This is a genomic window from Pseudomonas sp. TAE6080 (assembly GCF_018732265.1).
In the GTDB taxonomy this organism is placed as follows: domain Bacteria; phylum Pseudomonadota; class Gammaproteobacteria; order Pseudomonadales; family Pseudomonadaceae; genus Aquipseudomonas; species Aquipseudomonas brenneri.
In genome coordinates this window covers 115063-345748 of record NZ_JAHIDY010000001.1, presented here as the reverse complement: position 1 = coordinate 345748, position 230686 = coordinate 115063, and the positions used below count along the sequence as shown (strand labels likewise).

214 protein-coding genes, 1 other RNA gene, 3 pseudogenes and 1 riboswitch (2 of these 219 running past the window's edge) are annotated in these 230686 nt (G+C 60.0%); of the genes and pseudogenes, 101 read left to right on the top strand and 117 right to left on the bottom strand.

What is annotated here, in order from left to right:
* Both KL786_RS01625 and KL786_RS01620 read right to left on the bottom strand, forming a co-directional pair.
* On the bottom strand, positions 1-621 hold the 5' end (the start) of the coding sequence (locus tag KL786_RS01625) for an MFS transporter (protein WP_032859954.1). Its footprint begins 720 nt before the window's first position; only the first 621 of its 1341 coding nucleotides appear in the window; its start codon is at positions 619-621; its stop codon lies beyond the left edge, outside the window.
* 159 nt (positions 622-780) lie between these two features.
* Entirely contained in the window at positions 781-1659 is an 879-nt protein-coding gene (locus tag KL786_RS01620; protein ID WP_048720291.1) for a polysaccharide deacetylase family protein, read from the bottom strand.
* Between the two features lie 374 nt (positions 1660-2033).
* Here KL786_RS01620 and KL786_RS01615 point away from each other — a divergent pair, with 374 nt between their 5' ends.
* A complete protein-coding gene (locus tag KL786_RS01615) occupies positions 2034-3023 on the top strand; it encodes a GntR family transcriptional regulator (RefSeq protein WP_032859956.1) in 990 nt (329 codons plus the stop codon).
* A 16-nt stretch (positions 3024-3039) separates the two neighbouring features.
* Here KL786_RS01615 and KL786_RS29315 read toward each other — a convergent pair.
* Positions 3040-3150, bottom strand: a pseudogene (locus KL786_RS29315) (outer membrane lipoprotein carrier protein LolA); the annotation flags it as partial.
* A 91-nt stretch (positions 3151-3241) separates the two neighbouring features.
* On the opposite strand from KL786_RS29315, the gene lon reads away from it, so the two are divergent.
* The 5 genes from lon (at position 3242) to cmoB (ending at position 8645) form a co-directional block, all read left to right on the top strand.
* Positions 3242-5662, top strand: coding sequence for an endopeptidase La (gene lon, locus KL786_RS01610; protein WP_215516508.1), 2421 nt, complete (start codon positions 3242-3244; stop codon positions 5660-5662).
* Positions 5663-5862: 200 nt separating this feature from the next.
* Positions 5863-6255, top strand: coding sequence for a protease inhibitor I42 family protein (locus KL786_RS01605; protein WP_215516507.1), 393 nt, complete (start codon positions 5863-5865; stop codon positions 6253-6255).
* 1 nt (position 6256) lies between these two features.
* Positions 6257-6913, top strand: coding sequence for a lysoplasmalogenase (locus KL786_RS01600; protein WP_032859959.1), 657 nt, complete (start codon positions 6257-6259; stop codon positions 6911-6913).
* 35 nt (positions 6914-6948) lie between these two features.
* Positions 6949-7692 (top strand): carboxy-S-adenosyl-L-methionine synthase CmoA, encoded by a 744-nt coding sequence (gene cmoA / locus KL786_RS01595; RefSeq protein WP_029297461.1) that lies wholly within the window; start codon positions 6949-6951, stop codon positions 7690-7692.
* On the top strand, positions 7689-8645 hold the full coding sequence (gene cmoB, locus KL786_RS01590) for a tRNA 5-methoxyuridine(34)/uridine 5-oxyacetic acid(34) synthase CmoB (protein ID WP_215516506.1): 957 nt from the start codon (positions 7689-7691) through the stop codon (positions 8643-8645). The genes cmoA and cmoB overlap by 4 nt, the downstream gene beginning before the upstream one ends.
* Before the next feature lie 130 nt (positions 8646-8775).
* Here the strand turns inward: cmoB and tadA are convergent, their stop codons facing one another.
* The 10 genes from tadA to lptF all read right to left on the bottom strand — a co-directional run bounded on the left by tadA (position 8776) and on the right by lptF (position 19264).
* Positions 8776-9273 (bottom strand): tRNA adenosine(34) deaminase TadA, encoded by a 498-nt coding sequence (tadA, locus tag KL786_RS01585; protein WP_215516505.1) that lies wholly within the window; start codon positions 9271-9273, stop codon positions 8776-8778.
* Positions 9273-10652, bottom strand: coding sequence for a multicopper oxidase family protein (locus tag KL786_RS01580; RefSeq protein WP_215516504.1), 1380 nt, complete (start codon positions 10650-10652; stop codon positions 9273-9275). Before KL786_RS01580 ends, tadA begins: the two co-directional genes overlap by 1 nt.
* Before the next feature lie 213 nt (positions 10653-10865).
* Positions 10866-11609, bottom strand: coding sequence for a pyridoxine 5'-phosphate synthase (pdxJ, locus tag KL786_RS01575; protein WP_032859963.1), 744 nt, complete (start codon positions 11607-11609; stop codon positions 10866-10868).
* A gap of 51 nt (positions 11610-11660) precedes the next feature.
* A complete protein-coding gene (recO, locus tag KL786_RS01570) occupies positions 11661-12350 on the bottom strand; it encodes a DNA repair protein RecO (RefSeq protein ID WP_032859964.1) in 690 nt (229 codons plus the stop codon).
* Positions 12351-12522: 172 nt separating this feature from the next.
* Positions 12523-13425 (bottom strand): GTPase Era, encoded by a 903-nt coding sequence (gene era, locus KL786_RS01565; RefSeq protein WP_029297473.1) that lies wholly within the window; start codon positions 13423-13425, stop codon positions 12523-12525.
* On the bottom strand, positions 13418-14107 hold the full coding sequence (gene rnc, locus KL786_RS01560; RefSeq protein WP_029297476.1) for a ribonuclease III: 690 nt from the start codon (positions 14105-14107) through the stop codon (positions 13418-13420). The genes era and rnc overlap by 8 nt, the downstream gene beginning before the upstream one ends.
* Positions 14108-14261: 154 nt before the next feature.
* On the bottom strand, positions 14262-15116 hold the full coding sequence (gene lepB, locus KL786_RS01555; protein ID WP_215516503.1) for a signal peptidase I: 855 nt from the start codon (positions 15114-15116) through the stop codon (positions 14262-14264).
* A gap of 5 nt (positions 15117-15121) precedes the next feature.
* Complete coding sequence (gene lepA, locus KL786_RS01550) at positions 15122-16921, bottom strand: translation elongation factor 4 (protein ID WP_032859966.1); 1800 nt, start codon at positions 16919-16921, stop codon at positions 15122-15124.
* 152 nt (positions 16922-17073) lie between these two features.
* Positions 17074-18153, bottom strand: a complete 1080-nt coding sequence (gene lptG / locus KL786_RS01545; protein ID WP_032859967.1) for an LPS export ABC transporter permease LptG — start codon at positions 18151-18153, stop codon at positions 17074-17076.
* Positions 18146-19264, bottom strand: a complete 1119-nt coding sequence (gene lptF, locus KL786_RS01540) for an LPS export ABC transporter permease LptF (RefSeq protein ID WP_215516502.1) — start codon at positions 19262-19264, stop codon at positions 18146-18148. Before lptF ends, lptG begins: the two co-directional genes overlap by 8 nt.
* 282 nt (positions 19265-19546) lie before the next feature.
* On the opposite strand from lptF, the gene KL786_RS01535 reads away from it, so the two are divergent.
* The 5 genes from KL786_RS01535 (at position 19547) to rlmF (ending at position 26305) form a co-directional block, all read left to right on the top strand.
* Positions 19547-21037, top strand: a complete 1491-nt coding sequence (locus KL786_RS01535) for a leucyl aminopeptidase (RefSeq protein ID WP_032859969.1) — start codon at positions 19547-19549, stop codon at positions 21035-21037.
* Positions 21038-21194: 157 nt separating this feature from the next.
* Positions 21195-21623, top strand: a complete 429-nt coding sequence (locus tag KL786_RS01530; RefSeq protein WP_032859970.1) for a DNA polymerase III subunit chi — start codon at positions 21195-21197, stop codon at positions 21621-21623.
* A gap of 7 nt (positions 21624-21630) precedes the next feature.
* Positions 21631-22014: a DNA polymerase III subunit chi gene (locus KL786_RS01525; protein ID WP_215516501.1), complete on the top strand. Its 384-nt coding sequence runs from the start codon at positions 21631-21633 to the stop codon at positions 22012-22014.
* A 212-nt stretch (positions 22015-22226) separates the two neighbouring features.
* Entirely contained in the window at positions 22227-25073 is a 2847-nt protein-coding gene (locus KL786_RS01520; protein WP_215516500.1) for a valine--tRNA ligase, read from the top strand.
* Between the two features lie 215 nt (positions 25074-25288).
* The gene (gene rlmF / locus KL786_RS01515; protein WP_215516499.1) at positions 25289-26305 is read left to right on the top strand and encodes a 23S rRNA (adenine(1618)-N(6))-methyltransferase RlmF; all 1017 of its coding nucleotides are present in this window, start codon (positions 25289-25291) and stop codon (positions 26303-26305) included.
* 105 nt (positions 26306-26410) lie between these two features.
* Here the strand turns inward: rlmF and KL786_RS01510 are convergent, their stop codons facing one another.
* Positions 26411-26692 (bottom strand): HU family DNA-binding protein, encoded by a 282-nt coding sequence (locus tag KL786_RS01510; RefSeq protein ID WP_032859974.1) that lies wholly within the window; start codon positions 26690-26692, stop codon positions 26411-26413.
* A gap of 396 nt (positions 26693-27088) precedes the next feature.
* On the opposite strand from KL786_RS01510, the gene yejK reads away from it, so the two are divergent.
* Positions 27089-28093: a nucleoid-associated protein YejK gene (gene yejK, locus KL786_RS01505; RefSeq protein WP_065944170.1), complete on the top strand. Its 1005-nt coding sequence runs from the start codon at positions 27089-27091 to the stop codon at positions 28091-28093.
* Positions 28093-28446: a glutaredoxin family protein gene (locus KL786_RS01500; protein ID WP_215516498.1), complete on the top strand. Its 354-nt coding sequence runs from the start codon at positions 28093-28095 to the stop codon at positions 28444-28446. Before yejK ends, KL786_RS01500 begins: the two co-directional genes overlap by 1 nt.
* Before the next feature lie 129 nt (positions 28447-28575).
* On the opposite strand, the gene KL786_RS01495 is transcribed toward KL786_RS01500, so the two are convergent.
* From KL786_RS01495 to KL786_RS01480, 4 genes are all read right to left on the bottom strand, one after another.
* The gene (locus tag KL786_RS01495) at positions 28576-28860 is read right to left on the bottom strand and encodes a GIY-YIG nuclease family protein (RefSeq protein WP_215516497.1); all 285 of its coding nucleotides are present in this window, start codon (positions 28858-28860) and stop codon (positions 28576-28578) included.
* A 36-nt stretch (positions 28861-28896) separates the two neighbouring features.
* The gene (locus KL786_RS01490) at positions 28897-29367 is read right to left on the bottom strand and encodes a nuclear transport factor 2 family protein (RefSeq protein ID WP_215516496.1); all 471 of its coding nucleotides are present in this window, start codon (positions 29365-29367) and stop codon (positions 28897-28899) included.
* Between the two features lie 94 nt (positions 29368-29461).
* Positions 29462-30097, bottom strand: coding sequence for a response regulator (locus tag KL786_RS01485; protein WP_215516495.1), 636 nt, complete (start codon positions 30095-30097; stop codon positions 29462-29464).
* A gap of 202 nt (positions 30098-30299) precedes the next feature.
* Positions 30300-31109 (bottom strand): response regulator, encoded by an 810-nt coding sequence (locus tag KL786_RS01480; protein WP_215516494.1) that lies wholly within the window; start codon positions 31107-31109, stop codon positions 30300-30302.
* Positions 31110-31525: 416 nt separating this feature from the next.
* Here KL786_RS01480 and KL786_RS01475 point away from each other — a divergent pair, with 416 nt between their 5' ends.
* From KL786_RS01475 to KL786_RS01440, 8 genes are all read left to right on the top strand, one after another.
* On the top strand, positions 31526-32149 hold the full coding sequence (locus KL786_RS01475; RefSeq protein WP_215516493.1) for a DUF1120 domain-containing protein: 624 nt from the start codon (positions 31526-31528) through the stop codon (positions 32147-32149).
* Between the two features lie 48 nt (positions 32150-32197).
* The gene (locus KL786_RS01470) at positions 32198-32812 is read left to right on the top strand and encodes a DUF1120 domain-containing protein (protein ID WP_215516492.1); all 615 of its coding nucleotides are present in this window, start codon (positions 32198-32200) and stop codon (positions 32810-32812) included.
* 38 nt (positions 32813-32850) lie between these two features.
* Positions 32851-33471, top strand: a complete 621-nt coding sequence (locus KL786_RS01465; RefSeq protein WP_215516491.1) for a DUF1120 domain-containing protein — start codon at positions 32851-32853, stop codon at positions 33469-33471.
* An 89-nt stretch (positions 33472-33560) separates the two neighbouring features.
* Positions 33561-34184 carry a DUF1120 domain-containing protein gene (locus KL786_RS01460; RefSeq protein WP_215516490.1) on the top strand — a complete coding sequence of 208 codons (624 nt, stop codon included), beginning with the start codon at positions 33561-33563 and terminating at the stop codon, positions 34182-34184.
* 33 nt (positions 34185-34217) lie between these two features.
* Positions 34218-34919 (top strand): fimbria/pilus chaperone family protein, encoded by a 702-nt coding sequence (locus KL786_RS01455; RefSeq protein ID WP_215516489.1) that lies wholly within the window; start codon positions 34218-34220, stop codon positions 34917-34919.
* 95 nt (positions 34920-35014) lie between these two features.
* The gene (locus KL786_RS01450) at positions 35015-37447 is read left to right on the top strand and encodes a fimbria/pilus outer membrane usher protein (protein WP_215516488.1); all 2433 of its coding nucleotides are present in this window, start codon (positions 35015-35017) and stop codon (positions 37445-37447) included.
* A gap of 11 nt (positions 37448-37458) precedes the next feature.
* Positions 37459-38601, top strand: a complete 1143-nt coding sequence (locus tag KL786_RS01445) for a DUF1120 domain-containing protein (protein ID WP_215516487.1) — start codon at positions 37459-37461, stop codon at positions 38599-38601.
* A 17-nt stretch (positions 38602-38618) separates the two neighbouring features.
* Positions 38619-39269, top strand: coding sequence for a DUF1120 domain-containing protein (locus tag KL786_RS01440; protein WP_215516486.1), 651 nt, complete (start codon positions 38619-38621; stop codon positions 39267-39269).
* Here KL786_RS01440 and KL786_RS01435 read toward each other — a convergent pair.
* Positions 39266-40546 carry a CynX/NimT family MFS transporter gene (locus KL786_RS01435; protein WP_215516485.1) on the bottom strand — a complete coding sequence of 427 codons (1281 nt, stop codon included), beginning with the start codon at positions 40544-40546 and terminating at the stop codon, positions 39266-39268. The two genes, KL786_RS01440 and KL786_RS01435, sit on opposite strands and share 4 nt — an antisense overlap.
* On the bottom strand, positions 40536-41195 hold the full coding sequence (locus KL786_RS01430) for a FadR/GntR family transcriptional regulator (RefSeq protein ID WP_215516484.1): 660 nt from the start codon (positions 41193-41195) through the stop codon (positions 40536-40538). The genes KL786_RS01435 and KL786_RS01430 overlap by 11 nt, the downstream gene beginning before the upstream one ends.
* 158 nt (positions 41196-41353) lie before the next feature.
* On the opposite strand from KL786_RS01430, the gene KL786_RS01425 reads away from it, so the two are divergent.
* Positions 41354-41665: a type II toxin-antitoxin system MqsR family toxin gene (locus KL786_RS01425; protein WP_215516483.1), complete on the top strand. Its 312-nt coding sequence runs from the start codon at positions 41354-41356 to the stop codon at positions 41663-41665.
* The gene (locus KL786_RS01420) at positions 41662-42156 is read left to right on the top strand and encodes a type II toxin-antitoxin system MqsA family antitoxin (protein WP_215516482.1); all 495 of its coding nucleotides are present in this window, start codon (positions 41662-41664) and stop codon (positions 42154-42156) included. Before KL786_RS01425 ends, KL786_RS01420 begins: the two co-directional genes overlap by 4 nt.
* 52 nt (positions 42157-42208) lie before the next feature.
* On the opposite strand, the gene KL786_RS01415 is transcribed toward KL786_RS01420, so the two are convergent.
* The 4 genes from KL786_RS01415 to KL786_RS01400 form a co-directional block, all read right to left on the bottom strand.
* Complete coding sequence (locus tag KL786_RS01415) at positions 42209-42973, bottom strand: amino acid ABC transporter ATP-binding protein (RefSeq protein ID WP_045062117.1); 765 nt, start codon at positions 42971-42973, stop codon at positions 42209-42211.
* An 11-nt stretch (positions 42974-42984) separates the two neighbouring features.
* Positions 42985-44082: an amino acid ABC transporter permease gene (locus KL786_RS01410; protein WP_215516481.1), complete on the bottom strand. Its 1098-nt coding sequence runs from the start codon at positions 44080-44082 to the stop codon at positions 42985-42987.
* A gap of 10 nt (positions 44083-44092) precedes the next feature.
* Positions 44093-45274, bottom strand: coding sequence for an amino acid ABC transporter permease (locus tag KL786_RS01405; protein WP_215516480.1), 1182 nt, complete (start codon positions 45272-45274; stop codon positions 44093-44095).
* 72 nt (positions 45275-45346) lie between these two features.
* The gene (locus KL786_RS01400; protein ID WP_215516479.1) at positions 45347-46378 is read right to left on the bottom strand and encodes an amino acid ABC transporter substrate-binding protein; all 1032 of its coding nucleotides are present in this window, start codon (positions 46376-46378) and stop codon (positions 45347-45349) included.
* Positions 46379-46723: 345 nt separating this feature from the next.
* On the opposite strand from KL786_RS01400, the gene KL786_RS01395 reads away from it, so the two are divergent.
* The 3 genes from KL786_RS01395 (at position 46724) to KL786_RS01385 (ending at position 50219) form a co-directional block, all read left to right on the top strand.
* Positions 46724-47380, top strand: a complete 657-nt coding sequence (locus tag KL786_RS01395; protein ID WP_215516478.1) for an alpha/beta hydrolase — start codon at positions 46724-46726, stop codon at positions 47378-47380.
* Positions 47381-47476: 96 nt separating this feature from the next.
* Positions 47477-48940, top strand: a complete 1464-nt coding sequence (gene rhlB / locus KL786_RS01390; RefSeq protein WP_215516477.1) for an ATP-dependent RNA helicase RhlB — start codon at positions 47477-47479, stop codon at positions 48938-48940.
* Between the two features lie 151 nt (positions 48941-49091).
* Positions 49092-50219, top strand: coding sequence for an NAD(P)/FAD-dependent oxidoreductase (locus KL786_RS01385; protein ID WP_215516476.1), 1128 nt, complete (start codon positions 49092-49094; stop codon positions 50217-50219).
* Positions 50220-50772: 553 nt separating this feature from the next.
* Here the strand turns inward: KL786_RS01385 and moaE are convergent.
* The 5 genes from moaE to KL786_RS01360 all read right to left on the bottom strand — a co-directional run bounded on the left by moaE (position 50773) and on the right by KL786_RS01360 (position 54872).
* Positions 50773-51225 (bottom strand): molybdopterin synthase catalytic subunit MoaE, encoded by a 453-nt coding sequence (gene moaE / locus KL786_RS01380; protein WP_215516475.1) that lies wholly within the window; start codon positions 51223-51225, stop codon positions 50773-50775.
* Positions 51226-51227: 2 nt separating this feature from the next.
* Entirely contained in the window at positions 51228-51470 is a 243-nt protein-coding gene (gene moaD / locus KL786_RS01375; RefSeq protein ID WP_215516474.1) for a molybdopterin converting factor subunit 1, read from the bottom strand.
* Complete coding sequence (gene moaC, locus KL786_RS01370; RefSeq protein ID WP_032860001.1) at positions 51467-51940, bottom strand: cyclic pyranopterin monophosphate synthase MoaC; 474 nt, start codon at positions 51938-51940, stop codon at positions 51467-51469. Before moaC ends, moaD begins: the two co-directional genes overlap by 4 nt.
* 89 nt (positions 51941-52029) lie before the next feature.
* Complete coding sequence (locus tag KL786_RS01365) at positions 52030-53424, bottom strand: PhoH family protein (RefSeq protein WP_215516473.1); 1395 nt, start codon at positions 53422-53424, stop codon at positions 52030-52032.
* 323 nt (positions 53425-53747) lie between these two features.
* On the bottom strand, positions 53748-54872 hold the full coding sequence (locus tag KL786_RS01360) for a polysaccharide deacetylase family protein (RefSeq protein WP_215516472.1): 1125 nt from the start codon (positions 54870-54872) through the stop codon (positions 53748-53750).
* Between the two features lie 197 nt (positions 54873-55069).
* On the opposite strand from KL786_RS01360, the gene yaaA reads away from it, so the two are divergent.
* The 13 genes from yaaA (at position 55070) to KL786_RS01295 (ending at position 73157) form a co-directional block, all read left to right on the top strand.
* Entirely contained in the window at positions 55070-55849 is a 780-nt protein-coding gene (yaaA, locus tag KL786_RS01355) for a peroxide stress protein YaaA (RefSeq protein ID WP_215516471.1), read from the top strand.
* 872 nt (positions 55850-56721) lie between these two features.
* The gene (locus tag KL786_RS01350; protein WP_032860005.1) at positions 56722-58038 is read left to right on the top strand and encodes a nucleotide sugar dehydrogenase; all 1317 of its coding nucleotides are present in this window, start codon (positions 56722-56724) and stop codon (positions 58036-58038) included.
* Between the two features lie 96 nt (positions 58039-58134).
* Positions 58135-59604 carry a mannuronan synthase gene (gene alg8, locus KL786_RS01345; protein WP_215516470.1) on the top strand — a complete coding sequence of 490 codons (1470 nt, stop codon included), beginning with the start codon at positions 58135-58137 and terminating at the stop codon, positions 59602-59604.
* Between the two features lie 38 nt (positions 59605-59642).
* Positions 59643-60812, top strand: a complete 1170-nt coding sequence (locus KL786_RS01340) for an alginate biosynthesis protein Alg44 (protein ID WP_032860007.1) — start codon at positions 59643-59645, stop codon at positions 60810-60812.
* 164 nt (positions 60813-60976) lie between these two features.
* Positions 60977-62356: an alginate biosynthesis TPR repeat lipoprotein AlgK gene (algK, locus tag KL786_RS01335; RefSeq protein WP_104912602.1), complete on the top strand. Its 1380-nt coding sequence runs from the start codon at positions 60977-60979 to the stop codon at positions 62354-62356.
* On the top strand, positions 62353-63840 hold the full coding sequence (locus KL786_RS01330) for an alginate export family protein (protein ID WP_215516469.1): 1488 nt from the start codon (positions 62353-62355) through the stop codon (positions 63838-63840). The genes algK and KL786_RS01330 overlap by 4 nt, the downstream gene beginning before the upstream one ends.
* Positions 63840-65429, top strand: coding sequence for a mannuronan 5-epimerase AlgG (gene algG, locus KL786_RS01325; RefSeq protein ID WP_215516468.1), 1590 nt, complete (start codon positions 63840-63842; stop codon positions 65427-65429). The genes KL786_RS01330 and algG overlap by 1 nt, the downstream gene beginning before the upstream one ends.
* Positions 65430-65440: 11 nt before the next feature.
* Complete coding sequence (locus KL786_RS01320) at positions 65441-66889, top strand: alginate O-acetyltransferase (RefSeq protein ID WP_215516467.1); 1449 nt, start codon at positions 65441-65443, stop codon at positions 66887-66889.
* A gap of 8 nt (positions 66890-66897) precedes the next feature.
* A complete protein-coding gene (locus tag KL786_RS01315; RefSeq protein ID WP_215516466.1) occupies positions 66898-68007 on the top strand; it encodes a mannuronate-specific alginate lyase in 1110 nt (369 codons plus the stop codon).
* 217 nt (positions 68008-68224) lie between these two features.
* Positions 68225-69649 carry an MBOAT family O-acyltransferase gene (locus tag KL786_RS01310; protein ID WP_215516465.1) on the top strand — a complete coding sequence of 475 codons (1425 nt, stop codon included), beginning with the start codon at positions 68225-68227 and terminating at the stop codon, positions 69647-69649.
* A gap of 10 nt (positions 69650-69659) precedes the next feature.
* Positions 69660-70850: an alginate O-acetyltransferase gene (locus tag KL786_RS01305; protein ID WP_215516464.1), complete on the top strand. Its 1191-nt coding sequence runs from the start codon at positions 69660-69662 to the stop codon at positions 70848-70850.
* A 16-nt stretch (positions 70851-70866) separates the two neighbouring features.
* A complete protein-coding gene (locus tag KL786_RS01300; RefSeq protein ID WP_215516463.1) occupies positions 70867-71520 on the top strand; it encodes an alginate O-acetyltransferase AlgF in 654 nt (217 codons plus the stop codon).
* A gap of 185 nt (positions 71521-71705) precedes the next feature.
* On the top strand, positions 71706-73157 hold the full coding sequence (locus KL786_RS01295; protein ID WP_215516462.1) for a mannose-1-phosphate guanylyltransferase/mannose-6-phosphate isomerase: 1452 nt from the start codon (positions 71706-71708) through the stop codon (positions 73155-73157).
* Between the two features lie 79 nt (positions 73158-73236).
* Here KL786_RS01295 and KL786_RS01290 read toward each other — a convergent pair whose 3' ends face one another.
* On the bottom strand, positions 73237-75849 hold the full coding sequence (locus KL786_RS01290; RefSeq protein WP_215516461.1) for a dermonecrotic toxin domain-containing protein: 2613 nt from the start codon (positions 75847-75849) through the stop codon (positions 73237-73239).
* Positions 75850-76125: 276 nt separating this feature from the next.
* On the opposite strand from KL786_RS01290, the gene KL786_RS01285 reads away from it, so the two are divergent.
* The 4 genes from KL786_RS01285 to KL786_RS01270 all read left to right on the top strand — a co-directional run bounded on the left by KL786_RS01285 (position 76126) and on the right by KL786_RS01270 (position 79492).
* Positions 76126-76590, top strand: a complete 465-nt coding sequence (locus tag KL786_RS01285; protein WP_090291978.1) for a multidrug transporter — start codon at positions 76126-76128, stop codon at positions 76588-76590.
* Between the two features lie 20 nt (positions 76591-76610).
* Positions 76611-77423 carry an SDR family oxidoreductase gene (locus KL786_RS01280; protein ID WP_215516460.1) on the top strand — a complete coding sequence of 271 codons (813 nt, stop codon included), beginning with the start codon at positions 76611-76613 and terminating at the stop codon, positions 77421-77423.
* A 91-nt stretch (positions 77424-77514) separates the two neighbouring features.
* Positions 77515-78870, top strand: coding sequence for an AAA family ATPase (locus tag KL786_RS01275; protein ID WP_215516459.1), 1356 nt, complete (start codon positions 77515-77517; stop codon positions 78868-78870).
* A complete protein-coding gene (locus tag KL786_RS01270) occupies positions 78863-79492 on the top strand; it encodes an HNH endonuclease family protein (protein ID WP_215516458.1) in 630 nt (209 codons plus the stop codon). The genes KL786_RS01275 and KL786_RS01270 overlap by 8 nt, the downstream gene beginning before the upstream one ends.
* Before the next feature lie 2 nt (positions 79493-79494).
* Here the strand turns inward: KL786_RS01270 and KL786_RS01265 are convergent, their stop codons facing one another.
* On the bottom strand, positions 79495-80352 hold the full coding sequence (locus tag KL786_RS01265) for a LysR family transcriptional regulator (protein WP_215516457.1): 858 nt from the start codon (positions 80350-80352) through the stop codon (positions 79495-79497).
* A 111-nt stretch (positions 80353-80463) separates the two neighbouring features.
* Here KL786_RS01265 and KL786_RS01260 point away from each other — a divergent pair, with 111 nt between their 5' ends.
* Positions 80464-81654 (top strand): MFS transporter, encoded by a 1191-nt coding sequence (locus KL786_RS01260; RefSeq protein ID WP_215516456.1) that lies wholly within the window; start codon positions 80464-80466, stop codon positions 81652-81654.
* A complete protein-coding gene (locus KL786_RS01255) occupies positions 81651-82055 on the top strand; it encodes a DUF4440 domain-containing protein (protein WP_215516455.1) in 405 nt (134 codons plus the stop codon). Before KL786_RS01260 ends, KL786_RS01255 begins: the two co-directional genes overlap by 4 nt.
* Positions 82056-82165: 110 nt before the next feature.
* On the opposite strand, the gene KL786_RS01250 is transcribed toward KL786_RS01255, so the two are convergent.
* The 4 genes from KL786_RS01250 to KL786_RS01235 are packed head-to-tail and all read right to left on the bottom strand — an operon-like array spanning position 82166 to position 86933.
* Entirely contained in the window at positions 82166-83026 is an 861-nt protein-coding gene (locus tag KL786_RS01250; protein WP_154842399.1) for an efflux RND transporter periplasmic adaptor subunit, read from the bottom strand.
* Positions 83027-83036: 10 nt separating this feature from the next.
* On the bottom strand, positions 83037-83237 hold the full coding sequence (locus KL786_RS01245) for a DUF1656 domain-containing protein (protein ID WP_215516454.1): 201 nt from the start codon (positions 83235-83237) through the stop codon (positions 83037-83039).
* Positions 83227-85410, bottom strand: coding sequence for an FUSC family protein (locus KL786_RS01240; protein ID WP_215516453.1), 2184 nt, complete (start codon positions 85408-85410; stop codon positions 83227-83229). Before KL786_RS01240 ends, KL786_RS01245 begins: the two co-directional genes overlap by 11 nt.
* A gap of 11 nt (positions 85411-85421) precedes the next feature.
* On the bottom strand, positions 85422-86933 hold the full coding sequence (locus tag KL786_RS01235) for an efflux transporter outer membrane subunit (protein ID WP_215516452.1): 1512 nt from the start codon (positions 86931-86933) through the stop codon (positions 85422-85424).
* A gap of 181 nt (positions 86934-87114) precedes the next feature.
* Here KL786_RS01235 and KL786_RS01230 point away from each other — a divergent pair, with 181 nt between their 5' ends.
* From KL786_RS01230 to KL786_RS01210, 5 genes are all read left to right on the top strand, one after another.
* On the top strand, positions 87115-88083 hold the full coding sequence (locus KL786_RS01230) for a LysR family transcriptional regulator (RefSeq protein ID WP_215516451.1): 969 nt from the start codon (positions 87115-87117) through the stop codon (positions 88081-88083).
* A 119-nt stretch (positions 88084-88202) separates the two neighbouring features.
* On the top strand, positions 88203-89177 hold the full coding sequence (locus tag KL786_RS01225; RefSeq protein WP_215516450.1) for a 2-hydroxyacid dehydrogenase: 975 nt from the start codon (positions 88203-88205) through the stop codon (positions 89175-89177).
* Between the two features lie 183 nt (positions 89178-89360).
* Positions 89361-90263, top strand: coding sequence for a chemotaxis protein CheV (locus tag KL786_RS01220; protein WP_215516449.1), 903 nt, complete (start codon positions 89361-89363; stop codon positions 90261-90263).
* Positions 90264-90266: 3 nt separating this feature from the next.
* Positions 90267-90749: a GNAT family N-acetyltransferase gene (locus tag KL786_RS01215; RefSeq protein ID WP_032860028.1), complete on the top strand. Its 483-nt coding sequence runs from the start codon at positions 90267-90269 to the stop codon at positions 90747-90749.
* 108 nt (positions 90750-90857) lie between these two features.
* The gene (locus KL786_RS01210) at positions 90858-91601 is read left to right on the top strand and encodes a YkgJ family cysteine cluster protein (RefSeq protein ID WP_215516448.1); all 744 of its coding nucleotides are present in this window, start codon (positions 90858-90860) and stop codon (positions 91599-91601) included.
* A gap of 17 nt (positions 91602-91618) precedes the next feature.
* On the opposite strand, the gene KL786_RS01205 is transcribed toward KL786_RS01210, so the two are convergent.
* The 4 genes and pseudogenes from KL786_RS01205 to KL786_RS01195 form a co-directional block, all read right to left on the bottom strand.
* On the bottom strand, positions 91619-92758 hold the full coding sequence (locus KL786_RS01205) for a methyl-accepting chemotaxis protein (protein WP_458730144.1): 1140 nt from the start codon (positions 92756-92758) through the stop codon (positions 91619-91621).
* 153 nt (positions 92759-92911) lie between these two features.
* Positions 92912-93193 (bottom strand): annotated as a pseudogene (locus KL786_RS30010) (PAS domain-containing protein); the annotation flags it as partial.
* A 100-nt stretch (positions 93194-93293) separates the two neighbouring features.
* The gene (locus tag KL786_RS01200; RefSeq protein ID WP_215516446.1) at positions 93294-94502 is read right to left on the bottom strand and encodes a transporter substrate-binding domain-containing protein; all 1209 of its coding nucleotides are present in this window, start codon (positions 94500-94502) and stop codon (positions 93294-93296) included.
* 146 nt (positions 94503-94648) lie between these two features.
* The gene (locus KL786_RS01195; RefSeq protein WP_215516445.1) at positions 94649-94891 is read right to left on the bottom strand and encodes a hypothetical protein; all 243 of its coding nucleotides are present in this window, start codon (positions 94889-94891) and stop codon (positions 94649-94651) included.
* Between the two features lie 220 nt (positions 94892-95111).
* Here KL786_RS01195 and KL786_RS01190 point away from each other — a divergent pair, with 220 nt between their 5' ends.
* The 6 genes from KL786_RS01190 (at position 95112) to KL786_RS01165 (ending at position 104631) form a co-directional block, all read left to right on the top strand.
* Positions 95112-96278, top strand: coding sequence for an efflux RND transporter periplasmic adaptor subunit (locus tag KL786_RS01190; protein WP_215516444.1), 1167 nt, complete (start codon positions 95112-95114; stop codon positions 96276-96278).
* Entirely contained in the window at positions 96275-99370 is a 3096-nt protein-coding gene (locus KL786_RS01185) for a multidrug efflux RND transporter permease subunit (protein WP_215516443.1), read from the top strand. Before KL786_RS01190 ends, KL786_RS01185 begins: the two co-directional genes overlap by 4 nt.
* Before the next feature lie 9 nt (positions 99371-99379).
* Positions 99380-100057 carry a heavy metal response regulator transcription factor gene (locus KL786_RS01180; protein WP_032860034.1) on the top strand — a complete coding sequence of 226 codons (678 nt, stop codon included), beginning with the start codon at positions 99380-99382 and terminating at the stop codon, positions 100055-100057.
* Positions 100047-101411, top strand: a complete 1365-nt coding sequence (locus tag KL786_RS01175) for a heavy metal sensor histidine kinase (RefSeq protein ID WP_090292000.1) — start codon at positions 100047-100049, stop codon at positions 101409-101411. The genes KL786_RS01180 and KL786_RS01175 overlap by 11 nt, the downstream gene beginning before the upstream one ends.
* Positions 101412-101706: 295 nt before the next feature.
* On the top strand, positions 101707-103029 hold the full coding sequence (locus KL786_RS01170; RefSeq protein WP_215516442.1) for an OprD family porin: 1323 nt from the start codon (positions 101707-101709) through the stop codon (positions 103027-103029).
* A gap of 105 nt (positions 103030-103134) precedes the next feature.
* Positions 103135-104631: a sensor domain-containing diguanylate cyclase gene (locus KL786_RS01165; protein WP_215516441.1), complete on the top strand. Its 1497-nt coding sequence runs from the start codon at positions 103135-103137 to the stop codon at positions 104629-104631.
* 62 nt (positions 104632-104693) lie between these two features.
* On the opposite strand, the gene lpxC is transcribed toward KL786_RS01165, so the two are convergent.
* From lpxC to rsmI, 18 genes are all read right to left on the bottom strand, one after another.
* Positions 104694-105605: a UDP-3-O-acyl-N-acetylglucosamine deacetylase gene (gene lpxC, locus KL786_RS01160; protein WP_029297841.1), complete on the bottom strand. Its 912-nt coding sequence runs from the start codon at positions 105603-105605 to the stop codon at positions 104694-104696.
* A 112-nt stretch (positions 105606-105717) separates the two neighbouring features.
* The gene (ftsZ, locus tag KL786_RS01155) at positions 105718-106911 is read right to left on the bottom strand and encodes a cell division protein FtsZ (RefSeq protein WP_029297839.1); all 1194 of its coding nucleotides are present in this window, start codon (positions 106909-106911) and stop codon (positions 105718-105720) included.
* Positions 106912-106976: 65 nt separating this feature from the next.
* Complete coding sequence (gene ftsA, locus KL786_RS01150) at positions 106977-108236, bottom strand: cell division protein FtsA (RefSeq protein ID WP_029297837.1); 1260 nt, start codon at positions 108234-108236, stop codon at positions 106977-106979.
* Positions 108237-108251: 15 nt separating this feature from the next.
* Entirely contained in the window at positions 108252-109118 is an 867-nt protein-coding gene (locus tag KL786_RS01145) for a cell division protein FtsQ/DivIB (RefSeq protein ID WP_029297835.1), read from the bottom strand.
* Between the two features lie 4 nt (positions 109119-109122).
* Positions 109123-110082, bottom strand: a complete 960-nt coding sequence (locus KL786_RS01140; protein WP_215516440.1) for a D-alanine--D-alanine ligase — start codon at positions 110080-110082, stop codon at positions 109123-109125.
* On the bottom strand, positions 110079-111524 hold the full coding sequence (murC, locus tag KL786_RS01135; protein WP_215516439.1) for a UDP-N-acetylmuramate--L-alanine ligase: 1446 nt from the start codon (positions 111522-111524) through the stop codon (positions 110079-110081). Before murC ends, KL786_RS01140 begins: the two co-directional genes overlap by 4 nt.
* On the bottom strand, positions 111517-112587 hold the full coding sequence (murG, locus tag KL786_RS01130; RefSeq protein ID WP_215516438.1) for an undecaprenyldiphospho-muramoylpentapeptide beta-N-acetylglucosaminyltransferase: 1071 nt from the start codon (positions 112585-112587) through the stop codon (positions 111517-111519). The genes murC and murG overlap by 8 nt, the downstream gene beginning before the upstream one ends.
* Positions 112577-113800 carry a putative lipid II flippase FtsW gene (ftsW, locus tag KL786_RS01125; RefSeq protein WP_029297828.1) on the bottom strand — a complete coding sequence of 408 codons (1224 nt, stop codon included), beginning with the start codon at positions 113798-113800 and terminating at the stop codon, positions 112577-112579. The genes murG and ftsW overlap by 11 nt, the downstream gene beginning before the upstream one ends.
* A complete protein-coding gene (gene murD / locus KL786_RS01120; RefSeq protein ID WP_215516437.1) occupies positions 113797-115143 on the bottom strand; it encodes a UDP-N-acetylmuramoyl-L-alanine--D-glutamate ligase in 1347 nt (448 codons plus the stop codon). Before murD ends, ftsW begins: the two co-directional genes overlap by 4 nt.
* A gap of 6 nt (positions 115144-115149) precedes the next feature.
* A complete protein-coding gene (gene mraY / locus KL786_RS01115; RefSeq protein ID WP_215516436.1) occupies positions 115150-116232 on the bottom strand; it encodes a phospho-N-acetylmuramoyl-pentapeptide-transferase in 1083 nt (360 codons plus the stop codon).
* Complete coding sequence (locus KL786_RS01110; RefSeq protein WP_215516435.1) at positions 116232-117602, bottom strand: UDP-N-acetylmuramoyl-tripeptide--D-alanyl-D-alanine ligase; 1371 nt, start codon at positions 117600-117602, stop codon at positions 116232-116234. Before KL786_RS01110 ends, mraY begins: the two co-directional genes overlap by 1 nt.
* Positions 117595-119058 (bottom strand): UDP-N-acetylmuramoyl-L-alanyl-D-glutamate--2,6-diaminopimelate ligase, encoded by a 1464-nt coding sequence (locus tag KL786_RS01105; RefSeq protein WP_215516434.1) that lies wholly within the window; start codon positions 119056-119058, stop codon positions 117595-117597. Before KL786_RS01105 ends, KL786_RS01110 begins: the two co-directional genes overlap by 8 nt.
* Entirely contained in the window at positions 119058-120800 is a 1743-nt protein-coding gene (locus tag KL786_RS01100) for a peptidoglycan D,D-transpeptidase FtsI family protein (protein ID WP_167360833.1), read from the bottom strand. The genes KL786_RS01105 and KL786_RS01100 overlap by 1 nt, the downstream gene beginning before the upstream one ends.
* The gene (gene ftsL, locus KL786_RS01095; protein ID WP_029297818.1) at positions 120800-121093 is read right to left on the bottom strand and encodes a cell division protein FtsL; all 294 of its coding nucleotides are present in this window, start codon (positions 121091-121093) and stop codon (positions 120800-120802) included. Before ftsL ends, KL786_RS01100 begins: the two co-directional genes overlap by 1 nt.
* Entirely contained in the window at positions 121090-122037 is a 948-nt protein-coding gene (gene rsmH / locus KL786_RS01090) for a 16S rRNA (cytosine(1402)-N(4))-methyltransferase RsmH (protein ID WP_458729818.1), read from the bottom strand. The genes ftsL and rsmH overlap by 4 nt, the downstream gene beginning before the upstream one ends.
* A complete protein-coding gene (gene mraZ, locus KL786_RS01085) occupies positions 122034-122489 on the bottom strand; it encodes a division/cell wall cluster transcriptional repressor MraZ (RefSeq protein WP_003171868.1) in 456 nt (151 codons plus the stop codon). Before mraZ ends, rsmH begins: the two co-directional genes overlap by 4 nt.
* A 354-nt stretch (positions 122490-122843) precedes the next feature.
* Positions 122844-123197: RNase P RNA component class A (gene rnpB / locus KL786_RS01080), an RNA gene on the bottom strand.
* Between the two features lie 95 nt (positions 123198-123292).
* A complete protein-coding gene (gene rsmI, locus KL786_RS01075) occupies positions 123293-124198 on the bottom strand; it encodes a 16S rRNA (cytidine(1402)-2'-O)-methyltransferase (RefSeq protein WP_215516433.1) in 906 nt (301 codons plus the stop codon).
* Positions 124199-124384: 186 nt separating this feature from the next.
* Between rsmI and KL786_RS01070 the strand changes: the two genes are divergently transcribed.
* The 4 genes from KL786_RS01070 to KL786_RS01055 all read left to right on the top strand — a co-directional run bounded on the left by KL786_RS01070 (position 124385) and on the right by KL786_RS01055 (position 127843).
* Positions 124385-126196, top strand: coding sequence for a penicillin-binding protein activator (locus KL786_RS01070; protein WP_215516432.1), 1812 nt, complete (start codon positions 124385-124387; stop codon positions 126194-126196).
* Positions 126196-126567 carry a YraN family protein gene (locus KL786_RS01065; RefSeq protein ID WP_215516431.1) on the top strand — a complete coding sequence of 124 codons (372 nt, stop codon included), beginning with the start codon at positions 126196-126198 and terminating at the stop codon, positions 126565-126567. Before KL786_RS01070 ends, KL786_RS01065 begins: the two co-directional genes overlap by 1 nt.
* A 104-nt stretch (positions 126568-126671) precedes the next feature.
* Entirely contained in the window at positions 126672-127265 is a 594-nt protein-coding gene (locus tag KL786_RS01060; RefSeq protein ID WP_003171862.1) for a phosphoheptose isomerase, read from the top strand.
* Positions 127262-127843, top strand: coding sequence for a BON domain-containing protein (locus tag KL786_RS01055; protein ID WP_032860050.1), 582 nt, complete (start codon positions 127262-127264; stop codon positions 127841-127843). The genes KL786_RS01060 and KL786_RS01055 overlap by 4 nt, the downstream gene beginning before the upstream one ends.
* Positions 127844-127911: 68 nt before the next feature.
* Here the strand turns inward: KL786_RS01055 and KL786_RS01050 are convergent, their stop codons facing one another.
* The 8 genes from KL786_RS01050 to KL786_RS01015 form a co-directional block, all read right to left on the bottom strand.
* Complete coding sequence (locus KL786_RS01050; RefSeq protein ID WP_032860051.1) at positions 127912-128676, bottom strand: YiaD family glycine zipper/OmpA-like lipoprotein; 765 nt, start codon at positions 128674-128676, stop codon at positions 127912-127914.
* Positions 128677-128842: 166 nt separating this feature from the next.
* Entirely contained in the window at positions 128843-129487 is a 645-nt protein-coding gene (locus KL786_RS01045; RefSeq protein ID WP_032860052.1) for an MBL fold metallo-hydrolase, read from the bottom strand.
* Positions 129488-129499: 12 nt separating this feature from the next.
* Positions 129500-131689 (bottom strand): OsmC domain/YcaO domain-containing protein, encoded by a 2190-nt coding sequence (locus KL786_RS01040; RefSeq protein ID WP_215516430.1) that lies wholly within the window; start codon positions 131687-131689, stop codon positions 129500-129502.
* Positions 131690-131761: 72 nt separating this feature from the next.
* On the bottom strand, positions 131762-134497 hold the full coding sequence (locus KL786_RS01035) for a winged helix-turn-helix domain-containing protein (RefSeq protein ID WP_215516429.1): 2736 nt from the start codon (positions 134495-134497) through the stop codon (positions 131762-131764).
* Between the two features lie 257 nt (positions 134498-134754).
* Positions 134755-136119: a DUF1329 domain-containing protein gene (locus tag KL786_RS01030; RefSeq protein WP_029297800.1), complete on the bottom strand. Its 1365-nt coding sequence runs from the start codon at positions 136117-136119 to the stop codon at positions 134755-134757.
* 28 nt (positions 136120-136147) lie between these two features.
* Positions 136148-138040, bottom strand: coding sequence for a DUF1302 domain-containing protein (locus tag KL786_RS01025; RefSeq protein ID WP_215516428.1), 1893 nt, complete (start codon positions 138038-138040; stop codon positions 136148-136150).
* Between the two features lie 335 nt (positions 138041-138375).
* The gene (locus KL786_RS01020; RefSeq protein ID WP_032860056.1) at positions 138376-140058 is read right to left on the bottom strand and encodes a fatty acid--CoA ligase; all 1683 of its coding nucleotides are present in this window, start codon (positions 140056-140058) and stop codon (positions 138376-138378) included.
* A gap of 266 nt (positions 140059-140324) precedes the next feature.
* Positions 140325-140957, bottom strand: a complete 633-nt coding sequence (locus KL786_RS01015) for a LysE family translocator (RefSeq protein ID WP_215516427.1) — start codon at positions 140955-140957, stop codon at positions 140325-140327.
* Between the two features lie 84 nt (positions 140958-141041).
* Here KL786_RS01015 and KL786_RS01010 point away from each other — a divergent pair, with 84 nt between their 5' ends.
* The 3 genes from KL786_RS01010 (at position 141042) to KL786_RS01000 (ending at position 143882) form a co-directional block, all read left to right on the top strand.
* Positions 141042-142007, top strand: a complete 966-nt coding sequence (locus KL786_RS01010; RefSeq protein WP_029297792.1) for a 2-hydroxyacid dehydrogenase — start codon at positions 141042-141044, stop codon at positions 142005-142007.
* 31 nt (positions 142008-142038) lie between these two features.
* On the top strand, positions 142039-143037 hold the full coding sequence (locus tag KL786_RS01005; RefSeq protein ID WP_215516426.1) for a methyltransferase: 999 nt from the start codon (positions 142039-142041) through the stop codon (positions 143035-143037).
* 50 nt (positions 143038-143087) lie between these two features.
* Positions 143088-143209, top strand: a riboswitch (yybP-ykoY riboswitch).
* An 88-nt stretch (positions 143210-143297) separates the two neighbouring features.
* Positions 143298-143882 carry a TMEM165/GDT1 family protein gene (locus KL786_RS01000; protein WP_032860060.1) on the top strand — a complete coding sequence of 195 codons (585 nt, stop codon included), beginning with the start codon at positions 143298-143300 and terminating at the stop codon, positions 143880-143882.
* 71 nt (positions 143883-143953) lie between these two features.
* Here KL786_RS01000 and KL786_RS00995 read toward each other — a convergent pair whose 3' ends face one another.
* The 4 genes from KL786_RS00995 to KL786_RS00980 form a co-directional block, all read right to left on the bottom strand.
* Positions 143954-144763, bottom strand: coding sequence for a M48 family metallopeptidase (locus KL786_RS00995; protein WP_215516425.1), 810 nt, complete (start codon positions 144761-144763; stop codon positions 143954-143956).
* 188 nt (positions 144764-144951) lie between these two features.
* Positions 144952-145572: an SOS response-associated peptidase gene (locus KL786_RS00990; protein WP_215516424.1), complete on the bottom strand. Its 621-nt coding sequence runs from the start codon at positions 145570-145572 to the stop codon at positions 144952-144954.
* A gap of 36 nt (positions 145573-145608) precedes the next feature.
* Positions 145609-145869 (bottom strand): putative signal transducing protein, encoded by a 261-nt coding sequence (locus KL786_RS00985; protein WP_215516423.1) that lies wholly within the window; start codon positions 145867-145869, stop codon positions 145609-145611.
* An 11-nt stretch (positions 145870-145880) separates the two neighbouring features.
* Positions 145881-146063: a CPXCG motif-containing cysteine-rich protein gene (locus tag KL786_RS00980; protein WP_065944201.1), complete on the bottom strand. Its 183-nt coding sequence runs from the start codon at positions 146061-146063 to the stop codon at positions 145881-145883.
* Between the two features lie 144 nt (positions 146064-146207).
* Between KL786_RS00980 and KL786_RS00975 the strand changes: the two genes are divergently transcribed.
* Complete coding sequence (locus KL786_RS00975) at positions 146208-147371, top strand: 1-acyl-sn-glycerol-3-phosphate acyltransferase (RefSeq protein ID WP_215516422.1); 1164 nt, start codon at positions 146208-146210, stop codon at positions 147369-147371.
* A 64-nt stretch (positions 147372-147435) separates the two neighbouring features.
* Here the strand turns inward: KL786_RS00975 and KL786_RS00970 are convergent, their stop codons facing one another.
* Entirely contained in the window at positions 147436-147693 is a 258-nt protein-coding gene (locus tag KL786_RS00970) for a hypothetical protein (protein ID WP_215516615.1), read from the bottom strand.
* Positions 147694-147852: 159 nt separating this feature from the next.
* Here KL786_RS00970 and KL786_RS00965 point away from each other — a divergent pair, with 159 nt between their 5' ends.
* Complete coding sequence (locus KL786_RS00965) at positions 147853-148062, top strand: hypothetical protein (protein ID WP_032860067.1); 210 nt, start codon at positions 147853-147855, stop codon at positions 148060-148062.
* Positions 148063-148119: 57 nt separating this feature from the next.
* On the opposite strand, the gene KL786_RS00960 is transcribed toward KL786_RS00965, so the two are convergent.
* Positions 148120-148707 carry a YajG family lipoprotein gene (locus tag KL786_RS00960; RefSeq protein WP_032860068.1) on the bottom strand — a complete coding sequence of 196 codons (588 nt, stop codon included), beginning with the start codon at positions 148705-148707 and terminating at the stop codon, positions 148120-148122.
* Between the two features lie 170 nt (positions 148708-148877).
* Here KL786_RS00960 and KL786_RS00955 point away from each other — a divergent pair, with 170 nt between their 5' ends.
* On the top strand, positions 148878-149114 hold the full coding sequence (locus KL786_RS00955) for a hypothetical protein (protein ID WP_215516421.1): 237 nt from the start codon (positions 148878-148880) through the stop codon (positions 149112-149114).
* Between the two features lie 732 nt (positions 149115-149846).
* Entirely contained in the window at positions 149847-151373 is a 1527-nt protein-coding gene (gene mqo, locus KL786_RS00950; RefSeq protein ID WP_215516420.1) for a malate dehydrogenase (quinone), read from the top strand.
* A 132-nt stretch (positions 151374-151505) separates the two neighbouring features.
* On the opposite strand, the gene KL786_RS00945 is transcribed toward mqo, so the two are convergent.
* From KL786_RS00945 to KL786_RS00935, 3 genes are all read right to left on the bottom strand, one after another.
* The gene (locus KL786_RS00945; RefSeq protein ID WP_215516419.1) at positions 151506-151793 is read right to left on the bottom strand and encodes a PA4642 family protein; all 288 of its coding nucleotides are present in this window, start codon (positions 151791-151793) and stop codon (positions 151506-151508) included.
* Between the two features lie 89 nt (positions 151794-151882).
* A complete protein-coding gene (locus tag KL786_RS00940; RefSeq protein ID WP_215516418.1) occupies positions 151883-152350 on the bottom strand; it encodes a WbuC family cupin fold metalloprotein in 468 nt (155 codons plus the stop codon).
* Positions 152351-152353: 3 nt separating this feature from the next.
* On the bottom strand, positions 152354-152911 hold the full coding sequence (locus KL786_RS00935) for a hypoxanthine-guanine phosphoribosyltransferase (RefSeq protein ID WP_029291749.1): 558 nt from the start codon (positions 152909-152911) through the stop codon (positions 152354-152356).
* Positions 152912-153076: 165 nt separating this feature from the next.
* On the opposite strand from KL786_RS00935, the gene upp reads away from it, so the two are divergent.
* Together upp and KL786_RS00925 are read left to right on the top strand one after the other, a co-directional pair.
* A complete protein-coding gene (gene upp, locus KL786_RS00930; protein ID WP_032860073.1) occupies positions 153077-153715 on the top strand; it encodes a uracil phosphoribosyltransferase in 639 nt (212 codons plus the stop codon).
* A gap of 2 nt (positions 153716-153717) precedes the next feature.
* Positions 153718-154992 (top strand): uracil-xanthine permease family protein, encoded by a 1275-nt coding sequence (locus KL786_RS00925; RefSeq protein WP_032860074.1) that lies wholly within the window; start codon positions 153718-153720, stop codon positions 154990-154992.
* 130 nt (positions 154993-155122) lie between these two features.
* Here the strand turns inward: KL786_RS00925 and hisC are convergent, their stop codons facing one another.
* The 10 genes from hisC to KL786_RS00875 form a co-directional block, all read right to left on the bottom strand.
* Positions 155123-156175 (bottom strand): histidinol-phosphate transaminase, encoded by a 1053-nt coding sequence (gene hisC, locus KL786_RS00920; protein ID WP_215516417.1) that lies wholly within the window; start codon positions 156173-156175, stop codon positions 155123-155125.
* A 3-nt stretch (positions 156176-156178) separates the two neighbouring features.
* On the bottom strand, positions 156179-157495 hold the full coding sequence (hisD, locus tag KL786_RS00915) for a histidinol dehydrogenase (RefSeq protein WP_215516416.1): 1317 nt from the start codon (positions 157493-157495) through the stop codon (positions 156179-156181).
* A gap of 128 nt (positions 157496-157623) precedes the next feature.
* Complete coding sequence (gene hisG, locus KL786_RS00910; RefSeq protein WP_003188599.1) at positions 157624-158259, bottom strand: ATP phosphoribosyltransferase; 636 nt, start codon at positions 158257-158259, stop codon at positions 157624-157626.
* Between the two features lie 213 nt (positions 158260-158472).
* Entirely contained in the window at positions 158473-159738 is a 1266-nt protein-coding gene (gene murA / locus KL786_RS00905; protein WP_032860076.1) for a UDP-N-acetylglucosamine 1-carboxyvinyltransferase, read from the bottom strand.
* A 23-nt stretch (positions 159739-159761) separates the two neighbouring features.
* Complete coding sequence (locus KL786_RS00900) at positions 159762-160001, bottom strand: BolA family protein (RefSeq protein ID WP_010567702.1); 240 nt, start codon at positions 159999-160001, stop codon at positions 159762-159764.
* A gap of 114 nt (positions 160002-160115) precedes the next feature.
* Positions 160116-160421 (bottom strand): STAS domain-containing protein, encoded by a 306-nt coding sequence (locus tag KL786_RS00895; protein ID WP_215516415.1) that lies wholly within the window; start codon positions 160419-160421, stop codon positions 160116-160118.
* Positions 160418-161071: an MlaC/ttg2D family ABC transporter substrate-binding protein gene (locus KL786_RS00890; protein WP_032860078.1), complete on the bottom strand. Its 654-nt coding sequence runs from the start codon at positions 161069-161071 to the stop codon at positions 160418-160420. The genes KL786_RS00895 and KL786_RS00890 overlap by 4 nt, the downstream gene beginning before the upstream one ends.
* Before the next feature lie 11 nt (positions 161072-161082).
* Complete coding sequence (mlaD, locus tag KL786_RS00885) at positions 161083-161550, bottom strand: outer membrane lipid asymmetry maintenance protein MlaD (RefSeq protein WP_032860079.1); 468 nt, start codon at positions 161548-161550, stop codon at positions 161083-161085.
* A complete protein-coding gene (gene mlaE / locus KL786_RS00880) occupies positions 161550-162347 on the bottom strand; it encodes a lipid asymmetry maintenance ABC transporter permease subunit MlaE (RefSeq protein ID WP_032860080.1) in 798 nt (265 codons plus the stop codon). Before mlaE ends, mlaD begins: the two co-directional genes overlap by 1 nt.
* Positions 162347-163156 (bottom strand): ATP-binding cassette domain-containing protein, encoded by an 810-nt coding sequence (locus KL786_RS00875; RefSeq protein WP_029291781.1) that lies wholly within the window; start codon positions 163154-163156, stop codon positions 162347-162349. The genes mlaE and KL786_RS00875 overlap by 1 nt, the downstream gene beginning before the upstream one ends.
* 288 nt (positions 163157-163444) lie before the next feature.
* Here KL786_RS00875 and KL786_RS00870 point away from each other — a divergent pair, with 288 nt between their 5' ends.
* The 10 genes from KL786_RS00870 (at position 163445) to KL786_RS00825 (ending at position 170455) form a co-directional block, all read left to right on the top strand.
* Positions 163445-164419 (top strand): KpsF/GutQ family sugar-phosphate isomerase, encoded by a 975-nt coding sequence (locus KL786_RS00870; protein ID WP_032860081.1) that lies wholly within the window; start codon positions 163445-163447, stop codon positions 164417-164419.
* Complete coding sequence (locus KL786_RS00865; protein WP_032860082.1) at positions 164420-164944, top strand: KdsC family phosphatase; 525 nt, start codon at positions 164420-164422, stop codon at positions 164942-164944.
* A gap of 8 nt (positions 164945-164952) precedes the next feature.
* Positions 164953-165525, top strand: coding sequence for an LPS export ABC transporter periplasmic protein LptC (gene lptC, locus KL786_RS00860; protein WP_215516414.1), 573 nt, complete (start codon positions 164953-164955; stop codon positions 165523-165525).
* Positions 165512-166045: a lipopolysaccharide transport periplasmic protein LptA gene (gene lptA, locus KL786_RS00855; protein ID WP_215516413.1), complete on the top strand. Its 534-nt coding sequence runs from the start codon at positions 165512-165514 to the stop codon at positions 166043-166045. Before lptC ends, lptA begins: the two co-directional genes overlap by 14 nt.
* Positions 166045-166770 carry an LPS export ABC transporter ATP-binding protein gene (gene lptB, locus KL786_RS00850; RefSeq protein ID WP_029291791.1) on the top strand — a complete coding sequence of 242 codons (726 nt, stop codon included), beginning with the start codon at positions 166045-166047 and terminating at the stop codon, positions 166768-166770. The genes lptA and lptB overlap by 1 nt, the downstream gene beginning before the upstream one ends.
* A gap of 184 nt (positions 166771-166954) precedes the next feature.
* Positions 166955-168448: an RNA polymerase factor sigma-54 gene (locus KL786_RS00845; protein WP_215516412.1), complete on the top strand. Its 1494-nt coding sequence runs from the start codon at positions 166955-166957 to the stop codon at positions 168446-168448.
* Between the two features lie 75 nt (positions 168449-168523).
* Positions 168524-168829 carry a ribosome hibernation-promoting factor, HPF/YfiA family gene (hpf, locus tag KL786_RS00840; protein WP_032860085.1) on the top strand — a complete coding sequence of 102 codons (306 nt, stop codon included), beginning with the start codon at positions 168524-168526 and terminating at the stop codon, positions 168827-168829.
* Positions 168830-168841: 12 nt separating this feature from the next.
* Complete coding sequence (gene ptsN / locus KL786_RS00835) at positions 168842-169306, top strand: PTS IIA-like nitrogen regulatory protein PtsN (RefSeq protein ID WP_215516411.1); 465 nt, start codon at positions 168842-168844, stop codon at positions 169304-169306.
* A 2-nt stretch (positions 169307-169308) separates the two neighbouring features.
* Entirely contained in the window at positions 169309-170166 is an 858-nt protein-coding gene (rapZ, locus tag KL786_RS00830; protein ID WP_215516410.1) for an RNase adapter RapZ, read from the top strand.
* Between the two features lie 16 nt (positions 170167-170182).
* Positions 170183-170455, top strand: a complete 273-nt coding sequence (locus KL786_RS00825; protein WP_057438107.1) for an HPr family phosphocarrier protein — start codon at positions 170183-170185, stop codon at positions 170453-170455.
* A 144-nt stretch (positions 170456-170599) separates the two neighbouring features.
* Here the strand turns inward: KL786_RS00825 and KL786_RS00820 are convergent, their stop codons facing one another.
* The 6 genes from KL786_RS00820 to pmbA all read right to left on the bottom strand — a co-directional run bounded on the left by KL786_RS00820 (position 170600) and on the right by pmbA (position 175872).
* On the bottom strand, positions 170600-171493 hold the full coding sequence (locus KL786_RS00820; protein WP_038443334.1) for a ZIP family metal transporter: 894 nt from the start codon (positions 171491-171493) through the stop codon (positions 170600-170602).
* Between the two features lie 31 nt (positions 171494-171524).
* Positions 171525-172136 (bottom strand): superoxide dismutase, encoded by a 612-nt coding sequence (locus KL786_RS00815; protein ID WP_215516409.1) that lies wholly within the window; start codon positions 172134-172136, stop codon positions 171525-171527.
* A gap of 1 nt (position 172137) precedes the next feature.
* Entirely contained in the window at positions 172138-172581 is a 444-nt protein-coding gene (locus tag KL786_RS00810; RefSeq protein ID WP_032860091.1) for a DUF2753 family protein, read from the bottom strand.
* 27 nt (positions 172582-172608) lie between these two features.
* Complete coding sequence (locus tag KL786_RS00805) at positions 172609-173985, bottom strand: class II fumarate hydratase (RefSeq protein WP_215516408.1); 1377 nt, start codon at positions 173983-173985, stop codon at positions 172609-172611.
* Positions 173978-174373, bottom strand: coding sequence for a FagA protein (locus tag KL786_RS00800; RefSeq protein ID WP_215516407.1), 396 nt, complete (start codon positions 174371-174373; stop codon positions 173978-173980). The genes KL786_RS00805 and KL786_RS00800 overlap by 8 nt, the downstream gene beginning before the upstream one ends.
* A 152-nt stretch (positions 174374-174525) precedes the next feature.
* Positions 174526-175872 (bottom strand): metalloprotease PmbA, encoded by a 1347-nt coding sequence (pmbA, locus tag KL786_RS00795; RefSeq protein ID WP_215516406.1) that lies wholly within the window; start codon positions 175870-175872, stop codon positions 174526-174528.
* 108 nt (positions 175873-175980) lie between these two features.
* Between pmbA and yjgA the strand changes: the two genes are divergently transcribed.
* Positions 175981-176502 carry a ribosome biogenesis factor YjgA gene (gene yjgA / locus KL786_RS00790; protein WP_029291815.1) on the top strand — a complete coding sequence of 174 codons (522 nt, stop codon included), beginning with the start codon at positions 175981-175983 and terminating at the stop codon, positions 176500-176502.
* Positions 176503-176547: 45 nt separating this feature from the next.
* Here the strand turns inward: yjgA and tldD are convergent, their stop codons facing one another.
* The 8 genes from tldD to mreB all read right to left on the bottom strand — a co-directional run bounded on the left by tldD (position 176548) and on the right by mreB (position 187709).
* Positions 176548-177990, bottom strand: a complete 1443-nt coding sequence (tldD, locus tag KL786_RS00785) for a metalloprotease TldD (RefSeq protein ID WP_215516405.1) — start codon at positions 177988-177990, stop codon at positions 176548-176550.
* 16 nt (positions 177991-178006) lie between these two features.
* Positions 178007-178855: a carbon-nitrogen hydrolase family protein gene (locus KL786_RS00780; protein WP_215516404.1), complete on the bottom strand. Its 849-nt coding sequence runs from the start codon at positions 178853-178855 to the stop codon at positions 178007-178009.
* 48 nt (positions 178856-178903) lie between these two features.
* Entirely contained in the window at positions 178904-182719 is a 3816-nt protein-coding gene (locus tag KL786_RS00775; RefSeq protein WP_215516403.1) for a YhdP family protein, read from the bottom strand.
* Positions 182720-182794: 75 nt separating this feature from the next.
* Entirely contained in the window at positions 182795-184252 is a 1458-nt protein-coding gene (gene rng / locus KL786_RS00770; RefSeq protein ID WP_215516402.1) for a ribonuclease G, read from the bottom strand.
* A gap of 69 nt (positions 184253-184321) precedes the next feature.
* Positions 184322-184918 (bottom strand): Maf family protein, encoded by a 597-nt coding sequence (locus tag KL786_RS00765; protein WP_215516401.1) that lies wholly within the window; start codon positions 184916-184918, stop codon positions 184322-184324.
* Positions 184919-184968: 50 nt separating this feature from the next.
* On the bottom strand, positions 184969-185457 hold the full coding sequence (gene mreD, locus KL786_RS00760; protein WP_032860100.1) for a rod shape-determining protein MreD: 489 nt from the start codon (positions 185455-185457) through the stop codon (positions 184969-184971).
* Positions 185457-186533 carry a rod shape-determining protein MreC gene (mreC, locus tag KL786_RS00755; RefSeq protein ID WP_215516614.1) on the bottom strand — a complete coding sequence of 359 codons (1077 nt, stop codon included), beginning with the start codon at positions 186531-186533 and terminating at the stop codon, positions 185457-185459. Before mreC ends, mreD begins: the two co-directional genes overlap by 1 nt.
* A 138-nt stretch (positions 186534-186671) precedes the next feature.
* Entirely contained in the window at positions 186672-187709 is a 1038-nt protein-coding gene (gene mreB / locus KL786_RS00750; protein WP_002555108.1) for a rod shape-determining protein MreB, read from the bottom strand.
* A gap of 210 nt (positions 187710-187919) precedes the next feature.
* Between mreB and gatC the strand changes: the two genes are divergently transcribed.
* From gatC to KL786_RS00720, 6 genes are all read left to right on the top strand, one after another.
* Entirely contained in the window at positions 187920-188207 is a 288-nt protein-coding gene (gatC, locus tag KL786_RS00745; RefSeq protein ID WP_032860102.1) for an Asp-tRNA(Asn)/Glu-tRNA(Gln) amidotransferase subunit GatC, read from the top strand.
* Between the two features lie 16 nt (positions 188208-188223).
* The gene (gene gatA, locus KL786_RS00740; RefSeq protein WP_215516400.1) at positions 188224-189675 is read left to right on the top strand and encodes an Asp-tRNA(Asn)/Glu-tRNA(Gln) amidotransferase subunit GatA; all 1452 of its coding nucleotides are present in this window, start codon (positions 188224-188226) and stop codon (positions 189673-189675) included.
* Between the two features lie 10 nt (positions 189676-189685).
* Positions 189686-191131, top strand: coding sequence for an Asp-tRNA(Asn)/Glu-tRNA(Gln) amidotransferase subunit GatB (gene gatB / locus KL786_RS00735; protein ID WP_215516399.1), 1446 nt, complete (start codon positions 189686-189688; stop codon positions 191129-191131).
* Positions 191132-191288: 157 nt separating this feature from the next.
* Complete coding sequence (locus KL786_RS00730; protein ID WP_154842901.1) at positions 191289-191660, top strand: septal ring lytic transglycosylase RlpA family protein; 372 nt, start codon at positions 191289-191291, stop codon at positions 191658-191660.
* A gap of 44 nt (positions 191661-191704) precedes the next feature.
* Entirely contained in the window at positions 191705-192766 is a 1062-nt protein-coding gene (locus tag KL786_RS00725) for a calcium/sodium antiporter (protein WP_215516398.1), read from the top strand.
* Positions 192763-193146, top strand: coding sequence for a carboxymuconolactone decarboxylase family protein (locus tag KL786_RS00720; protein WP_215516397.1), 384 nt, complete (start codon positions 192763-192765; stop codon positions 193144-193146). Before KL786_RS00725 ends, KL786_RS00720 begins: the two co-directional genes overlap by 4 nt.
* A 15-nt stretch (positions 193147-193161) precedes the next feature.
* On the opposite strand, the gene KL786_RS00715 is transcribed toward KL786_RS00720, so the two are convergent.
* Entirely contained in the window at positions 193162-194103 is a 942-nt protein-coding gene (locus KL786_RS00715; RefSeq protein ID WP_215516396.1) for an AEC family transporter, read from the bottom strand.
* 314 nt (positions 194104-194417) lie between these two features.
* Here KL786_RS00715 and KL786_RS00710 point away from each other — a divergent pair, with 314 nt between their 5' ends.
* From KL786_RS00710 to KL786_RS00700, 3 genes are read left to right on the top strand one after another with little or no spacing between them, the layout of a single operon-like run.
* A complete protein-coding gene (locus tag KL786_RS00710) occupies positions 194418-195047 on the top strand; it encodes a GNAT family N-acetyltransferase (protein ID WP_215516395.1) in 630 nt (209 codons plus the stop codon).
* Positions 195048-195051: 4 nt separating this feature from the next.
* Complete coding sequence (locus KL786_RS00705) at positions 195052-195744, top strand: lysophospholipid acyltransferase family protein (RefSeq protein ID WP_215516394.1); 693 nt, start codon at positions 195052-195054, stop codon at positions 195742-195744.
* Positions 195741-196445, top strand: a complete 705-nt coding sequence (locus tag KL786_RS00700) for an HAD-IB family phosphatase (RefSeq protein ID WP_215516393.1) — start codon at positions 195741-195743, stop codon at positions 196443-196445. Before KL786_RS00705 ends, KL786_RS00700 begins: the two co-directional genes overlap by 4 nt.
* A 38-nt stretch (positions 196446-196483) precedes the next feature.
* Here the strand turns inward: KL786_RS00700 and garD are convergent, their stop codons facing one another.
* The 4 genes from garD to kdgD form a co-directional block, all read right to left on the bottom strand.
* Positions 196484-198037, bottom strand: a complete 1554-nt coding sequence (gene garD / locus KL786_RS00695) for a galactarate dehydratase (protein ID WP_215516392.1) — start codon at positions 198035-198037, stop codon at positions 196484-196486.
* 12 nt (positions 198038-198049) lie between these two features.
* Positions 198050-199414: an MFS transporter gene (locus KL786_RS00690; RefSeq protein WP_215516391.1), complete on the bottom strand. Its 1365-nt coding sequence runs from the start codon at positions 199412-199414 to the stop codon at positions 198050-198052.
* A gap of 193 nt (positions 199415-199607) precedes the next feature.
* Positions 199608-201053 (bottom strand): aldehyde dehydrogenase family protein, encoded by a 1446-nt coding sequence (locus KL786_RS00685; RefSeq protein ID WP_215516390.1) that lies wholly within the window; start codon positions 201051-201053, stop codon positions 199608-199610.
* 54 nt (positions 201054-201107) lie between these two features.
* Positions 201108-202019 (bottom strand): 5-dehydro-4-deoxyglucarate dehydratase, encoded by a 912-nt coding sequence (gene kdgD / locus KL786_RS00680; protein ID WP_215516389.1) that lies wholly within the window; start codon positions 202017-202019, stop codon positions 201108-201110.
* Between the two features lie 226 nt (positions 202020-202245).
* On the opposite strand from kdgD, the gene KL786_RS00675 reads away from it, so the two are divergent.
* Positions 202246-203403, top strand: coding sequence for a phospholipase (locus KL786_RS00675; RefSeq protein ID WP_215516388.1), 1158 nt, complete (start codon positions 202246-202248; stop codon positions 203401-203403).
* Positions 203404-203583: 180 nt separating this feature from the next.
* Positions 203584-203778, top strand: a complete 195-nt coding sequence (locus KL786_RS00670) for a hypothetical protein (protein WP_215516387.1) — start codon at positions 203584-203586, stop codon at positions 203776-203778.
* 13 nt (positions 203779-203791) lie between these two features.
* Here KL786_RS00670 and KL786_RS00665 read toward each other — a convergent pair whose 3' ends face one another.
* The 8 genes from KL786_RS00665 to rplM form a co-directional block, all read right to left on the bottom strand.
* A complete protein-coding gene (locus KL786_RS00665) occupies positions 203792-204538 on the bottom strand; it encodes a FadR/GntR family transcriptional regulator (protein WP_215516386.1) in 747 nt (248 codons plus the stop codon).
* A gap of 151 nt (positions 204539-204689) precedes the next feature.
* A complete protein-coding gene (locus KL786_RS00660; protein ID WP_215516385.1) occupies positions 204690-205106 on the bottom strand; it encodes a ClpXP protease specificity-enhancing factor in 417 nt (138 codons plus the stop codon).
* Between the two features lie 17 nt (positions 205107-205123).
* Entirely contained in the window at positions 205124-205741 is a 618-nt protein-coding gene (locus KL786_RS00655) for a glutathione S-transferase N-terminal domain-containing protein (RefSeq protein ID WP_027604841.1), read from the bottom strand.
* Between the two features lie 150 nt (positions 205742-205891).
* Positions 205892-206671 (bottom strand): cytochrome c1, encoded by a 780-nt coding sequence (locus tag KL786_RS00650; protein ID WP_032860119.1) that lies wholly within the window; start codon positions 206669-206671, stop codon positions 205892-205894.
* A complete protein-coding gene (locus KL786_RS00645) occupies positions 206671-207882 on the bottom strand; it encodes a cytochrome b (protein WP_003188526.1) in 1212 nt (403 codons plus the stop codon). Before KL786_RS00645 ends, KL786_RS00650 begins: the two co-directional genes overlap by 1 nt.
* The gene (gene petA / locus KL786_RS00640) at positions 207882-208475 is read right to left on the bottom strand and encodes a ubiquinol-cytochrome c reductase iron-sulfur subunit (protein ID WP_032860120.1); all 594 of its coding nucleotides are present in this window, start codon (positions 208473-208475) and stop codon (positions 207882-207884) included. The genes KL786_RS00645 and petA overlap by 1 nt, the downstream gene beginning before the upstream one ends.
* A gap of 267 nt (positions 208476-208742) precedes the next feature.
* Complete coding sequence (gene rpsI / locus KL786_RS00635; protein WP_003216038.1) at positions 208743-209135, bottom strand: 30S ribosomal protein S9; 393 nt, start codon at positions 209133-209135, stop codon at positions 208743-208745.
* A 14-nt stretch (positions 209136-209149) separates the two neighbouring features.
* The gene (gene rplM, locus KL786_RS00630; protein ID WP_029291908.1) at positions 209150-209578 is read right to left on the bottom strand and encodes a 50S ribosomal protein L13; all 429 of its coding nucleotides are present in this window, start codon (positions 209576-209578) and stop codon (positions 209150-209152) included.
* Between the two features lie 247 nt (positions 209579-209825).
* On the opposite strand from rplM, the gene KL786_RS00625 reads away from it, so the two are divergent.
* Positions 209826-210866 carry an NADP(H)-dependent aldo-keto reductase gene (locus tag KL786_RS00625; RefSeq protein WP_215516384.1) on the top strand — a complete coding sequence of 347 codons (1041 nt, stop codon included), beginning with the start codon at positions 209826-209828 and terminating at the stop codon, positions 210864-210866.
* Positions 210867-210979: 113 nt separating this feature from the next.
* On the opposite strand, the gene KL786_RS00620 is transcribed toward KL786_RS00625, so the two are convergent.
* Positions 210980-212116 (bottom strand): acyl-CoA dehydrogenase family protein, encoded by a 1137-nt coding sequence (locus KL786_RS00620; protein WP_215516383.1) that lies wholly within the window; start codon positions 212114-212116, stop codon positions 210980-210982.
* Positions 212117-212336: 220 nt separating this feature from the next.
* On the opposite strand from KL786_RS00620, the gene KL786_RS00615 reads away from it, so the two are divergent.
* The gene (locus tag KL786_RS00615) at positions 212337-213257 is read left to right on the top strand and encodes a GlxA family transcriptional regulator (protein ID WP_215516613.1); all 921 of its coding nucleotides are present in this window, start codon (positions 212337-212339) and stop codon (positions 213255-213257) included.
* 129 nt (positions 213258-213386) lie between these two features.
* Here the strand turns inward: KL786_RS00615 and zapE are convergent, their stop codons facing one another.
* From zapE to KL786_RS00600, 3 genes are all read right to left on the bottom strand, one after another.
* The gene (gene zapE, locus KL786_RS00610; protein WP_215516382.1) at positions 213387-214481 is read right to left on the bottom strand and encodes a cell division protein ZapE; all 1095 of its coding nucleotides are present in this window, start codon (positions 214479-214481) and stop codon (positions 213387-213389) included.
* Positions 214482-214560: 79 nt separating this feature from the next.
* Positions 214561-215916 carry a tryptophan--tRNA ligase gene (locus tag KL786_RS00605; RefSeq protein ID WP_215516381.1) on the bottom strand — a complete coding sequence of 452 codons (1356 nt, stop codon included), beginning with the start codon at positions 215914-215916 and terminating at the stop codon, positions 214561-214563.
* A 24-nt stretch (positions 215917-215940) separates the two neighbouring features.
* Positions 215941-216570 (bottom strand): alpha/beta hydrolase, encoded by a 630-nt coding sequence (locus KL786_RS00600; RefSeq protein WP_215516380.1) that lies wholly within the window; start codon positions 216568-216570, stop codon positions 215941-215943.
* A gap of 147 nt (positions 216571-216717) precedes the next feature.
* On the opposite strand from KL786_RS00600, the gene KL786_RS00595 reads away from it, so the two are divergent.
* Complete coding sequence (locus KL786_RS00595; RefSeq protein WP_032860127.1) at positions 216718-217155, top strand: Z-ring associated ZapG family protein; 438 nt, start codon at positions 216718-216720, stop codon at positions 217153-217155.
* Between the two features lie 122 nt (positions 217156-217277).
* Here KL786_RS00595 and KL786_RS00590 read toward each other — a convergent pair whose 3' ends face one another.
* Together KL786_RS00590 and KL786_RS00585 are read right to left on the bottom strand one after the other, a co-directional pair.
* Positions 217278-217838, bottom strand: coding sequence for a response regulator transcription factor (locus KL786_RS00590; RefSeq protein ID WP_029291924.1), 561 nt, complete (start codon positions 217836-217838; stop codon positions 217278-217280).
* Positions 217831-219093, bottom strand: a complete 1263-nt coding sequence (locus KL786_RS00585; protein WP_215516379.1) for an ATP-binding protein — start codon at positions 219091-219093, stop codon at positions 217831-217833. The genes KL786_RS00590 and KL786_RS00585 overlap by 8 nt, the downstream gene beginning before the upstream one ends.
* 225 nt (positions 219094-219318) lie before the next feature.
* Here KL786_RS00585 and KL786_RS00580 point away from each other — a divergent pair, with 225 nt between their 5' ends.
* The 7 genes and pseudogenes from KL786_RS00580 to KL786_RS00550 all read left to right on the top strand — a co-directional run.
* Positions 219319-220032, top strand: a complete 714-nt coding sequence (locus tag KL786_RS00580; RefSeq protein ID WP_215516378.1) for an SIMPL domain-containing protein — start codon at positions 219319-219321, stop codon at positions 220030-220032.
* Between the two features lie 251 nt (positions 220033-220283).
* Entirely contained in the window at positions 220284-223220 is a 2937-nt protein-coding gene (locus tag KL786_RS00575; protein ID WP_252193530.1) for a hypothetical protein, read from the top strand.
* 23 nt (positions 223221-223243) lie between these two features.
* Positions 223244-223933: pseudogene (locus tag KL786_RS00570) on the top strand (ABC transporter substrate-binding protein); the annotation flags it as partial.
* A 258-nt stretch (positions 223934-224191) separates the two neighbouring features.
* On the top strand, positions 224192-225817 hold the full coding sequence (locus KL786_RS00565) for an ABC transporter substrate-binding protein (RefSeq protein WP_032860131.1): 1626 nt from the start codon (positions 224192-224194) through the stop codon (positions 225815-225817).
* Between the two features lie 365 nt (positions 225818-226182).
* Positions 226183-227727 carry an ABC transporter substrate-binding protein gene (locus KL786_RS00560; protein WP_458730145.1) on the top strand — a complete coding sequence of 515 codons (1545 nt, stop codon included), beginning with the start codon at positions 226183-226185 and terminating at the stop codon, positions 227725-227727.
* Positions 227728-227897: 170 nt separating this feature from the next.
* Entirely contained in the window at positions 227898-229292 is a 1395-nt protein-coding gene (locus KL786_RS00555) for an OprD family outer membrane porin (RefSeq protein ID WP_215516376.1), read from the top strand.
* Between the two features lie 81 nt (positions 229293-229373).
* Positions 229374-230686, top strand: partial view of an ABC transporter substrate-binding protein gene (locus KL786_RS00550; protein WP_215516375.1) — the 5' portion only. The gene runs 283 nt beyond the window's last position; only the first 1313 of its 1596 coding nucleotides appear in the window; its start codon is at positions 229374-229376; the stop codon falls past the right edge of the window.

Below are 230686 nucleotides of genomic sequence, written 5' to 3'. Positions count from 1 at the left end.
CTTGAGCTTGCGCGCCATGATCGCAATCACGATGGCCGGGATGGCCGCGAAGATGAAGCAGCCCTGCCAGCCAATGATCGGCAACAACAGCGCCGTCAGGCCCGCTGCGATCAGCGCGCCCACCGGCCAGCCGCCTTGTACCAGGCTGTAGATAAAGCCACGGCGCTTGGCCAGTTTCGGGTCGTCGGAAGCGGCGTACAGCTCGCTCAAATAGGTAGCGTTGACCGTTTCCTCGGCATAGCCCAGGCCACCCAGGGAACGGATAAAGATCAACGGTGACTTGCCCCACGCGCCGCCAATGGCCGTCAGGGCCGAGCACACGGCGGAGCCGGCGACGGTGAAGATAATCCCGGTGCGCCGTCCCAGCTTGTCCACCAGCGGGCCGATGGCCAGCGCCACCACGGCAGTCCCCACCGCCACCCAGGTCGCAATCTCGGCTTGCTCCACCTCACCCCAGCCGAAATGCCGGCCGATCTCCGGCAGCAACGTGCCGAACAGGATGAAGTCATACACCGCAAACACCCAGGCAAAAAACGCAATCCAGGTGGCGAAACGCACCTCCTTGGACGTCAGTTGCCGGGGTTTCCAGCCAGTCAGGTCGAGCTTGTTATAGATAGACATGGATCGCGCCTCGATGGGGGCAAAGGGTCAGGTACGCATGGGGCCCCCTGTAGGAGCGAGCTTGCTCGCGAAAAACCCAAGTGCGCCGCGTACATCCAGGATGCCCGCGTCATCGTCAGCGATTTTCGCGAGCAAGCTCGCGCCTACAGGGGGGCCAGGTCAGGTACGGGGTTGGCGGCGGATAAAGTCGTCGGCGATCTCGTCGAAGGTGACGAAGCGCACACCGGCATGGCCCTGGATGTGTTCGATCAAGCGTTCCAGCATCAACAGCACTTGCGGGCGACCGGACACGTCGGGGTGGATGGTCATGGTGAACACCGCGTGTTCGTGCTCGCGGTAGACCCAGTCGAACTGGTCGCGCCACATTTCTTCCAGGTGACGCGGGTTGACGAAGCCGTGGCTGTTGGGGGCTTTCTTGATGAACATCATCGGCGGCAGGTCGTCGAGGTACCAGTTGGCCGGGATCTCCACCAGGTCGGTTTCTTCGCCGCGTACCAGGGGTTTCATCCAGGTATCGGGGTGCTGGCTGTAGTCGATCTTGGTCCAGGTATCGCCCTTGCGCACGTAGTAGGGATGGAAGTCGTTGTGCATCAGGCTGTGGTCGTACTTGATGCCTTTTTTCAGCAGCAACTCATTGGTGACCTTGCTGAACTCCCACCAGGGCGCGACGTAGCCGGTGGGGCGCTTGCCGGTGACCTGGGTGATCAGTTCGATGGACTTGTCGAGGACGATTTCTTCCTGCTCGGCCGTCATGGCGATGGGGTTTTCATGGCTGTAGCCATGCACACCGATTTCGTGGCCGGCGTCGGCCACCGCCTTCATCTGCTCGGGAAAGGTTTCCATCGAGTGGCCAGGGATAAACCAGGTGGTGCGCAGACCATAGCGCTCGAACAACTTGAGCAGGCGCGGCGCGCCGATTTCACCGGCGAACAGGCCACGGGAAATATCGTCCGGGGAGTCTTCGCCGCCATAGGAACCGAGCCAGCCGGCGACCGCGTCGACGTCGACGCCAAATGCACAGAGGATGTCTTTAGCCATGGGGTATCTCCCTTCAAGGTTGATTGCGGCTTCAACGGCCAGGGCGGCCACCACAAAACGTATATATTAATAAAATGTACATTTAACAAAGGCAGATTTCGTGCCAGCCTGTCAGCGTACTCAAGCCCGGGACCGGACGACATGGCCAAGACCTACGGGATAGATGGTGTTGTGTCCGGGAAAAAATCTTGCACCGCATTCGCGATAGGCTTTCAATGAAATAATGTATCTTTTATTAATAAATACATTTTGGTGCAGAAAGGTAACACCCCAACATTCCAGGCCCCAAAAAAGTGCCGCCGATGTGGCGCAGAGTGACAGGCGCATCTATGAGAGAATCCCCGGCCACCGTCCTACATGCCTCAGAGAAAGCAATGAAAGCAGTGTCCGCCTCGGCCTCCCGCTACGCGATGATTCACCAGTTGTTGCGTGATGCGATCGTCAGCGGCACCGCGCGCCACGGGCTGGTCCTGCTGGAGGCGCCGCTGGCCGAACTGTTCGGCACCAGCCGCGTGCCGGTGCGCAAGGCGCTGGACCTGCTGCACACGGAAGGGTTGATCTGCCGTTTCGATGGCCGGGGTTACCTGATCAACCCCGAAGGCCTGGACCTGGAGCCGCTGCGCCTGCCCCTGAGCCATGCACACCTGGGCCTGAACGGCGAAGATGAACTGGTGGACACCCGGCCCCTGGGTGAGCGGATCGTCGAGGAAATCGGCGCGGCGCTGTCCACCTGCATTGCTTTCGGCCACTACCGCCTCGATGAACAGGCCGCCGCCGATCATTACGGCGTCAGCCGCGCGGTGGTGCGTGAAGCCTTGATGCGCCTGCGCGACCGCGGCCTGGTGGAAAAGGAGCCGTACTCGCAATGGCTGGCTGGCCCGCTGACCGCCCGGGAAGTCACTGAAGACTACGAGTTACGCGCCTGCCTGGAGCCGGAAGCCTTGCGCCAGAGTGCGCCGGGCCTGGCGCGCGAGGTGCTCGAAGCCATGTTGCAGCGGGTGATCGACGCGCAAAACAGCGCCCATTGCAGCCTTGAAGACATCGAACAACTCGAAGCCGACCTGCACCAGCACTGCCTGGCGGGCCTGCAGAACCGCAAGATCGCCGCGCTGATCCGCCAGGGCCAGAGCCCGATGATCATCAGCCGGATCTTCTACCGTTTGCTGGGGATCGGCGCAGACCCGGCGATGCTCGCCGAACACCGGCTGATCCTGGAACTGCTGCTGCACGGGGCATTCGATGCGGCGGCACTTAACCTGCGCGAGCATTTGCAACGGGCACGCCAGCGCATGTTGCAGCGGCTGAAGGTGTTGTCGGTGCTGCCGGAGCAGCCATTGCCCGCCTACCTGCACAAAATCAGCTGACCTACCGCGTTCAACTTGTAGGAGCGAGCTTGCTCGCGAAAAACCTGAGAGCGCCGCGTGCATCCAGAAGTCCCGCGTTATCGTTGGCGCTGTTCGCGAGCAAGCTCGCTCCTACAGGTTGGTTAATATCATGCAATTTGTTGCTAACCACGCCGCGCCATTGAAACCACCGCTCACCTGCCCCATCTAACCTGCATACTTCACTATGCAGGTGCCCCATGAGCGACCAGCAAGAATTCCCCGATATCGACCTCAACGACTACGCCGACCCCGAAAACGCCCAAGCTCCGTCGTCCAACACCGGCCTCGCCCTGCCTGGGCAGAACCTGCCGGACAAGGTCTATATCATCCCGATCCACAACCGACCGTTCTTCCCGGCGCAAGTATTGCCGGTGATCGTCAATGAAGAGCCCTGGGCCGAGACCCTGGAGCTGGTAAGCAAATCCGACCATCACTCCCTGGCCCTGTTCTTCATGGACACGCCACCCGAAGACCCACGGCATTTCGATACCTCCGCCCTGCCGCTCTACGGCACCCTGGTGAAGGTCCATCACGCCAGCCGCGAAAACGGTAAGCTGCAATTCGTCGCCCAGGGCCTGACCCGTGTGCGCATCAAGACCTGGCTCAAGCACCATCGCCCGCCGTACCTGGTGGAAGTCGAATACCCGCACCAGCCCACTGAGCCGACCGACGAGGTCAAGGCCTACGGCATGGCGCTGATCAATGCGATCAAGGAACTGCTGCCACTCAACCCGCTGTACAGCGAAGAGCTGAAGAATTACCTCAACCGCTTCAGCCCCAACGACCCGTCGCCCCTGACCGACTTCGCCGCCGCGCTGACCTCGGCCACGGGTAACGAGTTGCAGGAAGTGCTGGACTGCGTGCCCATGCTCAAGCGCATGGAGAAAGTGTTGCCGATGCTGCGCAAAGAGGTGGAAGTTGCGCGCCTGCAAAAGGAGATCTCCGCCGAAGTTAACCGCAAGATCGGCGAGCACCAGCGCGAGTTCTTCCTCAAGGAACAGCTCAAGGTGATCCAGCAAGAGCTGGGGCTGACCAAGGACGATCGCAGCGCCGACGTCGAGCAGTTCGAGCAACGCCTGGAAGGCAAGGTGCTGCCGGCCCAGGCGCAGAAACGCATCGATGAAGAACTGAACAAACTGTCGATCCTGGAAACCGGCTCGCCGGAATACGCGGTCACGCGCAATTACCTGGACTGGGCCACCTCGGTGCCATGGGGCGTGTATGGCGAGGATAAACTCGACCTCAAGCACGCACGCAAGGTCCTGGACAAACACCATGCCGGCCTGGATGACATCAAGAGCCGCATCCTCGAATTCCTCGCCGTCGGCGCCTATAAAGGCGAAGTCGCCGGTTCCATCGTACTGCTGGTGGGTCCGCCAGGCGTGGGCAAGACCAGCGTCGGCAAATCCATTGCCGAGTCCCTGGGCCGGCCGTTCTACCGCTTCAGCGTCGGCGGTATGCGCGACGAAGCCGAGATCAAGGGCCATCGCCGCACCTACATCGGCGCCCTGCCGGGCAAGCTGGTGCAGGCGCTCAAGGATGTGGAGGTGATGAACCCGGTGATCATGCTCGACGAAATCGACAAGATGGGCCAGAGCTTCCAGGGCGACCCGGCCTCGGCGCTGCTGGAAACCCTCGACCCGGAGCAGAACGTCGAATTCCTCGACCACTACCTGGACCTGCGCCTGGACCTGTCCAAAGTGCTGTTCGTGTGTACCGCCAACACCCTGGACTCAATCCCCGGCCCGTTGCTGGACCGGATGGAAGTGATTCGCCTGTCGGGCTATATCACTGAAGAAAAAGTCGCCATCGCCAAGCGTCACCTGTGGCCCAAGCAGTTGGAAAAGGCCGGCGTGGCCAAGAACAGCCTGAGCATCACCGACGGCGCCCTGCGCGCACTGATTGATGGCTACGCCCGCGAAGCCGGGGTGCGCCAGTTGGAGAAACAACTGGGCAAGCTGGTGCGCAAGGCCGTGGTCAAGCTGCTGGACGAGCCGGATTCGGTGATCAAGATCGGCAACAAGGACCTGGAAGGCTCCCTGGGCATGCCGGTGTTTCGCAACGAGCAAGTGCTGTCGGGCACCGGGGTGATTACCGGGCTGGCCTGGACCAGCATGGGTGGCGCGACCTTGCCGATCGAGGCGACGCGCATCCACACGCTCAATCGCGGCTTCAAGCTCACCGGGCAATTGGGTGAAGTGATGAAGGAATCCGCCGAAATCGCCTACAGCTACATCAGCTCCAACCTGAAGTCGTTTGGCGGTGATCCGAAGTTCTTCGATGAAGCCTTCGTCCACCTGCACGTACCGGAAGGCGCCACGCCCAAGGACGGCCCGAGTGCCGGGGTGACCATGGCCAGTGCCCTGCTGTCGCTGGCACGCAACCAGGCGCCGAAAAAAGGCGTGGCCATGACCGGTGAACTGACCCTGACCGGGCATGTGCTACCGATTGGCGGTGTGCGTGAGAAAGTGATTGCGGCGCGGCGCCAGAAGATTCATGAACTGATCCTGCCGGAGCCTAATCGCGGGAGCTTTGAAGAGTTGCCGGAATACCTGAAGGAAGGGATGACGGTGCACTTTGCCAAGCGCTTTGCGGATGTGGCGAAGGTGTTGTTCTGATAGATCTGTAGCGCCTGCACTGGCCTCATCGCGGGCAAGCCCGCTCCCACATTTGACCGAGTGCATCCTTTGGAACGCGGTCGAATGTGGGAGCGGGCTTGCCCGCGATGGCGCCAGCCGCCTCAACACAAAACCCTGCTGTAACACCTTGTCTCATCTTCGGTTATGCTCGCCCTTCGTCGTCAATCAACGGAGCCTTCATGACCGCTGTCCGCCTGCTTCTTCCGTTAAGCCTCGCCCTGCTCGCGGCTTGCGCCAGTGCACCGAAGCAAAACGTCACCGTGGAAAAACAGAGCGCCTGCCCGCTGGTGCTCAAGACCGGGCAAAACCTGATCCTGACCTTGCCCAGCAACCCCACCACCGGCTACCGCTGGGCGATCCAGGATTCGGCCGGCGGCGTGCTGCGCAGCCTGAGTCCCGAGGTCTACAGCAATCCCGAGGATGCCGGCGTGGTCGGTGCCGCGGGGCAATCGACCTGGCGCTTCCAGGCCTTTACCGCCGGTAATGGCCGCCTGCGCCTGACCTCCCAACAACCCTGGGCCCCGGAAGTGAATCCGGTGGACACCTTTGACTGCGCCATTACGGTGAACTGATATGCCATGGATGATTCTTGCGTTGATGGGTGCGGGTACCTTTATCTACGGCCTGAGCACGCACGCGACATTGCTCTGCCTGTTGGTCAAGCCGCTGCCGGTACTGGCGATGTTGGGTTGGCTGCATGATGCGCCGCCCAGCGACTATCGACGCTGGATCAGCCTCGGGTTGATTTTCTCACTGGTGGGCGATGTGTTGCTGGCCTGGCCCGGCGACCTGTTTATCTTTGGCCTCGGCGCGTTTCTGTTTGCGCACCTGGCGTACCTCAAGGCCTATTTCAGCGACTGCCGCCGTGCAGCGCTGCCGGCCTTGATACTGGCGCTGGTGGTGGGCGCGATCTTGCTGAGCATCCTGATTTCCCATGGCCTGGGCGACTTGTTGATTCCGGTGGTGGTGTATGCGCTGGTGATCAGCGCCATGCTCTGGCGTGCGTTGGCCCGGTTGGGCAGCGATGTGCCCAAGCGCTCGGCACAACTGGCGGCCATTGGCGCGGCGTTGTTTGTGTTTTCCGACACGCTGATCGGCATCAACCGCTTTGTGGTGACCTTTGATGCCGCGCCGTATTTGCTGATCATCACCTACTGGCTGGGGCAATGGGGGATCACCGCATCGGCGTTCCATCAGACAACCCGCGCATCCAAGGAGCAAGTTGGCTAAAATGCCGGCCTTTTCCCCTTGTCGCCGGAACAGCCGTGAGCAAAGAACCCGATCGCCTATTCGCCCAGCCCTTGCCCCAGGTGCCGGACTTCGCCTTTAACGAGGACGTGGTGCGGGTATTCCCGGACATGATCAAGCGCTCGGTGCCCGGCTACCCGACCATTGTCGAGAACCTCGGTGTGCTCGCCGCGCAGTTTGCCCAGCCCAATAGCGTGCTGTATGACCTGGGCTCGTCCCTCGGCGCGGTGACCCAGGCCCTGCGCCGCCACGTGCGCACCGACGGTTGCCGGGTGATCGCTGTGGATAACTCGGCGGCGATGGTCGAGCGCTGCCGCGAATACCTCAACGGCCAGGACTCGATGTTCCAGGAGCTGTTGCCGGTGGAGGTGATCGACGGCGATATCCTCGCCCTGCAGTTCCAGCCTGCCTCGGTGGTGGCGCTGAATTTCACCCTGCAATTCATCGCTCCTGAGGAACGCCTGGCGCTGCTTGGGCGGATCCGCCAGGCGCTGCTGCCGGGTGGCGCGCTGATTCTCTCGGAAAAACTGCGCTTCAATGATCCCCAAGAGCATGCGCTGCTCACCGACCTGCATGTGGCGTTCAAGCGCGCCAACGGCTACAGCGAACTGGAAATCGCCCAGAAACGCAGCGCCATCGAAAACGTCATGAAGCCCGACAGCCTCGAAGAACACCGCGAACGCCTGTTGGCGGCCGGGTTCTCGAAAGTCGTGCCGTGGTTCCAGTGTCTTAACTTTGCCTCGTTGATTGCCTTGCCATGATTGATCTATCTCCCCTCGCCCGCCATCTGGTCGGCACTCCCCTGGCCGTTTGGGCCCAAGGCGTGCAAGCGCAACTCGATGCAAAAATGGAAAAGGGCCATGGCGACCTCGCGCGCTGGCAAAGTGCGCTGGACGCATTGCCCAAGATCCTGCCCAGCGAAATCGACCTGCTGAATGGCCTGACCCTCGACACCGATTGCGATGACGCGACCCGCACGCAGATGCATGCCGCGCTGATGGGCCTGAGCCCGTGGCGCAAGGGGCCGTTCGATCTGTTCGGGGTGCATGTGGACACCGAATGGCGCTCGGACTGGAAATGGTCACGGGTCGCGCCGCACCTGAACCTCAAAGGCAAGCGCATCCTCGATGTGGGTTGTGGCAACGGCTATTACATGTGGCGCATGCTCGGCGCCGGTGCCGACAGCGTGATTGGCGTCGATCCCAATTGGCTGTTTTTCTGCCAGTTCCAGGCGGTACAGCGTTACTTGTCGGCCCCCAACGCTTGGCACCTGCCCTTCCCGTTCGAAGACCTGCCGCCGAACATGGAAGGTTTCGACACGGTGTTTTCCATGGGCGTGTTCTACCACCGCCGCTCGCCGATCGAGCACTTGCTGGCACTCAAGGATTGCCTGGTCAAGGGCGGCGAACTGGTGCTGGAAACCTTGGTGATCGAGGGTGACCAGCAGCAGGTGCTGGTGCCGGAAGACCGCTATGCGCAGATGCGCAACGTGTGGTTTCTGCCGTCGGTACCGGCACTGATGTTGTGGCTACGCCGTGCGGGTTTCAGCGATGTACGTTGCGTGGATGTCAGCGTGACCACGGTCGAGGAACAACGTGGGACGGAGTGGATGAAGTATCAGTCGCTGAGTGATTTCCTCGACCCTGAGGATCACAGCAAGACGATTGAAGGGCTGCCGGCGCCGATGCGGGCGGTGATTATCGCCAAGAAATAACCCATCACTGTAGGAGTCTGTTTGCCGGCGATGCAGGCACCGCGGTGTATCAGGCAGACCGAGGTGATGCTATCGCAGGCAAGCCAGCTCCCACATAGACTGGATTGCCAAATTGGGATTTATGGTGTTTTCAGGCCGTGGGCTTGGCCCTTCTGGCCTTGAAGAACTCACTCAACACCGCCCCGCACTCCTCGGCCAACACCCCGCCTTCATACAACACCCGATGATTCAAAAAGCCCTGGGTAAAGAACTGCCCCTGGCTTTGCACAATCCCGGCCTTGGGCTCCAGTGCGCCGTACACCACCCGGGTGATGCGCGAATGCACGATCAGCCCGGCGCACATGCTGCACGGCTCCAGGGTCACATACAGGGTGCTGCCCGGCAGGCGGTAGTTGCTGATGGCCTGGGCGGCGGCGCGGATGGCGACCATTTCGGCGTGGGCGCTGGGGTCGTTGCCGCTGATAGGGCAGTTGAAGCCACGGCCGATGATTTCACCGTCCTGCACCAACACCGCGCCCACCGGCACTTCACCGAGGGCCGCGCCTTGGGCAGCGAGGGCCAGGGCCTCGCGCATGAAGTCCTGGTCGCGGCTGCGGTCGATAATTGCCGTCGGGCGAATCTGGCGCATCACGCCACCTCGATGGCGGCCATCAGGCCGGTTTCCATGTGGTCGATCACATGGCAATGGAACATCCACACCCCAGGGTTATCCGCCACCAACGCCACGCGGGCGCGCTCGTTCTTGCCCAGCAAGTAGGTGTCGGTGAAATACGGCGTGACCTTGTGGCGGTTCGAGGCGATCACCTTGAAACTCATGCCATGCAGGTGGATCGGGTGCTGGTACTGGGTCATGTTTTTCAATTCAAAAATATAGCTCTTGCCCAGTTCCAGCTTGGCAATCGGGCGGTCGGCGCAGGTCTTGTCGGTGATGTCCCAGGCCTGGCCGTTGATCTGCCACAGGCTTGGCGGCCTGTTCTCGACATTGACCGAGACCGAGCCCACCCATTCGAAATTGAAGTTGAGCTTTTCGGCATTGGCCAGGTCCGGCTCGGCAATCGGGTTGGCCGGCAAGGCGGGCGGCCACTCACCGGGCGCATCCGTATTGGCCACCGAGCGGAAGGTACCCAGGCGCACCGGACCATTGCGGATCGACAGTTCTTCGCCGGCCGGCGGAGCCTTGATCGCCAGGCAAATGCGCATGCCCGGGCCCAGCCAATAGTCCTTGCCCAGCGGCCGTGGCTCGATAGGGTTGCCATCCAGCGCATAGATCTGCGCTTCAACATTGGGGATATTCAGGCGATAGGTCAGCGTGTTGTCGAGGTTGAGCAGGCGCACACGGGTGATTTGCCCGGCCGGCAGGTCGATGACCGCCTGCGGTACACCGTTGATGGTCGACAGGCGCCCAGCGGTACCGCCACGGGCTGCTTCGCGGGGGATGCTGAATTCGACAAACTCACCCTGTTCGTCGATGTGCCAGTTTTTCAGGCTCAGGGTGCGCTCATGCTTGAAGCCGGTGGGCTCGCGCTCTTCGACAATCAACGGGCCGACCAGGCCGCGGCCCAGTTCTTCGCTGCTGCTCACATGGGGGTGATACCAGTAGCTGCCGGCATCCGGAACGCGGAATTGGTAGTCGAAATACTCGCCGGGCAACACCGGCAATTGCGAAACGTACGGCACGCCGTCCATTTCCAGGGGTAGGCGGATGCCGTGCCAGTGGATGGTGGTGGCGACCGGCAGGTGGTTGATAAACCGCACCCGCAGCCACTCGCCCTGGCGCACGCGCAACTCGGTACCCGGTGCCGAGGGGCCGAATGCCCAGGCCTGGGTTGTGTGCCCCGGTACCAGTTCCACATCCAGGGGCGCGGCGATCAGCTCGTAATCGCGCCCGACGCTGGCGTCCGCGACTTTCCCCAGCCAGTAGCGATAGGCGCCACCGGCACCGACGCCCACCACTGCCAGGCCGGCGAGGCCACCAAGGATTTGTCGACGGGAAAAGGATCGGGACACAACAACCTCACGTATCTGCGCGGGCGCAAGGCCCGCAAAGGGCAAATACGATACACCCCCGCCGGCTAAACAGTAAGGCTTCGCATTGCCGCATGAAACCCGTAGGAGCGAGCTTGCTCGCGAAAAACCTGAGAACAGCGCGGGGAACCAGACTCCCCGCGTCATCGTTGACGACCTTCGCGAGCAAGCTCGCTCCTACAGGTTGATCGACGGTCAGTGCTTGGCGGCGGCCAGGATCAGCGCTTTCATCTCGGCAACCGCACCTTTGAAACCGACGAACAGCGCATGGGCGACCAGCGCGTGGCCGATGTTCAGTTCGTTGATGCCCTTGATCGCCGCCACGGCTTCGACGTTGTGGTAGTGCAGGCCATGGCCGGCGTTGACGATCAGGCCCTCGCGCAAGCCGCAGGCCACACCGTCGATGATGCGTTGCAGTTCGTCGGCGACCTCGGTCGGGGTGGTGGCATCGGCGTAGCGGCCGGTATGCAACTCGATGGCCGGCGCTCCCACGCGGCGCGAGGCTTCGATCTGCCGCTCATCGGCGTCGATAAACAGCGAAACCTCACTGCCAATCTGCGACAGGCGCTCGACCGCCGCCTTGATCCGCGCTTCCTGGCCGGCCACGTCCAGGCCGCCTTCGGTGGTCAGTTCCTGACGGGTTTCCGGGACCAGGCAGATATGCGCCGGGCGGATGCGCTCGGCGAAGGCCATCATTTCTTCGGTGATGCCCATTTCGAAGTTCATGCGGGTTTGCAGCACGTCCTTGAGCACCAGCACGTCGCGCTCCTGGATGTGCCGGCGGTCTTCGCGCAGGTGCACGGTGATCCCGTCGGCGCCTGCTTCTTCGGCGTCCAGTGCGGCCTTGACCGGATCAGGGTAACGGGTGCCCCGGGCCTGGCGCAGGGTGGCAACGTGGTCGATGTTGACGCCAAGAAGAATGCGATTGCTGGTGGTCACGGAAGCGCTCCTGAAAAGGGAAAGAATCGGCGCACAGCATACACGGGGATGTCAGGGCTTTCGAAACAACTCGCGACTGACCAACGGCCGGCCGCCCAGATGCACGGCCAGGGCCTGGCGCATCAGGCGCTTGGCAGCAGACAGGGCGCCAGGGGCGCTCCAGTCGGCCTCGGCCATGGCCAACAACTCGGTGCCCTGGAACAGACCGGGTTGCAGCAGGTAGACGCGCTCCAGGCCGGCGTCCACTTGCAGGCGGTACATGCCATCGGCCGCGATGGGCTCGCCGTGCAAGTCGTTGTTGAGTTCGAAGCCGTAGCCCAGGTCGTCGAGCAGGCGCCATTCGAAGGCGCGCAGCAGCGGCTCCAGCGGGCGGCCTTCGGCCAGGGCCAACAAGGTGGCGGCGTAGTGATCGAAGACCGCAGGGTGCGGGTCTTCGGCGGGCAGCAGGCGGATCAGCAGCTCGTTGAGGTAGAGGCCGCTGAACAGCGCCTCGCCATTGAGCCAGGCCGAGGTGCCGATGCTTTCCAGGCGCCCGACGTTTTTCAGCTCGCCCTTGCCACGAAACTCCACGTCCAGCGCCACGAATGGCCGCGCCAGCGTGCCCGCCTTGCCCCGCGCACTGCGCAACACCGCGCGCAGGCGGCCTTGAGGCGTGAGGAAATCCACCAGGGCGCTGGTCTCGCGGTAGGCGCGGCTGTGCAGGACGTAAGCGGGTTGGCTGGGGGGTGGGGATTGGGACATGAATGTCTCTTCGCAGAACTTAAGAACAGCGATAAACCAATGTGGGAGCTGGCTTGCCTGCGATGCAGACGCCTCGATGTATCAAGTAGACCGAGGCGATGCTATCGCAGGCAAGCCAGCTCCCACACAAGCCCGCTCCCACATTTTGTCCTGCGATGTGACTGGAGACTGATTACAGGTCGCCGTAGCCCAGGGAGCGCAGTGCGCGCTCGTCATCGGACCAGCCACCCTTAACCTTCACCCACAGGTTAAGCATGATTTTGGAATCGAACAGCAATTCCATGTCCTTGCGCGCTTCGGTGCCGATGCGCTTGATGCGCTCGCCCTTGTCGCCAATGATGATTTTCTTCTGGCCGTCACGTTCGACGAGGATCAACGCATGAATGTGCAGAGTCTTGCCCTGCTGCTTGAACTCTTCGATTTCCACGGTGATCTGGTACGGCAGCTCGGCGCCCATCTGGCGCATGATTTTCTCGCGTACCAGCTCGGCGGCGAGGAATCGGCTGCTGCGGTCGGTGATCTGGTCTTCCGGGAAGAAGTGCTCGTTCTCCGGCAGGTAGCCTGCGATCACGCGCTCCAGGGCTTCGAGGTTGTGCCCGTGCTGGGCCGAGATCGGCATGATCTGGGCGTTCGGCAGTTGTTCCTGCAACCAGCTCAGGTGCGGCATCAGCTCGGCTTTGTCTTCGATGCGGTCGGTCTTGTTCAACGCGACGATCAACGGCCCGGTGACGTACTGCACACGCTCCAGCACCATCTGGTCTTCATCGGTCCACTTGGTGCGGTCGACCACGAAGATCACCACGTCGACGTCTTTCAGCGCGGCCGAAGCGGTCTTGTTCATGTAGCGGTTCAGGGCTTTCTCGCCGCCTTTGTGCATACCCGGGGTGTCGACGTAGACCGCTTGCACGTTGCCTTCGGTCTTGATGCCCAGCATGTTGTGACGGGTGGTCTGCGGCTTGCGCGAGGTGATCGCCAGCTTCTGCCCCAGGATATGGTTCAGCAGCGTGGACTTGCCCACGTTGGGACGGCCGACGATGGCAACATAGCCACAGCGTGTTGCGGTTGAATCAGTCATGGCCATTCTCCACGCCCAGGGCAATCAGTGCTGCAGCGGCCGCTACCTGTTCGGCAATACGACGGCTCACACCCTGACCTCGGCTTTTTTCGTTCAATAAGGTGACTTCGCATTCGACGAAGAACACACGGCAGTGCGGTTCACCCTGGATATCCACCACTTCGTAGCGTGGCAGTTCGCAGCCGCGCGACTGCAAGAATTCCTGCAGGCGGGTCTTGGGATCCTTGTTGGTATCCACCAGGGTCAGGCTGTCGATTTCCGACGCCAGCCAGGCCATGACCCGCTCCTTGGCGACTTCCATCCCGGCATCCAGGTAGATCGCACCGATCAGGGCTTCCAGGGCATCGGCCAGGATCGACTCGCGACGGAAACCGCCGCTCTTCAACTCACCAGAACCCAGGCGCAGGTATTCGCCCAGGTCAAAACCACGGGCCAGCACGGCCAGGGTCTCGCCCTTCACCAGGCGCGCGCGCAGGCGCGACAACTGGCCTTCACGGGCCAGGGGGAAGCGGTTGAACAGGGCTTCGCCAGCGGCGAAGTTAAGGATGGCATCACCGAGGAATTCCAGGCGTTCATTGTTGCGCCCGGCAAAACTGCGGTGTGTGAGGGCAAGGACCATCAATTCCTGGTCCTTGAAGGTGTAGCCGAGCTGACGCTCAAGACGACTCAAAGAAACGCTCACGGTTTACCTACTTTCAGTACGTGGCGGCAAAGGCCATCGACGATTAACGCTGTGTTCAAATTCAAATCCTGGCAATGCTGTGTATTGCTCGAAGCCGGACCAATGTCCAAGCCCCAGAAAAGCATTCGGCGCTGTGTTCACAGCGCCGCATGGATTACTTGATCAGCCCCACCCGCGAGAAGTTCGGCAGGTGGCTGAGTTTGGGTTCCGGCCAGCTCATCCAGACCGCGAAGGCCTTGCCGACGATGTTCTGGTCGGGAACCATGCCCAGCAGCTCCTTGGGAATGCTTGGATCATCCCAGTAGCGGCTGTCATTGGAGTTGTCGCGGTTGTCGCCCATCATGAAGTAATGCCCGGCAGGCACTGTCCACTGGTTGTCGGGCGGCGAACGGTAGCGGCTCATTTCCTTGCGGATCTGGTGCTCTACCGCCCCGAGTTTCTCCTCGTACAGCTCGGCGCTGCCCAGGGTGTTCGGCTCGGAGCCGATGAGTTTCTCGGCCACCGACTCGCCATTGACGAACAGGCGCTTGTCGCTGGCGTAGCGAATCACGTCACCCGGCAGGCCAACCACACGCTTGATGTAGTTGACGTTCGGGTCGCTTGGGTAGCGAAACACCATCACATCGCCGCGCTGCGGATCACCCACCTCGATGATTTTCTTGTCGATCACCGGCAAGCGGATCCCGTAGGAAAACTTGTTCACCAGGATGAAGTCGCCGACATCCAGGGTTGGCTTCATCGACCCCGAAGGGATCTGGAACGGCTCCACCAGAAACGAGCGCAGCACCAGCACGATGAACAACACCGGGAAGAACGACTTGCCGTATTCAACCAGCAAGGGCTCTTTGTTGAGCTTCTCGATCACCACGCCATCGGGCTGGCTGACGCTGCCCTGATAGGACGCGATGGCCGCCCGACGACGCGGGGCGAAGAACAGCAGATCGAGCAGCGCCAAGAGACCACAGACGGCGACGGCGATGACCAGCAACAGCGGGAAATTTAGTGACATAGGACCTAACTATCCAACCTGAGCACCGCAAGGAAGGCTTCTTGTGGAATTTCCACGTTGCCCACTTGCTTCATGCGTTTTTTACCGGCCTTTTGCTTCTCAAGCAGCTTGCGCTTACGGCTCACGTCGCCGCCATAGCATTTGGCCAGTACGTTCTTTCTGAGTGCCTTGACGGAGGTCCGCGCAATGATCTGCCCGCCAATGGCGGCCTGGATCGCGACGTCGAACATCTGGCGCGGAATCAGTTCCTTCATCTTCTCGGTCAGTTGGCGACCTTTGTAGTGCGCATTGTCCTTGTGGACGATGAGCGCCAGGGCATCAACCTTGTCACCGTTGATCAATACATCGAGCTTCACCAGATTGGCCGATTGGTAGCGGTCAAAATGGTAATCCAGCGAAGCATAGCCGCGACTGGTGGATTTGAGGCGGTCAAAGAAGTCCAGGACCACTTCGTTCATCGGCAAATCATAGGTCACTTGTACCTGGGTACCGAGGAACAGCATGTCGTGCTGCACGCCACGCTTTTCGATACACAGGGTAATGACGTTACCCAGGTGCTCTTGCGGCACAAGAATATTGGCCCGCACGATCGGTTCGCGCATGTCTTCGATGGACGACAGATCCGGCAGCTTGGACGGGTTGTCGACGTAAATCGTTTCACCGGTTTTGAGCAACAGCTCAAAAATAACCGTTGGCGCGGTGGTGATCAGGTCCAGGTCGTACTCGCGCTCCAGGCGCTCCTGGATGATTTCCATGTGCAGCATGCCCAGGAACCCGCAGCGGAAACCGAAGCCCAAGGCGTCGGAGCTTTCCGGGGTGTACTGCAACGACGAGTCGTTGAGGGTCAGCTTTTGCAGGGCTTCGCGGAAATCCTCGAAGTCGTCGGAGCTGACCGGGAACAGGCCGGCGTAGACCTGTGGCTGGATGCGCTTGAAACCTGGCAGCACATCGACGTCCGGCGTGGAGCTGAGCGTCAGGGTGTCACCAACCGGTGCACCGTGGATGTCCTTGATACCGGCGATGATGAAGCCTACTTCACCGGCTTTCAGATCAGTGGTAGCGGTGTGTTTCGGGTTGAATACACCGACGCTGTCCACCAGGTGGATCTTGCCGGTGGACTTGACCAGGATCTTGTCGCCCTTCTTCACCCGGCCATGGCGCACACGTACCAGGGACACAACGCCCAGGTAGTTGTCGAACCAGGAGTCGATGATCAACGCTTGCAGCGGATCTTCGTAGTTGCCGGTTGGCGCGGGAATGGTCTTGACCAGGCGTTCGAGCACTTCGTCGACGCCCAGGCCGGTCTTGGCGCTGCACTCGACGGCGTCGGTGGCGTCAATGCCGATGATTTTTTCGATTTCTTCTTTCACTCGGTCCGGATCGGCCTGTGGCAGGTCGATCTTGTTCAGCACCGGCATGACTTCCAGGCCCTGCTCGATAGCGGTGTAGCAGTTGGCCACGGACTGGGCTTCTACGCCCTGCCCCGCGTCCACTACCAGCAACGCACCTTCACAGGCCGCCAGGGAACGGCTGACTTCGTAGGTGAAGTCGACGTGGCCCGGGGTGTCAATGAAGTTCAACTGGTACTTGATACCGTCTTTGGCGGTGTAGTACAGGGTAACGCTGTGGGCCTTGATGGTGATCCCGCGCTCGCGTTCGAGGTCCATGGAGTCCAGGACCTGGGCTTCCATTTCACGCTCGGCAAGGCCGCCGCACATCTGGATGAATCGATCGGCCAGCGTCGACTTACCATGGTCAATGTGGGCGATGATGGAGAAATTGCGGATATGACTCAAATCACTCACGGATCAACACTCAAAAAGGCTGCAGGCAGATTGCCCGCTGAAAAATAGCCGGGAATTGTACCTGATGCTCGGGCCAGACGTCATCTTTGGCGACCAATAACAAAAATGCCCCACTCTTGCGAACGGGGCATTTTTTGCTCAACAACGGCGGATCAACCGGCCCGCCGCAGCAGCCAGAACCCGGCCAGGGCACAGATGCCGGTCGGCACCAGCACCGCAAACAGCGGCGAGAAGCCAAATACCAGACTCGACGGCCCCAACAGATCCTGGGCAATGCGGAAGGTGAAACCGACCAATACCCCGGTAAATACACGCTGGCCCAGGGTTACCGAGCGCAACGGGCCGAAAATAAACGAAATCGCCATCAGCACCAGCGCAGCTGTCACCACCGGTTGCAACACCTTGACCCAAAATGCCAGCCAGTAACGACCGTTGTTCAGGCCCTGTTCCTTGAGGTAGTGGATATAGCTCCACAGACCGGAGATCGGCAGGCTTTCGGGGATCATCACCACCGTATTGAGCAGTTCCGGCTTGAGCGCGATGTCCCAGGCCTGCGTCGGTTCGTTGATCACCTCGGTGCTGGCCTCGGTGCCTTTACCAGGGTTGCGGAAATGCGTAGTGGTCACATCGCTCAACACCCACTGGTTATCACTGAACTGTGCCCGTTTGGCAAAGCTCGACGACAGCATGTGGCGTTCTTCATCAAAACGATAACGGGTGACACCGACCAACAGGCCGCCGGGTTGCACCGCGTTGATGTGAATGAATTCATCACCCTGGCGGTGCCACAGGCCCCGCTTGGAACTCTGGGCATCGCCCGAGCCCTGGGCCAGCGCACGGTTGGCCTGGGCCGTGGTTTCCGCCGGTGGCGCCACGTATTCGCCGATCAGCACGCTGGCAGCCATCAGCAGCAACATGGGTTTCATCACGGCCCAGACGATACGGGCAACGGACACCCCGGCCGCACGCATGATGGTCAGCTCGCTGTTGCTGGCCAGGCTGCCCAGGCCGATCAGGCAACCGATCAGCGCGGCCATCGGCATCATGTCGTAGAGGCGGCGCGGCGCGGTCAGCGCTACGTAGCTCAGTACGTCAGTGACCGTATAGGTATCGGTGACGTTGCCCACTTCATCAATGAAGGCAAACAACGACGCCAGGCCAAGAATGATGCCCAATACCGCCAGGATGGCGACCAGTACGCTGCTACCGATGTAGCGATCCAACTTACCCACGAGCCATCTCCTTCATGCCGCGACGGCTCTGCATTTTCAAACGAATCGGTTCCCAGTACAGCAGGCCCAGGCCAATCACCAGGAAGATGCCGTGGACCCACCACAACCCCAGGGTCGGCGACAGCTTGCCCTTCTCCAGGGAGCCACGGGCAGAAATCAGGATGGTCAGGTAGGCCATGTACAGCAGGATCGCCGGCAGCAACTTGAGGAAGCGGCCCTGGCGCGGGTTGACCCGGGACAGCGGCACCGCCATCAAGGTGACGATAAACACCAGCAACGGCAGGGAAATGCGCCATTGCAACTCGGCAATTGCCCGCAATTGGTTATTGCCGATCAGATCCAGGGTCGGGATGGCATCACGGTCGGTAACCTCGTTGCTCACATCCGGCCGGGCCAGCATGACCCCGTAGGTGTCGTACTTGATGGCGCGGTAATCGGCCTGGCCGGGGCTGCCGTCGTAGCGATAGCCGTTTTCCAGGATCAGGTAGCGGCTGCCGTCCGGACGCACTTCCTGGCGCCCGCTATCGGCCACCAAGACGGAAATGCCACGGTCTTTCTTATCCTGGCCCAGGCGCTTCTCGGAGATGAATACACCGCCGAGGTTGGCCCGATCATCGGTCATGCGCTCGGTATAGGTCACGCGGGTGCCATCGTTGAGGGCCTGGAAGCGACCCGGTTCGAGGGTGTCGAACTCGGTCATGGCGTCCTGTTTATTGAGCACCAGTTGAAACTGCATGGCACCCTGGGGGGCCAGGCTCAGGCTCAGCCAGGCCACCACCAGCGCCACGCCGGTGGCCGGGACCATGGTCATGGCCAGCAGGCGCTGCTGGCTCATGCCGGTGGCCGACAGCACGGTCATCTCGCTTTCGAGGTAGAGCCGGCCATAGGCCAGCAGGATCCCGAGAAACAGGCCCAGCGGCAGGATCAACTGCAAAAAGCCTGGCAGGCGAAAGCCCATGATCAGGAACAGCGAACCCGGATCCAGGGCACCCGAGGCGGCCTGGGCCAGGTATTTGACGAAACGACCACTCATGATGATGACCAGCAATACCGCACTCACGGCACTCAGGGTCAGCAGAACTTCGCGGGACAGATAACGGAAGACGATCAAACCAGACACTCCAGGGTTGTCAGGCTAAGGCGGCCAAACAAGCAAGCATATCAAGTCGCCCCGTTGACACGGGCCGGCGAAAAAGATGGCGCATTATCCTGTGATTGTCCGCGCCTGTCACGGAGCTTGCTCACACCGGTGCACAAAGCTGGCGTCAAGGGTTGTCAGGCCTGGGCGGCGCGGTACAAACTGCGGGCTTTGTCGCGGTCGCCTACAGGTGGCCCAGCCTACAGGCCGGAGTACAGACTCCAGGCTCTTTGACCTTATATAAGGGACCCGAACATGGAATTGGTTGTAAAAAGCGTTAGCCCCGAAACGTTGAAGACCGCCACCCTCGTGGTCGCCGTCGGCGAAGGCCGCAAGCTCGGCGCCGCCGCCAAGCAAGTCGACGAACTGAGCGGTGGGGCCATCAGCGCCGTGCTCAAGCGTGGCGACCTGGCCGGCAAAGTCGGGCAAAGCCTGCTGCTGCAAAGCCTGCCTAACCTCAAAGCCGACCGCGTATTGCTGGTAGGCGTGGGCAAGGACGCCGAACTGGGCGACCGCCCGTTCCGCAAGATCATCAGCGCCATCCTCAGCACCCTCAAGGGCCTGGGCGGCAGCGATGCGGCACTGGCGCTGGACGAAATCGTGGTCAAGGGCCGCGACAGCTATGGCAAGACTCGCCTGCTGGCCGAAACCCTGCTGGATGGTGGCTACACCTTCGACCAGTTCAAGAGCCAGAAAGCCGAACCCCGCGCCCTGAAGAAAATCACCCTGCTGACCATCAAGGCCGCCCAGGCTGAAGTGCAGCGCGCCGCGACCCACGCCCAGGCCATCGCTGCCGGCATGGCGTTCACCCGCGACTTGGGCAATATGCCACCAAACATCTGCCACCCGACCTACCTCGGCGAACAGGCCAAGGCCCTGGGCAAAGAGTTCAAGGGCCTGAAGGTCGAGGTCCTGGACGAGAAGAAGATCAAGGAACTGGGCATGGGCTCGTTCTATGCCGTGGGCCAGGGCAGCGACCAGCCGCCACGCCTGATCGTCATGCAATACAACGGCGGCAAGAAAGCCGACAAGCCGTTCGCCCTGGTTGGCAAAGGCATCACCTTTGATACCGGCGGCATCAGCCTCAAGCCTGGCGCCGGCATGGACGAAATGAAGTACGACATGGGCGGCGCCGCCAGTGTCTTCGGTACCCTGCGTGCCGTGCTCGAACTCAAACTGCCGATCAACCTGGTGTGCATCCTGGCTTGCGCCGAGAACATGCCGAGCGGCGGTGCTGCCCGTCCAGGCGATATCGTCACCACCATGAGCGGCCAGACCGTGGAAATCCTCAACACCGACGCCGAAGGCCGCCTGGTGCTGTGCGATGCCCTGACCTACGCCGAGCGCTTCAAGCCGCAGGCGGTGATCGACATCGCCACCTTGACCGGCGCCTGTATCGTCGCCCTGGGTTCCCATACCTCGGGCCTTTTGGGCAACAACGACGAGTTGGTCGAGCAACTGCTCAGCGCCGGCAAGGCTGCCGACGACCGCGCCTGGCAATTGCCGCTGTTCGATGAGTACCAGGAGCAACTGGACAGCCCATTCGCCGACATCGCCAACATTGGCGGGCCAAAGGCCGGCACCATCACCGCCGCCTGCTTCCTGTCGCGTTTTGCCAAGAACTTCAACTGGGCCCACCTGGATATCGCCGGCACTGCCTGGACCAGCGGCGGCAAGGACAAGGGCGCTACCGGTCGTCCGGTTCCGCTGCTGACCCAATACCTGCTGGATCGCGCCAAGGCCTAAACCTCACAGCCACTGCTTGACCCTGTAGGAGCGAGCTTGCTCGCGAAAAACGTCAACGATAACGCGTACAGCCTGAATAAACGCGTTGCTCTTGAGTTCTTCGCGAGCAAGCTCGCTCCTACAGGGGAAAGCAGGCAAGGCTGCTCCAGGACATGTAATGACCCAAGTCGACTTCTATATATTGCCCAGCGCCGATCCGTCGGCTCGCTTGGACTTTGCCTGCAAGCTCACGGAAAAGGCCTGGCGCATGGGCCACCGCATCTACCTGCATTGCAGCGATGCCGCCCAACGTGACGACCTTGATGCCCGCCTGTGGCGCTTCAAGGGCGAGAGCTTCGTGCCCCACGGCCCAGCAGAATCGGAGCCAGACGGTTTGGTGGCATTGGGTCTGGGCGACAGTTGCGGCGATCACCATGACCTGCTGGTCAACCTGGACCTGAAAGTGCCGGCCTTCGCCAAGGGTTTCGCCCGCGTAGCGGAAGTGGTGGTGGAAGATCCGGCTATTCGTCAGGCCGCGCGGGAGAGTTTCCGTTTCTACCGCGAACAGGGCTATTCTCTGCAAGATCACCGATTACAGCGACTCTGAGCACACGATGGACACTCCCAACCCGATTAAAAAAGATGACCACCTGCTGGACGACCTTGAATCGATCCGCCAGTTGCTGGGTGATGACAACCTGCAACCGCCACTGCTGACCGATACCGTCGCAGAAGAGGTACAGATTCCCCTGCTGTTCGATATGGTCGGCGCCAAGCCCGCCGCTGCCGAGCCAGTCGAGCCGCCCACCGTCCAAGCCGAGCCCGCCGCCGAAAAGGCCCCTGACGCCCTGCTGCTGCACCTGGACAACGAACTGCGCGCCGCTGCGCAATTGATCATGCAGGACGTGATCGACGATTTTGCCCCGCATATCGAAACCGAGATCAAGCGCCGGATGGATGCGCGCATGGAGCGGTTGCTCAGCCAGTACCAGTCTTAAGCCACGCAGATCTCCCCTGTGGGAGCGGGCTTGCTCGCGAATGCGGTATATCAGACACACACCCAATAACTGACACACTGCATTCGCGAGCAAGCCCGCTCCCACATTTGGTCAGCGCAAGCCTTAAGCCCCTCTTCATCTCGCCCTCTCCCCTATCCCCCGTTATACTTGTCGGCTTTCCTGAATAAATGCCAACTAGGGTCCCGCCGCGCATGGATAAGACCTACCAGCCGCACGCCATTGAAACTTCCTGGTACAACACCTGGGAATCCGAGAATTACTTCGCCCCTCAAGGCGCGGGTGATTCCTACACGATCATGATCCCGCCGCCGAACGTCACCGGCAGCCTGCACATGGGTCACGGTTTCAACAACGCGATCATGGACGCCCTGATCCGTTTCCGCCGCATGCAGGGTCGCAACACCCTGTGGCAGCCGGGCACCGACCACGCGGGTATCGCCACCCAGATGCTGGTGGAACGCCAACTGGAAGCCACCGGCCAGAACCGTCACGACCTGGGCCGCGAGAAGTTCCTGGAGAAGGTCTGGGAATGGAAGGACCAGTCCGGCGGCAATATCAGCCGTCAGATCCGTCGCCTGGGCTCGTCAGTGGATTGGAGCCGCGAGCGCTTCACCATGGACGATGGCCTGTCGGAAGCGGTGAAGGAAGCCTTCGTGCGCCTGCATGAAGATGGCCTGATCTATCGCGGCAAGCGCCTGGTCAACTGGGACACCAAGCTGCACACGGCGATTTCCGACCTTGAAGTGGAAAACCACGACGAGAAAGGTTTCCTGTGGAACCTCAAGTACCCGCTGGCCGACGGCGCCAAGACCGCCGAGGGCAGCGACTACCTGATCGTCGCCACCACCCGTCCGGAAACCATGCTCGGCGACTCCGCCGTGGCCGTTAACCCGAACGATGAGCGCTACCAGGCACTGATCGGCAAGTTCGTCGAGCTGCCGCTGGTGGGTCGTCGCATCCCGATCATCGCCGATGACTACTGCGACCCTGAATTCGGCACCGGTTGCGTGAAAATCACCCCGGCCCACGATTTCAACGACTATGAAGTCGGCAAGCGCCACAACCTGCCGCTGCTGAATATCTTCGACAAGAATGCCGCCGTTCTGCCGGCCTGCCAGGTGTTCAACCTCGACGGCACGCTCAATGACAGTATCGATGGCAAGATCCCGGCCGAATACGCCGGTCTCGATCGTTTCGACGCGCGCAAGCAGATCGTTGCCGCCTTCGACGCTGCTGGCCTTTTGGTCAGCGTGGATGACCACGCCCTGAAAGTGCCGAAAGGCGACCGCTCCGGCACCATCATCGAGCCGTGGCTGACCGACCAGTGGTACGTCTCCACCAAGCCGCTGGCAGAACCTGCGATTGCTGCCGTGGAAGATGGCCGTATCCAGTTCGTGCCCAAACAGTACGAAAACATGTATTTCTCGTGGATGCGCGACATCCAGGATTGGTGCATCAGCCGTCAGCTGTGGTGGGGCCACCGGATTCCGGCCTGGTACGACGAGTCGGGCAAGGTCTATGTCGGCCGTGACGAGGCCGAAGTGCGGGCCAAGCACAACCTCGGCGCAGACGTGGCGCTGCAACAGGACAACGACGTACTGGATACCTGGTTCAGTTCGGGCCTGTGGACCTTCTCGACCCTGGGCTGGCCGCAGCAGACCGAGTTCCTGAAGAAATTCCACTCCACCGACGTGCTGGTCACCGGCTTCGACATCATTTTCTTCTGGGTTGCCCGGATGATCATGCTCACCATGCATTTGGTGAAGAACGAGGACGGCACCCCGCAGGTACCGTTCAAGACCGTGTACGTACACGGCCTGGTCCGCGACGGCCAGGGCCAGAAGATGTCCAAGTCCAAGGGCAACGTCCTCGACCCGCTGGACATCATCGACGGCATCGACCTGGAAACCCTGGTGCAGAAACGCACCTCGGGCCTGATGCAGCCGAAACTGGCGAAAAAGATCGAGAAGCAGACCCGCGACGAGTTTGCCGACGGCATCGCCAGCTACGGCACCGACGCCCTGCGCTTCACCTTCTGCTCGCTGGCGTCCACCGGTCGCGACATCAAGTTCGACATGGGCCGCGTCGAAGGCTATCGCAACTTCTGCAACAAGATCTGGAACGCGGCGCGCTACGTGCTGGACAAGGGCGAAGACTGCGGCCAGAACGGCGAAGCCTTTGAACTGAGCCTGGCCGATCGCTGGATCATCTCGCAGTTGCAGCGCACCGAAGCCGAGGTGACCCGCCAACTCGACCAGTTCCGTTTCGACCTGGCCGCACAGGCCTTGTACGAGTTCATCTGGAACCAGTATTGCGACTGGTACCTGGAACTGTCCAAGCCCGTGCTGTGGGACGAGAACGCGCCGATCGAGCGCCAGCGCGGCACCCGCCGCACCCTGGTGCGCGTGCTGGAAGTGGCGCTGCGCCTGGCGCACCCGTTCATGCCGTTCATCACCGAAGAAATCTGGCAGCGCCTGGCACCGCTGGCCGGTATCGAAGGCAAGACCATCATGCTGCAACCTTGGCCAGTGGCCAATGAAGCGCGGATCGACGAGGCGGCCGAAAGCGATATCGAATGGCTCAAGGCCCTGATGCTCGGCACGCGCAATATCCGCGCCGAGATGAACATCGGCCCAGGCAAGCCATTGGCGGTGTTCGTGAAGAACGCCAGTGCCGAGGACCAGCGCCGTCTCACCGAGAACGACGCCCTGCTCAAGAAGCTGGCCAAGCTGGAGTCGATCACCGTATTGGCCGCTGGCGCCGAAGCACCGCTGTCCGCTACCGCACTGGTTGGCGAGATGGAAGTGCTGGTGCCGATGGCCGGCCTGATCGACAAAGATGCCGAACTGGCGCGCCTGGACAAGGAAATCCTGCGCCTGCAAGGCGAGGTGCAGCGCGTCGGTGGCAAGCTGTCCAACGCCGCGTTCGTAGACAAGGCCCCGGCCGAAGTCATCGACAAGGAACGCGCCAAGCTGGCCGAGGCCGAGCAGGCCTTGGGCAAGTTGGCGGAGCAACATGCGCGGATTTCCAGCCTGTAAGGTGGACCGCGTGTAAGAAAGAGGCCTTCGGGCCTCTTTTTTTTGTGTTGAAAACCCAATCAAAGTGGGAGCTGGCTTGCCTGCGATGCAAGCGACTCGGTCTATCAGGCAGATCGAGGTGATGCTATCGCAGGCAAGCCAGCTCCCACATTTGCCCGGGTTGGGCTCAGGATGTGTGACAATGGCCGCCACTTTGAGCCAACACCAGAATCATCATGACCGCCCCCAGCACACCCAAACCGCCCCGCAAGAAGCCGAAAACCGCCGCCACGGCCAAGCCTGTCGTGCCGCGCAAGGAAGCGACCCTGCATCCGCGCAACCGCCACCAGGGCCGCTACGACTTCCCCGCGCTGATCAAGACCACGCCGGAACTGGCCCAGTTCGTGATCCTCAACCCTTACGGCAAGGAAAGCATCGACTTCGCCAGCCCCGATGCGGTGCGGGTGTTCAACCGGGCGCTGCTCAAGGCGTTCTATGGCGTGCAGCACTGGGATATCCCGGCTGACTACCTGTGCCCACCGGTACCGGGCCGTGCCGATTACGTGCACTTCCTCGCCGACCTGCTGGCCAGCGTCAATGACGGCAAGATTCCCCGTGGCTCGATCGTCAAGGTGCTGGACATCGGCATGGGCGCCAACTGCGTCTACCCGCTGATCGGCTACATGGACTACCGCTGGAACTTCCTCGGCTCCGAGATCGATCCTACAGCCGTCGCAGCCGCCAAGGCCATCGTGCAGTCCAACGACCTGAACAAGGTCATCCAACTGCGCCTGCAAACCAACCCCAAGCACATCCTGCTGGGCCTGCTGGAGCCGGGTGAGCGGTTTGACCTGACCATGTGCAACCCGCCGTTCCATGCCTCCATGGACGAAGCGACCAAAGGTAGCGAGCGTAAATGGCGCGCCCTGGGCAAGGCCGACCCCAAGCGCAAGTTGCCGGTGCTGAACTTCGGTGGCCAATCGGCAGAGCTGTGGTGTGAAGGCGGTGAAGCACGCTTTGTCACGCAGTTGATCGCCGAGAGCGCGCACTTTGCCCATAAAGTGTTGTGGTTCAGCACCCTGGTGTCAAAAGCCTCCAACCTGCCCGCCATCGAGACCGCGCTGAAAAAGGCCGGCGTGCTGGAAAGCCAGGTGGTGGAGATGTCCCAGGGCCAGAAACAAAGCCGTTTTGTGGCCTGGACCTTCCAGACCAAGAACGAGCAGCAGCTCTGGCGCCAGCGCTGGGTGCGCTAACCCTGCTCCTGTAGGAGCGAGCTCGCTCCTACAGATAAAGCAAAAAACGCAGGCAACAAAAAACCGTGCCCGGATCGCTCCGGAGCACGGTTTTTTTACTGCGTCTTACTTGTTGACCGAATCGGTCAGGCCTTTGGCCACAACCAGCTTGATCACTTTCTTGGCAGCGATTTCGATGGCAGCGCCAGTCGAAGGGTTACGGCCGGTACGGGCTGGACGCTCGGTCACTTTCAGTTTGCCAACACCTGGCAGAGTGATTTCGCCGCCGTTGTCCAGCTGGTCACCAACGATCTGAGCCAGTTGCTCCAGTACTGCACGTACTTGAACCTTGGTGGTGTCAGTGGATTCGGCGATATCAGCGATCAGTTGGTCTTTAGTCAAAGCCATTGTGGTGTTCCTTCCCTATCAAATTCATTTGGATTGCAGAGTGCAGTGTCAGCCATCGAGCCCGACCGTCATGGCCTGGCACCCCTGGCCATAACCGCGAGAGATCGGGGTTATAGATGCCTGAAACGGGGTTTGGTTCGACCTGACAAATGCTGAATGCACGCTTAACGCCGATACATCGCGTAAGACGGGGCAAAACTAGCACAGAGACGGGGAAATATCCGCTTCTACCTACCCATTTGGTCAGCTTTATCGCTCTAAACCGTGAAAAAAAGGCATATGAGCCGTCAGAGGGCTCCCGAAACCGCTTCAAACGACGCCGGGACCAGCGGGTGCGGTACACTGGCCACTTTTGCCGGGAGGCCGACCACTCCCGCCCAACCAGCCGAGAAGCCCATGCCGATCCGTCATTGCATCGTCCACCTGATCGACAAAAAACCCGACGGCACGCCCGCAGTTCTCCACGCCCGTGACTCCGAATTGGCCGAGTCCGCCGCCATCGAGAACATGCTCGCCGATCTCAACGAGAGCTATAACGCCAAACAAGGCAAGGCCTGGGGTTTCTTCCATGCCGAGTCCGGCGCGCACCCGTTCAGTGGCTGGTTGAAGGAATATTTCGACGGCGGCAAGGATTTCACCGCCTTCAGCCGGATCGCGGTGGAACATCTGCAGAAACTGATGGAGGAGTCCAACCTCTCTGTCGGTGGCCACGTGCTGTTTGCCCACTACCAGCAGGGCATGACCGACTACCTGGCCATCGCCCTGCTGCACCACAGCGAGGGCGTGGCCGTGACCGATCAGCTCGACGTGACCCCGTCGCGCCACCTGGACCTGGGCCAATTGCACCTGGCGGCGCGGATCAACGTCTCCGAATGGCAGAACAACAAGCAGTCCAAGCAGTACATTTCCTTTATCAAGGGCAAGAACGGCAAGAAGGTCTCGGAGTACTTCCGCGACTTTATCGGCTGCCAGGAAGGGGTCGATGGGCCGGGCGAGACCCGTACCCTGCTCAAGGCCTTCAGCGATTTTGTTGAAAGCGAAGACCTGCCGGACGAGTCCGCCCGCGAGAAAACCAAGACCCTGGTGGACTACGCCAGCAGCCAGGCCAAGCTCGGTGAGCCGATGGGCCTGGAAGAACTCTCGGGCTTGATCGATGAAGATCGGCCAAAGGCCTTCTACGATCACATCCGCAACAAGGATTACGGCTTGTCCCCGGAAATCCCGGCGGATAAGCGCACCCTCAACCAGTTCCGCCGCTTCACCGGGCGCGCCGAAGGCTTGTCCATCAGCTTTGAAGCGCATTTGCTGGGCGACAAGATCGAGTACGACGAGGCTGCCGGCACCCTGATCATCAAGGGCCTGCCGACCCAACTGACCGACCAGCTCAAGCGCCGCAACTGATGCTTGGCGGGGTCCTGAAAAAAGTCCTGCTGGTGTTGCTGGTGGTGGTGGTGTTCCAGAACTGGGGCAAGATCCAGCGGGTGTTCAACCCCTCGCAGGTGGTCTCGGAGCAGACCCGGGCGTCAGCGCGGGTGGTGCTTTATGCCACCGAGTGGTGCGGCTACTGCAAGCAGATCCAGCGATTCCTGGATCAGAAGGGCATTCCCTACAAGAGCGTCGATATCGACCAGGATCCCGAAGGCCGCAAGGCCTATCAAGCGCTGGGCGGCGGCGGGATTCCGTTTGTGGATGTGAACGGCACGCTGATTCGCGAATACAACCCCGAGGCCATCCTGTCGGCATTAACCCTGTAGGAGCGAGCAAGCTCGCTCCTACAGGGGGTCACCTGATCAGGAACCCCAGGCGCGGGAAGTGCCACGGCCGAAGCTCAATACCCGCGCATGCCAGGCCGGCGGCCTACCGTTAGGCCTGATGGGAACTGATCAGTCAGATTGATAAGCCCGCGCCAGACACTCCTTGGCGCTTTTCCTGAGTTTTTTGATCAGCCGCTCCTGGCGCAGGGCTTCGCTTTTGCTGGCGCAGGCTTCGGTGTAGACCAGTGCCACGGCGGGGCTGGACAGGAAAAACCGCGCACCCTTGCCGCTCTGGTGCACAGCAAAGCGGCGTACCGGGTCGTTACTGATCCCGCAATAGAGCGAGCCATTGGCCGCACGCACCAAGTAGACAAACCAAGGCTTGGGAGCGACGGGTTCAGAAGGATTGTTCACAACGGACTCTGGCCAAGCAAAGAAACGCCGATCTTATCAACGACTGGCCTGGAACGCCTTCAACCCTTTTAATGCCTGGCTACGCACTGCATTGCGCACCAACGGCGTCCAGCCCAGCAACAGCCCCTTGGTACCCAGCGCCTGGCGCGACCAGCGCCACAGGTCGAAGTGATCGTGGTGCTCGCAGATCTTGCCATCGCGAAACACAAAACGCGCCTGGATATCGTTGACCACGGTGTTGCCGGTCTGGCTGAACAGGTAGGTGGCCACCCAATGGGCACTGCCGGTGGCGTCATCGCTGCGCACGCTGTCAAAGGTCAGGGAAAAGTCCTTGGCCCGGGTGGTGAGCATGCGCCACATGTCACCGGCATCACGTCCAAGTAGTTCGCCGAACGCCGGGTCGCTGAACACCACGTCGTCGGTATAACAGGCGCTCATGGCCTCGGCATCCAGGCGCTTGAAGGCGTTGTAGAACTCGGTAATCAGGGCGTTATGGGCATCGCGCATGGGCAGCATCCAGCAAAGGCTTGGAAAGTCACGATAGTGTGCAAAGACCTGGAACACCATCGATATTGACGCCCGAAATGCCAAGGGTGTGCCCCTATGGCACCATGCCGCAGCTGCGAGCATAGGCGAATAGATCCACGTCAGTGGAAATACATAGCCGGTTCATAGCCGTGCTTTTCTGTTTGCTGATGGTGGAGATGCTGCGATTGACCCGTACGGCGATCTGACTGACCGTCATGCCGCTGGCGAGCATACGCACCACTTCCCGTTCCTTGCCGGATAACTGTGGCTGTTGCGACTGATCCCCCGTGCCCGCCTCCACCAGTTGAACCCGCAGGCATTCGCTGACAAAAGTCTGTCCGGCGCTCACCGCCCTGATCGCCTGGGGCAACTCTTTGGCCGAGGCACTTTTGGCGACAATCGCCTGGGCGCCATGGGCAAAGGAGGCACGCAAGGTGGCGACGTTGGCAAACATGGTCACCAGAATCACGGGCAACTTCGGGTACTGGCGGCGCAGCAGACTCAGCAAGCCATAGCCGTCGGCCTGCTGGCCTCCCGGCATAGCGAAATCAGTCACCAGCACATCACAAGAAATGGCGTCCAGCAGTCGAAGCAATTCATCGGGCCCCTCGGCTTCCCCTACCACTTTGCACCTGCCATTCGCCTCGATCACCACTCTCTGCCCGATACGCACAATGGGATGATCGTCAGCAATAATTACGCGAAGCATTAGGTACCCACGGATGATGGCAATTTGAGTCCGCGCAAAATACCTCCGCCAGACGCCCTCAACAACCGCCTACGCTCCGTGCTTTTTTCGCCGTGATCAATGTTTGGTAGTCCACCAACTAAAACCTACAAAATAAAAAGAAACCACCTACATCCAAAACCTTCAGCACAGACTTCCAGTTACCTACAAATCGCCGCACATATCACAACGAGCCCAAGTAAACGAGGTAGGCTCGCAAGTCCACCTGGAACGCTTCCAACTGCGGTTTGGTCAGCACAATGCCTTGGGTATGGACGTGCTCGATCAGGCGCATCCCGCGCAACTCCAACTCTGCGACACCGAGGAAGGCCAGGCTCCCCACCAGGCGATGCAGGCGTTCGGCAGTCAGCGGCACATTCAGGGTCATGTGGGCGTGATCCAGTGCGGCACTGTCTTCCCGGGCTTCGCAAAGCAGGCTGGCGAGCATTTGGTCCACCACGCGAGCATCACCAAAGCTTTCGATCAGGCCGACACGGGTCGGCCAGAGTGCCGAGACCGGCGCGTGCAACTGCGCATCGGCCGGGCCGGGCAGCCACAATGCCAATACACTATGCAACTGCTCAAAGGACAACGGCTTGAGCAACCAGGCGTCCATACCCGCATCGCGGCAGCGTTGGGGGTCGTCGTGTACCAGGTTACCGGTCAATGCAATGATCGGCACTCGCACCTGGTCATTGGCACATTCACGGCGACGAATAGCACGACTCATGCTGTAGCCATCCATCAGGGGCATCTGGCAATCGCTGATGACCAGATCGAAAGGGCATTCGGCGAGGGCAGCCAGCCCGTGTAGCCCATCGCCAACCAATTGATGGCCCAACCCTAGCTTCTTCAGGAACCACCCCATCAAGGCGCGATAGGCTGAGTGGTCCTCCACCACCAATACCTTCAGATGTTGCCAATGCGGTGGCGGAACGATCGAGGGTCTCAGTTCACGGGAAAGCACTGCGTCCAACGATACGCCAGTCTCCATGTTCACCTCAGTGTTGCGATCAGTTCTACAGCGCCCGGCTGGCACTGACGCAACGGTCAGAGAGCGCATCACAAACACTCATATGACCGCCATCGCCACATAAAAATATCGCCATGAACACCTTGGTGACGATGCAACTACTACGAAAAAAATAGTTTTCCTACATACCAAACAAACTATTCCGACATGCCACGAGCGGCTTTGTATCCGCCCCGTCATTGTCGTAATAGTTGTATTCCTCCCGCCCTCGCCCCTCGATAAATTGCGCCCACCCCGACCAGAGGGAACGGAGTTGCCGTACTGCGGCAGACCTGAAACCGATACGCCAAGCCGCCTTGCAACCTGCCCTCTCAAAGGGAAAGGCATTGCCTTGTGCGCGCTTTAACAGCCGACCTTGCACTGGAACAATCTGAAAAATGAACAAGTCCCTAACCCTGGCATGCACCGCCCTGTTGCTCGCCAGTACCGCCCCTGCCTTTGCCGCCAGCTCCGTAGACCTGACGGTAAAGGGGCTGATCACGCCGAGTGCCTGTACACCCAACCTACCCGGCACAGTCGACTTTGGAAAAATCTCGGCCAAAGACCTGAATCAAGATAGCCAAACCCAGCTTGAGGCAAAAAACCTGCAACTGACTGTGAGCTGTGAGGCTTCCACGCTGTTTGCCATCAACCCCGTCGACAACCGCATAGGCACTTCGACCCGCAACGGTGCCTATGGCCTGGGGCTGATCAACGGAACAGAAAAACTGGGGCGGTATTTCATATCGGTGCGCAATCCCGTCACCGATATCCCATCGATCATGCTGACGATGCACGCCGAAGGCCGCTGGTCGGAGCTCTTTGAGGACGACGCCGTAGAACCGAACAACTTGTTTGCCTTTGGCAACCTCGACAGCGAAAGCGGTTGGGCACCTCACCCCCTCCAGAATGCAGCTGTTGAGATCGTACTCAACACCGCTATCGCCCCAGCAAAAGACCTGACCCTGACCAATGAAGTGGCATTGGACGGCTCGGCCACACTGGAAGTGAAGTACCTGTAACCCCGGTCAACGTTACGTAGACCACTTTTGTAAAAGGGCCCCTTGCCTATGAACGCTTTTGCCTCCCGACTCATACTGACACTGCTGTTCGCGCCGTCAGTGTTTGCCGCCAGCAATACCGACCTAACGGTCAAAGGCAGTATCACCCCCAGCGCCTGCGCACCACTGATCTCCGGCGGTGGCACGATCGACTTCGGAAAAATGGCGGTCAAAGACCTCAACGCCGAGCAGTACACCTCGCTGCCCAACCAATCCATGCAATTGAGCGTGCGCTGTGAAGCACCGACGTTTTTCACCCTGACTACCATCGACAACCGCGCCGGCTCCTCCGCCAACCACCACTACGGGCATGGACTGGGGATGACACCGGAAGGAGAAAAGCTCGGCGGTACCGTCTTTCATCTGTATGCCCCTGTGGCTGATGGCGTCGCTGTACGCACCATCACCTCACAAGATGGCGGCGTGACGTGGCTGCCGACCAGCCTGCTCACCCACACCATGCTGACGGCCGTCGCAATAGGTAACCAACTGGTGCCCATCGCAGTACAGGATTTCGACGCCGAGATCCGCCTGTACACCCATATTGCCCCTGCCGACGGCCTGACCCTGACCGATGAAGTCCCCGTCGACGGGCACGCCACGGTCCAGGTCAGCTACCTCTAAGCGCCACACATAAACGCTATCTAAAGGAATTCGCCGCCATGAACCCCCTGTTTACTACCATCGCCACCGGCCTGATGCTCCTCGGCTCCGCCACCGCCTATGCCGCCTCCACCGTAGACCTGACCGTCAAGGGCCTGATCGTGCCCAGCGCCTGCACACCGAACATGAGCAGTGGTGGGATCATCGACCACGGCAAGATTTCCGCAAAAGACTTGCTCCCGGACAATCCCACATTGATCGGTACACACGTCATGACTCTGGTGGTGGTGTGCGACGCACCTATCCAGTTTGCCCTGCACTCCATCGATAACCGAGCCGGCTCATCCATCTCCTCTTCCGACTACGGCCTGGGCCTGATCAACGGCACCCAGAAGCTGGGCTGGTTCCAACTGATGCTACGCAACGCCGTTGCCGATGGGGCACAGATGCAAACAATCGCTTCAGGCGATGGCGGCAATACCTGGTACAGCGAAAAGTTCTGGGACGCAGGCTTGTACATGGCGCTGGCCACCCTGGATGACGCCACCCAGCCGGCCCCCATCAAGGAGTTGGTAACGGAGCTGGTGGTAAACACCTCCATCGCCCGCACCGATGGCCTGGACCTGAGCAACGAGGTGACCCTCGACGGCTCGGCCACTCTTGAAGTGAAGTACCTGTAAACCTTGGGCGCCCATGCCTGCCGGGAACAGACAGGCATGGGCATTTCTTCCGTTTCGGCCGTCTGCACCTCGGCCAGTGGTGCCAACCGATGAATATCTACCCTCACCTTCTGGCGACAGTGCTGTTACTGACGAACGCCACGGTGGCCTTCACCGCATCGTTTGTTGAAATCACGGTGACCGGTCGGCTAACGCCAGATGCCTGCCACGTGAGACTGTCTGACGAGGGTACAGTCGATCACGGAAAAATCCCTGCTCACACCCTCAACGCCAGCGAGTTCACCGTACTGCCCAGCCGGGTACTGGAACTGAATGTGCAGTGCACCAGGCCCATGCTGTTTGCCCTGGTTGGGATCGACAACCGAGCCGAATCCTCTTTGGGCCCCGGGCTTTACAGCCTGGGTAGAAATATCCACATGCCGGCCGAGCGCCTGGGATCAGTGGCTCTGTCTTATCGCAACCCGCTGGGCGACGCGCTACCCATGCAAGCCCTGGCCTCCAGCGACAACGGTGAAACCTGGGCACCGGACCCCAATGCCCCGCCCAGATCCTACGTCGGCTTTGCTCCCCCAGGGGATCGGCAGCCCGACTTCATCGGCCAGTTGAGCGCCCAGCTGAAAATCGACACCACCATCAACTTTGCCCAGTACCTGACCCTGAATCAGGAGGTGCCCCTCGATGGTTCCATCGTGCTGGATTTACGCTACCTCTGACTTCTTCATGCTGCCCCTATGGAAAACCCCGTCATGACGACAACATTGTTGAAAACTGCAGCCAGTATCGCGGCCCTGACGCTACTGTTTGGCACGTGTGCACAGGCCGACGGCATGATTCCGGACACCTCCGTGGTGATCATTTACGAAGCCGATGGCGAAACCGCCGTGTCGGTCACCAACACCGACAGTCAACTCGCCTTGCTGCACGTGACCCTGGAAGACATTCCCGAAGACACCGAACCGTTGTTGGTGGTCACTCCACCACTGTCACGGGTCGAGGCGTCCAAATCACAGCTGGTACGTTTCATCCTGCAAAGCCAGCAACCCTTGCTCACCCAGCGCCTCAAGCGGGCGATCTTCGAAGGTATGCCTCAGGGCCGACCGGCTACTGAAGCCGGGCATGCGCGGGTTGGCGTGACGGTGCGCCAGAACCTGCCGGTGATCATTCATCCGAGGGGACTGGCCCCCAATCGCACGCCATGGACCGGGCTTGCCTGGTCGCTAAATGGCAACACTTTGCAGGTGCGCAACGACAGCCCGTATGTCGTACGCCTGGCCCAGGAACTACGCCTGCTCCCGGGTGACGGCAAGGCGATGCTGCCGCGCACTTACGTGTTGCCTGGGGAGACCCTGAGCATGCCGGCCACCGGCGGCCCGGCCAGCAAAGTCCGACTGCAGCCGGCCACGGTGTATGGCTTTGCAGTCGCCGCCTACGAAGCCCCGATTACCTGACCACTAAACATCAGGCGCCCGGCGCCTGCATAACGAAGTGACGGCTCGAAGACCGTCACCAGGGCGTATCAACGCCCATCATTCGAGTGCCTTTCGTGAAAACAGTATTTAGCTACCGTGACGGCAAAGCCGTGCCCGAGACTCCTGCGCGTATCGCCTTGCCCGCGCTGCTGTTGGCATGTGCCCTATTGCCCGGCAGAGGCTGGGCCGCAGAACGACCAGGCTTTGATGCCACGACCCTGCACCAGCGTGGTATTGATCCACAACTGGCCAGCCTGTTGCTGGACGCACCGCGCTTTACCGCCGGCCGGCATGCCGTCAGCCTGCAGATCAACGGCCAGCGCCGGGGGCGGCTGGAGGTGGGCTTTGATCAACAGGGAGCGCTGTGTTTTGACCGTGCCCTGTTGGACGCTGCCAACCTGTTGGTCCCCAGCGACGACGGCCCCTGTCATGCCTTTCTCACACAGTATCCACAAAGCGTGGTGGAACCCGAGCCGGCCAACCTCACGGTCTCTCTGGTCGTACCGACCGAGGCCTTGCGGCCATTGCAACAGGACATCTCGGGTTATGAAACCGGCGGTGTTGCCGGCCTGCTCAACTACGACCTCACCGGGTTCTACAATCGCTTTGGCGATGGCGACAGCCGTTTCGGCTCGGCCAACACCGAAGTCGGCTTCAATGCCGGTGACTGGATCGTGCGCAGCCGCCAGGTACAGACCTGGCAGGACGGCCTGTCGCGCAGCACCCACCTGGAGGCTTATGCGCAACGCACTTTTGCCAGTCATCAGGCAGTGCTGCAAGCCGGGCAAATCAACCTCTACAACCCGGTGTTGTCCGGTGCACAAATCACTGGGGTCCAGGTGCTCACCGAACAGGCCCTTCAAGAGCAAAGACAGGGCGCGACCATCAACGGTATCGCCAACAGCCCGGCTCAGGTCGAGGTGCGGCAGAACGGCGCGTTGATTCACTCCACAGTGGTCCCCGCCGGGCCGTTTTCCCTGACAGATGTGCGACGCTTGAACTCGCGTTCAGACGTGGAAGTCACTGTCAGGGAAAGCAGCGGTGACGAGCGGCAGTTCACCGTCCCAGCCGCCATGCTCGGCCTCGGATTGCCGGCTCCGGGTTATTCGGTGGCAGCGGGCCGTGTGCGTAATATCGGCGATGCCCAAGGCGATGATCCGTGGGTGGCCAGTGCTGGCTGGACCGGCGCCGTGCATCCACAACTGTCGCTGGGCAGTGGCGTGCTGGCATCCAGCGAATACCGCGCGGTGGGGCTGAACCTGGGCTGGCTGCCGTGGTTGGACAGTCAAGTCCAACTGTCCAGCCAGGTCGCCGATACGCAGGCACGGGACAAGGTCCGCGGGCTGCAGACTGACCTGTCCTGGTCCCAGCGCCTGAATGATCAATGGTCGTTCAGCCTAGCCAATTCCTGGCGTACGCCAGGCTATCGGGAGCTGGAGGAAGCCACCTACGAACCCGAGACCACGCAGCAGCGTCGCTCGCGTTATCGCGATCAGCAAAGCGCCACCGTGGGCTGGTCCCACCCTTGGCTGGGCGCCTTCAGCGCCGGGGTTTCGCGCTCCAGCAGCTTTGATGGCGACAGCAGCAGCCGTGGCCTGGTGTCCTGGGGCAGCAGCGTCGCGGGGGTGTCGTTGTCGGCCAGTGCCGAGTGGCAGATGGGCGGACGCCAGCAGCAGGACAATGCGGTGTACCTGAACGTCAGCCTGCCCCTGGGCGAGAACCGTCGGGTACGCGGCTGGGTACGCAACTCAGGCGGCGAGCACCGTACCGGCCTTGGTTTGAATGAACAGATCGACGATCAACTGAGTTACCGCGTCAGCGCCGAACACGACAGCCGCGACCAACAGGTGGAAACCACCCTCGGTCTCTCGGCCCTGCCCCGCTATAGCCAGCTCGACTTCAGCTACAGCCGCTCCGATGCCGAACGTTCAAGTTATCAAGGCAGTGCCCGTGGCGGTGTGGTGGTGCATGGCGGTGGCGTTACGCTGTCGCCTTATCCGGTGCGTGACACCTTCGCCTTGGTCACGGTCGGCGATATGCAGGGCATCAAGCTGAGCACCCCCAGCGGTCCGGTATGGACCGACTGGCAAGGCCAGGCCGTGGTGCCACAGTTGAGAGCCTATGGCCGCAGCCCGGTGGAAGTGCAGACCCGCTCGCTGCCGCGTAACGCAGATATCAACAACGGCCTGGCGATGATCGCTGCCGGGCGCGGGGCCGTGGATCGGGTTGACTTCGGGGTGACCCTGACACGCAGGGCATTGCTCTACGTGCGCAACAAACAGGGCGCGCCACTGCCACGCGGGGCGTCCGTCACCACCGCTAACGGTGAGTTTGTGACCCTGGTTCAAGACGGCGGCCAGGTGTTCCTGCCCAATGTGCTTGAGCAACCGCAACTGTGGGTCAGTGCACCTGGAATGGCACGTTGTGCCTTGTGGTTCGAGTTGCCGGAAAAAAGCGACCCGCTGGTGTATTTCGAAACCGCACCTGCACGATGCGATCAGTCATGAGGACAATCACCATGGATATTATTTCTACCCTGCCACGTCTGGCCGTGACGCTGATGCTGGTGATATTCACCAGCAACGCCGTCGCCGAGGACGAATGCCAGTTGAACATCAGCGAAGCACTGCTGGACTTCGGTCTGATGAACCGTGTTGCCCAGCGTGACAGCGCGTCTGAACGGCCCTTGGGTGAGCGGCGCATGAGCCTGAACCTCAGCTGTCCACAATCTGCCGATATGAGCCTGTTTTATAGAGCCCTGGCAGCCAATGCCCAGCGCCTGCAGTTCACCGAACATGGCAGTTACGCGATCCAGGCCAGCGACGCGGTACTGGACGGCAATGCAGTGGAGCTTGGCTTGATTCCCGCGCTCGGCCAACCGCCGGTAGCTCGCGGCACTCTGCTGAACTGGCGCACAGACCACGGAATCGCGCCGATCAAGGGCGATACGGTACTCAGCGGCCAGCACTTTTCCGTGCAATTGACCTTCAGTGCCTTTGCCGATATAGCCGCCACACGGGTCAAGGACGCCACCACCTGGGAAGTACCAGGGACAATCTATAGCCGCCAGAGCGGTCGCTACCGGGAACTGACCCTGCGCGCCCACTTTGCACCCGCCGCATGCAAACCGCAGTTGTCCAATGGTGGCTTGGTCGATTACGGCACCTTGTTGGCCAAGGACCTGAGCAGCACCAACGAAAACCCACTGCCCACCCGTACGCTGCAATTTTCTGTCAGTTGCGATGCGCCCACGCCCTACGCCCTGCTGATGCACGACAACCGCTTCGGTACAGCGACCGGCGGCACCGATGAAACCGCCTATGGCCTGGATTTGGACAACAGCCGCAACAAAATCGGCCGCTACTACCTGAACATCGACCCTGCGGATTTCACCGCCGATGCCTACGGCACGCTCTACCGTACTGACTCCACCAGTAGCGGCCAGGCCTGGAGCAGCTCCAGTGCACGGCAAATTCCTATCGCCGCCAACAGCCTCATGGGATTTACCAACAGCGCCGGCAATACCCTTGGCCCGATTGCGTTGCAAAACCTGGCAGGTACCGTCCGTATCAAGGCCTACCTGGCACCCACTCAGGCCCTGGATCTACGCACAGTGGTGCGCATCAACGGCTCGGGCACCCTGGAAATTATCTACCTCTAGCCTCTGGAATCCACCCTATGAAAAAGTACTGCCTGGTTTTTTCTTCCTTGTTGCTACTGCCCTTGACCCAACATGCACTGGCAGCGTCGACCGTGGACCTGACCGTCAAGGGCCGGATCACGCCCACCGCCTGTACACCACGGCTGTCCAGTGGAGGCCTGATCGACTACGGCAAGATCTCCCAGCAGGACCTGAACGTCGACCGGGGCACACGACTGCCGATCAAATACCTGCAAGTCAGCATGGCCTGCAATGCCCCAAGTCGTTTTGCCCTACGCATGCGCGACAACCGCGATGGTACGGCCACGGTCAACAGTGAGATTTACTACGGCCTGGGCCTGGACAACAGCGGCAATCGCCTTGGCCTTTACTCCATGAGTTTTGACCCGCGTCACACCCAGGTGGACAGCACTGCGACGGTCTACGGCACCGAGTCCACCACGGGCGGGGTGGCCTGGCGCACGTCCAACCTCAACCCCATCGATATCGGTGCCAACAGTTACCTGGGGTTCACCGACACCCAAGGCAGCGTTGCCGGGCCCTCGGCGATCCAGGAGTTGATCAGCACGGTCAAGGTCGAGACGGTGATCAATGCCAGGCAGAACCTGGACCTGAGCACCGACACCCTGCTCGACGGCTCGGCGACCCTGGAGGTGGTGTACCTCTAGAGCTTCTCGCTGCTGACCTGCACATACAGCGCACGCCCGGCGCCCAGGCCGGCAATGATCGCCCCCAGGCCGATCACCGCGAAAATCCAGCCGATGGCCGTCCAGCCGCCGGTCCAGTCATGCACCAGGCCCACCGCGAGCGGGCCAAGGGACGCCAAGGTATAGCCGAAGCCCTGGGCCATGCTCGACAGGTTGGCGGCGACGTGGGCATCGCGCGAGCGCAGGACGATCAAGGTCAGCGCCAGGCTGAAGGTGCCGCCCTGCCCCAGGCCGAGCAGAATCGCCCAGCCCCACAAACCGTCCAGTGGGGCATACAAGCAACCGAACAAGCCAGCGAGGGTCAACAGCATCACCACCACGATGGCCAGACGCTGGTCCTTGCCACGCGTGGCCAGCCACGGCGCCGCCAGGGAGCTGGCCAACTGCACAATGACCGAGCCAGACAACACCAGGCCGGCCTGGGTTGCGGTCAAACCTCGACCGATGAGGATCGATGGCAACCAACCGAAAACGATATAGGCCAGGGACGATTGCAGGCCCATGTACAAGGTCACCTGCCAGGCCAGCGGATCGCGCAGCAAGCCCTTGACCCGGTAGGCCACCTGGTGGGCCCCGTGTTTCTGGCCCACTTGCGGCAACCAGAACAGCGCCGCCACCAGCGCCGGCAGAACCCAGAAGCCCAGGCCGATGTTCCAGCTGTCGCCGAAGAAGTGACTCAACGGCACCGTGGCCCCCGCCGCCAGCGCCGCCCCCAGGCACAGGGCCATGGTGTAGACACCGGTCATGGTGCCGGCTTGCCTGGCGAAATCACGCTTGACGATACCGGGCAACAACACCCCGATAATGCCGATACTGGCCCCGGCCAGCAGGCTGCCGGCGAACAGCCCGACCTCACCGAACGAACTGCGCAAAATGATCCCGGCCGCCAGGGTCAGCAAGATGCCCAGCACCACTCGCTCGGCACCAAAGCGCCGGGCGAGAATCGGCGCCAGGGGCGCAAACAGACCCAGGCACAGCACCGGCAAGGTGGTCAGCAGGCCGGCCTGGGCCGCCGACAAGCCCAGGCTGCTGGACACTTCGCTGAGCAACGGTGCCATGCTCGACAACGCCGGGCGCAGGTTCAGCGCCACCAGGATCAGGCCCAGCAGCAACAGCCACGGGCGATGCACCAACGGCGGGCTGTGCTGGACCACCTCGTCGTCGGCCTCGGCGTCGATCAGCAATTCTTCAAGGGCGTTTTCTGGGCGTGGCATGGCGTTCTCGGGGTCAAGGTTCATTGATCAACTGCCGGGACAATGCCTTGGCGCGCTCCGGGTCTTGTTGCTCCACAGCCTCAAGCAGTTCGGCATGCAGGTCGAACACCGCCTGGCGGCGTGGCTTGATGTTCAGGGTCTGGCGCAACTGGGCGCCGACGATGCTGGAAAAGTATTGGTACAACTCGCTCAAGGCCGGGTTGTGAGCCGCGTCCACCAAGCGTTTGTGGAACACCAGGTCGCAGCGGATGTAGTGCTCCAGATCACCATGGTAGTGCTCGCCACTGGCGTCTAACGCTTCGCGCAAGCGTCGCAAATCCTCAGGGGTTCGACGCAACGCGGCCAGGCCGATGGCCTCGACTTCAAGAATCTGCCGCGTCTCCTGCGCCTGGAAAAGGGTGCAATGAGACATGGCGTTCATCACCCCCAAGGGGTCGGTCATCGAGCGCAGGTAACTGCCATCGCCCTGGCGGATCTCGATCAACCCCGAGAACGCCAGCACCCGCATGGCCTCGCGCACGGTGTTGCGGCTGATGCCCAGTTCGGCAGACAGCTCGGGCTCGGTGGGCAGGCGTTCGCCAATCGCCCATTTGCCTTGGGTGATGCGCTGGCGCAGTTGGTCCAGGGCCTGGTCGACCAGGGAACGTTTGATCAGCGGAGCGATGTCTGTCATCGGATTTGCGCTTTCGTCCAATCATAGGATGAATTTCGTACAGCCTATTCGGAGTTGCCTACAGAAGCAACGCACTAGGGTTTTCAGGCGAGTAAAGGCGCGGAATTTTCGATTAGTAAAATTACCCTTAAAGGGTAATTATTGGAGTCAGGTGTCTTATGGAAAAGTACACACCTCATTACGATTTGGCGGTGATAAAGGCGGATGTCAGGCGGCTTGGGAGGAACGCGTTTACCAAGGCCGCACAAAAATGTGCCTGGGACATGCGCTTCAACATCGAGGAAATGCAGGAGGCCATATACACGTTGGAAAACTGGATGTTGTACAAGTCGATGACCACTTATGGAGACCATCGAGTCTGGCAGGACGTGTACCACACTCACTCAAAAGACCGGGAGATTTACATCAAGGTCACTTACCGCACTGACGGTAGGCCTCCGGTAATCTCCTTCAAGGAGAAAAACCCATGAAGAAAACGGAGCTTTGCTACATCTGTGGCGCCCCCGATGCATTGAGTTATTTCGAAGGCCGTAGCGAAACCATCAACGTCAAAGGTATGGAACGTCGTGTCGACAATCTTTCTGGCTGGGAATGCAAGGTCTGCGGTGACGGCTTTTGGGACCCCGATACAGACAGTGCAGATCGTTATGGAGAAGCGGGTGACGAACTGGTCCTCGCCGCCCGGCAAATGCTCGGCGCCGAGATGAAACGCATCCGCCGCAAACTGCACCTTACACAAAAGGAAGCGGTGCAATTGCTGTCCGGTGGCGGTCACAACGCGTTCTCCCGGTACGAGCGCGGCGAGCTTCTGGCGCCCAAACCCTTGGTGCTGTTGATGCGCTTACTGGATCGTCACCCGCACTTGCTGGCGGACGCAAAAACCCTGGCGGACGGCGCTGATATGCGCGGTGCCTTCACCTACACGGTGAACAACGACGCTGAAGCACTCAAAACGTCCTAGCCCCAAAAAAATAAACCCGGCGCCAGGCCGGGTTTATGCTTTCAAGCATCGATCAATGCAAGATCTGGCTCAAGAACAACTTCGTCCGCTCATTCTGCGGATTGTCGAAGAAGTCATTCGGCGCCGCCTGTTCCACGATCTCGCCCTTGTCCATGAAGATCACCCGGTTGGCCACGGTCCGTGCAAAACCCATCTCGTGGGTCACGCAGAGCATGGTCATGCCGTCTTCGGCCAGGCCGATCATGGTGTCCAGCACCTCCTTGACCATCTCCGGGTCGAGGGCCGAGGTCGGCTCGTCGAATAGCATGATCTTGGGTTTCATGCACAACGCCCGGGCAATCGCCACGCGCTGTTGCTGACCACCGGACAACTGCCCCGGAAACTTGTGGGCCTGCTCCGGGATGCGCACGCGCTCCAGGTAGTGCATGGCGATTTCCTCGGCCTTGCGCTTGGGCATCTTGCGCACCCACATGGGCGCCAGCGTGCAGTTTTGCAGGATGGTCAGGTGCGGGAACAGGTTGAAGTGCTGGAACACCATGCCCACTTCGCGGCGCACGCTTTCGATCTGCTTGAGGTCGTTGGTCAACTCCACGCCATCGACCACGATGCGGCCCTGCTGGTGTTCTTCCAGGCGGTTGAGGCAGCGGATGGTGGTGGATTTGCCGGAACCCGACGGGCCGCACAGCACGATACGCTCGCCCTGCTTGACGTTGAGGTTGATGTCTTTCAACACATGGAACTGGCCGTACCACTTGTTCACGCCCTGCATCTGGATAATGCCTTCAGGGCTCACAGGCTGTTTGATTGCTTCGCTCATCAAAAGAACTCCTAACGCTTGTGGCCAGTGTCGAGCTTGCGTTCCAAATGAATGGAGTAGCGCGACATACCAAAACAGAAAATCCAGAACACCAGGGCCGCGAATACATAACCCTCAGTGGCCATGCCCAGCCATTTGGGGTCGGCGGCGGCTTGCTTGACGCTGTTGAGCAGGTCGAACAGGCCGATGATGATCACCAGGCTCGTGTCCTTGAACAGCGCGATAAAGGTGTTGACGATGCCCGGTATCACCAGCTTCAAGGCTTGCGGCAGAATCACCAGGCCCATGCTGCGCCAGTACCCCAGGCCCATCGCGACGGCCGCTTCGTACTGCCCCTTGGGAATCGCCTGCAAGCCACCGCGCACCACTTCTGCCACGTAGGCCGACTGGAACAGGATCACCCCGATCAACGCGCGCAACAGCTTGTCGAAGCTCATGCCTTCCGGCAGGAACAGCGGCAGCATCACCGAGGCCATGAACAGCACGGTGATCAACGGTACGCCGCGCCAGAACTCGATGAAGGTCACACAGATCACACGAATCGCCGGCATATTCGAGCGCCGCCCCAACGCCAGCATGATGCCCAGCGGCAAGGCGCCGGCGATGCCGACAGTGGCGATCACCAGGGTTAGCATCAGCCCGCCCCATTGGCTGGTCGCCACGTTGGTCAAGCCAAAGGCGCCGCCATGCAACAGGAAGAAAGCCACGATCGGGTACACCACCAGAAAGCTCAGGCCGTAGACCGCCTTGCGCTGCAAGCGCGAGATGAACAACGGCGCCGCGCCGACAATGGCCAGCCACACGGTAAGGTCCACGCGCCAGCGCAGGTCGCTGGGATAGTAGCCGTACATGAACTGCCCGAAGCGCTGTTGGATAAAGACCCAGCAGGCCCCCTCCTGGGTGCAGTCGGCGCGGGTCGTCCCTACCCAGTTGGCGTCGAGGATCGCCCACTGCAAAATCGGCGGTACCACCAGGTACACCAGGTAGAACGCGAGCAAGGTCAGCAGGGTGTTGAGCCAACTGGAAAACAGGTTGGCGCGCACCCATGCCATCGGGCCGAAGACCTTGCCCGGCGGCGGCATATCAGGTTTGAACGTATGCGTACTCATGGGTGTTTCCTCACCGCTCGATCAGCGCAATGCGCTTGTTGTACCAGTTCATCAACAGGGAAATGCTGATGCTGATCGCCAGGTAAACGCTCATGGTGATAGCAATGACCTCGATGGCCTGGCCGGTCTGGTTGAGCACCGTGCCGGCAAACAGCGAAACCATTTCCGGGTAGCCGATACCGGCGGCCAACGACGAGTTTTTCGCCAGGTTCAGGTATTGGCTGGTCAGCGGCGGGATGATCACCCGCAGGGCTTGCGGGATGATGACCTTGCGCAGCGTGGGACCTGGGCGCATGCCAAGGGAGTGCGCAGCTTCGGTCTGGCCGTGGCTCACAGACTGGATACCCGAGCGCACGATTTCGGCAATAAACGCAGCCGTGTAGACGGTCAGCGCCAGGGTCAGCGCCAGCAGTTCGGGGATCAATACCCAGCCGCCGACAAAGTTGAAGCCCGCAAGCCTGGGCATTTCCCAGTGCAACGGTGCACCGAAGACCAAGGTACACAACGCCGGAATCACGATGAGCAGCGCCAGGCCCGCCCAGAATTTATGAAACGGTACACCGGTAGCTTCAAAGCGCCTGTTGGCCCAACGCGTCATCAGCACAACCGCCACGATGGCGATGACGATACTGGCGACAAACGGCCAGAAACCTTCAGACGCCAGCGCGGCCGGCATATTCAGGCCCCGGGAGCTCATAAAGAAGGTATCGCCAACGTTATGGCTGTTGCGCGGCAACGGCATGGTCAGGAACACCGCGAAATACCAGAACAGGATCTGTAGCAGCGGCGGAATGTTGCGGAACACTTCCACATACACCGTCGCCAGCTTGTTGATCATCCAGTTGGGTGACAGGCGCGCCACGCCGATGATGAAGCCAAGCAAGGTCGCCAGTACGACACCGATCACGGACACCAGCAAGGTGTTGAGCAAGCCGATCACAAACACCCGGGCATAGCTGTCCGATTCGGTGTAGTCGATCAGGTGTTGCGCGATGCCAAAGCCGGCACTGCGCTCAAGAAAGTCGAAACCCGAGGTAATGCCCCGGTGTTGCATGTTGGTCTGGGTGTTATGAAACAAGTACCAGCCCAGCGAGACCACTGCCACGATGGTGATGATCTGGAATAGCCACGCGCGCACTTTGGGATCGCTGAAGCTGAGCTTCTGCTTGGGTGCGCCGATTTGAGTTTGCATGAAGTGCCCCGCAAAAAATGGAACAGAACATCACCCGGCGGTTGGCCCACCGGGTGATAGAACCATCAGCGATCAGCGCACTGGGGGTGCGTATTGAATGCCGCCGTTATTCCACAGCGCATTCAGGCCACGGTCGATTTCCAGCGGGGTGCTCTTGCCCAGGTTGCGCTCGAACACTTCGCCGTAGTTACCGACCTGCTTGACGATCTGTACGACCCAGTCTTTCTTCACTTTCAGGTCTTTGCCGTATTCGCCATCAGCGCCCAGCAGACGGGCGACATCCGGGTTCTTGGTGGCTTTGGCTTCAGCTTCAACGTTTTTCGAAGTGATGCCGGCTTCTTCAGCGTTGAGCATGGCGTAGCCCACCCAGCGCACGATGGCCAGCCACTCGTCATCGCCGTTACGCACGACCGGGCCCAGGGGCTCCTTGGAAATGGTTTCCGGCAGCACCACGTACTCCTTCGGTGCGGCCAGCTTGCTGCGCTGGGCGAACAGTTGGGACTTGTCGGAGGTCAGTACGTCGCAACGCCCGGACTCCAGCGACTTGGCGCTTTCATCGGAGGTGTCGAAGGTGATTGGGGTGTACTTCAGACCGTTGCCACGGAAGTAGTCGGAAACGTTCAGCTCGGTGGTAGTACCGGCCTGGATGCAGATGGTTGCACCGTCCAGTTCCTTGGCACTTTTCACGCCCAGCTTGTTGTTGACCAAAAAGCCAATGCCGTCGTAGTACGTGATAAACCCGGGGAATTTCAGGCCCATGCCCGCATCACGGGAACTGGTCATGGTGGTGTTGCGCGACAGGATGTCGACTTCGCCAGACTGCAGCGCGGTGAAACGCTCCTTGGCGTTCAACTGGCTGAACTTGACCTTGGTCGCATCGCCGAAAACGGCGGCGGCCACGGCGCGACAGTAGTCAGCGTCGATCCCGAGGATCTTGCCGCTGGCATCCGGCACCGAGAAACCCGGCAGGCCGTCACTGACACCACATTGCACAAAGCCTTTCTTCTGCACCGCATCCAGAGTGGCGCCGGCCTGGGCCAGACCACTGATACCCAATACGGTCGCCGCAGTCGCGATGGCCAGGGTGGACTTCAATACCTTCATTCAAACCTCCAGTTGCTCTTGTTGTGTCGAAGCGCCAACCTCTGCGCACCCTTATGAGGCGATATCGACCCGTGTTGGCTTTTTTTAGGGTCAAGCGGCAAGAGGCTGGTGCTGTCATTCCAGCGGCTATCCCACAGGCGGCAGTCACTGATAGTGTTACCGTCCCCGGATAGTTCTGACATCGACCTACACATAGCAAGCGCCGTACCAGAGTGGCAGCTGAGCCGTTTCAGCCCATGAACCATCGCAAAACAGTCAACCATGCGACATCTTGTTAACTGAATCACCTTTTTCGCACCACCCCAACGCCCCCCATCGGCGCGCACGCACATATATGGAGCAAACATGACCGAACCCTTGATTCTTCAGCCCGCCAAGCCCGCAGACGCCTGCGTAATCTGGTTGCATGGCCTGGGTGCCGATCGCTACGACTTCTTGCCGGTGGCCGAGGCGCTGCAAGAAACCTTGCTGTCCACCCGCTTTATTTTGCCCCAGGCGCCGAGCCGTGCGGTGACCATTAATGGTGGCTACGAGATGCCCAGCTGGTACGACATATTGGCCATGAGCCCAGCACGGGCCATCAGCCGCGAACAGTTGGATGAATCGGCCGAAAGGGTCATTGATTTGATCGAACAGCAAAAAGCCAGCGGAATAGACGCATCGCGAATTTTCCTCGCCGGTTTTTCCCAGGGTGGCGCCGTGGTCCTACACGCCGCGTTTGTGAAATGGCAGGGAGCCCTCGGTGGCGTGCTTGCCCTCTCCACTTATGCGCCGACCTTCAGCGACGAGCTGGAACTGTCAGCGAGCCAGCAGCGAATTCCGGCGCTGTGCCTGCATGGCCAGTACGATGAAGTGGTGCAAAACGCCATGGGCCGTAGCGCCTTCGAGCATTTGAAGCAGCGTGGTGTCACCGTGACATGGCAGGAATACCCAATGGGTCACGAAGTGTTACCCGAGGAAATACGCGATATCGGCACTTGGCTGGCCGGCCGCCTGGGTTGAAAACCAGGCATTGTGTAGCCGCATGACCAACACACTACGCCGCGCCCGATTCTTGCATTACACTGGCCGGCGTACATTCCTTAACCAATTGATGAGATGACCGTGCTCAAAGCACTCAAGAAGATGTTCGGTAAAAGCGAGGCTGAACCACTCGCCCCTGTTCCCAGCGCCCCTGTCCAAGCTCCCGGCAGCCGCAATGACGGTAAACAGCCTGGCCGAACCGCGCCCGTTGCCTCACCAAAACAGCCGCCAGCCCCGGTCCCCGCTACCGCCGTGCAGCCCGCTGAACCCGCACGCGTAGAAAAACCGCGCCGCGAACGTGCGCCAAAACCCGTGGTCAAGCCGTGGAAACTGGAAGACTTCGTAGTCGAGCCGCAAGAAGGCAAGACTCGTTTTCATGACTTCAAGTTGGCCCCGGAACTGATGCACGCCATCCAGGACCTGGGTTTCCCGTATTGCACGCCGATCCAGGCACAAGTGCTGGGCTTTACCCTCGCCGGCAAAGACGCCATTGGCCGCGCCCAGACCGGTACCGGCAAGACTGCCGCCTTCCTGATTTCCATCATTACCCAACTGTTGCAGACCCCGCCGCCCAAAGAGCGCTACATGGGCGAGCCACGGGCGCTGATCATCGCCCCGACCCGGGAGCTGGTAGTACAGATCGCCAAGGACGCCGCCGACCTGACCAAATACACCGGCCTCAACGTCATGACGTTTGTGGGCGGCATGGACTTCGACAAGCAGCTCAAGCACCTGGAAGCGCGGCACTGCGACATCCTGGTGGCTACGCCGGGCCGTTTGCTGGACTTCAACCAGCGCGGCGACGTGCACCTGGACATGGTTGAAGTGATGGTGCTGGATGAAGCCGACCGGATGCTCGACATGGGTTTCATCCCACAAGTGCGCCAGATCATTCGCCAGACCCCGCCGAAAAACGAACGCCAGACCCTGCTGTTCTCCGCGACCTTCACCGAAGACGTGATGAACCTCGCCAAGCAGTGGACCACCGACCCGTCCATCGTCGAGATCGAAGCGGAAAACGTCGCCAGCGAAAACGTCGAACAGCATATCTATGCCGTAGCCGGTGCCGACAAATACAAACTGCTCTACAACCTGATCAACGACAACGGTTGGGAACGGGTGATGGTGTTTGCCAACCGCAAGGACGAAGTGCGCCGCATCGAAGAGCGCCTGGTGCGCGATGGCGTCAACGCCGCGCAACTGTCCGGCGATGTGCCGCAGCACAAACGCATCAAGACCCTGGAAGGCTTTCGCGAGGGCAAGATCCGCGTACTGGTGGCCACTGACGTGGCGGGTCGCGGGATTCATATCGACGGCATCAGCCACGTGATCAACTTCACCCTGCCGGAAGTGCCGGACGACTACGTACACCGCATCGGCCGTACCGGGCGTGCCGGTGCTGCGGGGGTGTCGATCAGCTTTGCCGGTGAAGATGACTCGTACCAGTTGCCGTCGATCGAGGCGCTGCTGGGGCGCAAGATCAGCTGTGAGACACCGCCAACGCACTTGTTGCGTGCCGTAGAACGCAAGCGCCCTTAAGCTGCAATGCGGTAAAAAATGTGGGAGCGGGCTTGCTCGCGATAGCGGTAGATCAGTCAATAGATTTGGCGACTGATACACCGCTATCGCGAGCAAGCCCGCTCCCACATTAGTCTTGCGCTATCTTCAAGTACTATTCCAGGAGGAACCCATGACCCAAGCCGACTACATCATCATCGGTGGCGGCATTGCCGGTGCCTCCGCCGGCTACTGGCTGTCCCGACACGCCCGCGTCATCGTGCTGGAGCGTGAGTCCATGCCGGGCTATCACTCCACCGGACGCTCGGCCGCCCTGTACATCGCCGCCTACGGCACCCCGCAAGTGCGCGCCCTGACCCTGGGCAGCCGCGAATTCTTCGATCATCCGCCCGCAGGTTTTGCCGAGCATCCATTGCTCACGCCCCGTGGCGAAATCCTCGTGGACTTTATCGGCGACCCCGACGAGTTGCAGCGCCAGTACCTGAGCGCCAAGGCCCTGGTCCCGCAGACCCGCCTGCTCGATCTCGAAGAATGCATGGCGATGCTGCCCATCCTGCGCCGGGAGAACGTCCACGGCGCGATCTATGACCCGACAGTTTGTGATATCGACACCGACACGCTCTACCAGGGTTATTTGCGTGGTATTCGGCGCAACGGTGGCGTGATTCACACCAACAGCGAAGTGCAAAAGCTCAACCGTGACGATCAGGGCCTGTGGCAAGTGCGCACCTCGCAACAGCGCTTTTGTGCGCCGGTCATTATCAATGCGGCCGGCGCCTGGGCCGATCACATCGGCGAACTGGCCGGTGCGCAGAAAATCGGCCTGCAACCCAAGCGTCGCAGCGCCTTTGTGTTCGCCCCGCCTGCCGGGCTGGATATTCATGACTGGCCGGAGTTGGCGGCCCTCGACGGTTCGTTCTACATGAAGCCTGACGCAGGCATGTTCCTCGGGTCACCGGCCAATGCCGACCCAGTGGAGCCTCACGACGTACAGCCCGAAGAGCTGGATATCGCCACGGGCATCTATCACATTGAAGAGGCCACGACCCTGACCATCCGCCGTCCGGCCCGGACCTGGGCCGGGTTGCGCAGTTTTGTCAGCGATGGTGATCTGGTGTGCGGCTTTGATCCGCAGGTAGAGGGATTGTTCTGGGTGGCGGCTCAAGGTGGCTATGGGATCCAGACCTCACCGGCGATGGGCCAGGCCAGTGCGGCGTTGGTACGCGGGTTGGGTTTACCCGAGCCCTTGCAACGAGCGGGCTTGAGCGTGGCGATGCTGTCACCCAAGCGCTTGAGTTAATCCGGTGCATGACGCCAATAGCTTTGCGTCATGCACCAGCTCTTGCTTTATGGGTTAGCCCTGAAACAATTCCCCCAGGATCGGTTGGCGAACACGTGTTGCCTCGTCTCTGAATGCCTGGTAGTAGCCGGTACTGCTGCTCGGCATATCAGTCACATGACTACCCGTCGCTTGTGGCTGGGGTTGAGCCGAGAAATCTGATGGGTCCGTCCCAGGAGCCGGAGTTGCGGGTGCCGTTCTGCTTCTAGCCTCTATCGCCCGGCCAAAGTTGGTGGTTCGCATACAACACGGGCGACACCGTAACGGTAGGTCTTCAACCGCAAGTAGGCGTCATAGGTGGTGGTCAGTGTCTGCGGCCGGCTAAACGTATCGTAACTCTGCTCAATGACCATGGCGCCGGTGGTCATTTTTGAAAGGCGTCCACGGGTGTTCTATACAAACTGGCTTTTCTGGCCATCGGCAGCGGTTTGCTCTTGCAGGCGCCCGCCGGGGGAGTAGTTATACAGTGCCGTCAATGTCGTGCCATTGGCGGTTTAGTTCGCGATAAGAAAACTCACCCCTCCCAACGACCCGCCGCCACATGATCACTGTCCCGCCCCTCAACCCACCGCGCCCCTTCACTGGTATTTTCCTTCTTCCAGAACGGCGCCCGGGTCTTGAGGTAATCCATCACAAACGCACAGGCATCAAACGCCGCCTGGCGATGGGCACTGGCAGCCGCGACGAACACAATCGGCTCGCCGGGCTCCAGGGCGCCGATGCGGTGCAGCACTTCCAGCTTGAGCAGCGGCCAGCGCTGCTCGGCTTCGATGGCGATCTTGGCCAGGGCTTTTTCGGTCATGCCGGGGTAGTGTTCGAGGAACATGCCCGCCACGTCGAGGCCGTCGTTGAAGTCGCGTACATAACCGACAAAGCTGACGACCGCGCCTACGCCGACATTGGCCGCGTGCATCGCGTTGACTTCAGCACCGGGGTCAAAAGCCTCGATCTGTACACGAATGGCCATGTTCAGCCTCCGGTCACGGGTGGGAAAAACGCGATTTCGTCACCTGCCTGCAGTGGCTCGTCGAGGGCGCAGAGTTCCTGGTTGCGCGCGCACATCAAGCTGGCCTCGTTGAGCACCTCAAACCCTGGATCACCTGCCAACGCCTGGCGCACGGCATCGACCGTGGCAAAGTTGCCTTCCATTTCCAGCGAGTCCAGGCCTACCGCTTCGCTGTAGCGGGCAAAAAACAGTACGTTGATACTCATGCTTGATCCGCCTTGAAATGCCCACTCTTGCCGCCGAGTTTTTCCAGCAATCGAATGTTTTCGATGGTCATGCCCCGGTCGACAGCCTTGCACATGTCGTAGATGGTCAGTGCGGCGACGCTGGCGGCGGTCAACGCTTCCATCTCCACGCCGGTCTGACCGGAGAGCTTGCAGCGAGCGACGATGTGCACGGTATTTTCCCCTTCGGCGGCGAGCTCAACCTTGACCCCGGTCAGCATCAGCGGATGGCACAGGGGGATCAGATCACTGGTTTTTTTCGCGGCCTGGATCCCGGCGATGCGGGCCACGGCAAATACGTCGCCCTTGGGGTGGGCGCCGTCGACGATCATTTGCAGGGTCTGGGGCAGCATGCGCACCCGCGCTTCGGCCACGGCTTCACGGAACGTCACGGTTTTGTCAGTGACGTCGACCATATGGGCACGGCCCTGGGAATCGAGATGAGTCAGCACGGGGATACTCCTGATCAGAAGCCCCGATTGTAAACCCAACGCAGATCAAAATGTGGGAGCGGGCTTGCTCGCTCCCACACTGGCCGTGGCTACAGGTGGGATTCGGCGTATTCGGCCAGAATCGAGCGAGGGACACCCTGCAAGGCGATATGCACGCCGTTCGGGAAGTCCTTGAAGCGTTCTGTCAGGTAGGTCAGCCCGGAGCTGGTCGCGGACAGGTAAGGGGTGTCGATCTGTGCCAGGTTGCCCAGGCACACCACTTTGGAACCGGCGCCGGCACGGGTGATGATGGTTTTCATCTGGTGCGGCGTAAGGTTCTGGCACTCATCGATCAAAATCAGGCTCTGCTGGAAGCTGCGACCTCGGATGTAGTTGAGGGATTTGAACTGCAACGGCACTTTGCTGAGGATGTAGTCGACGCTGCCATGGGTGTTTTCGTCATCCATGTGCAAGGCTTCGAGGTTGTCGGTGATCGCCCCCAGCCACGGCTCCATTTTTTCTGCCTCGGTACCGGGCAAAAAGCCGATTTCCTGGTCCAGGCCCTGCACGCTGCGGGTAGCGATAATGCGGCGATAGCGCTTGGTGACCATGGTCTGTTCGATGGCGGCGGCCAGGGCGAGGATGGTTTTCCCGGAGCCGGCAGCACCGGTCAGGTTGACCAGGTGGATGTCCGGATCGAGCAGCGCGTACAGCGCCAGGCTCTGGTACACGTCACGCGGTTTCAGGCCCCAGGCTTCCTGGTGCAACAGGGGTTCCTGATGCAGGTCGAGGATCAGCAGCTTGTCGACCTGGATCTCTTTGATCCAGCCCACAAAACCCTGTTCGTCGATGATGAATTCGTTGATATGCACCGCCGGCAGGTTGTCGATCAACTGCACCTGGTGCCAGGTGCGGCCATGGTCCTGGCGGGTCTCGACTTTACTGACGCGGTCCCAGAACGAGCCGGTCATGGTGTGATAACCACGGGACAGCATCGACACGTCATCGACCAGTTGGTCGGTACTGTAGTCCTCGGCCGCGATCCCACACGCTCGGGCCTTGAGGCGCATATTGATGTCTTTGGTCACCAGCACCAGGCGCAGGTCCTTGTCGCGCGCGTGCAGGTCGATCAATTGGTTGATGATCTTGTTGTCGTTGAGGTTTTCCGGCAGCAGGCTGTTGGGTTCGCTGCGCTTGCTCATCAGGATCGACAGCAAGCCCTTGGGCCCACCCTTGCCACGCTGGATCGGCACGCCGACTTCAACATCCTCAGGCGAGGCTTCACCCAGGGTCTTGTCGATCAGGCGGATGGCCTGGCGGCATTCGGCGGCCACGCTGTGGTGCCCGCTTTTGAGTTTGTCGAGTTCCTCAAGCACGATCATCGGGATGGCGACGTGGTGTTCTTCGAAATTAAGCAGCGCGTTTGGATCGTGGATCAATACGTTGGTATCAAGCACATAAAGGATTGGCTGGTCGGAAGAAGGGGTACGTCCATGATCATCCATACTCGGTCACCTTTGTGGGAGCCAGTCGACGCAATACCACAACAGTGCTGCGCCTCGATTCGACCGCCGGATACACCGCAAAGGGAGTCTGGGAAGACGCCACCTGTGGTGCAGGTTTCGGCGATCTGACTTCGTAATACCGCAAAACCCATGACAGAAAAAAGCACTTTGACGTTTTTTTGAAATTTATTTTTCAGGATGACGAATAGCACTAGCCGAGGGCCCGATGCACCGTTAAAGTCGGAAGTCCGCCTGCATCGAAATGTCGCAGCAAATCACCCCGAAATCCCCTCATCCCCAACAGGGCCGGGCATTTTCGTTTTTCAGCGAAACGCCTCCCGACACGCCTGCCAACCCAACCCACTTTGCGCCGTGGCCTGTAACAACAGAGGCAATGCGACCCGTGCCTTGTCCTGGGTGTCATGGAACACAATCACACCTTTGCGCCACAACAACATCAGCGTCAAAACCCGATGAGCCGACTCCTCGGCCTTGAGCGACCCAGGCTCATCCTGGGAGTCGATATCCCACAACGCCACTTGCAGGCCCTGGGCCTGGAAAAATCCCTGGCTGTGCGCACGACGCTGGCCATAGGGTGGGCGGAACAGCGGCACGTAGTTTTCCGGCAGCAGGTTCTGGGTCAGCGCGGCGCTGCGGGTGATGGAGTCCTGCCAATCGACCCAATGGCTATGGGAGCGGTATTGCCAGCCCTGGATACCCACGCACTGGCCTTGATACAACGCCTGCACATCGGCGGCCGAAGTTTTCTCCAGACGTGTTTGCAGGCTGTTGCCCAGGGCAAAGAAGGTGGCCGTCATTTTCTGCTTGCGCAGGTAATCAGCCAGCCAGTCGGTATTACCGTTGACCGGCGCCGGGCCGCCGTCAAAGGTCAGCAGGAACAGCCGGTCGTTAAGCTCATCGCCATTGCGCTCGAAATCGCCAAAGCGCGCGACTTCGCTGCTGATCTGCGGAAACAGCGCGGCCTTGCGCAGCAACTCGTCCAGGTAGCGCTGGTGAAACGTGCGACTGGGGCCGGCCCAGCCTATATAGAAGGATTGGTCGCTGACTTCAAACTTGCCAGCCTGCTCGCGCAGGTCGTCCATGTTTTCCACCAGGTAGCAGAACGAGGCGTCCTGCTCGCAGCTTTGCTGGGCGAACGTGTAGTTCTCCAGCAGCCGTTGCCACAGGTGACGACGCAGGTCGTCAATCGCGCCCTGGTTGATGATCTTCAGGCCCAGGCGCTGCTTGAGCGCAGGTTCGTCCAGGGCCTCACTGGCCAGCAGAGTGTTGGCGAACATCAGGATTTCAGCGCGTGACGCCACATCGAACAGCGCCGGGCTGCTGAGTTTTTCCGGCCAGGTGCCGCGGTCGAGGCTGGCGACATCCACACTGGCCGCCTGGGCGCCCAGGCACATCAGCCAGGCGCATAAAAAAAGCGCAATTCGCACAACGGGTCCCCTCTGTAGGCGCGAGCTTGCTCGCGAAGAACGTCAACGATAACACTGGCATCCAGCATGCACGCGGTGCCCTGGCGTTTTTCGCGAGCAAGCTCGCGCCTACAGAAATTGCGTGGCTATTGGCTTGATAGGTGGAGTCAAACCGCCCTACCCCCTAGAATCCCCCGACGATTACAGGAGACGACTTCATGCTGATGGTGATTTCCCCCGCCAAAACCCTCGATTTCGAGACCAGGCCTGCGACCCCGCGCTTTACCCAGCCGCAATACCTTGACCACTCACAGGAGTTGATCGAGCAGTTGCGCGAGCTGAGCCCGGCGCAAATCAGCGAGTTGATGCACGTATCCGACAAGATCGGCGGCCTCAACGCCGCACGCTTCGGCAGTTGGACGCCGGCCTTTACCCCGGCCAACGCCAAGCAGGCGCTACTGGCGTTCAAGGGAGATGTGTACACCGGCCTGAATGCCCAGACTTTCAAGGACGCCGACTTCACCTACGCTCAGGAACACTTGCGCATGCTCTCCGGCCTGTACGGCCTGCTGCGCCCGCTGGACCTGATGATGCCGTACCGCCTGGAGATGGGCACCAAGTTGCCCAACGCCCGTGGCAAGGACCTGTACGCGTTCTGGGGCACACAGATCAGCGAGTGGCTCAATGAAGCACTGGCCGAGCAAGGCGATGACGTGTTGCTGAACCTGGCGTCCAACGAGTACTTCTCGGCGGTCAAGCGCCCGGCCTTGAATGCACGGATCATCAATACCGAGTTCAAGGACCTGAAAAACGGCCAGTACAAGATCATCAGCTTCTACGCCAAGAAAGCCCGCGGCATGATGAGCCGCTTCGTGATCGAAGAGCGCATCAACGACCCGGCCCAGCTCAAGCAGTTCGACGCGCAGGGTTATCGCTTCAATGCCGAGCAGTCCAAGCCGGATAACCTGGTGTTTTTGCGCGATCACGCACCGGAATAGGTCGACAGCACAACGCAAGTCCCATGTAGGAGCTGGCTTGCCTGCGATAGCGGTGGGTCAGCTGCACATTCGGCAACTGGCAGACCGCTATCGCAGGCAAGCCAGCTCCCACATTTTTATCCGCATTCCCCAATGAAATCGTCATTATTTTGGCGCCAGAAATATTTCTTCAGATTCTCTAACGTTTCTTTCACTCGACATTCGTCAGTTTTTTTCGTAGTGGCACCACTTTTTTTAAACAGTAGTGGCATAAAACTATATCCCCGCGCCAACTCCCTATAACCACTAGCCAAATCCGCAAGTGCTATCAATATAGTACCAGTGCCATCTTTGCCAATATTTCAAGAAATTTCGAAAAACAGGATGAGCGGCCAGGAACTATGCCCCCAAGTGCCGCTCATACCACCGGTAACGATTATCTCTGTTCTTGTGCGATATGACTTACACAACGACCACCGAAAGTAGCAAAGTTGTCACATACACGTTTACTTTCGGTTCTAACAACCAACTATTTAGTTGAGGGCAGGCGATTCGGTTGCATGACCATCACCTATAAGGCCAAGGCTGAGCCTACCCAAATGGGTCAGTGAGACAACCCAAGGCACTGATAGACAAGGGTTTAACGCCCATATCACGGCTTTGCGGCACTGGCGCCAGACCTTTCTCGCAGAAGGCTGGCTGCATTTCAGGGCAAGCCCCAACAACAAGGCCAAGTTGCGCACAACTTGAGTGCATTAGTTAGTCACTCGACTTTTAACATGCCTACCCATGGGATTGCTGTGTCTATTCACAGCATAACCTTATGCATGAGTGACGCTTTAAAACATTAACTCCAGCCATCTAATGGCTCGTTAAACACAGAGGTATATGCGATGCGCATCAGTATATTTGGTTTGGGTTACGTGGGCGCAGTCTGTGCCGGTTGCCTGTCTGCACGGGGCCATGAAGTGGTCGGCGTAGACATCTCCAAGGATAAGATTGACCTGATCAACGCGGGCAAGTCGCCCATCGTTGAACCGGGCCTGGGCGAACTGTTGAGCCAAGGCATTGCCAGCGGCCGCTTGCGCGGTACCACCGACTTCGCCGAAGCCATCCGCGATACCGATCTGTCGATGATTTGCGTCGGCACGCCGAGCAAGAAAAACGGCGACCTGGAACTCAACTACATCGAAGCGGTGTGCCGCGAGATCGGTTTTGTCCTGCGTGACAAGACCACCCGTCACACCATCGTGGTGCGCAGCACCGTGTTACCCGGCACCGTGGCCAACGTGGTGATCCCGATCCTCGAAGACTGCTCCGGCAAAAAAGCCGGTGTCGACTTCGGTGTAGCGGTCAACCCGGAATTCCTGCGTGAATCCACCGCCATTGCCGACTACGACCTGCCGCCGATGACCGTCATCGGTGAGTTCGACAAAGCCTCCGGCGATGTCCTGCAATCGCTGTACGAAGAACTCGATGCACCGATCATCCGCAAGGACATCGCCGTCGCCGAGATGATCAAGTACACCTGCAACGTCTGGCACGCGACCAAAGTGACCTTCGCCAACGAGATCGGCAACATCGCCAAGGCCGTGGGCGTCGATGGGCGCGAAGTGATGGAAGTGGTCTGCCAGGACAAGACCCTCAACCTGTCCCAGTACTACATGCGCCCGGGTTTTGCCTTCGGCGGTTCGTGCCTGCCAAAAGACGTGCGTGCCCTGACCTACCGTGCCGGCGCCCTGGACGTGGAAGCGCCGCTGCTCAACTCGCTGATGCGCAGCAACGAGTCCCAGGTGCAGAACGCCTTCGACATCGTCTCCGGCCACGACAAGCGCAAGGTCGCCCTGCTGGGCCTGAGCTTCAAGGCCGGCACTGATGACCTGCGCGAAAGCCCGCTGGTTGAGCTGGCGGAAATGCTCATCGGCAAGGGCTTCGACCTGAGCATCTACGACAGCAACGTCGAGTACGCCCGTGTCCACGGTGCGAACAAGGACTACATCGAAGGCAAGATCCCCCATGTGTCGTCCCTGCTCAACTCGGACTTCGACGATGTGATCAACAACAGCGACGTGATCATCCTCGGCAACCGTGACGAGAAATTCCGCGCCCTGGCGCAGAACGCCCCGCACGGCAAGCAAGTGGTCGACCTGGTGGGCTTCATGTCCAAGGCCACCAGCGTGACGGGCCGTACCGAAGGCATTTGTTGGTAAGCCGCAGCGGCTAGTTTCAAGCGGCAAGCTGCAAGTTAGAAGCGATGCTTTTCAGCTTGTGGCTTGCCGCCCGACTTCTCTGTGACGGACGCGAATATGCAACGGTTAAACCAAGCGACTGGTTGGCTACTCTATCTGGGGCTTTTAGCGCTTCTAGCTCTGGCTCTGCCAGCCAGTACGTTCGACTCCGAGTCGAAGAATTTTATTTTCCTGATTGGCGCCGTCGGTATCTGGCGCTACTCGATGGGTGCTACGCATTTCTTTCGCGGCATGCTGTTCCTCTACGTGGTCTACCCGCACCTGCGGCGCAAAGTGCGCAAGCTGGGCAAGGCGGCGGACCCGTCCCATGTGTTCCTGATGGTCACCAGTTTCCGCATCGACGCGCTGACCACCGCGCAGGTCTACAGCTCGGTGATTCGCGAGGCCATCGAGTGCGGCTTCCCTACCACCGTGGTCTGCTCGCTGGTGGAAATGTCCGATGAACTGTTGGTCAAGAGCCTCTGGGAAAAGATGAACCCGCCGGCCCACGTCAAACTGGATTTCGTGCGGATCGCCGGCACCGGCAAGCGCGATGGCCTGGCCTTCGGTTTCCGCGCGATCTCCCGCCATCTGCCGGACGAGCGCGCCGTGGTTGCAGTGATCGACGGCGACACGGTGCTGGCCGAGGGCGTGGTGCGCAAGACCGTGCCGTGGTTCCAGCTGTTCGGCAATGTCGGCGGCCTGACCACCAACGAATTCTGCGAAGTGCGCGGCGGCTACATCATGAGCGAGTGGCACAAACTGCGCTTCGCCCAGCGCCACATCAACATGTGCTCCATGGCCCTGTCCAAGCGCGTGCTGACCATGACCGGGCGCATGTCGGTGTTCCGTGCCAGCGTCGTCACCGACCCCGGCTTTATTGCCGATGTGGAAAGCGACTCGCTGCAACACTGGCGCCTGGGCCGCTTCAAGTTCCTGACCGGCGATGACAAGTCCAGTTGGTTCAGCCTGATGCGCCTGGGCTACGACACCTTCTACGTGCCGGATGCGGCGATCAACACCGTGGAACACCCGCCGGAAAAGAGTTTTATCAAGGCCAGCCGCAAGTTGATGTTCCGCTGGTACGGCAACAACCTGCGCCAGAACTCCCGCGCCCTGGGCCTGGGCATGCAACGCCTGGGCCTGTTTACCAGCGTGGTGTTGTTCGACCAGCGCGTGTCGATGTGGACCTCCCTGCTGGGCCTGACCGTGGCAATCATCGCCACCTTCAAGTACGGCGGCGCGTTCATCCTCGCCTACCTGTTGTGGATCGGCATCACCCGCCTGATCCTGACCCTGCTGCTGTCGTGCTCCGGCCACAAGATCGGCCCCGCCTACCCGGCGATTCTCTATTACAACCAGATCATGGGCGCGCTGGTGAAGATCTACGTGTTCTTCCGCCTCGATCAACAGTCCTGGACCCGCCAGGACACCAAACTGACCCGCGATTTGGCCAGCTTTCAACGTTGGTTCAACACCTGGTCGTCTCGGACCATGACCTTCTCCGCCGGCAGCATTTTCGTCGCCGTGTTGCTGATGATGGTCTGACCCTGCCAAGCCTGAATTAACCAAGGAATTAGTACGCCATGAACAGCCAAGTAAACGCCAACGTTGTCCACGAATCCGAAGCCCAGCGCCAACACGCCCGGGTCAAAATCCCGGCCAAGCTGCGCTTTTTCGGCGCCGACCGCACGCCCATGGAAGTGCGCGTCATCGACCTGTCCGCCGGCGGCCTGGCCTTCAATGCCGCCCAACAACCTCTGAAAGTCGGTGATGTGCACAAGGCGCGCCTGCAATTTGTGATCGACAACCTGGGCCTGGCGATGGACGTGGAATTGATGGTGCGTTCCCACGACCGCCAGAGTGGCCGAACCGGCTGCCAGTTCCAGAACCTCGACGCCCAGGACATTTCGACCCTGCGCCACCTGATCACCTCGCACTTGTCGGGCGATATCGTGACCATGGGCGACGTGCTGGCAACCCTGCAGCGCGACAACTTCACCAAGGCGCGCAAGGTCAAGGACAGCGGCAGCGGCATGAGCGCCTTCGGCCGCCTGCGCGCCGTGACCTTCAGCCTGGCGATTTTCCTGGTGGGCCTGGCAGCCTTCGGGTTCGTGTTCAAGTCGGTGTACGGCATGTACTTCGTCAGCCACGCCCAGGCCGGCCTGGTCAACGTGCCGGGGATGAACGTCACGATGCCCCGCGACGGCACCGTGCAAAGCCTGATCAAGGACAACGGCGTTGCCGCCAAAGGCGCGCCACTGGCGACCTTCAGCACCAGCATGCTCGATGTGCTCAAGGGCCATCTGGACGAAGACCAACTGCAACCGGCCAAGGTCGAAGAGCTGTTCGGCAAGCAAATGACCGGCACCCTGACCTCGCCCTGCGACTGCATCGTCGCCCAGCAGTTGGTCGCGGACGGCCAGTACGCCAGCAAAGGTGATGTGATCTTCCAACTGGTGCCGCGCGGCAGCCAGGCGAATGTCGAGGCGCGTTTTTCCTATCGCCAGTTCGCTGATGTGCGCCCAGGCACCCGCGTGAACTTCCAGGTGGCCGATGAGGAACAGGTGCGCAGCGGCACCATCGTCAGCAGCACCAGCCTCAACAGCGCCGACCTGTCTTCCGACATCCGCGTGCAGATCAAGCCCGATACCCCGCTGGACAGCCTCTACGCCGGCCGCCCGGTGGAAGTGACCAGCGACCGTGGCCCGTCCCTGAACTGGCTGATCGATAAAGCCATGGCTGCTGGTTTGTAAGCGAGGACATGCCTGTGAACCCTATTTCAAGAACAACACAATCCCTGTGGGAGCCCAGTCCTGTAGGAGCCGGGCTTGCCCGCGATGCAGGCGACGCGGTGCATCAGACAAACCGCGGCGATGCCTTCGCAGGCAAGCCAGCTCCCACAAAAGCGCGCGCCCACATCCGCCCTGTGGCGCTGCTGGCATTGGCGGTCAGCCTGGCCGGTTGCGCCGGCCTGCCCGACCAGCGCCTGGCCAATGAAGCGCTCAAGCGGGGCGACACCGCCACCGCCGCGCAGAATTACCAGCAACTAGCGGACCTGGGCTACAGCGAGGCCCAAGTCGGCCTCGCGGATATCCAGGTCGGCAGCCGCGACCCGGCGCAGATCAAGCAGGCCGAAGCCACCTATCGCGCGGCAGCGGATGTATCGCCACGCGCCCAGGCCCGCCTCGGTCGCCTGCTGGTGGCCAAGCCCGGTGCCACCGAGGCCGAGCACCGCGAAGCCGAAAGCCTGTTGAAAAAAGCCTTTGCCAATGGCGAGGGCAATACCCTGATCCCGCTGGCGATGCTGTACCTGCAATACCCCCACGATTTCCCCAGCGTCAACGCGCAGCAGCAGATCGATACCTGGCGCACTGCCGGCTACCCCGAGGCGGGCCTGGCGCAGGTGCTGCTGTATCGCACCCAGGGCACTTACGACCAGCACTTGGATGACATCGAGAAAATCTGCAAGGCCGCGCTCAGCAGCACCGATATCTGCTACGTCGAACTGGCCACCGTCTACCAGAAGCGCGAGCAACCGGAGCAACAGGCCGAACTGCTCAAGCAGATGGAGGCCGGCTACAGCCGTGGCACCGTCACCGCCCAGCGGGTCGACAGTGTGGCCCGTGTGCTCGGCGATGCCTCACTGGGCAAGACTGACGAAAAAACCGCCCAGGCCCTGCTGGAAAAAATCGCCCCTGGCTACCCGGCGTCCTGGGTCAGCCTCGCGCAGTTGCTCTACGACTTCCCGGAACTGGGCGACGTCGAGCAGATGATGAAGTATCTGGACAACGGCCGTGCCGCCGACCAGCCCCGCGCCGAATTGTTGCTGGGCAAGCTGTACTACGAAGGCAAGTGGGTGCCGGCCGATGCCAAGGCCGCCGAAGCGCACTTCCAGAAAGCCCAGGGCCAGGAAGTGGCTGCCGATTACTACCTCGGCCAGATCTACCGCCGGGGCTACCTGGGCCAGGTCTACTCGCAAAAGGCCCTGGACCATTTGCTGACCGCGGCGCGCAACGGCCAGAACAGTGCCGACTTCGCGATCGCCCAATTGTTTTCCCAGGGTAAGGGCACCCGGCCCGACCCGCTCAACGCCTATGTGTTCAGCCAACTGGCAAAGATCCAGGACACCCCGCAGGCCAATGAGCTGGCCGCGCAACTTGAACAACAACTGCCGCCCGCCCAGCGCGCCGAGGGCCAGCGCCTGCTGCAACAAGAGCTGGCCGCCCGTGGCGCCTTGAGCCAAAGCACGCTGCAACTGCACGCCCTGCAAGAAGAAGACGGCGAGGAATCCCTATGAAACTCAATCCATTCGTCAAGGCCGGTATTGGCCTGACCTTCGCCCTGCTGTGGTCGTGCCCGACCCTGGCCGCGCTGACCGAAGACAAGAACTTCGGCCTGGAAGTGAAAATCACCGGTCAGTCCGAAGATGACCGCGACCTCGGCACCCAGCGTGGCGGCGACGTCAACGGTATCGGCCTGGATGTACGCCCGTGGATCTATGGCGAAAGCGGTGCCTGGAGCGCCTACGCCATGGGTCAGGCGGTGGCGTCCAGCGACATCATCGAGACCGATACCCTGCAACAGTCCGATGGCGACACCACCGAGCAGTCGAGCAGCAACGACCGCAAGACCAAGAAGAACTACCTGGCCCTGCGCGAGTTCTGGGTCGGCTACAGCGGCTTCACGCCCTACCCTGGCGAGATCCTCAAGCTCGGCCGCCAGCGCCTGCGCAATAACGATGGGCAATGGCGCGACACCAATATCGAAGCGCTGAACTGGACCTTCGACACCACCCTGCTCAAGGCCAATGTCGGCGCTGCCGAACGCTTCAGCGAGTACCGCACCGACCTCAAGGAACTGTCTCCCGAAGACAAGGACCGCCAGCACCTCTATGCCGATGCGGCCTACCAGTGGACTCCCGGCCATTGGGTCGGCGTGCGCGGGCATCACACCCACGACGACGGCAAGCTCGACTACCCACAACCGGGCGTGGCCGCCGATCCACTGGACAAGCGCCAGAACGGCGACCTGACCTGGCTCGGTATTGAGGCCAACAGCGACGCCTACAACTGGCGCAACACCAATACCGTCAACTACTGGGCCAGCGTCACCGGCATGCAGGGCGACCGCAGCAGCGTCAACGCGCTGAACGCCGACGGCACACGCCCAGCCAACGCCAAGCGCAACCAGGATGTAGACGGCTGGGCCACTGACCTCGGCGTACGCCTGCGTCTCGACCCGCAGTGGCAAGTGGGTGCGGCCTATGCCCGCGCCAGCGCCGACTACGAGCAGAACGGCCTGCAAAGCAACCGTTCGAACTTCACCGGCACGCAATCGCGGGTACATCGTTTTGGCGAGGCGTTTCGCGGCGAGATGAACAATATGCAGTCCATGAGCCTGTTCGGTTCCTGGCAATTGCGCGACGACTACGACGCCAGCCTGGTCTACCACAAGTTCTGGCGCGTGGACGGCAACAAGCCAGTGGGCAGCAATGGCATTGATGCGGTGCAGAACAACTACGACGACGTCACCGGCGCCGTGTTGTCCAGCGCCTCCCTGCCACTGGTAGACGGCAACAAGGACCTAGGCCAGGAGATGGACCTGGTGGTCACCAAGTACTTCAAGAAAGGCCTGCTGCCGGCTGCGCTCAGCCAGTCGATCGACGAACCGTCGGCCCTGGTGCGCTTTCGTGGTGGGGTGTTCAAGCCGGGCGATGCCTATGGCAAGCAAGTCGACTCGTACATGCACCGCGCCTTTGTCGACGTAGTCTGGCGCTTCTGATGGGAGCCTGCGCAATGAATCCTCACGCCCTCAAAGGCTCGGCCCTGCTCGCTGCGGCAATGCTGCTGGCGTGCGCCCCGGCCTTTGCCAATGTCGAGCCGCAGGTCAAGGCGCCCACCATCGCCAAGGAACTGCAACAGGCCAAGACCTACACCATCACCAGCCCGCCGACCGCGCCGCTGGAGATGCCCAAGCCGGCGCTGCCAGACCTGTCGGGCTACACCGCCGAGGCTGTGGCGCAGAAGATCGTACGCAGCAAGGCCGGCAAGGTCAGCATCCGCCGGATGATGCAGGAGAACGCCCTCAAGGACTTCATCGGCGGCGACAACAAGATGGCCGAATGGGTGGTGCGCCAGCATGGCATCCCCCAGGCGATCTTTATCGACGACGGCTACATGAACCTCAAGGACCTGCTCAAGAAGGTGCCCAAGCAATACCTGAGCGAAACCTCGCCCGGGGTATTCCTGGCCAAGCTACCGATTGTGGTCGGCGAAAAGGGCATCCTCGAAATCGATAAACAGACCCAGGAGTTGCGCCTGTCCCAGGAGGCCGGCTCGTTCCTGGTCAACGATGGCCAGCTGTTTGTGCGCGATACCAAGATCACCGGCTGGCGCGAGAAGACCAATGGCCCGGCGACCTTCCAGTCGCCCAAGGAATTCCGCCCGTTCCTGCTGGCCTGGGGCGGCACCCAGACCTATATCGTCAACAGCAAGATGGCCAGCTTCGGCTACGCCAACAGCAAGTCCTACGGCGTGAGTATTTCCCAGTACACGCCGAACATGGCCAAGGTCCTCAAGCGCCCGGAACCCACCGGCTGGATTGTCGATTCCGAGTTCTCGGACATGTGGTACGGCTTCTACTGCTACGAGACCACCGGGTTTGTGATCAAGGGCAGCACCTACAAAGACAATATCGTCTACGGCATCGACCCCCACGACCGTTCCCACGGCCTGATCATTGCCGACAACACCGTGTACGGCACCAAGAAAAAGCACGGCATCATTATTTCCCGTGAGGTCAACGACAGCTTCATCTTCAACAACCGCAGCTACGACAACAAACTCTCGGGCCTGGTGATCGACCGTAACAGCGTGAACAACCTGATCGCCGATAACGAGATTTACCGCAACCACACCGACGGCATCACCCTCTATGAGAGCGGCGACAACCTGTTGTGGGGCAACCGCGTGATCAGCAACCGCCGCCATGGGATCCGCGTGCGCAACAGCGTGAATATCCGCCTCTACGAAAACGTCGCCATGGCCAACGGCCTGACCGGCGTCTACGGGCACATCAAGGACTTGACCGACACCGACCGCGACATCGCCCTCGACCCGTTCGACGCCCAGGTCTCGCTGATCGTCGTCGGCGGTGAGCTGGCGGCCAACGGCAGCGGGCCGCTGTCCATCGACTCGCCGCTGAGCATCGAGCTGTTTCGCGTATCGATGCTCGCACCCACCAAATCCAGCGGCATCAGCTTCTCGGGGATTCTTGGCGAGCGCCAGGATGAAATTCTCGACCTGCTGGTGCGCCAGCGCAAAGCCGTGCTGATCGACCCTGTCGAACGCCAGACCCCATTGCAGGACTGAGGATGACCTTTATGCACCCACACATGATCAAACTGCTCAGCCTCTCGGGTTTGACCCTTGGCATCCTGGCCGCCAGCCATAGCGTGCGCGCCGATCAAGCACCGGCCCCAAGCTTCACTGCCGAGCCGTGCTGCAACCTGTGCCCCGCGGCGCACGACGCAAAGAACTACACCACTCGTTACCAGCAGAACTTCACCACCCTGGTACAGGCCCAGGGCGACTGGCTGTTCCGGACCCAGGAAGACCTGCGTACCGAATTCGACACCACCCCCGCCGGCTACAAGCGCATGCAACAGTTGCACGATGCGTTCAAGAGCAAGGGCGTGGAGTTGGTGGTGGTCTACCAGCCGACCCGTGGCCTGGTGAACCGCAACAAGCTCAACCCGGCGGAAAAAGCGCGCTTTGATTTCGACAAGGCGCTGGGCAACTACAAGTCCATGCTCGGGCGTTTCGCCAAGATGGGCTATGTGGTGCCGGACCTGTCGCCGCTGACCAATGAACAACTGCCGGACGAACTGCCGGCCCATGATTTCTACTTCCGTGGCGATCAGCACTGGACCCCGTATGGCGCCCAGCGCACCGCAAAAATCGTCGGGGCCAAGGTGCGCGCCATGCCCGAATTCGCCGGGATCCCCCAGCGTGAATTCGAGACCAAGAAATCCGGACGCATGGGCAAGACCGGCACCCTGCACAACATGGCCGGCCAGTTGTGCGGCACCAGCTACGCGATCCAGTACATGGACCAGTTCAGCACCGAGCCCAAGGGCGAGGCGGCGGACGGTGACCTGTTCGGCGATTCCGGCAACCCGCAGATCACGCTGGTGGGCACCAGCCACAGCGGCAAGAACTACAACTTCGCCGGCTTCCTGGAACAGGAAATCGGTGCCGACATCCTCAACGTCGCCTTCCCCGGCGGTGGCCTGGAGGGTTCGATGATCCAGTACCTGGGCAGCGAAGAGTTCCAGAAAAGCCCGCCGAAGATCCTGATCTGGGAGTTCTCGCCGCTGTATCGCCTGGACCAGGAAACTATCTACCGCCAGATGATGGCCCTGCTCGACAACGGCTGCGAAGGCAAGCCGGCGCAAATGAGCGCCAGCACCACCCTCAAGCCGGGCAAGAACGAGTTGATGGTCAACAGCAAGAACATGGACCTGCGCAACAGCCGCCATCAGGTCGATATTCGCTTCGCCGATCCTTCGGTGAAAACCCTGCAAGCCACCCTCTGGTACATGAACGGGCGCCACGAGGACATCAAGATCGACAAGCCCGAAACATCCGAGACAGACGGGCGTTTCGCCTTTGAACTGCGCACCGATGAAGACTGGGCCTCGCAGAACCTGCTGGCCGTGGAAGTCCAGGGCCCCGAAGCGGGTGCTGCTGCGCAGAAAGTCGAAGCGAAAATTTGCACACGCAACGTGTTCCCAAGCGGCGGTCAGCAGACCGCGCAACTTGGGCAATGAGGTTACTTATGCAGAAGTTACTGATTCCAACGCTGCTAGGCCTGGCGATGTTTGCAGGCCAAGCCAACGCCGCCGCGCCGCTGCGGCCGCCCCAGGGCTATTTCGCGCCGATTGAAGCGTTCAAGACCGGCGACTTCAAGAACGACTGCGACGCCATGCCGACGCCCTACACCGGTTCGCTGCAGTTTCGCAGCAAATACGAAGGCTCCGATAAAGCCCGTTCGACCCTGAACGTGCAATCGGAAAAAGCCTTTCGCGACAGCACCGCCGATATCACCAAACTGGAAAAAGACACCAGCAAGCGGGTGATGCAGTTCATGCGCGACGGTCGCCCGGAGCAATTGCAATGCACCCTGAACTGGCTGGTGAGCTGGGCCAAGGCCGATGCGCTGATGTCCAAGGACTTCAACCACACCGGCAAGTCCATGCGCAAATGGGCGTTGGGCAGCATGGCCTCGGCCTATGTGCGCCTGAAGTTCTCCGAGTCGCAACCCCTGGCCAAGCATCCGCAGGAGTCGCAACTGATCGAAGCCTGGTTCAACAGACTGGCCGAGCAAGTGGTCAGCGACTGGGACAACCTGCCCCTGGAAAAAACCAACAACCACTCGTACTGGGCCGCCTGGTCGGTGATGGCCACGTCCGTCGCCACCAACCGTCGCGACCTGTTCGATTGGGCGGTCAAGGAATACAAGGTCGGCGCCAACCAGGTCGATGCCCAGGGCTATCTGCCCAACGAACTGAAGCGCCAGCAACGGGCCTTGGCCTATCACAACTATGCATTGCCGCCACTGGCGATGATCGCCAGTTTTGCCCTGGTCAACGGCGTGGATGTACGCGGTGAAAACAACGGCGCGCTCAAGCGCCTGGGGGACAAGGTGCTCGCGGGCGCCAAGGATCCGGACATCTTCGAACAGAAGAACGGCAAGGAGCAGGACATGCATGACCTGGAGCAGGACTCGAAATTCGCCTGGCTCGAACCGTTCTGCACCCTCTACACCTGCGCCCCGGATGTGCTCGAACGCAAGCACGACATGCAACCGTTCAAGACCTTCCGCCTGGGCGGCGACCTGACCAAGGTCTACGACCCGGCGCACGATAAAGGCAACAAAGGTTCCTGACCGTACTCGGTCCAAATGTGGGAGCGGGCTTGCTCGCGAAGACGGTGTAACAGTCGCCTACTGTGTTGAATGACACACCGCTTTCGCGAGCAAGCCCGCTCCCACATTTTGAGTCGGTTTCGACAGTGAAAAAGTAGTACAGCCCTCCCCGGTTTTTCGTGGGGGGTTTGGGGGGGCCGTTGGCCCTTGACTGTTGGTTAAACATGGAGAGATCGGGATGGTTTTCTCGTCCAATGTGTTCCTGTTTCTGTTCTTGCCGATCTTTCTCGGCTTGTACTATTTGAGCGGGCAACGCTATCGCAATCTGCTGCTGCTGATTGCCAGCTACGTGTTCTACGCCTGGTGGCGGGTGGACTTCCTGGCGCTGTTCGCCGCCGTGACCCTGTGGAACTACTGGATCGGCCTCAAGGTCGGTGCGGCAGGCGTGCGCACCAAGCCGGCGCAGCGCTGGCTGCTGCTCGGGGTGGCGGTCGACCTGTGCATCCTGGGCTACTTCAAGTACGCCAACTTCGGCGTCGACAGCATCAACCTGATGATGAAATCGGCGGGCCTGGAGCCGTTTATCCTGACCCACGTGCTGTTGCCGATCGGGATCTCGTTCTACATCTTCGAGTCCATCAGCTACATCATCGACGTGTACCGTGGCGACACTCCGGCGACCCGCAACCTCATCGACTTTGCAGCGTTCGTGGCGATCTTCCCGCACCTGATCGCAGGCCCCGTGCTGCGCTTTCGCGACCTGGCCGACCAGTTCAACAACCGCACCCACACCCTGGATAAATTTTCCGAGGGCTGCACGCGATTCATGCAGGGCTTTATCAAGAAGGTGTTTATCGCCGACACCCTGGCGGTGGTGGCCGACCATTGCTTCGCCCTGCAAAACCCCACCACCGGCGATGCCTGGCTCGGCGCGCTGGCGTATACCGCGCAGCTGTACTTCGACTTCTCCGGCTACAGCGACATGGCCATCGGCCTGGGCTTGATGATGGGTTTCCGCTTCATGGAAAACTTCAAGCAGCCGTATATCAGCCAGTCGATCACCGAGTTCTGGCGGCGCTGGCATATCAGCCTGTCTACCTGGTTGCGCGACTACCTGTACATCACCCTGGGTGGCAACCGCAAAGGCACGCTGACCACCTACCGCAACCTGTTCCTGACCATGTTGCTCGGCGGCCTGTGGCACGGCGCGAACATCACCTACATCGTGTGGGGCGCCTGGCACGGCATGTGGCTGGCGATTGAAAAAGCCATCGGCCTGAACACCTCGCCACGCAGCTTCAACCCGGTGCGCTGGGCCTTCACCTTCCTGCTGGTGGTGACCGGCTGGGTCATTTTCCGTGCGGAAAACCTGCAGGTGGCCGGGCGCATGTACGGCGCGATGTTCAGTTTCAACGAGTGGTCGCTGTCGGAACTCAACCGCGCCAGCCTCACCGGCCTGCAAGTGGCGACCCTGGTGGTGGCCTACGCCACCCTGGCGTTCTTTGGCCTGCGCGACTTCTACCGCGATCATCCGGCGGCACCCCGCGTCACCCAGGCAGTGCCGGGCTACGCCATGCGGGCCTGTGTGTTGCTGCTGTTCGCGGCATCGATTCTCAAACTGTCGGCGCAGAGTTTCTCGCCGTTCCTTTACTTCCAATTCTGAGGGAGCCGACATGACCCGTTCATTACGCGTGCTCTATATCGCCCTGTTCCTGAGCATGCTGCTGGTGCTGGGGCTTTGGTCGATGCGCAGTTTCTTCGGTTTCAGCACCAACGCCGATGCCACCGTGCTCAACGGTCGCTGGGCCAAGGCCGTCGAGACCCATTACGACGACGAGTTCCCGATCAAGCGCCTGGGCACCAACCTCTGGGCGGCCCTGGACTACAAGCTGTTCAACGAAGGCCGTCCCGGCGTGGTGCTGGGTCGCGATCACTGGCTGTACAGCGACGAGGAGTTCAACCCCGCCGTCAACCAGGCGCAGAACCTGCAAGACAACTACGCCCTGGTCGAAGGCGTGCGCCAGACCCTCAAGGCCAAGGGTGTGCAATTGGTCATGGCGATTGTCCCGGCCAAGGTGCGCCTGTACCCCGAGCACCTGGGTGAAGTGCAACCGGCGAGTATTCATGCCGGGCTCTACCAGGACTTCCATGCCCGGGTTGCCGCCGACAAGATCATCGCCCCCGACCTGCTGGGCCCGCTGCAACAGGCCAAGCTCCACGGCCAGCAAGTGTTCCTGCGCACCGACACCCACTGGACTCCGGATGGCGCCGAAGTCGCCGCCAAGCAACTGGCCAGGGTGATCAACGCCAAGACCCTGCTCAGCGGCGAGCCCCAGCGGTTTGTCACCGACGCCGAGAACATCACCCCGCACAGCGGTGACTTGCGCTTGTTCCTGCCCCTGGACCCGCTGTTCGAAAACCTGATGCCGCCCAAAGAGCCCCTGCAAAAACGCGTGACTCATGCGGTGCAAACCCAGGCGGCAGGCGATGACGCCCTGTTCGCCGACAGCGAAATGCCAGTGGCGTTGGTAGGTACCAGCTACAGCGCCAACCCCAACTGGAACTTCGTCGGCGCCCTCAAGCAAGCCCTGGGCAGCGAAGTGGTGAGCTACGCCGAAGACGGCCACGGCCCGATCCTGCCGATGCTCAGCTACCTGAAAAGCGACGACTTCAAGAACAGCCCACCCCAGGTGCTGATCTGGGAGTTTCCAGAACGTTATCTGCCTGTGAACAACGAAATCGGCGACGCCGACCCCAAGTGGGTTGCGCAACTCAAGCAAGCCGGTACACGCCAACAGAACATAGCAATCAACACACCCGTTAAAACCCAGAAATCCGAGACGCCCGACCGGGCGCAAAACTGAAAGAGAGGTAACTCACATGACTTTCACTACTACTCCTCGTCGTCTCGCCAAGACCCTAGCCCTGGCCGCCGGCATGAGCTTCGTGTCGATGTCCGCCTTCGCCGGCGACGCCGCCCTCTACGGGCCCATCGCGCCGAAAGGCTCGAGCTTCGTGCGCCTGTTCAACGCCAGCAACCAGGAAGTCAGCGCCACTGTCGGCAACACCGCCTTGAGCGACGTCGCCCCGCTGGCCAGCAGTGACTTCAGCTTCCTGCCGGGCGGCGACTACAGCGCCAAGGTCGGCAGCCAGAACGTCACGGTCAAGCTGGCCGCCGATCACTACTACACCCTGGTCAACAGCGGCACCGGCCAGCCGCAACTGATCGAAGAACCACCGTTCAAGAACAAGCAGAAATCCCTGGTGCGCGTGCAGAACCTCAGCGACAAGGCCCTGACCCTGAAGACCGCCGACGGCAAGACCGACGTGGTCAAGGCCGTGGCCGCCAAGGGCCGTGGCGAGCGCGAGATCAACCCGGTGAAGGTCAGCCTGGCGCTGTACGACGGCGACAAGAAAGTCGGCGACGTGAAGCCGGTGGCGCTGGAGCGTGGTGAGGCGGCGGTGCTGTATGTCACCGGTTCCGGTTCGAGCCTGTCGCCGGTGTGGGTCAAGCGCCCCGTGTCGACCCGCTAACAACTTCCCTGAGTTGAGACGCCCCTTGTGGGAGCTGGCTTGCCTGCGATAGCGCCTTCAAGGCCGCCATCGCAGGCAAGCCAGCTCCCACAGGGTCCGCGTTTCGACTCGGGACACGAGACAAAAACAAGAGTGAAACGACTGAACTTCGTTGCTCTAACCCATACAGATTCAAGGAGAAACCCATGATCCCAGTAATCCTTTCCGGTGGTAGCGGCTCACGTCTTTGGCCGCTTTCGCGTAAACAGTTCCCTAAACAGTTCCTGGCCCTGACCGGCGAGCACACGCTGTTCCAGCAAACCCTGGAGCGCCTGGTGTTCGAAGGCATGGACAGCCCTATCGTGGTCTGCAACAAGGAGCACCGCTTCATCGTCAACGAGCAGTTGAGCGCACGCAAGCTGGAGAGCCAGCGCATCCTGATGGAGCCCTTCGGCCGCAACACCGCGCCGGCCGTGGCCCTGACCGCGATGATGCTGGTCAATGAAGGCCGTGACGAACTGATGCTGGTCCTGCCCGCCGACCACGTACTGGACGACCAGAAAGCCCTGCAACGCGCCCTGGCCCTGGCCACCGTGGCCGCCGAGCGTGGTGAGATGGTGCTGTTCGGCGTGCCGGCCACCCGCCCGGAAACCGGCTACGGCTACATCAAGTCCACCAACGACTCACTGCTGCCCGAAGGCGTCAGCCGCGTGCAGCAGTTCGTCGAGAAGCCGGATGAAAAACGTGCGGTGGAGTTCGTCAAAAGCGGTGGTTATTTCTGGAACAGCGGCATGTTCCTGTTCCGCGCCAGCCGCTTCCTCGAAGAGCTGAAAAAGCACGACCCGGACATCTACGACACCTGCGTACTGACCCTGGAGCGCAGTGAACATACCGCCGATACCGTGACCTTCGACGAAGCCACCTTCGCCTGCTGCCCGGATAATTCCATCGACTACGCGGTGATGGAGAAAACCCAGCGCGCCTGCGTGGTCCCGCTCAGTGCCGGCTGGAGCGACGTGGGCTGCTGGGCCTCGCTGTGGGCGGTCAATGACAAGGACGCCAACGGCAACGTGACCAAAGGCGACGTGGTGATCCAGGACAGCAAGAACTGCATGATCCACGGCAACGGCAAACTGGTGTCGGTGATCGGCCTGGAAAACATCGTGGTGGTGGAAACCAAGGACGCGATGATGATTGCCCACAAGGACAAGGTCCAGGGCGTCAAACAGATGGTCAACACCCTCAACGAACAGGGGCGCAGCGAGACCCAGAACCACTGCGAGGTCTATCGCCCGTGGGGCTCATACGACTCGGTGGACATGGGCGGGCGGTTCCAGGTCAAGCACATCTCGGTCAAGCCGGGCGCATGCCTGTCACTGCAGATGCACCACCACCGCGCCGAACACTGGATCGTGGTCAGTGGCACCGCCGAGGTGACCTGCGACGATAACGTGTTCCTGCTCTGCGAGAACCAGTCCACCTACATTCCGATTGCCTCGGTGCATCGCCTGCGCAACCCCGGCAAGATTCCGTTGGAGATTATTGAAGTGCAGTCGGGCAGTTATCTGGGAGAGGATGATATCGAGCGGTTTGAGGATATCTACGGACGTTCAACCCCGGTTGAGCGTGGAGTATCAATGAAGACTATCGCCCAGTAACCCCCGCAAAAAAACAGCCGCCCATCACTCGCTGCGTCCCCTATCCGCAGCGAGTGATGGGCGGTTTTTCTGTTTACGATCAAGCGGTGTACGGCGTCTCGCCGCGAGAAATGACTCGATTCATGAGTTCACCGTTGGAACCGCTCTTATATTGCAACGGAATGGAGAACGGCGTATCCACATAAAAAATATGCGGATGGCCGGGGACTTGCACCAACTCCAGACCGGTGGTGTTTACTTCGTAATAATTCGTCATCTTACTCAACGTTTTGCCATATCGGTTACGCCCGAAAATAATCTCGGATATAACCGCTGTTGGCTTATCTTCAGGTGCAAGGTCGGTAAAGTAATGCCTGCCCTGCCCTCTAGGCAGAGGGCCACCTTTCAAATCGGTAGAGGATGGTGAAAAAAAACGGTCTGCGGCGAAACCGGAATGACGACTTTGGTTATTGTATTTGTAAAACATGTTCTTGCCTTTGACGGGGGGTTCCAACGTCGCTTTTTCACCGGGAAAGGCTTCAGGCAACTTGGGACGTTTCGAGGCGGATTGTCCATCGGAAGTGGAGCGTCCTGAAGAACTGCCCGGCTCAGCAGGGCGTTTTTGGCCAGTACTCACCTCCGTGTCGCTTCCGTTGATTCCACCCAGCATCCTGCTCGCGCGCCACTCGCCATTAGCAACTGCGCCGACTGTCAGTATGGGGTTGCCACTCTGGGGATCAATAATCTGGACATAGTCGTCGCTGAGTTTGAAATCACTCTTGATCTCATACGTTTGGGCGATACCTGACTGATCCGTATAACGGATAAACCAACGGTCTACTCCCAACTCATCCTTGAATTGATAAATACCTTTGGCATTAACTGTGCTTTTGGCGAGCAATGACTCGCCATCCACAACCGCGTAGGCACTGATATTGCCTGCCTGTGACGGTTGCAGCCGATTGGGTGCTTCGACACCAGCGTTGCCAGGGGTGGATTCAGACGCGGGCTCATCGGGGGGTTCAAGGGTTGGCGGCTCTTCTTTGGGTAGCGCAAAAGGGTCTTCGGCTTTTGAACTGGCCCCCATAGAAGAGAACAGAGCGTTGAGCATCCCATCGAATGCCTTCGACGTCCCCTCGTGACGCTCAGCCTGGGTGTCGCCCGAGACTTCTTTTTCGGCACCCAGTGCGACCTCTGTGAGGCTTGTGAAGAGCGCGGCGGCGGCGACCGGAACACCCAGCGGCGCCAGTTTGACCAGCAATCCTGCGCCGACCGAAATGTCGTTGAGCCAGGTGTCACGCGTAACCTCGCTGTTGGATTGGATCGCGGTGTCAGCATCATTTTTCATGCGCTGCTGGCTTAGATTCGCCATGTGACTGAACACATCGCCCTTGATCGCGAAGTTGCTACGGTCAATGACTTTGCCTTCCTGGTTGCTGACGCTTCCCGTACCGAGGCTTTCCAACGACGCATCGACGCCTTCTTCCGGGCGAGCTTCAGGGATCAAGCTGGTCAGCGGTAGCACTATATCAAGGAGTGTCTTCCAAAATCCCCCGCTCTCGTGGTTCTGCCGGTCAGCCAGAGTGAAGTGCGACTCCAGGGCTTTGCGCAACTGGGGCGTCCTGCCTTGATCGCTGACCCATTGATCCATTTTTTTCAGCGAAGTGAATTTGAGAAAGGCTGGCTCAGCATCAGGGATGTAGAGGATTTGCACTCCGTCCAGACGACCGTTGACGTATTTCTTGGGCCCCTCGCCCGGCAGGGTAAAACGCACAATGTCATTTGATTTGAAGCCATTAATATCGAAGGCATGGGCCTGGACATCACCTGTTACCGGGGATATCGCCTGCAATTGTTCGAAGCTCACGGGCTGGTTTTCAGGTACCTCTTCACCGTTAACAGCCCTCATCAGCTGTTTATAATCGCTTTGGGTGAACTGATGTTCGGGCGGTTGCAACGCTCGTTCGACAGGTAACTTGGCCTCTTGGGACTTGAGTTGTTCGCTTGCCTTATAGATAAATACGCCTTTCAGCACAGTCCGATAGTTATCGGCGTGGTCTTGCCAGAAGTCGTCAATTGTTTGCGACATTATCGTCTGGAAGTCGGCCTTCCATAGGGCCTTCATAAAGTCGGAAGGCGCCAGGGGGATCTCGTTATGAGCACCGTAACCAGCTTTTGTGCTTTGTCCGGGGCCGTCTGTATATAAACCTGCTTCCGAATCCAGAGTGCCGGGGATCCCGTCGTATTCAGAAAAGTTCTTCAACACCGCATCGGTCAAACTGATTGAAGAGGTGGGTTCTTCTTTCATGTGCTCCCAACCGGTAGCCGTTGCTGCTGATTGCGTACCGTTAAAACGATTCAAATAGGTCTTGTCGGCGTCCACATGCTTGCCGGTCAACTTGAACACGATTTCTTGCGCACATCTTTTGGCTTCTGCGCGCACATCTGGAAATGTCGCAGCCGTGACTAGCGCAATATTTTTGAATTTGGCTTTCTCGACATTGGCCTTGGCCGCTTGCTCGCTGATGGCTGCGTAACCATTGGTGGCGCCTATCGGTTCCGGGCCTGCCAGTGTCAGCGAGTGGTGGTTGTCCACATCACCGATGCTGCGGGTTGATCGTGTACTGGATGCCGGCGTTCTTGGGCTGCTCTCTTCGGTAGGAACAAAGGAGCGGTAGGCTGCAAGAGAAAAACTTTGTGCATGTACGCTCATAGTGTTGTTCTCGGCAAGTATTAAGAAAGCCGCAGAGCAACATCATCAGTCTGTGGCTGTATCTATATGAGTGAGGCCAACAACACCATCAATTCCAGTACCAAGGTAACGTGGAATGTCCGCTGCCTGGCCAAGTGGCCTGAGCGCCACTCACTTTTGGAAGGCGACATCGAGCGGTTTGCTGCCATTGATAGATGCTCCTGACCAGAGGCATCTCGATAGGCAACCGCACCCTGTCAACGGTACGATGGCCCATCCACCCGCGAGGCTGCCCCTATGTTCTTCGGCGTTCTACTGATCATCACCTGGCTGATCCTGCTGCTGCGCTATCCCGCCAAGGCGTTGCCAGTATCCCTCGCAGCTGCCGTGGGCCTGGGCTTCGTGGCGATGTGGGTGGTCTGGCTGGACAACCGCGAAGCCGCGCAACTGGCGCGCCTGGAGTTGCGCATCAGCTACGCCCCCGAGCAATGCCCTGCCGATCGCCCCTTGCAGCTCAAACTCAACAATGGCAACGATGTGCCCCTGACCGAATTGCGCTGGCGCGTCGCCGCCTACGCGCCGGGCGATACGGTCAACCTGGCCGACAACGTCTATGCTGCCCCGCGCTATCGCGGCCCCGGCGAGTTGCAGGCCGGCGCCACCTGGGAAGATTGCCTGCCGATGCCGCCACTGCGTCCCGGCTATCGCCCGCAAACCCTGGAGTTTCGTGCCGAACGCCTGCAAGGCAGCTTCTCCGACTAATACCCACAAAGGATTGATCCATGCCCAACGTGCTTATCACCGGTTGCTCCAGCGGCATTGGCCGCGCCCTGGCCGATGCCTTCAAGGTTGCCGGCTATGACGTATGGGCCAGCGCCCGCCGTCCCGAAGACGTCGCGACCCTGGCGGCAGCCGGCTTCAAGGCCGTGCAGCTGGATGTCAACGATGGGGCGGCGCTGGCGCAACTGGCCGGGCAAGTGGGCGAGCTGGATGTACTGATCAACAACGCCGGCTACGGCGCCATGGGCCCGCTGCTCGATGGCGGTACCGAGGCGATGCAGCGCCAATTCGAGACCAATGTGTTCTCCATCGTCGGCGTGACCCAGGCGCTGTTTCCAGCCTTGCGCACGCGCAAGGGGTTGGTGGTGAATATCGGCAGTGTTTCCGGAGTGCTGGTCACCCCGTTTGCCGGGGCCTACTGCGCCTCCAAAGCCGCCGTCCATGCCCTGAGCGATGCCCTGCGCATGGAGCTGGCGCCGTTTGGCGTGCGGGTCATGGAAGTGCAGCCGGGTGCGATCAACACCCGTTTTGCCAAGAACGCCGGCACCCAGGCCGAATTGCTGATCAACGAACAATCGCCATGGTGGCCGTTGCGCGAAAGCATCCGTGCGCGCTCCCAGGCTTCCCAGGACAAGCCAACCCCGGCCAGCGTGTTTGCGGCGGATGTGCTCAAGGCCGTGCAACAACCTGAACCACCGCGCCTGCTGCGCTCGGGCAATGGCAGCCGGGCGTTGCCGTTGATGGCGGCGCTGTTGCCCAAGGGGTTGCTGGAAACGATATTGAAAAAGCGGTTTGGGTTGAGCGGTGTGTTGTAAGCAACCATGAAGCCTACCTGCCAAAACCCGGGATGAGTGCCATACTCGCCGCCTGCCTCTAGAATCTGACTGGCCCCACAAGGGTAATGCGATGGAAATCAGAAAAATTCGACTTAATAATGTCGGTCGTTTTACCGACTTGGAAGTCGCCTTTGCACCTACCGAAAAACATGCGTCGAAGGTGACTGTGTTTGTCGGGAATAATGGGGCGGGGAAGACAACGATTTTGAAGTCGCTAGCCACGTCATTAAGTTGGCTGGTAGGGCGCATTCGCACCGATAATGGCGGTGGCAGTCCCATCCAAGAAGATGTGATTACAAATGGTGAGCGATTCGCCTCAATTGATGCTGAAGTCGGCGGTGTAACTCACACGTCAGCATCAACTTCCGCGACCTACTCATGGACACTCGCTCGCACCTTGCGAGGGCATAAAGCAAAGGCAAATAGTTCTCTTACTAAACTAACCGAACTGGCTGAGCTCTATCGCCTTCATATAGGGTTGATTGACGACAACGGCTCACTTCCACTTGTGGCCTTCTACCCTGTCGAAAGGTCTGTCCTTGACGTTCCACTAACAACCCGAAAATCCGACAAACCATTCGACCAATTTGATGGATACGAAAACGCTCTAAATGGTGGCGTAGATTTCGGACGTTTTTTTGAATGGTTCCGTGACAGGGAAGACACTGAGAACGAACAGGGAATATCCTCAGCCGTAATGGAACAGTTGAAAAAAATCTCTAGTTCGGATGAAAAGTTAGTATCTGAACTAAAAAGCCTGCATCTATCGTCACGCGACCCACAGTTAAATGCTGTGCGAGCCGCCGTCTACAAGTTCATGCCTCACTTTAAAAACCTTCGAGTCCAACGAAAGCCTAGATTGCATATGGCCATCGATAAGTTAGGCAATACGCTCAATGTTTCTCAGCTTTCTCAAGGTGAAAAATCACTGATGGCACTTGTCGGCGACATTGCTCGCCGCTTGGCAATCATGAACCCGTCATTAAGCAATCCGCTTGAAGGTGCCGGTATTGTCCTAATCGACGAGGTAGACCTCCATCTTCATCCTCAGTGGCAGCGCCGCCTGATCCACCAGCTCACTGAGACCTTCCCCAACTGCCAATTCATCCTGACCACCCACTCTCCACTGGTGATCAGCGATACCAAGGACATCCTGTGCTACGTCCTTGACGACGGTGAATTGGAAGAACGCAACGGTCTCTATGGCCTAGACGCAAATCAGGTCTTACTCGACGTCATGGACACCGATGCGCGCAACAGCGAGGTCCAGGACCGCCTGGATCGTTTGCTGGATCTGCTTCAGGACAAAAAATTGAAAGAAGCCAAGGCTCTTTTCGAAAGTCTTTCGGCAGACCTTCCCTCCGGTCATATCGAGCTGACCAAAGCTGCCCTTCTGATTCGCAAGCAGGAGTTGCGCAGTGCGTAAGATCACCAAAGGGCATGAACCAGCAGCACTGACGCAATGGAAGCGCGCACACCCGAATGGTCGCTATCCAGAATTAACGCACAAAGAAAGAAGCGTAATACGCCAAGCATGCATAGAAGAGCAATACGGCCTATGTGCTCACTGCTGCGATGCAATTACGCTGAATAGTGCTCACAATGAGCATATAGAGGCACAGAGAGAAGCCCAAAACCGCACGGTGGACTTCTCCAACATCGTAGCGAGCTGTAATCGACTTAAACAATGCGGGGATGCCCACGCGCATCAACCATTGCCCCTCACTGCGTTGATGGATGAGTGTGAAACAGAGTTGAAGTTTTATATTTCAGGGCGAGTGGAAGGTTTGAGTCCAAGAGCTATCACGTCTATTCAGGTTCTGAATTTAGGGGATAGCCGCGAGAAAAACCGGGCGTTGTTCAATGATCGACGAGACATCATCAGCGCGCTTCTTTTCAACAGCGGCATGGATGGTTCTGACCTCGAGATAGAAAACATCGATCTGCTGACAATTCTTGAAGAAGAGCTGCAACAACCCGATGAGAATGGACAACTCAAGCCATTCTCTCCGATCCTGATAAACGTGATTCGCCATATCAGCGCCTGACACTACCCCTTCATAAAATCAATAAACGCCCGGACCTTCAGAGGCAAGTGTCGGGTATCCGGATACATCGCGTAAATGCCTTGCACGGCGAAGCAATGGTCTACCAGCAACCGCACCAATCGCCCAGCCTCCAGGTCATCCTGAACCAGCCATTGTGGCAGGATTGCCACGCCATGGCCGCGCACGGCAAAAGCTTGCAGGACGGCCGCGCTGTCGGCCGTGAGCGCCGTAAAGCCGGGACAATATTGATGCCCGCCGCCCGCCGGATCGATCAGGCTCAGTTCCGTCAAACGGCCATGACCCAGCTTGGGCACATGCTCCAACTCATCCAACGTTTTTACCCAGGCAAACGCTGGCGCCGCTACCGCAAACACCTCGAACGTCGACAACTGCACCGCTCGATGATTGGAATCCAGCAGCCGCCCCAACCGAATCGCCACATCAAAGCGCTCGGAGATCAAATCAGCATGGGTAGAGGATGTGGATAAGTGAATGTTCAAGTCCGGATGCTGACGACGAAAAGCTTCCACTGCCGGGGCAACCACGGCCAGCGCATATTCCACTGTGGTGGTGATGCGCAGGGTACCCTTGAGTTGGGCATGCTCCGAGCGGGCTTCTTCCACGGCCAATTGCGCCTCTTCGAGCACACGGGCACAACGCAGGTAAAAGCGCTCACCGGCATCGGTCAGCGCCATCTGGCGGGTGTTGCGGGTCAGCAAAGTGACCCCGAGTTCAGCTTCCAGACGCTTGAGGTTGAAGCTGACCACGGCGCGGGTCTGGCCCAGTAGATCGGCCGCTGCCGTGAGCGAGCCGGCTTCGACCACGGCCTTAAAAGTATCGAATCGGTCCAGGCTGACCATAAGCCACGCCCCCTTTTGTCAAAATATTTTTGACAAACTAACAGCCAAACCAGCGTTCCCCAAGCATCCGCAGCACTCTACCCTGCCGGGATTGAATGCAGGAACGCCCTGATGACCTACCGCTCGAAAGTCGCCTGGATCTTTTTACTGGGTTTTACCCTCGACCTGGTGAACATGTTTGTCGCCACCATTGCCTACCCGGATATCGCCCGCGAACTGCAGGCTTCGGTCACGCAATTGGCGTGGGTCAGCAATGCCTACATGCTCGGCCTGACTGCGATCATTCCCATGAGTGTGTGGCTGGCCGCCATGCTGGGGGAAAGAAACCTGATTGCCGTCAGCCTGCTGCTGTTCGCCGCTGCCTCGGTGATGGTCGGGCAGGCGAGCTCGATTGAAGCGCTGATCGCTTGGCGCGGCCTGCAAGGGTTGGGGGGTGGCTTACTGATCCCGGTGGGCCAGGCAATGGCGTACCGGCACTTTCCCCCAGCAGAACGCAGCCAACTCACCGCCAGGGTGATGTCCGTCGCGTTACTGGTACCAGCATTGTCCCCAGCGCTGGGCGGGGTGATCGTCGACAATGTGTCGTGGCGCTGGATTTTCTACGCCAACCTGCCACTGGCGCTGCTGACTTTACTGCTGGCTCTGCTGTGGATAAAACCCGACCAGCCAACACATGTTCGCCCTGTGCTTGAGCTGGGGGGGCTTTTCATCCCCCTGAGCAGCCCGCTGCTACGGGTGGCGATGCTGGTCTATCTATTTATTCCCGGGGTCTTTATCGGCACCAGCCTGATTGCCATCCTCTACCTGCGCGGCCTTGGATACGACGCGACACGCACCGGGGCCCTGATGCTGCCATGGGCAGTGGCGTCGGCCATGGCCATTTACCTCAGCAAAAAGCTGTTCAACCGCTGTGGGCCCAAGCCATTGCTGCTGGCGGGCATGGTGCTGCAATGCAGCGGTATTGTGCTGCTGAACACCGCCGAACCTGCGCTGATCATTCTTGCCTACGCCTCGATGGGCCTGGGCGGCAGCCTGTGCAGCAGCACTGCACAGACCCTGGCGTTTCTCGATGTTCCCGTCGACCGCATGGGCCATGCCAGCGCGCTGTGGAATATCAATCGGCAAGTCAGCTTCTGCCTGGGTGCCGCAGCGCTCAGCGCACTGTTGTCGGCCTTGGAATCCTTCACCATAACCTTCACGATAGCGGCAGCCCTGACACTGCTGCCACTCTTGGCAGTGCTGCACCTGGATGCTTCCAGAGTCCGCACGCTGCTTCACCCCGCCAGCGAGCCGCAACGATGATTGACTACAGTGATTTTTTTGAAGAAGTGATCCAGACCCACATAGAAATCGAGCAATGGTTTGCCGGCGTGGCACCCGAAGGCACGCTGCAAAACCTGCTTGCGCGCTTCTCCCCCGAGTTCAGCATGATCGCCCCCGCCACCGGCGCACGGGTCAATGCCGCCGGGGTCAATGCCCTGTTCACTCGCCTGGGCGGCATGCGGCCCGGATTGAAAATCACCTTGAGTGAACTGGCAGGCATTGACCGACATGCACGCGGGGCCACGGTGACTTACCGCGAACATCAAGTTGATGACAACGGTACCCGGACAGACCGCCGCGCCACCGTGGTGTTCGAGAAACAAGCCAGTGGCACGCTGCTGTGGCGCCATCTGCACGAGACCTATATCCAGGGCCAATAACTCCTCCTGTAGGAGCTGGCTTGCCAGCGAAAATCGTCAACGCTAACGCGGAGCACCAGGTACCCCGCGTTGTTCTCAGGCTCTTCGCCGGCAAGCCGGCGCCTACAGGTTTAGTGTTGCGTCTGGTTCACGATCACCGTGCAGGTTATCCCCGCCGCCAGCAGCACGCCTTCCGGCACTTCATCGATATGAATGCGCACCGGCACACGCTGGGCCAGGCGCACCCAGTTGAAGGTCGGGTTCACGTCGGCGATCAGTTCGCGGCTTTCAGGGTTGTCACGGTCGTAGATGCCGCGCGAGATGCTTTCCACATGGCCCTTGAGGGTTTCGCCGCTCATCAGTTGCATGTCGGCTTTATCCCCCACTTTCACATGGGGCAGCTTGGTTTCTTCGAAGAAGCCATAGACCCAGAACGAGTTCATATCGACTACTGCCATCTTCGCCTCGCCGATGCGCGCGTAATCGCCGCGATGTACGTTGAGGTTGGTGACATAACCATCGACGGCCGCCACCACGTGCGTGCGTTTCAAATTCAGCTCCGCCGCTTCCAGTTGCGCCAGGGCATGCTGGTAGTCGGCCAGGGCCGAGTCGGCGATGTTGCTGGCGTCGTCGCGGTTTTCCTTGGAGATCACCAGGGCGTCGAGGTCGGCGCGGCGGTGCGCATTGACCTTGCGCATCTCCCAGGTGGCCTTGCGTGACGCCACCAGTGATTGCGCCTGTTTCACCGCAATGCGGTAGTGCTCGGGGTCGATCTGCATCAGCAGGTCGCCCTTTTTCACCAACTGGTTGTCGCGCACCGGCACGTCGACCACCTCGCCAGTGACGTCGGCAGCGACGTTGATGATGTCGGCGCGCACCCGGCCATCACGGGTCCACGGGGTTTGCATGTAATGCACCCACAGCGTGCGGCCAATCCAGATCGCCAGGGCCAGGACCAGCAATGTCGCAAGCAGGCTGAAAAACTTTTTCATCAGGGCATTCTCAACGGTAGATGGTCAGCGCCATGGCGCCGAACAGGCAAACAAACAGGCTCAGGCGCAGCAACGCCGGGTGCCAGAAAAAACGGTACAGGTCATAACCCGCCAGGAAGCGATCCAGGGCCCAGGCCAGCCCCGCGGCAATGAAAAACATCAGGGTCATGGTCGGCATGTAGATGCCGTGGAACGCGATTTCACGAGGCATGGGCGACTCCGGAAGGCTTCAGGGCAGCCAGGGGCGATTGCGGGTCCAGCAGGGACGTGCGGATAAAGTGCAGGTAGCTTTTCACCCGGCGCAGGGCCGAGGTGTCGAAGTGCGGGGCGAAGGGTTCGTCGGTGGCTTGCACGCGGCTGATCGCGTGATCGACCGCGATCAAGGCGCGCTCAAGATTGCTCTGGCCGGGTTGCAGGAACAGCCGCACCAGCGAGCGCCCCATCACCCGGATCGCCTGGCGCCAGGGCTGGGATTCGGCATACGCCGGATGCACCGGCAGGATCGCCTGTTCCTTGCGCAACTCAATAATGGCGTGGCCGACTTCCAGCACCACGAACATCCAGCGCAACAGGTTGCGCTGCACCTGCGGTTGCCCGGCGGCCAGGCCATAGGCCTGGTGCAGCAGGTCACGGGTGCGACTTTCGAAACTTGACGCCAGGCCCTTGAGCTTGCCGCTGATCGCGTACACCACTTGCTCACGCAGGTCGCGCTCCAGGCGGCGCCACAGCCAGGGGCTGTTGGGCGGCAGGATGATCGCGCCCGCCGCCGCACATACCAGCATGCCGAGGATCATCGCGATGTAATCGTTGATAAAGGTGTAGGGGTTGTAGATCGTCAGGTTATCCGGCACGGAACCGGTGCTGAAAAAAATCAACAAGCCCAGGCCAACCCCGGCGTATTGCGGCCGCGACGACAGGAACGCGCCAAGCACGATCACTGGGGCGAGCATCACGCAGAGCAAGGGAAAGCCATCGATCCAGGGGAACACGAAGAACATTTCGACAAACCCCACCACCGCGCCGATCAAGGTGCCGCAGGCCATCTGAAAGGCCATGCGCTTGGGGTTCGGCGTAGCGGCCGACAGACCCACGGTGGCCGCCGCGATCAGGGTCATGGTAGCGCCGCTGGGCCAGGCGGTGGCCACCCAGTAACTGCCGAGGACGATCAGAATGAATGACGCGCGAATCCCCGAGGCGGCGCAGGCCAGCCAGTTGGTTTTGGGGGTGTAGGCTTCATCCCAGTGCTCGCGCTCGTGGCTGTGTTCGGCCAGGGAGGCGTGGGTCTGCGCATAGTTGTGCAAGTCATCGACAAAGCGGTACAGCAACTCGTAGGCAGTATGGAAATCCAGTTGTTCGGCGTCGCTCGGCCCGCTCTCCTGAAACAGCGCCCGCAGGCTGCGCACCTTGGCGGGCAGGCCCTCTTTATAAGCGGTGAGTTGGCTCACTAGGCGCGCCGCATCGGGGCTGGTCAAGGCTCGTCCGCTGAAGCCATCGAGCAGTTCGGCAAGGTCCTGCAAACCGGGTTTGATGGCCACCACCACATGGTCGGCAGCGTCGCTGCGCAGGCGTTCGAGCAACTGGTGCAGGGCATTGAAGCGCGTGGTGATGCCCATGAACTCGCTGTTCAAACGACTCAGGCGGCCGTTGCGCCGGCGCATGTGCGGGTCCTCGAACACGGTGACGCTGCGCAACCCTTCCAGGCCCACGGCTTCGGCGATAAAGCGCACATTGCTGCTTTCAAAACCCTCGCGCTGGCTGCGGCCACGCAGGCCATCGGTGACGAACAGGGCGAAGGTGCCGAAGCGCTGGTACAAGGCGTTGCGCATGGCCGCGCTGCTGGTTTGCGGAAGGATTGCGGCACTGACCAGGGTCGCGCAGAGAATCCCCAGGGAGATTTCCAGCACCCGCCATACAGCCGCCATAAATGCGCCGTCCGGGTGGGCCAGCGCCGGCAAACCCACCATTGCCGCCGTGTAACCGGCCAGCACAAATCCGTAGGCGCGAAAGTTACGGTTGCGCGTCGCACCCGCCGTGCACAGGCCAACCCAGATCGCCAGCGAGCCAAGGAACAGCTCAGTGTTTTGCGCAAACAAGGCGATCAACAACACCATCACCGCAGAGCCTGCGAGGGTGCCGAGGAAACGATAGAAACTCTTGGCGAACACCTGGCCGCTTTGCGGCTGCATCACGATAAACACGGTAATCATCGCGGTGCGCGGTTGTGGCAGTTCCAGGCGCATCGCCAGCCACAGGGTGAGAAACGCGGCGATCAGTACTTTGAAGATATACACCCAGGTCACGCCATCACTGCGTGCCCAGTCGAAAAAGCCACGGCGCCATTCCAGGGAATGCAGCCAACGCAGCGGTGCAGGCAAGGGAGTCATGGGAAACCTGATCAGTGATCGAACACGGCCAGTGCCGCCGGGGTCTTGCTCGGGAGGGTCTTGTCCGGGGCCGGGGCATCGCTGCCCGCGCCAAGGCCACCGCCCAGGGCGGTAACCAGCTCGGCATGGGCGCTCAGGCGCGCAGCCTGGACCTGTTGCTCGACCTGTTGCTGACGAAACAGCAACGTCTGGGCGTTGAGGACATTGAGGTAATCGGTCAGGCCGCGCTGGTAGGCGATCATCGCGATGTCATAGGTTTTCTGCGCCGAGGCCACCGATTCGGCGGCGAATATTTGCTGCTTGGCCATGGATTCGCGGCGGATCAGTTGGTCGCTGATGCCCTTGAGCGCATTGACCAGGGTCTGGTTGTAGCGAGCCACGGCAATGTCGTAGCCGGCGCTGGCCTCACCCAATTGCGCGCGCAGGCGGCCGCCGTCGAAGATCGGCAAGGTGATCGCCGGGCCGACGCTGTAGTTGAGCTTCTTGCCGGTGAGGAACTCCAGCATGCCGCCGCCGGTGGCGACGTAGCCGAGGCTGCCCACCAAGTCGACATTGGGGTAGAAGCCGGCATGGGCCACGTCGATCCCCCGGGCCTGGGCCGCCACTTGCCAGCGGCTGGCGACCACATCGGGGCGCTGGCCAAGCAATTGCGCGGGGAGTGCCGACGGCAGTTTCAGCGGTTCGCCGAGGGCCAGGGTCGGTCGCTGCAGTTTCGCGCCCTCCCCCGGGCCCTTGCCGGCCAAAGCCGCCAGTTGGTTGCGGGTCAGGGCGATTTCTTCGTCGAGGGCGTCCAGTTGCCGGTGGGTTTCGGGCAATGGGGTCTGCGCCTGGCTGACTTCAAAATGCGTGCCGATGCCGCCATCCAGGCGCTTTTGCGCCAGGTCGAGGATCTGCTGTTGCTGGGCCAGGGTGGCGGCGACGATATCGCGCTGGGCGTAATGCAGCGACAGTTGGATATACGCGCGCACCACGTTGTTCTGCAATTCCAGCTGGGCCTGGCGCGCTTGGGCGACACTCATATGGGCCAGGTCCACCGCGCGCTCAGTGGCGTTGCGCTCGCGCCCCCACAGGTCAAGGGCGTAGCTCAGGCCCAGGGCGGCGTTGTTGTCCCAGGTGGTGGAGTCGTCCAGTTTGCCGGGGCCGTAGAACTGATCGCTCGGCCAGTTGTGGCGCTTGAGCGTGGTATCCCCGTTGATCTGCACGGCCTCGGCGGACTCGGCCAGCCCGGCCATGGCCCGCGCTTCACGCACCCGCGCGGCGGCTTCGGCCATGCTCGGGCTGCCTTGTACGGCGAGGTCGATCCAAGCATTGAGTTGCGGATCACCATAAACCTGCCACCACTGGGTGGTCGGCCAGTGGGCATCCCGGGCGGCGCTCTGGATCGCGTCGTCGGTGGCCAGGGTATTGGCGGCGAGGCTCTTGCCTTGGGGGGCAACGCCTCCGGTTCCGATGCAGCCGCTGATTGCTAACGATAAAGCCCAAACACTGAGAGTCTTCAGCTCTCTGCTGATGCGACGCGGCACTGCTGCGAATTCCTGAGGTGGTGTTGCGGGGACGGTGCGGCAATTCTAGGGGGCGCAAGGAATGGCGATAAGGTGGGATTCCTGTGAATCTTTGTTACCGTTAAGGCGATAATCCATTGGTCGGGCTCACTCGCCCCCGTAACTTCGTGTCACAATTTGCCATCTCCCTTGAGAGCACCCCATGGACACTTTGCAAAACATGCGCGCCTTCAGTTGTGTCGCCGAAGCCGGCAGCTTCACCGCCGCCGCCGTGCAACTGGACACCACCACGGCCAACGTCTCGCGCGCGGTCTCCAATCTGGAGGCCCACCTGCAAACCCGTTTGCTCAACCGCACCACCCGCCGCATTGCCCTGACCGAGGCTGGCAAGCGCTATTTATTGCGTTGCGAGCAAATCCTGGCCTATGTCGAGGAAGCCGAAGCCGAGGCCAGCGACGCCCATGCGCGCCCCGCCGGGCAGCTCAAAGTGCACACCATGACCGGCATCGGCCAGCATTTCGTGATCGACGCGATTGCCCGCTATCGCCGCACCCACCCCGATGTGACCTTCGACCTGACCCTGGCCAACCGCGTGCCGGACCTGCTGGACGAGGGCTACGACGTGTCCATCGTGCTCGCCAGCGAGCTGCCGGACTCAGGGTTTGTCTCCCAGCGCCTGGGGATCACCTACAGCATCGTCTGTGCCTCGCCGGCCTACGTCAAAGCCAACGGCTGCGCGCAGCGCCCCAGTGATCTGCTCAACCATGCGTGCCTGCGCCTGGTCAGCCCGGTGATCCAGTTGGACAAATGGGTGTTCAACGGCCCGGATGGCCAGGAAAGCGTGAGCATCAACAGCTCGCCATTTTTGGTGAACTCCGCCGACGCGATGAAGACCGCGATCATCAGCGGCATGGGCGTCGGCCTGCTGCCGGTGTACGCGGCCATCGAAGGCCTGCGCAATGGCACCCTGGTGCGGATGATGCCGACTTACCGCTCCCAGGAACTGAACCTGTACGCCATCTACCCGTCGCGCCAGTACCTGGATGCGAAGATCAAGACCTGGGTCGAATACCTGCGCGGCTCGCTGCCGGAGATCCTGGCGGCGCACCAGGCGGAGTTGGTGGCGTATGAGTTGAGTGGGAGTCTGGGGGCAGTGCGCCTTACAACCTGATTTGGAACACGGGCTCCCAAATAGTGGAGATCCCACATTGGTTACCCGGTGTCCTGACAAGTGTGTGCAGGAATGTTAGCTTGCTTGGCATTCTTCCCTGCCGATGAGCCTCACTTGCGATGAAAAAGACTGTCCTCGCCTTCAGCCGTGTCACCCCCGAGATGATCGAACGTCTGCAACAGGACTTCGAGGTCATCGCGCCCAACCCCAAGCAGGGCGATATCAACGCGCAATTCAATGAAGCCCTGCCCCACGCCCACGGTCTGATCGGCGTCGGCCGCAAGCTGGGCCGGGCGCAGCTTGAAGGGGCGAGCAAGCTGGAGGTGGTGTCCAGCGTCTCAGTGGGCTACGACAACTATGACGTGGACTACTTCAACGAGCGCGGGATCATGCTCACCAATACCCCCGATGTGCTGACCGAAAGCACCGCCGACCTGGCCTTCGCCCTGCTGATGAGCAGCGCCCGTCGCGTGGCCGAGCTGGACGCCTGGACCAAGGCCGGGCAGTGGAAAGCCAGTGTCGGCGCGCCGTTGTTTGGCTGTGATGTACACGGTAAGACCCTGGGCATCGTCGGCATGGGCAATATCGGCGCCGCCATCGCCCGCCGTGGGCGCCTGGGCTTCAATATGCCGATTCTCTACAGCGGCAACAGCCGCAAGAGCGTGCTGGAACAGGAGCTGGGCGCGCAGTTTCGTAGCCTGGACCAGTTGCTGGCCGAGGCGGATTTCGTGTGCCTGGTGGTGCCATTGAGTGAAAAGACCAAGCATCTGATCAGCCACCGCGAGTTGGGGCTGATGAAGTCCAGTGCAATCCTGGTGAACATCTCCCGGGGTCCGGTAGTGGACGAGCCCGCACTGGTCGAGGCCCTGCAAAACCACACCATTCGCGGCGCCGGGCTGGATGTGTATGAGAAGGAGCCGCTGGCCGAGTCGCCGCTGTTCCAACTGAGCAATGCGGTGACCTTGCCACATATTGGTTCGGCCACCCATGAAACCCGCGAAGCCATGGCCAACCGCGCCCTGGACAACCTGCGCAGCGCATTGTTGGGCCAGCGCCCGCAGGATCTGGTGAACCCGCAGGTGTGGAAAGGCTAAGACACAACACACCCCACTGTAGGAGCGAGCTGGCTCGCGAAAAACATTAACGATAACGCGTCTATCCTGAATAAACGCGGCGTCCTCGGGTTTTTCGCGAGCACGCTTGCTCCTACAGTTTTTTGTGCCTGCGTCGATAACCTGCCATAGAAGATTGTTATCCCTGATCCACAGAAGGTTTTTATGTCCACCACCAAAGCCCGCGCAGATTCACTCTCGCTTCTGCTCTTTACCTTGCGCAGCGGCAAGCTGATGGCCATCAACCTGCTGAAAGTCAGCGAAATCATTCCCTGCCCGCCGCTGACCAAGCTGCCGGAGTCCCACCCCCACGTCAAAGGCATCGCCACCCTGCGTGGCGCGGCCTTGTCGGTGATCGACCTCAGCCGCGCGCTGGGCGAGATGCCCCTGCAAGACCCCGACGGCGGCTGCCTGATCGTCACCGACGTCAGCCGCTCCAAGCAGGGCTTGCATGTGCAGGCCGTGAGCCGGATCGTGCATTGCCTGACCACCGATATCCGCCCGCCGCCCTTTGGCTCCGGCGGCACGCGCTCGTTTATCACCGGCGTGACCCAGGTGGATGGGGTGCTGGTGCAAGTCCTGGACATCGAAAAAGTCATCCATGCCATCGCCCCCGCCCAGATCGAAGTGGCCCCCACCGACCTGACCATGGAAGAGGCCGAAGTGCTCGGCCATGCACGCATCCTGGTGGTGGACGACAGCCAGGTCGCCCTGCAGCAATCGGTACACACCCTGCGCAACCTCGGCCTGACCTGCCACACCGCACGCAGCGCCAAGGAAGCCATCGACGTGCTGCTGGAACTGCAAGGCAGCGCCGGGCAGATCAATGTGGTGGTGTCTGACATCGAGATGTCGGAAATGGACGGTTATGCCCTCACCCGCACCCTGCGCGAAACCCCGGACTTCCAGGATCTCTACGTGCTGCTGCACACCTCCCTGGACAGCGCGATGAACAGCGAAAAAGCACGCCTGGCCGGTGCCGACGCGGTATTGACCAAGTTCTCGTCGCCCGAACTGACCAAGTGCCTGGTTGTCGCGGCCCAGACCGTGGCGCAGAAAGGCCTGTAGACGGTGACAGAGTATTACCAACTGCTACGCCGCGACCTCACTGGCAGCCTGCCCGCACCGCAGTGGCCGGCCGATACCCGCCTGGATCATTACCGCGAAGAGCTGGCCCCGGCGATTCATGCGGTATTGCGCATGACCCAGGAACAGGGCGGTGGCCGCGTCGCCAACCTGGACACCTGGCAGCAGCAGTTCGTCACCGACGCAGAATTCGACCCCACGCTGTGCCTGGTGGCCAGTAACGGTGATGGCATTCTCGGCGTCGCACAGTGCTGGACCAGTGCCTTTATCAAGCACCTCTGCATACACCCCTGCGCCCAGGGCCAGGGCCTGGGGCGCGCCTTGTTGCTGCATAGCTTCCAGGTGTTCAAGCAGCGTGGCGAACCCTATGTGGACCTCAAGGTACGCGAGAGCAATCTGCGCGCACGTCAGTTGTATGAGAGTGCGGGCATGGTCTTTGTCCTGCGCGATGTGGTGCCGCAAGACTGACAGGCACTGGCGCATAACTTGCTTCCAGAGTCTCTGAACGGCGGATAGAGGTAAAAACCCGTCACCGTCCTAGAGCGCCCTCTGACCTGGCCTGGTAGCAGATCCTCCATGAATACTCAGTTTTCCTGCGTAGGTTGCGGCAAATGCTGCACCGACCACCATGTACCCCTGACCCTCGACGAAGCCCGCATGTGGGCGGCAGACGGTGGCAATGTCATCGTTCTGGTGGAAGGCTTCCTGGGCAACGGCCTGGGCCTGCCACTGCAGCAACGCGAGCATGCCGAACGGCGTTCGGTGGTGGTGCCCAGCGGCAAAACCCAAGCGTTTGTAGCAATCACCTTTGCCGCCTACAACGCCGGGCCCTGTCGGAATCTTGACGCAGACAACCGCTGCGGGATCTATGAGCGTCGCCCGCTGGTCTGTCGCATCTACCCGATGGAGATCAACCCGCATATCCCGCTGAACCCGGCCGCCAAGGATTGCCCGCCGCACGCCTGGGAACAGGGCCCGGCGCTGATCGTCGGTGGCGAACTGATGGACCTGGAACTGGCAGAGTTGATCCGCCGTTCCCGCCAGGCCGACCGTGACGATGTGCAGACCAAGGAAGCGGTGTGCGCCCTGCTGGGGATTCGCACCACCGCGCTCAAGGGCGATGGCTTTACCGCGTACCTGCCGGACATGGGCGCCTTTGCCCAGGCCATTGAGTTGGCGGTGGAGCAACCCGCCGAGGTCAATGAATGGGTGTTTCATGTGTCCGGGATGGACATTGCCGAACAGTTGCTGGACGCCGGGGCGCAGATAGCCACAGAAGTACCAGCCAACTATGCGTTTATCTCCCTGCGCGCTGCCTGACCTGGCACGGGCAAACGCTAGCGGCGCTTGCCCCAGAACTCTTCTGCCAGCCGCCGCAGGTCCTCCGCCAGTGCCGCCACGTCGCCCGAGCTCAACTGGCTCTGCTGGCCGGCACTGACGGTGGCCTCGCCGGCATTGCGGATGCCGACGATATTGCGATTGATGTCCTCGCTCACCGAGCTCTGCTCTTCCACCGCCGTCGCGATCTGCACACTCATCGCGGTGATCTGGTTGACCCGCTGACTGATGCCGTCCAGGGCCGATGCGGCACGCTGGGCATGCTCGACACTGACGTCGACATGTTGGCTGCTTTGCTCCATGGCCATCACCGCATCCCGGGCACCGCCCTGCAGGGTGCTGATCATGCGCTGGATTTCATTGGTCGATTGCTGGGTACGTTGGGCCAGGCCGCGCACTTCGTCGGCCACCACCGCAAAGCCACGGCCCTGTTCGCCCGCCCGCGCGGCTTCGATGGCCGCGTTGAGCGCCAGCAGGTTGGTCTGCTCGGCAATCGCCCGGATCACTTCCAGCACACTGGAAATATCACCGCTGTGGCTTTCCAACTGATGGATCACGGTAGTGGCCCTGGCCAGTTCCTGGGACAGGCGCAGCACCGCATCGCGGCTTTCGTCCACCCGCTGATGGCCTTCGCGGGTCTCGCTACCGGCCTGGTCTGCGGCCTTCGAGGCCTGTTGGGCATGCTGGGCGACTTGCGCCACACTGGCCGCCATCTGCTGGATGGCGGTTGCCACCTGATCGGTCTGGCTCTGCTGGCCAAGGGTGCTGGTGTGACTGCTGTCCAGTTGCTCGACCAATGCGGCGGCGTGCCCGGATAAACGCTGCGACGCATCGCCAATCCGGCCGACCACCGCGCCTACCTGGGCCTCAAGCATCTGCATGGCAAATTCGATTTGCCCCAGCTCATCCGCGCGCCCGGTGTAGATCGCCTGGCTGACGGGGTTGTCGGCAATCTGCCGCGCCCGCTCACTCAATTGCCTCAGGGGACGCAGCAATAGATTGATGCCCAATACCCCCGCCACGCCCACTGCCGCCAGGCCCAGCACTTGCAACGCCCATGAATAACTCGCCATCCCAGCCCCCACGCCCCAGGTCAGGACGCACGTTGCGCCGGTGACCAGCGACAACTTCAAGGGCATCTCCAGTATTGGCCGCCAGCGCCGAGTCCCTGCACGCAGGCGCGCATAAGCGCGCTCCGCAGCCATCACTCGCCGCGCATCAGGCCTGGTGCGCACCGACTGATATTCCACCGCCACGCCGTCGCGCGTGACCGGCGAGGCATAGGCACTGACCCAATAGTGATCACCGTTCTTGCAGCGATTTTTCACCATGCCCATCCACGAGCGACCGCTCTTGAGGGTCTGCCACATATGGGCAAAGGCCGCCGACGGCATGTCCGGATGGCGCAGCAGATTATGTGGCGCGCCCAACAATTCCTCGCGGCTGTAGCCACTGACGTCGATGAAGTCCTGGTTGGCGTAGGTAATCGAACTGCCGAGGTCAGTGGTCGAGAGGATATTGGCGTCTTGGGCAATGTCCACACTTCGCCCCGTGACCGGGAGATTGATCTTCATGGAAAGCGCGCTCGGGGGGGTTATTGAGAGAGTCGGCAAGGGGCACCGATTCTAAGCGCACCGCTTGAGCAAATACTGATCCAGCTCATGTTCCACGCATTTAGTTGCCCGGTGTGATCACCACCGCCCCGTGATGGTCCTCGGTCTGGGCCACACACTCGATCGCCACCCGTGCGCCGCGCGGCAACCTGCGTACGGCCAGTACGCTGCGGGCGGGCAAGCGGCCACTGGCGAAGTAGCCCAGGTACACCTGGTTGACCAGGGTCAGGTCATCCAGCTCGACCAGCATCAAGGTGCATTTGGCCACTCGATCCAGCGACGACTGATGGCGCTCCAACAGGTCGTGCAGGGTTTTCATCACCTGTTTCATCTGCGCGCCCGTGCCTCCTCTCACCAGATTGCGGTTCGCATCCACACCCAAAATAGTCGAGATATACAGCGTGCTGCCCACCCGCACAGCCTCGGAAAAGGGCAGTTCCACGTCAGCGGGGTAAAACTGCGGCCCACTGGGGTCTTGCACGGTGTCGGCGTCGGGCTCTTGCTCCTGATAGCTCTGGAGAATGCGCTGGTGCTCGCCGCTCTGCCTGAGCTGCTCCAGCGCCCGGTTAAGATCACTGCGTAACTCGGGATCGGATTTGCGCACGCCGATGGCCACGGCGGTGCCCATCTGTTGGCCGGTGACCGGCGGGCCGACGAAGTCGAAAGATTGCCCCTGCTCAGTGTCGAGCAATTCCTGGCGGATTTCTGCGGTGCCCTGCAGCGTCGCGTCGATATCACCCGCCACCAGGCTGCGGATCAACTGATCGTTGAGCCAGAAGCTCTTGATGATCACACCGGCCGGCGCCCATTGTGCCTGGGCGAAGGCTTCACGATTGCTCCCGGTCAGCACGCCCACACGCTTGCCCTTGAGGGCGCGCACCGTGGGCATCAGCCCGGAATACCGACGTGCTACCAAGTGCGTGGTGAGTGGGTACAAGTCGTCGGTAAAGTCGATCAGGTTGCGGCGCTGGGGCGTTGAAGCCATGCCCATGATCGCATCGAAACGCCGGCTTTCAAGGGCCTCGATACTGCGGGTGAATACCTGGTCAACCCAGATGCAGCGGACGTCGAGTTGGGCACACAAGGCATTGCCCAAGTCGATGTTCAGGCCGACCAACTGCCCTTGCGCATTGCGGCTTTCATAGGGAGGAAACAGTGGGGAGATCGCGAAGCGGATCTCACTGCGCGGCGCAGCACCGGCTGCTGCCCCAACAAAAAAACCGCCTGACAACAGCCCAACGGATAACACGAAGATCTTTGCCAAAACCATGAAGACATCCCTTTCTTGAAAGACCAACGCCTTCAACCGGGGCTTCTGCCAGCCAGGTGCTGCGAAGGGGTATCGAGCAAGCTTTCAAGAAATGATCATGGACCGACAAGACGAAAAATCAGCAATCACTGTAGGCACAACTGCCGTTAGCGTTTACCCATCGAGCGGCGTGTGCCTGGCGGCGCCATGCCTGGGGTCTTGGTGTGGCCGTTCTTGGCGCCGTTTTTGTACCACGGCTGATTACCGTCTTTCGCCCCGGCCAGTTCCCCTGGCTTGAAGGGGAACTTAAACGCTGGGATCACCGGCTTGGCTTCACTGTCGAGGCTGTCTGGGTTGGCGGGATCAGCCAATTCGGCGCTTTCAGCAGGCGATTGTGTCGGGGAAGTCATGGGGGCTCCGGCGCATAAAATGTATAAGGCCTTGAGTATACCGGTGCCGGAGGTTGCAAGCCTTAAGCTTTAAGCTACAAGCTTGAAGCTTGCAACGCCCCCCAACTGACAGCGCCGTCAGTTAGCCGTCACTCTACTGACCGGATAATAAAGCTATAAAGAAGCTTTCCACTTGCAGCTTAAAGCTCAAAGCTTGCAGCTGCGCCAACGGCGCTCCCCCATGCCCATTCAACGAAAAACCACCTTGATTGTGCTCGTCTGCGTGGCCCTGGCGATTGTGGCCTGGCTCTCGATCCGGCCAGCCAAGACCAAGCTGTCCGCCTCCAGCGCGATTCCGGTGCGGGTAGTCAGTGTCGCGCAACAGGATATCCCGCGCTTTGTCAGCGGGATCGGCTCGGTGCTGTCGCTGCACAGTGTGGTGATTCGCCCCCAGGTCGATGGCATCCTCACCCAATTGCAGGTCAAGGAAGGGCAACTGGTCAAGGCTGGCGACCTGCTGGCGAGCATCGATGACCGGGCGATCCGCGCCAGCCTCGACCAGGCCAAGGCCCAGTTGGGCGAAAGCCAGGCGCAGTTGCAGGTGGCGCAGGTCAATCTCAAGCGTTACAAGGAGCTGAGCATCGACGACGGTGTGTCGAAGCAGACTTACGACCAGCAACAAGCCCTGGTCAACCAGCTCAAGGCCACGGCGCTGGGTAACCAGGCGGCGATTGATGCGGCCCAGGTACAACTTTCCTACACACAGATTCGCTCCCCCGTCAGCGGCCGGGTGGGGATTCGTAATGTGGATGAAGGCAATTTCCTGCGCACCAGCGATACCCAAGGCCTGTTCTCGGTGACGCAGATCGACCCGATCGCGGTGGAGTTCTCCCTGCCACAACAGATGCTGCCGACCCTGCAAGGCCTGATCGCCGCGCAGCATCCGGCCAGTGTCGATGCGTTCCTCGGTGCCGACACCGATAGCCCGGCGGCGGTCTTGCTCGGCGAAGGCCGCCTGAGCCTGATCGATAACCAGATCAGCGCCAGCACCGGCACCATCCGCGCCAAGGCCGAGTTCAGCAATGCCGCCCAAACGCTGTGGCCAGGGCAACTGGTCACGGTAAAGATCCAGACCGCCCTCGACAAGGCCGCCCTGGTGGTGCCACCGACCGTGGTCCAGCGCGGCATGGACTCGCACTTTGTGTACCGCCTCAATGGCGACAAAGTGGACGTGGTGCCCGTGCAGGTGACCTACCAGAACAGCGACCTGACGATTGTCACCGGCGTGCAGTCCGGCGATGTGCTGGTCAGCGACGGCCAGTCACGCCTCAAGGCCGGCGCCCTGGTGGAGGTGCTCAAGGAACCGCCGCAAGTGATCCAGACGGCCCAAGCGCAGGCCCGGCCATGAAAGGCCATGGTTCGGTATCGGCCTGGTGCGTCGACCATCCGGTCGCCACCCTGCTGCTGACCTTTGCCCTGGTGCTGCTGGGCTTGATTGCCTTCCCGCGCCTGCCGGTCGCGCCGCTGCCGGAGGCAGAGTTCCCGACCATCCAGGTCACCGCCCAACTGCCCGGCGCCAGCCCCGACACCATGGCGTCCTCGGTGGCCACACCCCTGGAAGTGCAATTCAGTGCCATCCCCGGCATGACCCAGATGACCTCCAGCAGCGCCCTGGGTTCCACGCTGCTGACCCTGCAATTTACCCTCGACAAGAGCATCGATACCGCCGCCCAGGAAGTGCAGGCGGCGATCAATACCGCGGCCGGCAAGTTGCCCAGCGACATGCCCAACCTGCCGACCTGGCGCAAGGTCAACCCGGCGGACAGCCCGGTGCTGATCCTCAGCATCAGCTCCAACAACATGCCCGGCACCGAACTGAGCGACTATGTGGAAACCCTCCTGGCCCGGCAGATCAGCCAGATCGACGGGGTGGGCCAGATCAGCATCACCGGCCAGCAGCGCCCGGCCATTCGCGTACAAGCCTCGCCGGACAAGCTCGCCGCCATTGGCCTGACCCTGGCCGACATCCGCCTGGTGCTCCAGCAATCGAGCCTGAACCTGGCCAAGGGTGCGCTGTATGGGCGCGACAGCGTGTCGACGCTGTCGACCAACGACCAACTGTTTCATCCCGAGGAGTATGGCGAGCTGATTGTTTCCTACAAGGACGGCGCGCCCGTGCAACTGCGCGATGTGGCGCGGGTGATCAATGGCTCGGAGAACGCCTACGTGCAGGCCTGGTCTGGCGACACGCCAGGGGTCAACCTGGTGATTTTCCGCCAGCCGGGGGCCAACATCGTCGACACCGTGGACCGCATCCAGGCCGAGCTGCCGCGCCTGCAGGCGATGCTGCCGGCGTCGGTGGACGTCAGCTCGTTGTCGGATCGCACCAAGACCATTCGCGCCTCGCTGCATGAAGTGGAAATCACCCTGTTGATCGCCGTGTTGCTGGTGGTGGCCGTGATGGCGCTGTTCCTGCGCCAGTGGTCGGCAACCCTGATTGTCTCCAGCGTGCTGGGGGTATCGCTGGTGGCCACTTTCGCCTTGATGTACGTGATGGGGTTCAGCCTGAATAACCTGACGCTGGTGGCCATCGTCATCGCCGTGGGCTTTGTGGTGGACGATGCGATTGTGGTGGTGGAGAACATCCATCGTCATCTTGAGGCGGGCCTGGACAAGCGCGAGGCAGCGATCAAGGGGGCCGGCGAAATCGGTTTTACCGTGGTGTCCATCAGCTTCTCGCTGGTGGCCGCGTTTATCCCACTGCTGTTCATGGGCGGCGTGGTCGGGCGCCTGTTCAAGGAGTTTGCCCTGACCGCGACCTCGACCATCCTGATTTCGGTGGTGGTGTCCCTGACCCTGGCGCCGATGCTGGCCGGGCAGTTCATGCGCGCACCCACCCACCCTCCCCACGACAAGCCGGGCTTTGGCGAACGCCTGCTGGCCAGCTATGCGCGGAACCTGCGACGGGCACTGGCCCATCCGCGCACGATGCTCGCTATCTTCACCGTGACCCTGGGCCTGGCCGTGGCCGGCTACGTGTTTATTCCCAAGGGTTTTTTCCCGGTACAAGACACCGGCTTTATCCTCGGTACCAGCGAGGCGGCGGCGGATGTGTCCTACCCGGATATGGTGGCCAAGCACCAGGCCCTGGCCGAGATCATCAAGGCCGACCCGGCGGTGGAAAACTTCTCACACTCGGTGGGCGTGACCGGCAGCAACCAGACCATTGCCAACGGCCGCTTCTGGATTGCCTTGAAGGATCGCGGCGATCGCGACGTGTCCGCCAGCCAGTTCATCGACCGGATTCGCGCCAAACTGGCCCAGGTGCCGGGAATCGTGCTGTACCTGCGCGCCGGCCAGGACATCAACCTCAGTTCCGGGCCCAGCCGCAGCCAGTACCAATACGTGCTCAAGAGCAACGATGGCGCGACCCTGAATACCTGGACCCAGCGCCTGACCGAAAAACTGCGCGCCAACCCGGCCTTTCGCGATCTATCCAACGACCTGCAACTGGGCGGCAGCATCACCCACATCAGCATCGACCGCCAGGCGGCCGCGCGGTTTGGGCTGACGGCTACCGATGTCGACCAGGCGCTGTACGATGCGTTTGGCCAACGCCAGGTCAATGAATTCCAGACCGAGACCAACCAATACCAGGTGGTGCTGGAGCTGGACAGCCAGCAACGGGGCAAGGCCGAGAGCCTGAATTATTTCTACCTGCGCTCGCCGCTCAGTGGCGAGATGGTGCCGTTGTCGGCGCTGGCCAAGGTCGACCCGCCGACGGTCGGGCCGTTGTCCATCAGCCATGACGGCATGTTCCCGGCGGCCAACCTGTCGTTCAACCTGGCACCGGGCGTGGCCCTGGGCGACGCGGTAATCATGCTCGACCAGGCGAAGAACGAGATCGGCATGCCGAGCACCATCATCGGTAACTTCCAGGGTGCGGCCCAGGCATTCCAGAGCTCATTGGCCAGCCAGCCATGGCTGATCCTCGCGGCGTTGGTGGCGGTCTACATCATCCTTGGCGTGTTATATGAAAGCTTCGTGCATCCGCTGACGATCATCTCGACCCTGCCCTCCGCCGGCCTCGGCGCATTGATCATGCTGTGGCTGTTGGGCCAGGACTTTTCGATCATGGCCTTGATCGGCCTGGTGCTGTTGATCGGCATCGTCAAGAAAAACGGCATCCTGATGATCGACTTTGCCCTGGAAGCCCAGCGCGTACGTGGGCTGGCACCTGGCGATGCGATTTATGAAGCCTGTGTCACGCGTTTTAGACCGATCATCATGACCACCCTCGCCGCCCTGCTAGGCGCCGTACCGCTGATGCTCGGCTCAGGCCCCGGCGCGGAGCTGCGCCAGCCACTGGGCATCGCGGTGGTCGGTGGGTTGCTGGTGAGCCAGGCGCTGACGCTGTTCACCACGCCGGTCATATACTTGTACCTTGAGAAACTTTTCCACAGACCCAAACCGGCGCTCGGGCTGGCGACCACACATTGAGGCGGGGTCATGCGTGTCCTGATTATTGAAGACGAAGAAAAAACCGCCGACTACCTGCATCGCGGACTGACGGAGCAAGGCTATACGGTGGACGTCGCCCACGATGGCGTCGAGGGCCTGCACCTGGCCCTGGAAAGCGACTACGCGGTGATCGTGCTGGATGTGATGCTGCCCGGCCTCGACGGTTTTGGCGTACTGCGTGCACTGCGGGCGCGCAAGCAAACCCCGGTGATCATGCTGACCGCCCGCGAGCGCGTGGAAGATCGCATTCGCGGCCTGCGCGAAGGCGCCGACGATTACCTGGGCAAGCCGTTTTCCTTCCTCGAACTGGTAGCGCGCCTGCAAGCCCTGACCCGGCGCAGCGGCGGGCATGAACCGGTGCAGGTGACTATCGCCGACCTGTGGATCGACCTGATCAGCCGCAAGGCCAGCCGCGCCGGCCTGCGCCTGGACCTGACGGCCAAGGAGTTCTCGTTGCTCAGTGTCCTGGCCCGGCGCCAGGGCGAAATCCTGTCGAAGACGGCCATTGCGGAAATGGTCTGGGATATCAACTTCGACAGCGACGCCAATGTGGTCGAGGTGGCAATCAAGCGGCTGCGGGCCAAGCTCGACGGGCCGTTCGAACACAAGCTGCTGCACACTATTCGCGGCATGGGCTACGTGCTGGAGAACCGCAGTGTCGAGTAACTCGATTGCCCTGCGCCTGAGCGGCATGTTCAGCCTGGTGGCGCTGGTGATTTTCCTGCTGATTGGCGGTGCGCTGTACCAGCAGGTGGACCGCGGCCTGGGCCTGTTGCCGGGGGCCGAACTGGATGCGCGCTACAGCGTGCTGGAGTCGTCGATCACCCGCTTCGGTACACAGGATCACTGGGGCAAGATGGCCAACAAGCTCAAGTTGTTGGGGGAAGAGGACAAGCGCATTCGTTTCTGGGTGGTCAGCAGCGACCCAACCTATGAATACGGCAACCCGGATGCGCGCATCCGCGAATTTGCCACAGGGCCGACGGGCAAACGCGACCTGCACCTGCCGGGGCACGCCTACCCGTTCAAAGTACTGGTCAGTCAGTTCCCCGCCAAAGACCAGCGCCCGCCCCTGCGTTTTATGATCGCCATCGACACCGCCAACTTCCGCACCACCCAGCATCATTTGCTGATGGCGCTGATCAGCCTGGCGTTTGTCGGCGTGGTACTGGCTTCCTTGCTGGGCTTCTGGGTCGCGCGTATCGGCCTCAAGCCGCTGATCAAGTTGTCGGATGAAGCGCAAAAACTGGCACCGCCGAAACTCTCCGGGCGCCTGCAACTGTCGCCACTGCCGCCGGAACTCAAGCAGTTCGTCAACTCCTTCAACTCCACCCTGGAACGCGTGGAAACCGCCTACTCGCGCCTGGAATCGTTCAACGCCGATGTGGCCCATGAACTGCGCTCACCGTTGACCAACCTGATCGGCCAGACCCAGGTAGCACTGACCCGTGGCCGCTCCGCCGAACACTACTTCGAAGTGCTGCAATCGAACCTGGAAGAGTTGGAACGCTTGCGCTCGATCATCAACGACATGCTGTTCCTGGCCAGCGCCGACCAGGGCAGCAAGGCAACCAAGCTGATTGAAAGCTCCCTGGCCGATGAGGTGGCGACCACCCTCGACTACCTGGACTTCATCCTGGAGGACGCCCAGGTACAGGTTTCGGTGGTTGGCGATGCCTTGGTGAAAATCGAAAAGGCCCATTTACGGCGAGCACTGATCAACTTGTTGAGCAATGCGGTGCAGCACACGTCACCGGGGCAGGTGATCGAGGTGCGGATTGAAGCCCGGGAGCAGCAGGTGGTGATCGGGGTGACCAACCCTGGCGAGCTGATTGCCAGCGAGCACTTGCCCCGTTTATTCGAACGTTTCTACCGCGTCGACGCCTCGCGCAGTAACAGCGGGGCCAATCATGGCTTGGGCCTGGCCATCGTCAAGGCGATTGCGTTGATGCATGGCGGGGATGTGTTTGTGCGCAGCGAGCACGGTGGCAACACCTTTGGTATCACTCTGCCGATTTGAATGTTCAAACCTCCCACAGGTTAATCTTCATCGTCCTGACTGTTGCGATTTGGGCAACAGTCATTATCTTGTTACACTCTGTACCGTACCGCTCGCCTGCGCCAATATGTCGCATCGACGAGCGAGACGGCAAAGACAGCCGACCCGCCCTGCCATTTCCCTCGACTTATTTCCAGGGCTCTACACTGGGAATCTGTTTTAAAGCCGCTGACTTCAGCGGCTTTTTTTTGCCGTAAAAAAGGCCAGGAACACCCCACGACATTGGCCGTTCAGACTGACCCAAAGGAGCTCCCCGGTGAAAACCGCGCTGACATTCACCCCGTTATTCCTCGCGATTGCAGCAACTATCTCCCCGCTCGCCCATGCGGCAGACGCTCCACCTACCGACGGTTTCGTCGAAGGCTCAACGCTCAACATCAACACCCGCAACTACTACATGAACCGCGACCGCCGCGATATCCACACCGATGACAGCAAAGAATGGGGCCAGGGTTTTCTCGGTATCTTCGAATCCGGCTACACCCAAGGCACCGTGGGTTTTGGCCTGGATGCCCACGCCATGCTCGGCCTGAAACTCGACGGCGGTGGCGGCACCGATGGCTCCAGCATCCTGCCGTACGGCAGCGGCAGCGGCAAAGCGCCCGGGTCGTTTTCCACCGGTGGCGGCACCCTCAAGATGCGCGCCTTCGATACCGAGCTGAAAGCCGGTGACCTGTTCCTCAACAACCCGGTGATTGCCGGTGGCATGACCCGCATGCTGCCCGAGACCTTTCGTGGCGTCAGCCTGACCAACCACAGCCTGGACGGCTGGATGTTCGAAGGTGGCCAGGCCAGCTTTGCCAAGCTCTACAACCAGAGTGGCCATGGGCGCATCGGCACCAGCTATGGCGCGCTGCCCAAAGGTGAAAGCAGCCAGCACATGAACTGGGCCGGCATGGCCTGGAGCGGCCTGCCAGGACTGACCAGCAACCTGTACGCCTCCGAGCTCAAGGACGTGTGGAACCAGTACTACTACGACCTGGACTACACCTACGCGCTCAATGACCTGGTCAGCCTCAACCCGGGCCTGCACTTCTACCATACCCAGGACACCGGGCATGCGCTGCTGGGGGATATCGACAACAACACCTACAGCCTGCATTTCACCGTGGGCGTGGGCAATCACAGCGTCACCGCCGCATACCAGCGGGTCAACGGCAACACGCCGTTCGACTACATCGCCCAGGGCGACAGCGTGTACCTGGACAACTCCCAGCAATACTCGGACTTCAACGGCCCCAACGAGCATTCGTGGAAGCTCAAGTACGCCTATGACTTCGCAGGCCTGGGCCTGCCTGGCCTGACCTCGGCGGTGTCCTATATCAGTGGCAAGACCGACCTGACCAAGGTCGACCCCAACAGCCGCGGCTACTCGGCCTGGTACAGCGCTGACGGCAAGAACGCCAAGCACTGGGAACGGGACATCGACCTCAAGTACGTGGTGCAGGGCGGCAAGGCCAAGGACCTGGCGGTGCGCCTGCAATGGGCGACCAACCGTGGCAGCAATGGCTACTCGGCGGTAGACCGGGATGTGGATGAGTACCGGGTGATCGTCGACTATCCAATCAACGTGTTCTAACCCGTAGCACTGTAGGAGCCGGCTTGTCGGCCCTACATCTTGTTCTGCACTCTTTTGCGGGCTTGCTACTACGCTAAGGGCATCCTCGACGCAGAAGTACGCCCGATGAGCTCAAGCCCAGCACGCCCGCCCCGCCCGACCCGTCGCCCGGAGTTTATGTTGATCCTGGGCAGCGGCCTCACCGTGCTGATGATCGTCAGTGTCGTGACCGTGCTGCTGATTCGTGAACACGCCAACACCCTGCAGGCTGCCAAGCGTACAGCGAGCACCATCACCCAACTGATCGACGCCGATGTGCTGCGTAACGTCGAACTGTATGACCTGTCCCTCAAGGGCCTGATCGCCGCCACCGAGCGTAGCGATCTAGAGGGGGTGTCGGCCAACATCCGCCACCTGGTGTTGTTCGACCGCTCGACAGCTGCACGCTACAAGGGCGATATCCTGTTGCTGGACAGGACCGGCGAGGTCATCGCCGACTCTTCGCTGCTCACCCCCAAACCCGGCAACTTTGCCGACCGCGACTACTTCCAGGTGCACCGCCAAAACCCGGAGCTCGGGCTGTTTATCAGCCGCCCCTTCCAGACTCACTGCGTGTGCGAGGACAACTGGCGCATTGCCTTCAGCCGCCGTGTGTCATCCGCCGACGGGCGGTTTATGGGCGTCGCAGTCGCGTCCATGCGTTTGTCGTACTTTGCCCAACTGTTCAATAGCCTGAACATTGGCAACAACAGCACCATCAACCTGCTCAATCACCAGGGCATCCTGCTGGCGCAACAGCCGTTGCTGGAGCCGGACATCATCAACAAGGACCTGAGCACCCGGCCCAATGTTGCCCGGATCCTGCGCGAGCGCGATGGCAGCTTTAGCAGCGTCTCCAGCGTCGACCGTCAACAGCGCCTGTACACCTTCTCCAATGTCGGTGCCCTGCCGTTGATTGTGGTCGTGGCCTTGTCCAACGACGAAATCTTCGCCCCCTGGAAACGTGCCGCCCTGCTGATCAGCGCTGCCGCCGGGGTGTTGTGCATCGGCTTGCTGTGGCTGACCTGGATGTTGTGCATGGAGTTGCGCCGTCGCTATCGTGCCGAAGGGGTGCTGTCAGAACTGGCAGCTACCGACCCGCTCACCGGCCTGGCCAACCGCCGCACACTGGACCAGCGCCTGAACCTGGAATGGGATCGCGCCCAGCGCTCCGGCGAACCCTTGACCCTGCTGATGATTGATGTCGACCATTTCAAGGCCTTCAACGACCGCCATGGCCATCAGGGTGGTGACGAAGCACTGCGCAGTGTGGCTCAGGTGATCGAGAGCAATATCCGCAGGCCCGCCGACCTCGCGGCCCGTTATGGCGGTGAGGAGTTTGCGGTGATCCTGCCCAATACCGACAGCCAGGGCGCCCAGGTGATTGCCGAGTATATCCGCAGCAGCGTCGAACACTTGCCAAGGGTAGCCGGGGATACACAGCCAGTCACGGTGAGCATTGGCCTCAGTAGCTGGCACACACGCAGCAATGCGTCATTGGAAGAACTGCTGCTCAGTGCCGACCGGGCGCTGTATGAGGCCAAGGATGGCGGACGCAACCGTACCGTTGATGCCGCAGGTTGATTGCGCATAAAAAAAGGCCACCCGAAGGCAGCCTTTAAAAACTAAAGAAAGAGAGTTGTTACTTACACCGCCGCAACGGGACGCATGTAAGAGATCGGTGCGGTGCTGGCATCTTCGAAGGTCACAACTTCCCAAGCATCTTTCTGCTCAATCAACTTGCGCAGGAGCTGGTTGTTCAGTGCATGGCCCGACTTGAAGCCTTTGAACTCGCCTATCAGGCTATTGCCCAGCAGGTAGAGGTCACCAATTGCATCGAGGATCTTGTGCTTCACGAATTCGTCTTCATAGCGAAGGCCGTCTTCGTTCAGTACACCATCCGCGTCGACCACGATGGCGTTTTCCACGCTGCCGCCGAGTGCGAGGTTGTGCTTGCGCAGGTACTCGATGTCACTCATGAAACCAAAGGTACGGGCGCGGCTGACTTCTTTTACGAACGAAGTGCTGGAAAAATCCACGCTTGCACTTTGGGTGCGGTCACGGAAAACCGGGTGATCGAAATCGATCTCAAAGCTCACTTTAAAGCCTTCGAACGGGACGAAGGTGGCGCGCTTGTCGCCGTCTTCTACTGTCACTTCCCGCAGAATGCGAATGAACTTCTTGGCTGCGTCCTGTTCTTCCAGGCCGGCAGATTGAATCAGGAATACGAAAGGTCCAGCGCTACCATCCATGATCGGGACTTCAGACGCGGAGAGCTCGACGTAGGCGTTATCGATGCCCAGGCCAGCCATGGCCGAGAGCAAGTGCTCCACCGTGTCCACTTTGACGTCACCGTTGACCAATGTGGTCGACATGGTGGTTTCGCCAACGTTTTCCGCGCGAGCAGGAATCTGCACCACAGGGTCCAGGTCGGCACGAACAAACACGATGCCGGTGTCGACAGGTGCGGGCTTGAGGGTCAGGTATACCTTCTCCCCGGAGTGCAGACCTACACCTGTGGCACGGATAATATTCTTCAGGGTGCGTTGTTTAATCATGGCTTGGACCGCTTCAGCGCAAATTGCGAACTGGTATCAACAAAGGCTGGCGATAATAACAGACCAGACCTTTGCTGAACACCAATCACCTTCATAGCCCTGATACATTCCATCAATCGGCCTGACGACGCAGGAAAGCCGGGATGTCCAGGTAGTCCAGATCATCTTGCGGATTCGGGCTACGGGACGCAGCAGCACCGGCCTGAGCCTGGTTGCGCATCACGGTCGGACGATCCAGGTCACGGTAGTTCACCGACGGCATTTCCGGACGCACAGGCGCTGGAGCGGCAGTCGAAGACGCCTGACTGGTGTGAACGGTATTGTCGATGACCTTCACAGGCTTCTCGATTTTTGCGCCCAGGCCAGTGGCAACCACGGTCACATGCAGTTCGTCGCGCATGTCCGGATCGATAACGGTACCGACCTTGACCATCGCGTGCTCTGAAGCGAAAGCTTCGATGATGCTACCCACGTCGGAGTACTCACCCAGGGACAGGTCGGGACCGGCGGTGATGTTCACCAGGATGCCGCGTGCACCTTGCAGGTTCACGTCTTCGAGCAACGGGTTGCGGATGGCCGCTTCGGTCGCTTCACGTGCACGGTTCGGACCGCTGGCGCAGCCAGTGCCCATCATCGCCATGCCCATTTCGCTCATCACGGTACGTACGTCGGCAAAGTCGACGTTGATCATGCCCGGGCGCTTGATGATGTCGGAGATACCGCGAACGGCACCGGCCAGTACGTCATCAGCCTTGGCGAAAGCCGACAGCAGGCTTGCGTCTTTACCGAGGATGGTCAGCAGTTTCTCGTTGGGGATGGTGATCAACGAGTCAACGCTTTCAGACAGCAGACGGATACCTTCGTCGGCGATCTGCATGCGCTTGCGGCCTTCGAACGGGAACGGACGGGTCACGACTGCAACCGTCAGGATCCCCATTTCCTTGGCCACTTCGGCAATGATCGGCGCTGCACCGGTACCGGTACCGCCGCCCATGCCCGTGGTGATGAACACCATGTTGGTGCCTTGCAGCACTTCGGCAATACGCTCGCGGTCTTCCAGGGCGGCTTGACGGCCGACTTCCGGATTGGCGCCAGCGCCGAGGCCCTTGGTCACCGCAGTGCCCAATTGCAGGATGGTCCGCGCGCCGATGCTTTTGAGCGCCTGGGCATCAGTGTTGGCGCAGATGAATTCAACGCCTTCAATGTTGCTCTTGACCATATGATTGACAGCGTTGCCGCCGCCACCGCCGACACCGATTACTTTGATAACCGGGCTTGCGGGGATGTTGTCTACGAGTTCGAACATTTTCCCTCTCCTTTCATTTCTCTAGTTTTTTCGCCTACTACTTGAAACGGTGTTGCGGTAAATCTTTAGAAATTGCCCTTCACCCAGGCTTGCAGGCGCTCCAGCAACGGCGCTTTCGGCTCGTCACTGCTGTAGCTTTCGCGGCTGCCAATGCCCGACAGGGAAATGCCGTCGGTCTGCTTTTGCAGGCCGTACAACAGCAAGCCCACACCGGTGGAGTAAATCGGGTTGCGCACCACGTCGCCCAGGCCCTTGACGCCATGGGGCACGCCCAGGCGCACAGGCATGTGGAAGATTTCCTCGGCCAGTTCGACCGCGCCTTCCATCTTCGAGGTACCACCGGTCAGCACGATGCCGGCCGGGATCAAATCTTCGTAGCCACTGCGGCGCAGTTCAGCCTGGATCAGGGTGAACAGTTCGTCGTAGCGCGGTTCGACCACTTCGGCCAGGGCCTGGCGCGACAGTTCGCGCGGTGGACGGTCGCCCACGCTTGGCACCTTGATGGTTTCACCGGCACCGGCCAGCTTGGCCAGGGCGCAGGCGTAGCGAATCTTGATTTCTTCGGCGTACTGGGTCGGTGTACGCAGCGCCATGGCGATGTCGTTGGTCACCTGGTCGCCGGCAATCGGGATCACCGCGGTGTGACGGATCGCACCTTCGGTAAAGATCGCGATATCGGTGGTGCCGCCGCCGATGTCCACCAGGCAGACGCCCAGTTCTTTTTCGTCGTCGGTCAATACCGAGTAGGCCGAGGCCAGTTGCTCAAGAATGATGTCGTCGATTTCCAGGCCGCAGCGGCGCACGCACTTTTCAATGTTCTGTGCGGCATTCACGGCGCAGGTCACCACGTGGACCTTGGCTTCCAGACGTACGCCCGACATGCCCAGGGGCTCGCGAACGCCTTCCTGGTTGTCGATCACATAGTCCTGCGGCAGGGTGTGCAACACGCGCTGGTCAGCCGGGATGGCCACGGCCTGGGCCGCGTCCAATACGCGCTCCAGGTCAGCCGAGCTGACTTCACGGTCGCGGATCGCCACGATGCCGTGGGAGTTCAGGCTGCGGATGTGATTGCCTGCCACACCGACGAATGCCGAGTGAATCCGGCAGCCCGCCATCAACTGCGCTTCTTCGATAGCGCGCTGGATCGACTGCACGGTGGACTCGATATTGACCACCACGCCCTTCTTCAGGCCCCGGGACGGATGCGTGCCGATTCCGACGATTTCCAGCGTGCCGTCGTCCGCGACCTCGCCTACCAGCGCCACCACCTTGGAGGTGCCGATATCGAGACCGACGATCATTTTGCCGCTTTGCACGTTTGCCATGGGTCCTGCCTCTTCTTAATTCTTCGCGACAGCGGGTTGCGCTGCCGTGGGCGCAGCCGGTTCGCGCCAGCTAACGGCCAGGCCGTTGGCGTAACGCAGGTCGATGCTCGCAATGTTCGTAATCTGTTCTTTCAGGGTTTTGTCGTAGATGGCGATAAAGCGGCGCATCTTCTCCACCAAGTGGTCGCGTCCCAGCAACAACTCGATGCCCGGGCCGGAACTGCCTGCCCCGGTGGTCAGGAACCAACTGCCCCGCTCGCGCAATTCCAGGCGCGCAATGGAGAAGCCCAGTGGCCGCAGCATCTGGCTCAACGCCTGGTACTGCTGCATCACTTGCTGCTGTGCCCGTTGCGGTCCGAACAACTGCGGCAAATGCTCGTAGTTGGCCAGCTCACGCGGGTTGAACGCCTGGCCCTGGTTGTTCAACAGCGCCTCGTCGCCCCAACGGGCCACGGGCAGTTGCTCTTCCAGGCGGATCGTCACTTGATCCGGCCACACGCGCCGTACTTCGGCGTGGGCAATCCACGGCATCTGTTCCAGTTCGGCACGCATGCCTGCCAGGTCGATGGTGAAGAAGCTCGCCGCGACAAAAGGCGCGATCCGCTGCTGCACCGCTTGCTGGCTGATGTAGCTCAAGTCGCCCTGCACGCTGATCTTGGTGATCGGGCGGTCGGCATACGGCAACAGGCGCTGCGCACCTTCATAGGTACCAAAGCCCAGCGCCACCAGCAGCACCGGCCAGAACAAGGCCTTGAGAAAACCAAAGTTGGCTTTCGGCAGGCGCGCCGACATCGGCTCTTTAGCCACCATTCGACTGGCACCACGCGGCACCGGCTTGCGGCCGGGAGCGGGTTGCTGATGACGAAGCGATGCGCCTTGCATGGTCTTAACCTCGTGCCTCTATATAGCTAGCCGCCAGAATTGCCAGCACCAACTGCTGGAAATCCAGGCCGGCTGCGCGTGCAGCCATGGGGACCAGGCTGTGATCGGTCATGCCCGGCGCAGTGTTGACTTCAAGGAACCAGAAATTCCCCTGGTCATCCTGCATCACGTCTGCCCGCGCCCAACCGGCGATACCCAACGCCTCACAGGCTTTCGCCGTGAGGTCCATCAATTCCTGCTCTTTGGTTGCATCGAGGCCGCATGGGATCCGGTACTGGGTATCGGAAGCCACATACTTGGCGTCGTAGTCGTAAAAGGTGTGGGGCGTGCCCAATGCGATGGGCGGCAATACCTGGCCACGCAGGGTGGCGATGGTGTACTCGGGACCCTGGATCCACTGTTCCACCAACACTTGCGAATCGTAGGTACTTGCCGCTTTCCATGCGTCGATCAATTCGGCGGCCGAGTTCACTTTGGCCATGCCGATACTGGAGCCTTCATGGGCAGGTTTGACGATCAAAGGCAGGCCCAGTTCCTTGGCTGCAGAAATACAATCGTCTTCGCTGCACAGCACACTGTGACGCGGGGTTGGAATCCCCAGGCTGTGCCACACCTGCTTGGTGCGCAACTTGTCCATGGCCAGTGCCGAAGCGAGGATGCCGCTGCCGGTGTAGGGAATGCCAGCACACTCCAGCAAGCCCTGCATGCTGCCGTCTTCACCGCCACGACCGTGCAGGATGATGAAGGCGCGGTCGATCTTCTCGGCCAGCAGGCGGGCGAGGAAGTCATCGCCCACGTCGATACCAAAGGCATTCACGCCTGCACTTTGCAGGGCTTCAAGTACGGCATTGCCGGACTTGAGCGACACTTCGCGCTCAGCACTCTTGCCGCCGAACAGCACCGCCACACGGCCGAAATCGGCAGGCGCGATGGTGGAGAACAGGGAGCCGTAGTCAGTGATCATTTCGACTTCCCCTTGGCCACGGCGAAGAGCGGGCTCGCCAACAATTTAGGGGCAAGGCCGCCGATATCACCGGCACCCTGGCACAGCAGGATGTCGCCGGCACGCAGCAACGGCTTGACGATTGGCGCCAGGTCGACACCCCGCTCGATGTAGATCGGGTCCAACTGGCCGCGCTGGCGGATGCTGTTGCACAGCTTGCGGCTGTCGGCGCCGGGGATCGGTTCTTCACCGGCCGGGTAGACTTCCATCAGCAGCAACACGTTGGCATCGGCCAATACATTTACAAAGTCGTCGTACAGGTCGCGGGTGCGGCTATAGCGGTGCGGCTGGTAGACCATCACCAGGCGACGCTCCGGCCAACCACCGCGCACAGCCTTGATCACGGCCGCAACTTCGGTCGGATGGTGACCGTAGTCGTCCACCAGCATCACTTCGCCGCCTTCTACCGGCAACTGGCCGTAGACCTGGAAGCGCCGGCCCACGCCGGCAAAGCCCGACAGACCTTCGACGATGGCTTCATCACTGACGCCTTCATCGGTGGCAATGCAGATGGTTGCCAGGGAATTGAGCACATTGTGGTTGCCCGGCATGTTCACCGACACGTCCAACGGTTCGCGATCCGGGCGCAACACGGTGAAGAACGTCTGCATGCCTTGCTGGCGAACATTGATCGCGCGCACGTCAGCGTCTTCGCTGAAGCCGTAGGTCACGGTCGGACGCTTGACCAATGGCAGGATTTCCCGCACCACCAGATCGTCCAGGCACAGCACGGCCAAGCCATAGAACGGCAGGTTGTGCAGGAACTCGACGAAGGTTTTCTTCAGTTTGTTGAAGTCACCGTCGTAGGTCGCCATATGGTCGGCGTCGATGTTGGTGACCACAGCGACCAAAGGTTGCAGGTGCAGGAAGCTGGCATCGCTTTCATCGGCTTCGGCGATCAGATAGCGGCTGGTACCCAGTTGTGCATTGGTACCTGCTGCATTCAGCCGGCCACCGATCACGAAGGTCGGGTCCAGGCCGCCGGCAGCGAACACCGAGGCGATCAGGCTGGTGGTGGTGGTCTTGCCGTGGGTACCGGCGACGGCGATGCCGTGGCGGTAGCGCATCAGCTCAGCCAGCATCTCGGCGCGCGGCACTACCGGAATACGGCGTTCAAGGGCAGTGGCCACTTCCGGGTTGGAGGTGTTCACGGCGCTGGAAACCACCAGTACATCGGCTTGCGCGGCGTTCTCGGCACGGTGGCCGATAAAGATCTGCGCGCCGAACGATTCCAGGCGCTCGGTGACCGGCGAGGTCTTGAGATCGGAGCCGGAAACCTGGTAACCCAGGTTCAGCAACACCTCGGCGATCCCGCACATGCCCACGCCGCCGATACCGACGAAGTGGATGCGACGGATGCGGCGCATTTCCGGTTGCGGCATGGCTTTTTGATTCTCAACCATGGGCCACCTCCAGGCAGATATCGACCACGCTGCGGGTGGCGTCGGGTTTGGCCAGGCGGCTTGCGGTGCTCGCCATGCTGTTCAGTCGTTCGGGTTGCATCAAAACCTCAGTCAGGCGAGCGGCCAGGTCGGCGGCGCCAGTCGTTCTTTGCGGCAGCAGGAAGGCAGCGCCCTCTGCGGCCAAATATTCGGCGTTGCGGGTCTGGTGATCGTCAATCGCGTGGGGCAAAGGCACCAGCAAGGACGGCAGACCGGCGGCAGCCAGTTCACTGACGGTCAACGCACCTGCGCGACAGACCACCAGGTCGGCCCAGCCATAGGCATGGGCCATGTCTTTGATAAAAGGCTCTACTGTCGCCTCGACCCCGGCCTCGCGGTAGCGGCCAGCGGTCACTTCATCGTGGTTCTTGCCAGCCTGGTGGAAGATCTCGGGACGCAGGTCCACAGGCAGTTGCGCCAGCGCTTCTGGCAGCAATTTGTTCAACGGCTCGGCGCCCAGGCTTCCGCCCAGGATCAGCAGGTGAGCCTTGCGCCCGACCAGGGCCTGGCGGGTAATGTCCATGAACAGTTCGGTACGCACCGGGTTGCCGGTGGTGCGCCGCTTGTCCATGGCCGCAAACGTATTCGGGAACGCCTCGCATACCCGCGCAGCCAAAGGCGCCAACAGACGGTTGGCCGTACCGGCCACGGCATTCTGTTCGTGGACGATCACCGGCACACCCGCCAACCGCGCGGCCACGCCGCCGGGGCCGGTGACATAGCCACCAAAACCCAGCACACAAACCGGTTTCAATTCACGGATGACCTTGCGCGCCTGCCACACCGCCTTGAGCAACACGAACGGCGCCTTGAGCAGGGACAACTTGCTCTTGCCACGCAGGCCGCTGACGTTGATCAGGTGCAGGGACAAACCGGCAGCCGGGACCAACTCATTTTCAATGCCACGCGGTGTGCCCAGCCAATGCACGGTGTAGCCACGGGCCTGGAACTCACGGGCACAGGCCAGCGCCGGGAACACGTGGCCGCCGGTGCCGCCAGCCATGATCAGCACGTTAGCGCCCATGGGTCGGCTCCTCGGCAAAGTCGCTCTCGCTGAATTCCATCTCTTCGCTGCCCAAATGGGTTCGACTCTCCCATTCGATACGCAGCAACAAGCCGAGACAGGCACAGCAGATCACCAACGAGCTGCCGCCGTAGCTGAGGAACGGCAAGGTCAGGCCCTTGGTCGGCAGCAGGCCGACGTTCACGCCGATGTTGATCAGGAACTGGCCGATCCACAGGAAGGCCAGGCCGTATGCGACATAGGCCGCAAAGAATTGCTTGGCTTTCTCCGCCCACAGGCCGATGTACATGGCCCGCACGCAGACGAACACGAACAGCCCGACAGTGGCCAGGGAGCCAACCACGCCCAGCTCTTCGGCGAGGACCGAGAACACGAAGTCGGTATGCGCTTCCGGCAGGTAGAACTGCTTCTGCACACTGTTGCCCAGGCCCACACCCAGCCACTCGCCGCGACCGAAGGCGATCAGTGCCTGGGTCAACTGGTAGCCGGAACCGAACTGGTCGGACCAGGGGTCGGTAAAGGTGATCAGTCGCGCCATCCGATAGGGTTGCGCCTGCACCAGAATCGTCACGGCGGCAACCGCCAGCCCGACCATCAAGGCAAAGCGGAACAGGCCCACGCCACCGAGGAACAGCATCGCCGCAGCCGCGCCCATCATCACCACGGTGGCGCCGAAGTCCGGCTCCATCAGCAGCAGGCCGGCCATGGGCAGCAGCACGATGAACGGTTTGAAAAAGCCCATCCAGCTTTCGCGCACTTCTTTCTGCCGGCGCACGAGGTAGCCGGCCAGGTAAATCACCACGAATACCTTGGCAATTTCCGAGGGCTGCACGTTGAAGGCACCGAAGCCGATCCAGCGCATCGAACCATTCACTTCACGGCCGATACCGGGGACGATCACCATCACCAGCAAGCCGAAGGCGCCGATCAGCATCAGCCAACCCAGGCGCTGCCAGGTGGCGATAGGAATCATCATGGTGACGATGCAGGCGCCGAGACCGATCACCAGGTAAATCAGGTGGCGGATCATGTGGTACAGCGTGTTGCCCGACTGCACGGCGGCCACTTCCGAGGACGCCGAGGTGATCATCACCAGGCCCAGGCCCAGCAGCGCCAGGCAACCGGCGAGCATCGGGAAGTCGAGGTCGATCCCGCGCCCGGTAATGATCGGCGACGGGTACGGCTTGATGATGTTTTTCAGGTCCAGACTCATGCCAAGCCCTCCACGGCGCGGGCGAACAACTGGCCGCGCTCTTCGTAGTTCTTGAACATGTCGAAACTCGCGCAGGCTGGCGACAGCAGCACGGCATCGCCGGGCTGGGCCAGGGCACGGCATTGGGCGATGGCGTCGTCCAGCGAGGTGGCACGCACTTGCGGCACAGCGTCGCCCAGGGCGGCGGCAATCAAGTCCGAATCACGGCCCATCAACACCACGGCGCGGCAATGGGCTGCCACCGGGTTCTTGAGGTCCTTGAAGTCGGCACCCTTGCCATCGCCACCGGCGATCAGCACCAGCTTGCCGTCGATATCGGCGCCCAGGCCTTCAATGGCGGCCAGTGCGGCACCGACGTTGGTGGCCTTGGAATCGTTGTAGTAGCTCACGCCATCCAGGTCGCGCACCCACTGGCAGCGGTGTTCAAGGCCGGCAAAGGTGCGCAGGCTCGACAGCATCGCGTCGAACGGCAGGCCAACCGCGTGCCCCAATGCCAAGGCCGCCAGGGCATTGGACTGGTTATGGGCGCCACGGATCTTCAGTTCACGCACCGGCATCAGGTTCTGGAATTCGAAGGCCAGGTATTTCTCGCCATTCTCTTCACGGATACCAAAGGCCTTGAAATCGGGTTTGCTCAGGCCAAACGTCCAGCATGGCAGGCCTTCGCCCATCAACGGACGGCTCAGGGCATCCTGGCGATTGACCACCACCTGCCGCGCGCCCCGGAAGATCCGGTGCTTGGCCAGGTGATAAGCCGGTAGGCCGCTGTAGCGGTCCATATGGTCTTCGCTGACGTTCAACACGGTGGCCACTTCGGCGCCGAGTTGATCGGTAGTCTCCAACTGGAAGCTCGACAGCTCCATCACGTACAGCTCGATATCGTCGCTGAGCAGGTCCAGCGCCGGCGTACCGAGGTTACCGCCCACAGCCACGCGCTTGCCGGCCGCAGCCGCCATCTCGCCGACCAGGGTAGTGACGGTGCTCTTGGCGTTGGAGCCGCTGATCGCCACGATCGGCGCCTTGGCGTTGCGGGCAAACAACTCGATATCGCCAGACAACTTCACGCCACGCGCTGCGGCGGCTTGCAGGGCCGGTGTAGCCAGGGCCAGGCCCGGGCTCACGTAGAGCTCGTCGGCACGGCACAGAAACTCGACATCCAGCTCGCCACAACGCACTTCCACGTGCGGGTAGTCACGGCGCAGCGTGACCAGCTCCGGTGGATTTTCCCGCGTATCGGCCACGGCAAACGACGTGCCCCGGTTCGCCAGGAAGCGAACCAGGGACATGCCGCTCTTGCCGAGGCCGACAACGATGCGGAAGTGGTCAGAAGCGATCAGGGACACTCGTTTCTACCTCAGTTTCAGGGTGGCAAGGCCAACCAGCACAAGAATCACGGTGATGATCCAGAAACGGACGATCACCCGCGGCTCAGGCCAGCCCTTGAGTTCAAAGTGGTGATGAATCGGCGCCATGCGAAACACACGGCGGCCGGTCAACTTGAAGGACGCCACCTGGATCACCACCGACAGGGTCTCCATCACGAACACACCGCCCATGATGAACAGGACGATTTCCTGGCGCACGATCACGGCGATGGTGCCCAGGGCCGCACCCAGCGCCAGGGCGCCGACGTCGCCCATGAACACCTGCGCCGGGTAGGTGTTGAACCACAGGAACCCCAGGCCGGCGCCGATCAGCGCGCCGCAGAATACGATCAACTCACCTGCGCCCGGTACATAAGGGATCAGCAGGTACTCCGCGAATTTCACGTTACCCGACAGGTAGCAGAAGATGCCCAGGGCGCCGCCCACCATGACCGTCGGCATGATCGCCAGGCCATCGAGGCCATCAGTCAGGTTGACCGCGTTGCTGGAGCCGACGATCACGAAGTAGGTCAGCACTACGAAGCCGACGCCCAACGGGATGCTCACATCCTTGAGCATCGGAATCAGCAGGGTGGTTTCCACCGCACTTGGCGCAGTCATATAAAGGAAGATCGCCGCGCCCAAGCCGAACACCGATTGCCAGAAGTACTTCCAGCGGCTTGGCAGGCCCTTGGAGTTCTTCTCGATCACTTTGCGGTAGTCGTCGACCCAGCCGATGGCCCCGAAGAACAGGGTCACCAGCAACACCACCCACACGTAGCGGTTGGCCAGGTCGGCCCAGAGCAAGGTGCTGATACCGATGGACGACAGGATCAACGCCCCGCCCATGGTCGGCGTGCCGGACTTGGACAGATGCGACTGCGGGCCGTCATTGCGCACGGACTGGCCGATCTGCAGGTTTTGCAGAGTACGGATCATCCATGGCCCCAGAAACAGCGACAACGACAGCGCGGTCAGCACACCCAGGATCCCGCGCAGGGTCAGGTACTGAAAGACCGCGAAGCCTTTGTGGAACTGTTGCAGATACTCAGCCAGCAGCAGCAGCATTAATGTTTCTCCGTACTTGAGCCACACAAGGCCGCGACGACGTTTTCCATCACCGCGCTGCGCGATCCCTTGATCAAAATGGTTGTGTGTTTGTCTTGTTCGGCGCCGACAAGGGCCTGGATCAATTCAGCCTGGGTCGCGAAATGCCGGGCAGCGGAGCCAAACGCAGCTACGGCGTGGGCCATGTTCGGGCCGACTGCGTAGAAAGCGTCTACTTTGCCGCTGGCATAGCCACCAACTTCACGATGGGACTGTTCGGCCCAGTCGCCCAGCTCGGCGATATCGCCCAGCACCAGGACCTTGCGACCATCGAAGCCTTTGAGCAGGTCAATGGCGGCGCAGACCGAGGACTGGTTGGCGTTGTAGGTGTCATCAATCACGCGCATACCGTTGGTCGCCAGTTGCGCCACGGTACGGCCCTTGACCGGTTGTACCGCGCCAAGACCCGTGGCAATCCCGAACAGCGACACGCCCAGGGCATAAGCAGCAGCTGCTGCGGCCAGGGCATTGGCCACGTTATGGTTACCCAACAGATTCAGTTGGACGTGCTCATCACCTTGCGGGCTGTGCAGGGTGAAAGCCGGGCAGCCACGAGCATCGACAGTGATGCGCGAGGCGTGGAAATCAGCGGCGGCGTTATGCACGGCAAATGTCAGGACCTTGCGGCCGGCGGCACGTACACGCCAGGTTTCGAAGGCCTTGTCGTCCAGGTTCAGTACCGCAGTGCCCGAAGCGTCGAGGCCTTCAAGGATTTCGCCCTTGGCTTCGACAATTTTCTCGGGGCCGCCAAACTCGCCAACGTGGGCGGTGCCGGCATTATTGATGATGGCAACGTGCGGCCGGGTCATGGCCACGGTATAGGCAATTTCGCCAATGCGCGACGCGCCCAACTCGATCACCGCCGCCGTGTGTTCCGGGGCCAGTTCGAGCAGGGTCAGCGGTGCGCCAAAATCGTTATTGAGGTTGCCACGGGTGGCCAGCACCGGCCCGCGCGTGCGCAGGATGCCGGCGAGCAATTCCTTGACCGTGGTTTTGCCACTGGAGCCGGTGATCGCAGCCACCGGGTTGGTAAACGCTGCGCGGTTAAGGGCCCCCAGTTGGCCAAGGGCCAGGCGCGTATCGGCCACCAGTAATTGCGGCAAGGTCGAATCAGCCACTTCGCGCTGCACCAGAGCGCCGGCCGCGCCCTTGGCGGCCACTTCGTTCAGGTAGTCATGACCGTCGAAACGCGGCCCGGCCAGCGCAACAAACAACTGCCCCAGCTTGATCGCGCGGCTGTCGATGCTGACGCCGTCGAAACTGCAATCGCTCGACAGGACGCGAGCCGCCAGGGCCTGGGTCAGTTCGCTGAATGTCATGGCCTTAAGCATGGGCAACCTCCCATGCAGTCAAGGCGTGATCAGCCTCGACCAGATCGGAGAAGGCATGGCGCTCGCCGTTGATTTCCTGATAGTCCTCATGCCCTTTACCGGCCAGGACCACCACATCATCAGCACCAGCGCTGGCAATCAATTGGGCAATAGCTGCACCGCGACCAGCAACAAAGGTCACTTTAGAGGCGTCTTTGAAGCCCGCACGAATATCATCGAAAATCTGGCTCGGCGCTTCGCTGCGCGGGTTGTCGTCAGTCACCAGCACAGCATCTGCCAGGCGCTCGACGATCTCAGCCATCAATGGGCGCTTGCCGCGATCACGGTCACCGCCGCAGCCGAACAGGCACAGCAACTTGCCCTTGGCGTGCGGGCGCAGGGCTTCGAGTACTTTTTCCAGGGCATCCGGGGTGTGGGCGTAATCGACCACCACCAGCGGTTGCGTACCACCACCCAGGCGCTGCATGCGCCCGGCCGGGCCTTCGAGCTTGGGCAGTACGCGCAGGATTTCATCCAGGGCGTAATCCAGGCCGAGCAAGGCACCGATGGCCGCCAGCACGTTGCTCAGGTTGAAGCGACCGAGCAAGGTGCTGCGCAGATGGTGTTCGCCCTGGGGCGTGACCAGCGTGGCGCGTACGCCTTCGTCATTGAACTGGGCTTCGCGGCAATACAGGTAGGCGCTGGAATCTTCCAGGCTGTAGCTGATCAGGCGCGATTCACTTATTTCAGCGGCCAGTTGGCGACCGAATGCATCGTCCAGGTTGACCACCCGGCACTTGAGGTCATTCCAGCCGAACAGCTTGGCCTTGGCCGCAGCGTAGGCCTCCATGCTGCCGTGGTAGTCCAGGTGGTCGCGGGACAGGTTGGTCATCACCGCCACGTCGAAGGCCAGCGCGGTCACCCGGCCTTGATCCAGGCCATGGGACGAAACTTCCATGGCAACCGCCTTGGCGCCGGCCTTTTTCAGGTCGGCCAGGGTCGCTTGCACGGCAATCGGGTTCGGCGTGGTGTGCAGGCCGCTTTGCAGCGCGCCGTAGAAACCGGTGCCCAGGGTACCGACGATGCCGCAGTGCTGGCCCAGCAGGTCCAGTGCCTGCGCCACCAACTGGGTAACGCTGGTCTTGCCATTGGTGCCGGTAACGCCAATCAGGTTGAGCTGGCGACTCGGGTCGCCATAAAAGCGCCCGGCGATGTCCGACAGCTGTGCCGCCAGGCCCTTGACCGGGATCAGCGGCACATCGGTGATTGGCAGGACAGTGGCGCCTTCAACTTCGTAGGCCACCGCTGCCGCACCACGCTGCAAGGCATCGGCAATGTGTGCACGGCCATCGAGCTTGCCACCCGGCACGGCCAGGAACAGGTCGCCAGCGCGCACATTGCGGCTGTCCAGGCTCAATTCGCGGATCAACAGATCGCGGCCAGCGTGGGCGAAAATCTTGTTCAGGCTAAGAGACATCAGCCGCGCCCTCCATTGGCTTTTACCGCTGCGGCCGGTGGTCCGGCGTTGGCTTGTTGGGTCGGCGGCAGGTTGTCCGGCGTGATGTTCATCAAGCGCAGGGTGCCGGACATGACTTTGCTGAATACCGGTGCCGAGACCAGGCCACCGTAGTAGCCGGCCTTGCTCGGCTCATCAATGACCACGACGATGGCGTAGCGCGGATCGCTCATGGGGCCGAAGCCGGCGAACAACGAGCGGTAGGAGTTTTCGGCATAGCCTTTGGTGCCCACCGAAGTCTTACGCGCGGTACCGGACTTGCCGGCCACGTGATAGGCCGGGACCTGTGCACGGAACACACCACGCGGCGCCTCGATCACTTGTTGCAGCATGGTCTGCATGGTCTTGGCGACGTTTTCCGGGATGACCTGTTCGGATTTCGGCGCTTCGTCCACGTGGATCAGGCTCAACGGCGTCATGCGGCCATTGTTGGCCAGTACGGAAAAAGCATGAGCCAACTGGATCGCAGTCACCGACAGGCCATAGCCGTAGGACAGGGTCGCAGTCTCGGCCTTGCGCCACTCACGGTAGTTGGGCAGGTTGCCGACGCGCTCGCCCGGGAAGTCCAGGCCGGTGGGCTGGCCCAGGCCGATCTTCTGCGCCAGGTGGTAGATGGTCTCGCCGCCGATATCAAAGGCGACTTTACTCATGCCCACGTTACTGGAGTTGATCAGGATGCCGGTCAGGTCCAGCACCGGGCCTTCGCTGCGCGATACGTCGCGAATGGTGTATTTGCCCAACTGCAGGGTGCCTGGATACACCTCGACCTTGTCGGTCGGCTTCCAGCGCCCGCTTTCCAGGGCCGCACTCATGGAGATGGCTTTCATGGTCGAGCCCGGCTCGAACACGTCGATCATCGCGCGGTTACGCATCATCGCCGGTTGCAGGTTGCGACGGTTGTTCGGGTTATAGGTCGGCTGGTTGACCATGGCCAGGATCTCGCCGGTCTTCACATCCATGATCACCAAGCTGCCGGCCTTGGCACCGTTCTCGATGATCGCGTTGCGCAGCTCACGGTTGGCCAGGTATTGCAGACGCAGGTCAATCGACAACGCCAAGGGCTTACCGGCCTTGGCGTTTTTGGTGACTTGGACATCCTTGATCAGTCTGCCGCGACGATCCTTGATGACCTGCCGTTTGCCGGGAACCCCGGCCAGCCACTCGTCGTAGGCAAGTTCCACCCCTTCGCGACCATGATCATCAATGTCGGTGAAGCCGACCATGTGGGCAGTGGTTTCACCGGCCGGGTAGAAACGGCGGAATTCCTCGATGCCATAGACACCGGGGATTTTCAGGTCGAGTACGCCTTGACCCTGCTCGGGGGTGAGGCCGCGAACCAGATAGATGAACTCTTTATTGGCCTGGGCTTCAAGACGTTCCTTGAGGGCCTTGGGGTCCTGGCCGAGGGCGTGGGCCAGCTCGGTCCACTTGTCCTTGGCGACTTGCAGTTCCTTGGCGTTGGCCCACAGGGTGGTTACCGGGGTGCTGACAGCCAGGGGTTCGCCGTTACGGTCGGTGATCAGGCCGCGGTGCGCTGGAATCGGGATATGTCGCAGGCTGCGGGCATCGCCCTGGCCGATCAGGAAGTCGCGGTCCACCACCTGCAAGTCGACGATGCGCCAGACAATCGCGCCCACCATCAATGCGAGCAAGCCCAGCACGACGCGGAAGCGCCACGGGTAGAGTGCGCCTTCGAGTTTCATCATGGCGCCACCATGCGTACTTCTGCTGCGCCAGGAATGTGCATCTTCAGTTGCTCGGCAGCCAGCACTTCGATCCGGCTGTGGGCCGTCCAGGTGCTTTGCTCCAGAATCAGCCGACCCCACTCCGCCTGCGCCTTGTCACGCACGCTCAATTCGCCGTACAGGCTATTGAGCAACTGACGGTTCCAGTGGGCGCTGTAGGACACCGCAATCGCGGACACCAGCACGCCGACATACAGCAGCATCATAAAGAAGCTGCCGCCCGGAAGGGGCTTGGCGAAAAGCTTGCTCACCGCAGCTTCTCCGCGACGCGCATGACGGCGCTACGGGAACGTGGGTTGGCCTTGAGTTCGGCTTCGGAAGCGAACTGCGCTTTGCCATGGATTTTGATTTTCGGCACAAAGGCTTCGAAACGTACCGGCAGGTTGCGCGGCAGGTTGTCGGTTTCGCCCTTGACCAGACGACGCATGAACAGTTTGACGATGCGGTCTTCCAGGGAGTGGAAACTGATCACCACCAGGCGACCACCCACTTCCAGGGACTCCAGGGCCGCCTCAAGGCCAGCCTCCAGGTCACCCAGTTCGTTGTTGACGTGAATGCGCAGGCCCTGGAATGCACGGGTCGCCGGGTTTTTGCCCTTTTCCCACGCAGGATTGGCGACTTTCAGCACTTCGGCCAAGTCGGCAGTGCGCTCGAACGGCTGGATTTCCCGGCGCTCGACCACGGCACGCGCCATGCGGCCGGCGAAACGCTCTTCGCCATATTCCTTGAACACGCGGGCAATTTCTTCGTGGGGCGCGCTGGCGATGAACTGCGCAGCACTGATGCCACGGCTCGGGTCCATGCGCATATCGAGCGGGCCATCGTTCATGAAACTGAAGCCGCGCTCAGGGTCGTCCAACTGTGGCGAAGACACGCCCAGGTCCAGCAAGACCCCGGCCACCTTGCCCGCCATGCCCCGCTCGGCGACTTCTGCACCCAACTCGGCAAAGCTGCGCTGCACAACGACAAAGCGGCCGTCTTCGGCCGCTAGCGCTTGCCCGGTGGCAATCGCCTGGGGATCCTTGTCGAACCCGAGGAGTTTGCCCTCCGGGCCAAGCTGGCTGAGGATCAAGCGGCTGTGCCCGCCGCGCCCGAATGTGCCATCCAGATAGCAGCCATCAGGGCGCACGGCGAGAGCCTCGACGGCTTCGTCAAGCAGCACGGTGATGTGGTTAAAGCCGCTATCAATAGTCACAGGATCAAATCACGCAGTTCATCAGGCATGGCGCCCGGTTGTTGAATAGCAGCCAGGTCAGCTGCAGAAACAGCATCCCAGGCATCTTCGTCCCACAATTGGAACTTGTTCAGTTGGCCTACCAGCATCGCGCGCTTATCCAGCTTGGCGTATTCGCGCAGACGCGGCGGAACCAGGAAACGACCACTGCCATCGAGTTCGAGGTCGACGGCATTACCAATCAGCAAACGTTGCAGACGGCGGTTTTCTTCACGTAACGAAGGCAGAGCGCGCAACTTGGTTTCAATCAACTCCCACTCATCGAGTGGGTAAACGCACAAACATGGATCAACGGCATCAATCGTGATGATTAACTGGCCTGAACTTCGCGAAATGAGCTCGTCACGATACCGGCTCGGCATGGCGAGACGGCCTTTTGCATCGAGACTGATAGCGTTAGCTCCGCGAAACACAGATGCGTTTCTCCAAATATTAGCGTTTTACGTTCAAAAAACCCACTTTGTGCCACTTTCCGCCACTTGCGCACACTATAGGAATGCGCCCACCACACCGTCAAGGCGCGGATTAAAGGAAAAGCCTTACAGAACGGAGATTTAGGAGCGTAAAAGGAGGAGAAACGAGAGTTCGGCGATGTTTTTGACTCAACAACCCCAAATAGCTCAAAGAGCTAGAGCTTGAAGTTAAAGTAATTTATTAAGAGTAAGATTTTTTCGGTATTACGAAGACGCATCTGCCAATGATTTGGCAGGGAGGGATTCTTGCGTTACTACCTGGTTTCTGCCCGAGACTCGTGCAGAAGGAAAAAGGTGGAGAGTCGATCTATAAGCCGGGTTCTGTCTTGAACAGTCATTCGTCTACGATGGCCATCACTGGACATCTTTAGCAACCTACCCGGTTCCAGCGCGGGCCACGCCTTGGAACCCTATTTGGTCTTGCTCCAAGTGGGGTTTACCTAGCCACGAACTGTTGCCAGTCGTGCGGTGCGCTCTTACCGCACCTTTTCACCCTTACCGGCACCGAAGTGCTTAGGCGGTTATTTTCTGTGGCACTTTCCGTAGGCTCACGCCCCCCAGGCATTACCTGGCACTTCGCCCTATGGAGCCCGGACTTTCCTCCCCCCCCTAATTTTCATAGAGGGCAGCGACTGTCCAATCGACTCTCCGCCGCGAAGGTTAACGGCACGGCGGCCTTAGAACAAGTATTAAAAGACAGCATTGCCATCATGTTCCGACGTCGTGCACGTTAAACCCTGGAACTATTCGCTCTTTTGCTTATCAAGCGCAGCCTGATACAACACGTTCTTGCGCACCCCGGTTATTTCCGCCGCCAGGGCCGCCGCACGCTTGAGCGGCATTTCCTTGAGCAACAGGTCCAGCACGCGCATGGCTTCGCTGCCCACGGCATCTTCACTTTCCGGCGCACTCCAGCCTGCGACCAGCACCACACACTCGCCGCGCTGCTGATTACTGTCACCCTCGACAAAGGCGCGCAGCTCTTCCAGCGGCAAACCCTTGAGGGTTTCAAAGGTCTTGGTCAACTCCCGCGCCAGCAGGGCCAGGCGCTCGCCACCGAAGACCAGCTCCATGTCTTGCAGGCACTCAAGGATGCGGTGCGGTGCTTCGTAGAAGATCAGGGTGCGCGGCTCCTCTTTTAACAACTCCAGGCGCGCGCGACGCCCCACGGCCTTGGCAGGCAGGAAGCCTTCAAAGATAAAGCGGTCAGACGGCAAGCCCGCCGCCGACAAGGCCGCAATCAACGCGCACGCCCCGGGAACCGGGACTACATTGATACCAGCGGCACGAGCCTGACGCACGAGGTGGTAGCCAGGGTCGGAGATCAGTGGGGTACCGGCATCGGAAATCAACGCCACGTCGTCCCCCGCCAACAGGCGGGTAATGAAGCGGCTACCCTCGTCACGCTCGTTATGTTCGTGACAAGCCGCCAAGGGCGTGGTGATACCAAAGTGCTGCATCAGGCGCAGCGAGTGCCGAGTGTCTTCCGCCGCAATCAACTTGGCTTCGCGCAACACCTTCAGCGCCCGCGCGCTGATGTCGTCCAGGTTGCCAATGGGCGTCGCCACCACAAAAAGCGAGCCAGCAGTGGAATTCAAAGGACCTGGAGCAGTCAAAGCGCACACCTCGAAGATTGGCAAAAGCCACATTGTAGCGCGTAGACGTCAAGAAAATGCGCCAACGGGGTAGCGTCCATCGGGTCTGTTTGCGGCGGTTACTGACGCCCTGCAACATTTAAACGATCTAAATAGACGGTTTCACGCCAGTAACATCGCGCCCCGGCCAGTGCTTGGGTACAATTCCACGCTAATTTGATCGGTATCAGGAACACTTACATGATCGCTTGCCTGCGGCTGTTCTCTGCCCTTTGCCTGGCTGCCCTGTTGGCGGCTTGCGCAAGCTCGCCCTCGTCAAGCCTTGGCGAACTCCCACGGACCCCGGATGCCACGATCGAGCAGTTGCTCGAACAGGCGACTTCGGCCAAGACTCCGGAAAAAGCTGCACTGCTGCGCCTGAGCGCGGCTGACATGGCCTTCCACCAGAACAATCCCGGCCGCTCGGCGCAGATTCTCGCGCAGGTGCCACTGGACAGCCTCAAGCCGGCGGCCCAGGTCTTTGCCAGCACCCTGACTGCAGAGCTGGCCATGACCCGCAACCAGCCCAAGGCGGCGCTGACGGCGTTGAGCCATCCGAGCCTGCAAAACCTCAAGGAGTTGCCACCGGAGCAACAGGTCCGCACCGGCACCGTGCACGCCCGCGCCTTTGAAGCCGATGGCCAGACCCTGGCCGCAGCCCGCGAACGCGTGGACATGGCCCCGCTGCTGACGGGCGCTGCCGCCGCCAGCAACCACGAGGCCATCTGGAGCCTGATTGCCGCCGTGCCTGGCGAGCAATTGCAGGCCAGCGGTAACCCGACACTCGATGGCTGGATCAGCCTGGCCCAGTCCGTCAAGAACGCCGGCACCCTGGAGCAGCAACAAGCCGCCATCGACACCTGGCGTGCGCAGAACCCTGCGCATCCGGCGGCGGTGCAACTGCCCCTGCCGCTGACCAAGCTCAAGGAGCTGGCGAGCCAGCCGCTGAACAAAATCGCCCTGCTGTTGCCGCAGCAAGGCCCGCTGGCCAACGTGGCCAAGGCTTTGCGCGAAGGTTTCCTGGCCGCACACTACCAGGCGCAGCAGGCCGGGCAGAAACCACCGACCATCGAGTTCTATGACAGCTCGCGGGTCAGCTCCCTCGATGAGTTCTACAAAAAGGCCCAGGCTGACGGCGTGCAACTGGTGATTGGCCCGCTGGAAAAACCGCTGGTCAAGCAACTCAGCGCCCGCCCGCAACTGCCCATCACCACCCTGGCCCTGAACTACAGCGAAGGCGATCAAGCGCCTGCACAACTGTTCCAGTTCGGCCTGGCTGCCGAGGACGAAGCCCGCGAAGTATCGCGTCGTGCCCGCGCCGACGGCCTGCATCGCGCTGCTGCCATGGTGCCGAAAGGCGAATGGGGCGACCGCGTACTCAAGGCCTTCCGTCAGGACTGGGAAGCCAATGGCGGCACCCTGATCGGTGTCGAGCATGTCGACCAGCCCGTCGCCCTGGCCCAGCAGATCGCCGACCTGTTCAAGCTGCGCCAGAGCGAAGGCCGCGCCAAGAGCCTGCAAAGCACGGTCGGCGCTGACGTCGCCGCACAGCCATCGCGCCGCCAGGACATCGAATTCATCTTCCTCGCCGTGACGCCACAGCAGGCCCAGCAGATCAAGCCAACGCTGAACTTCCAGTACGCAGGCGATGTGCCGGTGTATGCCACCTCCCACGTGTACAGCGCCAGCGGCGACAAGAACCAGTACAACGACATGAACGCCATCATGTTCTGCGAGACGCCGTGGCTGCTCAACACCACTGATCCACTGCGCAACCAGGTCACCGCACAATGGCCACAAGCCAATGGCAGCCTGGGCCGCCTGTACGCGATGGGTGTGGATGCCTACCGCCTGGCACCGCGCCTGGGTCAACTCAAGGCGCTGCCGGATACCCGCATCGATGGCCTTTCCGGCAACCTGGGGATGAGCCCAAGCCAACGGATCGAGCGCCAACTGCCGTGGGCCAAGTTTGTCAGTGGCCAGATCGAACGCCTGCCCGATACCCCGCGCTGATGCCCTCACGCTCCAGCGCACAAAGCGGCAAGGATGCCGAACAACAAGCACTTGAACACCTGCAACAACAGGGTCTGCGCCTGCTGGCGCAGAACTGGTTGTGTAAACGCGGCGAGCTTGATCTGGTCATGCTTGACGGCGATACAGTAGTATTTGTCGAAGTCCGCTACAGAAAATACGCACAATGGGGTGGCGCGCTCGCCAGTATCGACGAGCGCAAACGCCAAAAGCTGATACTCGCCGCGCAGTTTTTCCTGCTCAGTGAACGTCGCTGGGCTGACTCCCCCTGCCGTTTCGATGTGGTTGCCATGGAAAGCACGCCCCACGGAACCACTGATCTGAACTGGCTGCGCAACGCCTTCGACGGCTGAGCACCACCGGGACGGATCGGACATCTTCACCGCACACTTTTGCTCTTTGCTTTGCGGGCTGCACATTCGTGTGCCATACAGCCGCGCTACTTAAGGTCACACAGATGGACATGCAATCCCGAATTCGCCAGCTTTTCCAGGCCAGTATCGATACCAAGCAACAGGCGATGGACGTACTTGCACCGCACATCGAGCAAGCCAGCCAGGTCATGGTCAACGCCCTGCTCAACGAAGGCAAAATGCTTTCGTGTGGCAACGGTGGTTCGGCCGGCGACGCCCAGCACTTTTCCTCCGAGCTGCTCAACCGCTTTGAGCGCGAGCGACCGAGCCTGCCAGCCATCGCCTTGACCACCGATTCGTCGACGATCACCTCGATCGCCAACGACTACAGCTACAACGAAATCTTTTCCAAACAAATCCGTGCCCTCGGCCAACCGGGCGATGTGCTGCTGGCTATTTCCACCAGCGGAAACTCGGCGAACATTATTCAAGCGATCCAGGCCGCACATGATCGCGAAATGATTGTCGTAGCATTGACCGGCCGCGACGGTGGCGGCATGGCCTCGCTGCTGCTGCCCGAAGACGTGGAGATCCGCGTCCCGGCCAATGTCACTGCACGTATTCAGGAAGTCCATCTGCTGACGATCCACTGCCTGTGCGATCTGATCGACAGCCAACTGTTCGGGAGTGAAGAATGACCGTTAACCGCCTCAGCCTTTTGGCCATCACGCTGTGCCTCGGTATCAGCGGCTGCACCTCGGCCATCACCGCGACCCGCGACACACCTATCCAGGACGACCGGGGCACGCGCACCTTTGGTAGCAAGATCGATGACTCGCTGATCGAAACCAAGGTCGGCGTCAACGTCGCCAAGGCCGCACCCGACCTGGGCAACGGCGCATCGCGTATCGTCGTGACCAGCTTCAACGGCATCGTGCTGCTCGCCGGGCAAACCCCGCGCGCCGACCTCAAGACCCAGGCCGAACAAGCCGCCGCAACCGTGCAACGGGTCAAGAAGGTCCACAACGAATTGCAGGTCACGCAGCCGATCACGCTGCTGGCAATCAGCAACGATGCGGTGCTGACCACCAAGATCAAGGCGCAGATGTTGACCGACAGCGCGATTCCCGGCTCACGGATCAAAGTCGTGACTGATAACGGTATCGTCTACCTGATGGGACTGTTGACTCAACAGGAAGCCACTCGCGCAACCAACCTGGTGCAGGGTGTGTCCGGCGTACAGAAAATCGTCAAGCTGTTCGAATACATCGACTGATGTAATCACCAGCCACAAAAAAGGGCGCCGTGCATTGACTGCACGGCGCCCTTTTTTGTGGCTGACGGTTACTGGTACTGCTGGTATGGATTGCCCTGGAACTGGTTGTTCTGCTGCTGTTGCTGCTGTGCAGGCTGACCATATTGCTGGCCAGGGATCGGGCCGAGGTTGACCTCAACACGACGGTTCTGTGCGCGGCCGTTGACGTCGGCGTTGCTGGCAATCGGGTTATCCGGGCCGGCACCGCGGGTGGTCAGGTTGGTCGGACTCACACCTTGGGATGTCAGGTAATTGGCCACGCTTTGCGCACGACGCTGGGACAGGTCCATGTTGAGCTGGCGGCTGCCGGTGCTGTCGGTGTAGCCGACGATCTGAATGGTGTTCTGGTTGAACTGCTTGAGCGAGTTGGCCAAGTTATTCAGCGGGGAGTAGAAGCTGCTGGCAATTGCATCGGAGTTGGTCGCGAAGGTGATGTTACCCGGCATGATCAACTTGATCTGGTCACCCTGGCGCTGCACCTCGACGCCGGTATTGGCCATGCTTTCACGCAATTTCTTTTCCTGCTGGTCGGCGTAATAGCCATAACCTGCGGCACCGATACCGGCCACCGCTGCGCCGATCAGCGCGCCCTTGCCACGGTTATCATGGCCGATGGCTGCACCAGCCAATGCGCCAGCCAGCGCGCCGAGGCCGCCGTACTTGGCGGTTTTGCTCATGCCTTGTGAACCGCTGTCCGCCTGCCCCTGGCTGCCATCGTAAGGGTTAGGGGAGGCACAGCCCGACAACAGGGCTACCGCTGTAGCAACAACAAGCAGACGACGCGAAGTGAACATGAAGGAAGCTCCTACTTTTGCATTCTGTGATGCAGAGGACATTGGCAATGGACCTGTGCCGAGTTTGGAACGCGACAAACGACAAAAATTCCATGCCCGGCCTCTGTCCTGTAACAAAAGATGGAGACCGGTGCGCTTACCTGAACACTAGCAGAGCCTCGCCATATCAGGCCCTGACAAACGGATTTTCGCGCATTTCATCCCCCAGTCGCGTATCCGGACCATGCCCCGTCACCACGGTCGCGTCCTCATCCAGGGTATACAGGCGCTGCTGGATCGAGCGAACGATGGTCGCCTGGTCGCCGCCCCACAAATCTGTACGTCCTACCCCGCGCCGGAACAAGGTATCCCCGGCGATCAGCAGCTTGGCATCGGCAAACCAGAAACTCATGGAGCCCGGTGTATGCCCGGGTGTGTGCAAGGCCACCCCGCAGCCACACGCCAGCTCTTCATCATCGGCCAGCCAGCGGTCCGGCGACGGCACCGGCGTGTAGGGCACGCCGAACATCTGGCACTGCATTTCCAGGTTATCCCACAGGAACTGATCTTCCTTGTGCAGGTGCAGCGTGGCACCGGTCTTCTCCTTCAATTGGCCGGAAGCCAGGAAGTGATCCAGATGCGCATGGGTATGAATGATGCTCACCACCTTCAAGCCCAGCGCGTCGAGCCGCGCCAGGATCAATTCATGGTTGCCGCCCGGATCGACCACGATGGCCTTCTTGCTGATCGGGTCGCCGATGATCGTGCAGTTGCACTGCAACGGGCCGACAGGAAATGTCTCGCGAATCAGTTGGAGCTTTGCAGCGTGCATAAGAGATCCGTCCTAACTATTAGCCCGAGCGGCGTGCAGCTTTTTATAGCTGTCGATCAACCGCAGGTGTCGGTCCAGGCCTTCGAGCTTCATGCTGGTCGGCGTCAAGCCATGGAACCGCACGCTGCCATCCACCGAACCGATGGCGGCATCCATGCGCTCGTTGCCAAACATGCGACGCAAGTTGGCCTCGTAGTCTTCCAACTCCAGGTCCTCGTCCAGTTGCATCTCCAGCACCGCATTCACCGCCTGGTAGAACAGGCCACGCTCGACGGTGTTGTCGTTGTACTGCAGGAACATCTCCACCGCCTCTTTCGCCTCTTCAAACTGCTGCAAGGCGAGATAGATCAGCAGCTTCAACTCCAGGATGGTCAACTGGCCCCAAGCGGTGTTGTCGTCGAACTCGATGCCGATCAGGGTGGTGATATCGGTGTAGTCATCCAGTTCGCTTTCCACCAGACGCTCGACCAGCGCTTGCAGGCCATCCTCATCCAGGCTGTGCAGGTTGAGGATATCGGCGCGGAAGAACAGCGCCTTGTTGGTGTTATCCCAGATCAGGTCGTCAACCGGATAGATTTCCGAATAGTCCGGCACCAGGATGCGGCAGGCCTTGGCGCCGATATGTTCGTAGACCGCCATGTAGACCTGCTTGCCCATGCCTTCGAGAATGCCGAACAAGGTCGCAGCTTCCTCGGCGTTGGAGTCTTCGCCCTGGCCGGAGAAGTCCCATTCCACGAATTCGTAATCGGACTTGGCACTGAAGAAGCGCCACGACACCACGCCACTGGAGTCGATGAAGTGTTCGACAAAGTTATTCGGTTCAGTCACCGCATGGCCTTCAAAGGTCGGCTGCGGCAAATCGTTCAGGCCTTCGAAACTGCGGCCTTGGAGCAGCTCGGTCAAGCTGCGCTCCAGCGCCACTTCCAGGCTTGGGTGGGCACCGAACGAGGCAAACACACCACCGGTGCGCGGGTTCATCAGGGTCACGCACATTACCGGGAATTCGCCGCCCAGGGAGGCGTCCTTGACCAGCACCGGGAACCCCTGTTCTTCCAGGGCCTGGATACCGGCGAGGATGCCTGGGTATTTGGCCAGCACGTGGGCCGGTACATCCGGCAGGGCAAATTCGCCTTCGATGATTTCGCGTTTCACCGCGCGCTCGAAGATCTCCGACAGGCACTGCACCTGGGCTTCAGCCAGGGTGTTACCGGCACTCATGCCGTTGCTCAGGTAGAGATTTTCGATCAGGTTGGAGGGGAAATACACCACCTCGCCATCCGACTGGCGCACGAATGGCAGCGAAACGATGCCGCGCTCTTCATTGCCAGAGTTGGTGTCGATCAGGTGCGAACCACGCAATTCGCCATCGCGGTTGTAGATCTTCAAGCAGTACTCGTCGAGGATCTCAGTCGGCAGCGCATCTTTGCGGCCCGGCTTGAACCAGCGCTCGTCCGGGTAATGCACAAACGCCGCATTGGCGATGTCTTCGCCCCAGAACTGGTCGTTGTAGAAGAAGTTGCAGTTCAGGCGTTCGATAAACTCGCCCAGGGCCGACGCCAGTGCGCCTTCCTTGGTCGCGCCCTTGCCGTTGGTAAAGCACATCGGCGAATGGGCATCGCGGATATGCAGCGACCAGACATTGGGCACGATATTGCGCCACGAGGCGATCTCAATCTTCATGCCCAGGCCCGCGAGAATCGCCGACATGTTGGCGATGGTCTGCTCCAGCGGCAGGTCCTTGCCCGCGATATAAGTGCCCGCGTCCGAAGCAGAGGCCGGCATCAGCAACGCCTGGGCATCGGCGTCGAGGTTTTCCACCTCTTCGATGACAAACTCAGGCCCGGCCTGTACGACCTTCTTGACCGTACAGCGGTCGATGGAGCGCAGGATGCCTTGGCGATCCTTGTCGGAAATATCCGCAGGCAACTCGACCTGGATCTTGAAGATCTGGTTGTAGCGGTTTTCCGGGTCGACAATGTTGTTCTGTGACAGACGGATATTATCCGTGGGGATGTTGCGCGTGCTGCAATACAACTTCACAAAGTAAGCCGCACACAACGCCGACGAAGCCAGGAAGTAGTCGAACGGACCGGGGGCCGAGCCATCGCCCTTGTAGCGAATCGGCTGGTCGGCCACCACGGTGAAGTCATCGAACTTGGCTTCAAGCCGGAGGTTGTCGAGAAAATTGACCTTGATTTCCATGCGGGATTACCAGAATAGCGGAGCAAACGAATTGGCCGCCATTATCCGGCTTTTGCAGCGCAAGTCTCCCCCTTACCCCAACAACCCCATCTCCTGTGCCCGCGCGACCGCCTGAGTGCGGCGCTCGACCCCCAGTTTGCTGTTGATATGACTGGCGTGGGTCTTGACGGTGTGCAGCGAGATAAACAGCTGGTTGCTGATTTCCTGGTTGGAGCAGCCTTGGGCGATCAACTGCAGCACCGCCAACTCACGGGCGCTCAAGGTTTCGCTGGAGTGGCTGGTTTCGACCGGCTCACGCGGGGCAACCGCCGGCAGCAGGGCCCACAGGCTTTGCCGTAGCAAGTCACGCGGCGCCTGGAGTTGCTCGCGCATCCAGTCGGGATAACGCTCCAACAGGCGCTGGAAGGGTTGCAACGCGCCGCCGCTCGCCATTTGCAGAGCCCGGGCAAAAACCGGCCGAGCTGACGCTGCCTGGCCATCATCCAGCAACAACAAGGTGTGCTGGTTCAGGGCCATCACCGCGATCATCTGCTGGCCCTTGTCTTCAGCCTGCCGGGCGAGCGCATCGAGCCGACGCAGGGGGCTTTCGGACTGACCACGAATGGCCTCCAGGGCCGCCTGTTGCAGTTCGATATGTTGCGGCAGATGTGGGTGAAACTCCGGGGCGGCCGCTGCCTGCTCGCCGTTATAGGTTTGCCCCAGGCGGGCCAGCCAGGCATCGGCCAGGTCGGTACGCCCCTGGGCCAGCCACAACTCGCATTTGATCAGGGTAATCATGGCCAGGTAGTAGATCGGCGGCACGTCCCAGATGTGCATCAGCCGCTCGGCTTCGGCCAGCTCGGCAAAAGCCTTGGGAAAGTCGCCACGGCGCCCTTCAAAGTTGGCAATGACACAGTGCCCGATCAACACGCTGATATCTCGGCAGGCACGGGCTTCAGCCAACCCCGTACGCAAACGCAACAGGCCGGTTTCCGGCTGGCAACGCATCAGCAGCAGGAACCCTTCATACAATGACAGGCGTGCGCGCACCGCATACAGGCGTTGAGGCCCCAGGCCCTGCAAGCGTTGCAGGCCCTCGTGCACCTCATCCAGGGAACGCAGGATTTCCCCGCGCGCCTGCAGCACGCGCGCCCGGTCGTAATGGGCCAGGGCCTCGAACAGCGGGTTGCCAACACGTTGCGCCAGCTCCAGGGATTCACGATTCAAGCCACGCGCGCGCCAAAGGTCGGCATCGACGATGGCCAGGTTCGACAAGGTCGACAGGCACATCAAGCGCTGGCCGTAACGCTTGTGCGGCAGGCTTTCCAGGGCTTCGCTGCAATACAGCTGGGTCAACTCGCGATTGCCGCGGCCACGAGCAATGATGCCGCTGAGGGCCAGCCACTGGGCCAGCATCGACTTCTGCGCCGTGGCCGACGGTGCAGGCAGGAAGCGACTGAGATGGCTGGACAACTCCTCTGCCGCATCCAACTGACAGGCCAGCCCCAGCGCCCAGCTGTAGAGCACGATCAAGCGTGGCGTGCTGATCAACAGGCTATCGGGCAGGTCCATCTTCCAGCGCAGGAGCATGCCGACGTTCTGCTCGGCCAACAGTTGCTCTTCGGACAGGTTCTGCACCAGGTTCGCCGCCACATCCAGATGCCCCGCGCGCAGGGCCTGCTCCACCGCCTCATCAAGCAAACCCTGGGCATTGAACCAGCGACAGGCGCGCAAGTGCAGGCTGGCGGCCGGCAGCATCGCGTTCGGCGAGCGCCGGGTGCGCAGCAAATCGGAAAACAGGTGGTGATAGCGATACCAGTGGCCCTGCTCGTCCAGCGGCACCAGGAATACTTGGTGGGCTTGCAAGTAGCGCAGGATTTCCGCGCTGTCATGGGCCTCACGCACGGCGTCGCACAGCTCGCTGCAAAAACGCTCCTGGGAAGCGGTGTCATAGAGGAAGGCCTGGACCTCTGGCGACAGGCAGTCGATCACCTCTTCCAGCAGATAGTCACGGATCAGCCCTTCCCCACCATGCAGGCCTTGGGGCAGGTCGGCCTCGCTGCCGGCTTCGGAGGCCGCCAACAACCAGAAACGCAGGCCGGCCACCCAGCCTTCGCTACGGCGGATCAGGTTGTCCAGCGCCTCACCGCGCAACGAGCTGCTATGGCGGTCGAGCAAGGCCAGGGATTCATCGTTGGTCAGGCGCAGGTCCTGCTCATGCAACTCCAGCAAGTGCCGCGACAGGCGTAGCCGCGCCAAATGCCAGTCGGGGCGCTGGCGACTGGTGACCAGCACCAACAGGCCATCGGGCAGATGATTGAGAAAAAATTGCAGGCAGCGATCCAGCACCGGACCCTGGGCCAGATGGTAGTCATCCAGCACCAGTAACAACGGCGTGCGTGTAGACAGATGGACAGTCAATTCATCGAGCAAGCCATCGAGCCATTCTTCAAAGGCAAATGGCTGATGGCGCTGGCGCATTTTCAACAAGCCCAGGGCCTGGTTGCCGACCTGCGGGAAGTACTGCTGCAAACCTTCCAGCAAGCGCTCAAGAAAACGTCCCGGATCACTGTCCCGCGAACTGAGGCCCAGCCACAGGCTTTGCCAGTGGTCAGGCAGGCTTTGGCAGAACTCCACCGCCAGCGAACTCTTGCCAAACCCGGCCGGCGCGCTGACCAACAGCAAACGGCCCTCCAGGCCCGCGCTCAAACGCTCGCACAGGCGCGGGCGCAGCACATAGCCGTCGGGCAGCGGGGGTCGATAGAAGCGCCCTTCCAGCGTGGGGATTACCGTGCTGGCAGGCCCTTGGATTCGGGACAGATCAGTCATCGCCGGGCTCTTGTAATAGGCTGTGGTCGGCATTGCAGATGTCGGCAGACTAGCGTTAAAAGCGGCAGCTTTGTAGATCTTTGCAACATTTGTCTGAAAAAGACTACAACAAGAAATAACCAGCGATGTTCAGGGCCCCCAAACAAATGTAGGAGCTGGCTTGCCTGCGATGGCATCGCCTCGGTATGTCAGATAGACCGAGGTGATGCCATCGCTGGCAAGCCAGCTCCTACAGAGGCCAACGTGTTTACTACAAGTTAGCGAACACCCTCTTGGCGCAGGGCCGCCGGCGTGAAGTCTTTGGTGGTGGCGGTGAAGCCGAAGTCATAGGCCTTTTTCTCTTCGTTCTTCATGCCCAGTGCCAGGTAGCGGCCGGACTGCAGGTCGTAGAGTGTTTCCAGGGCGTACCACGGCACTTGCTTGTCGTAGTAGTTCTCGCCATGGGCTTCAGCCACACGCCACAGCTGACCACGACCGTCGTAGTGGTCGATCACGGCTGCTTGCCAGGTGTCTTCGTCGATATAGAAGTCACGCTTGGCGTAGATATGACGCTGGCCTTCCTTCAGGGTCGCGACCACGTGCCAGACGCGGCGCAGTTCATAACGTGCCAGGTCCTGGTTGATGTGGCCGGCCTTGATGATGTCGGCGTACTTGAGTTTCGGATCATCGAGCTTGTAGCTGTTGGACGCGATGTAGATTTCCTTCTTGCCTTCCAGCTTCCAGTCGTAGCGATCCGGCGCACCGTTGTACATGTCGAGGTTGTCGGAGGTACGCAGGCCATCGGCAGCAGTACCCGGCCCGTCATAGGATACTTGCGGCGCCCGACGCACACGGCGCTGACCGGCGTTGTAGACCCACGCCGCGCGTGGCTCCTTCACCTGGTCCAGGGTCTCGTGTACGAGCAGCACACCACCGGCCAGACGCGCCGGTGCAGTCACTTGCTGCTTGAAGTAGAACAGGATGTTGCCCGGATTGGCCGGATCGTAGTCCTTCATCTTGTCGCGGAACACGAACTGATCCTGGAAGTACACCAGGCTGTACGAGCCGTTGGCCTGTGGCGTGGCCTGGGTCACCAGGCGCGTCACGCTGCCGCCACGATAACGGGTGATGTGGTTCCAGATCACCTCGACCCCACTTTTCGGGATCGGGAACGGGATCGCGGTCTCGAAGTTTTCCAGGCCGTTACCGCCGCCTACCAGGTTGGTGCTGGTGGCGTTTTTCTTGATGGAGGCGAACACTTCGGCCGGCACGGTGGCGCCGCGATGGGTGGTGTACACCGGCATTTTGAAGGTTTCAGGGTAGCGCTTGAACATCGCGTACTGCCCCGGAGCCAGCTTGTCTTTGTACTGCTCGACGTTCTGCGCGGTGATGGTGAACTGCGGCTGCTCGCTGGCATAAGGGTTGGCCAGGAAGCCCTTGGCATCCACGGCGCCAGCGTTGGTTGGCAGGGCTTTCCAGGCGGGGATGGTGCCGGCAGCGTTGCCGGCCATTTCCGCGCCCATCGGGGTCAGCGTGGTTCCCAGCTTGGCGGCTTCATCCGCCGAGACGGCCGCCATGACGCTGCTGGCCATGATCGACAGTCCCAGCACACCCACGTGCAACAGACTTTTGGTTATTTTCATGTTCTGGTCTTCCTGAAATGCAGTGTGCTTAGAAGTTCGCGCCGAAACTCAGGGCCACGAAATCGCGGTCAACCGAGGTGTTGTAGTCGCCATCAAAGAAGTTGGTGTAGGCCAGGCTCGCGGTGTAGGTGTTCTGGTATTCCGCGTCCAGCCCCAGGCTCACCGCTTTGCGACCTTCTTCGAAGTTGCCGCCAGGACCTGGCGAGTAACCGCTCACGTCATGGGACCAGGCCACACTAGGCTTGAGGTTTACACCGGCGAACACATCCGGGTATTCCCAGATAGCGCGGCCACGGTAGCCCCAGGAGGTGGAGGTGGTGAAGCCGTCGTTGTTGCAGTTCTTGGACAGATTACTGGCGTCTGTTCCCGGACCCGCGCCACCGATGGTGCCCGTGTTCAAGATTTGCGAACAGGTATTCGCAGAGCCGGTATTAGGCAGTGCGCCTGGACCATAAACCGGGTCACGGCCATAACGAATCTTCGATGAGCTCTCAAGCCCACCCACGTGCGTCACCCCAACTTCACCAACCACGGTCAGACGACTGGCGCCCATCACCTGATCGAAGAAATGGGTCAGTGTGGTCTGGAACTGGGTGATTTCCTTACGGCGATAGCCATGCATGTCCTGCCCAGGAACGCCATTGAGCAGCGATGCATTATCGTAAAGGCCCTTCAAAGGCTTAACGGCGGAGTACAAGATATCGGTGGTATTGAGCTGTACCGGAGCATTCGGGCGATAGCTGACTTCACCGCTCCACGCGGTACCGGTAGGCAAGGTCGTGGAGAAACTCAAGCCATACAGGCGAATATCTTCCGGGTACTCGATGAAGTACTTGGAGTTACCCGCAATAAACACCGGGGCCAACGAACCAAAACCAGGTGCCATTGCATAAGCCGACGCCGGCGCAGCCGTCGCGCTGAAGATCGGCGCCCGGCTGTGGTAGTTCATGAAATAAGCGCCGAACTCGGTATCCAGCGGCTCGAAGTTGTAGTGCATCGCCGCGCCGAATTGGCCGCTGTCGCGTGCATCCCGGTCGGGACCACGGCGAACCAGTGTGCCCTCATTGTTAATGTCCATGCCCATGCGATCAAATACCGCCAATGCACCACGACCTGGGGCCGTTGCAGCAATGGTCGAACGTTTGGCCAGCAGGCGCAGGTTGTCGCTGCAGCCATCGGACACCACATCCGGCTGGGAGAAGAACGTCCCGCAGTTGTCGGTAACCGTCTGGTCCCATTCCAACTGGTAGAAGGCTTCTGCCGACAGGTTATCGGTCAAGGATTGCGACACGTAGAACATGTTGACCGGAATCAGGCCTTCCTTGATTTCGGCGCCCGGACGACGGAACGCAGACACGTCGATCGGGTTGACGGAGTTGATACCACCGCCAATGAACGTACTTTCACCCCAGCTCACAACCTGCTTACCAAACCGCACCGAACCCGGCGCATCGGCAATGGAGTAGTTGTGGTAGATGAACGCATCGAGGATCTGCCCGCCAGAAGACTTGGCGCCCTCTTTGCGGTTGTGGTCGCTGATGTCCTTGAACTCGCGGCTTTCATCCTTGAGTTCAAAGTCATACCAATACTTGCCACGCACAAACACACCGGTATCGCCGTACTTCAGTTCCAGGTCATGGATACCCTTGAAAATCTTCGAGAACGTTTCCCCACGTTTGAAGTTCAAGTGACCGTCGTCAGAGGTCTGAGACAACCCCTTGCCACCGTTGTTGACACCAATCAGGTCGCGATCGGGCTTGGCCGTACTCCAGCTGGCCCCCACCGACAGGGACGAGTCGAAGCTGCCTTCGACCTCACCGATGTTGAAACTGACGCCGAATGCGGGCCCGGCGAGGGTCGAGGCAAGACTGACCGCCAGGGGTAATCTCGCCCGGCGCCAGAACTGATTTACTGAGGTCATCGACGCTACTCCATGTGCATTTTATTGTTATGGCAGTGAGCCTTTTCAAACATGCTTGCAACAGCCGGAATACAACGATTCCAATGCCAGACAACCGCCGGACCACCCAGGACCGCAGCGCCACATTCTTGAAAAACTCTGGGAGGGACTATAGCCAGCAGGGGGTATCGCTTGATCCCTCTAAAGTGTGATTTGCATCACCAACCCGTCTGCAACAGCCCTTTCGCCATGTCAGCGAGAGCTGACGCGAAAGAGGATGGCTGAAATTTGCCAAATGACAAGGCGAAGGCTTGTAATAGAGCATTGCCGTGCCCGGGCGGGCACGGCGAAAGGGGTCAAAGCGTAGAGAGGAAGGTGCTGTTATTGGCCTGCCATTCAATGATGTCGATACGGATACGTTTCTTGTCGAGCTTGCCGACACTGGTCTTGGGAATTTCCGTAACAATGGCAATCTGACTTGGAATCGCCCACTTGCTCAGGTGGCCCTGCTCGACATACGGCTTGAGGTGTTCCTTGAGCTCACGCGCGCCAATCCCGTGGCCCTCGCGCACCACCAACAGGGCAAACGGGCGCTCGCCCCACTGCGGGTCGGCAATCCCGACCACCGCTACTTCGCGTACCGCCGGGTGACGACTGACCAGGTCTTCGAGGGCCAGGGACGAGATCCACTCGCCGCCGGTCTTGATCACATCCTTGATGCGGTCACGAATATCGATCACGCCGAAGGCATCCAGGGTGGCCACGTCGCCGGTGTGCATCCAGCCGCCTTCCCAGAGTTCGGCACCCTTCTGCGGTTCGTTGAAATAACCCTCGCTGAGCCATGGCGCACGTAGCACCAGTTCGCCCTGGGACTCGCCATCGGCCGGGAGGAAGTTGCCGTCAGCGTCGACGATCGCAGCCTCCACCAACGGCCCCGGCACACCGGCCTTGATCCGGTAGGTGGTGCGCTCGTCTTCGCTGCCGGCCAGCAGTTCTTCATTGAGGTGGGCGCAGGACACCAGCGGCCCGGTCTCGGACATGCCGTAGGCTGCCGTCAATTGGATACCACGGGCCTTGGCCGCCTCATACAGCGAACGGTTGAGAGCGCTGCCGCCGATCACGATCTTCCAGCCGCCAAAGTCCACGCCCTGGGCGGCCTTGGCGTTAAGCAGCATCTGCAGGATGGTCGGCACACAGTGGGAGAACGTCACCTTCTCCTTGCGCCACAGCTCCACCAGGTATTCCGGGTCGTAACGGCCGGGATAGACCTGCTTCAGGCCGAGCATGGTCGCCACATACGGCAAGCCCCAGGCGTGCACGTGAAACATCGGCGTGATCGGCATGTAAACGTCATTGGTGCCGAGCAGGCGCACGCTGTCGATGCTGCCCATGATGGTCGCCACGCCGATGGTGTGCAGCACCAGTTGGCGGTGGGTGAAATACACACCCTTGGGGTTACCGGTGGTGCCGGTGGTGTAGAAGGTGGTGGCTACCGAATGCTCGTCGAAGTCCTCGAAGGTGTACTGAGTACTGGCGGCGGCCAACAGGGTTTCGTACTCACCCACCAGGTTCGGCAGGTCAGCGGTTTTCTCGTCGCCATCGGTCAACAGCAGGGTCTTGTCGACCGTGGTCAACTGCCCGGCAATGGCCTGGTACAGGCCGACGAACTCGCTGTTGACCAGTACAAAGCGGTCTTCGGCGTGGTTCATCGTGTAGAGGATCTGCTCCGGCGACAGGCGCACGTTGATGGTGTGGATCACCGCGCCAATCATCGGGATGGCGAACATGCACTCCAGGTAACGGTGGCTGTCCCAGTCCATCACGGCCACGGTATCACCGGCCTTGACCCCGGCTGCGGTCAGCACATTGGCCAGGCGGGCGACACGTTCGATCAGGGTCGGGTAGGTGTAGCGCAGCTTGTCGCGGTAGACGATTTCCCGGGTTTTCTCGTAGCGGGCGCCCGACATCAACAGGCGCTTGATCAACAGCGGGTATTGGTAGGCGCCTTCGGCGGGCGGGATAACACGAGTCTGCAACATACGAATCCCTTTTTATGACTGCACGGTCTTGGCTAAAGGATTTGCACTGTAGAGACCTTGCACGCCGGCCAAATCAGCCGAAGGAATGATTTGCAGAACGTCGCGAATAGTAGCCTTGCGCCACCTCTCGCTATCGACACAGTTCAAATGTGGGAGCGGGCTTGCTCGCGAAAGCGGTGGATCAGTCGAATCTGTATTAACTGATCCACCGCTTTCGCGAGCAAGCCCGCTCCCACATTTTTACCGTGCCCACTCAAGACCAGGGTTTATTTGGCCGAGGTAAACGCCAGCTTCACGCCAATCGCAATCAACACCACCCCCATGCTCCGGTCAAACCAATGGCCCATGCGCGCAAAGCCGGCGCGTACGCGCTGTTGGCTGAACAGCATGGCCACCATGCAAAACCACAGCGCGGTGGCCACGGCCAGGTAAACGCCATAACCCGCCTGGATCGCCAGCGGCGTGTGGGGGTTGATCACCACGGTGAACAGCGACAGGAAGAACAGCGTGGCCTTGGGGTTCAAGCCATTGGTCACAAAGCCCGAGGTAAAGGCGCCGCGGGCACTGCGCTCGCCCGCTTCGCGGTGCAGGTCTTCTTCACTGGCAGGCTTGGCCGGTTGCGCACGCAGGGCCTTGAAGCCGATGTACAACAGGTAGGCCGCTGCCGCCCATTTCAAAGCGTTGAACAGCACGATGGACTGGGACACGATCAAGCCGATACCGAGCAACGAGTAGCCGACGTGGAGGAAAATCGCCGAACCGACGCCCAACGCCGTCCAGGTGCCAGCGCGCCGGCCATGGGTCACGCTCTCGCGCACCACCACGGCAAAGTCCGGCCCGGGACTGGCCACGGCCAGCAGGTGAATCAACGCCACGGTCAAAAACTCGGTGAGGTACATGCACACTCCAAGAAGTAACTGATTATTTCATCTGGTAGGCTCGGCAGATTACGCCTTCGAACCCTGTCGCAAAAGGTACAGTTGATGACGAACAATCGCCGCGCCGTCTTCCTTGATCACCCTTCCCTGGACCAGGGGGACCTTGACCTCAGCGAGTTGCGGGAAGTTTTCAGCGACTTGCAGCTGTGCGAGCAGACCTCGGCGGACCAGGTGGTCGAGCGCCTGCAAGGTGCCCAGGTAGCGATCAGTAACAAGATCCTGCTCAACGCCCAGACCCTGGCCGCCTGCCCCGACCTGAAGCTGATCCTGATCGCCGCCACCGGCACCAACAACGTCGACCTGGCCGCTGCCCGCGCCCAAGGCATTACCGTCAGTAACTGCCAGGGCTACGGCACGCCGTCGGTGGCGCAGCACACGATCATGCTGTTGCTCAACCTCGCCACACGCCTGAAGGACTATCAAAAAGACGTCGACGCCGGCCTGTGGCAGCAAGCCAAGCAGTTCTGCCTGCTGGATTACCCGATTGTCGAGCTGGAAGGCAAAACCCTGGGTTTGCTCGGCCACGGCGAACTGGGCGGCGCCGTCGCGCGCCTGGCCGAAGCCTTTGGCATGCGCGTGGTGCTGGGAGCCATTCCGGGCCGCCCGGCCCGTGCAGATCGGGTCCCCCTGGACGAACTGCTGCCGCAAGTCGACGCCCTGACCCTGCATTGCCCACTCAATGAACACACGCGTCACTTTATCGGTGCCCGCGAGTTGGCGCTGCTCAAGCCGGGCGCGTTTGTGGTCAACACCGCACGCGGTGGCCTGATCGATGAACAAGCCTTGGCCGATGCCTTGCGCGGCGGTCATCTGGGCGGCGCAGCCACCGATGTGCTGAGCGTCGAACCGCCGACCACCGGCAACCCACTGCTGGCCGGCGACATCCCGCGGCTGATCATCACCCCCCACAGTGCCTGGGGCAGTCGCGAGGCACGGCAACGGATCGTCGGCCAATTGACCGAAAACGCCCGGGGCTTTTTCAGCGGCGCACCGCAGCGCGTCGTCAGTTGATAAACTGCGCTCCTTTTTCAGGGAGCAGACCATGGATCCGCGCAGTGAAGTACTGCTTCGTCAGGCCGAACTTTTTCAAGGCAACGTGTTGCTGGCCGGCCTGCCCGCCGATGACCTGCTGGGGCGCCTGCCCAATGCCCACGGCTGGTGCTGGCATGCCGGCGATCAGGCGGCGCTGGATGCGCGGTTTGCCGAGCGCAGCCATTTCGGGGTGAATGTACCGCAGCGTGCATTCGACACGGCGGTGGTGTTCCTGCCCAAGTCCAAGGACCTGGCCGACTACATCCTCAAGGCCGTGGCCGCGCGCCTGCCGGGCGCCGAGCTGTACCTGGTCGGCGAAAAGCGCGGCGGCATCGAAAGCGCCGCCAAGCAACTGAACGCTTTTGGCAAGCCACGCAAACTCGACAACGCGCGACACTGCCAGTTGTGGCTGGCCACCGTGGCCAACGCCCCGGCGACGCCAGACCTTGCGAGCCTGGCCGAGGTATTTGAGGTGCCACTGGCCGACGGCCCGCTCAAGGTTGTCAGCCTGCCAGGCGTGTTCAGCCACGGCCGCCTGGATCGCGGTACCGCGCTGTTGCTGGAGCACCTGGACAAACTGCCCAGCGGTCATCTGCTGGACTTCGGCTGTGGCGCCGGCGTGCTGGGCGCGGCGGTCAAGCGGCGCTACCCGCACAACACCGTGACCCTGCTTGATGTGGACGCCTTCGCCACCGCCAGCAGTCGCCTGACCCTGGAGGCCAATGGCCTGGAAGGCGAAGTGCTGACCGGTGATGGCATCGACGCCGCGCCGATGGGGCTGGATGCGATCTTGAGCAACCCGCCGTTCCATGTCGGGGTGCATACGGACTATTTCGCCACGGAAAACCTGCTGCGAAAAGCACGCCAACATCTGAAAAATGGCGGCGAACTTCGGCTAGTCGCCAACAGCTTCCTGAAGTACCAGCCACTGATCGAAGAACACCTGGGTGTGTGTGCGATCAAGGCCGAAGGCCAGGGTTTTCGTATTTACCGGGCCAAGCGCGGCTGACGGGTGTTTGAAAAAGAAGGCTTGCCGAATGGATTTTGCCAAGGCAGAATCCGCTCCGTCCTAGGGGAGTAGTCTCCCACGAGCAACATGCTCGTCCGGCATACGTCAACATACTTGGTCAGCAGACCATGGCGTATGCGACCCAGGAGTCCGCACAGACGGACCGGGGTTTGACAAGACCTATGACACGCACACCTTACCCGGGGCGGGAAGGCTGTACGTGTCATAGCCGTGTCGACCCGCCCCTGGAAACCTACCTGATGCTGGATTCACTTCTCGTTCCTACCGCAATCGTTGCCTTGGCCGAAATCGGCGACAAGACCCAACTGCTCGCGCTTATTCTCGCCGCCCGCTTTCGCAAACCCTGGCCGATCATCGCCGGCATCATCGCCGCAACCCTGGCCAACCACGCCGCTGCCGGTGCCGTGGGCGCCTGGTTTGGCAGTTTCTTCTCGGAAGCGGTGCTGCACTGGATCCTCGCCGCAAGCTTCTGCGCCACGGCTCTGTGGACCCTGGTGCCGGACAAGCTCGACGATGACGAGGCCAGCACTTCACGCAAGTTCGGGCCGTTCCTGACCACCCTGATTGCATTCTTCATCGCTGAGATCGGTGACAAGACGCAGATCGCCACAGTGATGCTGGCGGCGCAATATCCGGAGTTGTGGCTGGTGATTATCGGCACCACCTTAGGCATGCTGATTGCCAACGTGCCGGTGGTTCTGGCGGGGAATTTCGCGGCAGAGAAACTGCCACTGACCCTGATCCGTCGCCTGGCGGCCTCGGCGTTCTTCATCCTGGCGCTGGTAGCGGTGTACAAGGCCATGCAAAGCAGCGGCTGGATATAAGTTACAAGCTACAAGCTGCAAGAAAAGACAGTTATGCTTTTGCTCCTCTCTTGCAGCTTGCAGCTTGAAACTTACCGCGCCTTGTAAAGCGGCATCACCTTGGGAATCGCCGCCTGCAGCGAAGCGATCCGGCTGCTGGAGGCCGGGTGAGTGCTCATGAACTCAGGCGGTGCACCTTCGGAAGCCTTGGCCATTTTGTTCCACAGCGTGATCGCAGCGTTCGGGTCATAACCGGCGCGGGCCGACAGTTCCAGGCCAATCAGGTCGGCTTCGTTCTCATTGCTGCGGCTGTTGGGCAAGGTCATGCCGTAGTTGGCCACGGTGTCGGCCAGCGCCATGCTGTCCTGGCCCAGGCCCAACAATGCGCCAGCGCCCTGCTTGGCCATTTCGATGCCATAGGCCTTGGACATCGCTTCACGGCCGTGCTCGCGCAAGGCGTGGGCGATTTCATGGCCCATGACCGCAGCCAATTCGTCGTCGGTCAACTTGAGGTTTTCGATCAACCCGCTGTAGACGAAGATCTTGCCGCCAGGCCCACAGTTGGCGTTCATCTCGTCGCTTTTGATCAGGTTCACTTCCCACTTCCACTGCGCCGCATCCGGACGGAAGGTAGGTGCCTGGGCGATCAGGCGCTTGGCGATGGCCTGTACGCGCTTGGCGTTGGCGCTGGTCTTGTCCACCAACCCCTTGCCACTGGCTTCACCCAGGGTCTGCTGGTACGACTGCGCGTACATCTGGTCGACTTCCTGGCTCGACAGCATGCTGAACATGTACTGCTTGCGCTCCACACCCACGGCACCGCCGCTGGTGGTGTTGACGGACTGGCAACCGGCGAGCAGCAAGGCTGCGCTCAATGCCGTGACCACCAATGATTTTTTCATGCACATTCTCCCTGAAAACATGGCGCGTATCGTAGGCCCTCCCATGTATCGGCGCCAGATACACCTGACGCTTAACCGCTAAATTTCCGATACGCCCCACGCCTGCGACCATTCTATTGACGACACTTCTGATTCTTTTGCGGGAGGCTCGCGATGAGGCCAACCAAAACAACAAAGCACTGACAGGCTCACCCCGGAGTAAGGCACTCCGGCCCATTGAGCTTCGGATCATTGACCATATTAGCCAGCACCCGCTCGCGCAACGCCGTCGGCTCGCCGGCCAGCAATCCCTGCAACACATGCAGTGGCGTCTCGGGGTCCAGCCAGGCCTCCTGCCCCGCCGCATCGAGAATCAACGGCCGACGCTGGCTCTGCGCCGCCTGGGTCACCACCGCCGTACTCAACCACACCTGCTCCTGCACCGGGTAGGCCTCCCAGATCGCCGCAAAGAACAACGTCGAGCCCTCCCCCGGCGTCAGCCAGTACGGTCGCTTGCGCTGGGTGCCGCGCCATTCATAAAAGCCATTGGCAGGCAGCAGGCAACGGCGCAGGCGGAAGGCTTCGCGAAACATCGGTTGCTCAGCCAGGGTTTCGGCACGGGCATGGGCCGGCGTGCGGGACAGGTCAGTCAACCACGGCGGCGTCAGCCCCCAGCGCGCCCGCGCCAAGCTGCGCTGGCCGTCGTCGAGGCGCTGGATCAGTACCGAATCATTGGGGGAAATATTCCACTGGGCCTGTTGATCCGCTGGGAAGCCCGGCAAGGCAGCAAACGAGGGGTTCCAGCGAAACAGGGCATAACGTCCACACATGGGGCAACACGACTCTTGGGTAAACCGGTCGACAGCCTAACAGACCAGCACGTCAGGGAAGCTGTCGGGTTCATCGCCCGGCAGGGGTTGCGCGCCGATATAGGTGGTAATCAGCTCTCGGGCAACAAGGGCCTGGTCGTTCTCTACCTCAAGGCCCAGCAGGCCGAAGATCGGCAGCTCACCCGTGCCACCGAGCAGATGGCGCCCGACCAGATGGGCGTCGATACCTTCGCTGGCAAGCATTTGTTGCAGCAACTCGCCCTCCATCAGGTTCTCCGGCTCGTAGATTCGTTGCATCGTCGCCCCCTTTATTCGTTCTCGCTGCGCACTTCAAGCATCCACTCATCACCATGAACCTGCAGGTCGAAAACGATCGGCCGGCAGCACACCTGGCAGTCTTCTATATAGTTCTGGTCACCGCCGGACAAATCCACGCTGGTCTCAACCTCTTCACCACAATAAGGGCAATCGTACAGCGCAGGTTCTAGCATCGCGGTCTCTCCCAAGTGACTTGTGCGTATAATCGCCGGTCTATTTGCAGGGCTTTTTCGTTTGATGCCATTTGTTCAGACCGGCCCTGTCACTTATCGATCCAAACCTTTACTTACCCTAGCCGTTTCTAACAAGAGAGCATGATGGGCGAATTCGATACCATCCGACCTTACAACGACAGCGAAGTCCCGGCAGTGCTGGCCCGGCTGTTCAGTGACAAGGCCTTTCTGGACATCCTGACCCACTTTCGCTTCCCGCGCTTTGCCGGCGCCTTTGGCTGGCTGCTCAAGCCGCTGATCGCCCAGAAACTGCGCCGTGAGTTCGCCGGCGTCACCACCGTCGCCACCTTGCAGGACAAAGTCGAGTATTACGTCGACCACACCATCGACCGGGCGACCGACGGCGTCACCTACACCGGGGTCGAACAGCTCAAGTCCGGCACGGCCTACGTGTTCCTGGCCAACCACCGCGATATCGTGATGGACCCGGCCTTCGTCAACTATGCGGTGTACCACGCCGGCTTGCCAACACCGCGCATTGCCATCGGTGACAACCTGCTTCAAAAGCCGTTCGTCAGCGACCTGATGCGCCTGAACAAGAGTTTTATCGTGCACCGCTCCATCACCGGGCGACGCGAGAAGATGGCGGCTTATCAGTTGCTGTCCGCCTACATCAACCATTCGATCCGCAACGACTGCCAGTCGATATGGATCGCCCAGGCCGAAGGTCGGGCCAAGGATGGGGATGATCGCACCGAGTCGGCGATCCTCAAGATGTTCCATATGAGCCGCAAGGATGAGCCGTTCGCCGACGTCATCCTGTCGTTGAACCTGACACCGGTGTCCATCAGCTACGAATATGACCCGTGCGACGCGGCCAAGGCGCGCGAGCTGTTTATCCGCGCCACCACTGGCATCTACAGCAAGGCGCCCGGCGAGGATGACGCGAGCATTGCCCTGGGCATCACCGGTTACAAGGGCCGGGTCCATATCAACTTTGCGCCGCCCATCACCGAGCGCTTTGAAGACACCAAGCTATTGGCCATCGAGATGGACCGGCAGATCCTGGGCGGTTACCGGTTGTTTCCTGTGCATTACCTGGCGTATGCACAGTGGAGCGACGCCGACCCGCAATTGCTGGTGCCGACGGCTGCCGAAGTATTCCCGGCCGATGAGTTGGCCAAGGCGAAAGCGGAGTGGGAACGGCGCTTGGCTGCATGCCCGGCGGAACACCGGCCGTATCTGGTGCTGCAATATGCGATGCCGGTGCGCAATCAGTATCGGGTCAACGCCGGGGTCCCCCTGTAAACAACACGGCGCAATCAACTGTAGGAGCTGGCTTGCCAGCTCCTACAGTTGTTTTGTGGTGCCTTTACAGTTGAGTGCTGAGCCAGGACAGCAGCAGCGCCAGGCCAAGGCAGGCAAAGCCGATGCGATAACCGAGACGATGGCTGCGCTCGGTGCGCACATCCAGAAACAGCATGGGCTGGTCGATGGCCCGCTCTTCGCTTTGTGCGGCCAGATTGGCCATCGCACGCTGCTCCCGCAGGCGGGTAATAAACAGCAACGCCGCGCCAGGACAGGCAATCAGCAGTGCAGTGGTATTGATCAATAACGCAGGCAACGGCATTTCAAACCCCGGTGTGACAGTCATCCATCCAGATGCGCTCTCCTGCGCAGTACAGCTCCATCCCCCAATGACGAGCAATGTATCGAGTAATTTACGTCGTCACCTGAACGTCACCTTAACAAGCCACTCTGTTGCCCTTCGAACACCCGGGAGCTTGTCATGTTGCATGCGCAAAACCAGGATCGGCTGTACCTGATCGCCCCAACCGATGAGCAAGAGGCGCTGGTCGGAGGCCTGGCGTTCAATGTCCAGGACCGGCACTGGCTGGTGTATTGCGCCCTCGGCGGGCATCAGCATGCCGACCTGCCGGAGCTGGACCTGCTGACTGGAGTCAGTGTGCTGGACTTTTATGTCGAAACGGCGGCATGACAGCCGCAGGCACAAAAAAGCCGGGCCCCTGACTGGGGCCCGGCTTTTTACTAAAGATTACTGCGAGCTGAGGATCTGGCCGATGCTTGGATCCTTGAACAGTCGCGTCAGGGCATCACTCAACACGTCGCTGACCAGCTTGGTGTTGGTTTCCTGGTTCGGCGCCATACCAAAGCGCTGGTCCAGGGACGCAGCGTAACGGCCGTTGTAGCGGCGGTTGCCGGCCGACACATCAGAGCGGAAGGTCGCGCCGATGGTGGCTTCGGTCACGTACAGGCCTTCCTTGGGCGACTGGTACTTGAGCTCGGCCAGGGTCACGGTCAACTGCGGCGCGCCTGGCGAATTGCTGGTCGGGGTGAAGCCCAGCAGACGCACAGCCGCTTCGGCCTGGGCTTGCAGCTTGGGCAGCACGTCGGCACCGGTCACCGTGATGGCGCTGGTTTCCGGGTACAGGCCGCCGCGGGTGCCCAGGGTCGGCGATGGACGACCATCAACGACACGCACCGACACCGGCTGGCCATGGCCCACAGGCGCCAACTGGGTGGTGAGCTTGGGTTGCGGGCTCAGTTGCTGCGGGCTGTGGGCGCAGCCAACCAGGGTCAAGCTGGTCACAGTGATCAAACCGAACAACAGGCGTTGCAACATGCTTTTCTCTCCAGAATTCAGGTACCGACAGCCCGGCAGTATAACGGTGCGTCACCGCCTGGAACTAGCGCCAGTTACAACCTCAGACCCAGGCCCGTGTGCAGCGGTTCAGTGTCACCGAGATGTCATTCTTGACAGATATGCTTGGTGTCATTCTCAGGAGGCCCACCATGCTCAATTTTCTCTGGCGCTTTTTCGCTCGCACGCCCGCCTATCGCAACTTTGCCCTGCTCGACCCACAAGGTCGCTGCCAGGCATTCAAGCAATGCAGCCAGCCGCCCGTGGGCGAGGGTTGGGTCGAAGTCGAAGAGATCCGTCTTAGCTGGATGCACCAGCCACTGCCCGCCCGCGCCCGCGTCAGCCCGCGCCGCGCACGGTCATCACACCGTCTGCCGTTGACCGCCTGACCGAAGCGCTAATAAAAGTCATAAAACACGTCCATTTCCCCGCATTTCTTCGCTACAATCTCCCCCCGATTATAAGGACGTCTCCTGATCGGGCCTCGCAGCATCGCTAATGCCCTGGTATTAGCTCCCCCGCACCGCCCACAGAGAGCCGCCCACACAGATCGAGTGAAGCTGGCGAGCTGGCTGTTTTGTCTGCAAACCTGCGCCTTTACCGAATCTGCCAGAGCTGCCATTGCGCTCGGCCACTTGAGTTGTTTGCCCGTTATGCCGCATGTCGGCAGTGATTTCGGGCCAGGTGCCAGGCTGGGGCAGCCCTTTTTTGAGGTTCACGTCTTCAAAAGAGCGTGAAAAAACGGGTTTTCACAACTTCACAAGAGTGTGGCGAGCAAATGAATAGTTTTGCGTTTGTACAAGCACCATCAACGTCTGGCACTGCCCAACCACACAGGACCGAGTACTCCCCAAGAACCGGAGCTTGAAGCCTGTCCGCTACGGATTTGGTTGCACGATCGGACGAACTTGACCATAAGTCGAATTGCCACAGGGGCCCTGAAATGCGTTCATATGCAGATAAGGCCTGGTCGGCAGCGTCCGCTGAAGTTGCAAAAAAATTGCGAAGAATCGGACATGGCAATCCTGGCCATGGGTAACCTGGGGCATCACGTGAACCGCCCCGTCACTCCTGGCAGCCATGCCGTCAATTTGGTGCTGCAGATTTTGGAGACGCGTTAAATGGCGCATAACGAAGCAGTCGACGTAGTACTGGTAGGTGCGGGCATCATGAGTGCCACCCTCGCCGTACTGCTCAAGGAGCTCGACCCCGGCCTCAAGCTGGAAGTCGTTGAGCTGATGGACTCGGGTGCAGCAGAGAGTTCCAACCCGTGGAACAACGCCGGTACCGGTCACGCCGGGCTGTGCGAGCTGAACTACACCCCGCAGGCTGGCGATGGTTCCATCGACATCAAGAAAGCCGTGCACATCAACACCCAGTTCGAGGTGTCGAAGCAGTTCTGGGCGTACCTGACCAAACAAGGCACCTTTGGCTCAGCCAAGTCGTTTATCAGCCCGGTGCCGCACCTGAGCTTCGTGCAGGGCGAAAAAGGCGTGTCGTTCCTCAAGAAGCGCTTTGAAACCCTCAGCCAGCACCACGCGTTCTCGGATATGCACTACACCGAAGACCGTAGCGAGATGGCCGAGTGGATGCCGCTGATGATGCCAGGTCGCCCGGCTGACGAGAAAATCGCCGCGACCCGCGTGATGAACGGCACCGACGTCAACTTCGGCGCCCTGACCAACCAATTGCTGGCGCACCTGAGCAGCTCGGCAGATGCCCAGGTCAAATACAGCAAGCGCGTCACCGGCCTCAAGCGCAATGGCGCCGGCTGGACCGTGAGCATCAAGGACGTCAACAGCGGCAACACACGCCATGTCGACGCCAAGTTCGTGTTCCTCGGCGCCGGTGGCGCGGCCCTGCCGCTGCTGCAAGCCTCGGGTATCGAAGAAAGCAAAGGGTTTGGTGGCTTCCCGGTCAGCGGCCAGTGGCTGCGTTGCGACAACCCTGAAGTGGTCAAGCAGCACCAGGCCAAGGTCTACAGCCAGGCGGCGGTGGGTTCGCCACCGATGTCGGTGCCGCACCTGGACACCCGCGTGGTGGAGGGCAAGAAATCCCTGCTGTTCGGGCCATACGCCGGTTTCACCACCAAGTTCCTCAAGTTCGGCTCGTTCCTTGACCTGCCCATGTCGATTCGCCTCGGCAATATCGGCCCGATGCTGGCCGTGGCCCGCGACAACATGGACCTGACCAAATACCTGGTCAGCGAAGTGATGCAGTCCATGGAACAGCGCCTGGAATCCCTGCGCCGCTTCTACCCCGAGGCGAAAGCCGAGGACTGGCGCCTGGAAGTGGCCGGCCAGCGAGTGCAGATCATCAAGAAAGACCCGAAGAAAGGCGGCGTGCTGCAATTTGGTACCGAACTGGTCGCGGCCAAGGACGGTTCGCTGGCCGCGCTGCTGGGTGCCTCCCCGGGTGCGTCGGTAACTGTTTCGATCATGCTGGAACTGATCGAACGCTGCTTCCCGGCCCAGGCTGCCGGCGAGTGGGCGACCAAGCTGCAGGAAATCTTCCCGGCCCGGGAAAAAGTCCTGGAGACTGATGCCGAGCTGTACCGCAAGATCAGCGTACAGAACAACATCAGCCTGGAGCTGGTTGAGCAAAGCAGCGAAACCTGTAGGAGCGAGCTTGCTCGCGAAAATCGTTAACGATAACGCAGCGTACTTGATTCAACGCGGCGCTCTCAGGCTCTTCGCGAGCAAGCTCGCTCCTACAAAGAAGCGATAAAAAACGCCCCGCTCTCGTGATGAGAGCGGGGCGTTTTTTTATGTCTTGGACAATCAGCCGCGAGCTTGGTCGATCAACTCGATGTACTCGTCCGCATTGCGCTGGTCCTTGATCAGGTCGACGAAGGTCTGGCCGTGCTCGTCCTTGCCGTCGAGGTCCAGGCCGGCCTCCTTGAAAAAGGCCAGGAAACGCCCGAAATCGTCGATGCGCAAGCCGCGATAGGCTTTGATCAGTTTGTGCAGGGAAGGTGAAGTGGCGTCGACCGGCTCGAAGTCCAGGAACAACTTGATTTGATCGTCGCCGATCTCGTCACCAATCAACTGTTTCTTATCTTTACGCATTGCCGACTCCAGCCTGCAGACATTTACACGGGGGTAGAAGTCTACCTGCGGGACTCAAGGTTCGGAAGCCACGAAAATCGAATGTGGACTCAGTCGAACTGGGCCAGCATCCAGCGATGATACTCAGCCATACCGGCTTCGCCTTCACGGGGTGCCCAGCTCGCCAGCTCGCCCTCGCCTACCGGGCGATAAGGGCCAGCCTTGCACTCGAACATCACCGAGTCGGGCTCAAGCACCACCAAGCCATGGAAAACGCCGGGCGACAGATCAACACCCTGGCACTCTCCACCCGCCTGCAAGATGCGCCGTTCGAGAACTTCGCCTGAGTCGCTGAAGATCAGAATGCCCAGGCGCCCCTTGAGTACCAGCAGGGTCTCGGCCTTGTCAGCAGTGAGGTGACGATGAGGCTGCACGTAGGTGTGTGGCTGTAAACCGACAGCCATGCGATGGCACGGCTCTTCCATCTGGTGGAAGTTGACGTTCTGCCGGCCACGGGGGCTGGCGGCGGCTTTCTCGGCCAATTCGGCAAACAGAGATTGATCAAGAAAACGCGCCATGGCTTACATCCCCTTCACAGCAAAGATGCCATTGGCATTACGCCAGTAGCCTTTGTAGTCCATGCCGTAACCAAAGATGTAGCGGTCGATGCACGGCAGGCCAACGTAATCGGCTTTCAGGTCCGGGCGGGCCTTGCGGTCGTGGTCTTTATCGATCAGCACGGCGGTGTGCACTTTGCGCGCACCGGCGTGTTTGCAGAAGTCGATGATCGCGCCCAGGGTATGACCTTCGTCGAGGATGTCGTCGATGATCAATACGTCGCGGTCGATGAACGACACTTCCGGCTTGGCTTTCCAGAACAGGTCACCGCCGCTGGTTTCATTGCGATAGCGGGTGGCGTGCAGGTAGGACGCTTCCAGGGGGAATTGCAGGTGAGTCAGCAATTTGCCGGCGAAAATCAGACCACCGTTCATCACACAGAACACCACCGGGTTGGTGTCGGCCATTTCGCGGGTGATGTGCGCGCCGACCTTGGCGATAGCCTCTTCGACTTGTGCTTCGGTGTACAGGCAGTCAGCCTCGCGCATGATTTGACGGATATGGTCGAGATCAGCGGACATGGCGCTCTCCAGAGGGGTACTGTGGCAAGAAAAGCGGGCGAAGGTACGCTTCTGGGACGCAACGTTCAAGCCTTTATGGACTAACGTACTGGTTGTCTATAGGACAACACCCTCGGATAGATTAATCTAGGCCGGTTTTTTTGCCCGCCGCCGGAGCCTTTCCCCATGCCCATCCGTGAGATCCGCCACCCGCTGATCCGACACAAGCTCGGCCTTATGCGCCGCGCCGACATTAGCACGAAGAACTTCCGTGAGCTTGCTCAGGAAGTCGGAGCGTTGCTCACCTACGAAGCCACTAAAGATTTACCCCTGGAAAACTACGAGATCCCCGGTTGGTGCGGTCCCGTCCAGGTCGAGAAAATCGCCGGCAAGAAAATTACCGTGGTGCCGATCCTGCGCGCCGGCATCGGCATGCTTGAAGGCGTGCTGAGCCTGATCCCGGGCGCCAAGGTCAGCGCTGTGGGCGTAGCCCGCAACGAAGAAACCCTGCAGGCCCACACCTACCTGGAAAAACTCGTCCCGGAAATCGACGAACGCCTGGCGATGATCATCGACCCGATGCTGGCCACCGGCAGTTCCATGGTCGCCACCATCGACCTGCTGAAGAAAGCCGGCTGCAAGGACATCCGCGCCATGGTGCTGGTGGCTGCGCCCGAAGGGATCGCCGCCGTCGAAAAAGCGCACCCGGATGTGATGATCTACACCGCGTCCATTGATGAACGCCTGAACGAGCACGGCTACATCATTCCGGGCCTGGGCGATGCTGGCGACAAGATCTTCGGCACCAAGCAGAAGGACGCGTGAGCATGCAGGATGAATTCAACGACCCGCTTTGGCGCCAGATCCTGTCTGGCGCACAAATGCTCTTCGTAGCATTTGGCGCGTTGGTGTTGATGCCGCTGATCACAGGTCTTGATCCAAACGTTGCACTGTTTACCGCAGGCCTTGGCACGTTGCTGTTCCAGATCGTGACCGGGCGCCAAGTGCCGGTGTTCCTGGCATCGAGCTTTGCCTTTATCACCCCGATCATTCTCGCCAAGGGCCAGTTCGGCCTCGCGGCGACCATGGGCGGCGTGATGGCGGCGGGGTTCGTCTATACCTTCCTCGGCCTGGCCGTGAAGATCAAAGGCACCGGTTTTATCGACCGGCTGCTGCCGCCCGTGGTCATCGGGCCGGTGATCATCTCCATCGGCCTGGCCATGGCGCCGATCGCCGCCAATATGGCGATGGGCAAGAGCGGTGACGGTGCCGAGCTGATCCATTACCAGACGGCGATGATGATCTCGATGCCAGCGCTGCTGACCACGCTGATCGTGGCCGTATTCGGCAAGGGCATTTTCCGCCTGGTGCCGATCATTGCCGGGGTGCTGGTGGGTTTTGGCATGTCGTTCTACTTTGGCGTGGTCGATACCGCGAAGATCGCCGCCGCCCCATGGCTCGCCCTGCCCCACTTCACCGCACCGGAGTTCAACTGGCAGGCGATCCTGTTTATCGTCCCGGTGGCCCTGGCACCGGCCATCGAGCACATCGGCGGCGTGATTGCCGTGGGTAGCGTGACTGGTCGCGATTACCTGAAAAAGCCCGGCCTGCATCGCACGCTATTGGGCGACGGTATCGCCACCACCACTGCCGGTATGTTCGGCGGCCCGCCCAACACCACCTACGCCGAAGTGACGGGCGCGGTGATGCTGACCAAGAACTACAACCCGAAGATCATGACCTGGGCGGCAGTATTCGCCATCACCCTGGCCTTTGTCGGCAAGTTCGGCGCGCTGCTGCAGAGCATTCCGGTGCCGGTGATGGGCGGGATTCTGTGCCTGTTGTTCGGCTCGATTGCCGCGGTGGGGATGAATACCCTGATCCGTCACAAGATCGACCTGGGCGAAGCGCGCAATCTGGTGATTGTGTCAGTGACCCTGGTCTTCGGGATTGGTGGTGTGCTGATCGGCACCGGCACCGGTCCGGATGATTTCGGCCTCAAGGGCATCGCCCTCTGTGCCGTGGTGGCAATTGGTTTGAACCTGCTGCTGCCGGGCAATGATGGCTGGAAGCACAAGAAGCCGGACGAGCCGTTGCTCTAAAAGCTGCGGATTGTCGGTGTTGCTGATGGCCTCATCGTGGGCAAGCCCGACTCCCACATTGAAGTGTATTCCAATGTGGGATCCGGGCTTGCCCACGATGAGGCCAGTCCAGCCGATGTAGATCCAAGCCTTAAAGATCGCCCAAGCCATCGACCAGCGCCTGGTTCTGCTCTGGCGTACCGATGCTGATCCGCAGGAACTGGGCAATCCGCTCCTGCTTGAAGTGCCGCACGATCACCCCTTGCTCACGCAGTTTGGCCGCCAGGCCGGCTGCGTCGTGCCGTGGGTGGCGGGCAAAGATGAAGTTGGCCGCCGAAGGCAGCACTTCAAAGCCTTTACCCTCCAACTGCGCAACCACCTTCTCGCGACTGTCGATGACCAACTGGCAGGTCTTCTCGAAGTATTCACGATCTTCAAAGGCTGCCGCCGCGCCGACAATCGCTAGGCGATCCAGCGGATACGAGTTGAAGCTGTTCTTGACCCGCTCCAGCGCCTCGATCAGGTCCGGATGGCCCACCGCCAGGCCGACCCGCAGACCGGCCAGTGAGCGCGATTTGGAGAGGGTCTGGGTGACCAGCAAGTTCGGGTAACGGTCCACCAGGCTGATCGCGGTTTCGCCGCCGAAGTCGATATAGGCCTCATCAACCACCACCACCGAATCCGGGCTGGCCTTGAGAAGTTGCTCTACCGCATCCAGTGCCAGCACGCAGCCGGTCGGCGCGTTCGGGTTGGGGAAGATGATCCCGCCGTTAGGCTTGGCATAGTCCGCCACGCGGATCTGGAACTGCTCATCCAGCGGCACCGGGTCGGACTTGATGCCATACAGCCCGCAGTAGACGGGATAAAAGCTGTAGCTGATATCCGGAAACAGCAGCGGCAAGTCGTGCTGGAACAGACCGTGGAAGATGTGCGCCAGGACCTCATCGGAACCATTGCCGAGGAAGACCTTGCCTGCATCGACCCCGTAATACTTGGCCACCGCCTGCTTGAGCAGATCGCTGTTGGGGTCGGGGTACAAGCGCAGGTTGTCGTTCAGCTCGGTCTGCATGGCTGCCAGCGCCTTGGGCGATGGACCATAGGGGTTTTCGTTGGTGTTGAGCTTGACCAGCTTGGTCAGCTTCGGCTGCTCGCCGGGCACGTAAGGCACCAGGTCCTTGACGAAGGGGCTCCAGAATTTGCTCATGCCTTACTCTCCCTTGACGATGCGGTATTCGGCGCTGCGGGCGTGCGCGCTCAGCGATTCACCACGGGCCAGCACCGAGGCGGTCTTGCCCAGCTCCGAGGCGCCCTGTGGCGAGCAGAAGATGATCGACGAGCGCTTCTGGAAGTCGTACACCCCCAGCGGCGACGAGAAGCGCGCAGTGCCGGACGTCGGCAGGACGTGGTTGGGACCGGCGCAGTAGTCGCCCAGGGCTTCGCTGGTGTGGCGGCCCATGAAGATCGCCCCGGCATGGCGAATCGACGGCAGCCAGGCTTGTGGATCGGCCACGGACAGCTCCAGGTGTTCCGGCGCGATGCGGTTGGCGACTTCGATGGCCTGTTCCATGTCTTGCACCAGGATCAGCGCGCCACGGCCATTGATCGACTTCTCGATGATCTCGGCACGTTCCATGGTCGGCAGCAGTTTATTGATGCTGGCGGCCACCTTGTCGAGGAACTCGGCGTCGGGGCTGACCAGGATCGACTGGGCGTCTTCGTCGTGCTCGGCCTGGGAAAACAGGTCCATGGCGATCCAGTCCGGGTCGGTCTGGCCGTCGCACACCACGAGGATTTCCGAAGGGCCGGCGATCATGTCGATGCCGACCTGGCCAAATACGTGGCGCTTGGCGGTGGCGACGTAGATGTTGCCTGGGCCGACCACCTTATCCACCTTCGGCACGCTTTCGGTGCCATAGGCCAGGGCCGCAACGGCTTGCGCGCCACCGATGGTGAACACGCGATCAACCCCAGCGATACAGGCCGCTGCCAGCACCAGCTCGTTGATTTCACCGCGCGGGGTCGGCACGACCATGACCACTTCGGTCACACCTGCCACCTTGGCCGGAATCGCGTTCATCAGTACCGACGACGGATACGAAGCCTTGCCACCCGGCACATACAGGCCGGCACGGTCCAGGGGCGTGACCTTCTGGCCCAGCACCGTGCCATCAGCCTCGGTGTAGCTCCAGGAGTCTTGTTTCTGCTTCTCGTGGTAGCTACGCACCCGCGCTGCCGCCACTTCCAGGGCTTCACGCTGAGGCGCCGTGATGCGCGTCAGGGCCAGCTCCAGGCGTTCGCGGGGCAGGATCAGGTCAGCCATGGACTTGACGTCCAGGCCGTCAAACTGCCGGGTAAAGTCCACCAGCGCCGCATCGCCGCGCTCGCGCACAGCCTTGATGATGTCGAGCACCCGCTGGTTGACCGAATCGTCGGACACGCTTTCCCAGCTCAGCAGATGATCCAGATGATGGGCGAAATCCGGGTCGGCAGCGTTGAGTCGGGCAATTGCAGTGGACGTGGTCATAGCGAGGGCCTCAATAGAATTGGCAAAGACTCAGGCGCCCTAAACTAGCAGTCGTTTCCGCTTGGGCACCTGAGAATTCTGGCTATGAGGCGGATAGACGGGCGCAGCTTTTCAGCTACGCGGGTGAGTCAACCGCGGTGTCGAGACTCCACTGCCTTGCGCAGGGTGTCGATCAACGCCTGGATACGGGCGTGCTGCATTTTCATCGAAGCTTTGTTGACGATCAGCCGGGAGCTGATGTCGGCGATAAAGTCCTGGGGCTCCAGGCCATTGGCGCGCAGGGTGTTGCCGGTGTCGACCACGTCGATGATCTTGTCGGCCAGGCCAATCAACGGCGCCAACTCCATCGAGCCGTAGAGCTTGATGATGTCGACCTGACGGCCTTGCTCGGCGTAATAACGCTTGGCGACGTTGACGAACTTGGTGGCCACCCGCAAGCGGCCCTTGGGCTCGACATCACCGACACGGCCAGCAGTCATCAACTTGCACAGGGCGATACGCAAGTCCAGCGGCTCGTACAGCCCCTGGCCACCGTATTCCATCAGCACGTCCTTACCGGCGACACCGAGGTCGGCGGCGCCATGTTCAACATAGGTCGGCACGTCGGTAGCCCGCACGATCAACAGGCGAACGTCGTCCTGGGTCGTGGGGATGATCAGCTTGCGGCTCTTGTCCGGATTCTCGGTCGGCACGATGCCCGCTTCAGCCAGAAGCGGCAATGTATCGTCAAGGATGCGGCCCTTGGACAGTGCGATGGTCAACATGGGAAACGTCAGTCCTTCATCAGGCTATTGCTGTCCGGTCGCAAACGGCGCCAGACACAGATCGAGGCCATGACAGCCTCGATTTGAAACAAACCAGTGTTTGTAGGAGCGGGCTGGCTCGCGAAGAACTCATGGACACCACGTTGATTCTGGATAAACGCGTTATCGTTGACGTTTTTCGCGAGCAAGCTCGCGCCTACAGTGCAGCTGGGACTAGCCCGGTACGCGGCGGATTTTTGCGCCGAGCATCTGCAGTTTTTCTTCGATGCACTCGTAGCCACGGTCTATGTGGTAGATGCGATCGATCAGGGTGTCGCCGTCAGCGCACAGTGCCGAGATCACCAGACTGGCCGAAGCCCGCAGGTCGGTCGCCATCACTGGCGCGCCCTTGAGCTGCTCGATGCCGGTAACGATGGCAGTGTTGCCTTCGACCTGGATCTTGGCGCCCATGCGGTGCAGTTCATACACGTGCATGAAGCGGTTTTCGAAGATGGTTTCGATGACCGCACCGGTACCTTCGGCAATCGCGTTCAGGGAGATGAACTGCGCCTGCATGTCGGTCGGGAACGCCGGGTACGGAGCAGTACGCACGTTGACGGCCTTTGGCCGCTTGCCATGCATGTTCAGCTCGATCCAATCTTCGCCGCAGGTGATTTCGGCACCTGCTTCACGCAGTTTTTCCAGGACCGCTTCCAGGATGGTCGGATCGGTGTCCTTGACCTTGACGCGGCCGCCGGTCACGGCAGCGGCAACCAGGTAGGTACCGGTCTCGATACGGTCCGGCATCACTTTATAGGTGGCCGTGTGCAGACGCTCTACACCATCGATAGTGATGGTGTCGGTGCCAGCCCCGGAAACCTTCGCGCCCATGGCGTTCAGGAAGTTGGCCAGGTCGACCACTTCCGGCTCGCGCGCGGCGTTTTGCAGGACGCTGCGGCCCTTGGCCAGGGCAGCGGCCATCATGATGTTCTCGGTACCGGTCACGCTGACGGTATCAAAGAAGAAGCTCGCACCACGCAGGCCGCCTTCCGGCGCCTTGGCCTTGATGTAGCCGCCTTCGACGTCGATGGTTGCGCCCATGGCTTCAAGGCCACGGATGTGCAGGTCCACCGGACGCGAACCGATGGCGCAACCGCCAGGCAGAGCCACTTCGGCTTCGCCGAAACGGGCGACCATCGGGCCCAGCACCAGGATCGAGGCACGCATGGTTTTCACCAGTTCGTACGGTGCGATCAGGGTCTTGATGGTGCGCGGATCGATTTCGACCGACAGCTTCTCGTCGATCACAGGCTCAATGCCCATGCGGCCGAACAGCTCGATCATCGTAGTGATGTCGTGCAGGTGCGGCAGGTTGGCTACGGTAACCGGGCCATCGCACAGCAAGGTAGCGGCCAGGATCGGCAAGGCCGAGTTTTTAGCCCCGGAGATACGGATTTCGCCATCAAGACGGGCACCGCCGGTAATAATCAATTTATCCATAAGAATCTCGACGCCTTGGGGGCTCAGGTGCGCTCGGCCCAGGCCGCGCGGCTGAAAAATTTCATAGTGACCGCATGGATGCTGCCATCGGTGATCCACGGGTTCAAATGGGCATAGATCTGCTGCTGACGCTTGACCGGGCTCAATGCCGCCAGTTCATCGCTAATCACGTTCAGCTGGAAATTGCAGCCTTCGCCTTCAACTGCAACCTCAGTATTCGGCAGCTTTCCTTCAAGGAAGCTTTTAACTTCTAGGGCCTGCATGCTCAACCTCTATCGGCGCCCAGTGCGCGCGGGTCGCACATCATACAAAAAAGCCCCGCGCCTGCGAACCCCGCATAGCAGGACTCTGACGGGGGGCTTCTTCAATAATGTGTATTAAGGATGCGCCAACAGCTCCGCCAGACCGCAAACCTGGGCAATTTCCCGCATATCCTCGGGTAATGCGCGAATACTGACAGGTTTGCTGACTGCGGCGGCGTCACGTAGGAAACACAGGAGCAATGACAAGCCAACACTGCTGGACTTCACCACCGCCGAGCAATCGATAACCAATGCCGACGCAGTGCTGGCATTGATCAGCGCCTGGCCCTGCTTGCGCAAGGCCGGCCCGGTGCTGTAGTCGAGCACGCCACTCAAGAGCAACTCGCCGGCCTGGCCTTGACGAACAGCCGACTCAGTCATGGGGCCTGCTTCTCTGCGGCTTCTTCGGTCACTTCCTTGGCCTTGGCCACTTCGCCAGCCCAACCATTGATGGTTTTGTCCAGGTCGTTGCCATTGCGCTGCATGGCGTCGGCAAACTGGTCACGGAACAACTTGCCGATGTTGATGCCGTTGATGATCACGTTGCGCACTTTCCACTCACCGTTGATTTTCTCAAGGGTGTAGGAAACCGGATAGACCGAGCCATTGTTGCCCTTGACCTGCATATCCACGCTGGTGCGGTCGCCAGACTCATCCTTGGCCGGGGAAACGACGATGCCCTGGTTGTTGTATTCCAGCAGGGCGTTGCCGTAGAACTGCATCAGGCTGCGCTTGAAGTTTTCCTGGAAGCGTTGCATCTGCTCAGGCGTAGCCTTGCGCGAGTACTTGACGGTCATGATGCTGCGGGAGATGCCGTCAGCGTCGACCACCGGCCCCACGATCCCGTTAAGGGCGTCGTAGAACGCGCCTGGGCTCTGCTTGTACTTGTCCTTGTTCGCGGCAAGGTCAGCCAGCAGTTCTTTGGTGGTTCTATCAATAATGTCGTGCGCCGAAGGCGCCGCCACGGCGTTAGCCATCAATGGCAAGGCTGCCAACAGCACCAACAGGCCACGTCGCAAGGTAGAGATCATGAACAAACTCCTCATTTGGCGTCTTTGCTAACCGTATTAAGCAGGAATTTACCGATCAGGTCCTCAAGCACCAACGACGACTGTGTGTCATGAATGGTCGAGCCATCCTTGAGCAAGGCTTCTTCCCCGCCCACGCTGATACCGATGTACTTCTCGCCCAGCAGACCCGCCGTGAGAATAGATGCAGTGGAGTCATTCGGCAGATTATCTACCTTCTTGTCCAGTTGCAGGGTCACGCGGCCGGTGAAGCTGTCGCGGTCCAGATCGATTGCCGTGACCTTGCCGATGGTCACACCGGCCATGGTCACTTTGGATCTGACCGTCAAACCGGCGATATTGTCGAAGTAGGCGTAAAGTTTATAGGTATCGGCGGCCGGACTGGTCGACAAGCCGCTGACTCGCAGGGCGAGCAACAGTAAAGCCAGGATGCCAGCCAGCAAGAAAAGGCCGACACCGATTTCCACAGTGCGGTTTTGCATCAGAAATCTCCAAACATCAAGGCGGTCAAAATGAAGTCAAGGCCCAGTACCGCCAGCGAGGCGTACACAACGGTCTTGGTGGTGGCACGACTGATCCCCTCTGAAGTGGGCTCACAGTCATAGCCTTGGAATACGGCGATCCAAGTCACGACAAAGGCGAAGACGATGCTCTTGATAATGCCATTGAGCACGTCACCGCTGAAGGTCACGCTGTTCTGCATGTTGGCCCAGTAGGAGCCGTCGTAGACCCCCAGCCAGTCCACCGCCACCCACGAACCACCCCAGATCCCGACCACGCTGAAGATCATCGCCAGCAGTGGCAGGGAAATGAAGCCGGCCCACAGGCGCGGGGCAACAATGTACTTGAGCGGGTCCACGCCGATCATTTCCAGGCTGGACAACTGCTCGGTGGCCTTCATGTTGCCGATCTCGGCGGTCAACGCAGAACCGGCACGCCCGGCAAACAGCAATGCCGTGACCACCGGCCCCAGCTCACGCAACAGCGTCAGCGCAACCATCTGCCCCACCGCCTGCTCGGAACCGTAGCTGGACAGGATATTGAAGCCCTGCAACGCCAGCACCATGCCGATGAACACCCCGGAGACCACGATGATCACCAGGGACATCACGCCCACCGAATGCAACTGCTTGAGCAGCAAGCCAAAACCACCGCCAATACCGCCGCGGCCAAGCAAGGCGTGAAACAGGAAAATCGTCGAACGCCCGAGCACTTCGAGGATGTCGATGCCAGAGCGACCGAAAAGACGAACCTTCTCGATTAAAGATGTCTTGCGCATCAGCGCTTCCCCAGAAGATCTGAGCGGTAGTCCGCTGCCGGAAAATGAAAAGGCACCGGGCCATCAGGATCGCCGGTCATGAATTGGCGAATACGCGGGTTGTCAGCGTTCATCAGTTCTTCAGGCGTACCCTGCCCCAACACCTGGCCATCACCGACAACATAGAGGTAGTCGGCAATGCTCGCGGTTTCGGCCAGGTCATGGGAAACCACGATACTGGTGATACCCAGCGCATCGTTGAGCAGACGGATCAGACGCACCAAGACCCCCATGGCGATGGGGTCCTGGCCGACGAACGGCTCGTCATACATCAGGATCTGGGGGTCGAGGGCAATCGCACGTGCCAAGGCGACACGCCGCTTCATACCGCCGGAGAGTTCATCTGGCATCAGGTCGATGGCACCGCGAAGGCCGACGGCCTGCAGTTTCAGCAATACAATGTCACGAATCATTTCTTCGGACAGTTGGGTGTGCACCCGCAACGGGAACGCGACGTTTTCGAAAACGTCGAGATCGGTGAACAGAGCGCCGCTCTGAAACAGCACACCCATGTGCTTGCGCGCATCGAACAGGTCACTGCGCGACAGGGTCGGCAGGTTCTGGCCGTTGACCCAGACTTCCCCGGCGGTTGGGCGCAGTTGCATGCCCATCAGGCGCAGCAGGGTCGTCTTGCCGCAGCCGGACGGCCCCATGATGCCCGTCACTTTGCCGCGGGGAATGCGAATATCGACATTATTGAAGATGCTGCGCGTACCGCGCTTGAAGGAAAGGCCCTTCAGCTCGACCGCGTAGGCGTTATCGGCACTCATCTAAACTCCTTGGGATGCAGCTTCTCACTCAGACACCATGCTTGGGACAACTGCTTGCGACAGTTAGACACATGTGGACTGCGCGGACCGAACTGGCGGCGAACTATATCACTGCTGACATAAAGCGCCCAAGGCCGGAGCAGCGCTTGTTCAGAAACAGGACAGGTAAAAAGCGCTTTTGCGACTGTTCTCAGTCTTAAGAAGCACAACGCCTGACGAACTTGCGTGAGGGAATTGCTCATTACCGCTATAATCGCCGACTTTTCGTCAGGCTATACGATTTCAGACATGAGCCAATCCAGCGACCTTATTCAATCCGCACAACGCACCATCCGCCTCGAACTTGAAGCCGTAGAAGGCTTGCTGGCCCATATCGACGCAGATTTCGTACGCGCCTGCGAGATGATCCTGGCCAGTAAAGGCCGGGTTGTCGTGGTCGGCATGGGCAAATCAGGCCATGTCGGCAACAAGATTGCCGCCACCCTGGCCAGCACTGGCACCACCGCATTTTTCGTGCACCCGGCCGAAGCCAGTCATGGTGACATGGGCATGATCACCCGTGATGACGTGATCCTGGCCTTGTCCAACTCCGGCACCACCAACGAAATCGTGACCCTGCTGCCGCTGATCAAGCGCCTGGGCATCAAGCTGATCAGCGTGACCGGCAACCCGGATTCGACGCTGGCCAAGGCCGCCGAAGTGAACCTGAACGTGCACGTGGCCCACGAAGCCTGCCCGCTCAACCTGGCGCCGACCTCCTCAACCACCGCCGCCCTGGTCATGGGCGACGCGCTGGCCGTGGCCCTGCTGGAAGCCCGCGGTTTTACCGCCGAAGATTTCGCCTTTTCCCACCCAGGTGGTGCCCTCGGTCGTCGCCTACTGCTGAAAGTGGAAAATGTGATGCATTCCGGCGATGAGCTGCCACAGGTACAGCGCGGCACGTTGCTCAAGGACGCCTTGATGGAAATGACCCGCAAGGGCCTGGGCATGACGGTGATCCTGGAAGCCGACGGGCGCCTGGCCGGGGTATTCACTGACGGCGACCTGCGCCGCACCCTGGACCGCACCATCGATATCCACACCGCAACCATCGATCAAGTCATGACCCCCCACGGCAAGACCGCCCGCGCCGAAATGCTCGCGGCTGAAGCCCTGAAGATCATGGAAGACCACAAAATCGGCGCCCTGGTGGTGGTCGACGATGCCGATCACCCGATCGGTGCCCTGAACATGCACGATTTGCTGCGCGCAGGAGTGATGTAAATGAGCAACGACCTGTTGCAACGGGGCAAGGCCATCAAACTGGCAATTTTCGACGTCGACGGCGTGCTGACCGACGGCCGCCTGTACTTTCTCGAAGACGGCAGCGAATTCAAGACCTTCAACACACTGGACGGCCAGGGCATCAAGATGCTGATGGCCTCTGGTGTGCAAACCGCGATCATCAGTGGTCGAAAGACGCCAGTTGTGGAACGCCGCGCACAAAACCTGGGGATTCCTTACCTCTATCAGGGGCGCGAGGATAAACTGGTGGTTCTGGATGAGCTTCTTGGCAAACTCAACCTAAGCTATGAGCAGGTTGCCTACCTGGGCGACGACTTGCCTGACCTGCCGGTGATTCGCCGCGTAGGCCTGGGCATGGCCGTGGCCAATGCCGCGTCGTTTGTCCGCGAGCATGCCCATGGCATCACCCAGGCCCGTGGCGGCGAAGGCGCCGCCCGCGAGTTCTGCGAGCTGATCCTGCGTGCCCAGGGCAGCCTTGAAGCGGCCCACGCCGCCTACCTATAGAGCCTTCTATGCTGAGCAAAAAGATTCGCAACTTCCTGATATTCGGAGCCATCACCGCGCTGTTCCTGGCGGTGGGCTACTGGAATATCAGCCCGGAGCGCTTCCTCGACCAGCCTGTTGTGCAGGCCGACCAGGGCGCCATCGACTATTACGCCACCAACGCCTACAGCGTGCAGTTCCTGCCTGACGGCAAGGTGCAATACGAAATGACGTCGGACAAGGTCGAACACTTGAAGGCTTCGGAGGTCACATTGCTGACCAATCCCGACCTGAACCTGTATCGCGGCACCGAATTCCCGTGGCATGTCACCAGCAAGCGTGGCGAGGTCAACCCGGACGGTACCGAAGTGGAGCTGATCGATTCGGTGCGCGTTGCGCGCACCGACGCACAGAACCGCGAGACCATCATTACCAGCAGTCGCATGACCGTATTCCCACAGAAGCAATATGCGCAGACCGAGCAAGACGTTAGAATCGACGGCGCTGGCGGTGTATCGACTGGCAAGGGAATGAAAGCGTATTTGAAAGAAAGCAGGATACACCTGCTATCGAACGTAAGAGGACAGTATGAGGCTCGTTAAAACCCTCCCTATTTTGCTCGGTCTGGGCGCAGCACTGGGAAGCGTGAGCGCCTGGGCTCTGCCGAACGATAGCCAGCAACCGATCCACATTCAGGCTGACGATGCGCAGCTGGATGACAAGCAAGGTATCGCGACCTACAAGGGCGATGTAATCATCACCCAAGGCTCGATGAAAATTACCGGCAATACCGTGACCCTGACCCGCACCCCGGCCGGCGACATCGACGTCGTGACCTCGGTGGGCAACCTTGCCTATTTCGAACAGAAGCAGAACGCCGCCGATCCAGGTCCGATCAAAGGCTACGGCGTAACCATCCAGTACCACGCGCCGCAAAACCGCATCGTACTGACTGACCGCGCCAAAGTGATCAGCAGCGACGGCAACTCGACCGAAGGCGAGAAAATCGTCTACGACACCGTCAAGCAAGTTGCGACTGCCGGCCGCGCCAATGGCACCAAGGTCACCGCACCACGCCCGCGTATCGACATGGTTATCCAGCCGAAGAAGAAGGCCGAGTAATGGCAACCCTGAAAGCCCAGCATCTGGCCAAGGCCTATAAAAGCCGTCAGGTCGTGCGCGACGTCAGCCTGTCGATCGACAGCGGCCAGATCGTCGGCCTGCTTGGCCCCAACGGTGCCGGCAAGACCACCTGCTTCTACATGATCGTCGGCCTCGTCCAGGCCGACCAGGGTCGTGTCTTGATCGACGACCTGGACGTCAGCCACCAGCCAATGCACGGTCGTGCACGGGCCGGTATCGGCTATCTCCCCCAGGAGGCGTCGATCTTCCGCAAACTGTCAGTGTCCGACAACATCATGGCGATCCTTGAAACCCGCAAGGAACTGGATCGCGACGGACGTCGCCAGGAGCTGGAAAGCCTGCTGCAGGAATTCCACATCAACCACATTCGCGACAACCTCGGCATGAGCCTGTCCGGCGGCGAGCGTCGTCGTGTGGAAATCGCCCGCGCCCTGGCCACCGCACCGAAATTCATCCTGCTGGATGAACCCTTCGCCGGTGTCGACCCGATTTCGGTTGGCGACATCAAGCAGATCATCCATCACCTCAAGGCCAAGGGGATCGGCGTGCTGATCACCGACCACAACGTGCGTGAGACCCTGGATATCTGCGAAACCGCGTACATCGTCAACGATGGCCAACTGATTGCCGAAGGTGACTCCGCTACCATCCTGGCCAACGAACTGGTCAAGGAAGTGTACCTGGGGCACGAATTCCGCCTGTAAGCACTGTGGTGTCAGGACATTCGCCATCAGGCGCGGGAGTCAATAAAAACCTCATTATTTTTATTGTTACCGCGCTCTAGGCAAAGCCCCCGATATCAGGCATATAATTTGCTTATGTTTGGCGCTCACGCGCCCTGTCGTGGATGGCGCATTGCGCCGGCGAATAAGGTGTTAAGCCCCTGCCATGAAACCATCGCTAGTCCTGAGAATGGGCCAGCAGCTGACGATGACACCGCAGCTGCAACAGGCCATCCGCCTGCTCCAATTGTCGACCCTGGACCTGCAACAGGAAATCCAGGAGGCCCTGGAGTCCAACCCGATGCTCGAACGCCAGGAAGAAGGCGACGACTTCGATAACGCCGACCCGCTGGCCGACAACATCGAGCAAAAACCCAATACCGACGTCCAGGAGCCGTCCTACCAGGAAACCGCACCCACGGTGGATAACCTGGAAGAAGGCGAATGGAACGAACGCATTCCCAATGAACTGCCGGTGGATACGGCCTGGGAAGACGTCTACCAGACCAGCGCCAGCAGCCTGCCCAGCAACGACGATGACGAGTGGGACTTCACCACCCGCACCTCCGTTGGCGAGAGCCTGCAGAGCCACCTGCTGTGGCAATTGAACCTCGCACCGATGTCCGACACCGATCGCCTGATCGCCGTGACCCTGATCGATTGCATCAACAATCAGGGCTACCTGGACGAGACACTCGAAGAAATCCTTGAGGCTTTCGACCCGGAACTGGATATCGAGCTGGACGAAATCGAAGCAGTCCTGCACCGCATCCAGCAGTTCGAGCCTGCCGGCATCGGCGCCCGCAACCTCAGCGAGTGCCTGCTGCTACAACTGCGCCAGTTGCCGGCCAAGACCCCATGGCTGGCCGAAGCCCAGCGCCTGGTCACCGATTACATCGACCTGCTGGGCGGCCGCGACTACAGCCAGTTGATGCGCCGGATGAAGCTCAAGGAAGACGATCTGCGCCAGATTATCGAACTGGTACAGAGCCTCAACCCGCGCCCCGGCTCGCAAATCGAGTCCAGCGAAGCCGAATACGTCGTCCCCGACGTGATCGTGCGCAAGGACAACGAGCGCTGGCTGGTGGAACTGAACCAGGAATCGGTACCGCGCCTGCGCGTCAACCCGCAGTACGCCGGTTTCGTACGCCGGGCCGATACCAGCGCCGACAACACCTTCATGCGCAACCAGTTGCAGGAAGCGCGCTGGTTCATCAAGAGCCTGCAAAGCCGTAACGAAACCCTGATGAAAGTGGCTACCCAGATCGTCGAGCACCAGCGTGGCTTCCTGGAATATGGCGACGAGGCGATGAAACCGCTGGTACTGCATGATATTGCCGAAGCGGTTGGCATGCATGAATCGACCATTTCCCGGGTAACCACCCAGAAGTTCATGCATACCCCACGGGGAATTTATGAACTGAAATACTTTTTCTCCAGCCATGTCAGCACCTCCGAAGGCGGCGAATGCTCGTCCACGGCGATCCGCGCGATCATCAAAAAACTGGTTGCCGCGGAAAATCAGAAAAAGCCGTTGAGTGACAGCAAGATCGCTGGTTTACTGGAGGCACAAGGCATTCAGGTCGCCCGTCGAACCGTCGCCAAGTACCGCGAGTCCCTTGGGATCGCGCCTTCCAGCGAGCGTAAGCGGTTGATGTGACGGGCGGGCCACAGCGTTCCAGTGGCGGGTATTCCTACCCGCCGCTTTATGCACTGGCAACGAAGGAGAAGCTGTATGCAAGTCAACATCAGTGGACACCAACTGGAAGTGACCGAACCGCTGCGCGCCTACATCAGCGAAAAACTCAAACGAATTGAGGGGCATTTCGACAAGATCACCAATGTGCAAGTCATCATGTCTGTCGAAAAGCTGAAGCAGAAAATCGAAGCCACCTTGCGTATACCCGGCGGGGAAGTAGTCGCCAATGCCGAGCATTCAGACATGTATGCCGCCATTGATGACCTGACCGACAAGCTGGATCGCCAAATCAAAAAGCATAAGGAAAAGCAGCAGAGCCTTCTTCAAGGCACAGGCCGCTAACACTCCCCACCCATGATTCGACTTGAAACCATCCTGACCCCCGGCCGTTCCCTCGTGAACGTGCCGGGCGGCAGTAAAAAGAAAGCCCTCGAACAGATTGCCAACCTGATCGGCCGCGAAGTGCCTGAGCTGGATACGCAAGATGTGTACGAGGCCCTGATTGCTCGTGAAAAACTCGGCTCGACCGGTTTTGGCAACGGCATCGCAATTCCACACTGCCGCCTCAAAGGCTGTGAAACCCCGGTCAGCGCCCTGCTGCACCTGGAGGCCCCCATTGATTTCGACGCCATCGATGGCGCCCCGGTTGACCTGCTGTTTGTCCTGCTGGTCCCGGAAGCCGCTACCGATGCACACCTGGAGCTGCTCCGGCAGATCGCCAGCATGCTCGACCGTGAAGATGTACGTAAGAAGCTGCGCAGTGCTAGCACCAACGAAGCGCTGTATCAGGTTGTCCTGGATGAGCAAAGCGGGCAGTAATCATGCGTTTGATCATCGTCAGCGGGCGTTCCGGCTCGGGTAAAAGTACTGCCCTCAACGTGCTTGAGGACAATGGGTTCTATTGCATCGACAACTTGCCGGCAGGCCTGCTGCCCGAGTTGGCCGAACGCGCACTGATCCATACCGAGCTGGCGCAACCGCTGGTGGCTGTATCGATCGACGCACGCAACCTGCCCAGCCACCTCACGCGATTCCCGGAACTGCTTGAAGAGGTACGCGCCAAGCATATTCATTGCGACGTGCTGTACCTGGATGCCGACGAAGAAACGCTGCTCAAGCGCTTCTCGGAAACCCGTCGCCGCCACCCGCTGAGCAGCTCGAACCGCTCGCTGGCGGAAGCCATCGAGGACGAGACCAAGCTGTTGGGGCCGATCATTGATTTGGCCGACCTCAAGATCAACACCACCAGCCTGAACCTGTACCAACTGCGTGACGCCATCAAGCTGCGCCTGCTGAACCAGCCGGAGCCCGGCACGGCCTTCCTGGTTGAATCCTTTGGTTTCAAGCGGGGCATGCCGGTAGACGCCGACCTGGTGTTTGACGTGCGCTGCCTGCCCAATCCCTACTGGAAGCCGGAACTGCGCGATCAGTCCGGGCTGGACCAGCCGGTGGCCGAGTACCTGGCAGCCCAACCGGATGTCGAGGAGATGTTCCAGGATATCTCCAGTTACCTGCTCAAGTGGCTGCCGCGCTTTGCCGCCAGCAACCGGGCCTATGTCACCATCGCCATTGGCTGTACCGGCGGGCATCACCGCTCCGTCTACCTGACCGAGCGCCTGGGCCAGGCCCTGCAGAAAACCCTCAAGAATGTCCAGGTCCGCCACCGCGACCTTAGCTGAAAGGAACACCTTCGCGATGCCCGCTCTGGAAATTGAAATCATCAACAAACTGGGCTTGCATGCCCGCGCGTCGGCTAAATTTGTCGGGGTTGCGGGCCAGTTTCCTTGCCAAGTCCGTGCTGGGCGTACGCCAGAATCCATGGTCGACGGCAAAAGCATCATGGCGATGATGATGCTGGCAGCCGGCAAGGGCACCACAATTCACCTGAAGACCGAAGGTGAGCAGGAACAGGAAGCGCTGGATGCGCTGGTGAAGTTGATCAACAACTACTTCGATGAAGGCGAATAATCCCTGCCCAACATAAATCCCATGTGTACGGGCTTGTGTGGGAGCTGGCTTGCCTGCGATAGCTGTGGATCAGCCAACATTTTTATCGACTAATACACCGCTATCGCTGGCAAGCCAGCTCCTACAGTGATTTTGCGCTAGAAGTCAGCCCAGCGCTGTATCCATGGCCATCATCAGACAAAACCCGATGCACAGCCCCAGGCTGGCCAGCTTGTCATGGCCATTGCGCCGCGACTCGGGAATCACTTCATGAGTCACCACCAATAGCATCGCCCCAGCCGCCAGGGCCAGGCCCAAAGGCAATAGCATCTCGGCCAGGCTGACCAGCCAGGCACAGAGCACGGCAAACACCGGCTCTACCAGCCCGGATGCAGCACCGATCAGGAATGCCTTGACCCGCGACATCCCCGCCCCTGCCAGTACCAACGCAATCACCAACCCCTCGGGCACATCCTGCAAGGCGATGCCCATGGCCAGGCTATCGGCATCGGGCATGCCGCCACCGGCCGAGACACCCACCGCCATGCCTTCGGGAATGTTGTGGGCAATGATGGCAAACACAAACAGCCAGATGCGCGGTGGGATTACCGGTTTGTCGGGCGTACCGACCAGCATCTCCGGGCTGGCCCCGGAGACCTTGCGGTCCACCAGGAACAAACCGAAAGCGCCCAACATAATGCCAAAACTGATCAATCCGCTGGAGGCCCAGGGCGTCAGCCCCAGGTTTTCGGCGGCGGCGATTCCCGGCACGACCAGCGAAAACGCCGTCGCCGCCAGCATCACCCCGGCACCAAAGCCCAGCAATGTGTCGCTGACCGCCAGCGGCATCCGCCGGATCACCAGGACCGGCACCGCGCCCAATGCTGTGCCCAGGGCACAAATTGCACCACCCTGCAGGGCCCGCAGAATCCGTGGCTCCAGGTTCAGCCAGGCCAGCCCGTGGGCCACCAGCAATGCAGTTCCCGCCAATAGCAGCAGCGAGCCAAACGCATAACGGAACATTCGTACGCTGCTGATCGCCAGTGTTTCAGTGCCCATAGTCGGCCTTAGATCTTGTTATGAGAGGGCATTAAGCCAGTGCAGCCTGATAGCGCTCAGCGACTTCCGGCCAGTTGATAACACTGTAGAAGGCGTTGATGTATTCAGGGCGGCGGTTTTGATAGAGCAGATAGTAGGCGTGCTCCCAGACATCCAGGCCGAGGATCGGCGTATTGCCGTTCATCAATGGGCTGTCCTGGTTGCCACTGCTTTCGACGACAAGGGTCTTTTGCGGGGTGACACTCAGCCAGGCCCAACCACTGCCAAAACGAGTCAGCGCGGCCTTGGTGAATGCATCCTTGAACGCGTCAAAACCACCCAGCTGTGCATCAATCGCCTGACCCAGGACGCCCTCGGGCTTACCGCCGCCCTTGGGCGACATGACCGCCCAGAACAACGAGTGGTTGGCATGCCCACCGCCTTGGTTGATCACCGCCACACGCAGTTTTTCCGGCAGTTGCTGGACGCTGGAGACCAGCTTCTCTACCGGCCAACCGGCAAACTCAGTGCCTTCGACGGCGGCATTGAGGTTATTGATATAGGTCTGGTGGTGCTTGGTGTAGTGGATTTCCATGGTTTGCGCATCGATATGCGGTTCCAGGGCATCGTAGGCATAAGGCAAGGCAGGCAAGGTGTAGGTCATATCAATGGGCTCCATAAAAAGGGCTGTTGCGGGTCGGCACATCCGTCTGCGCCGTATTGCTGCCCAGCAAGCGATGGGTACGGGGGTACTCGCCGTGATCGCTGATGAAATTCAACAGTTCAACGTAGGTCTTGCTGCTCTGGCGCAAGGCCGCCTCGCGCAAGGCTTGAGGCAGCCGAGTGTCCTGCATGGTCTGCAGCAAGCGCTGGTGAATGGCGCAGAGGTATTCGGCGCTTTCCTCAGGCTGGTTCAAGCGCAGGTGCAGGTCCGCCAGGTTGTGGTGGGAAATAACGCAAGCTGCCACGGCTTCGTCGGCATCACCCCAGCGCTCGAACAACACTTGGGCCAGGGCCAGCGCCTGCAGGTAATGCTCGCGGGCATCCACCAGTTCGCCCTGCATAAAGCAGCGATTGGCCCGTTCGATCGTGCGTTTCCAGTGCTCCATGGTGAGCCTCCAAAGCAGGGTCGGTGATTACACACCGCCCGCCGTGAGCTTTTCCGGGTCCAGCAGGACCTCCAGTTGGCTGCGCGGCAAGTCGGTGTGTTCGAGAGCCACATCAATCACCGGCCGGCCTTGTTGATAGGCTTTCTTGGCGATTTCAGCAGCCTTTTGGTAACCAATGATCGGGTTGAGTGCGGTGACCAGGATCGGATTGCGCGACAAGGCTTCCTTGAGCTTGGGTTCGTTGACCTTGAAGCTGGCGATGGCCTTGTCCGCCAGCAGGCGGCTGGAGTTGGCCAGCAACTCCAGGCTGCCGAGCAGGTTCTGGGCGATGATCGGCAACATCACGTTCAGCTCGAAGTTGCCAGACTGCCCCGCAACCGTGATCACGCTGTCATTGCCGATAACCTGTGCCGCAACCATCGCGGTGGCCTCCGGGATCACCGGGTTGACCTTGCCGGGCATGATCGACGACCCCGGCTGCAGGCCTTCGAGCTCGATTTCACCAAGGCCTGCCAGTGGGCCGGAGTTCATCCAGCGCAGGTCGTTGGCGATTTTCATCAGCGTTACGGCAATGGCTTTGAGTTGGCCGGAAACAGCCACGGCGGTGTCCTGGGAGCCAATCAAGGCGAACAGGTTCTTGCCCGGTGTGAAATGCACTTGGGTCAGGTTGCTCAGTTGCTGGCTGAAACGCACAGCAAACTCAGGGTGTGCGTTGACCCCGGTGCCTACCGCAGTACCGCCCTGCGCCAAGGCTTGCAGGCTTGGCAGCAGGCCTTGCAGGTGACCGATATTGGCCTTGAGCTGCTGCGCCCAGCCCTCCAGGACCTGGCTCATACGCACCGGCATGGCATCCATGAGGTGCGTACGCCCGGTCTTGATGAACGGATGGACTTCAACCGCCTTGCGCTCGATCACTTCAACCAAGTGCAGCAACGCCGGCAACGTCTGCTCATGCAGCACCAACGCGGCGCTGACATGGATGGTGGTCGGGATGATGTCGTTGCTGCTCTGCCCGCAGTTGACGTGATCGTTTGGGTTGACCGGCTCGCCCAGCAGGCGGCTGGCCAGGGTCGCGATCACTTCGTTGGCATTCATGTTGGAACTGGTGCCGGAACCAGTCTGGAAGATATCCACCGGGAAGTGCTGCATGAAGTCGCCTTCCAACAAGCCTTGGGCTGCCTCGACGATGGCTTTGCCCTGGCCTTCGCTGATCTGCTTGAGATCGACATTGGCCTTGGCGGCCGCAGCCTTGGCCAGGATCAGGGCACGAATGAACTGGGTCGGCATGCGTTGGTGGCTGATCGGAAAGTTGTTCACCGCACGCTGAGTCTGGGCGCCATACAAAGCCTCTGCGGGGACTTGCAACTCGCCCATGCTGTCGCGTTCGATACGGGTATTACTCATCGGAAGATCCTTGCACCAAGTCGGAGTGAGAAATAGACGGCAACAATTCACAGGTCGCCAATTGCCAGGCAAAGGTCTGCCAGCGCTTGAGGCGGCAGGCACAGTGAGACAGGTTTTCCAGGTCCCGCAGAGGGCGCCAGGCCTGGTCCAGGCACACGGAGCGCCAATGCCAGGGCAAGGCGATATCACTGGCGGTGTCAATCAGCAGGCGGAACGAGGTCTCGGCGATGGTCCACGGGTGTGTGGCCGTACAGCAGGCCAGATAGCGCCCCTCGTTCAAGTAGTGTTCGATCAGGCGTGGCTCATCAGGGTTGAGCCCGCAGCGAATCTGACGACTCATCCAGCGCCAGCTTTCCAGGTAGGGATCCTCGTGCAAGACAGAACTCATGACCCACGCTCATTCGATAATGATATTTATTATTAAATGATATTGAGAATCAAAACAAGCTATTGAGCCTATAGCTTTTTCGGCCTGGTGATATTCCAGGCAAAAAAAAGCGCCACCCCAAGGGGTGGCGCTGCTGTGTAACGGGTTGGTGCTTAGCTGCCGGCCACGGTCATGCGCTCGATCAGCACCGAACCGGTGCGGATATTGCTGCGCAGTTCCAAGTCGTTACCCACGGCAATGATCTGCTTGAACATGTCACGCATATTGCCGGCGATGGTCACTTCCTGGACGGCAAACTGGATTTCGCCATTTTCCACCCAGAACCCCGCCGCGCCCCGGGAATAATCGCCGGTGACCATGTTCAAGCCATGGCCCATCAGTTCGGTCACCAGCAAGCCACGGCCCATGCGCCGCAGCAACGCCGCCTGGTCTTCGTCGCCATGGGTCACGAACAGGTTGTGGACGCCACCGGAGTTCGCAGTACTGGGCAACCCCAGCTTGCGCCCGGCGTAGGTCCCGAGCACGTAGGACACCAACTCACCGCTCTCGACAAACGGCTTGGCGTAGGTCGCCAGGCCATCGCCATCGAACGCCGAGCTGCCCATGGCCCGCATCAGGTGCGGGCGCTCATCCAGGGTCAGCCACTCGGGAAACAGCTTCTGGCCCAGCGCGCCTTCAAGAAACGACGACTTGCGGTACAGGTTGCCCCCGGAAATCGCGCCCAGGAAGCTGCCGAACAGGCCACCTGCCAACTCTGCCGAAAACAGCACCGGCACTTCACATGTAGGCACCGGGCGTGCGCCCAAGCGACTCGCTGCCCGTTGCGCGGCGCGCTGGCCAATGCTCGCGGGGTCCGCCAGCAACTCACCCTGGCGACTTACGTCGTACCAGTAGTCACGCTGCATCTGGCCATCGGCCTCGGCGATCATCACGCAGCTCAGGCTATGACGCGTCGACGCATAACCACCGATAAACCCGTGGCTGTTGCCATACACCCGGCAACCCTGGTGGGTGCTCAAGGTGGTGCCATCGGCATTCTTGATCCGGCTATCGGTATCAAACGCTGCGGCTTCGCAGGCCAGGGCCTTTTCGATGGCCTGCTCGGGGGTGATATCCCAGGCGTGATACAGGTCGAAATCCTTCAGGTCCCGCGCCATCAAGGCGGCATCGGCCAAGCCCGACGCCTCGTCTTCGGAGGTGTGCTTGGCAATCGCCAACGCGGCGGCGACGGTTTCACGAATCGCTTCCGGGCCGCTGGCCGAAGTACTGGCCGAACCTTTGCGCTGCCCCACATACAAGGTGATGCCAAAGCCCTGGTCGCGGTTGAATTCAACGGTTTCCACTTCCCGTTGGCGTACCGAAGTCGACAGGCCCTGCTCCAGCGACACCGCCACTTCACAGGCACTGGCGCCCTGGCGCTTGGCCTCGGCAATGATCTGCTCAACTTGTTCCTGCAGTGCCGGTAATGCTTGTGGACCGACGCTTTGGGCTGCACTCATGGTTTTCTCCACTCAAATTCTGCTTTCGGTTAAGGCCATCGAGCGACCGGGCCGGACAAGCGGCCCCCGACTGGTTATCATGGCGGCGTTTCTTTGCGGACTGCCACCATGGTTGATTCTTACGACGACTCCCTCGATGGGGAGAAAAGCAAAACCCAGGTCAAACGCGAGCTGCATGCTCTGGTTGATCTCGGCGAGCGCCTTACAACACTCAAGCCGGACTTGATTGCCAAGCTGCCATTGACCGACGAAATGCGTCGGGCCCTGGCGGATGCACCCAAGCACACCGCGAATATCGCGCGTAAACGGCACATCATGTTTATCGGCAAGCTGATGCGCGACCAGGACACTGACGCCATTCTGACCTTGCTCGACCAACTCGATGCCTCTACTCGCCAGTACAACGAACGTTTCCATAACCTGGAACGTTGGCGCGACCGCCTGATCGGCGGTGACGACGCTGTATTGGAGAAGTTCGTCCTGGATTATCCGGATGCCGACCGCCAGCAACTGCGTTCCCTGATCCGTCAGGCCCAGCACGAACTGGCACAGAACAAGGCGCCGGCGACCAGCCGTAAAATCTTCAAGTACATCCGTGAGCTGGACGAGACTCAACGCGGCCTGCGCTGATCCTCTTCCCCGGGTGGCGGTCTTCGCCACCCGAAGCTCCACGCCTTACGACCCCGTGCCACCCACGGTGATCGCATCAATTTTCAGGGTTGGCTGGCCGACACCGACCGGCACCGACTGCCCATCCTTGCCACACATCCCCACGCCGCTGTCCAGCGCCAGGTCGTTACCGACCATCGACACTTTGCTCATGGCTTCCGGGCCATTGCCAATCAGGGTTGCGCCCTTGACCGGCGCGGTGATCTTGCCGTCCTCGATCAAATAGGCTTCGCTGGTGGAGAACACGAACTTGCCGCTGGTGATATCCACCTGGCCGCCACCCAGATTGGCGCAATAGATCCCACGCTTGACCGAGGCAATGATCTCTTCCGGGTCGCTTTCACCCGCCAGCATGTAGGTATTGGTCATGCGCGGCATCGGCAAATGCGCGTAGGACTCACGTCGACCGTTGCCGGTACGCGCCACGCCCATCAGGCGCGCGTTGAGCTTGTCTTGCATATAACCCTTGAGCACGCCGTTTTCGATCAGCGTGGTGCACTCGGTGGGTGTGCCTTCGTCATCGACACTCAGCGAGCCACGACGACCGGCCAATGTACCGTCATCGACGATGGTGCAGAGTTTGGAGGCGACCATTTCGCCCATGCGCCCGCTGTAGGCGGAGCTGCCCTTGCGGTTGAAGTCGCCTTCCAGGCCATGGCCCACGGCTTCGTGAAGCAACACGCCAGACCAGCCGGAACCAAGCACCACCGGCAACGTACCCGCCGGCGCCGGAATGGCTTCCAGGTTGACCAGCGCCTGGCGCAACGCCTCGCGGGCATAGCCCATGGCGCGGTCTTCGCTGAGGAAGTAGCGATAATCCGTACGCCCGCCGCCGCCATGGCCGCCGCGCTCGCGACGACCGTTCTGCTCGACGATCACACTGACATTGAAACGCACCAGCGGCCGCACATCCGCCGCCAGGCTGCCATCGGTGGACGCCACCAGGATGCGCTCCCAGACGCCGGCCATGCTCACGCTCACTTGCTGGATACGCGGGTCGAGGGCACGGGTTGCTGCATCCACACGCTTGAGCAACTCGACCTTTTCGGCACGGGTCATGACTTCCAGTGGGTTGTCCGGGCCGTACAACTGGGTCACGTCCTGGGTGCTGAACGCCTGCACGGTGCCGTTCTGCCCGGCCCGGGAAATCGAGCGGGCTGCGCGGGCAGCCAGGCCCAATGCTTCCAGGGTGATGGCGTTGCTGTAGGCAAAACCGGTCTTCTCACCGGACTGCGCACGCACGCCAACCCCTTGGTCGAGGTTGAAGCTGCCGTCCTTGACGATCCCGTCTTCCAGGGACCATGACTCGGAGATCTGCCCCTGGAAATACAGGTCGGCAGCATCGATGCCCGGCCCGGCCAGGTCGCCCAGTACGGTTTGCAGACTTTCGATGGTCACGCCACCGGGCGCCAGGAGGTGTTCACTGACTGAGGACAACAACTCGCTCATAGGTTCGGCCTTAAATTCATCGTTCTGAAGCAGGTCGCTGTGCGCCCTGCGAGAAAAAGCGCCGGTGGCCTGCCACCGGCATGCGCGCCCGTATCGACGCTTGTTCGTTGCTATCGCGTTCGGCCAACAACACCGCCTCGCCTTGATCCTGTTGCGCCAGCACGCGCCCCCACGGGTCGATAATCGCCCCGTGGCCATAGGTTTCCCGAGGCCCCGGATGCACCCCACCCTGGGCGGCGGCCAGCAGATAACACTGGGTTTCGATGGCCCGCGCACGGATCAACACATCCCAGTGCGCAGCCCCGGTTACCGCCGTAAAGGCCGAGGGTGCGGTAATCAATTCAGCCCCCGCAGCACGCAATTCGCTGTACAACTCCGGGAAGCGCAAGTCATAGCAAACCGTCAGCCCCAGGCGCCCGACCGGCGTATCGGCCACCACCACCTGGTTGCCGTAAGCATAGTCGTCGGATTCACGATACCGCCCACGCGCGTCAGCCACGTCCACATCGAACAAATGCAGCTTGTCGTAGCGGGCGACGATTTTTCCCTGCGCGTCGATCAACAGCGAGCAGGCGTTGGACTTGGCGTCGGGTTGACCCAGTGGGGGCAACGGCAATGTGCCGGCCACTATCCATAAGTTGAGGTCACGGGCGGCCAGTTTCAACCAGGGCAGGATCGGTCCCTCGCCCAAGGCTTCGGCACGGCCAAGCTCAGCCACGTCGCGACGGCCCATGGCGGCGAAGTTCTCCGGCAATACCGCAAGCTGCGCACCACCTGCCGCAGCCTGTTCCAGCAAGCGCCGGGCCTGGGCCAGGTTGGCCAGGACATCGCTCTGGCTGACCATCTGGATTACCGCAAAGGACATGGGCCCACACTCCATAAAAAGCATGGGGCCATGCTACTCCACAGGCGCTTATTGTGGTTTTTCAAATGGCTTGTCGAAGGTGATTTTTGGATCTTTCCATGGCCCTTCCACCTTGTACTGAACACTGGCGAAACGCGAGACCCGATCGCCAATCAGCTTGTCGATCAGGAACAGGGCGCCACCAATGGCCGGCGCGCCCACGATCAACGCAGCAATTGGCAGGTTGTTGGTCACAGGCAGTGTCACCAGCAACTTGGCATCGATACGATCGGCCACCAGATCCAGGGTGCCGTTGATCTCCAGATTGCTCGACGGCCCTGTCAGGGTAATCGGCTCACGGGTCACAAACACACCGTTACTGGCGACCAGCAAGCCCTTGACCCGGTCATAGCTCAGGCCCTTGCCGAGCAAGTCCGAGAAGTCCAGGCGCAAGCGCCGGCCAATCGAGTTGAAGTTCAGCAAGCCGAACACCCGCAACGCCTGGGCCCCACCTTCCACCTCGACAAACTGGCCCTTGCGGAACGACGCATCCAGGCTGCCGGAGAAACGCTTGGGACCGACCCAGGCCGGCGAACCCGGCCAACGCCCGTCCACGTCCAGATGGAAACTCTCGCTGGTCACGGTCGGCGCAAAGCCCCAGCCCTTGAGCACATCGGCGATGTTCTTGCCGTCCAGGCGTCCCTTGTACCAACTGCTGGTGGCACCCGGCGCACCTTCCCAGCCACCGGCCCCCTTGAGCTGCATGCCCTTGAGGCCCAGGTCGAGGTTGTTGAAGGCCATGCCCTTGGCTGTCGGGCGAACCTTCAATGACCAGGCACCGATCAAGTCTGGCCCCTGGAACAACTGGCCAATCGCGATATCCAGCGCTGGAATGTCCTTGGGGTCAATATCGGCCAGGGGATCAGGTGCATTTTCATCGGCCTGTACCGTCGGATCGACCGCAGGCAGCTTCACGTATTGCAGGTTGATGGCAATCGGAGCGCCCTTCGCATCCGGCAGGCCAACAGTGCCCTTGGCTTGCTGACTGTCGAACTGCAGGCCCCAGGCGGCGGGCTTGCGATCCAATTGCAGGTTGACCTGGTCGAAGCGAGTACCAAACCCCGTCAGCTTGCCGATCTTGAAATCAGCACTGCTCAACAGTTGCTTGGCGTTGCCACCGGGATCATTGCCGGCATAACGGTCCACCAGTTTCTTCCAGGGATCGATATCCAGCTCCGACAGCACACCACGAATCCGTAGCCCCTTGCCACCCGGCAGCAAGGCATCGCCATCACCGAGGAACAGCTCGCCACGGCCCTGGGCAAAGTTGTCTGCGGGCGCGGCGAAGGTAAAGTTCGCCAGTTCACCGTAGTCAAACCAGTAACGCCGCTCCTTACCCTGCAAGGTCATGCGGAACACGCTGTCACGCCCCTGGCTGGCGGGCATGCCAAACGGTGCCGGCAAATCTACCGCCACGCCCTTGAGGTTAGAGCTGACCATCAGTTGGCTATCCGCACCATCCAGGTCGAGCTGCAACTGATACGGGATGTCCCCGGATACCGGCAGCGGCTGGCTGACTTTCAACCAGTCGGTGAGCCGCTTGACCGTCACCTGGCCCTTGGCCGTGACCCGCGTGCTGAGATTGCCCGGCTTGCCGCCAGCAGCAATCTGCGCCGTGATCGGTCGGTCGAAGGCTTGGGCGCTGATGTTCTGCCCACTCAGGCCCTTGGCGCTGTCGAAGCGGAACTCGCCTTTGAGCTGGTTCAGATCCAGGGTAGGTTCGGCCAGTTGCAGGCGTGCCTTGTCGGTCTTGAAATCCACCACGATGTTCGGCTCGGTACCCTTGGCCAGGGGAATATCCAGGTTCAGCGAACCTTGCAGGTCACCCTCGCCTTTCCATCCGGCAAACGTCGATGCCGTGCCGATGGGCGCTTCCAGGAGGATCTTCAGGCCATCGCCCAACCCGCCGGCAAACCCACCCGTGAGCAGCAGGTGGCTGTCATGCCCAGGCAGTGCGTGGGGAATATTGACGTAGATGTCCTTGACCTTGGTGTCGAGCAATTGCCCCTTGCTGGCCAGGATGCGCACGCCGGTTTCTTCGACAAACACTTCACCGACGACCTTGCTGACATGGGGCCAGCCGGGCTGGAATGCCAGTTCGGCGTCGTGCACCTTGAAGAACAGGCTGATATTGCGCGCGGCCGTGACCGCATCATGGTTCAGCGAGCCTTGATACTGGAAGAAACCTTCATCGACCGCCCCCTTGAGAATGGCCGTACTCAGCCATTCATCCAGGGCCGGGCTGAGGACCGCTGGCAGATACTTGGGGGTAAAACGCCCATCACCGTCGACCATGCCGACCCGCAGGTCCATGTAGTCTTCCTGGCTATGATCAAAATGCAGGCGAATCAGGAAATCCGCCGCGATCTTGCCCTCTTCGCCCAGCACCTTGATGTACGGCGCAATCAAGGTGAAACCTTGCTTATCCAGCTTCCAGGTCAGGCGGGCATTGGCCTGGATGTATTGCCAAGGCTTGTCGAAAATCGGGAACAGATGCAAGGCAAAGTCCTTGCTGTCCATGCGTAGCTCGCCCTGGCCCAGGTCACCGCTGATACTGCCGGACACATTGCGCGCCGCTGGCGCACCGAAATAGGCGTCAAAACCCACGCGGTCAAGGTTGGCGGCAAAGCTGACACGCTGGTCGCCCGTCTCCTGGGGACGATAATCCACCCGCACATTGCGCAGCATGCCTGTGGCCTTCAGCGCCTCGACGGTCTTGGCAAAACCTTCCGGCAGCGGCGCCAGGGCATTGAGCAATGGGGTGATGGGCGTCAGGTTCAGGCGGTCAGCCTGCAAGTTCCAGATTTCCTGGGCCTTGTCGGTGGCCAGGGTTTGCTGCAATTGCAGGTGCGACTCCCAACGAGTCTCCCCCAGGTTCATGGCCAACGAATCGAAGACAACCTTCAGGCCGCTGTCACTGCGTTGCAGGTAAGCCGTCAAGGCCAGGTTCTGGATGCTTGCAGGCTTGCGCTGGGCGTAGCTGACTTTTACCTGCGGTGCATTGAGCCGGGCGGCGGCGCTTTGCAACGTGCCGTTGGCCCAGGTCAGCCAGAACTCGCCGCCGGCTTTCAGTTCGCTGAGTTTCCAATCACGCGTCAACTTTGCCGGAACCCACTGCGCCCAGTTGCTCTGGGGCAGGCTCAGGTATGCCTGGACTTCACCGTCCTGCCACTGGCTGGCACGGATCCGCGTACGCAGGCTAAGGGCCAGCGGCTGCCCATCGGGCAGGGTCAGGCGGGCGTCGAGGCGCTGGCGAGTCGCGCCGGTTTGCAGGCTCAAACCCACATAGGTCAAGGTCAGCGGCGCCTGCTCGAACGGCTGCAAGGTCACCTGGCTGTCCAGCAGCGAAACCTTCGCCACGGCCTGCATGCGCTTGAGCAGTTGCTCCGGGTCCAGGGGCTGGTCGTCCTGCACCGGCAGGCCTTGCAGTGCCCACTGGCCGTCCTTGTCTTCCTTGACGCTGACCTGCAAACCGCTGACTTCCAAGTGGGCAATACGCACATCCCACGCCAGCAGGCTGGCCCAGACGTCAGGTACCACTTGCACCTGGTCCAGGCGCAAGGCACTGCTGCCCTCGCCGACCATCACATCATGGGCCAACAATACCGGGGCAAAGCCGCTCCAGCGCCCTTCCAGGCTACCAATACTCAGCGGCATATCGACCGCCGCCTGTGCCTTGGCCTCGATTTCGGCGTGATACTCCGCGACCAGCGGCGTCAATTCACGGCCCAGGCTGACGTAGACCGCCGCCAGCACCAACAGCAGTGCACACAGGCCAAGGCCCCAACGGGTCAGTGCGGCAAAAAAGCGTTTCAGACGCTCCATGTCAGGCGACCCTCAAGGTAATAGTCGGACGGCAGATCAAGGTCTGGCGGTCTCGTTGAAAAGGACTGATGCCGATCAGAGCAGCACCACGTCGTATTGTTCCTGGGAATACATGGTTTCGACCTGGAAACGGATGGTGCGGCCAATAAAACCCTCCAACTCCGCAACGTTGCCCGACTCTTCGTCGAGCAAGCGGTCAACCACCTTCTGGTTGGCCAGGACTCTATAACCCTCTGCCTGGTAAGCGCGTGCCTCCCGTAGGATTTCCCGGAAAATCTCGTAGCAAACCGTTTCCGGGGTCTTCAATTTACCGCGCCCCTGGCAGCTGCTGCACGGCTCGCACAGCACCTGCTCAAGGCTTTCGCGGGTACGCTTGCGGGTCATCTGCACCAATCCCAACTCGGTAATACCGATGATGTTGGTCTTGGCGTGATCGCGCTCCAGTTGTTTTTCAAGGGTGCGCAATACCTGGCGCTGGTGCTCTTCATCTTCCATGTCGATGAAGTCGATGATGATGATCCCGCCCAGGTTGCGCAGGCGCAGTTGGCGAGCGATGGCGGTGGCAGCTTCGAGGTTGGTCTTGAAGATGGTTTCTTCAAGGTTGCGATGGCCGACAAAGGCGCCGGTGTTGACGTCGATGGTACTCATGGCTTCCGCCGGGTCCACCACCAGGTAGCCACCGGACTTGAGCGGCACCTTGCGCTCCAGGGCCTTCTGGATTTCGTCCTCGACGCCATACAGGTCGAAGATCGGTCGCTCGCCAGGGTAGTGCTCCAGGCGGTCGGCGATTTCCGGCATCAGTTCGGCAACGAATTGCGTGGTGCGCTGGAAGGTTTCCCGCGAGTCGATGCGAATTTTCTCGATCTTGGGGCTGACCAGGTCGCGCAGGGTGCGCAGGGCCAGGCCCAGGTCTTCATAGATGACGCTCGGCGCCCCGATCGTCTTGATCTGGGCCTCAATCTGGTCCCACAGACGACGCAGGTAGCGGATATCCATGAGGATTTCATCGGCACCTGCGCCCTCAGCGGCCGTGCGCAGAATAAACCCGCCCGCTTCCTTGATGCCTTCGGCCGCCACGCAATCGCTGACGACCTTTTTCAGGCGCTCACGCTCACCTTCGTCTTCGATTTTCAGGGAAATGCCGACGTGGGCAGTACGTGGCATGTACACCAGGTAGCGCGAAGGAATCGACAGTTGCGTGGTCAGGCGCGCGCCCTTGGAGCCAATCGGGTCCTTGGTGACTTGCACCACCAAGCTCTGCCCTTCGTGTACCAGGGCGCTGATGCTCTCGACCGCAGGGCCTTCGCGCAGGGAAATTTCCGAGGCATGGATAAACGCCGCACGGTCCAGGCCGATATCGACAAAGGCCGCCTGCATGCCCGGCAATACCCGCACGACCTTGCCTTTATAGATGTTGCCGACAATCCCGCGCTTCTGGGTGCGCTCGACATGCACTTCCTGCAAGACACCGTTTTCTACCACCGCCACGCGCGATTCCATCGGCGTGATATTGATCAGAATCTCTTCACTCATGGCTGGGTCTCGTTCAGGCGTTTTCACAATAGTGGCCGATCGCTTAAAGGTGGCGCTGGAGTAAAGCGTTCAGCGCGCGCAAAGGTGTTGCCAACAGGGTATGCCGAAATGGCCCAGCAGTTCTGCTGTTTCGCAGACTGGCAGGCCGACGACCGCGGAGTAGCTACCATTGAGCCCGGCGACAAACACCGCTGCCAGCCCCTGGATAGCATAGCCGCCCGCCTTGTCCTGGGGCTCACCGCTGTGCCAGTAAGTCGTGGCGTCTTGTGTTGAAACCTTGCGAAAGCGCACGCGGCTGCTGACCAGGCGCGTTTCGCAGCGCTGGCCATCGAGCACGGCAATGGCGGTAAGAACTTCGTGTTCACGATCAGAAAGGGCCAACAGCATGGCCAAGGCATCGGCCTGGTCCAGGGGCTTGCCAAGGATCCGGCCATCGAGGATGACGGCAGTATCGGCCCCCAACACGCAGGCATTTGTGGTATCGGCCAATGTCGCCAGGCCAGCGGCGGCTTTGCCACGGGCCAGGCGCTCGACGTAGGACGCAGGCGATTCATCGCCCAGGGGCGTTTCATCAATGGCGGCGTTGACCACCGTGAACGGCACGCCGATCTGGGTCAGCAGTTCACGCCGCCGAGGAGAGCCGGAGGCCAGATAAAGTGCATGCATTGCAGACTCTCCCTGTGGGTTCGATAACCAGGCAGAGCCTCGCACCCCACTCAATTGATTTTATAGCGACGACACAAACCACGCAGGCCAAAGCTGATCCATGGCCACAACAGCGCACTGACCAGGGCCGGCAAGACCAGCGCCAGGGTTGGCTGGCGGTTGCCCGTCAAGGCACTGAGCCACAGTTGCACCAACTGGGCCAGGCCGAAGATCACCAGGATCACAAGGCTCTGCTGCCACATCGGAAACATGCGCAAGCGTTGCTGCAACGACAGCACCAGAAAGGTAATCAGGGTGAGGATCAACGCGTTCTGGCCCAGCAACGTGCCATACATGACGTCTTCGGCCAGCCCCAGGCACATGGCCGTGACCATCCCGACCTTGTGCGGCAAAGCCAGCGACCAGAAGGCCAGCAGCAATGCGAGCCACAGCGGGCGCAGGATTTCCATGAACTGCGGCATCGGCGAGACGCTGAGCAGCATGCCGATGGCGAAGGTCAGCCAGACTATCCAGCCATTGCGCGAATGAGTACCGGCCATTATTGCGCCCTCTGTCGGGTGGTTGCCGGCGCAGCCGCAGGTGCCGCTGGTGTCGTTGCCGCGGGTTTCACAGGGCGAGCAGGCTGGGCTGGCGTCGCCACAGCGGGCGCGGTGGTTGCAGGCGGTGTCGTAACGGTTGCGGCTGGCGCTGCAGGCTTGGGTACGGTTGCCGGAATAGTCGGCGTCGTGCTGCCTTCTTGCCGGTCCTGCGCTTCCTGGGCCTGGGCGGCTTCGTTGGCGCGCTCTTCCGGCGTGCGCGTGTCACTGAACACCAGCAACAGGTAGCGGCTGCGGTTCAGCGCTGCCGTCGGCACCGCGCGGACAATCGCAAAGGGCTGGCCGGAATCGTGGATCACTTCCTTGACCGTCGCCACGGGGTAGCCTGCCGGGAACCGCTGGCCAAGGCCGGAACTGACCAGCAGGTCACCTTCCTTGATGTCGGCGGTGTCCGCCACATGCCGCAGTTCCAGGCGCTCCGGGTTGCCCGTGCCGCTGGCAATCGCCCGCAGGCCGTTGCGGTTGACCTGCACCGGAATGCTATGGGTAGTGTCGGTCAGCAGCAGCACGCGGGAGGTATAGGGCATCAACTCCACCACCTGCCCCATCAGGCCACGGGCATCGAGCACCGGCTGGCCAAGGACCACGCCATCGCGCTCGCCCTTGTTGATGATGATGCGGTGGGTGAAGGGGTTGGGATCCATGCCGATCAACTCGGCCACTTCGACCTTTTCGTTGACCAGCGCGGAAGAGTTGAGCAACTCGCGCAGCCGAACGTTCTGCTCGGTCAGGGCCGCCAGCTTTTGCATGCGCCCCTGCAACAGCAGGTTTTCGGTCTTGAGTTTTTCGTTCTCGGCCACCAGTTCGGTACGGCTGCCAAATTGGCTGGCCACACCTTGCCATAGCCGTTGTGGCAGGTCAGTGATCCAGTAGGACTGCATCAATACCAGCGACATCTGGCTACGCACTGGCTTGAGCAGTGTGAAGCGGGCATCGACCACCATCAGCGCGACCGATAGCACGACCAGCACCAACAAGCGCACGCCCAATGAGGGGCCTTTAGTGAAGAGCGGTTTAATAGGCCGCTCCTCCCGGGCAGATATTCTCTTTATTCATACGGCATCAAACCGGCCTGGATGCAGATTGAAGAAGATAAACGCCAACAGGCAGCACTGCAAAGTGCTGCCTGTTGGCGAAACATGGCGCAACCAACGATCTTATTCGCTGGAGAGCAGGTCCATGGTGTGTTTATCCATCATTTCCAGTGCACGACCACCGCCACGAGCCACACAGGTCAGCGGGTCTTCGGCGACGATCACCGGCAGACCGGTTTCCTGGGCCAGCAACTTGTCGAGGTCGCGCAGCAAGGCGCCACCACCGGTCAGTACCAGGCCACGCTCGGCGATATCGGAAGCCAGTTCCGGCGGCGATTGCTCCAGGGCGCTCTTTACAGCCTGAACGATGGTGGCCAGGGACTCTTGCAGAGCTTCCAGCACTTCATTGGAGTTCAGGGTAAAGGCACGTGGCACGCCTTCGGCCAGGTTGCGACCGCGCACATCGACTTCGCGCACTTCGCCACCCGGGTAAGCGGTGCCGATTTCCTGCTTGATGCGCTCGGCGGTGGATTCGCCGATCAGGCTGCCGTAGTTACGACGCACATACGTGATGATCGCTTCGTCGAAGCGGTCGCCGCCTACGCGTACGGACTCGGCATACACCACACCATTGAGGGAAATCAGGGCGATCTCGGTGGTACCACCACCGATATCCACCACCATCGAACCGCGCGCCTCTTCAACCGGCAGGCCGGCACCGATCGCAGCAGCCATTGGCTCCTCGATCAGGAACACTTCACGAGCACCGGCGCCAAGGGCCGATTCACGGATGGCACGACGCTCCACCTGGGTGGACTTGCATGGCACGCAGATCAGCACACGAGGGCTGGGCTGCAGGAAACTGTTTTCGTGAACCTTGTTGATGAAGTACTGCAGCATCTTCTCGCAGACGCTGAAGTCGGCGATCACACCGTCTTTCATCGGACGAATGGCGGCAATGTTGCCAGGTGTACGGCCAAGCATACGCTTGGCCTCGGTGCCCACGGCAACGACACTTTTCTGATTACCATGGGTCCGAATGGCCACAACCGATGGCTCATTCAGGACGATACCGCGCTCGCGCACGTAAATAAGGGTGTTGGCAGTGCCCAGGTCAATGGAAAGATCGCTGGAAAACATGCCACGCAGTTTCTTGAACATGGGAAAGGGACCCTAGGCAACGCGTGGGTAAAAAAGTGCGGCAAACTCTAACAACGACAGGGATTTTGGGCAAGGCGCCAATGTGCTAAATTGACCGACTTTCTGTGCACCTAACCCCACAATCGCGGCCATATGACCGTAGAAATGCGGTAGTGTTCCGACAATCTAACACACGGATAGCTTCCGTTCTGTTTTCCACTGGAGAATCCCATGGCGCTTGAACGCTCCGACGTGGAAAAAATCGCTCATCTGGCCTGCCTGGGCCTCAATGAAGCCGATCTTCCACAGACCACCGCAGCCCTGAACAGCATTCTCGGGCTGGTCGACCAAATGCAGGCCGTCAATACAGACGGCATCGAGCCCCTGGCTCACCCACTGGAAGCCAGCCAGCGCCTGCGCGCAGACGTCGTGACCGAGCGCAATCACCGCGAGGCCTACCAGTCCATCGCACCAGCGGTCGAAAACGGCCTGTACCTGGTTCCGAAAGTCATCGACTAAAGGGAAAGAGCCTGCAATGCATCAAATGACTCTGGCCGAGATCGCCCGCGGTCTCGCCGACAAAAAGTTTTCTTCCGAAGAGCTGACCCAGACCCTGCTGGCACGTATCGCCGCACTGGATCCGAAGGTCAACAGCTTCATCAGCCTCACCGAGGAGCTGGCCCTGGGCCAGGCCAAGGCCGCCGACGCCCGTCGCGCCAACGGTGAAAGCGGCGCGCTGCTGGGTGCGCCAATCGGTCACAAGGACCTGTTCTGCACCCAGGGCATCCGTACCAGTTGCGGCTCGAAGATGCTCGACAACTTCAAGGCACCCTACGACGCAACCGTGGTCGCCAAGCTGGCCGAAGCCGGGGCTGTGACCCTGGGCAAGACCAACATGGACGAATTCGCCATGGGCTCGGCCAACGAATCGAGCTACTACGGCGCGGTGAAAAACCCGTGGAACCTGGAACACGTGCCTGGCGGTTCGTCCGGTGGTTCGGCCGCAGCCGTTGCTGCGCGCTTCCTGCCGGCCGCCACGGCCACCGATACCGGCGGCTCGATCCGCCAGCCTGCGGCATTCACCAACCTCACCGGTTTGAAACCGACCTACGGTCGCGTTTCCCGCTGGGGCATGATTGCCTACGCGTCCAGCCTCGACCAAGGCGGCCCTCTGGCTCGCACTGCCGAAGACTGCGCAATATTGTTACAAGGCATGGCTGGGTTCGATACAAAGGACTCCACCAGCATCGATGAGCCAGTGCCAGACTACAGCGCCAGCCTCAATACCTCGCTCAAAGGCCTGCGTATCGGCGTGCCGAAAGAGTACTTCAGCGCCGGTCTCGACCCGCGTATCGCCGAACTGGTGCACAACAGCATCAAGGAGCTGGAAAAGCTTGGCGCGGTGATCAAGGAAATCAGCCTGCCGAACAACCAGCACGCGATTGCGGCTTATTACGTGATCGCCCCGGCTGAAGCCTCGTCCAACCTGTCGCGTTTCGACGGCGTGCGTTTCGGCTACCGCTGCGAAGACCCGAAAGACCTCACCGACCTGTACAAGCGCTCCCGTGGCGAAGGTTTCGGCGTGGAAGTACAGCGCCGGATCATGGTCGGGGCCTACGCCCTGTCGGCTGGCTACTACGATGCCTACTACCTCAAGGCGCAGAAAATCCGGCGCCTGATCAAGAACGACTTCATGGCGGCCTTTAATGAAGTCGACGTGATCATCGGCCCGACCACGCCGAACCCGGCCTGGAAAATCGGTGCCAAGACCGGCGACCCGATCGCCGAGTACCTGGAAGACCTGTACACCATCACCGCCAACCTCGCGGGCTTGCCGGGCCTGTCCATGCCTGCCGGTTTCGTCGACGGGCTACCGGTGGGCGTACAGTTGCTCGCCCCGTATTTCCAGGAAGGCCGCTTGCTCAATGTGGCGCACCAGTACCAGTTGAACACTGACTGGCACACTCGCACCCCAACCGGCTTCTGAGGAGAACACTATGCAATGGGAAGTTGTGATCGGGCTGGAGATTCATACCCAGCTCGCCACCCAATCGAAGATTTTCTCCGGTAGCGCCACCACGTTCGGCTCTGAGCCCAACACCCAGGCCAGCCTGGTAGACCTGGGCATGCCTGGCGTATTGCCAGTGCTGAACCAGGAAGCGGTGCGCATGGCGGTGATGTTCGGCCTGGCGATTGACGCCGAGATCGGCCAGCACAACGTGTTCGCGCGCAAGAACTACTTCTACCCGGACCTGCCCAAGGGCTACCAGATCAGCCAGATGGAATTGCCGATTGTCGGCAAGGGCTACCTGGACATCCCGTTGGAAGACGGCACAATCAAACGTGTCGGCGTGACCCGTGCGCACCTGGAAGAAGATGCCGGCAAGAGCCTGCATGAAGAATTCAACGGCGCCAGCGGCATCGACCTGAACCGCGCCGGTACGCCGCTGCTGGAAATCGTATCCGAGCCGGACATGCGCAGCGCCAAGGAAGCCGTGGCCTACGTCAAGACGATCCATGCGCTGGTGCGTTACCTGGGTATCTGCGACGGCAACATGGCCGAAGGCTCCCTGCGTTGCGACTGCAACGTGTCGGTGCGGCCAAAAGGCCAGGTTGAGTACGGCACCCGCTGCGAGATCAAGAACGTCAACTCGTTCCGCTTCATCGAGAAGGCGATCAACACCGAAGTACGTCGCCAGATCGAATTGATCGAAGACGGCGGCAAGGTGATCCAGCAGACCCGCCTGTACGACCCGAACAAAGACGAAACCCGCGCCATGCGCAGCAAGGAGGAAGCCAACGACTACCGTTACTTCCCCGATCCGGACCTGTTGCCGGTGGTCATCGAGGACTCGTTCCTCAATGACGTGCGCGCCACCCTGCCGGAATTGCCACCGCAAAAACGCGAGCGCTTCCAGGCGCAGTTCGGTCTTTCGGTGTACGACGCCAGCGTCCTGGCTTCGAGCCGCGAGCAAGCGGACTACTTCGAAAAAGTCGTGAGCATTGCCGGCGACGCCAAACTGGCGGCCAACTGGGTCATGGTCGAGTTGGGCAGCCTGTTGAACAAGCAGGGCCTGGAAATCGACGAAGCACCGGTCTCGGCCGAGCAGTTGGGCGGCATGTTGCTGCGCATCAAGGACAACACCATCTCCGGCAAAATCGCCAAGACCGTGTTTGAAGCCATGGCCAGCGGTGAAGGCAGTGCCGACGAGATCATCGAGAAGCGCGGTCTCAAGCAAGTCACCGACAGCGGCGCCATCTCGGCCGTTCTTGATGAAATGCTCGCAGCCAACGCCGAGCAGGTCGAGCAGTACCGCGCGGCAGATGAAGCCAAGCGCGGCAAGATGTTCGGCTTCTTTGTGGGCCAGGCAATGAAAGCCTCCAAAGGCAAGGCCAACCCGCAACAGGTGAACGAATTGCTCAAGAGCAAGCTCGAAGGCTGATAACGGTTGCCGCCCTGTAGGAACCGGCTTCTGTAGGAGCTGGCTTGCCTGCGATAGCATCACCTCGGTGCATCTGAAACACCGAGGCGCCCGCATCGCAGGCAAGCCAGCTCCTACAGGGGTCGGTCCCCACATCAATTTTGGGGACACCTTGAAAATGAAGCGTCTACTCGGCCTCTGCGCCCTGCTCTCCCTGCTCACCGGCTGCGCCAGCGGCATGATCGACCCCAACGGCTACGACGAAACCGGCACCGCGTCCTACTACGGCGCCAAGCACCACGGCAAGAAAACCGCCAGCGGTGAACCCTTCAACCAACACGCCCTGACCGCCGCTCACCGGCGCCTGCCGTTCGGCACGCGGGTCAAGGTCACCAATCTTGCCAACGATAAATCCGTGGTGGTGCGCATCAATGATCGCGGCCCGCACATCCGTGGCCGGTTGATCGATCTTTCACGCCAGGCCGCCGAGCAGTTGGGTATGCTGCGCAGCGGCACCGCGCGCGTGCGCGTGCAAGCCCTGAACAACTGACTGACGGAGCCCCGACCATTTTCGGATTAAGCGCCCTCTCGCCCATGAGCCTGATTGAACTGATCAGCGGCCTGCTGCTGCTGATTGCCGGTGCCGAAATGCTGGTGCGCGCCGCCGTGCGCCTGGCCGCCAGCCTCAAGGTCAGGCCGCTGATCATAGGCTTGAGCATCGTCGCCTTTGGCAGCAGCGCGCCACAAATCGCCGTCAGCCTGCAAGCCACCCTCGCCGGTAACACCGATATTGCGGTGGGCAGTGTGATTGGCAGCAGCATCTTCAATATCCTCGTGACGCTTGGCCTCTCGGCGCTGATCATTCCCCTTCGCGTCTCGCGGCAACTGGTGCGCCTGGATATCCCGGTGATGATCGGCGCCAGCATGCTGCTGTTTATTCTCGCCAGTGATGAAGCACTGACACCGCTCGACGGCCTGACCTTGCTTGCCGCCCTGCTCGCCTACCTGGGCCTATTGCTGTACCAGACCCGCCATTCGCGCCGCCCGCGGACCCGCGACACGGTGGTACAGGCGCCGTGGCTGAGCAGTTTGCTGTGGATGATCGGCGGGCTCGTGCTGTTGGTGTTCGCCGGGCATCTGGTGCTGGGCGCGGCGGTGGAAGTGGCCAGCGACCTGGGCCTGTCCGAGCGGGTGATCGGCCTGACCATCGTTGCCGTCAGCACGTCCCTGCCGTGCCTCGCAACCTCACTGATCGCCGCCCTGCGCGGCGAACGGGAGATTGCGGTGGGAAACGTGATCGGCAGCAACCTGTTCAACCTGTTGGGAGTGCTGGGTTTTACCGCACTGGTGGCGCCGTTGCCCTTGTCGGTGTCGCCCAACGCCCTGGATTTCGATTTGCCGGTGATGCTCGGCGTCGTGGTGTTGTGCCTGCCGGTGTTTTACACCGGCTACCGCATCACCCGCGCCGAAGGCTTGCTGCTGCTGGGGTTGTACCTGGCTTATGGGCTGCACGTAGTGTCATTCACCACGGGCATGCCGCTGGCCAACAAACTTGAACAATTGATGCTGTATTACGTCCTGCCAGCGCTGGTGGCGTTCCTGTTATTCACCTCGCTGCGAGCCTGGCGCCGTCAACACAAGAGGGAGTCGCAATGACTGATCAAGCGAAATCCGGCGTTGAAATGCGCCGCCAGGTAATGGGCGATGCGTTTGTCGATCGCGCACTGGACAATGCCACCGAGTTCACCCAGCCGTTGCAGGACTTCGTCAACGAACATGCCTGGGGTGGAGTGTGGAACCGTGAAGGCCTGCCGCTGAAGACTCGCAGCCTGATTACCCTCGCGGCGCTGACCGCCTTGAAGTGCCCGCAGGAACTCAAGGGCCATGTACGCGGTGCGCTGAACAATGGCTGTACTGTTGAAGAAATTCGCGAGGCGCTGCTGCATTGCGCGGTGTATGCCGGCGTGCCAGCGGCGATTGATGCGTTTCGGGCGGCGCAGGAAGTGATCGACAGTTATCAGCAAAACCCTTTGTAGGAGCGAGCTTGTCTCCTACACCCAGCCACCCGCCTGCAACACAAAGATTCCGATATTGGTGGTCACCGCCGCCATCAAGGTGGTGATCACAATAATCGCCGCAGCCAGTTCATGGTTACCCTGGGCCGCACGGGCCATGACGAAACTGGCAGCGGCCGTCGGCGCGCCAAAATACAGGAACAGAATCCCCAACTCCGGCCCCCGGAAGCCATACAACCAAGCCCCGAGCGTTGCCACGACCGGCAAGCCAATCATCTTCACCAGGCTGGCGCTCAGCGCCATGTTGCCGCTTTGACGCAATGCAGCCAGTGACAGAGTGCCACCAATGCAGATCAGGGCCAGGGGCAGCGTCATGTCCGCCAGGTACCTCCCGGAGGTTTCCAGCCAGTTGGGCAAACCAATCTGGAAATAGGCAAACGGTGTGGCAGCAATCACGCTGAGAATCAACGGATTGGCCAGTACGCTCTTGCAGATGCTCCACGGGTCAGACTTGATCACTGGGCTGTAGACCGCCAGCACAATGGTCGACAGTGTGTTGTAGAACAGGATCACCAACCCCGCGAGGATCGCCCCGAGGGAGATCCCGTAGTCCCCATACATGCTGGCCGCCAGTGCCAGGCCGATCACCCCGTTATTGCCGCGAAATGCCCCTTGGGCATAGATGCCCCGATCCTCACGCGGGCAACGAACGATCGCCCAGCCCCAGGCCAGCGCAAAGCCGACCACCGTGGCCAAGGAGAAATAGATCAGCAGTTCTGGCTTGAGCGCCGAATGCAGGTCGGCGTGCAGAATCCCCAGAAATAGCAACGCAGGCATGGTGACATTGAACACCAGGGACGATGCAGTATGGATAAAGTTGTCGTTGATCCAGTTGATGCGTTTGAGCAATACCCCCAAAAACAACATGGCGAACACCGGTGCAGTGATGCTCAAGGTTTTCAGGAAAATTGCCAGCATGGAAGGTAACCCTTGATACAAATAGTCGAAGAAGCACCATGATAAAACAGGACCGGCACCCTGTGGCATGGGTTTATTCATACTCCAATAGATAATTCCACTGAGTCAACCGCCGCTCGATTCTTGAAAACCCTCTGAACAAGTAACAATCAGCTCCTTGCTAGACACAAACACTCCGACAAAAATCAGTATTAATTCTGACAACCTCATCAGCTTAAGCTTACCCCCTCCGCTTAACTTCCCCGATACAAATAAACCCAGCAAACAGCAGAAAAGCAACTAACAGGTCAGATGAAATTAGACGGAGGCTAAAAATGCGCAAAACAATCAATCAGTTTCACAACGTCCACCTCAGGACCTGGGACTCAACTGACATAGAGGGTTACACCAGACTACTCAGTGATCCAGAAACGATGAAATACATATCCGCTGGAACCATTCGTGACCGTCATGCTGCTACCAAGGAGATCTACACATTTCAACAGGAAATCGCCGACAGGGGCTGGTCACGCTGGGCCGTCAGCCTCGGTGCCAACGCACCTTTTATCGGTTATAGCGGTTTTTCGGAACAGGAGTATGGCATCAACTTCGGCGCACGCTACCTCAATGAGTACTGGGGAACACCTTATCCCATGACAGCTAATTGCTTGGCGCTTGAACATGGTTTCAAAAAACTCAATTTTGAAAAAATCTACCTAAGAGTAAATATCAACCATAAACACGCACTCAACAACATCACCACATTCTTGCAACAGAAAAAGCCAACCGGAACAATAGTAAATACTCCCTTTGGTCCACATCTCAAAATAATCGTCACCCATAAAAAATTCATGGAGGTCTTCCCCCACAACATTGCCAGGGTCAACCGTATTCTGGAGCGCAACAAAAGGTCCTCACCGCCGGGATCCATTGATAGTAATTCTCTCCAATCTTTTGGAGCATAACCAATTGCCAAACCATCACGTAAAAACAGACCCCATGGATGGTGTGGCCGGACTGTGCACCCACCACATCTGGGAAGGCCCCGCGCTGCCCCGCTACGCCTACTTGCCGATTGGGTGTCTGATTGCAGCGATACGGCTACTGACTTTACTTGTTTTGAGCGTATTGGCATGGCCGCTACCGCAGGCGGCCAAACGGATTATTTACTGCACGTTGTTATTTGTCATGGGCATCAAAATCACCTGCAATCTATCAACGCTGGCGGTCAAGAACCTCACCGATGGTCGGGTGGTCGCCCTTAACCATTTGAGTGTTTGCGACTACCTTCCACTACTGGCGATGCCGTCAGCAATCGGCACAATGTTTGATGTCTCCCACCCGTTGGTCAAAGCGATGTTTTTCCTATTGTCAAAATGCTCCGGAAAATGCTTCTGGAATGTAAATGACAAGCGAGAACTCGCTAAAAACCTACATGCTTTTCGCAACACCCCCCAAGGCACAGCGCTATATGTCGCCCCGGAAGCCACTATTAACAATGGCCTTGGGCTCTACACTTTTCGCCCCAGCCTACTGAACCGCGGGTTTGCCGTAGTTCCTCTGGCAATGCGCCTCAGACTGCCGCTAGGCCTGACCGCGGCCCCATGGACCCGCAAGGATAAACATGACTACCGCAAAGCAAGTTTGGGGCTCCATCCATGAACAGCACTGGCGATATCCACGTAATCTTTGATTTTGATAAAACCTTGATTGATCACGAAAGCACAATCGAGATCATCAAATCAGCCATCGGCGACAGCAGCAAGGCACGAGATCAATTGGAACAGTTGACGCTCATCGCCCCCAAGGCACTGGCAGGTACGGCCAGCCCGTGGGAACTATTGAGTTTGATGAAAGTAATTCCACGTATACAACGCAGCCACCTCACACACTATATCGAAGCTACCGTGAACAGCATCGACCCGACATTGCGCGAAACATTGCAGCAACTACAACAAGACGGCGTGCAGTTACATATTCTTTCCGGAGGTTATATGGAGTGGATTGTCCCCATCGTTCGCACCCTGGGTATTGCCCCACGAAACGTACTCGCCAACCGGCTGTTCTGGCTCGGGTCACGAGCGCTATGCCCCCGCCCATCACCGCTGATCAACCCCAGCAGTGGCAAAAGCAAAATTACCCGAAAGTGGCGCGAAAGTGGTTGGCTGAAAGGCCGCACACTCATCGTCGGCGACGCTACCTCTGACTATCAGGTCTACACCAATGGTTGGGCGGATGGTTTTGTATGTGCCGATTACTACGTCAAGCAACCCTTGCCACAACTGGTAGGCCAAGTGCGTCGAGCAACCTGCCCAGGCAGTGTTTACCCTCATATTCAGGCGCTGCTGGGTTCACTGCCTTAACCCACTGCCACACAACCGGCAAGCGAACTCCCCACAAACTACGTAATAGGAGCGGGATTGAACAACGTGATGTCGTTGTAAAGCTTATGCTGCTCGGCCCAGGTCAGTTTTTTACCGCTGGCGACATCCAGATAGAAGTGGAACAACTCCCACCCCAACTCTTCGATGGTCGCACGCCCAGTGGCGATCCGCCCGGCATCGATATCGATCAGGTCCGGCCAGCGCTGCGCCAGTTCCGTACGGGTTGATACCTTCACCACCGGCGCCATTGCCAGCCCATAGGGCGTGCCGCGACCGGTGGTGAACACATGCAGGTTCATCCCCGCCGCCAGTTGCAAGGTGCCGCAGACAAAATCGCTGGCCGGTGTCGCGCAGAAGATCAGGCCTTTGCCCTTGAACCGTTCGCCAGGCCCAAGCACGCCATTGATCGCACTGCTACCGGATTTGACGATGGAGCCCAGGGACTTCTCGACAATGTTCGACAACCCGCCCTTCTTGTTGCCCGGCGTGGTGTTGGCGCTGCGGTCGGCCTCGCCCTTGGCCAGGTAGCGGTCGTACCAGTCCATTTCCCGCACCAGTTCCCGGGCAACATCCTGGTTTTCAGCGCGGGAGGTCAGCAGGTAAATGGCGTCGCGCACTTCGGTGACTTCGGAAAACATCACCGTCGCCCCCGCCCGCAACAACAAGTCCGAGGCGTAACCCAGCGCCGGGTTAGCCGTAATCCCGGAAAAAGCGTCACTGCCGCCACATTGCATACCGAGGATCAGCTCCGACGCCGGTACGGTTTCGCGGCGGCGCAGGTCGAGTTTCTTCAGACGGGTTTCAGCCAGCTCCATGATCTGCTCGATCATTTCGGTGAAGCCATGGCTTGCGTCCTGCAGGCGATACAACCACGGCTCACTGAGGTCCACCGAGCTGTCGTTGTCGTGCATCACCTGCCCGGCCTGCAGTTTCTCGCAGCCCAGGCTGATCACCAGCGCTTCGCCACCCAGGTTCGGGTTGCGCGCCAGATTACGCACGGTGCGGATCGGGATATAGGCATCGGTGGCGGTAATGGCCACGCCACAACCGTAGCTGTGGGTCAGGGCCACCACGTCATCGACATGCGGGTACTTGGGCAGCAACTCGTCCTTGATGCGCTTGACCGCGTGGTCTAGCACGCCAGTCACGCACTGCACGGTGGTGGTGATGCCGAGAATATTGCGCGTGCCCACGGTGCCATCCGCGTTGCGATAGCCTTCGAAGGTAAAACCTTCCAATGGCGCCTGGGCCTCGGGCACTTCGGTGGACAGCGGCAAGCTGTCCAGCGGCGGTGCCGTTGGCATACGCAACTGATCTTCCTGGACCCAACTGCCTCGCGGTATCGGCTGCAAGGCGTAACCGATGGTCTGGCCATAGCGAATAATCTGACCGCCTTCGGGGATATCTTCCAGGGTCACCTTGTGGCTCTGGGGAATGAACTCCACGGTCACCAAGCCGTCCGGGAACTCGGTCCCGGCCGGCACGCCCTGGTCATTGACCACAATCACTACGTTGTCGCGCTCGTGCAAACGAATGGAGCGCGGCGAGTCGGCATGTTCAATCAACTGCATCGCACGGCCCCTTCAGGATTGCGCTTGGGTAAGGTTAGTCAACTCAGGGTCTTTGCTCGGTGGTTCGTTGAGCACCACGCGCTTGATCGGACCGACGATCACCAGATAGCTGAACACCGCCACCAGCGCGTTGGCACCGACGAACACCAGGGCCCACTTGAACGAGCCGGTGGTGCTGATGATGTAGCCAATCACGATCGGCGTGGTGATCGAAGCCAGGTTGCCAAAGGTGTTGAACAAGCCACCGCTGAGACCGGCGATCTGTTTCGGCGAGGTGTCGGACACCACCGCCCAACCCAGTGCGCCAACGCCTTTGCCGAAGAAGGCCAGGGCCATGAAGCCGACGACCATCCATTCCACGTCCACATAGTTGCAGGCAATAATGCTGCTGGAGACCAGCAGGCCGGCAATGATCGGCGCCTTGCGTGCGAAGGTCAGGGAATGGCCCTTGCGCAGCAGGTAGTCGGAAATCACCCCACCCAAGACACCGCCAATAAACCCGCAGATTGCTGGCAGCGAGGCGATAAAGCCGGCCTTGAGGATGGTCATGCCACGATCCTGCACCAGGTACACCGGGAACCAAGTCAGGAAGAAGTAGGTAATGCCGTTGATGCAGTACTGGCCCAGGTACACACCGAGCATCATGCGATTGGTCAGCAACTGGCGGATGTAATCCCACTTCGGCCCGTCGGTTTTCTTACCCTTGGCCTTGTCCTGATCCATATCGACCATCGCCCCGTTGGCGGCGATGTGATTGAACTCGGCCTCGTTGATCAGCGGGTGCTGGCGCGGACTGTAGATCACTTTGAGCCAGATCAGCGAGAACACGATGCCGATCACACCCATCACGATAAACACATGCTGCCAGCCGAAGCTGTAGACGATCCAGCCCATCAGTGGTGCAAACAACACCGTGGCGAAGTACTGCGCCGAGTTGAAGATCGCCGAGGCCGTACCGCGTTCGGCGGTGGGGAACCAGGCCGCGACAATCCGCGCATTGCCGGGAAAGGAAGGCGCTTCTGCCAGGCCGACCAAAAAGCGCAGCATGAACAGCGCAACCACGGCGGTGGAGACGCCGAACTCACCGACATAGCCTTGCAGCACGGTGAACAGCGACCAGGTGAAGATGCTCAGGGCATAGATTTTTTTCGAGCCGAACCGGTCCAGCAGCCAGCCGCCGGGGATTTGCCCGGCCACATAGGCCCAACCGAATGCAGAGAAGATGTAACCGAGGGTGACCGCGTCGATGCCGAGGTCTTTTTGCAGGCTGGAACCTGCGATGGCGATGGTGGCACGGTCGGCGTAGTTGATCGTGGTCACCAGGAACAGCATGAGCAAGATCAAATAACGGACGTGCGTCGGCTTGGTCGCTTGCATGTAGATGTACTCCCACTAATTATTTTTTTTGCGGGTAATGGTTGTGTGTTGCGTAACGCAGGCCCCTGTAGGAGCGAGCTTGCTCGCGAAAAACGTCAACGATAACGCGTACATCCAGGTAGGACATGTCGCCCTGAAGTTTTTCGCGAGCAAGCTCGCTCCTACACAAATCCCCCCTTTCCGGGGGTTGGGCTTATGAACCGATGTAGCTGGTTTTCACCACGGTGTAGAACTCTTGCGCATAGCGACCTTGCTCACGCGAACCGTAGGATGAACCCTTCCGGCCACCAAAGGGAACGTGATAATCCACACCCGCCGTCGGCAGGTTGACCATCACCATCCCGGCCTGGGAGTGGCGCTTGAAGTGGTTGGCGTATTTGAGCGAGGTGGTGGCAATGCCCGCCGACAGCCCAAACTCGGTGTCATTGGCCATGGCCAGCGCCGCCTCGTAGTCCGCCACGCGTACCACATTGGCCACGGGGCCGAAGATTTCTTCACGGCTGATGCGCATGGCGGCTTCGCTGTCGGCAAACAGCGTCGGCGCCAGGAAGTAACCTTCGGTGTCGCAGGTCACCAGGCCACCACCGCTGACCAGCCGCGCGCCTTCGCCCTGGCCGATGTCGATGTATTTCAAGTCCTGGTCCAATTGGGCCTGGGACACCACTGGGCCAATATCGGTCCCGGTATGCAGGGCATGCCCGACCTTGATCGACTGCATACGCTCGGCCATGGCCGCGACGAACCGGTCATGAATCCCCGCCGTCACGATAAAGCGACTGGACGCCGTGCAACGCTGGCCGGTGGAGTAGAAGGCGCTCTGCACCGACAACTCGACGGCCTGCTTGAGGTCGGCATCATCGAGAATGATCTGCGGGTTCTTGCCACCCATTTCCAACTGCACCTTGGCCTGGCGCGACACGCAACTGACCGCGATCTGCCGCCCTACGCCCACGGAGCCGGTGAAGCTGACGCCATCAACCTTCGGACTGTTGACCAGCGCATCACCGACCACGCGGCCACTGCCCATCACCAGGTTGAACACGCCACTGGGGAAGCCGGCGCGGGAGATGATTTCTGCCAGCGCCCAGGCGCAACCGGGCACCAGTTCCGCCGGTTTGAGCACCACGCAGTTGCCGTAGGCCAGGGCCGGGGCGATTTTCCAGGCGGGGATGGCAATCGGGAAGTTCCACGGGGTGATCAGGCCTACCACACCCAAGGCTTCACGGGTGACTTCGACATTGACCCCAGGACGCACCGACGGCAGGTAATCACCGGACAGACGCAGGCATTCGCCAGCAAAAAACTTGAAGATATTGCCGGCGCGGGTCACTTCGCCAACGGCTTCGGGCAGGGTCTTGCCCTCTTCGCGGGCCAGCAGCGTGCCGAGTTCTTCACGGCGCGCGAGGATCTCGCTGCCGACTTTATCCAGGGCGTCATGCCGGGCCTGGATGCCGGAAGTCGACCATGCCGGGAACGCCGCGCGGGCGGCGTCGATGGCGGCGTTGACCTGGGCCAGGTCGGCCTTGGCAAAATCGCCGATGACATCCGACAGATCCGACGGGTTGATGTTGCTTGAGTAGTCAGCACCGGCCACCCATTGGCCACCGATGTAGTTGTCAAAACGCTTGGCTTGGGACACGAATCTTCTCCTGACGCAAAAAGCCGCTGATCACTCAGCGGCTTTGTTATTGGGTTACTGCGCGCCTTGCTTATCGATCAGCGCAGCCAGGGCTTCGTACTCTTCCGGCAGCAGATCGGTCAGCGGGGTACGTACCGGGCCTGCGTCATAACCGACGATTCTTGCGCCCGCCTTGACAATGCTCACGGCATAACCGGCCTTGCGGTTACGGATATCCAGGTAAGGCAGGAAGAAGTCGTCGATGATCTTATCGACGGCGGCGTGATCTTCCCGGGCAACTGCGTGGTAGAAGTCCATCGCGGTTTTTGGAATGAAGTTGAACACCGCCGAGGAATACACCGGCACGCCGAGGGCCTTGTAGGCCGCCGCGTAAACCTCAGCAGTCGGCAAGCCGCCCAGGTAGCTGAAGCGATCCCCCAGACGGCGACGGATCGAAACCATCAGCTCGATATCACCCAGGCCGTCCTTGTAGCCGATCAAGTTCGGGCAACGTTCGGCCAGGCGCTCCAGCAGTGGAGCGGTCAGGCGGCAGACGTTGCGGTTGTAGACCACCACGCCAATCTTCACCGATTTGCACACCGCCTCAACGTGGGCGGCGACACCGTCCTGGCTGGCTTCGGTCAGGTAGTGCGGCAGCAGCAACAGGCCCTTGGCCCCTAGGCGTTCGGCTTCCTGGGCGTATTCGATGGCCTGGCGCGTGGAGCCGCCAACACCAGCAAGAATCGGCACGCTGGTGGCGCAGGTATCAACAGCGGTTTTCACCACTTGGGAATATTCACTGGCCGCCAGGGAGAAAAACTCACCGGTGCCGCCGGCTGCAAACAGAGCGCTGGCGCCGTAAGGGGCCAGCCACTCCAGGCGTTTGATATAGCCAGCCTGGTTGAAATCACCCTGGGCGTTGAAATCGGTCACCGGGAAAGACAGCAGGCCGTGGGAGAGGATGGACTTCAGTTCTTGTGGATTCATTATTCGAACACCCTGGGTAAAGACTATCGATGAACAGTTATTGTTGATGTCGTACGTCATCGTACAACTATAAAAGCGTTCGTCAATATTATTTCGTCGCTTGCCAGGATTTTGCGTTCGTTTATAGAGAGCGCCTTGACGTAGGAAATTATTCCTCTATTCTCGCAACAGCTGTATATACATACAGCTAACAAGGAAGAGTCCTACGACATAGCAAGGAGCTAACATGTCAGAACTTAAATCGATCAACACCGAAAACCCTATCCCTTCCCTGCGTTTCGAGGGCGGCGAGCACACCGCTATTGGCGATGACACCCAACTGCGCTTTGTGCGGGGAGAGCCTTCTATTCCGGGCGCTAAAGTCGAGTTGCACCTGCCCAACGGCCTGGCCCTGACCTATGGCCAGATCATCTCCCTGGGGGGTGATTTCTACGGTATCCCCGGTCAACCCATCAGTGACGGCGCGTCACCCGCTGAGCGCGTGCAGCGCTTTACCGCGGCCTTTAACTCGCTGGCAACTTTGCCGGCATCGCGGGCCGAAGCGGGCCAAATCCTCGCGGTCATGCAAAAAGAGATCAATGCAGTCAAGCAGGCCATCAAGGACGGCAAACAACCGCACGAGGCCTATGATGCGTTAGGAGATACGTTGTCTGAAGAGTGGAACCGTATCACTGGCGGCGGCAGCGTCGTATCAGCGATGGTGCCACTGGGTCGCTATCTGAAGCTGGCGGCAGACAATGCCGACCACTTTGGCGAATGGGCGCTGTCAGCCTACCTGGCCGGGCATACCGCCGCCCTGCAACAAGCGGTAGTAGCTCACCAGAGCGGCAGTGATCAGCAATTGGAATTGGCCTACGCCATGAACAGCTTTGCCGATCACTTTCTGACCGATCTGTTCTCCGCCGGCCACCTGCGCGTCCCGCGCAAGCAACTGGCGGCGGTGGTCACACCGGGGGAATTGGGTTCGCTGATCAGTCGTTTTATGCACGATGAAGACAGCAAGTTCGGGCTTAACGTGCGCAACGCACTGGGCGATGAATGGCATGCCTATGGTGACAAGCGCTATTTCGATAGCAACGATGCCGCCAACCGCACCCAGGTCAAGCGTGCCGTGCAGGCTTCGGCCGACGAGATATTCGACGCGTACATCAGCGGTATCGCGCCCTCCCCAGCCACGTTCAAGGCACCGCTGCATGTGCCGGACCTGAATGCGGCGAACAACCCGGCGAATAACTTTTCGCCGCTGTTCAAGGCTGAAGGCGACAAGGTGTTGCGGCGCAAGGACGTCAACAACCTGAATGACAAGCAGTGGACCAATGATTGGTGGGGTTGGAGTACGTATTTGTTGCTTAAGGACTACAAGCCGAATACGCCTACAACTTAAGAGCCCTGGGCCCCATACGCGCATGGCTTGCGTGTGGGGTACCGCTTATCGGAACTGTGAATTCTGACAGTATCGATCCACTTTCGCCCCCCCTAACGTAGCGTTGTCTTCACGAGGCCATCTAAGCAACGTGTCGAGAACCGCCCTCCACAATCTCCTTCTTGATCAATGAGGTTTATCATGGCGAATAAAGTTAAGGTCAATTTTAAAGGAACCAAAAAAACTCATACTTCCAACATCAGCGTTGAAGATCTACCCAACACAGGCGACTTTGTCATTATGGATGGGGAACGTTATAAGATCATCGAAAAGACATTCATTTACGACGCCAATGGACTGGTAGAGAGCATTACGCTTGACCTAGAATCAGCCTAAGCACTTCAACGCATTACCGCTGCGCCTGCGCCTCTTCATGAGCCTGGCGCAGCCGCTCCCGACTGTTAGTCAAATGCAACCGCATCGCCGCCCGCGCCGCATCCGAATCCTGGCGGGCAATCGCCTCGTAAATCTCTTCGTGCTCACGGCTCAGGCGGCTCATGTAGTGCTGCTGGTCATCATGGGCCAGGCGCGCTGAATTCAGGCGGGTCCGCGGGATGATGCTGGTGCCCAGGTGGGTCATGATATCGGTGAAGTAGCGGTTGCCGGTGGACAAGGCAATCTGCAGGTGGAACTGGAAATCCGAGGCCACCGCATCGCTGGCGTGCGCCGCACTTTCATTCAAGGCATCGAGGGCCGCGCGCATCGCCGCCAGTTGCTCGTCACTGCGACGCTGGGCCGCGAGACCGGCGGACTCCACTTCCAGGCTGATACGCAGCTCCAGGATCGCCAGTACATCACGCAATGTCACCACCGTGGCTGGATCAATGCGAAACCCGCTGGGGCTCGGCGTATCCAGCACAAAGGTGCCGATACCATGCCGGGTCTCCACCTGCCCGGCCGCCTGCAAGCGCGAGATCGCCTCGCGCACCACCGTACGACTGACCCCATGGGCATCCATGATCGCCGACTCGGTGGGCAACTTGTCGCCACGCTTGAGCTGGCCGTCGCGGATCTGCTCGGACAACACCGTGACCAATTCCTGGGCAAGGCTGCGGCGCTTGCGGGGAAGACGCGGGGCGGTGCTGAGGTTTTCCATGGGTAGCCAACTATCTCGATGATCCAAAGGCGCATCATAGCCCAAGCGGGTTGTACGATCACCGTTCACCATGACTTTGTAGCGGGCAAAAAAATGCCCCGGCCAAAGCCGGGGCATTTTATTCAGCACACACCCGCAGGCTCATGCTCTGTCACTTCACCACTTTCAAGCTCGGCCGGCCGGTAGGGCGCGGAGGCTCGGAGTCTGGTGGCGGCAGGTCATCATCTTCAACTTCGATCGTTTCGTCGTCTTCAAGAGACGACTCCAGATCAAACACCATGCCCTGGCCATTCTCCCGGGCATAAATCCCCAGGATCGCGCCGATAGGCACATAGAGCGTATGCGGTACCCCGCCAAAACGCCCCTCAAAGCTGACCGCTTCATTGTCCATGTGCAGTTGACGTACGGCACTGGGCGAAACGTTCAGGACAATCTGTCCATCACTGGCAAAACCTTGTGGCACCTGCACCGCAGGAAACTCGGAATTGACCAGCATGTGCGGGGTGCAATCGTTATCCACAATCCACTCATAGAGCGCGCGGACCAGATAAGGTCGACTGGAGTTCATCAACGGCTCCTTAAGCCTTAGCGCATATCGCGTTCGACGCCAGACAGACTTGCCTGGAAAGCCTCACGCGCAAACTGGCGCTCCATGTAATCAAGCAGCGGCTTGGCAGGCCGCGGCAATTCAATGCCCAGAATCGGCAAACGCCAGAGTATGGGTAATAGGCAGCAATCGACCAGGCTTTGTTCCTCACTGAGGAAAAAAGGTTTGTCGGCGAACAGCGGTGAAACGCCGGTCAGGCTCTCGCGCAATTCCTTGCGCGCCTGCACACGGGCCGCTTCTTTGCTGCGTGTATCCAGAATCAGATCCACCAGCCCACACCAGTCACGCTGGATCCGATGGATCAGCAGGCGGCTGTTGGCACGTGCCACGGGATAAACCGGCAGCAAAGGTGGATGGGGGTAACGCTCATCCAGATATTCCATCACCACGGTTGACTCCCACAACGCCAGGTCACGATCGACCAGGGTGGGCAAGCTGCCGTAAGGGTTCACTTCGATCAGTTTCGGCGGATGACGTCCCACCTCCACACTGATGATCTCGGCGCTGACACCCTTCTCTGCGAGCACGATGCGTACTCGGTGGGAATAGTGGTCGGCGGGGTCGGAGTAACAGGCCAACCGATTGGTCACGCCCATGGCGGTCCTCCTCGCTTGTTGAAATTATCGAAAGCTCAAAAACGAGCGCGCCCAGAAAGCATCTCCCGTAACACCTGGATCAACCAGAGCGTTACCCGTTCAGAGACGTCGCTGGGCGCGCAAGATTAACAGCAATTGCCTAAGGTTGGATCAATGCACATCCTTCCAGTATTCACGCTTGAGCAAATAAGCGAATACGAAGAAGAAAGCCAGGTACAGCAACACATAGGTACCGATGCGCTGATGCTCCAGTTTGACCGGGTTGGCGGAGTACGCCAGGAAGGTCACCAGGTTCTTGACCTTCTCGTCGAACTGCTCCTCGTTCAGCGCACCGCTCTTGGGCACGATGGTCAGTTGATCACAAGCTTCATGGGTCAACGGCGTGCCGGTCAGCGGGTCATATTGCTTCTTGCCGTTTTCAACGACTTGAACCTGCTTGCATCCTACCACCTGGCGACCTTGCAGGCCGACCAGCACGTTAGGCATGCCAACGTTCGGGAAGACCTTGTTGTTCACACCCCAGGGGCGTGTCGGGTCTTCGTAGAACGACTTCAGGTAGCCATACAGCCAGTCGGTACCACGTACACGCGCCACCAGGGTCAGGTCGGGCGGAGCAGCGCCGAACCAGGCCTTGGCGTCGGCTGGTTGCATGCCGATGTTCATATGGTCGCCAATCTTGGCGCCCGTAAACACCAGGTTGCTGAGCATCAGGTCATGCGGGATGCCCAGGTCATCGGCAACGCGCTCGTAACGCTGGAACTTGGCGCTGTGGCAGCCCATGCAGTAGTTGGCGAACGTACGGGCGCCGTCTTGCATGGCCGCCTTGTCAGAAACGTCGATGTCGACTTTTTCCAGTTCAACACCTGCACCGGAAGCAAAGGATAGGGCCGGCAGGGCAGCAAGAATCAATGCAGCGAATAATTTTTTCATCAGCCAGTCACCCTTTCCGGAACCGGTTTTGTCTTCTCAAGCCGGGTGTAGAACGGCATCAGAATGAAGTAGGCGAAGTACAGGAAGGTGCAGACCTGCGACAGCAACGTACGCTCAGGGGTTGGCGCCAGTACACCCAGCACGCCCAGGATCACGAACGAGATGCAGAACACCCACAGCCAGATCTTGCTCAGCCAGCCTTTGTAGCGCATGGACTTGACCGGGCTACGGTCGAGCCACGGCAACACGAACAGCACGGCAATGGCTGCACCCATGGCGATAACGCCCATGAGCTTGTCGGGAATCGCCCGCAAAATGGCGTAGAACGGGGTGAAGTACCAGACCGGGGCAATGTGTTCCGGGGTCTTGAAGGCGTTCGCCTGTTCGAAGTTCGGTTTTTCGAGGAAATAGCCGCCCATTTCCGGGAAGAAGAACACAATCGAGCAGAACACAAACAGGAACACCACTACGCCGACGATATCTTTCACGGTGTAGTAAGGGTGGAAAGGAATGCCGTCCAGCGGAATGCCGTTCTCGTCCTTGTGCTTCTTGATGTCCACGCCGTCCGGGTTGTTCGAGCCCACTTCGTGCAACGCCAGGATGTGCAGCACCACTAGGCCGAGAATCACGATCGGCAAGGCCACCACATGCAAGGCAAAGAAGCGGTTCAGGGTGATGCCGGAGATCAGGTAGTCACCACGGATCCACTGGGTCAGGTCGTTGCCGATGACCGGGATCGCACCAAACAGCGAGATGATCACCTGGGCACCCCAATACGACATCTGGCCCCAAGGCAGCAGGTAGCCCATGAAGGCCTCTGCCATCAGCGCCAGGTAGATCAGCATGCCGAACACCCACACCAGCTCACGTGGCTTCTGGTACGACCCGTAGAGCAAGCCACGGAACATGTGCAGATAGACCACGATGAAGAACGCCGAAGCGCCTGTGGAGTGCAGCAGACGCAGGATCGAGCCGTACTCGACGTCACGCATGATGTATTCGACGGAAGCAAACGCCTCTTCTGCCGACGGGGTGTAGCTCATGGTCAGCCAGACACCGGTAACGATCTGGTTGACCAGCACCAGCAGTGCCAGGGAGCCAAAGAAGTAGAAGAAGTTAAAGTTCTTCGGCGCGTAATACTTGCTGAGATGGTCTTCCCACATTTTGGTGGCGGGGAAGCGCGCATCCACCCAATCCATGAACTTGCTCATTACGCGCTCTCCTTATCGACACCAATGACAATAACGTCGTCAGATTCGTAGTTGTGCGGCGGAACCGGCAGGTTCAACGGGGCAGGCTGGGACTTGTAGACGCGACCGGCCAGGTCGTAGTGGGAACCGTGGCAAGGGCAGAAATAACCGCCAACCCAGTCCTTGCCCAGGTCCACAGGCGCGACTTCCGGGCGGAAGGTCGGCGAGCAACCCAGGTGCGTGCAAAGACCGACCAGCAGCAGAATTTCTGGCTTGATCGAACGCGCTTCGTTTTGGGCGTAGGCGGGTTGCTCGGAATTCTTGGACTCGGGGTCAGACAGCTGGCCCTCGATCTTCTTCAGATTCCCCAGGATTTCCTCGGTACGACGAACGATGAATACTGGCTGGCCGCGCCATTCAGCAATCATCTGCTGGCCTGGCTCGATCTTGCTGACATTCACCTTCACCGGTGCACCTGCGGCTTTCGCCTTGGCACTGGGAAACCATGACCCCACGAACGGGACCGCAGCCCCCACCGCTCCTGCAGCACCCACCACGGATGTGGCTGCTACCAAGAAGCGACGCCGGCCTGCATTCACGCCGTCATTGCTCATTCAGTCCTCTCCCATCAGCTTTTTGGCCTGTTAAATCAGGCGTCTACTAAGTATTAAATCTGAACTTATAAAAATTTTGCCGAATGGTAATGAAAAGCCCCACCTCTGACAAGGTAATTACCCGAAGCCCAAGCTCCAAGCCTTGTAGTATAGGGGGTCTACGGATGTGGCAAGTTGTCACACAGAAAAAACCTGCATAAAACGCGGGCAATAAAAAACGCCCAGCTCCGTGAGGAGGCTGGGCGTTTTTGTGGAACGTAAAGCGAATTAACGCTTCGAGTACTGCGGACGCTTACGCGCTTTACGCAGACCGACTTTCTTACGTTCAACTTCACGGGCATCGCGAGTCACGAAGCCAGCTTTGCGCAGAGCGCCGCGCAGGGTTTCGTCGTACTGCATCAGAGCGCGAGTGATACCGTGGCGGATTGCGCCAGCTTGACCACTTACACCGCCACCGATAACGGTGACGTAGATGTCGAACTTTTCAACGGTCTCGGTCAGTTCCAGCGGCTGACGAACTACCATGCGGGCAGTTTCGCGACCGAAGAAATTTTCCAGAGTGCGGTTGTTGATCGAGATGTTACCAGTGCCCGGACGCAGGAAAACGCGTGCGGTTGCGGTTTTGCGACGGCCAGTGCCGTAATTTTGAGTCGCCGACATAATGAACTATTCCGTTAAAACTTCAGTTCTTGGGGCTGCTGAGCAGCATGAGGGTGAGCAGCGCCCGCATAGACTTTCAGCTTGCGATACATGTCGCGACCCAGTGGGCCCTTCGGCAGCATACCTTTAACCGCGATCTCGATCGGGGCTTCAGGCTTCTTGGCAATCAGGCCTTCGAAGTTCGAAGACTTGATACCGCCTGGGAAACCGGAGTGACGGTAGTACATTTTGTCGCTTGCTTTGTTGCCGGTTACACGAACCTGCTCAGCGTTGATGATCACGATGTAGTCACCGGTATCAACGTGAGGGGTGTACTCAGGCTTGTGCTTGCCACGCAGACGGCTGGCGACTTCAGTGGCCAGACGACCCAGGGTCTGACCAGCGGCGTCGACGACAAACCAGTCGCGCTGAACTGTTTCCGGTTTTGCAGTAAAAGTTGTCATTCTTTAATAGCCTCAGGGGCCGCCCTGTAAATTAGACGGCGGATCTTACTGAATAGTGCGTACTTTGACAAGTCAAAGGCAGCCGGATACAGACGCTATCGGGGGCTCGGGTCAGCGCGTCCGTTCAACGGCAAGATTCTTCGGCAGGCGGCGCATCACTTCCACTGCAGAAAGAGGTGGGCAATTATGCAGATTGCGAAAAAAAATTCAACCTGCTTTTATGATTGTTTTGCCGAAGGAGCACCCGATGAAGTATCGACAGCTGGGCCGGACCGACCTGAACGTGAGCGAGATCTGCCTCGGGACCATGACCTGGGGTGAGCAGAATACCGAGGCAGAGGCCTTCGCCCAGATCGAACGGGCCAAAGGCGCGGGGATCAACTTCCTCGATACAGCCGAAATGTACCCAGTGCCGCCCAAGGCCGACACCTATGCCACCACCGAGCGCTACATTGGCAATTACTTCAAGAGCCGAGGCGACCGCGCCGACTGGATCCTCGCCAGCAAGATCGCCGGCCCCGGCAATACCATCGACTACATCCGCGATGGCCAGCTCAAGCACAATCGCAAACATATCGTCGAGGCCCTGGATGCCAGCCTCAAGCGCCTGCAGACCGACTGGATCGACCTGTACCAACTACACTGGCCGGAGCGCAGCACCAACTTCTTCGGGCAATTGAGCTACAAGCACAAGGATGAGCCCGACCTGACGCCGCTGGAAGAAACCCTTGAAGCGCTCGATGAACAGGTCAAGGCCGGCAAGATCCGGCATATCGGCCTGTCCAACGAAACGCCGTGGGGCACCATGAAGTTCCTGGCCCTGGCCGAAGCCCGTGGCTGGACCCGCGCCGTGTCGATCCAGAACCCCTACAACCTGCTCAATCGCAGCTTTGAAGTAGGCCTGGCGGAGATTGCCATCCGGGAACAATGTGGCTTGCTGGCGTATTCGCCGTTGGCCTTCGGCATGCTCAGCGGCAAGTATGAAGGTGGCGCACGGCCGGCAAAGGGCCGCTTGAGCCTGTACAGCCGCTTCAGCCGCTACTTCAACCCGCAGTCGGAAGCGGCTTGCAGCCGTTATGTGGCCCTGGCCCGCGAGCACGGCCTGGACCCGGCGCAGATGGCCCTGGCGTTTGTGACGCAACAGCCGTTTGTGACCAGCAATATCATTGGTGCCACGACACTAGAGCAATTGGATAGCAATATCGCGAGTGCCGAGCTGAAACTGTCGAAAGAGGTGCTGGAGGGGATTGAGGCGATTCAGAAGGACCATCCCAACCCTGCGCCTTGATTGATCTTTAAGCCGCCTTCGCGAGCAAGCCCGCTCCCACATTCGACTGTATTCACACATCAAAATGTGGGAGCTGGCTTGCCTGCGATGAGGCCCTCAAAGGCACTGAAGATTTACAATGCCCGCGCAATGATCTCCTTCATGATCTCGTTGGTCCCCGCATAAATGCGCTGCACTCGCGCATCCGCCCAGGCCCGGGCAATCGGGTATTCCCACATATAGCCGTAGCCGCCGTGCAACTGCACACACTCATCGAGCACCTTGCATTGCAGGTCGGTGGTCCAATACTTGGCCATCGCCGCCGTGGGCACATCCAGCTTGCCTTGCAGATGCAACTCCAGACACTTGTCGACAAACACCCGGCCGATCTGCACCTCGGTGGCAATCTCCGCCAGTTTGAAACGGGTGTTCTGGAAGTCCGCAATCGCCTTGCCAAACGCCTTGCGCTCGCGGGTGTAGTCCAACGTCCACTGCAATGCAGCTTCGGCCGAGGCCAGGGCGCCGATGGCCACGGTCAGGCGCTCCTGGGGCAGCTCCTGCATCAGGTAGGCAAAGCCCATCCCGGCCTGGCCCAACAGGTTCTCCTTGGGTACGCGTACATCCTGGAAGAACAGCTCGGAGGTGTCCTGGGCCTTCATCCCGACCTTCTCCAGGCGCTTGCCCTTGTCGAAGCCCGGCGTATTGGCCTCGACCAGGAACAGGCTGGTGCCCTTGGCGCCGGCCTTAGGGTCGGTCTTGGCCACCACAATCACCAGGTCTGCGAGGAAACCGTTGGTAATAAAGGTCTTGGAGCCATTGATCACATATTCGTCGCCATCCAGCACGGCGGTGGTCTTGACCCCTTGCAGGTCGGACCCGGCGCCCGGCTCGGTCATGGCAATCGCCGTGACCATCTCCCCGGAGACCAGCTTGGGCAAATACTTGTGTTTGAGCACCTCGCTGCCGTAATGCAGGATATACGGCGCAACAATGTCCGAATGCAGAGAAAAACCGATCCCGGTCAGGCCCAGCCGGCCGACTTCTTCAATCACCACGGTGCTGTAGAGAAAGTCCGCGCCCAGGCCGCCGTACTCTTCCGGCAGATGGGAACAGAGCATGCCCGCCTCCCCCGCCTTGCTCCACAGGTTGCGATCAATATGCCCCTGCTTTTCCCATTGCGCGTGGAACGGCACCGCGTCTTTTTCGAGGAAGGTGCGCACGCTCTGGCGAAAGAGTTCGTGCTCCGAGCTGAACAAGGTTCTGGGAATCATGGGTCACCTGCGTCGATTGTCAGACAAAAACAAGATCACAGAGCCTAAGCTGCACGGCCGTCACAGGACACTGGACACATGCGACAAAAAATAAGACGATCCAGCCGTTAGTTGACCACTTTCCCCTATAAGAATAATCGAAATTATGTCTAGCCTCGTCTCCACGCCCCTGCGGCGCGTCAGCATTTTGGCCATTGATCGGGTGTTTGCTTCAACCCTCATGCAAGCCAAGGATTTCTTCCACCTCGCCAGCCTGCGTTACGGCAAACAGCTAGGCCAGGGCCTCACCCCTGCCTTTGAAACCCGTCTGGTGAGCCCCGACGGGCAACCGGTACGCAGCTTCAGCGATGTGATCATGCCGGTGGACGGCGGCCTGGAAAACGCCGACATCATTGTGTTGCCGGCCTTCTGGGATGACTTCGACGCCCTGAGCAAACGCTACCCGCAGATCCTGCCATGGCTGCGCGAGCAGCATGCCCGGGGTGCAGTGCTCTGTGGCGAGGCCACCGGAGTCTTCTGGCTCGCCGAAGCCGGCCTGCTCGATGGCAAGGAGGCGACCACCTACTGGCGCTTCTTCAATGCCTTCAGCGAGCGCTTCCCCAAGGTCCAGCTCAATCAGGACAAGCACCTGACCGACGCCGACAACCTGTACTGCGCCGGCGGCACCACCTCGGCCTGCGATCTCTACATTTATCTGATCGAGCGTTTCTGCGGCGCCAACATCGCCCAGGCCGTAGCCCGCGACATTCTCTACGAAGTGCAGCGCAGCTACGCGCCGGGACGCATCGGTTTTGGCGGGCAGAAGCTGCACCAGGACGTGATCATCCTGCAGATCCAGCACTGGCTTGAAGAGCACTTCGCCGACAAGTTCCGCTTTGAAGATGTCGCCCGCGAACACGGCATGAGCATCCGCAACTTTATGCGCAGGTTCCAGACCGCGACAGGCGACAAGCCGTTGCACTACCTGCAACGCCTGCGGATCGAGACCGCCAAGGGCCTGTTGTCGGGCAGCCGCAAGAGCATCAAGACCATCAGTTATGAAGTGGGTTATGACGATGCGAGCTTCTTTGCGCGGCTGTTCAGGCAGCACACGGAGCTGTCGCCGAACCAGTATCGCCAGCAGTTCCAGCAGGCCGCCTGACTAAAGCCGGACACAACCAAATGTGGGAGCGGGCTTGCTCGCGAATGCGATGTGTCAGTTAACGAATAAGTCGACTGATACACCGCATTCGCGAGCAAGCCCGCTCCCACATTTTGGTTCGGTGTTTGCCTAGGGCTTGTGCGCCCGCGCCAGGAACTCGTGGGACTGCATTTCCAGCAAGCGGCTCAAGGTTCGCTGGAATTCGAAGTTCAAGCGACCGCCAGTGTAGAGGTCCTTGAGTTCGACTTCGGCCGAGATGATCAGCTTGACGTTACGGTCGTAGAATTCATCGACCATGTTGATAAAGCGCCGGGCGATGTCGTCGGTGGTCACGCTCATTTGCTCGACGCCGCTCAAGATCACCGCGTGGAAGATCTTGCCCAGTTCGATGTAGTCGTTCTGGCTGCGCGGGCCGTCGCACAGTTCGCGGAAGTCGAACCAGGCCACGTCATCACAGGTGCGCAGGGCAATGATCTGGCGATTTTCGATCATCAACTTATCGTTTTCCACCGCCTGGGTGCATTCCGGCGTCAGCGCGCGGAAGCTCTTGCGCAGGCTTTCGTGGGCCGCTTCGTCGAGGGGGAAGTGGAACAGCTCGGCTTGCTCAAGGTGACGCAGACGGTAGTCGACGCCGCTGTCGACGTTGACGATATCGGTGTGCTGCTTGATCAGCGCGATGGCCGGCAGGAAGCGCGCGCGTTGCAGGCCGTCCTTGTAGAGGCCGTCGGGCACGATGTTCGAGGTGGCGACCAGGGTCACGCCGTTCTTGAACAACTCTTCCATCAGGGTGCCAAGGATCATCGCGTCGGTAATATCGGACACGAAGAACTCATCGAAGCAGATCACCCGCGCCTCTTGGGAAAAGCGCTTGGCGATGATGGTCAGCGGGTTCTTCTCGCCATGCAGGGTCTTCATCTCTTCGTGCACACGCTTCATGAAGCGGTGGAAGTGCGTGCGCGATTTTTCCTTGAACGGCAGCGCTTCGAAGAAGGTATCGACCAGGTACGTCTTGCCTCGGCCCACGCCCCCCCAGAAATACAGGCCCTTGACCGGCACCAGGTCTTTCTTGCCAAACAACTTGCTGAGCATCCCGGGTTTGCTCTGCGAGGCTGCGACCAGGTCTTCGTACAGGCGCTGCAAATGGCGCACCGCCGTTTCCTGGGCCGCATCATGGAAAAAGTCGGGGCGCTTCAGATCAGCTTGATATCGTTCTAGGGGCGTCATAATTTCGTTAGCAAGGCAACAAAAACGGGCCGTCACTGTAACGACGGCCCCGGATAATGGCAATCAACCCTTGGTCGGGTCAGTCCTCGATGGGCGTCAACGCCACGCGCACGGCTTCGATGGCGGCATCCCGCGCAGCGGCGTCGGCAAAGGCCGGGCTGTCGGCGACACACGCGCCTTCGAGCCACACACTGAAGCTTGAAGCTTCACTGCGCACATCCAGCGCCTGGCCGGACTGCAACTGCTTGGTCGCAGCGCCCGCCGCCTTGCCGTCGGCGAAGTTGCGCGACAGCAGCAACTGCTCGCCATCGGCCGCCAGCAGGCGGAAGCGGAAACTGCCGTCGTCTTCACGAAAGCTCACAAAGCGTGCGGCCTTCACCGCCTTCTTCTTGGTGTTGACTGCCTCGGCGGCCTGGTTGACGAACGAGCGCAGGCCCACGGCTTCGCGCAGCTCTTGCAGGAATGGGCCGGCAACCGCACGGGCTTTCTTGGCGCCGACCAGCAGCAGGTCTTCCATGTCCGAGGGGCGCGACATCAATTGATGGTAACGCTCGCGGGCTTCGCCCAGCTGATCGTCCAGCAACTGGAACAGGCGGTTCTTCGCCTCGCCCCAGCCCAGGCCGTCGAGCAGTTCGCTGCGCAGTTGTTGTTCCTGCTGCGGGGTAGCAAACGCCTGGTACAAGGTGAACAGGTGCGAGTTATCCGGATCCTTGGCCTCACCCGGCGCGCGGGAGTCGGTGACGATCCGCGAGATCGCGTCCTTCATGTCCTTGGCGCTGGTGAACAACGGGATGGTGTTGTCGTAGCTTTTCGACATCTTGCGTCCATCCAGGCCCGGCAAGGTGGCGACGCTTTCTTCGATCAACGCCTCGGGCATGGTGAAGAACTCACGGCCCTTGCCAAACAGATGGTTGAAACGCTGGCCGATATCACGGGCCATTTCCACGTGCTGGATCTGGTCGCGGCCGACCGGCACCTTGTGCGCGTTGAACATCAGGATGTCCGCCGCCATCAGCACCGGGTAGCTGTACAAGCCCATGCTGATCCCGGCATCCGGGTCTTCGCCGCTTTCCAGGTTCTTGTCCACCGAGGCCTTGTAGGCGTGGGCGCGGTTGAGCAGGCCCTTGGCCGCGACGCAGGTCAGCAGCCAGGTCAGCTCGGGAATTTCCGGGATATCGGACTGGCGATAGAACGTCACCCGGTTCACATCCAGGCCACCGGCCAGCCAGGTCGCGGCGATTTCCATACGCGAGCGCTGGATGCGCTGCGGGTCATCGCACTTGATCAGGGAGTGGTAGTCGGCCAGGAAGTAGAACGAATCGGCATTGGCATCCTGGCTGGCGAGGATCGCCGGGCGGATGGCACCGGCGTAGTTGCCCAGGTGCGGTGTGCCGGTGGTGGTGATGCCGGTGAGGATACGGGTACGAGTCGTCATGGGTAATCGCTTATCAGACTGCTATCAATTCGAAAGGCGCGGCAGGACCAGATCCTTGAGATCCGTCAGCTTGCCATGGAAAAAGTGTCCACATTCTGCCACTTTCAGCAGTTCATGGGGGCGTTTCAGGGCCGCGGACCAGTCGTAGACGGTCTGCGGGTCGACCACTTCGTCGGTTTCCGGCTGGATCAGGGTCAGCGGGCAGTCCTGTGGCAGCACGTCCTCATCACGCAAACGCATGACCGCCGCAGCCACCATGAACAGGTGCGCGAGTTTTTCGCCCTTGGCTTCCAGGCGCCCGCCGAGACTTGCAGCAACAAATCCACCGAACGAGAAACCCAACAAGGTGATGGGCAAGTCCGGGTGCTTTTCACGCAGCCAACCGGCCGCCGCTTGCGCATCGTCCACTTCACCGGTGCTCATGTCGTGGGTACCGGCACTGGCACCCACGCCACGGTAATTGAAACGCAAAGTGATCAAACCGGCATCGCGAGCGGTGCGTTGCAAGGTCGATACGACTTTATTAAGCATGGTGCCACCCTGCACCGGGTTGGGGTGGCAGATCAGCGCCAGGCCACGTGGCTCGGGGTGATCCAGATACAGGGCTTCCAATTGGCCTACCGGGCCATCGATCAAAACAGGGGTTTCACGCATGAGCAAGGAATGAACTCCGTGACCTCTCAAGGGGTCGACTCGTCTAGCTAAAAGTCTGTGCATGGCATCATTGCGAGCTTAATCGCGGTATACAGCGCAGGTCCGAGCCGTTAACGTAAAGCAAAGCCGTTTATAGAGGAAGGACTCGTGGAACACTCGCTCTTAGTTTGGTTGTTGCCGACTCTTGCCCTGGTTGCCGGTGTCGCCATTGGATTCCTGATTGCTCGCCTGCTGCCGAATGCCGCGCCTAACCGCACGCAGCGTCAGCTGGACGACATCCAGGAACGTTTTGACAGTTATCAGAACGAGGTTGTTACCCACTTCAACAGCACCGCGACCCTGGTCAAGAAGCTCACCCAGAGCTACCAGGAAGTACAGGATCACCTCGCCGATGGCGCCAATCGCCTGGCCCTGGACGACATCACCCGTCAGCGTCTGCTGGCAGCACTGCACTCCGATGCCGCGCAAGCCCCGCGGGAACGCCTGACCCCACCTCGGGAAAACCAGGAGCCACCACGGGACTACGCACCCAAAACGCCGAACGCCCCCGGCATGCTGGATGAGCATTACGGCCTGAAGAAGTAAGTCGCTTTCAAGCCACAACAAAAAGCCCGGCTGATCGATGATCAGCCGGGCTTTTTGTTAAATCTACACAAACCAAATGTGGGAGCGGGCTTGCTCGCTCCCACACTGACCGAGTACCGCCCTCAGCGGCGTACCGGGCGCTTCTGCAACTTGCGCTGCAAGGTCCGGCGATGCATGCCCAACGCTCGGGCAGTCGCCGAGATATTGCCTTCATGCTCGGTCAACACACGCTGGATGTGCTCCCACTGCAGGCGGTCCACCGACATCGGGTTTTCCGGCACCAGGGTGTCGAGGTCGGCGTGCTCGGAGAGCAGCGCGGCCAGTACGTCATCCGCATCGGCCGGCTTGCACAGGTAGTTGCAGGCACCGCGCTTGATCGCCTCGACGGCGGTGGCAATGCTGGAGTAGCCGGTGAGGATCAGCACGCGCATTTCCGGGTCCAGTTCCAGCAGCTTGGGCAATAGCACCAGGCCGGAGTCGCCGTCCATTTTCAGGTCCAGTGCCGCGTAGTCCGGCAGGTCGGCCTGGGCGATGGTCAGGCCTTCTTCAGCGGAGCCTGCGGTGCTGACGCGAAACCCGCGACGGCTCATGGCGCGCGCCATCACGCGGGTAAAGGTGGCATCGTCATCTACCAGCAACAGGTGCGGCAGTTCTTCGCCTTCGACTTGGATCTCGTCACTCATCGATGTCTCCTCGTGCAGCACGGGGCAGGCGCAGCTCGGTGAGCGTGCCGCCTTCCTCATGGGGGTAAAGTTTCACCGAGCCGCCAGCGCGGGTCACGCTGGCCTTGCTCAAGAACAGGCCCAGGCCGAAGCCTTTGCCCTTGGTGGTAAAGAATGGCTTGCCGATTTGTTCGGCGATGGCCAGCGGCACACCGGCGCCGTGGTCACGAATGCTGATGGTGAGGGTTTCCGAATCCCAGTCCAGTTGCACCTCCAGCCCTTCCGGGCAGGCGTCGGCTGCATTGTTCAACAGGTTCAACAATGCCTGGGTCAAGTCCGGCGGTGGCGCCATGCGCGGTACCGCGCCCTGCCCCAACAGGTGGAAACGGTAACTGGCTTCGGGGCGCATCAGGTGCCAGCGGTTCAGCGCTTCGTGCAGCCACTGGGTGACGTCTTGCATGTCCACCGCCAGGCGCCGGTTGGCTTCAGCGGCGCGCACCAGTTGCTGCAAGGTTTGCTTGCACTGCTTGACCTGTTCCTGCAGCACGCTGAGGTCGTCCTGTAGCGCCGGGTCGTGATGGTCCTGGCGCATTTCCTTGATCAGCACGCTCATGGTCGCCAACGGCGTACCCAGCTCATGGGCTGCGCCGGCGGCCTGGGTCGCCACTGCCAACAGTTGCTGGTCGCGCAGGCCCTCTTCGCGGCGGATAGCGCGCAGCTCTTCCTGGCGCCGCAGCTCTTCGGCCATGCGCGCGGCAAAAAACGTGATCACCGCCGCCGACAACGCAAAGCTCAGCCACATGCCGTAGATCTGCAGGTTTTCCCGGGCGATCGGGAAGGTTTCCAGGGGATAGAATTGCGCCAGCAACAAGGTATAGAGCGCCAGGGCAATCCCCGACAGGATCACCGAATAGCGCCACGGCAACGTCACGGCAGCAATGGTCAGCGGCACCAGGTAATAGGAAACAAACGGGTTGGTGGAGCCACCGGAGAAATACAGCAACACACTGTGGATAAACAGGTCGCAGGCCAGTTGCAGGGCATACTCCAGCTCCGTCACCGGCCACGTGGTACGCAGGCGGATGGCCGTGAACACACACAGCACCGTGGAAAAACCCAAGGTCACCCACAGTTGCAGCCAGGGCAACGGCAGCAGCTCAAACCAATAGGCGAGCCCCACGGAACCGGCTTGGGCGGCCAGGACCAGGGTGCGGATAAACGTCAGGCGCCAGAGGTTCTGGCGAGTGGCGGAAGTCAGTTGTACGGGGGCGAGCATGAGCTCTCCTGATGAGCGCTCCAGGCGGATCGCAAGGAGTATAAACGAAGCCAGGGTATCGACAGCGTGTGTGTGGCCCTTTGACGCAGGTCACACAATCAGGAACGCCGGATGCAAATTGACCGTTCGTCGGCATCGCGCCAAGGTGTAGAGAATTTGTAACCCGACGAACCCAAATCGCCCGTCTACAGTCTTATCGAACACGATCACCCTCAAGGAGTTTCCATGTCACGTTTGACTCGCAGTGCCGCCCTTATTGCCCTCAGCGTTGGCACCGTCGCCAGCCTGCCCGTGCTGGCTGCCGATCAACTGCACTACAACCAGATTTCCCTGCGTGCCGAAGTCAGCCAGGAAGTGGCCCGCGACCAGATGATCGTCACCCTGTACACCGAGTCCCAGAACACCGACCCGGCCAAGCTGGCCGCAGAAATCACCACCACCATGAACAAGGCGCTGGCCCAGGCCCGTGAAGTCAAAAGCGTGACCCTGCGCCAGGGCAGCCGTAACAGCTACCCGATCTACGACAACAAGAACCAGAAGATCACCGGCTGGCGTGAACGCGCCGAACTGCGCATGGAGAGCTCGGACTTCGCGGCGCTGTCCAAGCTCACCGGCGAGATGCTGACCCACCTGAAAATGGACAGCATGGACTTCGCCATCGCCAACCCGACCCGCAAGGCCAGCGAAGATACGCTGCTCAAGGAAGCGGTCGCTGCGTTCAAGGCCCGCGCCCAACTGGCCACCGACGCATTGGGTGGCAAGGGCTACAAGATCGTCAACCTGAACTTCAACACCAATGGTTATCCACAGCCCTACGCCCGTGGCGGCATGATGATGAAGGCCGCGGCGATGGATTCGGCGCCGACGCCTGAGGTCGAGGCCGGTACCAGCCAGGTCAGCATGAGCGCTGATGGGGTGATCGAAGTTCAGATGCCCTGATTGAGCAATACCTGAGCTGTAATAACGCTGCCTTCGGGCGGCGTTTTTTTTGCCTTTACAACAGCGCATGATTCCCCCTGAACGCTGTAGTCATCGGCTTAAAACTCAACATCCAAAGCAAACCAAATCGTAAAACTGGAACTTATCACACTCATAACACCACCAAAAATCGCATACAAAAAAACCACAACAAGGACGCTGCTATTACATTAACGACCAATATAAATTTACTTACTAAAAACGAGTCAACCATGAATATAAGCCAACCTTCTGCGCTCCCTCTTACGGTCATACCTCAGTCCCCAATACATCATCGCCATACTCTAAGCATTGACAGCTCACCCTCCCCAGAAAACAAAATCGAGGACCGTATAACCGACTCAGAAGATAAAAGAATTGACGACAAACAAAAGTATATTTCGGGCGCTTCTTCCAACCCCGAAACCAGTATCTATAGCGCAACTATTTATGGCGCAAATTCGGCACCTCCACCGAATAAAAACTATACGCTGGAAGAGCGAAAAAATCATATTGATAGCTATGCTCATCGCGTAAAAGATCAGATAGAAAATGTGGAAGTCGGTAGTGAAAACGAAAGAAACGTCAAGTTCCAGAGCGCTCGCCAGTTCCTTGAACCTTCAGGTTATTTCAGTGGCGGTTTGTTGGCGGCAGGATACGACCCCCATGAAAAAATCACAGTGACGTTCACATCCTACGTCGGGATGGGAAAACCCGAAACACTGAACAATACCTTCCAACGTACTTATCATGCATGGGAAATTGCAGCGGGCGCCCTTGCACACGATGAAGTTCAACGGGGAGGCCCGGCAAACTTCAACTTTATGGAAATCCCGGAAAAAGACAAAAGCCTGGCTGCCGACCTGACATCGGTCGGCAAAAAACTCCAGGATCATTGGGAAAGTGATTTTTCCACCCCCATAAAAAGCGGTTTAAAACTTCTGGAAAAACTGGGACTTCCAGGAGCCTCACTAGGCTCGCAACTCCTTGAAGACAGTAGATTCACGAAAGAAATAGCGCTCCGCTCGGGGAAAGCCGACGCCTATCTGGTACGGGGAACCTTGCAGAATTTCCGAAATAACCAGGACAGCTTTGAAAGCTTAAGCCCCGAAGGTAAAGAAGCAATAATTCGTACCCTGGATAAAAATGGGCAAGTCATTATCCCCAACATATATGGCTACCCATTGTCCGGACATGCTTTTATTCCTTATACGCCATATGATGGTGATTACAAGAGCAGACCCACTCAGGGTTTAATGATTAATTTGAAGAACGGCAGCCTCCGTGAAATACATGGCGATAAAGAGTTTGCGACATGGGCCAAAGACAACCGTGACAACTTACTGCAGAGTTTCAACGCCAGAGACAAGCAAGGCGGCAAAGATGCTCACTGGCCCATGGCAGGTGAAGTGCTCGACAATTTGATTTCCGGTGCCAACGCCCACTACCCCGGGTATTACAGTAAAACGTCAGATCAATCCATACCGGTTTCGCAGACATTCAATTACACCAGCTCACGTGGTTCAGATTATAATTTGAAATATGGCAATCTGGATGACGGCATTGCCGAAAAATACCAGGCCGTAAACACAAAAAATGCGGTATGGGCCGACCAAACCGAGGTGTTTGGCTCCTTGCAACAAACCTGGAAGGCCGCGAAGGATTTTTGGGGTAACACGTTCGCTTACATCCCCGGCCTTAGCAATCAGGGCAATATTGTATTTGGCATCCACGATGGCATCTATGGCATGACGGCCTCTGACCGCGTTGGAGGCAATGCTGCTGCGGTAATATCAGCCCTGCAATTGGCTCACGATGCTGCGCCGTTTGCAGCAGAGGAATTTTTAGGTGAAGTCCCCCTCTCTTTTAAGGCTCTAAAAGCCGAAGATTACAGTTGGAGATATAACTCGAAAACTAATGATTATGAATTGGTGAGAACGTCAAAAACTAAGAGCGGTATCAATGAAGCTGAGGCATCCAGACAGGGAAGGACAGTCGCAAGTAGCGAGGAGGGTGACATTCGACCAAAACAACCTGAAACGGTCAATCCATTGCGTCCCAGCCAGTCGGGGCATATCAGCCAGTACGCAGTACCGGACGGCGAGAAAGTCATCGAATATGCCGTGCGCAACGCCAAGGGTATTTATCAGATAAAGGATCCACTTACCGGTGCAGACAGTTGGTTCATTCGCTATACCGATGCGCAAGGCGTCCCTGGAGTGTATGAGATCAAAAGCGACTTCAAACTGAGCAACGGTTATGTGCAGATCATTGACCCCAAAACCAGAGCGCCGGTAATGACCGTCCACTCATCCGGTCACGGCGAGTGGGTACCGGCCAATGGAAAGGGTGGCGTCAAATGGCCTTGGGAGCGTACCCCCTCGCCTACGCCAAGTGATGATCCGAAGTCTCCTCCCACCTTTGCTATTAACTTTCTCGACCTCAATGGTAAAAAACTTCCCTCGGCTGACAGGATTGATGAATTCCTGAAAGTCCGAGAAGGAACCCAATATGACTACGCCGGTAACAACTATGAAGAGAACGGAGTCATCAAAACAAAACTCCAGGTAGCCTGGAGCATCGAAGACAATAACTTCGCCGTTGCACCCGGAGAAAAAGCACAATTCACGGAACACAGTTCGAACAAGTACTCACCCAACTTTGTTTTGGATTTAAATCGCAATACTTATACCGTTGTCACGACAGAAAATGGGCTTCCCGTGTCTAAGCCGCTGAATGCCGGGGCAGGCTCAGGCTCGGCCGAAGGCATCAGACAAGGACGATTGCAGCAATTTGAGCAAGTTATTCCTGACGCCGATCTGCGTGCCAGTATTTCCGAGGTCGCTCATCAAGGTTCTCTGGCTCCTGCCGTCATGGATCTGAGCCCGGGATCGATACTGCAAGATGGCTATTTATTCGCTGCTGACGATACTCAGTTTTATATCGTGTACGACCCAGCCAAGGACCTGACCAAGGTTCAGGTTACTTCCATAGGACATCTCTCCTACCCGGACAAAGATATCCGCAATATTCCAGGTGTGGAGGTAACGATCCGCAGGACCTTCGCAATACGCAAGGGCAATGAGTTGGGCAGCCCATATCCGATCGACAAAGACGCCCCAACCATTATTGAGGTATCCGTCACCCCCCGGCATGAAGTGACCAGGTAACGTCCCTCTACTGGGTTCACCTGCTCAAGGTGCGCCAGCCCCTGGACATGACCATCGATAAACCGGCGATTATCCAGGAGGCGTATCAAAGTGCCGGGCAATTGGCGCAGAACGCACAGCCTGCGGCCCAGTGGTCTTATGACCCCAACATCAAGGATGCACCGCACGATCCGGCCAAGGCTCGGGCGCTACTAAAAGAAGCAGGGGTTGCACCAGGTACCACTATCAACCTGTAGGCGATGACCGTGCAGCGCGCCTCCAATCCCAACGCGCGAATGTCGGCGCAAGTGATCCAGCACGACTGGGCCAAAATCGGGATCACCGCCAATATCGTCAGCTATGAGTGGGGCGAATACATCAAACGCGCAAAAAACGGCGAGCACGATGTGATGATTTACGACTGGACCGGCGACAACGGTGCCCCGGATAACTGGCTCGGCGTGCTCTACAGTTGTGCCACAGTCAAGGGCAGCAACTATGCAAAATGGTGTAACCCGCAGTACGACCAACGGGTGCAGAAGGCCAAGCTCAGCAGTGACCGTAACGAGCGCATCAAGTGGTATTAAGAGGCGAAAAAAATACTTAAGGATCAGGTACCTATAACGCCTGTTGCGAACTCGACGGTTTTCCAGCCGCTGTGCAAGGACGTCCAGGACTTCAAGATCAGCCCGTTTGGGCTGACACCGCTCTACGGTGTAAGTCTGAATAAGTAACAGCTACGCCCTAACCGAGTGCACCAGACGCCTCGGGCGGGCCGATTCGGTGCATGTCGCGCACCGAAAAAAACCCTCAAAGATGCAGTTTTGTGTCGAAAATTACATGAATGCGACATTCCTGTACGTTCGTACCACTCTTTGACGCTTGTAGCCTCTCGACATCTTGCATTGGGTATGGGGCCTGCATAAGTATCCGCAGGCCGACTCACGAGGTCGCCCTCAATTCCAAAAATGACAACAAATCATGAGGCCAACATGCTTAAACACGCAGTCATTCCGTTTTTAGTCAGCGCCGGTTTAATGGCCGCTGCACCTTTCGCCCAAGCGGCGACTAATCTGGTGTTCTGCTCCGAAGGGAGCCCGGCCGGTTTCGACCCAGGCCAGTACACCACCGGAACAGACTTCGATGCTTCGGCCGAAACCATGTTCAACCGTCTTAGCCAGTTCGAGCGCGGCGGCACCGCCGTGATTCCTGGCCTGGCCACCAAATGGGACGTGTCCGAAGATGGCCTGACGTACACCTTCCACCTGCGCGAAGGTGTCAAGTTCCATACCACCCCGTACTTCAAGCCGACGCGCGAATTCAACGCCGACGACGTACTCTTCACCTTCAACCGGATGATCAATAAAGACGATCCATTCCGTAAGGCCTACCCCACCGAGTTCCCGTACTTCACGGACATGGGGATGGACACCAACATCAAGAACATCGAGAAAATCGACGACCACACTGTCAAGTTCACCCTTGGCACCGTGGACGCCGCGTTTATCCAGAACCTGGCCATGAGCTTCGCCTCGGTACAGTCGGCTGAATACGCCGCCCAACTGTTGAAGGACGGCAAGCCCCAGGACATCAACCAGAAGCCGGTCGGCACTGGTCCGTTCGTGTTCAAGAGCTACCAGAAAGACTCCAACATCCGCTTCACCGGCAACAAGGATTACTGGAAGCCTGAAGACGTGAAGATCGACAACCTGATCTTCGCTATCACCACCGACCCATCGGTGCGTGTACAAAAACTCAAGAAGAACGAATGCCAGGTCACCCTCTTCCCGCGTCCGGCCGACCTCAAGGCCCTGGGCGAGGACAAGACCCTGAAACTGCCACATCAGGCCGGTTTCAACCTGGGTTATATCGCCTACAACGTCATGCCGGTCCTCAAGGGCCAGACAGCGGCCAACCCACTGGCCGACCTGCGCGTACGCCAGGCCCTGGACATGTCGGTCAATAAGCAGCAGATCATCGACTCGGTGTACCAGGGCGCAGGCCAGTTGGCAGTCAATGCCATGCCGCCGACCCAATGGTCCTATGACGAGACCATCAAGGACGTCCCGCACGACGTGGCCAAGGCCAAGGAGTTGCTCAAGGAAGCCGGCGTCAAGGAAGGCACCGAAATCACACTGTGGGCCATGCCGGTCCAACGCCCGTACAACCCCAACGCCAAGCTGATGGCCGAAATGCTGCAGAACGACTGGAAGCAGATCGGCCTGAAGGTCAACATTGTCAGCTACGAGTGGGGCGAGTACATCAAGCGCTCCAAGGGCGGCGAGAACCAGGCCATGATCATCGGCTGGAGCGGTGACAATGGTGACCCGGACAACTGGCTGAACGTGCTGTTCGGCTGCGATTCCCTGGCCGGCAACAACTTCTCCAAATGGTGTGACAAGAAATTCGACGGCATCGTGAAAGAAGCCAAGGCCACCTCGGATGTCGCCAAGCGCACCGAACTGTACAAACAGGCGCAACACGTCCTCAAAGATGCAGTCCCTATGACACCTATCGCGCACTCGACGGTGTATCAACCCATGCGCAACAACGTGCAGGACTTCAAGATCAGCCCATTTGGCTTGAATTCCTTCTACGGGGTGAGCGTCAGCAAGTAGTGATCTCTGGCGGCGACGTTTCATAACGTCGCCGTTTTTGCATCCGCCAAGATCCTAGGAATCGGGCCACATCAACAGAGGCTGCCGCCCTACAGCAGCTAACTGCCGATGTTCCGTCCGATACCTACAAGGTCTGTCCGGTTCTGCGCATTTACTGCCCGGCCCTCGTTCCCTAACGTCGAGGTAGGCAAACACGCAGTTCCGATACGGCATTTGCTGTGGATGGGAGCAGTGCTTTCTCCATGCCAGGTAAGGCGTGGCGATTGTTCACTGACGAAAATGATAAACATGGATTGGGGACCGTCATGCGCCATACCACCGTTCTATCCGCAATATTGGGCACCAGCCTGTTGGCCGTCGCTTCGATGGGCCAGGCTGCCGAGAAGAAAAGCCTGGTGTTCTGCTCCGAAGGCAGCCCGGCAGGGTTCGATACCGCGCAATACACCACCGCCACCGACAACGATGCGGCCGAGCCGATCTACAACCGCCTGGTTGAGTTCGAAAAGGGTGAAACCGGCGTCGTCCCAGGGCTGGCTACCAAGTGGGATATTTCACCCGATGGCCTGACCTACACCTTCCATCTGCGCGAAGGGGTGAAATTCCACAGCAACAAGGAATTCAAGCCGACACGGGATTTCAATGCCGATGACGTGCTGTTCACCTTCAACCGCATGCTTGACCCCGACCACCCGTTTCGCAAGGCCTACCCCACCGAGTTCCCGTACTTCAACGGGATGAGCCTGAACAAGAACATCGCCAAGGTCGAAAAAACCGACCCGCACACCGTGGTGATGACCCTCAATACGGTCGACGCGGCGTTTGTCCAGAACATCGCCATGAGCTTCGCGGCGATCCTCTCGGCCGAATATGCCGAGCAACTGCTCAAGGCCGGCAAGCCCAGCGATATCAACCAGAAGCCAATCGGCACCGGGCCGTTCGTGTTCCAGCGTTACCAGAAGGATTCGCAGATCCGTTACGCCGGCAACAAACAATATTGGGACCCGAGCAAGGTCAAGCTCGACCAACTGATTTTCGCCATCAACACCGACGCGTCGGTGCGGGTACAGAAGCTCAAGGCCAATGAATGCCAGGTCACCCTGCATCCACGCCCGGCCGATGTCGACGCCCTCAAGGCCGACCCGAACCTGCAACTGCTGACCAAGCCTGGCTTCAACCTCGGCTACATCGCCTATAACGTACGGCACAAACCCTTCGACCAGCTCGAAGTGCGCCAGGCCCTGGACATGGCGGTGAACAAGCAGAGCATCTTGAATGCCGTGTACCAGGGCGCGGGGCAACTGGCGGTCAACGCCATGCCACCGACCCAGTGGTCCTACGACGACACCATCAAGGACGCCGCCTACAACCCGGAAAAAGCCAAGGAACTGCTCAAGGCCGCCGGCGTCAAGGAAGGTACCGAGATCACCCTGTGGGCCATGCCCGTGCAGCGCCCGTACAACCCCAACGCCAAACTGATGGCCGAAATGCTGCAAAGCGACTGGGCCAAGATCGGCCTCAAGGTCAAGATCGTCAGCTATGAGTGGGGCGAGTACATCAAGCGCACCAAGAACGGCGAACACGATATCAGCCTGATTGGCTGGACCGGCGACAACGGTGACCCGGACAACTGGCTGGGTACCCTCTACAGCTGCGACGCCATCGGCGGGAACAACTACTCGATGTGGTGTGACCCGGCGTACGACAAGCTGATCAAGCAAGCCAAGGTCGTCACCGACCGAGAACAACGGACTGTTCTGTACAAACAGGCGCAGCAACTGCTCAAACAGCAGGTGCCGATCACGCCTGTCGCCCACTCGACGGTCAACCAACCGTTAAGCACCAAGGTCGAAGGTTTCAAAGTGAGCCCCTTCGGCCGCAACGTGTTCTCGGGCGTCAGTATCACCCCATAAGAAAATAACCGGATGCGCAGAGCGAAGTTGGCTCTGCGGCAAACGTGTAGCTGTAATTCGCGAAATGCCCTACAGCAAACGTTTGCAAAGGCTTGAAGAGTTACACACCCAATAACCGGTTCACCTAATGAGACCGGTATTAAAAAAAGAGAACCAAAGGAGCTCCACCCATGAAATTGAGCAGCAAAGTGCTACTGGCCATGGCCATCAGCAGCATCACCGCCACCGCCTACGCGGAATCAGTGAGCCAGGACTTCGTTCCAACCACACTGGCCGGAACCAACGCCCAAAGCGAAGCCAAAGGCTTTGTCGAAGACTTCAGCCTGGGCGGCCAGACGCGTAACTGGTACTCCCATGAAAGCAAGTACCGTGGTGGCACCTTCGAATACCAAAAGCACGGTAAAACCCTGACCGACCGCAACCGTACCAACTGGGTACAGGGCACCATCCTCAACGCCAGCTCGGGTTTCACCGAAGGTACCGTAGGCGTCAAGACCGAAGTTGCGGTGTACAACGCTCTGGTCCTGGACCGCAGCAAGCGTGACATCAAGGGCGGCTCCAACCGTACCCTGGCTGATTCCAGCGGCGACGCCGTAGATCAGTGGAGCAAGCTGGGCCTGGCCAACGTGCAATTCCGTGTGTCGAACACCACCCTGACCGCCGGTCGCCAGAACTTCAGCAGCGCGATCGTCGACACCATCGGCAACCGTGCCCTGCCTTCGAGCTTCCAGGGCGTGAGCATCGACAGCCAGGAGTTCAGCAACCTGTCGTTCCAGGGCGGCATTTTTGACCGCGTATCGCCGCGTAGCGAGCAAAGCCTGTCGAAATTCCGTACCGAGTACGGCAATGGTGCCGAGACCGATAAGGTCTACACCGCCGGCGTGAACTACCAGCCACTCAAAAGCCTGAAAACCAGTTTCTTCGCCGCCAACGTCAAGGACTTCTGGAACCAGTACTACTTTGGCGCAACCCACGAATTGGGTGATAGCCAACAACTGGCGCTGACCACTGGCTTCAACTACTACAAGACCGTTGACGAAGGCAAAAAGGAAATGGGGGAAATCGACAACGATACCTACTCCCTGTCCTTGGGCCTGGCTCACCAGGCTCACAGCCTGACCTTCTCTTATCAGCATGTGAACGGTAACGAATACTTCGACTACCTGCACGAAACCAACGGCATCTACCTGGCCAACTCCCTGACGTCGGACTTTAACGGCCCGAACGAGAAATCGTTCCAGATCGCCTACGCCATCAACATGGCCGAATACGGCGTGCCTGGCCTGAAGTTCAACGCCTACTCGGCACGCGGCTGGGACATCGACGGCACCCACTACACCGGCAACGGTGGCCGGGCCAAATTCGCCTATGACGGCATCCAGAAGCAAGACGGCGAGAAACACCAGGAATACGGTGTAGGCGCTGGCTACGCGATCCAGAGCGGCCCGCTCAAGGCCACGGCTATCCGTGCAACCTACGTCGAACACCGTGGCAGCAAGTTCCAGTCTGACGGCAGCATCAAGGAATTCCGTCTGGTCACCACCATTCCATTCAACATTCTTTAATTAGCGCCAGGTGCACCGCGGGCTCAGGACGAGTTCGCGGTGCATGCTTGTCTGGTTGAAACAATCGTGGAGGACTCCTAGATGAAAATGCTCCCGTTACAAGCTGCCATCGCTGCTGCGCTGTTGAGTGTGGCCGTCGGCATTTCAGCCAAGCCGCTGGTGGTCTGCACCGAAGCCAGCCCGGAAGGCTTCGACCCGGTCCTGTACACCACGGCCGTCACCGCCGACGCCGCCGCCGAAACCATGTTCAACCGCCTGGTGGACTTCAAGCCCGGCACCACCCAAATCGTGCCCGCGCTCGCCAAGTCCTGGGACATCAGTGAAGACGGCCTGACCTATACGTTCCACCTGCGCGATGACGTCAAGTTCCATACCACCGACTACTTCAAGCCCACGCGTAACCTGAATGCCGACGACGTGCTCTGGAGCTTCCAGCGTCAACTGGACCCGAAACACCCGTGGCACGACAAGTCCACCACCGGCTTCCCTTATTTCGAAAGCATGGGTTTCAAGGAACTGCTCAAAAGCGTCGAGAAGACTGATGACCATACCGTGGTCTTCACCCTGACCCGCCCCGAAGCGCCGTTCCTGGCCGATGTTGCGATGCCGTTCACCGCCATCCATTCCGCCGAATACGCCGACAAGCTGCTGGCTGCCAACAAGACCGGCGAGCTCAACAGCAAGCCGATCGGCACCGGCCCGTTCATTTTCACCCGCTACCAGAAAGACGCCCAGGTGCGCTTCAAGGCCAACCCGGAGTACTTCCGTGGCAAGCCGCCCGCCGACCCGCTGATCCTGGCGATCGCGGTGGATAACAACGTGCGCCTGCAAAAACTCAAGGCCAATGAGTGCCAGATCGCCCTGTATCCCAAACCCGATGACCTGCCGAGCATCAAGGCCGATCCAAACCTGAAGGTCGCGGAACTGGCGGCAATGACCACCGCCTACACCGCCATGAACACCACCCACAAGTACATGAGCGACGCGCGGGTGCGCCACGCGATCAACATCGCGTTCGACAAAAAAGGCTATAACGAATCCCTGTACGGCAAAGGCAATGCCGTCGACGCCACCGGCCCGTACCCGCCGACCCTGCTAGGCTTCAACGACAAGTTGAAAAACCCGGCCCGCGACCTGGACAAGGCCCGCGCCTTGCTCAAGGAAGCCGGCGTGCCAGAAGGCACTGAGTTCACCCTGTTCACCCGCAACGGCGGCGGCCCGACCAACCCCAACCCGATGCTTGGTGCCCAGCGTATGCAGGCGGATCTGGCGCAGATTGGCCTGAAGGTCAATATCAGGGTCATGGAGTGGGGCGAAATGCTCAAGCGCGCCAAGGCTGGCGAGCACGACATGGTCTCTGCCGGCTGGGCCGGGGATAACGGCGACCCAGACAA

Coding starts and splice junctions, on each gene's coding strand:
- KL786_RS01620 (WP_048720291.1), bottom strand. CDS start 1,659: ATGGCTAAAGACATCCTCTGTGCATTTGGCGTCGACGTCGACGCGGTC.
- KL786_RS01615 (WP_032859956.1), top strand. CDS start 2,034: ATGAAAGCAGTGTCCGCCTCGGCCTCCCGCTACGCGATGATTCACCAG.
- lon (WP_215516508.1), top strand. CDS start 3,242: ATGAGCGACCAGCAAGAATTCCCCGATATCGACCTCAACGACTACGCC.
- KL786_RS01605 (WP_215516507.1), top strand. CDS start 5,863: ATGACCGCTGTCCGCCTGCTTCTTCCGTTAAGCCTCGCCCTGCTCGCG.
- KL786_RS01600 (WP_032859959.1), top strand. CDS start 6,257: ATGCCATGGATGATTCTTGCGTTGATGGGTGCGGGTACCTTTATCTAC.
- cmoB (WP_215516506.1), top strand. CDS start 7,689: ATGATTGATCTATCTCCCCTCGCCCGCCATCTGGTCGGCACTCCCCTG.
- tadA (WP_215516505.1), bottom strand. CDS start 9,273: ATGCGCCAGATTCGCCCGACGGCAATTATCGACCGCAGCCGCGACCAG.
- recO (WP_032859964.1), bottom strand. CDS start 12,350: ATGTCCCAATCCCCACCCCCCAGCCAACCCGCTTACGTCCTGCACAGC.
- era (WP_029297473.1), bottom strand. CDS start 13,425: ATGACTGATTCAACCGCAACACGCTGTGGCTATGTTGCCATCGTCGGC.
- lepB (WP_215516503.1), bottom strand. CDS start 15,116: ATGTCACTAAATTTCCCGCTGTTGCTGGTCATCGCCGTCGCCGTCTGT.
- KL786_RS01535 (WP_032859969.1), top strand. CDS start 19,547: ATGGAATTGGTTGTAAAAAGCGTTAGCCCCGAAACGTTGAAGACCGCC.
- KL786_RS01530 (WP_032859970.1), top strand. CDS start 21,195: ATGACCCAAGTCGACTTCTATATATTGCCCAGCGCCGATCCGTCGGCT.
- KL786_RS01525 (WP_215516501.1), top strand. CDS start 21,631: ATGGACACTCCCAACCCGATTAAAAAAGATGACCACCTGCTGGACGAC.
- KL786_RS01520 (WP_215516500.1), top strand. CDS start 22,227: ATGGATAAGACCTACCAGCCGCACGCCATTGAAACTTCCTGGTACAAC.
- rlmF (WP_215516499.1), top strand. CDS start 25,289: ATGACCGCCCCCAGCACACCCAAACCGCCCCGCAAGAAGCCGAAAACC.
- KL786_RS01510 (WP_032859974.1), bottom strand. CDS start 26,692: ATGGCTTTGACTAAAGACCAACTGATCGCTGATATCGCCGAATCCACT.
- yejK (WP_065944170.1), top strand. CDS start 27,089: ATGCCGATCCGTCATTGCATCGTCCACCTGATCGACAAAAAACCCGAC.
- KL786_RS01500 (WP_215516498.1), top strand. CDS start 28,093: ATGCTTGGCGGGGTCCTGAAAAAAGTCCTGCTGGTGTTGCTGGTGGTG.
- KL786_RS01490 (WP_215516496.1), bottom strand. CDS start 29,367: ATGCGCGATGCCCATAACGCCCTGATTACCGAGTTCTACAACGCCTTC.
- KL786_RS01485 (WP_215516495.1), bottom strand. CDS start 30,097: ATGCTTCGCGTAATTATTGCTGACGATCATCCCATTGTGCGTATCGGG.
- KL786_RS01480 (WP_215516494.1), bottom strand. CDS start 31,109: ATGGAGACTGGCGTATCGTTGGACGCAGTGCTTTCCCGTGAACTGAGA.
- KL786_RS01475 (WP_215516493.1), top strand. CDS start 31,526: ATGAACAAGTCCCTAACCCTGGCATGCACCGCCCTGTTGCTCGCCAGT.
- KL786_RS01470 (WP_215516492.1), top strand. CDS start 32,198: ATGAACGCTTTTGCCTCCCGACTCATACTGACACTGCTGTTCGCGCCG.
- KL786_RS01465 (WP_215516491.1), top strand. CDS start 32,851: ATGAACCCCCTGTTTACTACCATCGCCACCGGCCTGATGCTCCTCGGC.
- KL786_RS01460 (WP_215516490.1), top strand. CDS start 33,561: ATGAATATCTACCCTCACCTTCTGGCGACAGTGCTGTTACTGACGAAC.
- KL786_RS01455 (WP_215516489.1), top strand. CDS start 34,218: ATGACGACAACATTGTTGAAAACTGCAGCCAGTATCGCGGCCCTGACG.
- KL786_RS01445 (WP_215516487.1), top strand. CDS start 37,459: ATGGATATTATTTCTACCCTGCCACGTCTGGCCGTGACGCTGATGCTG.
- KL786_RS01440 (WP_215516486.1), top strand. CDS start 38,619: ATGAAAAAGTACTGCCTGGTTTTTTCTTCCTTGTTGCTACTGCCCTTG.
- KL786_RS01435 (WP_215516485.1), bottom strand. CDS start 40,546: ATGAACCTTGACCCCGAGAACGCCATGCCACGCCCAGAAAACGCCCTT.
- KL786_RS01430 (WP_215516484.1), bottom strand. CDS start 41,195: ATGACAGACATCGCTCCGCTGATCAAACGTTCCCTGGTCGACCAGGCC.
- KL786_RS01425 (WP_215516483.1), top strand. CDS start 41,354: ATGGAAAAGTACACACCTCATTACGATTTGGCGGTGATAAAGGCGGAT.
- KL786_RS01420 (WP_215516482.1), top strand. CDS start 41,662: ATGAAGAAAACGGAGCTTTGCTACATCTGTGGCGCCCCCGATGCATTG.
- KL786_RS01415 (WP_045062117.1), bottom strand. CDS start 42,973: ATGAGCGAAGCAATCAAACAGCCTGTGAGCCCTGAAGGCATTATCCAG.
- KL786_RS01410 (WP_215516481.1), bottom strand. CDS start 44,082: ATGAGTACGCATACGTTCAAACCTGATATGCCGCCGCCGGGCAAGGTC.
- KL786_RS01405 (WP_215516480.1), bottom strand. CDS start 45,274: ATGCAAACTCAAATCGGCGCACCCAAGCAGAAGCTCAGCTTCAGCGAT.
- KL786_RS01400 (WP_215516479.1), bottom strand. CDS start 46,378: ATGAAGGTATTGAAGTCCACCCTGGCCATCGCGACTGCGGCGACCGTA.
- KL786_RS01395 (WP_215516478.1), top strand. CDS start 46,724: ATGACCGAACCCTTGATTCTTCAGCCCGCCAAGCCCGCAGACGCCTGC.
- rhlB (WP_215516477.1), top strand. CDS start 47,477: ATGACCGTGCTCAAAGCACTCAAGAAGATGTTCGGTAAAAGCGAGGCT.
- KL786_RS01385 (WP_215516476.1), top strand. CDS start 49,092: ATGACCCAAGCCGACTACATCATCATCGGTGGCGGCATTGCCGGTGCC.
- moaE (WP_215516475.1), bottom strand. CDS start 51,225: ATGGCCATTCGTGTACAGATCGAGGCTTTTGACCCCGGTGCTGAAGTC.
- moaD (WP_215516474.1), bottom strand. CDS start 51,470: ATGAGTATCAACGTACTGTTTTTTGCCCGCTACAGCGAAGCGGTAGGC.
- KL786_RS01365 (WP_215516473.1), bottom strand. CDS start 53,424: ATGGATGATCATGGACGTACCCCTTCTTCCGACCAGCCAATCCTTTAT.
- yaaA (WP_215516471.1), top strand. CDS start 55,070: ATGCTGATGGTGATTTCCCCCGCCAAAACCCTCGATTTCGAGACCAGG.
- KL786_RS01350 (WP_032860005.1), top strand. CDS start 56,722: ATGCGCATCAGTATATTTGGTTTGGGTTACGTGGGCGCAGTCTGTGCC.
- alg8 (WP_215516470.1), top strand. CDS start 58,135: ATGCAACGGTTAAACCAAGCGACTGGTTGGCTACTCTATCTGGGGCTT.
- KL786_RS01340 (WP_032860007.1), top strand. CDS start 59,643: ATGAACAGCCAAGTAAACGCCAACGTTGTCCACGAATCCGAAGCCCAG.
- KL786_RS01330 (WP_215516469.1), top strand. CDS start 62,353: ATGAAACTCAATCCATTCGTCAAGGCCGGTATTGGCCTGACCTTCGCC.
- algG (WP_215516468.1), top strand. CDS start 63,840: ATGGGAGCCTGCGCAATGAATCCTCACGCCCTCAAAGGCTCGGCCCTG.
- KL786_RS01320 (WP_215516467.1), top strand. CDS start 65,441: ATGCACCCACACATGATCAAACTGCTCAGCCTCTCGGGTTTGACCCTT.
- KL786_RS01315 (WP_215516466.1), top strand. CDS start 66,898: ATGCAGAAGTTACTGATTCCAACGCTGCTAGGCCTGGCGATGTTTGCA.
- KL786_RS01310 (WP_215516465.1), top strand. CDS start 68,225: ATGGTTTTCTCGTCCAATGTGTTCCTGTTTCTGTTCTTGCCGATCTTT.
- KL786_RS01305 (WP_215516464.1), top strand. CDS start 69,660: ATGACCCGTTCATTACGCGTGCTCTATATCGCCCTGTTCCTGAGCATG.
- KL786_RS01300 (WP_215516463.1), top strand. CDS start 70,867: ATGACTTTCACTACTACTCCTCGTCGTCTCGCCAAGACCCTAGCCCTG.
- KL786_RS01295 (WP_215516462.1), top strand. CDS start 71,706: ATGATCCCAGTAATCCTTTCCGGTGGTAGCGGCTCACGTCTTTGGCCG.
- KL786_RS01290 (WP_215516461.1), bottom strand. CDS start 75,849: ATGAGCGTACATGCACAAAGTTTTTCTCTTGCAGCCTACCGCTCCTTT.
- KL786_RS01285 (WP_090291978.1), top strand. CDS start 76,126: ATGTTCTTCGGCGTTCTACTGATCATCACCTGGCTGATCCTGCTGCTG.
- KL786_RS01280 (WP_215516460.1), top strand. CDS start 76,611: ATGCCCAACGTGCTTATCACCGGTTGCTCCAGCGGCATTGGCCGCGCC.
- KL786_RS01275 (WP_215516459.1), top strand. CDS start 77,515: ATGGAAATCAGAAAAATTCGACTTAATAATGTCGGTCGTTTTACCGAC.
- KL786_RS01265 (WP_215516457.1), bottom strand. CDS start 80,352: ATGGTCAGCCTGGACCGATTCGATACTTTTAAGGCCGTGGTCGAAGCC.
- KL786_RS01260 (WP_215516456.1), top strand. CDS start 80,464: ATGACCTACCGCTCGAAAGTCGCCTGGATCTTTTTACTGGGTTTTACC.
- KL786_RS01255 (WP_215516455.1), top strand. CDS start 81,651: ATGATTGACTACAGTGATTTTTTTGAAGAAGTGATCCAGACCCACATA.
- KL786_RS01250 (WP_154842399.1), bottom strand. CDS start 83,026: ATGAAAAAGTTTTTCAGCCTGCTTGCGACATTGCTGGTCCTGGCCCTG.
- KL786_RS01245 (WP_215516454.1), bottom strand. CDS start 83,237: ATGCCTCGTGAAATCGCGTTCCACGGCATCTACATGCCGACCATGACC.
- KL786_RS01240 (WP_215516453.1), bottom strand. CDS start 85,410: ATGACTCCCTTGCCTGCACCGCTGCGTTGGCTGCATTCCCTGGAATGG.
- KL786_RS01230 (WP_215516451.1), top strand. CDS start 87,115: ATGGACACTTTGCAAAACATGCGCGCCTTCAGTTGTGTCGCCGAAGCC.
- KL786_RS01225 (WP_215516450.1), top strand. CDS start 88,203: ATGAAAAAGACTGTCCTCGCCTTCAGCCGTGTCACCCCCGAGATGATC.
- KL786_RS01220 (WP_215516449.1), top strand. CDS start 89,361: ATGTCCACCACCAAAGCCCGCGCAGATTCACTCTCGCTTCTGCTCTTT.
- KL786_RS01210 (WP_215516448.1), top strand. CDS start 90,858: ATGAATACTCAGTTTTCCTGCGTAGGTTGCGGCAAATGCTGCACCGAC.
- KL786_RS01205 (WP_458730144.1), bottom strand. CDS start 92,758: ATGCCCTTGAAGTTGTCGCTGGTCACCGGCGCAACGTGCGTCCTGACC.
- KL786_RS01200 (WP_215516446.1), bottom strand. CDS start 94,502: ATGGTTTTGGCAAAGATCTTCGTGTTATCCGTTGGGCTGTTGTCAGGC.
- KL786_RS01195 (WP_215516445.1), bottom strand. CDS start 94,891: ATGACTTCCCCGACACAATCGCCTGCTGAAAGCGCCGAATTGGCTGAT.
- KL786_RS01190 (WP_215516444.1), top strand. CDS start 95,112: ATGCCCATTCAACGAAAAACCACCTTGATTGTGCTCGTCTGCGTGGCC.
- KL786_RS01185 (WP_215516443.1), top strand. CDS start 96,275: ATGAAAGGCCATGGTTCGGTATCGGCCTGGTGCGTCGACCATCCGGTC.
- KL786_RS01180 (WP_032860034.1), top strand. CDS start 99,380: ATGCGTGTCCTGATTATTGAAGACGAAGAAAAAACCGCCGACTACCTG.
- KL786_RS01165 (WP_215516441.1), top strand. CDS start 103,135: ATGAGCTCAAGCCCAGCACGCCCGCCCCGCCCGACCCGTCGCCCGGAG.
- lpxC (WP_029297841.1), bottom strand. CDS start 105,605: ATGATTAAACAACGCACCCTGAAGAATATTATCCGTGCCACAGGTGTA.
- ftsZ (WP_029297839.1), bottom strand. CDS start 106,911: ATGTTCGAACTCGTAGACAACATCCCCGCAAGCCCGGTTATCAAAGTA.
- ftsA (WP_029297837.1), bottom strand. CDS start 108,236: ATGGCAAACGTGCAAAGCGGCAAAATGATCGTCGGTCTCGATATCGGC.
- KL786_RS01145 (WP_029297835.1), bottom strand. CDS start 109,118: ATGCAAGGCGCATCGCTTCGTCATCAGCAACCCGCTCCCGGCCGCAAG.
- KL786_RS01140 (WP_215516440.1), bottom strand. CDS start 110,082: ATGATCACTGACTACGGCTCCCTGTTCTCCACCATCGCGCCTGCCGAT.
- murC (WP_215516439.1), bottom strand. CDS start 111,524: ATGGTTGAGAATCAAAAAGCCATGCCGCAACCGGAAATGCGCCGCATC.
- murG (WP_215516438.1), bottom strand. CDS start 112,587: ATGGGCGCTAACGTGCTGATCATGGCTGGCGGCACCGGCGGCCACGTG.
- ftsW (WP_029297828.1), bottom strand. CDS start 113,800: ATGAGTCTGGACCTGAAAAACATCATCAAGCCGTACCCGTCGCCGATC.
- mraY (WP_215516436.1), bottom strand. CDS start 116,232: ATGCTGCTGCTGCTGGCTGAGTATCTGCAACAGTTCCACAAAGGCTTC.
- KL786_RS01110 (WP_215516435.1), bottom strand. CDS start 117,602: ATGCTTAAGGCCATGACATTCAGCGAACTGACCCAGGCCCTGGCGGCT.
- KL786_RS01105 (WP_215516434.1), bottom strand. CDS start 119,058: ATGTCTCTTAGCCTGAACAAGATTTTCGCCCACGCTGGCCGCGATCTG.
- KL786_RS01100 (WP_167360833.1), bottom strand. CDS start 120,800: ATGAAACTCGAAGGCGCACTCTACCCGTGGCGCTTCCGCGTCGTGCTG.
- rsmI (WP_215516433.1), bottom strand. CDS start 124,198: ATGTGGCTTTTGCCAATCTTCGAGGTGTGCGCTTTGACTGCTCCAGGT.
- KL786_RS01070 (WP_215516432.1), top strand. CDS start 124,385: ATGATCGCTTGCCTGCGGCTGTTCTCTGCCCTTTGCCTGGCTGCCCTG.
- KL786_RS01065 (WP_215516431.1), top strand. CDS start 126,196: ATGCCCTCACGCTCCAGCGCACAAAGCGGCAAGGATGCCGAACAACAA.
- KL786_RS01060 (WP_003171862.1), top strand. CDS start 126,672: ATGGACATGCAATCCCGAATTCGCCAGCTTTTCCAGGCCAGTATCGAT.
- KL786_RS01055 (WP_032860050.1), top strand. CDS start 127,262: ATGACCGTTAACCGCCTCAGCCTTTTGGCCATCACGCTGTGCCTCGGT.
- KL786_RS01050 (WP_032860051.1), bottom strand. CDS start 128,676: ATGTTCACTTCGCGTCGTCTGCTTGTTGTTGCTACAGCGGTAGCCCTG.
- KL786_RS01045 (WP_032860052.1), bottom strand. CDS start 129,487: ATGCACGCTGCAAAGCTCCAACTGATTCGCGAGACATTTCCTGTCGGC.
- KL786_RS01040 (WP_215516430.1), bottom strand. CDS start 131,689: ATGGAAATCAAGGTCAATTTTCTCGACAACCTCCGGCTTGAAGCCAAG.
- KL786_RS01035 (WP_215516429.1), bottom strand. CDS start 134,497: ATGACTGATCTGTCCCGAATCCAAGGGCCTGCCAGCACGGTAATCCCC.
- KL786_RS01030 (WP_029297800.1), bottom strand. CDS start 136,119: ATGAAAATAACCAAAAGTCTGTTGCACGTGGGTGTGCTGGGACTGTCG.
- KL786_RS01025 (WP_215516428.1), bottom strand. CDS start 138,040: ATGACCTCAGTAAATCAGTTCTGGCGCCGGGCGAGATTACCCCTGGCG.
- KL786_RS01020 (WP_032860056.1), bottom strand. CDS start 140,058: ATGTTGCAGACTCGTGTTATCCCGCCCGCCGAAGGCGCCTACCAATAC.
- KL786_RS01015 (WP_215516427.1), bottom strand. CDS start 140,957: ATGTACCTCACCGAGTTTTTGACCGTGGCGTTGATTCACCTGCTGGCC.
- KL786_RS01010 (WP_029297792.1), top strand. CDS start 141,042: ATGACGAACAATCGCCGCGCCGTCTTCCTTGATCACCCTTCCCTGGAC.
- KL786_RS01005 (WP_215516426.1), top strand. CDS start 142,039: ATGGATCCGCGCAGTGAAGTACTGCTTCGTCAGGCCGAACTTTTTCAA.
- KL786_RS01000 (WP_032860060.1), top strand. CDS start 143,298: ATGCTGGATTCACTTCTCGTTCCTACCGCAATCGTTGCCTTGGCCGAA.
- KL786_RS00995 (WP_215516425.1), bottom strand. CDS start 144,763: ATGAAAAAATCATTGGTGGTCACGGCATTGAGCGCAGCCTTGCTGCTC.
- KL786_RS00990 (WP_215516424.1), bottom strand. CDS start 145,572: ATGTGTGGACGTTATGCCCTGTTTCGCTGGAACCCCTCGTTTGCTGCC.
- KL786_RS00985 (WP_215516423.1), bottom strand. CDS start 145,869: ATGCAACGAATCTACGAGCCGGAGAACCTGATGGAGGGCGAGTTGCTG.
- KL786_RS00980 (WP_065944201.1), bottom strand. CDS start 146,063: ATGCTAGAACCTGCGCTGTACGATTGCCCTTATTGTGGTGAAGAGGTT.
- KL786_RS00975 (WP_215516422.1), top strand. CDS start 146,208: ATGGGCGAATTCGATACCATCCGACCTTACAACGACAGCGAAGTCCCG.
- KL786_RS00970 (WP_215516615.1), bottom strand. CDS start 147,693: ATGCCGTTGCCTGCGTTATTGATCAATACCACTGCACTGCTGATTGCC.
- KL786_RS00965 (WP_032860067.1), top strand. CDS start 147,853: ATGTTGCATGCGCAAAACCAGGATCGGCTGTACCTGATCGCCCCAACC.
- KL786_RS00960 (WP_032860068.1), bottom strand. CDS start 148,707: ATGTTGCAACGCCTGTTGTTCGGTTTGATCACTGTGACCAGCTTGACC.
- KL786_RS00955 (WP_215516421.1), top strand. CDS start 148,878: ATGCTCAATTTTCTCTGGCGCTTTTTCGCTCGCACGCCCGCCTATCGC.
- mqo (WP_215516420.1), top strand. CDS start 149,847: ATGGCGCATAACGAAGCAGTCGACGTAGTACTGGTAGGTGCGGGCATC.
- KL786_RS00945 (WP_215516419.1), bottom strand. CDS start 151,793: ATGCGTAAAGATAAGAAACAGTTGATTGGTGACGAGATCGGCGACGAT.
- KL786_RS00940 (WP_215516418.1), bottom strand. CDS start 152,350: ATGGCGCGTTTTCTTGATCAATCTCTGTTTGCCGAATTGGCCGAGAAA.
- KL786_RS00935 (WP_029291749.1), bottom strand. CDS start 152,911: ATGTCCGCTGATCTCGACCATATCCGTCAAATCATGCGCGAGGCTGAC.
- upp (WP_032860073.1), top strand. CDS start 153,077: ATGCCCATCCGTGAGATCCGCCACCCGCTGATCCGACACAAGCTCGGC.
- KL786_RS00925 (WP_032860074.1), top strand. CDS start 153,718: ATGCAGGATGAATTCAACGACCCGCTTTGGCGCCAGATCCTGTCTGGC.
- hisC (WP_215516417.1), bottom strand. CDS start 156,175: ATGAGCAAATTCTGGAGCCCCTTCGTCAAGGACCTGGTGCCTTACGTG.
- hisD (WP_215516416.1), bottom strand. CDS start 157,495: ATGACCACGTCCACTGCAATTGCCCGACTCAACGCTGCCGACCCGGAT.
- hisG (WP_003188599.1), bottom strand. CDS start 158,259: ATGTTGACCATCGCACTGTCCAAGGGCCGCATCCTTGACGATACATTG.
- murA (WP_032860076.1), bottom strand. CDS start 159,738: ATGGATAAATTGATTATTACCGGCGGTGCCCGTCTTGATGGCGAAATC.
- KL786_RS00900 (WP_010567702.1), bottom strand. CDS start 160,001: ATGCAGGCCCTAGAAGTTAAAAGCTTCCTTGAAGGAAAGCTGCCGAAT.
- KL786_RS00895 (WP_215516415.1), bottom strand. CDS start 160,421: ATGACTGAGTCGGCTGTTCGTCAAGGCCAGGCCGGCGAGTTGCTCTTG.
- KL786_RS00890 (WP_032860078.1), bottom strand. CDS start 161,071: ATGATCTCTACCTTGCGACGTGGCCTGTTGGTGCTGTTGGCAGCCTTG.
- mlaD (WP_032860079.1), bottom strand. CDS start 161,550: ATGCAAAACCGCACTGTGGAAATCGGTGTCGGCCTTTTCTTGCTGGCT.
- mlaE (WP_032860080.1), bottom strand. CDS start 162,347: ATGCGCAAGACATCTTTAATCGAGAAGGTTCGTCTTTTCGGTCGCTCT.
- KL786_RS00875 (WP_029291781.1), bottom strand. CDS start 163,156: ATGAGTGCCGATAACGCCTACGCGGTCGAGCTGAAGGGCCTTTCCTTC.
- KL786_RS00870 (WP_032860081.1), top strand. CDS start 163,445: ATGAGCCAATCCAGCGACCTTATTCAATCCGCACAACGCACCATCCGC.
- KL786_RS00865 (WP_032860082.1), top strand. CDS start 164,420: ATGAGCAACGACCTGTTGCAACGGGGCAAGGCCATCAAACTGGCAATT.
- lptC (WP_215516414.1), top strand. CDS start 164,953: ATGCTGAGCAAAAAGATTCGCAACTTCCTGATATTCGGAGCCATCACC.
- lptA (WP_215516413.1), top strand. CDS start 165,512: ATGAGGCTCGTTAAAACCCTCCCTATTTTGCTCGGTCTGGGCGCAGCA.
- lptB (WP_029291791.1), top strand. CDS start 166,045: ATGGCAACCCTGAAAGCCCAGCATCTGGCCAAGGCCTATAAAAGCCGT.
- KL786_RS00845 (WP_215516412.1), top strand. CDS start 166,955: ATGAAACCATCGCTAGTCCTGAGAATGGGCCAGCAGCTGACGATGACA.
- hpf (WP_032860085.1), top strand. CDS start 168,524: ATGCAAGTCAACATCAGTGGACACCAACTGGAAGTGACCGAACCGCTG.
- ptsN (WP_215516411.1), top strand. CDS start 168,842: ATGATTCGACTTGAAACCATCCTGACCCCCGGCCGTTCCCTCGTGAAC.
- rapZ (WP_215516410.1), top strand. CDS start 169,309: ATGCGTTTGATCATCGTCAGCGGGCGTTCCGGCTCGGGTAAAAGTACT.
- KL786_RS00825 (WP_057438107.1), top strand. CDS start 170,183: ATGCCCGCTCTGGAAATTGAAATCATCAACAAACTGGGCTTGCATGCC.
- KL786_RS00820 (WP_038443334.1), bottom strand. CDS start 171,493: ATGGGCACTGAAACACTGGCGATCAGCAGCGTACGAATGTTCCGTTAT.
- KL786_RS00815 (WP_215516409.1), bottom strand. CDS start 172,136: ATGACCTACACCTTGCCTGCCTTGCCTTATGCCTACGATGCCCTGGAA.
- KL786_RS00810 (WP_032860091.1), bottom strand. CDS start 172,581: ATGGAGCACTGGAAACGCACGATCGAACGGGCCAATCGCTGCTTTATG.
- KL786_RS00805 (WP_215516408.1), bottom strand. CDS start 173,985: ATGAGTAATACCCGTATCGAACGCGACAGCATGGGCGAGTTGCAAGTC.
- KL786_RS00800 (WP_215516407.1), bottom strand. CDS start 174,373: ATGAGTTCTGTCTTGCACGAGGATCCCTACCTGGAAAGCTGGCGCTGG.
- pmbA (WP_215516406.1), bottom strand. CDS start 175,872: ATGAGTGCAGCCCAAAGCGTCGGTCCACAAGCATTACCGGCACTGCAG.
- yjgA (WP_029291815.1), top strand. CDS start 175,981: ATGGTTGATTCTTACGACGACTCCCTCGATGGGGAGAAAAGCAAAACC.
- tldD (WP_215516405.1), bottom strand. CDS start 177,990: ATGAGCGAGTTGTTGTCCTCAGTCAGTGAACACCTCCTGGCGCCCGGT.
- KL786_RS00780 (WP_215516404.1), bottom strand. CDS start 178,855: ATGTCCTTTGCGGTAATCCAGATGGTCAGCCAGAGCGATGTCCTGGCC.
- KL786_RS00775 (WP_215516403.1), bottom strand. CDS start 182,719: ATGGAGCGTCTGAAACGCTTTTTTGCCGCACTGACCCGTTGGGGCCTT.
- rng (WP_215516402.1), bottom strand. CDS start 184,252: ATGAGTGAAGAGATTCTGATCAATATCACGCCGATGGAATCGCGCGTG.
- KL786_RS00765 (WP_215516401.1), bottom strand. CDS start 184,918: ATGCATGCACTTTATCTGGCCTCCGGCTCTCCTCGGCGGCGTGAACTG.
- mreD (WP_032860100.1), bottom strand. CDS start 185,457: ATGGCCGGTACTCATTCGCGCAATGGCTGGATAGTCTGGCTGACCTTC.
- mreB (WP_002555108.1), bottom strand. CDS start 187,709: ATGTTCAAGAAACTGCGTGGCATGTTTTCCAGCGATCTTTCCATTGAC.
- gatC (WP_032860102.1), top strand. CDS start 187,920: ATGGCGCTTGAACGCTCCGACGTGGAAAAAATCGCTCATCTGGCCTGC.
- gatA (WP_215516400.1), top strand. CDS start 188,224: ATGCATCAAATGACTCTGGCCGAGATCGCCCGCGGTCTCGCCGACAAA.
- gatB (WP_215516399.1), top strand. CDS start 189,686: ATGCAATGGGAAGTTGTGATCGGGCTGGAGATTCATACCCAGCTCGCC.
- KL786_RS00730 (WP_154842901.1), top strand. CDS start 191,289: ATGAAGCGTCTACTCGGCCTCTGCGCCCTGCTCTCCCTGCTCACCGGC.
- KL786_RS00725 (WP_215516398.1), top strand. CDS start 191,705: ATGAGCCTGATTGAACTGATCAGCGGCCTGCTGCTGCTGATTGCCGGT.
- KL786_RS00720 (WP_215516397.1), top strand. CDS start 192,763: ATGACTGATCAAGCGAAATCCGGCGTTGAAATGCGCCGCCAGGTAATG.
- KL786_RS00715 (WP_215516396.1), bottom strand. CDS start 194,103: ATGCTGGCAATTTTCCTGAAAACCTTGAGCATCACTGCACCGGTGTTC.
- KL786_RS00710 (WP_215516395.1), top strand. CDS start 194,418: ATGCGCAAAACAATCAATCAGTTTCACAACGTCCACCTCAGGACCTGG.
- KL786_RS00700 (WP_215516393.1), top strand. CDS start 195,741: ATGAACAGCACTGGCGATATCCACGTAATCTTTGATTTTGATAAAACC.
- garD (WP_215516392.1), bottom strand. CDS start 198,037: ATGCAGTTGATTGAACATGCCGACTCGCCGCGCTCCATTCGTTTGCAC.
- KL786_RS00690 (WP_215516391.1), bottom strand. CDS start 199,414: ATGCAAGCGACCAAGCCGACGCACGTCCGTTATTTGATCTTGCTCATG.
- kdgD (WP_215516389.1), bottom strand. CDS start 202,019: ATGAATCCACAAGAACTGAAGTCCATCCTCTCCCACGGCCTGCTGTCT.
- KL786_RS00675 (WP_215516388.1), top strand. CDS start 202,246: ATGTCAGAACTTAAATCGATCAACACCGAAAACCCTATCCCTTCCCTG.
- KL786_RS00670 (WP_215516387.1), top strand. CDS start 203,584: ATGGCGAATAAAGTTAAGGTCAATTTTAAAGGAACCAAAAAAACTCAT.
- KL786_RS00665 (WP_215516386.1), bottom strand. CDS start 204,538: ATGGAAAACCTCAGCACCGCCCCGCGTCTTCCCCGCAAGCGCCGCAGC.
- KL786_RS00660 (WP_215516385.1), bottom strand. CDS start 205,106: ATGAACTCCAGTCGACCTTATCTGGTCCGCGCGCTCTATGAGTGGATT.
- KL786_RS00655 (WP_027604841.1), bottom strand. CDS start 205,741: ATGGGCGTGACCAATCGGTTGGCCTGTTACTCCGACCCCGCCGACCAC.
- KL786_RS00650 (WP_032860119.1), bottom strand. CDS start 206,671: ATGAAAAAATTATTCGCTGCATTGATTCTTGCTGCCCTGCCGGCCCTA.
- KL786_RS00645 (WP_003188526.1), bottom strand. CDS start 207,882: ATGAGCAAGTTCATGGATTGGGTGGATGCGCGCTTCCCCGCCACCAAA.
- petA (WP_032860120.1), bottom strand. CDS start 208,475: ATGAGCAATGACGGCGTGAATGCAGGCCGGCGTCGCTTCTTGGTAGCA.
- rpsI (WP_003216038.1), bottom strand. CDS start 209,135: ATGTCGGCGACTCAAAATTACGGCACTGGCCGTCGCAAAACCGCAACC.
- rplM (WP_029291908.1), bottom strand. CDS start 209,578: ATGACAACTTTTACTGCAAAACCGGAAACAGTTCAGCGCGACTGGTTT.
- KL786_RS00625 (WP_215516384.1), top strand. CDS start 209,826: ATGAAGTATCGACAGCTGGGCCGGACCGACCTGAACGTGAGCGAGATC.
- KL786_RS00620 (WP_215516383.1), bottom strand. CDS start 212,116: ATGATTCCCAGAACCTTGTTCAGCTCGGAGCACGAACTCTTTCGCCAG.
- KL786_RS00615 (WP_215516613.1), top strand. CDS start 212,337: ATGCAAGCCAAGGATTTCTTCCACCTCGCCAGCCTGCGTTACGGCAAA.
- zapE (WP_215516382.1), bottom strand. CDS start 214,481: ATGACGCCCCTAGAACGATATCAAGCTGATCTGAAGCGCCCCGACTTT.
- KL786_RS00605 (WP_215516381.1), bottom strand. CDS start 215,916: ATGACGACTCGTACCCGTATCCTCACCGGCATCACCACCACCGGCACA.
- KL786_RS00600 (WP_215516380.1), bottom strand. CDS start 216,570: ATGCGTGAAACCCCTGTTTTGATCGATGGCCCGGTAGGCCAATTGGAA.
- KL786_RS00590 (WP_029291924.1), bottom strand. CDS start 217,838: ATGAGTGACGAGATCCAAGTCGAAGGCGAAGAACTGCCGCACCTGTTG.
- KL786_RS00585 (WP_215516379.1), bottom strand. CDS start 219,093: ATGCTCGCCCCCGTACAACTGACTTCCGCCACTCGCCAGAACCTCTGG.
- KL786_RS00580 (WP_215516378.1), top strand. CDS start 219,319: ATGTCACGTTTGACTCGCAGTGCCGCCCTTATTGCCCTCAGCGTTGGC.
- KL786_RS00575 (WP_252193530.1), top strand. CDS start 220,284: ATGAATATAAGCCAACCTTCTGCGCTCCCTCTTACGGTCATACCTCAG.
- KL786_RS00565 (WP_032860131.1), top strand. CDS start 224,192: ATGCTTAAACACGCAGTCATTCCGTTTTTAGTCAGCGCCGGTTTAATG.
- KL786_RS00560 (WP_458730145.1), top strand. CDS start 226,183: ATGGGCCAGGCTGCCGAGAAGAAAAGCCTGGTGTTCTGCTCCGAAGGC.
- KL786_RS00555 (WP_215516376.1), top strand. CDS start 227,898: ATGAAATTGAGCAGCAAAGTGCTACTGGCCATGGCCATCAGCAGCATC.